We start from the raw sequence: 230,044 nt of genomic DNA, 5'->3' as shown, positions 1-230,044 counted from the left end.
GACCGAAGGGCAGGGGGTGACCGATGTCGGCGACGACGTGACCGTCATAAACCGCTTTTGCGCGGGCCTGCCCGATCATCCGGGGAGAGAGATCGACCGCGCTGATCCGCGAATACCCCCGAGCGTTCAACGCGGCACCGACGAGCCCGGTCCCGGCACCCGCATCCAGCACCCGGGCCGATGCCGGCAGCAGGCGAGCCAGTTCCGCCGCCGCGCGTTGCGCACCGGTATATCCCAGTGCCTCCTGCACATGCCGGTCATACACCTCCGCCCAAATGTCGTATCGATCCCCTAGGTCTTTCGCGCCGTCGGCGGCATAAACCCACTCGATACGCGCCAATGCCTCGTTCAAAGCCGCGGTTCCGGTGTGCCCGCTAGCCAATGTGGTAAGCCTCCGCGGCATTGCCGCCGAGTATCCGGTCCCGGTCGGTCTCGGACAGGTGCGACAGCGTCTTTTGCAAGGTTCTCACCGGATCGGCATGGCCTTCTTCGTGGGGATAGTCCGATGCCCACATGAACTTGTGTGCGCCGAGCAGGTTGACCATGGCGTCGAATGTGAATTCGTCGGTTTCGCCGGCAACCCAGCACTGGCGCGCGAAATAGCTGCTCGGTTTCATTTTCATGATGTGGTGCCCGGTCATTTCATAGGCCCGGTCCATCCGGTCGACAAAATGGGCAATCCAGCCGCAACCGGATTCAAGCACTCCGATCGACAGACCGGGAAAACGCTCAGGTACACCGCCCTGGAACATGGAAGCCAGCGCGATCTGGCAATCCACCGCATACATCATGTTCAGGAACCACGTGTTGCGGCCGAAGGTAGTCTCGTGGAGCTGGCGCCCCGCATGAAGCGGCGAATTGCTGATGTGAAAGGCGACCGGCATTCCGCGATCCTCGCATTCGCGCCAGATCGGATCGTAACAGGCACCACCATAGGAAATTCCGCTCATCGGCACGGGCGTCAGATAGAGACCACGGGCTCCCAGATCCGCGGCGCGCTTCAGTTCCGAAAGGCCCTGTTCGATATTGGCCAGCGGGACCATGGCGATCGGAACGATGCGGCTCGCATAGGGTTTGCAGATGTCGTTCAGCCAGTCGTTGTAGACCTGGCAATAGGCCAGGGCCAGGTCGGCATCCTCGCATTCGCTCTGCCAGCCCAGACCCAGGGACGGATACATCAGCGAAACATCGATCTTTTCACGGTCCATCCAGCCCAGACGTTCCTTCATGTCCCGCGCGGCAGGGGGCACATGCCCTTCATAGGAAGGTCCGGTCTCGACTTTTTCATCGTCCCACTTCTGGCGTATGTCGTCATCCAGCGTGCCGAAGGACCCCAGAGACCCGCCTTGCACGATCTGAGACTTGCGTCCGGCAATTTCCAGGTATTCGGCTCCGTCCTGATCGACCCGGATTCGCAAGGCACGCTCCTTGAAACGGGGCGCAAGATTTTTTTCCCACAAGTCCGCGGGTTCCAGAACGTGGCCGTCTACATCGATAACAAAGCCCATGGGTATCTCTCCGCCAGATAATGCCGGTATCCAGACCGCAGGGCCCCGGCGACCTCACGGTAATCTTGCAGTCAAGGCTTCATCTACTCTTGAATTGCTGCATCGGCTTCTGGTGTGACGGTGGTTGTCGGAGCCGCCGACCTTCAGGAAATCCCGTGGTGACCCGCAAGCTGGCGGTCAGACGCACTCCCGACGCGCTGTCTGCGTGGACGCGGCGATGAACCGGTCAAGATCGTCAGAGCGGTGATACAGGCGCGTCGAAACGCGAACCGCGCTGGCTGTCCGGCCGTGCAGCGGAAAATCGACCCGCTTGACGATGATGCCGTGGTCCGTTTCCAGCCGGGCGATAAAGCGGTCGATCCGTGTCGGGTCAAAGATTGCGCCGGCATCGCGGAACGGATTATAGGCGGTCAGCCCGCTCAACAGCCTCGGGTCGCCATGCGGTGAAAACAGGTTTCCGGATCCCAGCTCAGCCACGATCCGGTCGCGCAGGCTGGTCGACAGACCCAGAATGGCTGCCTCGATCCGTTTGCGTCCGAGCGCCTGCCAGATTTCGCAGGCCGTCTCGAGAGCCTGCAGCCGGGCGATGCTGGCGGCGCCGGCGTTCTGGACATACTCCGCGATATCGTAGGTGGGGTGTCGGCCGCTGGTGCGCGCCGGCAGGCCGCCTTCGAGTGGATACCAGATCGACGCTGCCGGCCAGAATACCGGCAGAGGATTGGGGTTGTATTCCGCCAGAACGCGATTGCGAATGTAGACGAGACCCGTGCCGGGTGGACCGCATTGCCACTTGTTTCCGGAGCCGGCCGCGAAATCGGCACCCCAGTCGTGAAAGTCGATGTCCAGCATGCCGGGCACATGAGCAGCGTCGACCAGCGTAATCGCGCCGTGCCGCTGTGCCAGACCCGCGATTTCCCGCACCGGCAGCCGCGTACCGAGATTGGCGGTCAGCGCCGAGAACAGAACCAGCCTGGTGCTGTCGGACACCTGTTGTTCAAACCGCGCCAGAATGTCTTCCGCGGTCTGATCGTGGCCGAACGGGAGCGTCACGACTTTCAGGCGTATGCCCAGCCGGTCGCGCAGGACCGCCAGCGGCGCAAGACTGCCGAAATGTTCGTTGTCCGTCACAACAACTTCGTCTCCGGGGGAAAGGTCCAGTCCCAGCAGGATCTTGGAGATTGAATCCGTGGTGCTGTTGGTGATCGCGATCTCGTCCGTCTCGCAGCCGAAGCTCAGCGCCAGGTTGGCGCGGATCCCGCCGAATGTGCTGCAGATCGGCTCGTCTGCCTCATGCAGACCGCGCAGGGGAGCGCCGACCGTGCTCGCATCCATGTTCACCAGGCCCGGATCGAGCGAGAAGAGATGGGCAACCCCGTCCAGTGATCCGCCGGTTCCGAGTGCGCTGCCGAGCGCGCAGCCGTTCAGATATTTCGTGACGTCTGGCGGCCTGGCTTGTGTTCTGATCGGAGTTTCGACGACGCCGAGTTGTTGCAGGCGATCGAAGAAGTCATGCATCGGAGTGCCTTTCCGCAATGTCTGGGCGGGTCTCTCTGGAGTTTACGCCGATGCCCGCGTCAGGCTTCTCCTGCCTTGCGGCGTTTACCGGTTGAGCCGGATCAGCAGGTTGTCCGCGAGAATGTCGACATTGGGTGGATCAAGCATCGTCATGTGATTGCCCGGCACGATCACGGTGCTCACCTTGCTGTCGCTGAAACGTTGCCAGCCCCAGCTCGGATCGCTCCGTGACTGCTCCCTGTCCGGCAGGAAATCATGTTCGGCGAGCCGCGTCCGGGCACGTATCAGCACCACCTCGTCTGCGCTGACAGGCGCCGCCTGGAAGTCCGCCAGGGCCGCAAGGTTGGCGGCATAACGCGCCGCGAGGTCGCTGGAGAGCCTGCCCGGCCTGCCGGACCCGGGACCGTGCGCCGGCAGAACTGCACCCGCCGTATCGAGGCTGCCGAAGGCCGGAAATCCCGATCCGAAAGCCGGCGTCGCCGGGATGTCAAGGATCGCCAGAAGTTTGACCGCCGTGCCGGATTTCTGCAGCGCTTGAGCCGTGGCATGGGCGAGTAGGCCGCCATAGGAATGACCGACGAGGTTAACCCGCCCCTGAGGGAACGCGGCGCGCAGCTCAGCGGCAATCGCGGCGGCGCGCACGGCAATGGCAGCCTCCAGCCCAGGATCCAGGTCAACCCCGAACACCGCGCCCGCACCGGCCAGCCGGGCCGCAAGGTCTTTTAGGCCGGTTGTGGTCTCCAGCACCGAAGGCATCGCGATGACGGGCTCCCCTCCGGAAACACCGCACAGCCGGACGAGACGGCAGGCCCCGGGCGTCGGAGACAGCGGCGACACGGTGAAGAAACGTCCGGCGAGGCGCGCCGGCGTGTCATCGCCGAAGATCTCCGGCACCGCGCCGGACATCTGCTTTTCGAGCGCGGCGCGGAGCTCGAGCAGGGTGAGTGAATCCAGCCCCTGATCCTCGAAGGTCCTGTCGGCGGCGAATTGCTGCGTGTTCACTCCGGTCAGTCGCGCGCAAAGGCGGGTGACAAGTGCCAGCGAACCGGTTCCGGCAACGGGCCGGACCTTTGCCTCGGGCAAGTCAGCCGTGATCCCGGTTTTCTCGAAACACATGAGGGCCTGTGGAACCGCGTCGGCACCAACCAGGTCTGAAGACGTTCTGGTCTCCTGCAGGGTCAAACCGGCCCTGGCGGCCAGTCTTGTCCAGTCTTCGGTTGCCAGCAGGGGATGGCCGAGGCGAAGATCGTGGTCCTGAAACCGCCACCAGCCGGGCAAGGCACCAAAGACCATGTCTATCCATGGCCTTGCGGCGATACCCTCGATCAGGATCAGTCTTCCGCCAGGACGGACGAGGGCGGCGGCGTGGTCAAGAGCCTGCCGAACATTTCCGGCCGCGTGCAGGACATTGGCGGCGATCACCACGTCGTAGGCGCCATCCGCAAAACCCTGTGCGGCGGCGGGTTGTTCGATGTCGAGACGCGAGACAGACACTTCGGCCCGGCCGCGCAGCCGCTGCCGGGCCCTGGCCACAAAGGACTGGCCGATGTCCGTGACCGTGTAGTCCAGGGACCCGTCCGGTGTTCCGCCGAGAACGGATAGCGTGGTCGCGAGTGTGCCTGCCCCGATCTCCAGCACGCGGAGCGGCCCCACGTTGGTACGGACAAGCTCTGCAACAATGTCGGCCGCCGCTCGGTTGCTTGCCCGCAAGCTGAGATCGCTCCGGTAGAACCGGGCGAGAAGCGTGTCGCGTCCGCCGGGAAAAAGGGCTTCCCGGCCGTCCTCGTCGCCGCGCAGGATCCCGGCAAGCCGCGCGCCGACCCGCTCCACGAGAATCAGGCCCGTCCGGCCGGACCCCGGCGAGGGACCAGGGCCGGTGTCCTGCTGCTCGTGGATGTCGGCGAGACGTTCGGCCCAGGACAGGTGCCTGGCGGCGACCACATCACGCAGACGCGATCGCTCGACGCGGTGGTGATCTCCAAGCACACCAAGATCGGCAAAGGCCGCCCGGATATGATCTCGGGCGGCTGCATTCAGGCAAACGATGCGCGCTCCCGGGCTGAGCGGTGCCGCCGGTGCTGCTCCGGCGTTTGCGTGGGGCGCCGGCCAATGGTCCTCAAGTTCGAACGGGGTCGGTGGCAGATGGCATTTGCGGCCGGCGTCCGCACCGAAGCAGGCTCTCCAGTCGATATCCACGCCCCGTTCGAACAACTGGCATAGCGCGCTTGAAGGATTGCCGAGGCAGGCGAGCACGTGAAGCACCTGACCGGAGCCGGTGGCACGCCATGGATCGTCGCGGCCAATGTCCGGCCGGAAATCGAGCACCACGCCGATACCTTCCTGGCGAAGATCCCCCATCACATCCCGTGGGGAAGTGGCACAGCCACCATACGCCGGAGTGTCCAGGACACTCGGACCGGAGCTTCCACAACCTGCGGCGCGGCGGACCTGAACCTGATCGGCATCCCGGTTGCGCAACAGGGCGATCAGAACGTCCTCGATCCGGCACCGTCCCTCAAGGACAGATCCAATGTCCTTCCCCGGTCCGGCAGGCACAATCCGGTCAGGGCGAACGCCCCAGCTTGTCCAGAGCTCCGTCAGGGCCAGGGAAATGGCAAAAGTGGCGATGCTGTCGGAGCCGGAGCTCCCTGTCGGCCGTTGTTGCAGCCGCTCATTCAAAAACGGCATTTCCGCGCCGGGCATTTCCACCAAAATTGCGTCAACGCGTTCCAGCGTATCGCGGAAACCCCTGTGAGAGCTGCGGAGGGAACGGAGCCCCCCGTCCTCTGGGTCGAAAGTCTCCGGAAACAGGAACGCGAGGCCAGATGGTGCCGTGGGCGGAGCCACATGGAACGGGGTGGTTTCCGCTTTTTTGAGCGCATGTGAGAGGTCACTTCGCCTGGTAACGGAAAAGACCCGTCGGAAGCGGTTCATCCGCCGGGTCGTCGCCATTGTGAAGGCAATGTCCGAGGGTTGGAGAGCGCGGTCCTGCGCCAGTGCCATCCGCAATCGCCGAGACATCCGGCGAAGTCCTTCGGCGCTGCGCGCACTTAGGAGGACAGGGAGGGAGGCAGCGTCAAGTCCAGGTCCTCGAACCGATTGCTTCTCCGGTGGCGGATCGGCGGGCGCTTCAAGGATCATGTGGCAATTGTTGCCGCCCATGCCGAAAGCGCTGACACCGGCCCTTGGAACCCCCGGTAGTGTCCAGGGGCGGGAGGCCGTGCTGATGCGAAACGGGCCGGCGTCAAGGTCCAATGCCGGATTGGGCTCGGTGAAATGACGCAAGCCAGGCACCGTTCGCCGTTTCAGTGCCAGTGTCGCAGCGATCAGTCCCGTCATGCCAGCGGCTTCCGCAGAATGGCCGAACGTGGCTTTCGCAGCACCCAGGTCGCACGGACCGGTGCGCGTTCCCGTTCCGTAATTTTCGGCAAGAGCCGCCACCTCGATCGGATCGCCCAGCCGCGTCCCGGTCCCGTGCGTCTCGATATAGCCGATTGTATCCGGAGCGCATCCGGAGGCCTTCAGTGCGCGCCGTATCGCTTCCGACTGACCCTCAATCGATGGCGCGGCAAAGCCGAGCGCGGACGTACCGTCATTGGTCACCGCCGAGCCCCGGATGATCGCGTGGACAGGATCGCCGTCCCGCAAGGCGTCGCTCAGGGGTTTCAACAGGACCGCACCGGCTCCGTCGCCGTAAACCGTTCCGTCGGAGGATCTGTCGAACGGGCGCGTGATGCCGTCGCGAGACAGGATCATGCCGGCTTGAGGCCGGGACGACCGGTTCACGCTCGGGCGGAGCGCGGCGGCTCCGGCCAACGCCATGCTGCATTCGCCTGCGAGCAGACTTTGGCAGGCAAGATGAACCGCCACAAGCCCGGTCGCGCAGGCCGCCTGGACGTTCACGGAGGGACCCGTCAGGTTGAGCGCATGTGACACGCGCGCGGACAGGAAGGCTCCCGCAGTGCCAAGCAGCATCTGCAGCTCCGTCGAAGTCTCCGGAAAGCCGTTGACACGGGCGGTTCCGAGATTTTCCGAAGTGTCGAGGGCGTAGCTGCTGTAGCCGCAACCCGCGAAAACACCAATGTCCGCGCCGCTGCCGAAGGTGTCCGAGCCCGCATTTTCGATTGCCTCGTGTGCGCACATCAGGAAATGCCGGTGTTGCGGGTCCATCAGAACCGCATCCCGCTCGGAAATGCCGAAGAACCGCGGATCGAATGCCGCAATTGTCTTCAAGGCATGGCTCGGGGCGGTATCGTCGTCGTCCGGTGCCTGACGGATCAATTGCCGCCAGAGGTCCTCGGGCGTGTCCACGCCCGGAAGATGGCAGGCCATGCCGATGATCGCTACCGAATTGTCACGCGTGGATTTCATCTGCTTTTGCCCTGGGAACGGAACCACCGCTTTCGCAAAGATGTTGCGTCAGGCCGCGAACGGTGGGACAGCGCATCAGATCGACAAGCTCGAACGGTCCGGACAATTGCTCCTTCAGCATCAGGAACAGTTCCACCAGTTGCAGCGACGAGCCGCCATGATCGAAAAAGGTGAGGTCGATATCGATTTCGGACGTCCCCAGTATTTCGCGCCAGCAACGCAGGATCACCGCGGCCGGTCCGGACGGCGGTTCGGCGAGTTCCGGGGCAGGGATGACGGTCCGGGAGACCGGTTGAACGGAAAGTCTGCTCCGGTCGATCTTGCCCGACCGGGTCAGGGGCAGAGCGGAAACGATCCGGATCTCGGAAGGGACCATAACGTCCGGCAGGCCGCCTCGCAAATCCTGACGTATTCTGCGCGAAAGGACCCGTTCGATGTCCCGGCCCAGCGGGTCGTTCAGGACCGTCGGATTTCTCAAGGGCCGGTCGGCGGGCTCAACAGGCGGACTGCCTTTGGACATCCAAAGCGCCAGGCTGCCCGACTTGCATCCGGCAGCAAAGGACACGCGGCATTCGTTGCCATCCCCCGAAAGGGCGAACAGGTCCTCGGGATCCTGTGCGCCCGGGTCCGGTGAGGCCCGTTCACGGATGGTTTGCATGGTGACCTGAGGCGCCGCCGCGTTCAATTGCGCCTGCAGCGCAACGTCTTCCGAAAGCCTCCGGTTCGGTATGCCGGTAACACAGACAACCGACCCCGCGTCGCAGAATGAGCGCAATGCGCTCAAAGGCGGACAATCCGGCCAGTCATATGTGCGCACTGGTCGGTCCAGACCCGCGACATGGTCGAGATGCAGCACGGCATCGTAGCGGTAGAGACACATTTCGGTGTGGTGGCGGTCGCGGCGCAGCGCGAATTCGACACCTGCCACACGTGGGAAAAGCCGCGCCAGTTGCCGGAAGTAGTCCGGATCAACGAACAGGCGCTGTTCGGACCCAGTCTGCTGCGTGACCCGCCGCGACACCTCCACTGCAAGATCGGCAGGGTCAGCTCGCGCACATTCCAGTCTGGTGTGAAACAGTTCCAGCAATGTCAGATTGCGCAGATCGCCCAGAAAAACCAGTCCGCCCTTGCCGGTCTGCGCAATCGCGGTCTCGAGTACGGACTGGAAATAGGCGCGGTCCGGAAACAGTTCCACCACCGAATTCAACAGGACACAGTCGAAGGACCGGTCGCATTCAGCGAACGGTGTCTGGGCGGGTTGGCACGCCAGGCTGAGTCGGCTGGTGTCGAGACCGAGTTTTCTGCAGGCGGTTTTCACCTCTTCAAGCGCCTGTGGCGATATATCGGTGCCGGCGTAGAACGTGCAGTGGTCCAGGAGCCGTGTCAGCAGCATGCCGCTGCCGCAGCCGACCTCAAGCAGGCGGCGGGCACCCAGCGCGCGAATGCGCGCCGCGGTCGCGTCGGCCCAGTCGCCCAGTTCGGACTGTGAATAGGAATGGTGCCGCGTGCTGTCACGCCAGCCGCGCGGATCCGTACGGGAATCCGTGCTCTCAGGCAGTTCGCTGTAGACGCTGTCCCAAAGGGTTCGCGCCCGGTTGAGCCAGGTTCGGCGCAGGTCTTCCGCCACCCGATCCCGGGCCTCCTGCGCCGGAACCACAAAGGCACGCAGACCGCCACATGCTTCTTGCTGCACGACGGCCGCGGCCTCGACCGCGTGGCTTAATCCGAGCGCGGTTTCAACTGCATCCAGATCGATACGAACCCCGCGCAATTTTGTCTGCCGGTCGCGGCGCCCCAGAAACGCGTAACCGTCCGGGCCCTGTCGGGCGATGTCACCGGTGCGGAAGAGCCTTTTCCCGGATCGGGGGCAGTTCGGGAAACACGCTGCCGTCAACTCCGGTTCGTGGTGATACCCGTCGGAAAGCGCTGCTCCCGCGATACAGATTTCGCCGTCTTCGCCCGGCCCGGCAGGAGCCAGTTTCTTGTCGCGCAAACTGATTTCGACGTTGCTGATCGGCTGGCCGATCGGCACCCGCCTGGGCCAGCAGGCGGGATCGCCCTTGAGCGTCAGAGCCGACACAACATGGGTTTCGGTGGGCCCGTAATGATTGTGCAACCGGCAGTGGCCGCCTGCAAAAAAGGCCTCTATGGCCGGCGTGACGACAAGTGCCTCGCCGGCGGTAATGACATCGCACAGCACCTGCGGGCAGGCAAGACCCGCCGCGGCAATCAGACCAAGCGCGTGAGCCGGGAGGAATATCCTGGAAACGCCGCGTCTTGAGACAAGCTCCAGAAGCTGTGTCGGGTCGCGGCGGACAGGTTCGTCCGTCAGGACAAGTTCGCCGCCACCGCACAGGGTCGTCAGAATTTCCTGGGTCGCGACATCGAACCCGAGCGGTGCATACTGGAGCACCCGGTCCCCCGGTGTCAGGGGCAGTGCAGTCCGGTGCCAGCCGGCAAGATTGCGCAGAGGCCCCTCGGACATCGCGACGCCCTTGGGCGCGCCGGTCGAGCCGGACGTGTAGAGCAGGTACAGCGGTGTGTCCGGCCGGCTGTCGAGGGAGACCCGGCCGGGCGCGGCAGGCAGGTCTTCAATCCCGAGCCGAAGTGGCTGGAGCATCCCAGGCAGCAGACTGCTGCTGCAAGCGGGCGCTACCACGGTTTCCAGGCCCGCGTGACGGGCGATCGCCTGCAGGCGCTTTGCGGGTAAGGACGGGTCGAGCGGCACATAGGCGCGGCCGGCCTTCATGCACCCGAGCATTGCCGCGATACGGTCCGGACCACGGTCGTCCAGAATGCCGACCGGCGCCGTGCCGCCGTGCCGGCACAGCCAGTCCGCCAACGCGCAGGCGCGGGCCTCCAGCATGCCGTAGCTGATCGTCTCTTCATGTGTGCTGACGGCAGGTGCATCGGCCCGGCGCGTTGCCTGAAGCGAAACGAGGCCTGTCAAGGAATGTGGCGCCGTCCGGTTCATGTTCTGCGGGCGCCGAAAACGACGCCATCCATTGCGTCCTCCATGGAGATGACCATGAAACCCGCATAGGTCAGGCTGGTGTGAATCTGGGCCGCGGTACGGAGAAAATCACCGGCTGCCGGCTCCTGCGGACAGGCTGCGCAGGCCTCGGCGACAATCAGCATGACACCGGGCTGCAATTGATTCCATATCACTTCAAGAAGTTGTTCGAACCGTCTGATTTGACGCGTATTCGTCACCAGTGCGGCGTCAAGAAAACCGATGTCTCCACCGCACCACCAGTCCGGATCTTCCCACAGCACCATCGTGTTGTCCGGCACTTCAGGGAAGGCATCCGGATCATGCCGCCGGACACAGACGTAACGTCCGTCACGTTGCGCCATCATTGCGGCGCGGTCGAAGTTGGCGCCTCCGATCTCGAGCAAACGGCTGACGTTTGCGCGCAGCAGCGCTCGGGTAATGTGGGCGTCCATGTCTTCCAGCGTTGACGGCATGGAGGGCCGGAAGTTCTCGACGGCGGCATCCATCGTCCTCATCCTCCCTGCTGGTGCGATGCCGGCGCGGCGCGTTCCGAAAAGATGGCGCGGGTCAGAACAGGTTTCGCCGTCTCCTGGAAATCGATGTCCGGATCAAGCTTGCGGACGATGCCTTCGATCACGAGCAGCGCCAGCAGGGGAAACACCAGTTCGGGCGCAGCCCGCAAACCGTGACGCCTGTGCAGATCGAACATCTCGCCGGCGAACGCTATCAGGCTGAACTGGCTGGCTGGAAGGTTGTGATTTCGCCGGGCCAGATCGGCCATTTCTTCCAGAAACGAGGTGTGATCCGAAGGCGGCCCCCGGTTGGTGGCGCTTTCCAGAACAATCTCGGCGCAACGCCGGGACCGGCCCCAGGCCATTTCGAGGAAGAACTCGGCGAACAGGCTGCGCATGCGCTGGCTCAGCTTGACACTGAACCCGGCATCCAGGATGACCACCTGGCCGCTGCGCCGGAAGTAGAGATTGCCGGGATGCATGTCGCAGTGGACGAAACCATCGATGAACAGCATCGTGTAGGTTGCCGTGAGCGTGGTTTCGGCCAGCCGTCTCCTGAGACCGGCGTTGAGTGTTTCCACCGCGTCGCGGGACAGGTCGGGAATGTAGTCCATGACCACCACGTTCTCGCGGCACAGCGCCCGCACAGGCCGGGGAACCCAGACCCTGGGCACGATGGAGACGATGTCCGCGATACGGTCCAGGCAATCTGCTTCACGCGCGAAATCGAGCTGCATTTCAATCGCGTCGCCGATGTTTTCCATCACCTCGACAACCGCGACATTGCGAAAGACGGGAAGACGGGCAAGGAGCCGGGCGCCCGCCCGAGCAAGGGCCAGGTCCGCGGCCATGATCCTGTCAATCCGTGGACGGCGCAGCTTGACCGCCACGTCCTTTCCGCTGCCGGTCCGCGCGCGGTAGACCGAAGCCACGCTGCCGCTGGCAATGGGGATCAGGTCGATTTCGGAAAATGTGCCGGACAGCGGACTGCCGTAACATCCTGACAGTTCGGCTTGCGCCACCGCCGGGGGCAGCGGATCGACATCGTCCTGCAAACGCGCAAGTACGTTGCACAGATCAGCGGGCAGTTCATCGCGCCGGGTGGACAGGATTTGACCGAATTTCACAAAGGTCGGGCCGAGCCGTTGTACCAGGGACAGGAGCCGTTCCCAGTAGTGTAGCCGCGCCGCGGCCCGGCCGGACAGGACGCGGCGGACGAGGTAGACAGGCACCGTTGCCGCGCAATGCATCGACACCAGGGCCAGAACGGTGGCCGCCCGGGCCAGATGGGCGCTCGGGCCGGGGCTTGCAGTCCGCCGGGGCTCCGCCCGTTCCCGGGTTCCGAACAGGGGGAAATGGGTCATGGCTGCAGGTCCCGCTGTGTGCTTCTGCGGATGCCGCAGTCGATCTGCCAGGACAGCGCATCGCGAACCCATGCCCCGGGCCGGATCGACACCCGCAGAACGTCGCCCGTTGCCACCAGTGACGAGGCCAGGGGCCAGATGAAAACCGCCCAATTGCAGCCGGGATAACCGGGGAAATTCGACAGGCGAATGCCGTCGCCGAAATCAGCCTCGAAGGCGAGTGCGAGCGCGTCCAGCCGACCAGGCCGGATGATGTCGATGTCACAGTGTTCGGGCAGGGCGCCCGGTAGCCGCCCCAGATCGATCGCCGCGAGCGCCGTGGTTTCGCTCAACAGCTCCGGGGGGCGGGCAAAAAAGTGCAATTGAGCCGAGGACCCCAGAAAGGGCCGGGCCGCTGCCAGCGAATATCCTGCCAGGTCGTCCGACCAGACCCCCCAACTCTCGCCGTCGAAACGAATGGCGTTGATCACCGTGGTCAGCCGCTGCGGGATGATTGCCCCCCCGGGTTTCAGATGACGCTCCGCGCAGATGGCGAGGATCTCACCCATTTCCTCTTCCGGGCCGATGTTGCCGAGCATCTCGCTGACGAGAACATCCGCGCGCCGGGGCAGCGAGACGGTCCGCGCGTCTCCTTCCACGATCGTCACCCGGTCGGCGATGCCGTTGTCCGCCAGAATGGCGCCCGCGATGCGCGCCGTGGCGGGATCACCTTCGATGGCATAGACGTGCCCCGCGCCATGGCGCAGGGCTAGCAGTGTCAGGGCCAGGCATCCGGCGCCCACATCGACCACGACATCGCCGGGACGGACATCACGCGCCAGTGCCTTGTCATACGCTTCAAGCCGTGTCCGGTCCCCCAGCATCACCTGATGCATTTGGCCAAGCCGGGGGTCCAGATAGATGGATTGTGCGTGCGTATTCATTCAACGCTCTTTCGTGACCGGTACGCGGTCATTCAGCCGCCGGCATCTGGGACGGCATGGGAAGATCGTCGTGCCCCAGGTCCGGTTCGAACCCGGTGCTGTTCATGACCGCTTCGCGCCCGACGATCGACTCGCCCAGAACGATGGTCACATTCCGCAGACGGCCACGCATGTTGCGCTTCTCATCGATGATTGCCGTGTCCGGGCCCTCCATGCGCAGTTCGGTCCCGGCAACGTCGCCGGTCGGCAGGTGGCCGCGGACCAGCACCGGGTTGGTTCCGTAAAGCGGACCATCGGGAGAAACGACCTCGAACTCGGTGTCAAAGGCAATTTCGCCGCTGCGGCTCGCCGCTTCCACGGTGACTTCGCCGCCCTCGCCATAAGCGCCGCCGGAAACCTTGAAGAAGCTGACACGCAACATGACGCGCCCGCCCAGCAGCTTGCTCTCGCCACTCATGGCGACACGGGCAAGCTGGGCCTGGATCCCGTCCTTGCCCTTGTGTTTTTCGGGCGCGAACAGCAGGATTTCCGTACCGGCGGCGAGCTTGTGGTCACCGAACAGCTGGAGGACTTCCGTCTGGCCATCGATTTCCAGTTCGACACGGGCTTCGGCGGAGCTTTGAATGATGAGCGACGGATCGACCAGCATCGAGATGCAGGGGCCGAAGCTCTCGGCGAAGAATACCTTCGGAACGATGCCGGTGGCCTGGTTCATGGCGTTGGCGGTGTACCAGGCTTCCGGCAGGTTGATGCCGCGCACGACGTTCGGGGCCGTGATGACCGTGCCCGGACCGTCGCCGAAAGGTGCGCCAAGAACCGGTGTGGTCAGCGGCTGCTTGTAGGGAGGAATACCGTCGACCACTCCGTCGATGGCGATCACGTCACGATGGGCAAGACGCATGGTGCTGGTTTCGAGCACACCGAACCGGCGGATGAAGAACTGCGCAGGGAAGTTCTGGCCCGGAACGATCTGCCGCACATGCCCTGTGTTCGGCAGGTAGGGATTGGACAGGACCTGGATCCGGTCGTTCAGGGTGTGGCTGTAGCCCTTGATGCCCACTTCGGGCGCGCTGATCAGCTCAAGGTCGAATTCCGCGTAACCATCTGAATCAACACGGTGGTTGAAACCTTCCATCGGCCACTTGTTCAGCTGGACAAAGCCGGACAGGCTGATCGTTTCGCGTTTTCCGGAATAATAGTCATCCCCGAAGACGACGGTCGCGGCAGCCAGGATATGGGGCCGGAGCGGCTTCGGCTCGATGTTGAGGGACTCATAGGTTTCATACCCCCGGGCGCCGACCATACCACCGCCGTTGCGCCGGTTGACTTCGTCATGGCCGTCACGCATCGACTTGGCGCGCGTGGCGTTCGGATTGCGTTTGTCGTCTGAGATGTATGCCATGGCCTCGTACCTCTTTCATTTCGCCATTTGGATCGGGGTGCCACAGGGGATCAGGACATGCGTCGATCAAGCCAGAGATTGGTGATGTCGAAGAACTCGATCTGCGGCACGTGCACCGCGTTGCGGACGCGGGGGCTGTGGTAACGTGACGTCATTGCGGCAAAGGCCAGAATCGGCACAATGGGCAAATCCTTCATCAGTGCGATGTCGATTTCGTGCCAGAGCGCTTCTGCTTTTTCGAGGTCGCTTTCGCGCAGTGCTTCGGCAATCATCCGGTCAACGTCCGGATTGGAATACCCGCCGTAATTGGTGGTGCCGGGTTTGTTGTTTGTCTGGAACATGGGCTGGACGATGGACCGGCCGTTGTTGCCGAACCAGTCCGGGGTCCATCCCGGTTCCGCGATATCCCAGCGGCTCGACCGGGCATTGTCCGGTGTCGACAGGAACGACCCGTAGTAATCGGCCTGGCTGTATTTTTCGAAGCGGAGACGGATTCCGCACGCTTCGAGATCGTGAGCCACGGACCCCATCACGTCCAGATGCAACTTGACGTCGCGAACCGCCGCGATCAATTCGATCCCTTCGCCGTAACCAGCCTCCGATAACAGCTCGCGCGCCTTTTCGCGGTCGCCGCGGTCGCCTTCCGACGGGTAGGGATTGAACGGGCGATGCCCTGTGCTGCCGGGGGGAATTGCAGAATGCAGCGGCTTGTTCGGGACGCCCTGCATGACCGACAGGATGTCGCTGATCGCGACCTTGTCGACCGCATAGGCAATGGCCTGACGGACATTCAGGTTTCCGATCGCGCCGCCGGCATTCTGACTGTGCATGTTGAACACGAGATAGGGATTGAGGGCGAAACCCGGATAGCTTCTTGGAAACTCGATCCGCTCCGGTTCGGGCTTGGCCCAGGACACGACGGTGAACGACCAGGCAAGGTCGGCTTCGCTGCGATCGATCATGCCGCGCAGTGTTTCGGGCGTTTCCCTTTTGATCCGGATCCGGATTCCGTCCAGGTTCTGCTGACGGATCGGGTCGCTGTCCTGAAGCCAGGCCGGATTGCGTTCCAGCCGGATCTCTTCGGGGTCGTCCGGTGAGCTGGCGAACCGGTAGGGACCGTTCGAAACGTGGTTGGCGCGCATATCGGGACTGTCCGGAAGATAGGCGTCATATTCGACCGGTGCAGGCGAGGCGAAACCCATCGCCAGGATATTGAGAATATCATTGGCCGGTGTCACCAGCGTCACGCGCAGTGTCTTGTCGTCAAGTGCTTCCAATCCTGCGATCTCGTGACTGTTCTGGAATTCGGCCAGACCAGCGGCCGTCGCCGGCCGGCCCTCGAAGGCAGCCTCGTAGGCGGCTGCGTAATCCGCATAGCCTTCTATGGTGCTGGTGAAATAGTGGAGCGCACCGGCGCTGCTGACCGGATTGGGCAGGCGCTTGAGCCCGCGGATAATATCTTCGGCGGTCACTTCGCGCGGCGGCGTCGTGTCCCACCGGACGCCCTCCCGCAGCTTTATGGTCACCACACGCCCGTCAGCGCTGATGCCGCCGTTTTCCGCCGTGGGGATGGTTTCGGCGATATCGGCGGCGGGCGTGAAGGCCTTGACCGCGTCGGAAAGGTCATGGGTGGCGGGATAGGCAAACAATTGCCTGGTCAGCGCTCTCAGGATCTGTCCGGAAGTCGCATAATAGGCGCTTGCCGTATCGATGTGGTCCGGGCCGCCGGGGCCCAGCAGTTCCAGGACGCCGCCTGTCTTGGGAGCCGTGTTGCCTTGCTCGCCGAATTCGATGTCGCGCAATGCCTTGTTCATGTCGGTCTCCACCCGGGAAAATATCCAGAGCCCGACTATGCGGACTGTTCCGGCCGCAGACCTCTCCTGTCTTGCTCAATGTCCGGATGGGAGCGCGGGGCGCACAATCACAGGTGGCGGACACTGGTTCCAGGATGAACCGGCCCTTTGCCGAAGACGGGCGGATTGCCCTGGCCGAAGAACGCATCAACACCGCGCCGGCTTTTTGGAAGGCTGAGATTTACAGCAAGATAGGAGAAGACCGCGCGCGTGTCGTAGCCCAGAGTCGAATGCGTAATTTTCGCAAACATCGAGGCCACCAAATGCCTAGCGACAACGACGAAGTCATCGAAATCCTGCGCTCATTCGATGAACGACTGACTTCCATCGAAGCGCGACTGAGTACGGGCGCTCCGGGCGGTTCCACTGTCGGAAGTTCGAAGCCGGGGACGCTCAAGCCAAGCCAGTATGGAGGCTATGCGATCGAGTTTGACCGCACGTTCAACAGCGATGTCGAAAGTGTCTGGAAAACGATCACGGATCCCGAGCGCATGGTCGACTGGTACGCGGACGCGAAGGGGGACGTCAATCTGGGGGGGCGGCTCGAGCTGCATTTTCCCAACAGCGGTGCCGTCGCCTATGCGATGGTGACCCAAATGGAACCGCCCAATGTGTTCGAGCACATGTGGGTGACCGGACAACTGGAAGACCCCGCGCAGCCGATGCCCAACGAAATCGCGGCTCGGGGCGGCACTTGCGGCGACCTGACGCTCGCGTCCAGCACCATTCGCTACGTGCTGACCGCGATGCCGGAACGCGGCACCAGGGTCCAGATGAACCATTACGTTCCGCTCAATCCCCGCCTGCTGGGCGAGGGGGTCGCACGGGCGGCCCGCGACAGCAAGAACCCGGTGTCGATGACACCCGCGCCGGACATGGTGCTCGCAACCTGGGACATCCTCATGGACCAGCTTGAAATGGCCGTGAGCAATCCCGGCATCCGGGCCATGTCACGAAGCGCCGACAGAAGCGCGAGCTGGGCCTGGGACCGGTTCGAGGACCTGCGCCGTTCCTACCAGCAGGTCGTGTCCTGACCGAGGCGGTGAGAGCTCATGTCCTGTCAGGGACTTACGGGAAATTGACCCATCGCGCCGGTACGATCGTTGCACCGGCGCGATATAGTTTGAAAACAAGGCGCCGGGCCGGACGCCGGACCAAAAACCTGGCCGGAGATCTGGCTGGAAGCCTGAAATGGTTTGCAGATATGAAACAGCAACGGCGGCGCCCCAGGGCCGCTTCACATTCCGGACACGTCAGATGAGACGCCCCGACCTGACAGAGCGACAAGACGCAATGGAAGTGGTTCAGGACGTCGCAATCGCGCCGGAGGCCGTTTACGACGCCTTCATCGGCCCGCGCCTGGAAGACTGGTTTGCCGCAAGGGGCACCTTGAACATGCGTCCCGAACCCGGGACGCCGTTTTATTTCGAGACCGAATTCGAAAACAGCCGACATCCCCACTACGGCCGCATTCTCGATCTCGTGCCGGGCCGGCACATAGAGATGACATGGGTGACCGAAGCCGGCACCAGGGGGGCGGAGACCGTCCTGACCATCTCGCTCGAACCGATCGAAGCCGGTACGCGCGTCACCTTGCGCCAGCAGGGATTTCTGGACACCGAAACGTCTCAACGGCACCAGGAGGCCTGGCCCAGGGTGCTGAAACAGATGGAAACCATGCTTGGCGGCTGACCCCTCTCAGAACCTTTTCAAAGGAGAACTGCTTCATGTCTCAACTCCTGGAGAAGCTGGCCTCCGGCCCGGTAATATGCGCCGAAGGATATCTGTATGCTCTGGAAACGCGCGGTTATCTGAGCGCCGGCCCTTTCGTGCCCGAGGCGGTTCTGGATCATCCCGATGTGGTCGAGCGGCTGCATCGCGACTTCGTCCATGCCGGATCGGACATCGTCGTCGCGCTGACATTCTACGCGGACCGGGACAAGCTGGCGGCACTGGGACGGGCAGACGATCTGGAACGGCTCAACCGGAAAGCACTCGAGCTGGCCACCCGTGTTGCCGATGAGACCGGCACCATTGCTGCGGGAAACATCTGCAACACCCGGCTGAATTACGATGCATCGGAAGAAACGGCGCGCGCGGTCAGGGCCCAGTTCGACGAACAGATCGGCTGGGCCGTGGATGCCGGCGTGGACCATATCATAGGCGAAACCTTCTATTATCTCCACGAGGCCCGCATCGCCCTTGCCGCGATCAAGGCGGCCGGACTGCCGGCGGTCATCAATCTGTCGATTCCGGCCACCGGTCTCACGGAGGACAATGTCTCTCCGGCCGAGGCCGCCCGCCAGCTGGAAGGCGAAGGCGCGGACGTTATCGGCCTGAATTGCTTTCGTGGCCCGGCAACCATGTGGCCGCTGGCCAGACAGGTCCGCGAGGCGGTGTCCTGCCATGTTGCGGCGTTGCCCGTCGCCTACCGGACGACGACCAGCCATCCCACGATCTTTTCGTTCAAGGATCCGGTCTGTTCGTGCCAGGTGCCGAATGGCGGGCCGTTCCCCGTTGCGCTGGATCCCTTTCGGTGCAACCGCTACGAATTGTCGGAATTTGCCCGCAACTGCGTCGATATCGACATCCGCATGGTCGGTGTATGCTGCGGGGCCGAACCGTTTCAGATCGCTGCGATCGCAGGAGCGCTCGACCGGACACCGCCGGCAGCCCGCTATTTTCCCGACATGAACCTCCAGCCGGCCCGTCCGGGCTGGTAGGAACGGCCCAGGTGATCAGAAGATGACGACACGGCATGACGTTCGTTTTCCCGGAGAAAGCATAGAATACAGGGAAGCGCGCAACGCGCTTCTCGACGCCGAACTGGCGCTGCGGCGCCAGATCGAAAAAGTCGCCGAGATGCGGCGGGCCTTGCCCCCTGGCGGAAACCTGAAACAGGATTACGTGTTCGACGCGGGCCCGGCTGGTGGAAGCGGCGGCAGCGTCCGCTTTTCCGACCTGTTCGCCCCCGGCAGGGACAGTCTGGTAATCTACAATTTCATGTATGCGCCTTCCGCCGGACATCCTTGTCCCATGTGCACCGCGTTCATCGACAGCCTTGACGGGGCGGTTCGGCATCTGGAAAGGCGGATCAACATCGCGCTGGTGGCCAAGGTTCCCTATGACCGGTTGTCCGATCTGGCAAAATCGCGCGGCTGGACACATATCCGGCTGCTGTCCTCCCTGTCGAACGACTTCAACAGCGACTACAACGCGGAGCAGTCACAGGACGTGCAGAGACCGGTCATGAGCGTGTTCACCCGCACCGAGGACGGGATCCGTCACACCTATTCGACCGAACTCCTGTTCCTGCTGCCGGACGAGGGGCAGAACCACCGTCACATCGATACCATGTGGCCGTTGTGGAACGTCCTGGATCTGGTTCCCGAGGGCAGGGGCACGGACTGGTACCCGTCGCTCGACTATTCCGCCGCCATGACCGAAGCCGACTGAGAGGACCGCGAGGCTGGTCTGCCCTGCAGGAGCAAAGGCAGCGCAAGCAGGACCGGCGGCTCGCTCTCACTTTGTTTCCGCAGCGTGATCGCGTTTGACCGCAGGGGCGCATCGGCGGTGTAGGCCTTGCGTGCAAGCAGCAGATTACGGGACAGCAGGATCGATTTCGGATCCCCGGTGCAAGGTATGCCGGCCGCCAGGAAGGTGAGCTTGTCCTCGCCGCGCCAGGGTCTCGGCCGGGGCAGGTGGAAAGTTCCGGGATATCTTGCGATCGTGCAGGAGACCGGCATTCCGCTGGGTTGGTTGCCCTTGAATATGCCGATAAAGGCAAAGCCCGGCGGTTGCATGCCATCGTCACTCCGGATCGTTCCTGAAAGCGCGTCCGGGACGGGAGCGGCGGCCGACATTTCCGCGTAGGTCGAAAGGATATCGCGGAACTCGCGGCTGTCGAACAGCCTTGCCCCCTTGCGCAGGGCGCGCGGAGAAAGGCCGACAAGTTCGGCAAACCGCCGCCCGAAACTGCCGAGACTGGAATAGCCGACATCATAGGCGATGTTGATGACCTTCTCATCGGTCTGCAGCAGGACGGATTTTGCCGCCTGAATGCGCAGACTGGAAAGATAGTTCATGGGCGTGACACCGGTCTGGTTGGCGAAGATGCGCACCAGGTGGCAACGGCTGCAGCACGCGATCTCGGCCAGTGTTTCCAGGTTCAGTTCCATTTTCAGGTTGCTGCGAAGATACCGGATCACCCGGATCACGGCGGCGTGCCGGCGGTCGGTGATGATCTGGCTGATGGAACCTGTATCCGCGACCAGCCGTTTCGAATGGATATCAGCAAGCATTTTGACCTCCCTGCGCAGGACCCGCCTGGTTGCTGAAACGGGACAGTGCGTCGATCATTTCCGGTGGTGGATCGGTTGGTTCGAGGGCACCGCTCGGTGTGATGCGCATGAACCCGAGTTGCTGATGGCCCTGCGCGATCTGCCTGCCTTCGAGCAGATATTCGAAACTCAGCGAAATGCGGTGCCCGTCACGCGCGTCGAGTGACATGACGACCTCAACGTCATCGAAGGCATGGAGTTCGGCGAAATAGTCGCAACTGCACCGCAGCGTCACAATTCGGAGATCCTTGCTCAAATCGTCCAGAATACCTGGCGCGTGGGAGCGCAGAAAGTGTTCTCGGCATCGGCCCTGCCATTCCAGATGATTGGTGTAATAGACGTTGCCGACCACGTTGGTGTCCTTGAAAGACACCGTGTGATGGTAGGTGAAACTGGGTTTTGAGGCCTGTTTCAGATGGCCTGCGGGATCAACTGAAGCCATGGACGGGTTGTTCCTTTGCCTTGCGCCCGGCGGGCCGGTGTGAGGTGAAAAGACGAGCCTTTTCGGCGACAATCGCCACCGCGCATTCCAGCCCGTTGCCAATGTTCCCGGAAGCCAGGCGGGCCGGGCCGGCAGTTGCGGTGAACCAGGAGCTGCTCGACCCTTTACCGGCAACAATCTGGATCCTGTCGGCAATGCCGGCCTTGAAGAGGGCTTCTCTCAAGCACCAGATCCGGGTTGCCGTGGTGTTGAAATCCAGGTCCTCTTCGGCCTCCGCAAGGTGTTCGGCGAACCGAAGATCGGGTCCGGCCAGCACGGCCGACCAGTCCCGTGCCTCGACCGATTGCACATCGATCCCGACACGGTCGCGGTCAACGAATGCGGCGATGCAGGACCTGGCGCTGTGACTGACGGAGACCGCGCCGAACCCCGGCGGCAGCACCGGCTTACCGTCGGCCCGCCGCATCAGCCGCGCTGCAAAAGGCCCGCCGACCACATGAGCAAGTGCCTCATCGCGCGCGTCAGCGCGTCCTTCGGCCTCGGCCAGGCCAATGCGCAGGTCGAAGCGGCGCAGCGCGTCACCGGCCTCCCGTTCGATTGCAATCGGCAAGAGCGCGGTGGGCACGCGGTCGAAATCGCAGTCCGACAGGGCCACGAAATCCGTTCCTTCCCAGATTTCCAACGGATCTCCGGCCTCATCGACCAACGCAACGTCGAACCGGTATCTGCCCTCGGGCGCCTTGCGTTCAACCGCCCGAACCTCGACCGGTGCGCCGCCCTTGCGCCAGAAAATCCGCTGCACAGCGACCGGCAGAACCCGGCGTTGCGGGATCGTTGCCAAAAGGACATGGAGCCCGGCATCCATCGCCGTCCGGTCCGGCAAGAGCGTTCCCTGTGGTTCGTATTCACCGAAGATCCGGTCCGTGGGCTGTGTCAGGGAGGCGCGGACCGCACGGGCCGAAAGACTTTCAATCCTGTCCAGACGGGCAAAGGGGCCCGATTGAAAGAAGACAGGTCCATAGAGAGGGCCGGCTTTCAGGGACACTCCGTCTGCGGCCGGCTCCGGCGCGCAAGGCGGTTCTTCGCAGGCCACGGCCGTTGCCGTCATGTTGGGCGTTGCGTTGCCGTCCTGGTCCGGGCACCCCAGCGACAGCCGGATCTCTTCCGGCGTTGTTGCCAGCGCTGCCATCCTCAACACCCGTGAACCGCGCTCCGGCACTGTCACGGCACTGTGGAACTCGACGTTCTCCAGTGTTCCTTGTTGTGGAGTCGTCGTCCCGACGGCTTCGGCCGCTGCGGCCATCGCCTCGATGCCCAGCACGGCCGGCAGAACGGGAATGCCGTCGAAGCGGTGGCCATCGAGCCCCGGATCACGCCCCGCCGTAAGCTCGGTTTCGCAAATGAATTCCGTGCCCGGGTAAAACACCTTCCGGTGGTCACGGAAACGGTGGGCGGCGAGGTCCGGCTCGGCAAGCGAGACGGTGCCGGGTTGGCCGAAACGGCCGGTCACGAAAACCAGCGGGTCTTCCGGTGGCGACGCGGACAGGATTTCGACAAAGGCATCAAGCGCATCATCGAGCGGAAGAGCACGAACCCCTTTCCTGGCCAGTGTATCGATCACGCCCAGATCCTGTCCCATGCCGGCCCCGGCCCAGACGGACCAGCCAAAACACACGCAATGACGGGCGGTGCGTTCTTCCTTTGCGGCGCGGATTTGTTCGCCAAGGCACGCATTGGCCCAGGCGTAGTGAGCTTCGCCAGCCAGGCCGATTTCGGAAATGATCGAGCCGAACCCGGCAAGCAGCGACAATGGACGCCGGTTGACTGCTTTCAGAACGTTCTCGAGGCCACCGGCCTTGGCCGCATGGGCTTGCTTGAACTCCGCCGGACCGAGGTCCTTGAAGCGGGCAGGGTGGTTTGCGCCGGCGGCATGAACAATGCCGGTGATCGGGCCCAGGACCGCTTCGCCCTCGGCGAGGGCGCTGGCCACAGCCGAGGCATCGGTGACGTCCGCCCGGGCGTAGTGAACACGCGCGCCCGTCCGGGCGATCCGGTCGAGCACGGCCTTGACGGACGCGCTGTCGACCGGGCTGCGTCCCATCAGGATCAGGGAAGCGCCAAATGTCCCGGCGAGCCTTTGAGCGCATTCCGCGCCGATGCCACCGGCACCTCCGGTGAAAAGTATCACGTCCTGCGAACCCAAAGCAGGGGCCACCGGCTCTGGAAAACTTCTGAGGAAGACCTGTCGTTCCAGGCCGTTCCGGCCGGCGCGGTACGTGCCGAATCCCGGCAGGGAAAGGGACAGGAAACGCTCCCGCGCACTCCCGGTGTCCGACGATTGCCAGATCCGAAGGCTGGTCAGGTCATTTTCGAGCCAGAAGGATTTCAGCAGCCCACCCAGAACTGCCGAATTCGTGCATATCGCCAGGTGGCGCATTTTCTTGTCCATCAGGACGCAGAGCCGGCGGGCAAGTGTGGCAGGGTCCGTATCGGCTTCCACCTCGAGCATCACCGCCTCACCGGGATCCGCCTCACTTGACCAGACAGGTGCGCCGGGGGCGAGTGCGTCTTCGTCGACTGGAAGCCAGCGGCTGGTGTAAAAAGCGGTCCAAGGGGCAACGCCATCCGGGTCCCCGCCGCTGGAGGTCCGATGTTCGGAAGGGCGGTCTTCGGGGGACAGGGCGGCGACACGGGTGATCTCCCGAGCGGTTTCGGCAAGCGTCAGTCCCGCGAATTCCATGCGGCCGTCGAACTCCGACAGGCCCAGGGCGCGCCCGGCCGAGCTGACCACCTTGGCGACGGCGATCGAACTGAGGTGCAGGTCGTCCAGAAACCGGTCTCCCGGCCGAAGCGAGTCGACCGGCAGCCCGGTGGCACTGGCAACGGCATCGAACAGAACGCCCAGGGCTCCATCCTTGCCCGCGACGACCGAAGGCTCCACGGGCCGGGCAGGCGGTTTGCCGGCCTCGGGCAAGGCTTGCGCGGGCCGCACCGGTGCGAGTTGAGGCGAGGAAGGGCGGACTGCGCCGCACGGGTTGGACAAGAAGGACGGCGGCCTGGAAACATCGAACGGCCGCGCCGTGGCCATCGGCAGAAGACGCGCGGCATCGACCTCCGCACCCGCAGCCCAGGCCGCCCCGATGGCGCCGAGCGCCGCATCCAGGTTGCCGGAACAGGCATCCATTGCGACCGCCGGGGTGTCGGTTTCCTGGCGGGCCAGCCGGGTCATGCCGGTGCCGGACCCCACCTCGATCAACAGATCGCACCGGCCGGCGAGCCGTTGCAGGGCCTCCGAAAACCGGACCGGCGCCTCAAGCTGCCCGGCGAGATGCCCTGCCAGATCGGTTCTGCCGTCAACCCAGTCGCCAGTCACACTGCTGACAATCCGGCCAGCTGGTGGCGGACGCAGGTCCATGTGCCTGACGGCCGCCTCGAGACCGGCCGCGGCCGGTGCCATGTCGCGCGTGTGAAAGGCGTGCGAGACGGAAAGACGCAAGGCATCGACACCCTGATCCCGCGCCCGCCGCGCAATCCGGTCAATCGTCGTCGCCGGTCCCGCAAGCACAGTCTCCGCCACAGCGTTGAGGCAGGCAATCTGCGCGTCCGTGTCCCGGATAAATTCTTCCGCCGCCTCCCGGCAGCACGCTACCCGCAGCATGGCACCGCCCGGACAGGCGAGATCGCGCATCATCGCGCCCCGTTCCCGGGCAAGGCCCATGGTCTGGTTTTCGGTCCAGTCCGACGCCCAGTGCAGCGCCGCAATCTCGCCAAGGCTGTGGCCCAGGGCTGCCGTCGCGTTTCTCATCCGGACATGACTCAGCAGGCTCAGACCCGCAAGGCACGCATTGATGATGAGCGGCTGGGCCCTGCCGGTGTCGGCGCCTGTTTGGTGCTGGTTCGGATCGTGAAGGCTGGCCGGGTCTGTGACCTCCAGCCCGAGATCCGCGAACGCGCCGAGCGTGTCGCGAAGAGGCGCGGCCTGTCCGGGGAACAGAAGTCCGATGCGCGGATGTTTCACCCTCGCCAGAACCACACCCTCATCCGGCGTGAACAAAAAACAGCCGCCCGTGTCCAGGTGAGCGATCGCACGGTCCAGGCGCTGCGCCAGGATTTCCGGGGTCCTGGCGATCACGCATGCGCGCACCACGCGGGGCGAGGGATCCCGTGCGAGTGAAGCGGCCAGATCCACCAGTTCCGCACGCGACATCCAGAGCGTCGACCCGCGTATCTCTGACAGCTTTTGGCGCAGATCCTGCGGCGAACCCGCCGAAACGAGAAACAGCTGTGAACTGTGGAGCAGTCCGGGTGTTGCAGGACGGGACCCGGCAACGGACCGTTCGCCCTCTTCCAGAACAAGATGTGTGTTGATCCCGCCAAAACCGAATGCGCTGACACCCGCGCAGCGCTTTTTGCGCTCCGGCCAGGGCGCGCCGCGCCGAAGCGGTACGACCTTGTTTCCCGTTTCGGCGAAGACGGGGTTCGGGGTGTCGCATCCGGCCTGGGGCGGCACGAACCCGGCCTCGATTGCCTTCACCGTCTTGATAAGCCCGGCCATACCCGCAGCCGCCTTGGTATGTCCGATATTCGCCTTGATGGAGCCAATGCCGATTGGAGCCTTGCCGCCTTGAACCAGCCCGGAAATGGCGCGGATCTCGACCGGATCGCCCACCTTCGTTCCGGTGCCGTGCGCTTCGAAATAGCCGGCTTCGGAAACGGCGAACCCGGCATCCTGCCAGGCCGCGGAAATGGCAGCGGCCTGACCCACGACAGTCGGCCGGGTCAGGCCGCCGCGGCCATCTGTGCTGATGCCGCTGCCGGCAAGACGGGCGTGCACCTTGTGGCCGCGCCGCGCCGCTTCGGCCGCCGTCGTGAGCACGCAGAACCCGGCGCCTTCGCCGGGCCAGAAACCTCCGGCGCGACTGTCGAAGACCCGCATCTCGTCCAGGGCAAGCGCGCCGATCCGGCTGAACCCCACCAGTTCGAAAGGATCGATGCTCAGATCGACCGCCCCGACAACAACCGTATCCAGGCGTCCCGCGCGCAGATGCAGCATCGCCTCGTGAACCGCCAGCAGCGACGAGGCGCATGCGCCGTCGACGGTGAAAGCCCCGCCGAGGAGGTCGAAGTGGTTCGCGATCCGCCCGGCGATCGTATTGGCCATCGACCCCGCCAGCGTTTCTTCATTGGGGGCAGGCAGCGGTTCGGTGAAGGCCTCCACGAATTCGCGCATGATCTCGCCGGCGACCTCGGCGGAAAGCTTCTGCGATGCGATGGCCTTTTCCAGCGCCGCGGCCGCATAGGGGACCCGCAATCGCAGCGCGTTTGCCCGCGACGTCTCGCCGGTCAGGGTGTTGGCCACGATCACGCCGGTTCTGGACTTCTCCAATCCGTCCCCGTCTGGAAACCCCGCGTCGCTCAAGGCCCGCGCCGCTACGTCAAGCGCCAGCCAGTGAGCAGGATCAGAAGCAACATAGGCCGCGTCGGGAACCCGGAAGGCTTCCCTGTCGAAGGCATAGTCAGCCAGCAGGGCACAACGGATGTCGGGAATTGAGTCCGCCTCGCCGACGCTGGCCGCGGAATAAGATTTGATGTCCAGTCGCCCGGGAGGAAACGGCCGGAACGCCTGCCGCCCCGTGGTGACGAGGTCCCACAGCGCGGCGGGTGACGGAGCGTCCGGATATTCGCAGGCCATCCCGACAATCGCCACCGATCGGTCGGCTCGGGCAAGAGGCAACGCCGGCGCTGTCGGGAAGGTTTGCTGGCTTGTCATCGACGCGTCTCCCACTCGTACCCACCGGCACTTCGCATCGAGTGTAGGACCAGTCCGTTCTGTCGATATTGCTGCCCTGTTGCCCTGCCATTGAACAAGTTCCCCGGCAAAGTTGCGGAGAAATTCGATCAGACTGGTTTTGATCTTGTGCCAGTCTTGTTGAAATCGTGCATTGATCCGGCCTTGAACTGACGCAATCGTTGCAGATCGGTCGTGCCGGACTTGCACTGGTCTTGTGCAGTCCTTGTCAGTGCATATCCGCGGTATGAAACAGGCCTTTCCTCTTTGAGCGTTTCGCTGGCGCAGACACAAAAAAAGCCCCATTTGAAAAGGGGCGTCGAGGAAACTGGAAGTGTCGGGAGAGTGGTGCGGTCAGGCGACCATGTGGCGTTGGGCGATTTCCGACGCCTGTTTCAGGTGCTGCGGCAGGTCTTCATAGAATTCATTGCTCTTGAGCTGATTGAGCAGACGCCGGGTCTTCTGCATCGGTCTGATCCCGCATTCCCGGGACAGGCTCTCGCTGAACAGTTCGTAGTTTTCGATTGCCCGTGACCGCCGTCCGCCTAGCCCCATCAGCAACATGTATTGGCACTGCACCGCCTCGTCGAGAGGGTCGACGCGTAGCAGGTTGTGAACGACCGAGATCGCGCTGTCGATCTGCCCACGGGCCACCAATGCCGAACTGAGTATCATGCCGCCGTGCAAGACGGCGTTGTTGGTGCGTTCACGTTCGAACCAGATCCATTCATTGTCGAAACCCTCCAGAAAGGGGCCCTGGTAAGCTTCGAACGCCGTCCGCAAACGCTGAAACAATTCGTCACTGAGTTCACCACCCTGCGCAATGCCGGACGCCACGATGTTGGACACGCAGGCGTTTACGTCCGCGGCGTCGAAACTGATCGTTGCGGAAGGATGAAAGCACACTTCGTCCGCATTGGACTGTATCGTCTTGAGCGATGCTCCGTCGCTTACTGCCAGCGCCTTGCGCAGGCGCCAGAGCGCGGTGTTGAGGATCTGGCGTGCCGCACTCGGAGAGGCGTCGGGCGCAATCATCTCCACCAATTGTTCACGGCGTAGCGCCGCCGGTGCGTTCAACGCCAGAATGACAGGGATCAGTCTTGCCTGAGCTCCAAGCCCGAAATGCCGTGCTTCACCGTCTACCAGAACGCCAAACCGACCCAGCGTAATTATCTGAATCATATGTAAAGCTCCGCTTCGAACATAGAACAATAACGGCGCGTGCTCGGATTGGTTTTATCGCAGGGTGTATACGATTAAAAAGTTTTGAGCAGACTGGTGCGCAGACAGTACGAAATACTTTAGCTGGTTCGCTCCCCGCCCAACTTTCCTTGTCGAAATAGTCCGGTTAGATTGAAAGAGTGTCAAGGAAAAATTGTAAATAGTACGAATTACAACCTGTTTTGAAAAAAAATGCCATCTGGTGTTGTCCTGCAGGGCCCTGGTGCCGGACGGGTTAGCGGGTTCGAACGGTTTGAATACGTCGGCGGGACGGACCTCCCGTCAGCTTGGCACAGGCCACACCGGTTGGATTGCCAGCCCTGATCAGACAGCTTTACCCGGTCAAACGGCCTGGGATGACCCGCCTGACGGTTCCAATTGCCGGACCTGTGAACGCTGTGTGTTGCGGGCGTGGAGCGAGAGCATGGCGAACCAAAGGCCGCGGGCGATCGTGACACAGGTCAGGGCATAGAACAGGCCGAACACCAGGTGCAGCTCCATGAAGACCGCGTAGAGAGCGGCGACGGCACAACCGAATGCGGCCTGGCTCCACAGGCCCCGAGGGGAGGTCGCCGGGTCGGTGATCATGTAGAAGGTGAACAGGATGAAAGCGAACCCGGTCATGGGCATCAGTGTCGTGATGAGAGGATCGCCGTGGATTGTCGCGCGCACGACCGCCTGAACGGCAAAGGCGCCGAGCCAGAAGCCGATCAGCGGCATGCGTCCGGTAAGTTTCAGGTTCAGCAGCGACCCGGTACAGATCACGAAGGCAGGCAGAAGCCAGTCGACGAACCCGGAGGTTGCTTCGGTAAACTGGTAGGGCGGCGCAATGCCGACCGTCGGGAAAAGCACAAGCGCCGCGGTGATCCCGATATTGGACGGATTCAGGAAATGGCGATCCGCCCGGCCGATGCGCACCACAAACAGGTGTTTTGAAGAAATTGCCAGAGACGTTGCGAAGGCAATCACGAGGAGCTGTTCATGCGCCATCAGCAGCATCGCGATGGCAAGCCCCGTGATATGCGCGGGCAACAGGAACACCACCAGGTTCGGCCAGCTCCCGGAATATCTGGGAGCGCGGCCAGCGCTGCGCGCGGACAGGGTCTCCAGAACGAGTTCGGTCGCGTAAGCGGTTGCAAGGGCGACAAACGGCGTGATCCAGGATTGCTCGAAGCCGAGATAGAGATGGCCGATCACGTTCAACGACGTAATCGCAACCGCGAAGCGCGTCAGTCCCTTGATCCTGGGCGAAGAAAAATCCGGTCTGGCTGATACTGGTTTCATTGGATTGTCTCCGATCTGGAGGGGGCGCCCGGCAAAGAGCCGTCGGTCAGCAGGATGCGATGTCTGCCGGGCTCCAGCGTCACGGTTTTCCGGTGATGCCCGGTGCCGTCGCGCCATGCGAGTTTAACCGTCGCCGGGCCGGTGGCGGCGCCCAGGCCGAAGTGTATTTCCGGCGCATCCTTGCCTGAATGGCCTTCACCACCCGGCAGCACTTCCGAATGAAGCTGCTCGTCCGGACCGACAAGAGTTGCGATTGCGCCGATAGCCGGGCGGGTCCGCGATATGTCCTTGCCGTCCGGCAGTCTGAGATCCAGCGTGAGGGAGGGCACAGGAGCCGCTGTGTTCACAAGCAGGACCGACGGCTGCCACTGGCGCGCGATCACCATGTCCACGTCACCGTCTCCATCGATGTCTCCGGTCGCAATCCCCCGGGAGATCGAGGTTTCGGCCAGGACGGGCAGGCGTACACGGGCATAGGCTGCGCCGCCCGTCTGATCGTAAAGCACGTCCTGAACATCTCCGGACAGGGCGTCACCCAGTCTGATTTCGGGCCAAACGTCAGGATTGGCGAGCAACTCGTCATTGCCCATTGCCAGTTCGTGCAGTTCCGGCCAGCGATCCACCTGACCGGCGACGAACCCGGTTGCCTGCACGAACTCCAGGTCCCCGTCATTGTCGAAATCGGCGAAACGCGCATCCCAGGACCAGGCACTTCGCGCCAGGGCGTAGCGGCTGCTTTCCTCCACGAACGGCGCACGCCCCGAAGTCCAGGCGCCCTCCTGTGCGGTCTGGCGAAACAGCAGGTGACTTTCCATGAGCGCATATTTTTCGGCGATGTTGCTGACATAAATGTCCAGCCGGCCATCGGCATCGATGTCCATGAAGTCGACGCCCATGCCCTTGAAACTGTCCTGGCCGAGAACTCTGGACCGGGAATCCGTGAGCCTCCGCCGTCCTTCCACCGCGGCGAACACCGGTTGACCCTGAGTGCTGCGGTTGTGCAAAAGCTGGTCGGGACCGAAATCATTGGCAATGTAGATCTCCGGCAGCCCGTCTCCATCGAGGTCCGCCGCACCGAGCGCCAGTGTCCAGCCGTCCGGTACGGCGGCATCGAGCGCATCGCTGGCATCGACGAACGCACCGGTACCGTCTCCGAGAAACAGCCGGTTCCGGCCGGCATTGCGGGCCCGGGACATCGAATGCTGCATGTGCGCGTCGCCGCCGCTGCCAAGGACGTTGAAATCGCCAGGGAAATAGTTGCCGAAAAGCAGGTCGAGATGTCCGTCCCCGTCCGCATCGGTCGTGATCGACGCATTGGTGTGCCAGATCTCGGTTGCGGGCTGCAGCGGTTTGGGGGCGTAGTCTGTGGCCGCGGTGTGAAGCGTGGGCGGGCGCCCCCAATAGGTGACAATCAGGTCAACCTGTCCGTCACCGTCCAGATACCCGGGCAGACACCCCATCGGCGCAATCGCACCGCCGCTTTCGATCGGAACGGCTTTCTGGGCGAACCGTCCACTCCGGTTGGGAGCGGGCAGGATTGTGACGGTATCGAAGCGGGGGTCGACATGGCAGATATCGTTCGACAAGCCGTCGCCGTCATAATCGAACAGGGCGACCGCGGCACCGACCGCCGAGATCCAGCCCGCGATCCGTTCGAAATCCGGATGGGTTTCACGGATCAGGCTGGCTTCGGCTTCGGTTTTTCCGGGCGGGTCCGGCAGAAGATAGGCCTCGAACGCCATCGAGGACTCCGAAGTGGTCTGGTGCCGGCTGTCCACGTCGACATGCGCCATGACAAGCAGGGCCGCCGGAATGGTGAAAGCTGCAAGCTTGGCCTTCATCATTCATCCTCCGTTTGCGCATGCGGAATTGAAAGCGTGCTGCGCAGCCTTGCGCGCCAGACCTGGTAGTCTTTCCAGCCTTCTGACAGTGACCGGTCCGTTCCGCGATCCGGACAGGTAACGGTGACCGTCCGGGCCAGAGCGGCGGTCCCGGCACCGCAAGTCTCGCCCGACGCAATCATCAGGTTTTCGGCCGACCCGGAGCCGTCATCGGTGCGCGCGCTTGCCGCAAACGCCACGCCCTGGGCCATGTGGTCCCGCAATTTCGGAAACCGTTCCGCCAGAAACCGCCAGTCGGCTGCCTGCGCCGGTCCGCAATAGGCCATCGCAAGGGACAGGCCCGCAACAAGGTCAGGGCGATGCCCGGCGGCCTGCGTTTCGATGGTTGCGGATGCGGCGGCCGTGGATCCGCCGGAGGCAAACCAGAGCCCGCGTCCGATGCCTTGATCATAAGCGGCATCCAGACCGTGCGGCAGCCGCGGCCGCTTGCCCGTCAGAACACCCGGCCGGGAGAAATAGATGTCGTGAAAGCCCCAACCGTCGACCGAAAGCGGGATCAACAGAGGATCCAGGTTTTTCCAGATCCGGGACCGGAACCACCCCAGCCGGGCAACGGCCCAACCGGTGCCGACATGGATGAGATAGTCAAAACGCGGTCCTGAAACCTCACGGAGCCGGGCCAGGCGCCAGGGTTGAAAGGAAAGCGTGTCGCGAAGCGCCGCACCCATCGCGGCCCCCTCGGCGAGAAAGCCCTGAAGGTCCGGTGGACGGCCCGCCAGGACACGGCTGTATGCGGTGAAGGGGTCTGGTCCGATCAGGGCATGGTATCCAGCCAGAAAGGCTGCGCCGACCGCTTCGAGCCGGTCCTTGGCTTCCGCCGAATTTGCGATGAAGCCTCGCCGTTCCAGGGACGTCTCGCCGGCCTCTATCCGGAGAAACCGGCTGAAATTCAATCCGGTGTCCGCCACATGCGTCAATTGCCGTGCTGTATCCATTCCCGCGTCTCCGACCCTTGAAACTTCAGGCAAGCGCAGGTGAGGATAAAACCGTCGCTGAGTGGAAAATGCCTTGAGATTGATGGATCTCGCGATCAGTTTCCGAGCAGGATGACCTGACCACCGGGCGAGCGAAGCTTTGCCGCACCCGACAGGGCGTCGGTTGAAACCGAAACGCCGAGACCTTGAAGACGGTCAATGATCGTGGTGACCGACTCGTCCACATAGGTGATCGCCAGCCGACCGGCAGACACCGTCGTTTCAGGGACGGCTGCGCAAATGCACAGCATCAGGAGGTCGGTGTTGAGACAACGGCACACCTTTGCGTGCTGCTGCCGGTAGCTGCGTTCCCGGAAACCGAGTGTGCCGTAGTGGGCTCTGGTTGCCTCCGCATGGCGGGTTACGAGGCGCAGGTTCGAAAAGGTTCCGCAGACAAGTCCCGGAGCCTGGCCCGAAACGGGATGTTCATGCCGCAGTTGCTCGACCAGAAACGTCCGCACGCCTTCCGGATCGTCCAGGAACGTCCTCGCGTTCAGGACCGGGCGGTCCTGTGCAACATAGTGTAGATCGTGTCGGAAACGCCGCTGAGCAGCCTCGATACCGTCGATATGGGTGCAATAGAGGATCAGGGAGGTTCGGGCGCGGGTACTGTGGCGGAGCAAGATCCGGAGGGATCTGTCGCTGAGAGCAGTCATGCCTTCCGGTTCTGCCGCGTCTTTCAAAAAACCGATCTGACGAAAAAAGGCGAGATCCGCGCGTATCGCAGGTGTTTCAATCAGCAATGCGAAATCGAAAAACGATACCTGCAAGTTTTTACTCCGATAAAACAGGTCGGAAGCGGCCTGACAGTTTCAATGCCAACGTTATGAACCGCCGGAAGGTCGTACTTCTCCCGTTTTGCTTGAAAAGGCCGACAATACGAGGCGTGACCCGGAGCAACGAGACGGGCAACACATAGGCGTTTTCCGACAGGACACCCCAATGCTTTGCAACAAAGGCAAACCCGAGAAAGGGATATGACCTGAGAGCCGTTGTGGACATCAATTAACGCCAAGGACTGATCAGCATTGTTCGCCACCCAACCGGCGTGCCGGCGACCGCGGGTCGGATCAGGAGCAGAAATGGCGACCGGGATTAAGGGGCGCCAGATCGTCGGCGGACGTGTGTTTCGCACTGGCGCGCAGTCGGCGCCGGATCGATCCGGCTTCACCGGCGACGGCCGCCCACCTGCGGGTGCGCTCTCGCGCCCCGGTCCGGTGACGCGTGTCGAACAACGCCTGTCCCAGGTCGACAACGGACTTGCGAAAGTCCGTCCAGTCTGTTTCGGGCAGGCCAGAGCCGGCTTTTTCTTTCCAGTCCAGACCCGCGCGCAACGCCGGCGAATAGTCTTGCGCGCGCAAGGCCCGCCGAAATCTGAAATAACTGTAGTGTTCCGTCGCCTTGAACCGGCTCGCCAAATTGCCCAGCCGGTCCCGTATTTTGTGCCCGAAGACCCGGTAACCGCAGATTGCGGAAACCGCCACCAGAACGAGAGCGGCGAGCCAGGTGGCGATGGAGGCCCAGGCGTTGGCGTTCTCCGTCCCGGGTTCGTCTGCAAGGGAAACGCCTGCCACCGTCAGGTCGATCGCGGCAACCGTCTCCGTTTCGACCGAACCGTTTTCCAGATCGTACCAGGAAAGCGACATGGCGGGGATCTGATATGAGCCTGCGTTTTCGGCCACGACGGTCATGACTTCGATTCGTGTTCCGGTGAGATTGCCGCGGTTTTCAGTTTCATCGAGGACCGGCGCCTTTTCGTAAAAGGCCAGGCCATCGAATTCCGGTGCTGACGAAAGCGGTGGCACGAACAGGGGCGACACCCCGGAGACGGTCACGGTCGTTGTCAGGATGAGGGCATCGCCTGCATTCAGCGCCTCGGGACTTCCTTCCGTTGTCCTGACCAAAGAAAGTGATTTTGCAGCAAGAAATGGAACGAGCGCTTCGCCGCCTGGTGGCAATTCTCCCCTGATTTCAAAGGCATCAGTGCCGATTTGCGTTTCGATGGGCTGCCGTGTAACCGGATCCGCGTAGGTAATCCTGATGGTGTCTGCCGGGATCCGGAACGGTCCGCGTATCATCGGGTAAAGCCGATAGGCGCGTGTGACGCCTGACCAGGTTTCTCCCTTGATGCTCTCGCTGATGGCGGTGGTGGCCCTGGAGGGAAGGCGGACGATCACGTTCGGTATTTCGAAATCGGGAAAGAGCGGCGGTGTCGGCATCCAGGTCGGCACCAGAATGGTGACCCGGAAGATGACAGGCTGTCCCGGTATCGCGGTGTCATTTTCCAGGGCCGTCCGGACAATCGGCTCAGGAACGGCTTGCGCATAAACCGGATGGGCCCCGATGAGGGCGAGAAAAAGGATCAGATTGCGGATCATCTTGTCTCCCTCGCGGCCTCTATTGCGAACCGGGATTTCAGGAACTCGCCGGTCCTTGTGTCGACGGTCCGCATCCATTGCTCGGCTGTCTCCGGCAGGGCCGAACGCGTGTCCTCCTGCGGCGTTTGCTGACTATCGGCCCCTCGGCCAGCCTCATTGTCATAGACAACGTCATCGGCTCCGATGCCCGCCTGTTCGCCGGTATCGGATTGTTCCCGGGTGGTTTCGATATAGTCCAGGATATAGCGTGACAGCTCAAGGTTATGCCGCGCCGCCAGATCGTTCGGATCCCGTTCAACCGCTTTTTCAAACGCCTGTACCGCCGGACGGTAGGACCGCGACCTGATCAGCGAAAGACCTTCCCCGACGGCGGCGTCAACGCCGTCCTGCCAGGCGTACAGCTCGGCGGCCTCTTCGTATTTCCCCAGCCGGTACAGCGCCAGCGCTTTCCAGGCGGCATCTTCGAAAAGATCCGCCGCCATTTGATAGTCCTTGTTCTCGAAGGCAATCCGGCCCTGCTGGTCGGGGGTCAGAAACCAGTCCTTCCAGCCGTCCGCATGGGCGTTTTGCATCGGTGCCAGAAGGCCGACAGAGACCAGAAGTACGGACCACCGCATGGTCCATCCCCGGCGAAACCAGAACAGCATCAGCAACGCGGCTGGCCAGAGAAAGATCCGGCCCTTATCCTGCCACTCCAGGCGGTCATCCCTTGACAAGGCGGCCTGATACGCCGCCTGCAGGTTTTGCGACACACGTTCAACGTCGGCACTGTCGGTGGTCACATCGATCAGCTTTGTACCCGGCACCGCCTCAAGAGCCGCAGCGGCGGCGCTGTCGCGCGCGAGAAACCAGAACAGCACCGGGACCCCGCGCGCATCTGCATGGCGCTTGAACGCCGGCAGATCCGCGTCGGTAATCCCGTCCAGAAGGAACAGGATCGCACCGGGTGTCGTCTGACCGGAAAGAATCTCGTCGGCCATCTCCAGGGCATCGCGCGCGGAATTGCCGTCCCGGGGCATGACACCAGGATCGAGGCCTTCCAGGAACGGTGTCAACACGTCAGGGTCCTCGGTGGGCGGCACCACCTGATGCGCCGACCCGGAATAGGCGATGAGCGCCGATTTCGATCCGGCACGCCTTTCGAGCAGATCACGTATCTTGTGTTTCGCCCGTTCCAACCTGTTCGGTGGAACATCCGGGTTCAGCATCGAACCGGAGACCTTCAGGGCGATGACGAGTGGCGCGGTATCCGAGACGAGCGGATCGGGAACGCGAGACCACGTCGGACCGGCGGTGGCGAGCACCAGAAGTCCAAGTATCAGGGCGACACCGTCAATGGGCAATATCCGGCCGCGTCCCTGCCGGCCGACCGTCAGCGCCTGCGCCAGGTGGGGCGCAATGGTCACCGGCATCTCCCGGCCACCGGTCAAGGACCTTCTGATGATCCACCACAGGATCCCTGTAGCCGGCAGGGCGATCAGCCACCAGGGACGGATGAAATGAAACGCGGAGAAATCGGCCGGGTACAGATCCATGCTCACACTGTCCTTCGCCGCAGGGTGGAAGCATACAGAATGGCAAGCGTGAGGAAGGCGATACCAGCAGCAAGACCGCTCGGGATATGGGCAAGGCTTTCCCTGGGCCGGTAGCGCGTCGTTTCGACCGCGCTTGGTTTCTGTGCGTCGATGCGCGTGTAGATATCTGACAGGGCGGTTTCGTCCCCGGCAAAATAATATGCGCCGCCGGCGGCGGAGGCGATGTCGTTCAGGGTGCGCTCATCCAGACGCTGCTCGCCGCTCCCGTCCGGATCGCCCACGCCGATGGCGATGATTTCAATGGATTCACCGGCAGCAATGGCGGCGGCGTTGATCGGCGTCATCCGGCTGCCCGTATCGGCACCGTCGCTCAGCACGATCAGAAGCCGGTCTTCGATCGTGCTGGACTGAAACGTCTTGATGGCGAGGCCGATGGCATCGCCGAGCGCCGTGTGCGGGCCGGCCATTCCGACCTCCGTCTGTTCAAGCAGGGCACGAACGGACCCGAGATCCTCCGTAAAAGGGGCTTGCACGAAGGCTTTTGTACCGAAAACGATCAGCGCGATCCGGTCGCCATCGCGCGCGGACACGAAGTCACCGACGACCCGTTTGACCGCATCCAGCCTTTGCGTCGACTCACCTTGAGCCGACCTGAAATCCCGCTGATCCATGGAGCCGGAAATATCGATGGCCAGCATCACGTCGCGGGCGGCCTTTTCCTGAACAATCGGCTCGCCAACCCGTTCGGGACCCGCGAGCGCGCTCACAAGAAGCCCCCAGATGAGAATCGCCGCACCATTCTGCAGCATCGTGCGCCGAAAGACGACGGCGCCCGCCCTGGGTGCAAGATCCGCCGCATGGGCCAGGCGCCTGAAAAAGGGAAATCGAAGCGCGGAGACCGTCTCCTGATGCGCGGGCAGGACGTACCGGATCACCAGGGGCAGAGGAGCCAGCAGGAAGGCAAGGGGGGTGGCAAATTCGATCATGGCGACGCCACCCGATGCATCTTGATCCAGGTGCGCACCAGGGGTTTCAACGGCTCTTGGGTTGTCTCCGGCCGATACGCCGCCGCGATCAGATGCCGCCCCGGTCCTTTTGAAAACGCGGATCCGCCATAAGCCCTGTCCAGAAACGCCAGCCATGCAGCACCATGCAGAGACGCGACTTCGGCCCGGGGATAGGCGGAGAGGGCGGTTCGCCGAAGAAGACCGGCCAAGCGGCTGGCTTCGTCCGGGCATCTGGCCAGTTCCGCGAGTGCCTGTCGCCGGTATGCGGTCTTGCGGCGCCTGATCCGGACCCACCGGACCACCAGCCCGGAAATTGCAAGAATTGCCAGACCCAGCCAGATCCATCCGGCGGTTTGCGGAATCATGGAGACCGGTTCGGGCTCAGGCAGCGGTTCCAGCAGATCGACCAGGTCGGCAAGGTTCAGTCCTGTCCAGTCGCTGCTCATGCCGGGCCGCCGTTTTGGTCCGGCCTGAAGCCTGTCAGCCGGCGCATTTGCGGAACGGTTTCTTCGCCCGCACTGAGTGGCAGAACCGGCAGCCTGTAGCGCTTTTGCCAGGCAAGAATTTCCTGAATCCGGCCGGAGGAGAAGTCCTGAAGTCTTTGTCGGGTGTCGCCGCTGGACGTGTCCAGTTCGACCTGCAGGACGCCGTTGGAAACCACCAGGTTCAGGTCCTCCGGGATTTGCCGGGAGATCGGATCGGTCACGGGGCACAGCACGACATCATTGTGCCGGGACATCTGCGCGATCAGCGTTTCGGTGGTTTCATCGATGCCGTCAAAATCGGACAGGATCAGGATCAGATGATTGCGACGCGCGATCCGGGCGACACTAGCCAGCACCTGATTGAAGGTCCCGGGCGTGTCGGTGATCGGAGCATCCGCACGCAGCAAATGGTTGGCGCGTACCAGCGAAGCCAGGAACTGGTCGCGGGCACGGACACTGGCACGGGGCCTGATTTCCGCGGCGAAATCGTCCCCGAACACGATACCGCCGACGCGGTCCCCCTGATCCAGTATCCGGAACGCCGCAAGAGAGGCAGCCTCGGCGGCAGTGACCGATTTCATCGCGTGTCTGGTGCCGAAAAACATGGACATGCGCTGATCGACGACCAGCAGCGCGGGCCGGTCCCGTTCCTCGCTGTAGACCCGGACATGCGGCTTGCCTGTCCGTGCGGTGACCTTCCAGTCGATTGTCCGCGGATCGTCACCAGGAAGATATTCGCGCAGGTCCTCAAAATTGAGTCCCCGCCCACGCAAGCGGGAGGCATGGCGTCCGTTGAGAACGCTGGCTGCCGGCTGTCGCGGCAGAAACCGCAGGCCACGGGCCTGGCTTTCCAGCGACCGCAAATGGGACAGCGTCACGTGAATGCGCGGATCGCCCAATCGTATCCGGTCAACGGACTTTGCCGACAAGCCGGCCCGTGTTCTGGCTGTGCGATCTCGCATTTGCGTCTCCGGGTTCCACAGACCCTAGGTCAGGGCGACATTCCTGACGATTTCGTCGACAACCTTGTCAGGGGAAACGCCATCACCGTCGGCCTCGAAAGTGAGCGTCAATCGGTGCCGGAACACATCCGCGGCGATGGCCTGGATGTCGGCCGGGTCGACGTAGTCGCGCCCGGCAAGCCAGGCGTGTGTCCGGCCGCATTTGTCCAGCGCGATCGAGGCCCGCGGACTGGCTCCGATTTCGATCCAGCGTGCCAGGTCCTCCGAATAGAGTTCCGGTGTCCTGGTCGCGTAGACGAGATCGGCCATATACCGCGCGATGGCGTCCGAAACGTGGATATTCGCGATTTCCGCACGGGCGTCGAAAAGGGCTGCTTGCGGTACGGGAGCCGCACTCTCCGTTGCCGTCTTCGCCGTCCTGTCCGCCTGCATCGCCTCAGTCAATGCGGACCGTTCTTCCCTGCGCACCAGATCGATCACCTTCACCTCATCCTCGACCGGCGGGTAGGTGATCAGGATATGCATCAGGAACCGGTCCATCTGCGCCTCGGGCAGGGGATAGGTCCCCTCCTGTTCCACCGGATTCTGGGTGGCCATGACCATGAAGAGCGGATCCATCTTGTGGGTGGTGCCCGAAACGGTCACCTGGCGCTCTTCCATGGCCTCGAGAAGGGCGGCCTGGACCTTGGCCGGGGCCCGGTTGATCTCGTCCGCCAGAACGATATTGGCAAAAATCGGTCCCTTTTCGAACCGGAACGTGCTGGTGCCACCGGACTGGTGATAGACCTCGGTACCGGTGACATCCGACGGCAGCAGGTCCGGCGTGAACTGGATCCGGCTGAAGTCGGCCTCCAGGTTTTTTGCCATCGCCTTGATGGCCCGGGTCTTCGCAAGCCCCGGCAAGCCTTCGACGAGAAGGTTGCCGTTTGCCAGCAATCCGATCAGCAGCCTGTCGATAACCCCTTCCTGGCCGATGATGGACTGCTGCATGCGCTTTTTGAGCGACTGGATCTGTTGAAGGGGATCTGGCATCAGGTCATCCGAATTACTTGGGCAGGAGTTATTGAGCCGAAAGGGCTTCTTTGAGGACAGCGCCGAGCGACCCGCTCGGGGCCTTGATCCGCAAATAAGCCGCGACTGTCGGCGCCACGTCGACGGTTTCAACCCGCCTCGAGATCCTATGGGCATTCATTCCAGGACGCGAGAATATGATCGGCACATGGGTGTCATAGGTCCAGGGAGAACCATGGTGAGAGGCGACGTGGAGACCGTCGAAATCCCCGACGAACCAATGCGGCTCGAACACCACATAAACGTCACCGGAGCGTGCGGTATGGAAATTCGCCAGGACGGCGGCACTCACGGAAGTTTTGGCGACAGCCGAACTTGCCAGGTCCTCGCTGGAAATGGCGTAGGCGATCGCGGGCATGTTCTGAAGTTCCCGCGCGAGCGCTCTGGCGACGTTGGCCTTGTTCAAACCCTCGTCCGCGATCAGCCGGTCATCGAGATAGACGTAGGGCTGGGAAAAGGAGGCGATCAGTTCCTGAGCGACACCGAACTCGGCGATCAGGGCTTTTGCGGCCGGTTCCTTGTCGATGTCATCGAAATTGAAGAACCCTGCCGGAACTCCAAGGTATTCCAGGTAACCTGGCACTTCAGCCGCACCGTGATCGGCGGACAGGACGACAAGTGTGTTTTCAAGACCCACTGTTTCATCGACATGCGCCAGCAGAGTGCTGAGGGACTTGTCCAACCGGCGCAGATTGTCTTCCGCCTCCAGACTTGAGGGGCCGAAGATGTGGCCGACATAATCGGTCGAGGAATAGCTGACAGACAGGTAATCGGTCACCGCGTCGCTGCCGATCCCTTCATTGTCGATCAGGGAAGTCGCGAAAGATGTCGTCAGTTCATCGCCTGCCGGGCTGAGTGTAAGCAGTGTTGTATAATACTTGCTGTCCCGGGCGCCGAACGGATGAGGAAAGGTGCGACCAAATCCAGGAAGTTCCGTTTCCCAATCCGCGTCGTCGAATTCGATGAAACGATAACTGTTTTCGGTGTCGGACAGGGTCCAGTCGGTATAGGCATAGGCCGAAACATGTCCCGCGTCGTTCCATTTGTCGACCCATTCCGGATAGGCATCCATGTAATAGCTGGATGTCACGAAACGGCTTTCGCTTTTGGAAAACCAGTAAGCGCTTCCTGCATGACCTGCCATGGAAATGGCACCGCGATCCTTGATGGAAACACCGAAAACCTTTGACACGCCCGCATTGGCAATGGCGATTTCATCGGAGAGGGTTGAGGACAGGATCGAGGTAGGGGAGCGTCCATCCGAGGTGGCGGCGCGTTGCGTCGGATCGATTTCCGTCGACTGGTCAACACCCGACGTCGCCAGCAGCGGATAGTCTGGATCCTGCACGTTGTAAAAGGGCGTGCCGGTCGACCGGTCAAACCAGAGATTGGCAACCATGCCGTGGACCGAGGGATCGGTTCCGGTTGCAAGTGTTGTATGTCCGACGATTGTTTCGGTATTGGCATGCCGGTGATGGGCGTTGGTATAATAAACCCCGTTGTCGAGGAGATATCGAAAACCCTTGTCACCAAAGTGCTCGAGGTTCCGGTCGATCAAATCGCCGCGGAGCTGGTCCACCGTGATCTGCAGCACCAGGCGTGGAGCCTGAGGTTCGGCGAAAACTGGTCCCGACCAGAAACCGGTCAGAAGGAGACCGGTCGTCATGCAGAGGTGCCTTGACCGTAATTTCATATGAGCCTCTCCTTTGCAGTCGGGGAAAATCCGGGCAGGTCCGGAAAAACGGGCGCACCGCGACCGGTCCTCGACTGTGGTCTTGTTAAAGCCGGACAGGGTTGCCCGTGAATCCCAGGCGGCCGTTCCGCCGCCTGGGATGGGGAAACCGCGCTCTATTTAGACCCGGTCGAGTCCGTCATCATCTCCATGACCTGGTCGATGGAGAAGCTTGCCGGTTTCTGGCGTGGCGGGAATTCCTGGAATGTTTTCAGGAATTCGGCGACATAGGCCTGCGCCGGCACCAGGAAGAACACCCGGTCGATCATCCAGTCGTAGTAGGTGTTCGAGGTCACATGCGCGCGCTCATAGGGATCCCGGCGCAGGTTGGTGATCATCGGAACACGCAAGACCGTCCAGGGCTCGATCCAGGCCCGCAATGTGGCGTACTCTTTCTGCTCGAGGAAAATCGCCTTCCAGTCATCATAGCGCAGGGCCGTGAGTTCTCCTGTGTCCGCGAAATAGAAGATCTCCTTGCGCGGTCCTGCTTCCTCTTCACCCAGAAGATGCGGCAGGAAATTGTAGCCATCGAGATGGACCCTGTAGTCGCGGCCGATCGCCTGAACGCTGCCTTCCTTCAATTTCGCCTTGATGTCCGGATCGCCGGCGGCCGCAAGATAGGTCGGCAGCCAGTCCATGTGGTGCATGATTTCGTTCGAGATCGAACCCGACTCGATCTTGCCCGGCCAGCGAACCATCGACGGGACACGCCAGCCGCCTTCCCAGTTGGTGTTCTTTTCACCGAAGAACGGAGAAGTGGCCGCATCGGGCCACGTGTTCATGTGCGGGCCGTTGTCGGTCGAATAATGAACGATGGTGTTGTCCGCAATGCCAAGCTCGTCCAGCACTGCAAGCAGTTGTCCGACATGACCGTCATGCTCAAGCATGGCGTCGCTGTATTCGTCCTGGCCGGAAATGCCGCGGATCTCGTCCTTGATGTGGGTCCTGAAGTGCATCCTTGTGCCGTTCCACCACACGTAAAACGGCTTGCCCTGATCGTTGGCCCGGCGAATGAAATCGATCGCCGCCGTGACTGTCTCGTCGTCGACCGTTTCCATACGCTTTTTCGTCAGCGGACCGGTATCTTCAATGGCACCGTCGGCAGAAGACTTGATCACGCCGCGCGGCCCGTAACGCTCGCGAAACGCTGGATCTTTCGGGTAATCCGGGTTTTCCGGCTCTTCCTCGGCGTTCAGGTGATAAAGATTGCCGAAGAACTCATCGAAGCCGTGATTGGTTGGCAGCATGGAGTCCTGGTCACCCAGATGGTTCTTGCCGAACTGACCGGTCATGTAACCATGTGGCTTCAGGAGGCCGGCAATGGTCGGGTCCTCGACCTGCATGCCAAGGTCCGCGCCCGGCAGGCCGACCTTGGACAGGCCCGTCCGGAAAACGCTCTGGCCCATGATGTAGGAAGACCGGCCGGCGGTGCAGGACTGTTCGCCGTAATAGTCGGTGAACATCATGCCTTCCTTGGCGATCCGGTCGATGTTTTCCGTGCGGTATCCCATCAGGCCGAAGGTGTAGGCGGAGATATTCGACTGGCCGACATCGTCACCCCAGATGACAAGTATGTTCGGTTTTTCATCCTGTTGCGCGAATGAAGGCGTCGCAATTGCCAGTAGCAATGCCCCCGCAGCAAAGGCAGACAATCTGCCGGCACGCAATCTCATTCCCGTAAACATGATATATTCCTCCACTAGGCCAAGATGAAATATACATCTATTGCGACACATTCTATTGACAATGGTCAAGCCTGTTGAAAATTACCATTCAATCACGCATGATTTTTTTGAAAAAATCGAACTATAAGTATGTTTCTTTACAAGAGGTAATCTTTGGTCGGTGGCTTTTGTAAAGTCTATCTTTGCGAAAGCTGATTTCTAAGCCTCAATAAAATCGCGTTATCAGGAATATTTTGCAGTGCTCTTTGAAGGGCAACTGTCGCGCCCGCCAAATCGCCAACTGCCATATGCAACCGGACCTGCATGATCCAGCCCTCGGCAAGTTGCCTGTCGAGGCTGGTCGCTTCCTGAAACGCGCGGATCGCAGCTTTTGAATTCCGCAACGCCAGGGCGGTTCCGCCGAGTGCCATGTGAGTTTCGGGAAAATCCAGTCTGGCGGCAAGACTTTCCTGCCATTCTCGCTGTGCCGACCGGGCGGCCGAGCGGTCCTGTTCGGACGGCATCCCGAGGGGAATCCGGAGCAATTGGCGCGCCGCCGCAATACGGACGGATCTGGCCGTGTCCTCCAGGGCGTCGATCAGAGTGGCACCGTCATCTTGCCCCATACCCAGGAACGGCACCGCGGCAGCGCGAACAAGAGGGTCGGGATCGCTCAGAAGGGCTACAGCCAGAACGCGTTGGTCCTCTGCCACGCGGTTTTCAAGCAGGCTGAGAGCGGAGGCCCGAACGATCCCCGGGAATTCCGTGTGTCGGGCTATGTCCAGCAGGTCAGCGCCCAGTTCGCTCGTGCCGGCTCTGGCGGCGGCGAAGACCTCCGCAAAATGCGCTCCCCTGTGACGGCTGTCGGGATACCGCTGTACCAGGGCTTCCGTGGCCCAGGCAGCCGTCTTGTCCGTATGGCAATCGGTGCAGGCATTCGGCGTGCCGATCTTCACGCTGAGATCGGGACGGGGCACACGGAACGAATGATCCCGGCGGCCGTCAATGCCCATGTAGGTCCGCTCGATCATGTGACAGGAGACACAAGCGGCGCCGTCACTGTCTGTTTCATGAAAATGATGCGCCGGGTCATCGTAGGGCTTCAAGGCCAGCGAGGGAAACGGCGGGTTGCCTGAAGGGGAGTGACACTGCGTGCAAACGGCATTGCCTTCGGCTTTCAGGCGCACGCTATGCGGATCATGACAATCCGAACAACGGACCCCTTTTGCGAACATCTTCGACTGCAGGAAAGACCCGTGGACATAGACCTCGTCCTGGATCTGGCCGTCCGGGTGATACAGCTCCGCGCGCAGCAAGGCGAGCCGGTAGCTGTCGTGAAACGGCGTGCCGGGGGTGGGGTTCCCATCCTCGAAAGCTTCCCGCCTCGAATGACAGCCGGCGCATTGCTCTATTTCGATCGTGGCCGGTGTCCCCCTGAAACTCAGCAGAAGCCCTTTGGCGTCTGTCCCGGGAAAGGGGCTCCGAAATCCGCTGCCGCCTTCGGCCGCCCATGCGACATGAGCTTCGCCCGGGCCATGGCAGGCCTCGCAGCCGACACCCGTTTCTTCCTGCGTGCTTTCATACCGACGGATACGGGCATCGTAATTCTTGCGAAAACCCGTTGCATGGCAATCCGCACAGCGCGCGTTCCAGGTCTTGTAAGGTCCCGTCCAGTGGAAGCCGTCATCGGGAGGAAGAACCTGATCCGGATAAAGGTGGTACCAGGTCTTTTTCTCCTGATCCCAGACCACGTCGAAGGATTGCAGCCTGCCGGGTTCGGTTTCCACGAGATACTGCTGCAGCGGTGCAATCCCGGCGATGCCCTTGACTTCCAGCACCTTCGGCCCGCCGGTGATATCCGCGGTTTCGATGAGGTAACGGTCGCCGTCCCGGAAAAAACGGGTGGTTCGGCCGCGGTGCTCAAAAACCGCGTCATTGAAGTCGCCATCGACAGTCTGGTCGGTCACCGGCAGCCAGGCGTCTGCATGATGACTGGACTGCCAGGACCTGAGAGCGTCCGAATGGCAGCTTCCACAGGAACCGGACCCGACATAAGACGGCACGGTCTCGGCAGCGGCGGCCGCGTTCACAGCGCAGCCGAACGCAAAAAACGCCCACAGACCAAGTCCCAGCCAGTTCATTGCACCTCCCGCGCGCCCGGTCATCCTGGCGTCTACGTCCAATCCGGACTTCAGAACACGATACCTGCGTCTTCCGGCGAAGAAACTATCTTTGATTTTTCAATGCTTCCAATTCGGCGCGCAAGATTGCAATTTCCCGGTACGGGCCTTCGGTTTCCGATGCGGCCGGATCGTTTGAAACAGTGTCCGTCGCGGTGTCGTCAGTCAGGCCGTTTGTCCGCAGCGTGTGTTCGAAGACAGCCCAGACCGTCATGAAAAGTCCTGCGATAACCGGGCCGACAACCAGTCCGACCGCGCCGAAGGACGCCAGGCCGCCGAATGTGCTGATGAGAACGAGAAGGTCCGGCATCCGCGTGTCGCGCCCGACAAGAATGGGCCGCAACAGATTGTCGACGGTGGTGACCACCATCCCGGTCCACACCGCAAGCCCGACGGCTGCGATCACGTGATCATTCGCCGCCAGAACGATCACGCCCGGAATGAGAACGAGCGTCGGCCCGATGCCGGGAATAACGGACAACACCGCCATGACGCAGCCCCAGAATGCCGCACCCGGAAGTCCGGCCACCCAGAAACCGATCCCGCCCAGAACACCCTGGGCAACACCGATCAGGAAGGTTCCCTTGATCGTCGCCCGGCTGATGGAAAGAACCCGGTCTCCAAGCTTTTCCTGCACGTCTCGTGGCAGTCCCGAATGAACCAGCATCTGCTGGAACATGTTGGTCGGCTGCGGCAGGAAAAAGACCATGGCGTAGAACATGATGAACAGGCTCAGAAAGAAGGAAGCCGTGCCCTTGGTCACATGGGACAACGCGGTAACGAAAAAATTGGCGATCTGACCGGCCGCTTCCCCGATCTTTTGCGTCACTGTTGCACCCAGACCTGCAAGATCCACGTCAAACGGGAGCCAGGCCGGCAATGCCTTGCCGAGGGCCTCCACATCGACGGTCTCGACCCATGCGGTGGTCGACTTGGCGACAGTGGTGGCTTGCTGGACACCCAGGACAACGATCGCCCCGAGCGGCAACAGCACACCAACCGACAGGCCGACAAGCGTCAGGCCGACCGCGAGGCCCTTGTGCCGACCGGTATGATCATAAATCCACCGATACATCGGAGCCGACATGGCGCTGAATATGGCTGCCAGAAACAGGGCGATCAGATAGTCGCCGATCAGTCCGAGAAAAACGGCGCCGGTCGCCAGCGCAATGAAGCCGATGACACCCATCTGGAATCGGGTTCTTTCGCCCTGTCTCTTGTCCTTAGTCACCTTGTCGCTCTCCATCGCCCACTTGCCCATTCTGCCATCAGTTCAGGAAAACCGATAGTTCGCCCTGTTGCTCCAACCTGCCGGTATTCCGGAACTTTTGCCTTTAAAGGTGGGGAACCTTACGGTACGCTCTCCCTTGAATGCGAAGGAAATCTCAATGCCGGGCGCCTCAGATCTCAAGACCGAGATTTCACAATTGAAAGCGGAAACCGACAGCAAGCGCCGATCCCGCAAGCCGCGGCCCAGGAAACCGCTCGACGAGACGGCGGCCGCGCCGGCGACGGAGGAGGCGGATCCGGTCGAACCTTCCGAACACCCCGAAATCAGCAAGCTCGCCGACAGATTGTCGGAACTGGTCGAAGAGGCCGGCGACGAAATCAAGGAGCGTCCGGTTACGGCGGTGCTTGGAGCTTTCGCTCTCGGCGTTGTTGTCGGCGCTCTTCTTCGAAGATAGGAGATCTTCATGGACAGTCTTGTGAGGACCATGCGGATTATCTGGCGCGCAGAGCTCCTGATCATCGAGGCAAAACTCAATGTGGCCACCAAACGCATCGGCTCGATGGCGTTTGCCGGCCTGATCTTCGTGTTTGGTCTCGGGATGCTCAATGTCGCTGGCTTTTTCGCGCTGGAAGAGGGCTGGGGTCCTGTCTACGCGGCTCTTGGAGTGGCGCTCGCAGATTTTCTGATCGCAACACTGCTTGTTGTCTGGGGCTCCCGTCTGAGCACCGGCCCCGAACTGGACCTTGCCCGCGAAGTCCGGGACGCCGGCCTGCTTGAACTCGAGGCCAAGGCCGAACACATCCAGGACGAGGTCGACGCAGTCCGGGAAGAACTGCTGACATTGAAAAAGAGCCTGCTGGCCTTTTCCCGAAATCCGCTGGACGGAACAATCAACGCTCTCCTGACACCGATCCTGACGTTGCTGATCAAATCCCTGACCAAGGGCAAAGGCTGATCGGGCATTTGCGGGGCGGCAACCGGCCGGAAGGTCTCTGTTGCCGCCTGGAAACCCTTCCGGGCGGCAATGGCTTGGACGAGGCTCGATGGCGCCCCCGCGGTTTCTGGCGTCAGGCGCCTTCGTCGACGGCTCTGGACAGCATGATCATCGACAGGCCCGTCGACAGGAAATTGATCCCCATGATCAATCCGAGCACGAAGAGAGACGTTCCGGGCAGCTTGCTGACGATAAGCAACCCCGCGCCAATGCTGATCAAGGCCGAAACCAGCATCCAGCCCCAGCCCTTGGCAGGCCTGAATTCGAAGGCCGCGAACAGCTGATAGGCACCTTCGAACACGAACACCAGTCCGACGGTTATGGTGAGGATGAGAATGCCTTCAAGCGGGTTTGAAACAAGAAAAACACCCGCGACCACAGTCACCAGACCCATCAGCAATGCGCCGAAGAAGGGGCCGGTCCCCTTGATCGAAAACGAATGCCAGATGCCGAGAACCCCGGCAAACAGAAACAGAAAGCCGACCATGTAGTTCGTGGTCACGGTTGCCGCGAACGGGAAAATGATGGCGACCGCCCCCACGACAGCCATGAGGATCCCGATCCACATGACGCTCGATCTGTTGTCCTTGAGGGCCTGTTTGAAACTGGCTGGGAGATTTGTCGATGTATCGGTCATGGTTTTCTCCTGATCTGGTTCGGACTGTGTCTGTGGCATCCTTTCGTACCTGAACTTCCAGATCCCGGCTATCCGTCCGGGAGGACATAGTTGAAATAGCTGTAGAACCGGATCGCGGCTCGCCGGAACATCAACGTCTGCTGAATGCCCTGGCTGGACCAGATCGCCACCGCGCCCGAGGCTCCCGGGGGCAATTCACGCGCCGTTGCCTCGGTGTCGAATTCGAACTGGACGAGGAACCTTGCACGCGGCACACCTGCATCGGTGAGCGTCGGAACCGCAGTATTCGCAGCGATGATGCCCCTGCCGCTGCCGCTGGCCTCCGTGTTCTGCGTCCCCAGAGACACAAACGGTGACCGCCCGATAAAGGCCTGTGCATGGACCCGGAGTGCGGACAGGCACTTTTGAGCGGTCATGTCGTGCGTCAGACTGAACAGATTTCGAAGAGTTTGTTCATCTGTGAAGAAAATGACGAGGTGTTCTTGCGAGTCTCAAGCGCGTAAGGTCATGCAGGGAATGCCGGTGGAGGGGTCGACATGATGAAAACGGGACTGAAGAAGCGAGCGCTGCTCATCGCCACCATGGCTGGTGCGGCGGCATGGCCCGCGGAAACGGTTTTGGCCGCGGAAGACCAGCGCAATCAGGTCAACGTGCGGGTCGACCGGGCCTGGCAGTTCATCGTTGCACCCTATTTTGTCGGCGCGAACATCACCGGCACCAGCCAGGTGGGACGTCTGCCCAGTACGGACGTCGATGTCAGCACGGGCGACATCCTCGAAAACCTTCATTTTGGCGGCATGATCCACGCCGAGGCGCTTTACGACCAGACCTTCGGCGCGTTCATCGACATCGCCTACATGAAACTCGGCAATGCCCAGGATATCTTGCGCACGGGTGGGCGGGCGCGCGTGGGCGTCAGCCAGTTGATTGTCGAAACCATGCTGACCTATCGGGCCTACAGCTCCGGCAACGGCTTCATCGATATCTATGCCGGCGGCCGGTACTGGGACATTTCAATGGATCTCAATGTTACCGGCTCGATTGCCGGGAATTTCACCACCACCCGGGGCGACAACTGGTGGGATCCGGTAATCGGGCTGCGCGGGTCGCACGACCTGACCGACAAATGGTCGTTGAACGCCCGCGCCGATATCGGCGGCTTCGGTCTGGCCTCTGATTTCACCTGGAATGTCCAGGGCGGGGCAGGGTACCGTTTCAGCAACGTCTGGGCGGCGCACCTGCAATACAAGGTCTTGAGCGTCGATTATGACAATGGCCGGAGCGGAACATCCAGCTTTGCCTACGATGCCATCACCCACGGCCCGGTTCTGGGTGTTTCAGCGACGTTTTGAACCCTGCCGAGGCCATTGCCCGAGGTCCTTGAACGGGCTGACCACCCGGGAGCGGACCGGTCACGGGAATTTGGCGTCTTTGGCCATGATACAAGGCATGGAGCATAGAAGACGCACGTGGGGTCTTTCTGGAGATGCCCTCATGCCGAACACTGCAGGGGCGCCTCTTCGGCAGGGCTGGAGATTTTCCGTTTCTCGTGTGTCAGGGCCAGTCGGCGAATTCACCCAACGCGGCGTCTTGCTGGCTGGTTCGCTCGGCATGCGCCATTGTGCGAAACTGATAGGGCGACACCTGCATCGCGCGCTTGAAGAAATGCGAAAACCGGGTCGGGTCGTTGAAACCCAGACGCTGCGAGATCGAATGAATGCTTTCGTCCGATTGCCTCAACCAGGTGGTCGCATCCAGAAGGATCCTTTGGTGAACCAGGGACAGCGGTGTCCGGTTCAAATTGCGTTGGCAGATGTCATGCAGCCGGTCGTAGCTTAAATTCAGATCCTGACAATAGTCGTTCACCTTCCTGCGGGACCGGTAGCCCAGTTCGACCAGTTGGCGAAACCGATGCAGGATATGAATGTCATTGGTGCCTTCGACCAGTTCGTCGCCGATGAGCATCCGGCTTGCCGCGATCAGCAACAGTCGAAACAACGCGGCCGCCGCCGCCTGGGAGCGTTTGGCCGGGTCGGCCAGTTCATCTGCCAGCAGGGGCAAAAGCGGCAGAATGCTCCGGTCGACCACGTCGCGGTTCCCCGGTGTAAGCGTCATTCGACCCAGCACCATGTTGAGCATCAGGCTCTCCGTGCCGCTGCCGACGATCAGTGGCTGCAGCGGCCGCGCAAAGCCGACCAGCCATGCGCGGGTTCCAGCCGGAACGCGGATCTGAGCGGGCTGGCCATGCGGCAGGATCAGGACCGCATGGCTTTCAATCTCGACCTCTGCATCTTCGCTGAGGACGTCCGCGCGTCCGCGCGCCACGATCGCGAACAAATTGAAATCCGCAAAACTGCCCGCACCTGCGGAAAACGTGCGGGGCCGAAGCCCCGACTGGATGCTTTCGAACCTGATCAGCGAAACCAGCGCGCTGTCTTGAGCCACCATGTCGTCAAAACTTCCCAGAAAACAACATTACATATCCATTTTACATCATGTCATGTTCGAAGAAAACGTGTGAGGCTTTCCTGCGCTTTGAGGAAAGCGTTGGGAGGACATCTTGGAAAACACCCCGAAACCGACTCGTTCAGAGCAGGTTCCGATCACAGATGATGGACAGGCATCCCCGGTCCTGGTGGGACTGTTCATCAATGGCGAACAGGTTCCCGCGGAAACGCGCGGCAGCTTCGAGCGCCTGGATCCGACAACCAGTCTGGTCGCGTCCCGCGCCGCCAGCGGACGTGCGGCGGATGCTGAACACATGGCGGCAGTCGCCGCCGAGAATTTTTCCGGCTGGGCTGCGCTGTCCGGACAGGAACGTGCCGCCGTCCTGCTGCGAGCAAGATCCCTGCTGCCGGCATATGCCGAAAGAATCTCTTCCCGCATGACTTCCGAGATGGGCGCGACAGCGGACTGGATCGCGTTCAATCTGACAGTCGCGACCGACGTCCTGACTGCAACCGCCGAACTTGCGGAGAAATTCAATTCCGACCTGCCGGCGCTCGGCGAAACAGCATCTATAATTGTGCGTCAACCAGTGGGTGTTTGCCTGGCGATTGCGCCCTGGAATGCGCCGATTGCGCTCGGCATGCGTTCGATTGCCTTTCCGCTTGCATTCGGCAATTCGGTGATCTTCAAGGCATCCGAACTGTGCCCGGCAACCCATATGTTGCTGGCCGAACTTCTTCATGAGGCGGGCGTGCCCGCCGGTGTGCTCAGTGTGATGACCAATGCACCCGAGCATTCCGAAGAGGTGGTTGAGACCCTGATCGCCCATTCGGCGGTGCGTCGGATCAATTTCACCGGGTCCACCCGGGTCGGCCGGATCGTGGCGGGTATCGCTTCGGGACATCTCAAGCGGTGCCTGCTGGAACTGGGCGGCAAATCGCCGTTTGTTGTCCTGGCCGACGCGGATCTGGAAGCCGCCGTCGAGGCGACGGTGTTCGGTGCCTATCTGAACAACGGCCAGATCTGCATGGCCACCGACCGGATCATCGTGGAAGACGTGGTGGCCGACGCCTTCGTCGCAGCCCTTGCGGAGCGGACCCGCCTGCTGGTTGCCGGAGACCCGCGCCAGCCGGGCATCCGGCTCGGCCCACTGGGCACGCCCGGAATTGCGACCCGCCTGTCCGCCCTCATTTCCGATGCACTGGAAAAGGGCGCGCGCCTTGTGACCGGCGGGCCTGCGCACGGGCCATTCATGGACGCCACCATTGTCGATCACGTTTCGCCGATGATGCGGCTTTATGCCGAGGAATGCTTTGGCCCCCTGGTCGGGATCTACCGCGTGGGATCCGCGGACGAGGCCGTCACCGTTGCCAATGACTGTGAATACGGCCTGTCCTCGGCAGTGTTCAGCGCCGACCTCGACAAGGCGGCCGCCATAGCTGCTCAGCTTGAGACCGGAATTTGCCATATCAACGGCCCGACGGTGGCCGATGAGCCGTCGATGCCGTTCGGCGGCATGAAGTCCAGCGGTTATGGCCGGTTTGGAGGCGTTTCCTGCCTCGACGAATTTACCGAAGTCCGCTGGATCACAACGTCGGGCCGCACTGCCCGCTGACACAACAAACAAGAACCACAACAACGACAGGGAGAGAGACCGTGAATACCATTTTATCCAGAGCTGTCCTGAACCGCCGGAGGTTCGTCACGACGTCTGTCGCCGCCGGAACAATCGTTCTGGCAGGCGCCAATGGCGCGCTGGCGCAGAAAGCCGACACGATCCGTATCGGCTTCGTCAGCCCGCGCACCGGACCGCTTGCCGGCTTCGGCAAGACCGACGGCTATGTGCTCGACCGGGCACGCGAGGCACTCGCCAATGGACTTGAGATTGGCGGCAAGACCTATGCGGTGGAAATCCTCGACCGGGACACCCAGTCGGACCCCGCGCGCGCGGCACAACTTGCCAAGGACCTGATCAACGAGAACATCGATCTGATGCTCGCCATTTCCACGCCCGAGGTCATCAATCCGGTGGCCGATGCCTGCGAAGCCGCCGGCGTGCCGTGCCTGTCCACGGTGATGCCCTGGGAGGCCTGGTATTTCGGTCGCGGAGCCAAACCCGGCGAACCGTCGCCTTTCAAGTGGACCTACCACTTCGGTTTCGGCGTCGGCGAATTTCTGAAGACCTATCTGTCGCAGTGGGGATTGATCGAGACCAACAAGAAAGTTGGTGTCATGTACCCCAACGACGCCGACGGCAACGCGGTCCGAGCCGTTCTGGCGCCGCAACTGGAAGCCGGCGGGTACACCATTGTCGACCCCGGCGCCTATGAGACCGGCACCACCGACTATTCCACCCAGATCGCGCTGTTCAAGGACGAGGGTGTCGAGATCATCAACACCTTTCCGATCCCGCCGGATTTCGCGGCGTTCTGGCGACAGGCGGCCCAACAGGGACTGACCTCGCAAATCAAGATCATCCAGACCGCCAAGACCGGCCTGTTTCCCGCAGATATCGAGGCACTCGGCTCCCTTGGTCTCAATATCTCTTCGGCGGCCTATTGGCACCGTGATTTTCCCTACACATCTCCGCTGACCGGTCTGAACGGACAGCAACTCAGCGATGGCTGGGAAGCGGAAAGCGGCGAGCAATGGACCCAGCAACTGGGCGCGACCCTGTCGTTGCTGGACGCGGGGGTCGAGGCGCTCAAGGCCTCGGCGGATCCCACGTCCCGCACAGCCATCCGCGACGCGATTGCCGTTTTGAACGTGGAAACCATCTCCGGCAAAGTGGACTTCACGTCGGGTCCGGTGCCCAATGTGTCGCCGGGGCCGATCATCGGCACTCAGTGGATTCAGTCGGAGAATGGAGATTATCCGCTCGATTATGTCGTGACTGAAAACGCAACCGATCCCAACGTCCCGGTAGCAGCCAAGCTGCTGCCCTACAAGCGCTAGGCAGGGGCGAACGGCATGGCCCACAACGTCCACCTCAGCGCGACCGGAATCCACAAGTCCTTTGGCGCTGTCTCGGTTCTGAACGGCATCGATTTCTCGGTGCGGTCGGACGAGGCGGTCGGTGTCGTGGGTCCGAACGGGGCCGGTAAATCCACGTTGCTTGCGGTGCTTTCCGGAGCACTTGCACCAACCAGCGGCAATATCCGCATGAACGACGCGGATATCGGCGAGCTGCCGGCACGGGAACGGGCAAAACGGGGTCTGGTGCGCACACACCAGATCCCCAAGCCGTTCCTGGGAATAACCGTGTTTGAAAACGTGCTCGTTGCCGCCACTCACGCAGGCGGCGCCAGCCACTCCGATGCCTACGACCTGGCGCTCGATGCCCTTGATATCTGCGGCATGATGCCGGTCGCCAACCGGTCCGCCGAAAACGTCGGACTTCTGGACCGCAAACGTCTGGAGCTGGCCAGGGCACTGGCGACGCGACCCAGACTGCTGCTGCTCGACGAGATCGGCGGCGGCTTGACCGATGCCGAAGCTTCCGAACTGGTCGAGACGATCCTCCAGCTGCGCGCGCGCGGGATCGGCATCGTCTGGATCGAGCACATTGTCCATATTCTTGTACAGGTTGCCGAGCGGCTCGTCTGCATGGATGCGGGCCGCATCATTGCCGAAGGCGCACCGGACGCGGTCATGAGCGACGCCGACGTGATGAAGGCCTACCTTGGGGGGGCGCCGGCATGAGCATTCTATCCGTGAAGGATCTCAACGTCCGCTATGGGCAGTTCCGGGCCGTGCGGGGTGTCAGCTTTGACATTGCAAGGGGCGAAGTCCTTGCCCTGGTCGGGGCCAATGGTGCCGGCAAGACCACCTTGCTGCGCGCGCTCGCCGGAGCCAACCCCGTGTACGCCGGATCTGTTCACCTCAACGGTACCGACATCACCCGGATGCCCTCCCATCGGCGTGTCGCGGCCGGACTGGCACTGGTTCCCGAGGGACGCCGCCTGTTTCTCGACATGACCATCGAGGAGAACCTGTCACTGGGCCGGACCGCCGGCCGTGACGGCGAGTGGGACATCGACCGGGTGCTCGAGACATTCCCCAATCTGGTGAAACGCCGTCTCGCCTTGACCGGCACCATGTCGGGAGGGGAACAGCAGGCCACCGCCATTGGCCGCGCATTGATGTCCAATCCGGACATTCTGATTCTCGATGAGGTCAGTCTGGGCCTGTCGCCGCTGGTGGTCGATCAGGTTTATGCGTCCCTGGATGGATTGTTGAAAACCGGCACCACCATCATTCTCGTCGAGCAGGACCTGACCCGGGCCATGACGGTCGCCGACCGCGTCATTTGTATGCTCGAAGGCAGGGTCCAGCTGGACAGCGCGATGACGAACACCAGTCGAGACGCCATCACCGATGCCTATTTCGGCAACTCCCGCCGAAAGGAAGGACTTTCCGCATGATCAATATCCTGCTCCAGTCCGTGCTGCTCGGTGGCTATTACGCCCTGATCGCCTGCGGTCTGGCATTCATGTTCCAGGTGATGAAAATCATCAATCTCGCCCACGGATCCCTCGCGGTCGTGAGCGCCTATATGGTCTGGTCTCTGGCTGAAACCACCGGTGTGTCTCCGTTCCTGACACTCCTGGCCGTGATCCCGGTCATGGGATTGGCCGGCTGGTTGTTGCAACGCGCGATGCTTGAACGCGCTGTCCGCGGCGGCGACCTGTTGCCGGTGCTGACCACCTTCGGCCTGGCAATCGTGCTGGACAACCTGATGTTCCAGCAGTTCGGCGCCAACACCAGGTCGCTGGCCCCCTATGTCGGCGACCTGAGCTGGGAGGCCTTTGAACTTCCCGGCAACATCTATGTCGGCAAGTTGCCCGTCTACATTCTCGTGAGTGCCATAGCCATTATTGGCGCCCTCGACCTGATGCTCAAGCGAACCGCGCTTGGCCGCCAGATCCGCGCCACTGCCGCCGATCCGGTGACCGCCGGGCTGGTCGGTATCAATGCGCGCCGCGCGGCAGGCATCGCCGCCGCCATCGCCACCATGACGGTCGCCGTTTCCGGAGCCGCCCTGGGATTGCGCGGCACCTTCGACGCCTATGCCGGCAGCCCCCAGTTGTTGTTCGCATTCGAGGCGACGATCATAGGGGGCACCCGCTCGCTGTGGGGCGTGCTCGCCGGCGCCATCGTTCTGGCGATTGCGCAATCGCTGGGTGCACAGATTCATCCGCAGGGATTTCTGCTCGGCGGCCATCTGGCGTTTCTGGTGGTGCTGTTTCTGCGCCTGGCAAGCCACGGCAGGCCTTTGTCGCTTGCCGCATTGATCTCGATCGTCACACCGAAGGGGGCGGCACGATGACCATCCAACGCTGGACACCTCTGGCGCGGGCCTCTTTCGTCATCGCGGCGCTTCTCCTCGCCCTGCTGGTCGTCATGCCTGCGTTTGCGTCCGTCGGTGCCATGCAGCGTCTGACCGTGCTTTTCATCTACATCATCATGGCGGCGATGTGGAACGCGCTCGCGGGCTACGGCGGTCTCGTTTCAATCGGCAACCAGCTGTTCTTCGGCCTCGGGGCCTACCTGACCATTCGCGTGGCCAATGCCGGGATCGACCCGTTCGCGGCCTTGTTGGTGGCCGCAGTGATGGTGGCGGCGATTTCCTGGGTGCTGTCGCAATTCATGCTGCACCTGAGAGGCGGTGAATTCGCCATCGGCATGTGGGTTCTCGCCTCCATAGCGCATCTGTGCGTCAATCTCGATCCCCTGATCCAGGGCGAAACCGGCACCTCGTTGATATCACTCAACTCCTACGACATGGACCTGCGCCGGTATTACATCTACTGGGTGGCGCTCAGTGCCATGGTTGTATTGCTCGGCCTGCTGTTTGCCGTGTTGCGCACACCGACAGGGCTGGCAATGCAGGCAATCCGGGACGACGAGGAAGCCGCCGAGTCCCTCGGCGTCAACCCGATGCGCAACAAGCGGCTGTTCTTCGTGCTGGCGGGCTTCGGAACCGCCATCGCGGGCGCGCTCTGGCTGGCTCAGGTTCAGTCGTTCCAGCCCAAGACCTATTTCTCGGTGCAATGGACTGCCTACATGATCTTCATGGTGCTCGTCGGAGGCCTGGGCCGGTTCGAAGGGGCCATCCTCGGGGCGCTGATCTTCTTCGCAGTGGAAACCTGGTTCGCCGATACGGGCGTCTGGTACCTGATCGGGCTTGGCGCGACGGCCATGCTGTTCTCGCTGTTTCTGCCCAAGGGCCTCTGGGGGGCCATTGCCTCACGGTCCGGTGTCAGCGTGATGCCGCTGGGATATCGCGTCAGGACATTGCCGGACCCCGGTTCACCAAGGGACGTAACCCGCTCAACGGAATGAAAGGACAAACGTCATGCTTTTCGGAAAGACCATCGTGGTCACAGGTGTTGCCAGCGGCATCGGTCGCAGAACCGCGGAACTTGCCGGGCAACTCGGCGCGGAGGTGATCGGCGTCGACCGGAGCAGACCGGACCGGACCACAGGCACATTCGTCGAGGGCGACCTGTCGACCGAGGCCGGCGTAAAGGCTCTCGCCAACGTTCTGCCCGGGCAACTCGACGGGCTGTGCAATGTGGCGGGCGTGTCGGGCAACACCGGCGCTGCCAACACCCTGGCCATCAACTTCTTCGGCCTTCGCCGCCTGACGGAAGCTCTGCTGCCGAAGATCCGCGAAGGCGGATCCGTGGTCAATGTGGCCTCGATCGCCGGCTTTGGCTGGCGGGAAAACCCGGGCAGGGCGGCGGCCATTGCACGGACCAGCGGGTTTCCCGATGCCGCGAGCATTGTGGCCGAGCATCAAATTCCCGATGAGGCCGGCTATCCCGTCTCGAAGGAAATCCTGCTGGTCTGGACCATGCTGGCGGCCCACCAGGATGCGTTCCGGGCCCGCGCAATTCGGGTCAATGCGGTTTCCCCCGGACCGGTCGAGACACCCATCCTGACCCAGTTCAGAGAGGTTCTGGGCGACGAAAGGGTCAATTCGGACGTGGACCGGGTCGGACGGGCAGGCACGCCGGGAGACATCGCACCTGCGATCCTGTTCCTGTGTTCGGACGCAGCGCGCTGGATCAACGGCCACAACCTGGCGACCGATGGCGGACTGGAAGCCGCGATTGTCGCCGAAACCCAGAATTTCTGACAGAGAGAACCGACATGACTGTACAATTCGTCATCAACAACACCGATACGGACGCCGCCGGCGGCAGGACATTCGACCGCCACGATCCGGTGACCAACAAGGTTGCAAGCACCGCCGCGGCAGCCTCCGCCGATGACGCGCGCATGGCGGCCCGGACGGCGGGTGCGGCGTTTCCGGCCTGGGCGGCAAAGGGCCCGGGCGAACGCCGTGCAGTGCTCAACAAGGCTGCCGATGTGATGGAGAACAAGCGCGACGCCTTCATTGCAGCCATGATCAGCGAGACCGGCGCGACCGGTCCCTGGGCCGGTTTCAATGTCATGCTCGCGGCGGGGATCATTCGCGAGGCGGCGGCACTGACCACCCAGGTCGGCGGCGAGGTCATTCCGGCCAACAAGCCCGGGACACTGGCCATGGGCGTTGCCCGCCCCAAGGGCGTCTGTCTTGGCATCGCCCCTTGGAACGCGCCGGTCATTCTGGGGACCCGCGCCGTAGCCACGCCGCTGGCATGCGGCAATACGGTGATTTTCAAGGGCGCTGAACTCTGTCCGCTGACCCATCGCCTGATCGTCGACTGTTTCGTCGAAGCCGGCCTGCCGGAAGGCGTTCTGACGTATATCTCGAACGCACCCGCCGATGCCGCCGAGGTGGTCAAGGCCCTGATCGAAGCGCCCGAGGTCAAGCATGTCAACTTCACCGGCTCGTCGGCGGTGGGCCGCATCATCGGTGGCCTTGCCGGCCAGAACCTCAAGCCGGCCCTGTTGGAACTGGGGGGCAAGGCGCCACTGGTGGTTCTTTCGGATGCCGATATAGACGGTGCGGTGAACGCGGCGATTTTCGGGGCTTTCATGAACCAGGGCCAGATCTGCATGTCCACCGAGCGGATCATCGTTGATGACAGCATTGCCGACGATTTTGTCGAAAAGCTCGCGGCGCGCGCCGCCGGTCTGCCATTCGGAAATCCGCGCGATCAGGTTGTGCTCGGTTCGCTGGTCACTGCTGAGGCGGCTGAGAAGATGGACGCCCTGATTGCGGATGCGACCGCGAAAGGCGCGAAGGTCGTTGCCGGCGGCACCCGCGATGGCGCGATGCATTCGGCAACCCTGCTCGATGGTGTCACGGATGCCATGCGGATCTATGCCGAAGAGAGTTTCGGTCCGGTCAAGTCGATCATCCGTGTCAGCGGTGACGCCGCGGCCATCGCGTGCGCCAACGACACCGAATACGGCCTGTCGGCGGCGGTCTTCAGCCAGGACATTACCCGCGCCCTGTCCGCCGCCAACCAGATCAAGAGCGGCATCTGCCACATCAACGGCCCGACCGTGGCCGATGAGCCGCAGATGCCTTTCGGCGGCGTGGGAGATTCCGGTTATGGCCGGTTCGGCGGAAAGGCGGCGATCGCCGAATTCACCGACCTGCGCTGGATCACCATCGAGGACCCGAACCAGCACTATCCGTTCTGATCGGAACCTGCAGCCTCAGGGCCTGCCCAAGGCGCTCGCGAACAGTCGGGCGCCTTGCAGGGTTTGCGGTGCGCTGTGGAGGAAATGGTTTTCCTTCAGCTCAATGACGATGGCAGTGCCTTCCTGGACGGTCAGGCCGGCGGCGAGCCGGTCAAAGTCGATCTCTCCCATGCCGGGAGGGGCATGCATGTCGCCAACGCCGAAGAAAAGCCGTTCGCCTTCGTTGTCCCACTGGATCGTTGCCGGAATGCCGGTTGAATCGGAAAAATGAACATGCCCGACATGGGGCGCCAGGACCTTGACCTGATCGTACATGTCGAATCCCTGCAAAACGGCACCCTGCCGGGCATGACTGACATCGAGACAGGCAACCAGCGCCTTGTGGCCGACGGCCGCCAGCTGGGCCGCCAGGGCCGCCAGATCCAGCGCATAGGACGTTTCCGTCCCGCCGACGATCCGCCGGTTCGGGCTCATGTTTTCATAGGCGATCCTGACGCCGAGTTCGGCGGCCCGGTCGGCCAGCCCGGAAAGTGTGTCCTGTTCCTTGTTGAGGAGCGCACGCGCCTTGTCGGCCCAGAGCGCGGGATGGACACGTCCGGGATGAATGACGACGGTATCGGCCGCGCATTCGCTCGCAAGTTCAAGGCTTGCCCTTGCGGCCCGGATGTGGAGAACGAGATGCAGCTCGTCCATCAGGTTGACGGCGATCGGGGCGTGCAATGTGTAGCGGATCGCGTGTCTGGCAAGCACGGTCCGGAGTGCGACAAGCCGGTCCTCCAGGAACCGGCAGGCCGAGACAACATCGAGGCGCACGGCTGCCAGTTCACAGACGTCGCCCCCCAGTTCCACGATCGTGCCGATCCGGCGGTCCAAAGCAGCCAGATCGCCCTGGGTGCCGAACTGACCGGCATTGAAACCGGTGTGGGAAACGGGACCAGTCATTGCTGTTTCTCCGGGCGTTGCGCCACTTCCAGGGCTTCAGCCAACGGCAGTTCCGAGTTCCAGTACCGCGCGAAGGCTTTCGCCGAGGCGGCCACCTGGTCCTCAACCGCGCGGTAGCGCCCGCGCAGCTCGATCATGGCATAGGTTCCCGCCCGGAACTTCATTGCCGGCAACACCTCGTCCCAGGGAATGGTTCCCCAGCCCATGGGCAGATGCAGATCGCCGATGCCCATGGAAACCCTGGACCCTTCGTCCGCATGGGTTTTCAGGTCCGGGCGTCCGAAGTTGTCATGCAGATGGAGATGCCAGACCTCTTCGGAAAAGGCCGTCATGGCCTCCACGAAGTCGAAGTTTACCACCGGCGCGGACAGATAGGCGTGGCCGAAGTCGAGGCACCCGCCAATAGCCGGGTGGTCCGTCCTGCGCAACTGGTCCGCCAGACGCCGGGGATCGGCACCGGACACCACACGTTTGCCCGAAGGATCGGCAATCAGGTTTTCAACGGCGATCCGGACACCGGCATTGGCGGCAAGATCCCCGAGGCGCTTGAAGGCCTCCCGCTCGAGATCCAGCAGCTTGTCCGCGGAATCGAGCCACACATCCACCGGCGCATTTCCGGAGTGGATTACCATGGAAGTCATGCCGTAGCGGCGACAGAGGTCCACGGAGGCTTCCGCGACAGCCCACTGCATGTCGGCGCCCGGAAGATCCATGAAATTGATCGCGTGATCGGCATGCAGCACGTAGGACAGGGGATGCTTTTCCAGAACTGCCTGCACCGCCGAGGCGCGCTCTTCGATGATCCGGCCACCGACGATCACGTCGAGGCGGCGGGATGTGATCTCGACATGGCTCTGGTCATAGGTTTCATACTGACCCAGCAGGGCATCCAGCCCCGCCGCGTCTCCGGCCGCCAGGAAGTTGGTATTCAGGCCGGAGCCTCTGCAAATCTGGTTCGTCATGAAATCAGTCCTGAAGGGAGGGATCAAATCGGGTGCGCAGCCAATCTCCGAAGATCGACATGGACAAGGTGGTGAGAAAGATGATCGTGCCCGGAACCACGGCGAGCCACCACGCGGTGATCATGTAGTCCCGTCCGTCACCCAGCATCTGGCCGAGCGAGGTCATGGGCGGGCGGATGCCCAGCCCGAGAAAGGACAACGACGTTTCGAACAGGATGGTTTCCGGAAAATTGATCGTCAGCTGAACGATCAGGGGCGACAGGATGTTCGGCAGGACGTGCCTGAGATAGATCGTGCGCGGTTTGCCGCCGAGCGCGTGAACCGCGCGGGCATAGCCTTCCTCGCGGGCAGCCAGCACGAGACCGCGTGTGACGCGTGCATAGCGCTCCCAGCCGTAAAGGCCCATCAGCAGCAGAAACACGGTCATGGAATTGCCCATGAACGCCAGCACGGCAAGAGCGATGATGAACCAGGGCATGGCCGCCTGGAAATCGACCAGCGTGGAAATCACCTCATCCACCCATTTTCCGAAATGAGCCGACACGAACCCGAGGACTGTCCCCAGCACCGCTCCGATCAGGGTGCCGAGCAATGCCAGCAGGATCGAGGTCTGTGTCGCGATCAGAAGCCTGGAAAGGACATCGCGGCCGAGTTTGTCCGTCCCGAGCGGGTGGATGAGCGACGACCCCTCCATTGGAAAGGGCGGTGCCAGGCGCGCGCGCAGGTCCATCTGATCGAATTCGAACGGCAGGATCACGCGTGCGAACACGGTCACAAGGGCGACCGTCACCAGAACCAGGACGGCAACAGTCACGCTCCACGGCATGTTGGCGAACGGTGCGGCCAGACTTTGCACGAACCTGCCGGCGACTGTCTTCGGCGTTGTGTGGGAAACAAGGCTCATCGGCTCGTCGCCTCCCGGGTACCGACCCGCACACGGGGATCCATCCGGCCGTAGAGGAGGTCGACCAGCAAGTTGGACAGGACCATGGTCAGCGCGATCATCATCAGGATGCATTGGACAACGGCCAGATCGCGCGTTGCCACCGAGAAGGTAAGCAAGCGGCCGATGCCGGGCCATGCAAAGACATTCTCGGTAATGACGGCGGAGCCGATGAGCTCTCCGATCTTGAGCCCGAGGATCGTCACCACCGGAATTGCCGCATTGGGAAGTGCGTGGAGATATAGTTTTCGGCTGGTACCCGCACCTTTCGCGTCGATCGTGCGCATGTAGGGACGGTTGAGGACATCGATCATGGAGGAGCGGGTGAACCGGGCGATTTGTGCGCCGAACAACGTCCCCAGCGTGATGACCGGCATGATCATGTGTTGCCAGGTGTCCGATCCGGAAGACGGCAGGATCCGCAGATGCAGGGAGAAGCCCAGGATCAGCAGAATTCCGAGAAAGAAGTTGGGCATCGAAAAGCCGAAAACCGCCAGGCCCATGACAAACCGGTCGAAGGCGGTGTTCTTTTTCAAGGCAGCAAAGACGCCCAGCGGAATACCGAACACCAGCGCGAAGGCCAGCGCCGTGAAACCGAGCAGCGCGGTCTTGGGAACGCGCGACAGCACGAGGTCCAGAGCATCCTGACCGTCTCGGAACGATATCCCGAAATCGCCCTGGAACAGAGCGGTGATGTACTTCCAGTATTGAACCAGAATGGGCTGATCGAGCCCCCAGAGCCTGCGGTAGTGGTCGATGGTGTTCTGGTCGACATCATCGGGCAAGAGCTGAGCGACCGGATCGCCCGTCAGCCGCAGAATGAAGAAAACGAAGGTAACCACCAGCCAAATGGTGACGACCGCTCGCAGCAATTTCCAGCAGACATAGGTCGGGCTCACGGGGCGTTCTCCGGAAAATGACAGTGGACCTCATGGCCATTGAGGTACTGGCGCTCCGGCGCTTGTTCCGAACAGATGCCAACGGCCACGGGACAGCGCGTGTGGAAACGGCACCCGGCTGGCGGGGTGTGCGGGGAGGGCGGGTCTCCGGCGAGGAGGAGCCGGGTGCGTTTCACTGCCGGATCCGGCACCGGAACCGCAGAAAGAAGGGCTTTTGTGTACGGGTGCCGCGGGTGAGACAGGACCTGACCGGCCGGCCCGAATTCGCAGATCCGGCCCAGATACATCACGGCGACCCGGTCGGCGATCTGACGGACGACGGCCAGGTCATGGGAAATGAAGACAAGCGTGAGGCCCATCCTGGATTTCAGGTCTGCCAGCAGGGACAGGATCTGAGCCTGGATGGAGACGTCGAGCGCGGACACCGGTTCGTCACAGATGACGAGCTCCGGTTTCGTGATCAGCGCCCGGGCGATCACCACGCGCTGTTGCTGGCCACCGGAAAGTTCCGAAGGCACGGCTTGCCACAGATGCCGGCCGAGCTGGACCGCGTCCAGCATCTCGCGGGTGCGCGCGGCCCGGTCTGCTCTTGAACCTATTCCATGCAGGTCCAGCGGTTCGCGCACCTGAATTTCAACCGGCAGACGCGGATCCAGCGATCCTGCCGCATCCTGAAATATGATTTGCACATTTCTTCGGCTTGCCCGCCAGTCTTCCGCCGAAAGCGTTGCGTAGGAATGTCCCCGGAAACTGGCCTCGCCGGAAGACGGTGGCATGAGACCGGCGATCAGACGGCCGAAGGTGGATTTGCCGCAGCCTGATTCACCGACGATGGCGAGCGTTTCGCTGCGTTCCAGGCAAAGAGAGACCTTGTCGACCGCATTGAAGATCTCAGCCGCGCGGGTCAGCGAGGCTTTCCGGTAGACGAAGGCCTTCGAAACGTCCCGTGTTTCGGCGATCGTTTCCCCGGCCGGGTCCAGGCGCGCCGACGGCGCCTTTAGGTCCGCTGTCATGCTCATGATGCTTGTTCCGCGATCGGTTGATGGCAGGCCAGATGGCGTTGGGAGGTGCTGGTCAGTTCCGGTATCTGACGCCGGCAGATTTCGGTCGACCGGGAACACCTGGGCGCGAAGGCACAGCCGCTTGGCATGGCATTGATTGGCGGGACCTGGCCCTCGATTACCTGAAGGTCCGACCGTTTCATGTCCATGCGCGGCAGGGAGTTCAGCAGACCTGCGCTGTAGGGATGACGTGGCGCGCCATAGAGGTCCGCCACCCGCGCAGTCTCGATGACCCGGCCCGCATACATGACCACGACGGTGTCCGCGATCTCCGCGACAAGGCTGAGGTCATGAGTGACAAAGATCACCGCGAGGCCATAATTCGTGCGCAGGTCGTCGATCAGGGCCAGGATCTGCGCCTGGATCGTCACGTCCAGCGCGGTGGTCGCTTCGTCGGCGATCAGGAGTTTCGGCCGACCGGCCATCGCAAGCGCGATCATCGCGCGCTGGTTCATTCCACCGGACAATTGATGCGGAAAGTCCCTTGCGCGGGAGGACGGATCGGGCATGCCGACCCGCTCCAGAAGCGCGACGGCCCGGAGCCGCGCGGCCCGCCAGGACACATTCTCGCGCAACACGACGGATTCGGCGATCTGCCAGCCGACCGATTTGACCGGGTTGAGGCCGTTGGTGGCATCCTGGAAAACAAAGGCAATGTCCCGGCGGCGCACCTGGCGCATGGCCTTCGGCGATAGTCCGGCCAGATCGGTTCCGTCCAGAACCGCCTGGCCCGCATCGATCCGTCCACGCTTGGGCAACAGGCCCGAAACGGCAAGACAGGTCATGGATTTGCCGCAGCCGGACTCTCCGACAAGCGCGAGCGTTTCACCCTTTTCCAGAGAGAAGCTCGCGTCTCGCACGGGATAAACGGTTTCACCGCTGCGCGCCCTGATGGCGACACTCAAACGATCGAGAAAAAGCAATGGAGAGGACATGATACCGGATCAAAAAAAGCCGTGGCCAGGGCGGCCACGGCTTGTTGGATTTACTTGGCTGAACCGAACTGAAGATTGTCGGGACGGAAATCCATGTAGTAGAGGGACACGGGCTTCCACTGAATGTCCTTCTTGAGGGCATAGGTTTCCAGCGGGTTGTACAGCATGGTCCCCGGTGCCTCGTCCACCCAGATGTCCAGCGCCTCACGGTAGGCCTGCTGACGCACCTCCATGTCGGTCGCTGAAACGATGACATCATGCAACTCGTTGAACCGGTCGGGAGCGTCCCAGGACCTTGAGGCGAGTTGCTTGTTGCTCTGGACCCAGGAATCCTTGCCCCATTGCGGGACGAAGGAGCCGATCGGGTCCGGCATCCGGTGGGTGTTGGACCACGGACGAATGTGAACCGTGGCATCCTTGTCGTTCACCTGCGCCCAGTTCTCGACAGGTTCCAGCTTTACGTTGAGGCCGGCTTCCTTCCACATCTGCTGCATCGCCTGGCCTGCTTCAAGAGACAGCAGGTAGTAGTTCATCGGCAGCTTGTAGACGATTTCCTCGCCGTCATAGCCGGCTTCCTTCAGCAGCTCTCTGGCTTCTTCCGGATCGTAGTCGAACTCCGGATAGTCCTTGATGTGCATGACATAGGACGGCAGCTGGTGGCCATTCGGCGTGTAGTTCTTGTCTTCCCAGAGCGCCTCGCGCAGCAACGCCCTGTCGATGGACTTGGAAAGCGCCTGACGAACAAGCTTGTTCTCGAGCGGGCCTTCGTTGAAGAAGACGAGCATGTGCGTGTTGTCGAGAACAACGGATTCGACCTTCACGTCGCCATAGCTTTCAAGAACCGGCACCTGATCCGGCGGAACGTTGACGATGATGTCGTATTCGCCGGAAACAAGCCCTGCGATACGGGCGGAGACTTCCGGAACAATCTTGAAGGTGATCGACTTCGCGGTCGGTTTGCCGCCGAAATAATCATCATGGGCGGCCAGGCGCACGTATTCGCCGTCGACCCACTCGTCCATCTTGTAGGGACCGGTTCCAACGGGATTGCGCGCGAACGCCTCCTTGCCCTTCAACATGTATTCCCGGGCATTGACGATCCACATCGCGTAGCCGGCAAGGCGCTGGTCCAGCAGGACATCGGGTTTTTTGGAGACGATGCGAACCGTGTATTTGTCGACCGGTTCGACGTGGGACAGAGTCAGCATGAACCGGCGGGCCGCTGCGACCAGCGGATTGTGGCCATGGCCACGGCCGGCGGACAGGGAGAACACCACATCGTCGGACGTCAGTTCGTCGCCGTTGTGGAATTTCACACCCTCGCGCAGCTTGAGTTCCATGGTCCTGTCGTCGATCTTCGTCCAGCTCTCGGCGAGGCCCGGAACGAGCTTCGAGGAGGCGCCGGTTTCATCCGCGAGGAAATCACGGCGGATCAGGCTGTCGAACATGGAATAGGTGAGGCGAACAGCAACATTGCCCATCTCTTCGATGGATTCCAGGCTGCCCGGCAGACCGTTTACAGCAACGACTATTTCAGGTCGGTCATCAGCGATTGCCGGCGCGGTAAAGCCAAGAGCCAAAACCGCGACCGCAAGCGCCTTTTTAAAGATGCGCATGGGGTATCCCCTATCAAGGATTAAAACAAAACCTCGATAGCACGGCGTATTCCTTTCAAGATAAAGGTAATATGAATTTTAAGTGAAATTTTTACCAATGGTTTTGATGCAAAAACTAAGTCATCAAAGTAACTATACCACCTATAACAACAGGAAACGGCAGTGAAATCGCATATCGAAGGATTGTAAAGGGCGCGCCCATGATCGGAGTTTCCCATATGATTGTCCTGTTGGAGGACATCAGAAGCCAGCCCGTCAGAAATGCGATCACTTGTCCCGAGCCCGCACCGGCTTCAAGCGCTGCTGCTCCGACGGAAAAAGCGACAACCGGTCCACCGGGTATGATCAGTCCGGCACCGGAGGCCATCAACAGCCCCGGAAAACCGGACTCCGATCCCAGAACCCGGCTGACCAGGTCGCCAGGCAGCAACGCGGCAATGAAGCCCGCGCCCAGAACCCCGATCAGCAATCGCGGCGCGATGAAAACGGCTTCCCGCACCGCGTCCCGGGCCCCGGACCGGAAGCTGCCGTCCCGCCGTCGATAGGCCAGCCAACCCAATATCCCTGTTGCGCTCCAGAGAAAAATTGAAAACAGGATCAATGCCATCGTACGACCTTGCGAAAAGTGTCCGGAAAGACGGTCTCGAACAATTGAGCGCATCCTCCGAACAGGAACGGCAAGGGCAGGCACAGGGCATACCGCAGACCAACCAGGGAATAATCGAGAAACGCCATTTCCCAGACGATTGTCCGGTTGGCCCCAAGAAGCAGCCAGCTTGTCAGGAACGCCACCAGAACGCCAAAACCCGCACCGGCCTGGAACAGCGCAATCGAGAGCGGAAAGGCCGTCATGGGTCCACCGGGCAGGATGATCCCGAGAATGACGGCGATCGACATGCCCCGGACACCTTGCCGGCCACCGAGATATTTGCCGATCTTGTCCCTGGGAAGCAGCAACCGCAGCCAGGCCGCCAGCAGCACGGCCGCCATCACCTTTGGCCCGATGCTGACGATCAGGGCGATGCCCTCGGCCGAGATTTCGATCATCCTGTCGGCACCGTCCCGGCGCCAGACGAGCAGTGCCCCGGCGACAGAGACCGAAAGGACCATGAAAAAACCGGGGTCGAACATACGGCGTTTCGGATTCCCGGGTCTCCTGGCGGTTCCGCCATCAGGCACCAGTTGACTTTCAGGAGAGGGGTCCTGTTGATCTTTTGTCATGTGTGCCGATTTCTCCAGAGAATCTGATCCCACGCATTCAGGATGATAAATACCCAAAAATTGAACCAGCTTGAAACTCAAGAACACTCATTCGAACCCGCCGGTCCGCACGTGACTTGGCAGACGGCACGGCCTGGAATAATCCACTTTTGTGTCGGTGATTTAATTCTATCGACAACGAGGCTGCAGAAACGCGTGAAGTCCGCGGCCAACGCGGATACCTGCACCACCCGATGGTGTCAGTCGTTGAACGCCCTGTCCCAGACAGGAGATCTGCCGATGCGCTCCAGCAGGAAGTCCATGAAGACACGAACCTTCGCCGACAGAACATTGGTCTGCGGATAAACCAGCCAGAGAACCGACTGGTCGGTGACCAGATATTCCGGAAGAACCTGGACAAGGCTGCCATTCGCCAATTCGCCGTGAACACTCCAGAGCGAATTCATGGAAATCCCCGCGCCGGCCATGGTCGCCAATTTCTGGCTCAACCCGTCGTCCAGGACCAGATGACACCCGGCGGCACGCGGGTCGAAGATGCCGGTGCGCCCGTCCGGCCTGGACAGGGGGCGGGCGGTCTGATTTCGAAAGGCTACAAGCTGGTGGTCCACGAGATCCTCGGGATGATCGGGCAGACCGGACTTCTCGATATAGGCCGGCGAGGCACACAGGATCCGTTTGTCGTCCGCAAGCTTCCGGCCCTTGAGACTGGTGTCCTCCAGGGCGATGTTGCGGATCGCGAGATCGAAACTGCCTTCTATCAGGTTGAACTGGGTGTCCGACAGGCGCAGGTCCAGCGTGACCTCCGGATACAGTTCGAGAAATTCCGGGAGGACCGGAGCAATGTAGAGCTGGGCGAACGTGCTTGGCGCCGTGAAACGCAAGGTTCCGGTCACCAACGGATTGCCTTTGCCAAGTGCGGCAATCGCCGCATCTTCCTGAGCAAGTATCTCGCGCGCAAACGGCAGGAAATCCAGGCCTTCCAGCGACAGCGAAACCTTCCTGGTCGACCGGCGCAGCAAGTCTGCCCCCAGGGTTCGTTCCAGTTTGGCAAGACGCGCGCTGGCCACCGCGGGTGCGAAACCGAGTTCGCGGCCCGCAGCACTGATGTTCAATTTGTCCGCCGCCAGAACGAAGAGACGAAGGCTGTCAGTGTCCATCCAATTATATCCAAAAGCCGAATTAAGATTTCAAATAACGGGCATATCCATGTCTTTTGCAATGCCTATCTTCGCCGTAATGCCACGGTCCGAACGATTCCATGAGACCGGTTTGCAGTCCCGACAGGCCGGGCACAGCAGAAGGAACGGAAACATGCCGCGTATGGGAACGGTGAATTACCACGTCCACAAACCCGAACGGCAGGCGTTCCGGATCGGCGCGGCCAAATCCTTGGACTGGCGGCAAACGACAATCACGAGTGGGTCTACAGTTCCCGCATGAGACCGGACGAACTCTTCTATTTCAACATCTTCGACAGCTGCGGACTGCCTTCGGTCGCGCACAGCGCGGTGGATCTTGTCGAAGACCCGGATATCGAATCCGTTCGCAGAAGCATCGAAAGCCGGACGCTGGTTCGCTACTAGGCCGTGGAGAAAGACATGCTGGACAAACCCTCGAAAACGACCTTTGCGCACATCAACCGGGCCTATAATTCGGTTTTTTGCCCGGACTGTCTGAGCATTGGCCTTGTCGTGCCGGTCGAGACATATGACAAGAGCCCGGTGCCGACCATGAAACGCCACATTGAACGGGCGCAACTCGCCGACGACCTCGGTTTTTCCGCCCTGTGGCTCCGCGATGTTCCGTTCAACGTGCCGAGCTTTGGCGACGCGGGACAGCTTTATGACCCATTTGTCTATCTCGGTACGCTCGCGGGCATGACAGCCGATATCGCGCTGGGGGTCGCCAGCGTCGTTCTTCCGCTGCGCCATCCCGCGCACGTCGCCAAGGCGGCGGCCTCCGTGGATGCCTTGTCCGGTGGACGCCTGTTGCTGGGCGTTGCCTCGGGAGACCGCCCGGAAGAATATCCCGCGCTGAACAAGGGGTTCGAGGACAGAGGCGACAGGTTTCGCGAGTCTGTGGACTATATCCGGGCGACCGCCGGAACCAGTCCCGATTTCGCGAACGGATACGGCACCCTGTCGGGCGGAATGGACTTGCTGCCCAAACCTGTCGGTGGCCGTCTGCCCCTGCTGATCACCGGCGGCAGCCGCCAGTCACCGGACTGGGTCGCCCAGAACGGCGACGGCTGGATGACCTATCCGCGTGACGCGTCTTCCCAGGGCAGGGTGGTTGCCGATTACCGGCACCGCGTCGCCGACGCCGGCGGCGAAGACAAGCCGGTGATGCAATCCCTGTATATCGATCTCCTCGACGCGCCGGACGCAGGCCCAAAGCCGATCCATCTGGGCTTCCAGTCCGGGACGACCTATCTGCGTCACTATCTGAACGAAATACAGGCCCTCGGGATCAACCATGTCGCGCTGAACCTGCGGTTCAACACGGCGGACACGGAAACCACGATGAAGCGTCTGGCCGCAGAAATCCTGCCGGACTTCTCTTGCTGAAAGGCATGACTGATGACCAAGACCATTCTGATTACCGGCGCGACCGACGGCATCGGCCTTCTGACAGCTCAGGTTCTGGCTGCGGAAGGCCACAGGATCCTGCTCCATGGCCGGAACGCCTCCAAACTGCAACAGGCCGAGAAGACGGTCGGGGGCACCACGGAGACCTATCTTGCGGACATGTCCCGGATCGCGGATGTCACCCGGTTGGCCGACGACATTCTCGCCCGGCATGACCACATCGACGTCCTCATCAACAATGCGGGTGTCTACAAGACCGCCGCGCCGCTGACCGGCCAGGGCCTCGATGTTCGCTTCGTCGTCAACACGATCGCGCCCTACGTCCTGACCCGCCGCCTGTTGCCGGCCATGACGGCGGACAGCCGCGTTGTGAACCTGTCGTCCGCCGCCCAGGCGCCGGTGGACGTGGCTGCAATGAAGGGCAAGAAACGCCTTGACGACATGGACGCCTACGCGCAGAGCAAGCTTGGCATCACCATCTGGACCCGCGAGCTGGCCCGGGAGCTTCCGGACGGCCCGGTTTTCATCGCCGTCAATCCCGGCTCCCTGCTTGCGACGAAGATGGTCAAGGAAGGCTTCGGCATGGCAGGCAACGATCTGGGCATCGGTGCGGACATCCTTTCCCGCGCGGCCCTTGCATCCGAATTCGCCGACGCTTCGGGTAAATACTTCGACAACGACAGCGGCCGCTTTGCCAACCCTGAAAGAAGCGCACTCGACCAGTCCCATGCGCTGGCCGTAATGACGGCGATCGATGAAGTCGCCGGGCAGGCGGACTAACCAGCAGCGGATGGCGGTGTCCCGGACACCGCCATCCAGTGGTTACTTCAAATCCGCGGTCGGTTCCGAAACGCGCTGATGTCCACCATCGGCATCGCCCAGTTGGCGAAGGGGGATGCCGGTAATGACGTTGTTCTCTATCATGCCGAGATTTCGCGACTTGGTTTCCGGCAGCCAGACCAGCGAGATGACCAGCGAGCAAACACAGACCGCGGCGAAAATGAGAAACACCCCGTCAAGTCCGATGCTGGAAACGCCGGTCAGGAAGACAAACGCGATCAGGGCGTTGAACAGCCAGCTCGTGGCGGACGCCACCGCGATGCCGGTTTCCCGGATTGTCGAGGGAACCAGTTCCGACATGATGACGTAGGGCAGGGGTCCGAGGCTGATGGCGAAGGCGCCGATATAGACGCACAGGGCAATGAGGCCGAGCATGGGCAGGGACCAGACCTGCGCGCCGACGACACCCAGCAGTCCGATGACCATGATGAGGGATCCGACGATGGCCAGCGGCCTTCGGCCGAGGCGGTCGACGGTCGCGATGGCCACCACTGTTGCGATCAGATTGATCAGCCCCAGTCCGAACGTGGCTCCCAGGGCTGCCGTTCCAGGAGAAAAACCCAGATCGACAAAAATCGCCGGCGCGTAATAAAGGATGCCGTCGATGCCGCTCAGGTTTTGCAGAATGAACAAGCCGCAGCACAGCGCCAGAACCGCCGGTGTCGAGCCCATGCGCAGTGTTTTCCAAAGGGATAACGCCGGCCGTGCCGGCCCTTCCGGGACCGGAATCCATTCCAGGCCAAGGGACGCGACGATAGATTGCGCCTTTTCGATACGTCCAACCCTTGCCAGCCACACCGGGCTTTCCGGCACCATCAGCAGCGCGGCAAATCCTGCCAGCGCGATGGCGCCGCCCAGGCCGATCCCGGTCGCCCAGGACGCCGGGTCGTCGATCACGAGCGGCACGGTATAGGCGGCCAGTATCCCCATGGTGACGGCGAGCTGGAACAGGGACACGACACTGCCGCGAAACCGCGCGGGCGTCGCTTCGCCCGCATACATCGGTCCTGCCATGGAAGACAGGCCGACGGACAGGCCGATCAGGATGCGCGCAACGACCAGTCCGGTCAGGTCCGGATGGGTGAGAACAAGACCATAGCCTGCCGCCGCAAGCCCGAATGCGGACAGCAGCGTGATCCGCCGCCCGTATGCTCGCGCCAGAGGTCCGGCAAGAACCGCTCCAAGAAAGCAGCAGAACACCAGCGAAACGGTGACATATTCCTTGCCCCCGGTTCCAAGGGAGAATTCGCGGCCGATTTCGTCCAGCCAGCCTGCAATGCTGGCCGTGCTGTAACCGAACAGCAGGCCCGTGCAGATCGTCAGGAACGACACGCGGCCTACCATCAGGTAGAGCCGCGTGCCTGTGGCTTGCGTGGGTGTCATGCCGTGGCGGTGCTGTGGCGCATTTCGATCTCTTCCAGACTGACACCTTTTGTTTCAGGCGCGTGGAACCAGGAGAAGATCGCCCCGATGGTGCAGAAAACTCCGAACAGGGCGAAGGTCGCCACCGCGCCGAAATGCGCCAGAAACACGGGGAAGGAAAACACGACGATGAAGTTGCAGCTCCAGTTGGCGACGGAGGCCATGGCCATGCCCCGGCTGCGCAGGGCAAGCGGGAACAATTCGGACATGTACAGCCACGGCAACGGCCCAAGGCTGACAGCAAAGAACGCGATATAGGCGAACAGGCCTGCCAGGGCCAACGGTGCCAGCTCGGGTTTGTCGGGCTGCATGGCATAGGCGATCACCACAAGGCTCAGCGCGGTGCCCACAAACCCGAGAATGAGCAGGGGGCGGCGGCCGAAACGGTCGACGACGAACATGGCCACGACAGTCATCAGCACGTTCACCACCCCGATGCCGACAGTGGCGGCCAGCTGCGTGCTGGATCCGTCGAAACCGGCATGTTTCATGATGATCGGCGCATAGTAGATGACCGCATTGATGCCGCTGACCTGCTGGAAGACAAAAGCCGCGATCGTGAAGATCACCAGCGGCCGGACGCTATCGGTCAGGAAGGCCCCCCATCCCGGCTCGGGCGCACCGGACGCTGTCGTATGTTCGATTTCAGTGACGATGTGCCCGGCCTGCTCCTTGGAAAGATTCGGCTGAACAAGGCCGATCACCTTGATCGCCTTCTCCCGTGCCCCGTTCATGGCCAGCCAGCGCGGGCTTTCCGGTGACATGGTAATTCCGATCAGCGTGACCAGTGCAGGCACCGCACCAAGCGCCAGCATCCATCGCCAGGCGCCAAGGGGCTCAAGGACCATGTCGATAAGATAGGAGACAAGAATGCCGACAGTGATCATCAACTGAAACGCCGACACCACCGCGCCCCTGTATTTTGCCGGAGCAAGCTCGGCCAGGAACATCGGAGCCGCCAGGGCGGAGGCCCCGATGGCGACACCGAGCAACAGACGCGCGGCAATGAGAATCTCCAGACCGGAAGCCAGACCGGCCGCGATCGCACCGATTGCGAACACGAAGGAGCACAATATCAGCACCTTGCGCCGACCGAGACTGTCGGCATACATCGCCGCCAGAATGGCGCCCGCGACCGCTCCCAGCGGCACTGCGGCGGTCATGAAACCTTCGCCGGTGGCCGAGATGTCGAAGGCCTTGGTAATCAGCGGCAAGGCACCGGCAATCACGCCTTCATCGAACCCGAAGAGCAGGCCGAACAGGGCGGCCAGGGAAACCAATCGTATCAGCATTCAAGTCATCCTTCTGGTTCAGGCCGACAAGCGCGCATAAACGCCTTCGGCATGGCGCAGAGACCATGCGGTGATCGTGAGATAGCTGTTGGCCGATCCCTGCGAGGGCCATGCCGCGGCATCGGCGACCGACAGGTTGGGCAGCCGCCAGAACCGGCCGAACGGATCGGTCACCCCGGCATCCGCATCCTCCGACATGCGCAGCCCGCCGATCTCGTGCAAGGCCGCTCCGAGCGGATTGACCTGGGTCCGCAGGAGTTCCGCGTCGATGGCTTCGGCCACCTGCGGCAGGAAGGCGTCCATCTCGCTCAGGATGCGTTTGTCGCTGTCGCTGCGGTCGGCGATGACCGCGTATTTGCCCAGATCGCCGGGGCCATCACTTTGACCCTTGGTCAGGACGACCTCATTCGTCTCGGAGGATTCCCCGACACCGAAGCAATAGGCCAGCAGGTACAGGCCATCGGGATCGCAATCGAGCCAGACGGTTGCGTGATACGGCGTGTACCAGGTTTCGGCAAACGGACCCTGGATCTGGATGTGATAGGGCCGGTCCTTGGTCGGCGGAATAAAGGCGTAAATCGGTTCGCTCAAAGGCTTGCGAAGCTTGAACAGGCCCTGGATGAACTGGTGATCGGCAATATGCGTGCCGACCTGGGGATTGAGGTCCTTCAGGCCCGACGCCAGCGCCAGACGGGTCGACTGGATCGCACCGCCGGCGAAGGTGTAATGCCGGGCAACCAGCCGGAACCGTTGTTCCTCGTCGGTCCCCTTGACGATCAGGCCAGTGACATTGTTGCCGTCATGATCGACCCGCTCAGCGATTGCATCGGGAACCAGCACGATCCGCCCGCGCTCCACGTCACGCGACAGCAGCCCGCTGCGGATCAGCCGGTCGGTAGCGCTGTCGAAGCCGCGCGGCATGTAGCCGTTGCGGGGCTCCTGGGTATCGACACCTGTCGAGGCGTGTTCGGCCTCGATCCCGGCACCATGCAAGCGGTCGAGAAAGCCTGCTTGCGCATCGCCCCGGAAGAAGGCCGGGTGGTCCGTATTCGGACCCGACACATGCATCAGCTTCTCGGCCTGCTGGTAATAGGTCTCGAACTCGTCATAGGTGACGGGCCAATCGGCGAAATCCCACTCCGTGAAGCGTGGGGTGCAGCCACCCCAGAAAAGGGTGCGGCCACCGACAGTCGACCAGGCGTCGCTGTTCAGGGGCGGCGACACCTTCTCGTCGAAATGCTCGCGATCCGTCCACGCGGTCCTGTAACGCACAAGATTGTGGATCTGGGGCGTCAGGTCGCTGCGGCTGCGGAACGGGGTCGACCCGACATGGCTGGGAAGCACGAACGGCCCGGCCTCGAGGATCACGACGGACAAGCCCTTGTTGGCCAACTGGATGGCACTGGTGACACCCGCCGTGCCCGATCCCACGATCAGGACGTCGATGTTGGTCGTGGCTTTTGCGATGGAAAACAGGTCGGAGGTAACGACCGAAGACAGGGTTTTCATGTACTTGAGCCTCAGCGCTTGAAATATACGGCAGCAACTTTGCGGAATGCCCGAACGATGTCGTCGACATCCGTGTCGGTCAGGATGGAAGCAATCGACAACAGGCCTGAACGGTCATGCAGGTCGTCGCACACGGGCAGTAGCCCGCGGTGGTAATCGATCTGGGACGCAAAGGCGTTGTCAGGATGGGTCCAGGGGTACCCGTCTCTTGTGTTCGATCGTTTTTCGGTCAGGCTGGGAATGTTGAAATACCAGTGCAATCCCCAATCGCGCATGGGCAGGCAACTCAGCGATCCTTCCGGGCCGTGAATACCCTCGGCCCGCACAGCCGCCATAAAGCGCGAACAGATATCCCCGTCCTCGAATGTCATGATCAGGAAGGGACCACTGTCGCCCTTCGGATCGATCACATTGCGGAACTGAATCTCTGGAATGTCCGACAGGGCTTCGCGGATGCGCCATTTTGCATCCCGCATGGCCCCGGTGATCCGGCCCAGCTTGCGCGATTGCGCCAGGGCCATCGCCCCGGTCAGGTCCGACATGCGCGCGCCGATACCCCAGAACTGGCAGGTTTCGTCCGTGGGATCGAACCGGCCGGCATCATTGCGGGCATAGCCCAGATCGTGCATGGCAACGATCCGGCGGTACAGCGCGTCATCCTTGCAGACGATCATTCCGCCATCGCCGGAACGTCATGTTCTTGTTCATCTGAAAACTGAAGGTGGCAATGTCGCCGAACCCGCCCGCGGGCGTTCCGTTCTGGCTGGAGCCGGCGGCCTGGGCGCAATCCTCGATCAGGCCCAGCCCGTGCTTTTTCGCGATCTCGGCAATCTCGGTGACATGTCCGGGCGCGCCGCTCATGTGAACCAGCAGGATGGCCCGGCTGCGGGAACTGATCTTGCTCTCAAGATCCTTGACGTCCATGCAGAAGGTGTCGTCGATGTCGACTAGCCGGGGAATGGCACCCGCCCGAACGATGGCGGAAATGCAGCTCACCCACATGTATCCGGCGACCAGAACCTCGTCGCCCGGACCAACCTCGAGCGCGGACAGGGCGATGGACAAGGCAGCCGAGCCGGAGGAAACACCAAGCGCATGCTTGTGCCCATAGGTTTCACACCATTCCCGCTCCAGGGTTTCCACCATGTACTGGGGATCGATGCCGTAGAACCGGAACGGACTTTGCGCGCGCAGCACCCGGTCGACCAGTTCGCGTTCCTCCTCGCCGATCCAGTGCGCGCCGGGAAGTTCCCAGGGCAAGGGTGTCGTACGGACCGGAACGCCGCCATCAATAGCCAGTTTTTGAGTCTGATCGGTCGCTTGCACCTGGCGAGCTCCTTCATAAGAGTTTGACGGGCATATCGAACGCCCGCGATCGTTCAGGACGAGACACCTGACAAGGCCTGAGAGTGCCAGGTCCAAAGGGTCGTCCTTGCCTCATGCACGCGCCAATCAATGACGCGATCCCGAGTTGCCAGAAGAGCCGAACTTCAATTTTGTTGAGCGCCCCCCGGCGCGCGCCAGTAAATGTCTTGTATCTGAAACCGGTACTTGCTTTGGGACCAGCCGAATAACTCAGCAAAAATAACATCTTAAAAATTAACATATCCCTACTTGGGGTTGACGCCAGGTCCCCTGGAAACGCTTCGGCCCGATCCTGTCGGACGTTCTTGCTTAAGTGAGGAAGACGACAGGGAATTGACGTTTCTGCAAAAGCGCCGTGCCAAACCAACGGTCCATCCGACGCGCCGACGGAAAGCATCGGCAGCCGATCCACCCGGAGAAGACGCCCAGGCAGGACCGGTGGAGATCTTCCGAGGGATCGGTCTGATCGATTGACACCACCAGTTATACCGAAAATCGGAAAACTGAATTCAAAAACCAGCTTCTTATTGCGTTTTTCTAATTAATCTACATTGCAACTCACCGAAACACCTACGGAGTAGTCCGATGAAATCGATGATCCTCAATGCTTATGGTGAGGGTGCCGCATTTGAAGCTGCAGATATTCCCGCTCCCGCTACGAAGGCGGGCCACGTCGTGGTGCGCATTGCGGCCACCAGCGTGAATACGGTCGACACCATGATCCGCCAGATGGGCAAGGACCTGCCGCTGTCTCCGGATCTGCCCGCCGTCCTGGGTATGGATTTCGCCGGCACCGTTACAGAAGTGGGCGAGGGCGTCTCCGGATTTGCGGTGGGCGATGAAGTTTTCGGTTGTGCAGGTGGACTGGCGGATCTTCAGGGTGCCCTGGCCGAATTCATGGTTGCCGACGCAAGACTGATCGCCCGCAAGCCGAAGACGCTATCCATGCGTGAAGCGGCAGCCCTGCCGCTGGTCGGCATCACAGCCTTTGAAGGCCTGCAGCGCGCGGGGACGGGCGCCGGCAAGAAGGTCCTCGTTCAAGGTGGCGCCGGCGGTGTCGGTCACCTCGCGATTCAATTGGCCAGACACTTCGGTGCCGATGTCTATGCAACGGGCACCGGGGACAAGCAGATGGGCGTGATCGAAGGTTTCGGGGCAACCGGGATTGATTTCATGGCTGAAAAGATCGCGGATTATGTGGCGCGCCACACGGACGGCGCCGGATTCGATATCGTGTTCGATACCGTTGGCGGAAGCAATCTGACCAACTCGTTCGAGGCCGCGGCACTGAACGCCCATATATCGACAACCGTGTCCCTGCTGGAACTCGACCTGACGCCGGTCCACTTCAAGGGACTGTCGCTTCACGTCGTCTTCATGCTGATCCCGATGCTTTATGACCACAAGCGTCAGGACCATGGCGACATCCTGGCAAAACTCGCTGACATCGCGGATACCGGCGCCCTCAGGCCGGTGCTCGATGAAATGCGGTTCGGATTGTCCGACGCCGGAGCCGCCTATGACCGCCTGACAGGCGGCAAGGCCATCGGCAAGGTCGTCATCGAACTGTAAAGCGCACATCAAGGCGGCGGGCCGGGCACGCAATGCGGGAAACAGGGTCGAAAAGCCCTGGACACCATCGCACCAGACCACCTTCCACTCGGGCCGGTGGTCTGGAGAGCGACGTGTCCGAGTTTTCGAACCCGCGATTTAAAACCCTTCCAGAACAATCTTGCCCTTGGCTTTGCCGCTTTCGATCAGCGCGTGAGCCCGTTTGAGGTTTTCCGCGTTGATCCTGCCGTAAGTCTCGGTTGCCGTTGAACGAATCTTTCCAGAATCAATCAGGCCAGCCACTTCATCCAGAATCTCGCCCTGCCGCGCAATATCCGGCGTGGTGAACAGGGACCGGGTGAACATCAGTTCCCAGTGAATGGAGACCGCTTTTGCCTTGAACGGCATGATGCTGAGGTCTGCCGGATCGTCGATCAGGCCGAAACGTCCCTGAGGGGCGATGAACTCGGCGATCTGCGGCACATAGGTGTCCGAGTAGTTGGTCGAGAACACGAATGCCGGCGCGCCTATCCCCAGGGCGGCGATCTGCTCGGGCAGCGGCCTGGAATGGTCCACCACATGATGCGCGCCGAGATCCTTTACCCAGTCCTGCGTTTCAGGGCGGGAAGCTGTCGCAATGATGGTCAGGTCCGTCTGCGCACGCAGCAGCTGGATCGCGATGGACCCCACGCCGCCGGCACCGCCGATGATGACGATGGCATTGGCCGCTCCGGGCACCGGATCGGTGACCCGCAGGCGGTCGAAGATCATTTCCTGAGCGGTCAATGTAGTCAGCGGCAGGGCGGCGGCGGAAGCCGTCGGGATGGATTTCGGCGCATGACCGACGATACGCTCGTCCACGAGGTGGAACTCGGCGTTGGTGCCCGACCGGTTGATCGCACCCGCATACCAGACCTTGTCGCCGACCTTGAACCGGCTGGTCTTGTCGCCGGCCTCGACCACTTCCCCGACTGCGTCCCAGCCGAGAATGGCTGGTGCATCGCCTTCCGCCGGACGGTTTGTTCGTATCTTGGTGTCGACCGGGTTCACGGAAACAGCCTCGACCTTGACCAGAATGTCATGGCCGTCGGCGGTGGGTTTGTCGATGTCCAGATCGATCAGGGCGTCGGCACGATCGATCGCGCCGTTCTTTGTGTAACCTACTGCTTTCATCGGAGGTGTCCTTGTCTGTGTGAATTGCCGTGCCGCTTCAATGATCCGGACGCCTGGCGCCAGGGGCGGGAAACGGAAAATGGTTTCGTGCGAATTGATGCGGGCGTGGGTCTCGAAGAGGAGTATTTCGGGCCAGAGAAGCGCCAGGGTCATTGCCTCGGCCGGGGCCGGGCCTGCCAGCCGTCAGTCGATCTGAGACATTTCGTTGAGAATGAACTCCGCGACAGCTCCTTCCGTTGCAGCCAGGTAGGCTGCAAGATGGGGCGCGTTCATATGTTCCTGCCAGATTTCACGGCTCTCCCAGTTTTCGTAAAACATGAAGTGTGCCGGATTTTCGATGTCCTGATGCAGGTCGTAGTTGATGCAGCCCTTCTCGGCGCGGGTGACCGCGATCAGTTTCAACAGCTCGGATTTCACCAGTTCGATCTGGTCAGGCCTGGCGTGAATGTTTGCGACAACAGTGAGTTTAGGCATTGATCTGATCCTTTGATGAACCGTTTCGGTATGGAGGATATACAGTCCGGACCATTCAGGATAAACATGCGCGGATCGAAAAGATAATCCGGAAAATCCGTGCAATGCTGATTGACAACATTCGCCTGTTCCTGACGATCGCCGAAAAAGGCAGTCTTGTCGCCGCGGGACGGGAGGCCGGCCTGTCCGCAACGACGGTGTCCGAACGGCTTGCAGCGCTTGAGGCCCATTACGGTGCTGTTCTCTTCAACCGGACGACACGCTCGCTCAGCCTGACGGACGAAGGCCGAATTCTGCTCGGCGGAGCCAAAGTCGTGCTGAGCGAAATTGAAGACCTCGACACGCGCATCCGTCACGGAGCCGAGACACTTTCAGGACCGATACGGATCAGTGCGCCCGTGGATCTCGGCCGCAGTGTCGTGTCGGACGTAATTTCAGGATTCACGAAAGACCATCCGGCAATCTCGATAGAACTGTCGCTATCCGATGGTTACATCGACATCGTCGGGCAGGGATACGATCTGGCCCTGCGCTTCGGAACTGTCACTGACAGCACCTTGCGGATCCGGAATCTCGGGCACTACCGCCGGGTCGTCTGCGCGTCACCACGCTACATCGAGGCGATGGGTGCGCCGCAGAAACCCGCCGATCTGACGCAACACAATTGCCTCGTCATGCGGTTCGGAACGACCCTGGACAATGTCTGGCGCTTCGGGCACGGGAAGAGGACGCAGACCGTTACCGTGCACGGCAACAAGACGGTGAATGATGGCTCCCTGGTGCGGCAATGGGCGCTGGCCGGGGAGGGGGTGATCCTGAAATCGGAACTTGACGTGGCACCCGACCTGGCATCCGGAAAGCTTGTCGCCCTGCTTGAAGAGCACGCGGCCCCGCCAAATCCTTTGCAGATGATGTTTCCACCCGGACGGTCCCGGCCAAGGCGGGTGCGGGCGCTGGCGGAGGCGTTGAGCGCCGCAATGGCGGAAAAAGAGAAGAGCGGAACAGATGCTTAGAGCAGGAAGTCCAGACAGCCCCTCTTGTCCCCGCTGCCTTCGGATCAGGACACCCGCCTGATCGGTTGTGTTCAGGAGGCCGTGCCCTGGAGACCCGAATGCCAGTCGTGCAGGGCAGCACCGATCTCATCTGACGAATCTTCCTGGATAAAATGCAGTCCCGGCACGGTGACTTCGGTCAGGTTGGGAAAGCCGCGCACGAAGTCACGCACCGGACCGGCGATGAGCACACCCGGATCGGCTTTGACGAACAGTTTGGGGACCGGTGTCCTGGTCAGCCAGTCAGAGTAGCCGCCGACGATCTCCGCAACATCGGCGGGCTCGCCGCCGATCGGGATTTGACGCGGCCATGTCAGCGTGGGCCGGCGGTCCTCGCCAGCGTGCAAAAAGGGACGGCGGTATTCGGCCATCTCGTCTTCGCTCAGGTCACGCAGGATTGAATGAGGCAGGATCCCTTCAACAAACATGTTCTGCTGCAGGACCATTTCATCCCCCGCCAGGGAGCGAAGCGCCGCAAAAATGGAGCGGCTCTTTTCTGGAAAGCTTTCAAGGCTCGGCACCGGGGCGACGATCGCCTCCATGAGAGCGATGCTCTTCACCGCGTCCGGGTGCATGTGCGCCCAGTGAAAACCCAGCCCAGACCCCCAGTCATGGATCACCAGCGTGACGTTTCGGGAGACCCCAAGCCGCTCCAGCAGTGCAAACAGATAACGGCGGCGCTCGGAAAAAGTATACCGCCCGGGACCGCTGTCATCGAGCTAGTCCGAATCTCCCATGCCGATCAGGTCCGGCGCAATCAAACGGCCCTTGCCCTCAAGGTAGGGCAGGATGTTGCGCCACAGGTAGGTGGATGTCGGATTGCCGTGCAGAAAGACGATCGGGTCGCCTTCGCCTTGCTCGATATAGGCCATCTGCTTGCCAAGAACGGTGGCCAATTTTTTCTTGTCTCGAAAATCGGCTGCCATCATCTTGCTCCTGAAGCTTGTGCATCACCGCAAGAAACTCTAATGGAACGATCAGTCCAAAATAAGAAAAGCATGCCCAGAACCAGATCAAAATCGCGAACAACCCTTGTGGACAGCGCCATGACCACCTTTTGGAAACACGGATATCACGTTGTTTCCCTGGGCGATCTGGTGCGCGAGACCGAAGTGAATCGCGCGGCAATCTATAGCGATTTTCCGGGCAAGGAAGCGTTGTTTCATGCCTGCCTTGAACGCTATCAGGAGACGGTCGTTTCGCAGGCATTCGCTCCGGTAGAGGCTGAGGGCGCGAATCTCTCCGCGATCCGTGTCTACCTTGAGGCCCTTCTGGATCGCTTTGATGAAAAGGACGGATGTGGAATTGGTTGCCTTGTTGCCAATACTCTGGCCCAGATCGACCCTTCCGAGACGGAGACACGCAAACACCTTGAGGCTCACTCAGAGCGCCTGGTCAACGGCTTTCGCAAGGCGCTCAGTACCGAGAACACATCCGGCAGGCTGTCTCCTTCGCAGATCGAGACCCTGGCGAACTTCACCATGATTTCGGTGCAGGGCCTGTGGGTGTTCTCGCGCACCACCGACGATGGGGCGATCCTTCGCCAATACAGCGAGACGTTGCTTGAGGTTTTGCGGGCAAGGCTTCACGGGTCGGCCACGTGAGCGCCTCCCTGCCGACTGGACCGTTTCGCTTTATCGCACTGGATGTGGAGACCGCCCGCAGCGATATCGCCAGCATCTGCCAGATCGGAATTGCCTGCGTCGACACCGACAACATGATCGAGTCCTGGGTCACATATATCGACCCCGAATGCGCGTTTGATGCCTTCAATATCAGGCTGCACGGCATCGGCCCCGGGACGGTGGCAAAGGCTCCGACCTTCCGGCGCATCTGGCCTCCGCTGCACGAACTCCTCAACCGGCATCACCTGGTCCAGCACAGCAACTTCGACAAGGCGTCGATTGACGCCGCCTGCCGTGCCTGTGGTCTGCCGCCGGCCGAGTTCAGCTGGAGCGACAGTGTCAGGATTGCCCGTCAGGCGTGGCCTGAATTCAAGGGCAACGGCGGCCATGGCCTTGGCCATCTCAAGACGGCTCTCGGCCTCCGGTTTACGCACCACGATGCCGGCGAGGACGCCAGGGCAGCGGCGCAGGTCGTCCAGCAGGCAGAAGACCGTCTCGGCATTTCGTTCGAGCAGCTCGCAAAAACCGCGGATAAATCGCAGCTCTCGTTACTTGCAGGGCTTTTCCCGCCGGACTGAGGCGGTTTGCGTATCATTCGAACCGTTCGGCCGAGGTTTTTCACCGCACTTTCATGCCATCTTGGGCAGGGTCCAGCCGTCCCGAAAGCATTTCAACCGACGTTCAACACGCAAGATCATCGAGCGGAGGAGCGGTGTGATAGCCGCAGGGCCGGCTCGGCGCGCATGCGCCACAAACGTCGCCACATGTCGTATGACCGGTATTGTCTGCCGAATTGATGACGGCTGTCATAAAGGCTTAAGTAGATAGCAGGTTGCCCGCGACAGAACTGAACGACCTTTTCTGTTTGTGGGGCTTATAATCCTTGCAATCGCCAATTGGGGGTAGGCATATTTCTCCAGTATGTGAGAAAAATATGTTCAGGCGGTCATCTTCAATGGCCGTAAAATTCTATCCTTAAACAGAGAAAATCAAACCTGATCATGCGTGCATTGAATTTGGATCAGATACGCGCCTTTCTGGTGGTGTGCCGGCTTGGCGGCGTGCAGAAAGCCGCCCAGAACCTGAACTTGACGCAGCCTGCGGTCACGACACGCATCAAGAAACTGGAGGAAGGCCTCGGGGTGGCGCTGTTCGAGCGTCAGGCTTCGGGCATGAAACTGACGAAACGTGGCGAATTGCTGATGCAATATGCCGAGCAATTCGAGCGGTTGAGCGATCGTGTTGAGAAAGTCGTTGTCGCCCCGGAAGGAATAGACCGGCGTTTGCGGGTGGGGGCGTCGGAGACAATCGCGCAATGCTGGTTGCCGGATTTTGTATCCGCTCTTCATGCCAAGTATCCACGTCTGGAAGTGGACATCAACGTGGATATCTCGGTCAATTTGCGCGCCGGGCTTCTTGCCCGGGAAATTGATCTCGCCATGCTGCTCGGCCCGGTGTCCGAGTACTCCGTCGACAATGTCGTCCTGCCCGGATTTGAACTGACCTGGTATTCGGCCTACGGCATTGCCCAGACGCAAGAGGGCGGCAATCGGCTCCTGCGGGAGAAGCCGGTCATCACCTATGCACGCAACACCCGTCCCTGGCGGGAGTTGAAAACGCTTCTGTTCGACCAGGTCGGGCCGGATGTCTCGGTGTTCCCGTCATCCTCGTTGTCGGCCTGTTTTCGCCTTGTCGAGGCAGGCATCGGAGTGGCAGCGCTGCCCCGGGTGCTCGGGCGCAGCCTGGTCGAGGAAAATCGTTTGCAGGAATTTGATCCGGGATGGAAACCAAGCGACCTGAGCTTCACTGTTTCCTATCTCGGCGATCCGCACAGTCATCTGGTTGAAGCCGCGGCAACTCTTGCAAGAACAGTCGCCGAAGACTGGCACCTCGTGAATTGAAATCGCGCGGGCATTGCAATCAACGGCTGTATATAAAAAAATATTATAAAAATTAGCAAAAAATATCAATTTGTGTTTATTTGTCGGATGACTGAGTTTGCCAAAAAAGAGGATTTGGCAAACGTGGCGATGAGCTATCAGACAGTGCGGGACCTGGGGGCAGACGCCCGGAAAACAGCAATCCGGCGTGGTGACTACAAATCCCACACAGCGGGGCTGGCCAAGGGGTTTCTGCAGGCGAATGTCGTCATAACACCCTCCGACTACGCCCTGGATTTCATGCGGTTCTGCCATCGCAACCCGAAACCGTGTCCGTTGATCGGCGTATCGGACACGGGCAGTCCCATAATGCATACGCTTGGTGCGGACATCGACATCCGGACCGACATTCCGGCCTACAACATCTACCGTCACGGCGAGCTGGCGGAATCCGTGCATGATATCTCCGGCATCTGGGACAGCAACCTCGTGGCCTTCGCGCTCGGCTGTTCGTTCACCTTCGAGCACGCGCTTATGGAAGCTGGCATTGATGTCTGGCATATCAGCAACGACCGTACCGTACCCATGTTCCGCACCGCAATCCCGACCGTACCGGCGGGCCCGTTTCAGGGCAACACGGTGGTTTCCATGCGCATGATCCCGACCGATCGGGTGGAAGAGGCGGTCGCCATTTCCAGCCGTTTTCCGCTCGCGCATGGCGCCCCGCTCCATATCGGGGATCCGGAAAAAATCCGGATTGCCGATATAGGCGCCCCCGACTGGGGCGATCCCGTGCCGACACCGGGCACGCATACGCCAGTGTTCTGGGCCTGCGGAGTGACGCCGCAAGCCGTCATCCGGAATGCGCGTCTGCCGGTCTGCATCACGCACAAGCCTGGGCACATGTTGATCACTGATGTGCCGGATGGTGCAGAAGTGCCCATCCTTGTTGATCTACCTTCTGAATCAAACAACCAAAAAGGGGAACTATGATGAAAAGAACAATCCTGGCACTTGCCGCAACCGCGTTGTCGACATCATTCGGCATGGCGGAAGACCTTTCGGTGGTCGGAAGCTGGTCCAGCCTGCCGCTCCACAAGCAGTATGAAGCGCCTTTCTGGGAAAAGACGCTTCCCGATGCATCGGGCGGGAAGGTCTCGGTTCAACTGACCACGCACGATCAGATGGGCGTGGGTGTGGCCGACGTGTTCCGCATGCTCGGCGACGGCGTTTTCGATGTGGGCATGACCGTTGGCGATTATGCCGTCGCCGATGCCCCCGAACTCGAAGGCCTCGACGTGCCGCTGGTGGCCTTGACCGCCGACAAGGAGCAGGCCGTTGTCGAGGCAGCCCGGCCCATGATCGAGGAAATCTTCAACAACAATTTCAACTCCCATGTGCTGGCCATCGCGCCGTATCCGCCCCAGGTGGTGTTCTGCAACAAGGAAATCTCCGGTCTTGACGACTTGAAGGGCCTGAAGATCCGCGCGTCCGGCCGCATGACCGCCAAGTTCCTGGAAGCGCTCGGCGCCGAAGGCGTCAATGTCGCGTTTTCCGAGGTGCCGGGCGCCCTGCAGAAAGGCGTTGTCGATTGCGCCGTGACCGGCGCCGGCTCCGGCTACAGCGCGGGCTGGTGGGAAGTCGCCACCCATTTGCTCACGCTGCCGCTCGGCGGCTGGGATCCGGTCGTTACGGCCATCAACATGGACAAGTGGAACAGCCTTGACGCCGCGACCCAGGATCTGATCTCGACCCAGATCAGCGAAAACTTCGAGGCCCCGGCCTGGGCATCGGCCGAGGGTGCGCTTACCAACAACGTCGCCTGCCTGACCGGCAACGGCGAATGCGCGTCCGGAGACGCACGGTCGATGGTCCTAGTCGAGGTGACCGACGCGGACATGAGCAAGGCGCGTGAAATCCTGGAAACACAGGTTCTGCCGGAATGGGCGGAGCGTGCCGGCAAGGAATGGGCGCAACGCTGGAACGACAGCGTCGGTGAAGTCGTCGGTGTTTCGATTGCGTTGAACTAACTTCAGTCGAACCCGTCCCAGGAGGACCTCAATGGCCCAACAGACCCTTTCGATGTTACGCCGGGTGAACAAGATCGTCGCAGTCTTGATCGGCATCCTGCTGCTGATCTGCGCCGGCTCGGTGTTGCTCGATATCGTCTTGCGGAAAATGGGGTCCTCCTTCGGTGGGACCGACGAAATCACCGGCTATGTGATGGCGATCTCCACTGCCTGGGGCATGGGCTATGCCATGCTGGAACTGGCCCATGTCCGCATCGATTTCCTGCGTGGCCAGGTGAACCGGGTGGGGCGCAGCCTGATGGACCTTTTCGCCATGCTTGTCCTGTCCGCAACGGTCAGCGTCATCGCCATCCGCTGCTGGTCTGTGCTGGAAACCACTCTTGCCAACGGGTCCCGCGCGAACACACCGCTCGAAACCCCGTTGGCACTCGTACAAATTCCCTGGTTCGCCGGCTGGATCTGGTTCGCCGGAATGGCCTGGGTGACTTTCCTTGCCGCGCTGGCCCTCGTCTACCAGGGCCGGTTTGAACAGTCGGAGGCCGCCATCGGAGCCTTTGCCGAACAGGATGCCGCGCTATGATTACCTTTGTCACGGTTGGTCTGCTCGGACTGCTGAGCTTGTCAATCCCTGTCGGCATCGTCCTGTTTCTGCTGGGTTTCGGTATCGATACCTTTTTCAGTTCCTTTCCGCTCTCCAAGGGGCTGGGTCGTCTGGTCTGGTCCTCGTCCAACAGCTCGACGCTGATCGCCATTCCGTTCTTCGTTCTCCTGGGCGAGGTTCTCGTACGAAGCGGGTTGGCGGCGCGAACCTATGCGGCTCTTGATCGCTGGGTATCCTGGCTCCCCGGCGGTCTGGTGCACGCCAACATCGCCACGGCAACCATGTTCTCGGCCACATCCGGATCGTCGGTTGCAACGGCCGCGACCGTCGCAACGGTGGCAATGCCGCAAGCGGAAAAACTCGGTTACGATCAAAAGCTGTTTTCCGGTGCAATTGCGGCCGGCGGCACACTGGGCATCATGATCCCGCCCTCGATCAACCTGATCGTCTATGGCTTTTTGACCCAGACATCCATTCCGCAGCTGTTTGTTGCCGGACTGCTGCCCGGCATTGCCCTGGCCGTCAGCTTCGTCCTGGCGACCGCAATGATTTGCGCTGTGCGTCCTGATCTCGGCGGGGACCGCCGGATCTTCCCGTTTTCGGAGATGATGCGTGCGCTGGTGGATCTGGTGCCCATCATTCTCCTGTTCACGGTGATCATCGGGGCCATCTACAAGGGCTGGGCCACGCCGACCGAAGCCGCTTCGGTCGGAGTAGGGGGCGCGATCCTCATCGCGGCCCTGTTCGGAGGCATCAACGTCAGGATGATAACGGAAGCCCTGGCGGGAACCGTCAAGATCACCGCAATGATCATGCTTGTCGTCATCGGGGCGTCTTTCCTGAACTTCACGCTGTCCGCCGCCGGCATGGGTCAGGAATTGCGGTTCTTCCTGGAAGGGTTGGGCTTGAGCCCGCTGTGGACGCTCCTGGTGATCGTCGTCATGTATGTGGTGCTGGGCTTTTTCATCGAGACGCTGTCGCTCATGGTCGTGACAATTCCGATTGTCGTCCCCCTGGTGGTCAACCTCGGCTACGATCCGATCTGGTTCGGCATCCTGATGATCGTACTCATCGAGATGGCGCTGATCACACCGCCGGTCGGGCTCAACCTCTATGTGGTACAGGGCGCGCGCAAGGGCGGCAAAATGAGCGAAGTCATGCTGGGTTCGATACCATTCGTCCTTGTCATGACGCTGATGGTCATTGCCCTGATCATATTTCCGGATATCGCACTCTATCTTCCACGTGCGCTGCAATAAGCGACTGGCTTTTGTTTTGTGACCCCCGCGGAGTGTCCGGCGACCCGATGCCGGCCATTCCGCGGGGTTTCTGTGTCCGGTCTCTTGCAAAAGTCGGGTGCCGGCGGGTCAAACGACGCCGGTGGAGGGCGCGAGCCGTGACGGTCATTCTGCGGCCGTCATTCTTGTCGTGCCCGCGTGCCGCCATCGAACACGCGCAACGCCACCCGCACCGGCTGAACTCGGAGTACCGCCGGCTCTTGGCCGTGGCGACATCCTTTCCGGAGCATCCTGTCCAACAACAATCGTCTCGCAACTGTCACATTCGACATAGTCCACCCGACGCGCCATCAAATACTGTCGATGGCAGGACAACGCAAAATACAGCGTGCACGGGATGGGCCATAGCTTGGGAAGAATGGACGGATTAAATGCCGGCAATATCGGGGCACGCGTGTGCAGCACGACGTTCGAACAATTCCGGACTTTCCTCTGGGTCGCGCGGCTTGGGGGTGTTCGCCGGGCTTCGGAACAGATGCACTTGTCCCAACCCGCAGTTTCCGGACGTTTGAGGGCGCTTGAGGACGGACTGAATGTTCAGCTCTTCGACCGGAGCCCGCGCGGTGTGATGCTGACCCGGCAAGGCGAAACCCTGAAGGGCTACGTCGAACAGTTGTTTCAGGTGCAGGAGCAGATCCACAATCGCTTTGCCAATCCGGACACGACTGCGGGCGTCATCAAGATCGGCGTATCGGAAACGATCGCCCAGTCCTGGATGCCCCGCTTCCTGCAACGGATCAGCCAGGACTATCCGCAGCTCAGTCTGGAACTGACCGTCGATATCTCGCTGAACCTCCGCGACGACCTCCTGTCTCGAAAACTGGATCTTGCCTTTCTGATGGGGCCGATTTCCGAATACAGGATCGAGAACATCGCGTTGCCCGAGTTCGAAATGAAGTGGTATCGCGCTGCCGGCATGGGGCCGGTGGATTTGACCCGAACACCTGTGATCAGTTTTGCACGCAACACCCGCCCTCATCGGGAACTGATGGCGGAACTGTCCGGCCGCCACGGACCGGGCGTGCGTGTGTATTCATCCTCATCGCTCTCCACCAGCTTGCAGATGATCGCGGCCGGAATCGGGGTCGGACCTTACCCTTGCACGCTCACGGAGGCGTCGCTTGAGGCGGGGAGAATCGAGGAATTCGACCCCGGTTGGCAGCCAAAGCCTCTCGCCTTTACCGCCTCCTATCTCGGCGATGGTGAGAACATTTTGGCGGAACGCTGCGCGGCAATCGCCCTGGGCATCGCGCGAACTGAAGCGACCTTGGTCAAGGAACGGGTTTCAGGGGCGGGCGCCAGACCGTCTTTGCCGGTTCTTGTTGAAGCTTGAAAATTCTGCCGTGCAAAAGGACAGCAAGGCGAAGCTGGCTGAGTACAGCTTTAAGGTGCTCTGCACGAAAGAGCTATCTGAGGCTGTGAACGCTTCAAAAGATAGAACAATGATAACAAAAGACTACGACAAATTTCCAGTGATCGGAATGTCTTATGACGGGTCATCGGAAATCACGATTTGTTTAATGAGAACAGCTTTGTTTCAGTCAGTGAACGGCCCTTGACCATAAGTGGCCACGACACTGCTTCGAAAAATCCAAACTGCTTTTCCAGGGGATGGGATTGATATGTCATTCGAAAATATTGGCTCGTCCGTAAATCAGAATGCCTTCAGGGGCATATCCGGTCCAGGTGCCGACAACAGCTCACCGGTGGATTCCGGTTCGGTGCAGAAGAGCCAGGACAAGCTGAAATTTGCGCTCCTTGACAGCGGCATGGGGGGCGGCATGACGGCGGCCTTCCTGAAGGGCGAGGTGCGGCAACTGGGATCGTATTTCTGCCTGCCGATTGGAGACAAACAGCCGGCTGTCGCGGAAGCGTACACCGCGGTGATGGCACTCTGGCCGCTGATCATGCCCCTGGCCAATTCATCAGGTGAAAACGACGGCAAGGTTGCCGACAACGTCATCATCGCCTGCAATTCGGCCTCGGTGCGCAAGGAAGGCGCCGTCGACCTGATGGCCGAATTCTGCGCGGACCTGTGCGAGAAAAACTACGAAGGAATTTCATCTGGTGATGACTTCAAAAATCTTCCGCCGATGGTCGGGCTTGGGCTTGAAAACCTTGCCAATGCAGTAGCAGTGGAAACAGGCGGCGTCTCTGTTGACAATTTCAAGACATATTTCACTGGTCATGTTCATGAGATCGTGTCCAGGACCGCTGAAAAGGGGGCAATGGACGCGATTGGCCTCCTGACGGATCCTGAACGAGGCACGGTTGAGAATCCGTTGTTTGTGCGCGTTGATTCCACAAACGGCACCGCCGGATCGCAATCATACCCGACCAAGATGCTTGAAGCATTCAAAAATCAACTCGATGAAACGGATGTTCAGCTTCTGGGCACCAACGTCAACCGGATGGTTGGCGCTACAGAAGATACGATCACTCACCATGTTGTCTCGCTCACCGTCAATGGCGTGGAGAAAACGATCGTGATCGAAGGTCGCGGCAATCAGCCGTGGGTCAAGGCGGTCGAAGGCGGCACCGTCGATAACGAGGGCCCCGATCTGGTGCGCGTGTCGAATGAAAACAGCGCGACGGCCTTTGGAGAGTCAATTTCTCAATTGGAATCGGAGGGGCCGGGAGGCGCACGCGCGGCGGAGATCCTGAACAACTTGCTGACTGCCGAGGGACGGCGCATCGGCGACCAGGAAGGGGAAGGGGCGGCGCCTGACCTGTCGATGCTTTGCTGCACCCATTATCCGGCGATGACATCCGCCCTCGACGCCAGCTACGGTGAGGGCAAGAGCAGCTTCATCAACCAGGCCACAATCGTCAGGGATCTGGTCTCGGATGATCTGAATGTGCCATTCAACGACAATGCCGAGCCGCTCGACCTTGCCGTGACCGTCGGCAGCATGAATTACGGTGGCGCCGATGAAAGTATCCGGCCATCGATTGCAAACGGCTTCACCTCGGCAAATGTACTTGCGAATGTCCTGCGGCAGACAATGGATGACGGCAGTTCAAACGTTTCGAACCAGTTCGGTTCGGTCAATATTTTCCATCAGAATGTCAACGATGAAACACCGAAAGACGTTCGAATAAAAAATCAGTCCACACAAGGCGGCAGCCTTCAGGAAACCTTCGAACTGATTCACCAGATGATGGTGACCGGCGAAAAAGAAATCAACAGGTTCTACGCGGACCAGAATCTGGCCCTGAACCCGAAGTTCGGGAAAGACCCTGAGGCACCACGGTTCAACTTCGTCCCGAATGACCGGCGGCAAACGCAGATCGCACCTGACAAGACAAAACTGTCACAACAGGCGCTGGATTACGAAACGGCGATGACCCTCGACCGTATGGGGCACAGTCTCGAAACGCTCGGCACGGTCATGACACTCGGTGAAACCCGTGGCATCGACAAGATCGCGCCGCTCAACGACCAAGGGGCACAGCTCAAGGCCGCGACTGCCCAATTGATGGATGTCGTCATCCGGAACCGGACCGTCGAAAATCCGGCGGAAAGGGAACCCGTCGGCATCATGACCGGCTTCTCCGTCGTCAACAACGATGACCGGACCCGTGTCGGCGGCGAGAATGACGGTCCTCCGGGAGCGGTCCTCATGGGCAAGACCCTGGTGGATCAGGGGACGCCCGTTGTCCTGGTCACCGACCGCTCGTCGGAAGCGTCCCTGATTTCCACTCTTTTGGGGGCGGGGCTTGCGGAGCCCCCGGAAGGAACCAATCCCACAGATGTCCAACATTCTGCACTGACACTTGATAGTGTTCAGTTGAACCCGTTGGTAACCGTTGTAATTCCGGAATTCGATCATCCGATGGAGCCGCCGGTAGAACTGCCGACCAGCCCGGAAAAGAGATCTGTTGAGATCAAACGAAGGCGGGACGAAACGCGAGAATCCGTACTTCTGGCTGGTCGCGAACTCAAGGAAATGAATGTCAATACGATGATCAGTATCGAACGGCCGAGCGTGACCCAGCTCGATGGAGGGGCGTACAGCATGGTAGCCGTCGACGTGGCCCCGTTCAATCTCGACCTGAGCCCGCTGCTCGGCAGCGAAGACATTGGTTTCAATCCGTTCACGATCGGCATCGGAGACGGCGGCAATGAGTTGGGCACTGGCGGCATTCAGTTCATGACATCCGAGGGCCGCGATCATGAAATGCAGCCCTTCGTCAAGGGCGGCTCGGTGATCGGCGCCGACAAGGATCTGGCCACCGATGTCATGCTGCTGAGCACGGTGTCCAACAACGGTGGTATGGCTGTTTCCATGTCTCTGCTGGCCGGACTGGCACAGCGAGACGGTGGTGATCCGGGTCAGAAGTTGGACGAAACGATCGACAGCTACAATTCGACGATCACTTATCTTCATGACAACGGCATGTCTATCGACGGCGTCAACAAACAGAACCTGAACACGGTTGACGGGCGCCGTATGGGATCCCCCGATGAAGCCCTGTACCGTTGGCGGGATCAAGCCGGTCAGGTTCCGCTTGGCGTCGGGCCCGATTACGAAACGGAGCTGGGACTTGAAGGCGCCGCCGGGGACACTTCGCACAACGACACTTTCCTCAGGTTCCGGAACCTTTTTGCTCCCGTGAACTGAAACAGCAACTGACCAGGGAGACAAACCATGTCCCTACCGCAAGCACTTGTAGATTTTTCGGCCACATGCCAGGAGCGCTTCGGCGCCGGGACAGCCGGACACAATGATGATGGCGCCTACGTTTCCGTTGGAGAACGCGTGGTCCACATCAATCTGGACCGAAATGCCAACCGGGCCGTCGTCTGGACCGAACTGGACCGGCCCGATCATGCCGGCTTCGACGTCCTGGAAAAAGCCGCTATGGCCTATTCCAGCCGTGAACTGGCCGCCAGGGGGTTTGTCGTCGGCGTCAACCGCGCCGCCGACCTGATCCTGCTCGGCCGCAGCATCGAACAGACCGCGCTTGGCAACGAGGCGGGTCTTGAGCTCGTTTCGGATGTGGCCAGGGAGGCTGAAGTTGCCGCTGCCATGATTGCCAAGACCGCTGCGTCTCAATCGAACCGCCCGGGCGGGGCTGACGGCAGCGCCGTAATCATCCATAATTGACCGGTCCGGACCAGAAGGAAGAAACACATGTCGACCGATAATTCCAGGTTCGCCGAATTTATTGCCGAATGCTGCAAGGTTCTGGAGCTTGAGGCTCCGGCGGCGACCGGCGACAGCCACATGTTCCAGGTCGGTGACCGTTGGATCGAACTGAAAGCCGACGACAGCGGCGAGGGCGTCACCTTCGCGGCGATGGTCTACATGAAGCCGACGGATACGGAGGTCCGCGCCGATCTGGTCGCCTCGTTCAACGTTCATTATCTCTTCAATGGCGGCTTTTCACTGTTCTTCGACACGGCAACGGACCGGCTCTATCTGTGCCGTCCGCACCGTCTGGACATGCTTGAGGCCCGCAATATTCGCGAGGAGCTGATTGCCTTCACCGACATGGCAGCCCATGCGGGCACCTGGTACATCCGCTCCAGCGAGGAACAGGCTGCGGGCACGCGCGCGGCCCTGCCGTCCGGAGAAACCGGTAACTTCATCGAGGTTTGAGACAGGCCCGTATTCGCTGGGCCCGCGCTCGCCGGTTCTGAGACCGCCGCCTTGAACCGCCTGCCGGTCTTCAGCCGGCCCCACAGGTCAGCGGGCCGCAGCTCTGACCCCCGCAAACCAATCTGATCATCAGGTCCGCGGCTTCCGGCAGGAAGGCACGGCCAGGAGGAGGCTTTGCCCATGGGCAACTATCTGACGGACACGCTTTTACCGGCTCTTGCGGACGATACCAGGATTGATGCGATTGCCGCGGATGCGGATGATCTTGTCCTGCAGATCGGCGGCGATCTCCTGCGCATGACGCAGGACGCCGACCACAGCCGGACAGTTTGCTGGACTGATGTCCGAATCCTGAAGCCCGGAGAGATCGGCGGGGGCGCCGCCACCGCGCGCCGTTACAACGACACCCGTCAGGCCGGGACCGGCCTGACAATGGGGTTCCACCTGAAAGGCAACGCGCTCATCCTGGGCAGAAGCGTTGACGAGAGGGATCCCGATCCCGAGCGGACCGTTGCGCTGGCCCTTGCTGTGCGTGACGGCCTCGCCGATGCGCGGACGCTTCTCGACAAGGTTCTGGAGGAGATACGCCGGGAAGAAGACGAGACGCAGCGCGCATCCTGGGACGGCCCCCTGATGAGCGCATGACCCCCATGCCTGTCTGCCGGGAGAATGACAGATGACCAAATTCCAGGATGAATTCCGCGCCCTGGTTGCCGACTACCTGGTGGACCAGGGAAAGCAACCGCAGGAGATAGAGGCCGGGGACGACTACCTCTTGAATGCGCAAGACAGGATCCTTCAGCTGCGGCTGGGGACGGGCGGCGCCATGCTGCTGTCGACCATGATCTTCTACAATGACGGCGACGCGGCGCAGGTGCTGAACGGCCCGATTGCCGAGTTCAATGCCTATCACCTGTTTGCGGGCGGGTACTGCCTGCATGTCGACGCGGCCAGCGGGTCGGTTTACGTCGAGCAGGAACTGACGACCGGCCAGTTCGACGCCGGGAGGTTGCGGCAGCACCTGCTGGACTTCGCCGACCGGGCGACCAGTTGCGCGCGCTGGTATCTCGACCAATCAAGGGAACTGAACGCTGCCGGCACATCCGGTGACGTGATCGTCGCCTGAAGTGCGGCCGCCGCGAACTAACATCATCATTTGGGAGAACAGCCGTGTGTAAAGTCGGCAGCACAGGACAGAACCAGGTCGGCCGGATTGGCAACTCCGGCAGCCAGATCTCTTCGAGCACGCAGATCACCCCCGATATCAACAGGGCACCGGGATCGTCAAACGGCATACGATCGGACTCGGGCTCGTTCTCCAACGCCATGACCCCGACCGGCAATGGCGGTGACACGCAAAGCTCAATCAGTCTGTCCGAAGACTTTAAAAACCTTATGGCAAGGGTAGTGGAAAACCGCCAGAATCCCGGCAATTACGGTGGCACGCAAAGCTCTTCCAGTACCAATAGCTTCCGCAGCAGCAGCAGCAGCAGCAGCAGCTCCGAAATTTCCGTTTCAATGGAGCCGTCGACAGATCACGGAAATGCCAACAGCACCATTAGTGGTTCGGATAGCGGATATGGGTCTCAGTCCAATGCGTCGTCGGGCAGCGCGGGCTCCGCAAATGTCGGAAACCCCGGTTTGCAAGAGCCCCAGGGGCCAAACGGCACGATCCCCGGCGGCGACGCCTTGGCGCTTGACCATCAGGGCCCGGGCGGGTGCTGTTCCTGCTGGGACAAGGCGGCGCACAGTCTGAAGGCCGGCCTGGTTCAGGCGGCATCGACCGCTCTGACCTTCGGCGTCAAGCCTCTGGTTGAGGAGGCTGTCAGGGCCGCTTTGCTGGAAACGCCGCTGGATCCGGGGACGGCAGATGTCATCAGCCGGATCGTTGGTGGCGTGTTTGTCGGAGCGATCCATACAGGCGTCGGCACTGTCGTCTCCGGCGTCCTGAATTCGGCGCTTTCGATGACCACCTACAAGCCTGTCGAAAACCAGTTCGGCAATGAACTCCTCACCATAGACGCCCCCGTGATGGCCGCCTTCGTGGCCGGCTATGCGCTTCAGGGGGGGCTTGTCGCGCATCTGAATCTGGACGATGGCATAGTGAAAGCATTGTCAAAAACAATAACATCGACCGTGGCCGGGTTTGTACAAGGGGCAATCACGGACGGCCTGCGCCAGACCGTGGCCAAAGATGGCTACAAGCCAGTACAAGCGTCTGAATTCTCGAAAGAGATATTTGCCGAGAACCTCGACAAGGCGATCCAGAACAATTTCGGCAGCGAACAGAAACTCGGTCACGATTTCATCGGCAAGATTATCGGATCGACCGTCGGCAATTTGACGGCGCCGTTATGGGGCAACGTCGAAGGCCTGGGCGGCATGGCCACAGGAGCATTCGGAATGACCACCTATCTGACGGGCTGGTTCGGCGGCATCCACACATTCTCCGCGGCACTCGGGGCATGCGAAGCGCAGGATGACATGGAGTTGTCCCTCGAAACCGTTTCCTTCGATTATTCGGCCGTAACGTCCGAAACGGAATACAGCGTCTGACGAATGTTCTCGGCAGTTTCGCGCGATCAAGCGCGCGAAACTGCCGTGCCAATTGCCACATCCAGAATTTCGAAAGGTTGGCCGGAAACCTCGCACAAGCGGATTGACCGGTTTTGGAGACCGCTTGACCACGGTACCCGGCGCTTCCCGACGCGCGCCACGTCCAGGCTCGAATATCGCCCTCAACGGAACACGCTGGCGGGCCATTGGCGGTGAGCATTGCAGCACTTCTCCCAAGTTGAAAATACTCCAACTTGCTGCCACCGGACACGATTGCCGATGTGTGAGAGAAGTTTTTGCGTGATGAGTACTGACTGAACAACTTATGGAAAAAAGTTGGCTGGGGAACCTGGATTCGAACCAGGACTAACGGAGTCAGAGTCCGTGGGTCTACCGTTAACCTATTCCCCAACAATGCCCTTTGAAAGAGCGACCAATCGTTTTCACGAAGACGGGTACGGTGCCCGCCGCGATTGGTGTGCCGGATATACAGCCATCATCTTCCTGATTGCAAGACCCGTTGCCGGATTTTTTTTTGAAATCGAGTGCCCGGGCGGAACCGGACAGAGCCAGGCGGGGCCGAACCCGTCAGCAGACGGGAGAGTGACCGCCGTTGCTGCATTCAGAGCATGGAAAGCTTTTCCCGCGCCGGGCAACCTGTTACAGTTTTGACAACGAAAGAGATGGTTCCCGGTCGCGCCCGGACAAAACGGCGGCTGCACCGGGATTCCGAAAGGCATAAACGTGACTCAGTCAGGTCAGGAACCGCCCGATACCGGGCGCCGTACCGCTGACGCGTCCGTTTCCAGCAGGACTCCGGGGGAGTCCGCGGGACCCGGCAGACGGCGCCGCAAGCGTCGCTCCGCAAAGGGTTCAAAAGGCAATGATTCGGGTTCCACCGCAGGTGGCGCGTCCGGGTCTGCGCCGGCGAGGGGACCGGATCCGGTCCCGGCTGAAAACGGAAACGTCGACAAGGCAAACCCGGTGCAGGCATCGTCCGCACCGGCAGAAGCTTCACGCGAAGACAGCGGCAGAAGACCCCGGAAACGCAAGCACGGCAAGGGCCGCGTCGCGGCAACCGGCGCGCACGCCGGCAACCAAGAGTCTGGTGATCCTGTTTCCCGTGGCCATGAGACCCGTGATCATGCTTCCGGCAGTGCTGAGTCCGAAGGTCGTCGCGCCGGTCGCATGAACGGCCGTGGGGCAGGCACTGGGCATGGTCAGGGGCAGGGGAAAGATCAGGGGCAGGGCCAGGAAGATCCGGACGCCGCAGCTTCGCCGGACGGACTGACCAGCGCCAAGGGCAGAAAAGCGGCCCGCAGACGTGGTCGCCGCCGGCGTAAATCGACAAACACTCCCGTCAACAGCATGGTTGGAAGCACCGTCACGGCCGGCGGCGCGATGACCGGCGCCCCCGGTCAGCAGGAAGTTCAGGGAGCCGCTCAACAGGCTGGCAGCCGTGCGGGCGCCAGCTCACAGGGCTGCACACAGGGCCGGCAAAGGCCGTCCCGCCAGGCGTCCTCAGGCCACTCTAAATCCGGCCACCCCAACTCCCGACAGGCTTCCTCGGAACCCGGCTCTGCGGCCGATGCCGACAGCCGTCACCGGAGCGGACACGCGGACCACAGGCGCGATGAACGCGCCGCCACGCACAGGCCCCGCGCCCAGGCGGGCCGGGCAGGCGGGCCGCTTTATGCCGCGCTCGATCTTGGAACCAACAATTGCCGCCTCCTGATCGCGCGCCCGGAAGAGCGGGGCTTTCGTGTCGTCGACGCGTTTTCCCGGATCGTCCGTCTTGGCGAAGGCGTCGGCGCCCATCTGAGGCTCAGCGAAGCGGCCATGGACCGGGCTGTCGACGCGCTGGCCCAATGCCACCGCAAGCTTGCCGACCGGGGTGTCGTTCGGGCAAGGCTGATTGCGACCGAGGCCTGCCGGGCCGCGGAAAACGGCGATCAGTTCATCGACAGGGTCAAGGACGAGACCGGCCTTGCGCTGGAGATTGTCAACCGTGAAACGGAAGCCCGGCTTGCCGTCGCCGGCTGCGCATCACTGGTCGATCATGACGCCGACGGGGTCATTCTGTTCGATATCGGCGGCGGCTCGTCGGAAATCGTCTGGCTGGACCTGCGCAACCGCTGCGGTGCCAGAGGCTATGCGCTGACCCGCTTCATCCGCTCGTGGATCTCGCTGCCCGTGGGGGTGGTCAATCTGGCCGAGCGCCACGGCGGTGTTCACGTGACCCCGGAGATCTTCGAGGCCATGGTCGAGGATGCGGCCAACCATCTGTCCGAATTCAGCCTCGCGAACAATCTGACGGAGGCCATCGCCACCGGACGGGTGCACATGCTGGGCACCTCGGGCACGGTCACCACCCTTGCCGGCGTGCATCTGGGCCTGAAGCGCTATGACCGGCGCCGGGTCGACGGCACCTGGCTGGAAGACGGAGATGTGTCGCTGATGATTGATCAACTGCGCGACATGCCGTATGAGGCGCGCGTGGAAAACCCTTGCATCGGCGCGGATCGGGCGGATCTCGTCCTGGCTGGCTGCGCGATACTCGAGGCCATCCGGCGGCGCTGGAGCTGTTCCAGGCTGCGGGTTGCCGATCGCGGGTTGCGCGAGGGAATATTGACGGAACTGATGGCCGCCGACGGCGTCTGGTCGCATCGCAGATCCGGACAGCGGCACCATCGCAGCCGCCAGAGGAGCGGATCATGAGCGGACAGAAAAAGGGCACGGGCGACCGCGGGTTCAACGTCAAGGTGAAGACGTCGGCCGGGCGCCGGGAATCCTCCACGCGCTGGCTGCACCGGCAACTGAACGACCCCTACGTGCGCCGGGCCAAGATGGACGGCTACAGATCGCGCGCGGCCTACAAGCTCATCGAGATCGACGACAAGCACAAGCTGCTGAAGCCGGGTTACCGGGTCGTCGACCTTGGCTGTGCACCGGGCGGCTGGTGCCAGGTTGCCGCTCAAAGAGTGCAATCCTCCGTCGACGCGCCAAAAGTCGTCGGGATCGACTATCTCGATATGGACCACGTCCGGGGGACAACCTTCCTGATGAAGGATTTCCTGGACGACGACGCCCCCGACGCCCTGCTGGCGGCCCTCGGCGGACAGAAACCCGATGTGGTCCTGTCCGACATGGCCGCGCCGACGACCGGGCACAAGCAGACAGACCATCTGCGCACGACGCATCTCTTTGAAATTGCGATCGATTTTGCGCGTCACAACCTGGTTCCGGGTGGCTCGTTCCTGTCCAAGGTGTTTCGTGGCGGAACGGAAAATGAACTGTTGCGGGATCTGAAACGGGAATTCAAGACGGTGGCCCATCTCAAGCCGCCCGCAAGCCGCAAGGAAAGCCCGGAACTCTACGTGATCGCGAAAGGATTCCGCGGTGGCGATCCGAAGGCCGATAGCTGAACACCGCGCCAGGCGCATAAGTCCTTCCTGTCACCGGGCATTGTAACCGGCACGGGACGGATCTGCAGCCAGCCATGCGGCACGCTCCGGAGGCATGATTTTCCCGCCGCCGGAGCATGTAACGTCACCGCCCGTATCGGTTACGACCATCCGGGCGCGCAAAGGCAGGCGGGAAAGACGGGCAGGCAAATTGCAAAAGGGTCGCTGTTACCCTTTCCTTTCTGTCACCTGCATGTTATTGACCCGCGCCAACTTCTCCGGCACAGCCGAAGCGACTCGACAGATGCAGGCTCTATAGACAGGCCGGCGTCGCGACATTTATTTTTAAGGGGAATTGGCAATGGCATCCTTCTTTGTCCCGACGACCGGACAGCAAGCCCTCACCTTCGACGATGTTCTGCTGATCCCCGGTCACTCGGAAGTCATGCCGGGTGAAGTCGACCTGAAAACCAGGGTCACCCGGGAACTGGAACTCAATATTCCGATCCTGTCGTCCGCCATGGACACGGTGACCGAAGGCCGCCTGGCCATCGCCATGGCCCAGGCCGGCGGCATCGGCGTCATTCACCGCAACCTGACGCTGGACCGCCAGGCGGAAGAAGTCCGCATGGTCAAGAAATTCGAGTCCGGCATGGTGGTCAACCCGCTGGTGATCGGTCCCGACGCGACGCTGCAGAATGCCCTGGACCTGATGAAACGGTTCGGCATTTCCGGCGTGCCGGTCGTCGACAATGGCGGTGCCGGTGGTCAGATCACCGGCAAGCTCGTCGGCATCCTCACCAACAGGGATGTGCGTTTCGCATCCAATCCGGACCAGAAGATCCATGAGCTGATGACCAGGGACGATCTGGTCACGGTAAACGAGAATGTCAGCCAGGACGACGCCAAGCGCCTCTTGCACCAGAACCGCATCGAAAAACTGCTGGTCATTGACGAGAACCGGAACTGCATCGGTCTCATCACGGTGAAGGACATGGAAAAGGCGCAGCTGAACCCGAATGCCTCCAAGGACGATCAGGGGCGTTTGCGGGTGGCCGCCGCGACCAGCGTCGGCGAAGAAGGCTTTGCCCGCGCTGAACGGCTGGTCGATGCCGGTGTCGACATGGTTGTGGTCGACACGGCCCATGGTCATTCCCAGAAGGTTCTGGACATGGTCACCAGGGTGAAGAGCCTGTCCAACTCGGTTCAGGTGCTGGCCGGCAATGTGGCCACTTCCGAAGGAACCAAGGCGCTGATCGACGCCGGAGCGGACGCCGTCAAGGTCGGCATAGGGCCGGGGTCGATCTGCACCACGCGCATCGTCGCCGGTGTCGGCGTTCCCCAGCTGACCGCGATCCTGGAATCGGTCAGCGAGGCCGAAAAGCACGGCGTACCGGTGGTGGCGGATGGCGGTATCAAGTTTTCCGGCGACCTTGCCAAGGCGATTGCCGCCGGCGCGGCCTCCGTGATGGTCGGATCCCTGCTTGCGGGAACGGAGGAAAGCCCGGGCGAAGTCTATCTGCATCAGGGACGCTCCTACAAATCCTACCGCGGCATGGGCTCCGTGGGAGCCATGGCGCGCGGGTCTGCGGACCGTTATTTCCAGGCGGAAGTGCGTGACAGCCTGAAGCTGGTGCCGGAAGGAATCGAAGGTCAGGTGCCCTACAAGGGCGCGCTCGGCAGCGTCCTGCACCAGCTGTCCGGCGGCCTGAGAGCGGCCATGGGCTATGTCGGCGGCAAGACCATTCAGGATTTCCAGGAAAAAGCGCGTTTCGTGCGTATTTCCGGTGCAGGCCTGCGGGAAAGCCATGCCCACGACGTCACGATCACGCGCGAAAGCCCGAACTACCCATCCAACGTCTAACAGTTTATCGGGACGCTGACACAACAGCGGCTCTGCAAAGGCACATCATGAAAGATGGCGGACGCCTCGCGGCGGCAATCGAAGTACTCACCGAGGTGGAAACCCGCCATCGTCCCGTTCAGGTGGCGTTGAAGGAGTGGGGCGCGGCCCACAGGTTTGCCGGATCGGGCGACCGCACGGTCATCGGAAACATGGTCTTCGATGCGCTGCGCAACAAGGCCTCGCTTACGGCCAGGATGCGCGACAGCGCGCCACGGGGCCTGATCCTCGCGACCTACTGCGTGTCGTGGGGCAAGGGCATCGACACGCTGTCGGAGGTCCTTGCCCAGGATCACCACGCCCCCGAGCCGCTTTCCGAAGCCGAGACGGGCTGCCTGACCGGGGACGTTCACGACCTGACCCCGGCGCAGCAGGCCGATCTCCCGGACTGGCTCTGGCCGCACTTTCATGAGGTTTTCGGCGACAGCGCCGTCGAGGAGGCCAGGGCGCTCGCCACCCGTGCACCGGTTGACCTGAGAACCAACACCTTGAAATCCGATCGCGACAAGGTCCTGAAGCGCCTCGCGCATACCGGCGCGGTGGCAACGGCCACATCCCCGATGGGCATCCGGATCGAAGCCAAGCCGGGCCAGGCGCGCATGCCCCATGTCCAAGCCGAGGAAGGCTACCGGAAAGGCTGGTTCGACCTTCAGGACGAGGCCAGCCAGCTCGTGTCGGTGCTTGCGGGCGCAAAACCCGGCGAACAGGTTCTCGACTATTGCGCCGGCGGCGGCGGCAAGACACTTGCGTTCGCAGCGGCCATGCAGAACAAGGGCCAGCTCTACGCCTATGACGCGGACCGGTTGCGTCTGGCCCCCATTCACGAGCGGCTTCAGCGGGCCGGAGTACGCAATGTTCAGGTGCGCGATCCGGCCAGCGCCGGACTGGACGATCTCGTCGGCCTGATGGATCTCGTCTTCATCGATGCGCCGTGCACCGGCACCGGCGTCTGGCGCAGGCGCCCGGATTCCAAATGGAAGCTTTCGGAAAAAGCACTGGAGGACCGCATTCAGGACCAACGCAACGTTCTTGAAAGCGCGAGCCGCTATGTCAAGAAGGGCGGCCGTCTGGCGTATGCGACCTGTTCGGTTCTGGCTGCGGAAAATCAGGCACAGGCCGATTGGTTTCTGGAAAACAATCCCTCGTTCCAGTCCGTTTCAGCGCTTGAATCCTGGCAGCGTTTGCTGCCAGGCGCGCAAGTCCCCCGGCATGCCTCGGACCGCGGCGACCTGCTGCTGACACCCGCATCGACCGGAACCGACGGGTTCTTCATCGCCCTGTTTCAACGGACGGACTAGGGTCCGCTCAGGACCGGTCCTGCCGCTGCAGTCCCAGCACATTCGGCACCGGGACGTCGTCGGCGGCAGGCGCCCCCGACGCGCGTTCCGGGCGCGGTTGATACGGCGGCATCCGGCCCTGAAGCGGGACTTTGGTCTGCGAGGGGGCCTGCGCGGCGGGCTGTGAGACGGAATGTGAAGAGGGCTGAGCGGAGACCGGTGCGGCCTCCGGTGCGGGTTCGCCCGGCGCCGGATCTTCCGGCTCCGAACCGGCAACGGCGGACGGAGTGTCCTGAGATGCGGCGTTTTCCCGGACGTTGGACTGGGCCTTTACGTTGGACTGGGCCTTCACAAGGTCTTCCACCAACTTGCGGATCGGTGGCTCCAGACCCTTTCCCGTCGCAAGCCCGGTCAGCACGGAGCGCGCCTGCACCGGATATTTCAGCGCCGCGAGGACAGTACCGAGGGCGTTGAGGGCTTCCCGTGCGGTCGTGTCCAGATCGTGCGCGCGCACCGCGTATGTCAGCGCGCTGCCGTAGTCGGCCAGCTTGCGGCTGAGTACGCTGATCCTGACATGATTGGCCACCGACGCCGGTTCGAGCTTCAGCGCAGCTTCGGCGGCCTCGCGCGCGTCCTCGAGGGCGTTCTTTCCAAGAAGGGCATCCGACAGCAGTTCCAGGGGCAAGGGGTCGGCCGGCGCCAATTCACTCGCCCGGATGGAAAGACCGATGACCTCGTCGAAGCGTTTTCTCAACAGCAGCGTCGCCGACAAGCCGAGCAGGGCCGGACCGAAGTCCGGGTTCGACTTCAGCACGCGCCGGTAGGCGGCGATCGCCGCGGCTTTCTGGTCGGTTTTCGCCAGCGTGTCGGCGAACAGCGTCAGGACAGCCGGCGTATCCGGCAGCAGCTCGGCCAGGTGCCGCGCCGGCTCGACCGCCTCGAAGGGTCTGTTTTCCTTCAGCAAAGCGCTGGCGAGACCGTACAACGCATTCCGGTTGTCGGGCCCTTTGGCCAGAACCTCGGAAAAATTCTGCAGAGCGTTCGCCGTGTCGCCCAGAAGCAATTGACAATTGCCGAGGCTGGCGCGCGCGCTCAAGTGATCGGGTTCGGCGAACACGATCCGGCGCAATTGAGATTGCGCCTCATCGAGATAGCCGGTCTGAAGAAGAGCAGACGCCGCCCTGTAGGCGATCTCCGTGTCGTCCGGAGACAGTTCCAGCGCCTTGAGATAGGAAACCAGCGCCTGATCCACACGACCGTCCGCCTCCAGGGCAACGGCTTCTTCAAACGCAAGGCGGGCTTCTGCGGTCATCGTGAACGGATATCCTCAAACGCCGGTCTGTCGCTTCGTCCTGGGGGCAGGCGAAGCGCGCGGCATCCCGGCAGCGTAAGGAGCGCGCATGAAGGGGTCAAAAGGGAAAATCGGCCGTACACAGCTTGTCCGCCGATTAGTTTGCCGGATACGGGCCGGCGGCGGCCGATGGACGGGCCTTGCGTGCCGGGAAATTCCTGTGCGGGAGCGCAACAGCTGCGAAATTCGGGTTCAAATTGCGCAAAAGACCGGTTAGAAGCTGGGCCATGACCCAGCATCAACGCCTTCTCATCATCGACTTCGGTTCCCAGGTGACGCAGCTGATCGCGCGGCGTCTGCGCGAGCTCAATGTCTATTGCGAAATCCATCCCTATCAGAACGTTACGGATGCGTTCCTGGCGTCCTTCGCGCCAGGGGCCGTGATCTTCTCCGGCGGACCGGATTCGGTGATCCGGGAAGGCTCGCCGCGTCCGCCCGAAAGCGTTTATCGGCTCGGTGTCCCGATTCTCGGGATCTGCTACGGCCAGCAGGCCATGATGCAGCAACTCGGCGGCCGGGTTGAAGGCGGCAAGATCTCGGGCGGCGGCGGCACCGCCGAATTCGGCCGGGCCATCGTCACCCCCGTGGACGCGAAAGTCGACCTTCTCGAAGGCTGGTTCGCCGACGGCAGGGAGCAGGTCTGGATGAGCCATGGCGATCATGTCAGCCGCCTGGCCCCCGGCTTTGAAGTCTACGGAACTTCTCCGAACGCCCCCTTCGCGATCACCGCGGATATCGAGCGCCATTTCTATGCGGTCCAGTTTCACCCGGAGGTGCATCACACGCCGAACGGCAAGAAACTCTACGAGAATTTCGTGCGCCTTGCCGGGTTCACGGGCGACTGGACCATGGGTGCCTACCGCGATGACGCGATTGCGAAAATCCGCGAGCAGGTCGGCGACAGGAAGGTCATTTGCGGCTTGTCCGGCGGAGTCGACAGTTCGGTCGCCGCCGTCCTGATCCATGAGGCCATCGGTGATCAGCTCACCTGCGTATTCGTCGATCACGGCCTGTTGCGTCTGAACGAGGCAGACGAAGTGGTCTCCATGTTCCGGGATCACTACAACATTCCACTGATCCACGCGGATGAATCCGATCTGTTCCTCGGGGAACTGGACGGTGTTTCGGATCCCGAAACCAAGCGCAAGATCATCGGCCGCCTGTTCATCGACGTTTTCCAGAAACACGCCAACGACATCGAAGGCGCCGACTTTCTCGCCCAGGGAACGCTGTATCCCAACGTCATCGAAAGCGTCAGCTTTTCCGGCGGCCCGTCGGTGACCATCAAGTCGCACCACAACGTTGGTGGCCTGCCGGAAAAAATGGGCCTGAAACTGGTCGAGCCGCTGCGTGAACTGTTCAAGGACGAGGTGAGGGCACTTGGCCGGGAACTCGGCCTGCCCGATCATTTCATCGGCCGTCACCCGTTCCCCGGACCGGGTCTTGCCATCCGCTGCCCGGGTGAAATCACACGCGATAAGCTTGAGATCCTGCGCAAGGCGGATGCGGTCTATATCGACCAGATCCGCAAGCATGGTCTTTATGACCGGATCTGGCAGGCCTTCGTGGCGATCCTTCCGGTCAGGACGGTCGGCGTTATGGGCGACGGGCGCACCTATGATTTTGCCTGTGCCTTGCGCGCGGTGAACTCCGTCGACGGCATGACGGCGGACTACTACCCCTTCAGCCACGAGTTCCTCGGCGAAACCGCGACCCGTCTGATCAACGAGGTTCAGGGGATCAACCGGGTCACATACGACATCACCTCAAAACCCCCTGGCACGATCGAGTGGGAATGAGGAATGACCGGCGACACGCCACCCGAACCGGCCGTTCCTGATCTCGCAGTCATAGCCACCGGAAATCCGCAAGCGCACGGGGCGGGCGGATGACACGATCGACCGATCTGAAACCCGACTGCACCAATTGTGCCGCGCTGTGCTGCGTGGTCTTTGCCTTCGACAAATCGGAATCATTCGCACTGGACAAGGCAGCCGGTGAACCATGCCCGAACCTGAATGGCTGTGGCCGGTGCCAGGTGTTTTCACAGCGTGACGCGCTCGGGTTCAAGGGCTGTATCGCCTATGATTGCCATGGGGCGGGGCAGGTCATCACGCAGGAAGTGTTCCAAGGGCGCACCTGGCGGGACGACGCCGCCCTCGGCGCGCGAATGGGCGCGGCCCTGTCGGTGCTCCGGCGCATCCATGAACAGCTCTCGCTTCTGGAGACGGCCGCACGGCTGCCGCTGGACACCGACGAACGCGCCGGATTGTCGGCCCTGAAAGCACGCCTCACACCGGAAGAAACCTGGACCGAAGCCAATCTGAAGTCCTTCAGGATCGATGAGACAGACCGGCGGGTCAGGGGGTTCCTGATGGGTCTGCGCCGGCATGTTGATGGCGGGATCAACGCGCGCAATTGATGCAGAATGCAGCGGCCGGGTCGGCTTTCAGGCGTTTGTCGGCGATCGGTTCCCCACATTCGGCACATGCGCCGTAGTCGCCTTTGTCGAGACGCAGCAAGGCAGCGTCGATCCGCTGTATATGCGCCAGCCGCTGGCGTTCGGAAGCCTGGGCCATGGCCTGGCCCTGAAGGGCGTCCATGCGGGACAAACGGCCGACCGATTGCTGGTCGAGTTCCACCGGAGCCCGGGATTCTTCCGAAATTTCGCGCAAGGATTCCAACTCGTCCCTGAGCGACAGCAACGTTTGACGGACCGTGTCCGGTGTGTCTGGCATGGCACTCCTCCGGCAATCAGAATGACCATGCCGCTGCCGGGGCGCAAGTTTTTCGGGGACCAGGCATTACGCGTCGTCCCGGCCGGTCGCCGCCTTTTCCTCCGCAAGCATCTCCTCATGATGCTCCTCCGCCTGGACTTCGATGAACAGCCGGGTCACGGACGGTATCTGCATCTTGATGGTCCGCTCAAGCGAATAAATGGTCTCCTCGACGGTCCCGGCCTTGACCTCGTCGATGAAATCGACCGACAGCGCCAGCAGGATGTCGTGGGGGCCACGATGAAGCGTGCGGATTTCGTTGAGGTTCCGAATGGCCGGTGTTGCACCGATGATCGACTCGATCTTGGCAAGCACCTCCGGCGAAGCGCCTTCTCCAATCAGAAGCCCCTTGGTTTCATAGGCCAGCAGTGCCGCCGTTCCGGCCAGGATAACCCCGATCATGATCGAAGCGGCCCCGTCCAGCCAGGGCAGGCCGAGATACTGAACGCCGAGCAGGCCCAGGAACGCGACGACCAGGCCGAGCATGGCCGCACTGTCCTCGAACAGGACGGTAAAGACCGTCGGATCCTTGCTGTCCCGCACGGCAGCCATGATCGACTTCTTGCCGCGCACCTGGTTGAATTCCTTGTAGGCGATCCACCAGGCCACGGCCTCGAAGATCATCGCCAGGGCGAGCACGACATAAGCGACATAAGGGCTGGAGACCGGGTGCGGGTGCAGCACCTTTTGAATGCCTTCATAGATCGACACACCCGAACCGACCGCAAAGATCAGGATCGCGACGACAAACGACCAGAAGTAAAGCTCTGCTCCGTATCCGAAGGGATGCCGCTTGTCCGCAGGCTGCCGGGATTTCTTCAGCCCGTAAAGCAGCAGTCCCTGGTTGCCGGTATCCACGAGGGAGTGAATGCCTTCCGAAAGCATTGCGGACGACCCTGTGTAGGCGGCGGCGGCAAATTTTGTGACGGCGATCAGCCCATTGCCGGCAAGTGCCGCATAGATCACCTTCTTAGACCCGTGTCCGGCCATTGTCGTCTCCCGAGACCTGTGGTTTCCAGCCCAACCAATGTGTTGAAACCTATGACGCAATCGTGACTTTGATCAAGCTGGCATCCTTTGCAAACTGCCGAGATCGACTTCAGTTCACCGGAAAGGCACCTTTTTCAAATGTTTCGCATAGCTGTACTGGCGTTCATGGTCCTTGCTCCTGTTTCCGGAGCGCAACCGTCAATGGCCGGAGACGTTGACATTGTCGGGGCGACCGCAAAGATGTCCGGCAACAGCTGGACCTTTTCCGTCACGCTCAAGCATGCGGACAGTGGCTGGGATCACTACGCGGACCTGTGGCAGGTTCTGACACCGGACGGCAACCTGCTGGGAGAGCGCGTGCTTCTCCATCCCCATGTCAACGAGCAACCCTTCACACGGTCGCTGTCCGGCGTGACGGTTCCCGAGGGTCTGGACACGGTGATCATCCGCGCGCGGGATACCGTCCACGGCGTTTCCCCTGACAGCTTTGAACTCCGGCTTCCGCGTTAGGGGACGGAACCCGGAGCAATTCGCGTGTCAGGTGTCGGAGGCCGTCCCGGCTCCTTGCCCGAGCTGTCCGCGCAGTTTCCGCTTTACGAGGTGAACCTTGAGACTGCGCATCGGATTGCGTCCGCCGAACCACGCCCGCCGGCTGATCATCTGCCCGGCAAGGACGTCGACCTGGTGAAACCATGGTGCTGAACGCACGTTGCGCCGGCCAAGCAGAAGTTTCATGGCTTCTGTCGAGGCAACCCCGGCGCTGACGACAATGCTCATTGGCGTTGAAGGCACATTCCGGCGGACAAAGTCGACATAGGACCTGTCAACCAGATAGGGCAGGTGCAAACCTCTCGGCGCCAGCCCGACGGCAAAGCGCAGGAAATTGTGTTCGGTCTCGCCCTCTTCGAAAGCGAAATAGTCCTCGAAGGACATGCCATCGGGCTGGAAGATGATCCATGCGGACCCTGTGGCGATCGGAGCTGCCGTCAAAGCCGGGATACCGCTGACGCGGGCTTGAGCGAACAGGGCCCTGCGCACATCGAGAGCAAAGAAATCGATTGAATCGACGTAGATATCCGCTCCTTCCAGGAACACGCCGGCGTCCTGCGGCCGAAGCGGGGTGTGTGTGACGTCGATCTCGGCCTCGGGATTGATGTCCCTGATCCGGTCCACAATCACGTCCGCCTTGGAGCACCCGAGCGTGGAAACTCCGGCGCCGAACTGGCGGTTGAAGTTGGGAAGATCGAAATCATCGAACTCGCAAAGCTTGAACTTGCAGATCCCCAGCCGGGTGAGGGTAATCGCATGGGCACCACCGACACCGCCCAGTCCGGCGATTGCGACCGTCTTGGATTTCAACCGGTTTTGTTCTTCCGGCGTGATCCAGCCCAGGGTGCGCGAAAACGCTTCTTCGTAGGAAAATTGCTTGTCATCGATGGATTCCATCCTGTGGTTCCCCAGCTGGTGATTTGAAATACGGAGCTGAACAAGAGCATCAGGCGAGGAGACGAACACCATTCGACGTCGCATCCGGAGAGGGCCAGGTGGCTCCCTCATCGGTGATGTAATGCCAGACAGTCCGGTTGTGATGATAAAGGTCGTCCATCAGCGGGGTCATTTCGCGAAACAGCGGCGACCGTTTGCCTCGGTGTTCAATGCGAATACCGACGTCGTGATAATAAAAACCTGCCTTTTCGAGCAGCCTTTGCAGCGAGCGGGCCACGGTCATGACGACGACACCGACATTGTCCCGGAGAATGGCCCGCAGCACTCCCTTGATGAGCGCCAGCGCCGGGAAGATGCCTCTGGCGAGATCCCCCCGGCTGACAGGCCGCGAAACTTCCCGTGCCATAGTCAGGCGCGACAATTCAATGACCCTGTCCGACTGCAGGTGAGGCCGCAGATGCTCCCTGAAACCGTGCGCAAGCCCAAAACTGGGCAGGCTCAGATCCGTGTCCCGGGCGGTGTCATGATAGATGATGCGAACCGTACCGACAGACGCGCCGGTCACGGTGTCCTTGAGCAGAATATGGACGGCGTCATCGTCGTAGCGGTCCCTTTCCAGGCCTTCCGGAAACTTGGTGGAATCCTCCCAGCCACGCGAGAGGCAGTATTCCGTGTACCGGAGACGAAGACATTCGTTGATCTCGGAAAAAGAACGACAAATGACCGGTACGTAGTCCGGCAAAATGAGCTGCTGATCCAGAATCGGAGCCGGTGAAAATTCGGAAATCCCATGCATCTTGTTTCGCCCCTGGCCCTGTGTCACCTCAGGTCGAATAGGCAGGCCCGATAACAAACGCGTATAATTTTTGTGAAATTTAAATAAATACCCAACTAATCATTGTTAACAAGATCATGTTTGCTATCGGCTTTTTCGGCTATCAGCCGCGCAGAAGCTGTAAAACAACTTAGACGGACAATAAACGGCCCATCATGTCTTTACTGAATGAAAGCCAGAACCCCGTCGGCAACGAATTGCACCGAGAGCGCGGCCAGAAGAACACCCAGCAGGCGCGTGATCACAAGTTGAGCGGTGTCGCCGAGCAGGCGTTCGATCTTGTCGGCGAGCAGAAACGCCCCCAGGCAACTGATCAGAATGACGGCGATGACGCCGCCCAGTCCCGCATAGGCGAGCGTGTCGGGAGCTTCTCCGGACAGGAGGATGATCGCCGAAATCGCGGCCGGTCCCGCTATCAGCGGGATTGCGAGCGGGAAAATCGCAAGTTCGTTCAGGGTACTGTGATGCGTGTCGGCTGATTCGACCGCCTTTTCGGCGGTTTCGGCCTTGCGTTCCTGCCGTTTGCCGAAAATCATCTCGATCGCGATCAGAAACAGAAGTATGCCGCCCGAAACACGGAATGCGGTTACCGAGATGCCCAGAACGTTGAGAACGGTCTGACCGCTGGCGTAGAAAACCAGGAGGATGGCCGCGGCCGTCGCCGTCGCCCGGATCGCAACCTTGCGCCGGTCCGTCCGGCTCATTCCGGCTGTTACGGCCAGGAACATCGGCGCCAGCCCGACCGGATCTATGGTCACGAAAAGCGTCGCGAAAGCGTTGATGTAAAAATCGAGCATTTCCGTTTCCCGCGGCCAGGTTTCAGGAGCGATTCCCACATTTTTATAAGGGATTTGAGGGCGCAGCGACCCGGGTGTCGAAAATCATTTCACCCCCCTGTGCATACTTGTTGTAGCCCGTTGTTTCTAAACGCTTATTAGTTAGGCGGTAAACTGCCGCAAATTTGGACGGGGCGGTTGAATCGGATATAAACGGGCCAGCAATAACAATCAAATGAGTGTCTTCCTTGGCCGACCAGGACAACAGCACCCCTTCCGACGGTCTTCCGTCGGATATCAAACCGGTCTCCATTGTCGATGAAATGAAGCGGAGCTATCTCGATTACGCCATGAGCGTGATCGTGTCGCGCGCGCTTCCGGATGTGCGCGACGGTCTGAAACCGGTTCATCGGCGCATCCTGTATTCGATGCATGAAAACGGCTACGAGTGGAACAAGCCCTATCGCAAGTCGGCCCGCGTGGTCGGTGACGTCATGGGTAAGTACCACCCGCATGGCGACAGCGCGATCTACGATGCCCTGGTCCGCATGGCGCAGAACTTCTCGCTGCGCCTGCCTCTGATCGACGGACAGGGCAATTTCGGCTCTGTCGACGGCGACCCGGCCGCGGCCATGCGCTACACCGAGTGCCGGCTGGAAAAGGTCGCCCACAAGCTCCTGGACGACATCGACAAGGACACGGTCGACTTCCAGGAAAACTACGACAATTCCGAAAGCGAACCGGTTGTCCTTCCGGCGAAGTTTCCAAACCTTCTGGTCAACGGTGCCGGCGGTATCGCGGTCGGCATGGCCACCAACATTCCGCCGCACAATCTGGGTGAAGTCATCGATGCCGCCATCGCGGTCATGGAAAACCCGGCCATGTCGCTGGAAGAACTGATGCAGATCGTGCCCGGTCCGGATTTTCCGACCGGCGCCATGATCCTCGGCCGCGCCGGGATCCGCAACGCCTATGAAACGGGGCGCGGTTCGGTCGTCATGAGGGCCAAGGTCGACGTGGAAGAGGTCCGCAAGGACCGCAACGCGCTGATCGTCACCGAGATCCCGTATCAGGTCAACAAGTCCACGATGATCGAAAAGATCGCGGAACTTGTGCGTGACAAGCGTGTCGAAGGCATTTCCGACATCCGCGATGAGAGCGACCGCTCGGGCATGCGCGTCGTCATCGAGCTGAAACGCGACGCGGTGCCGGATGTTGTCCTGAACCAGCTTTACCGCTTCAGCCAGTTGCAGACCTCCTTCGGTGCCAACATCGTCGCGCTGAACGGTGGTAAGCCGGAGCAGATGAACCTGTCCGACATGCTGCGGGCATTCGTTTCCTTCCGCGAGGAAGTGGTCCAGCGCAGGACACGGTTCCTTTTGAAAAAAGCCCGCGACCGGGCCCATATCCTGGTCGGGCTCGGCATTGCGGTTGCCAATATCGACGAGATCATCAAGCTGATCCGCAGCGCGCCTGATCCGGCGACCGCCCGCGGACAACTCATGGAGCGCAACTGGCCGGCACAGGACGTGGACGCGTTGATCCGGCTGATCGACGATCCGCGCCACATGGTTCTCGAGGACGGCACCTACAAGCTGTCCGAGGAACAGGCCCGGGCGATCCTGGAGCTCCGGCTGCAACGCCTGACGGCCATGGGCCGGGACGAGATCGAGGAAGAACTCAACAAGATCGGTGCCGAAATTTCCGATTTCCTCGACATCCTGCGCTCCAGGGCGCGGATCCAGGAAATCATCCGCAACGAGATGCTGGAGATCAGGGAAGAATTCGCGACGCCTCGCAGGACGGAAATCGTCGAAGGCGGGCCGGACTTCGATGAGGAAGACCTGATCCAGCGCGAGGACATGGTGGTGACCGTATCCCACAGCGGTTACATCAAGCGGGTTCCGCTGACCACCTACCGGGCACAGCGGCGCGGCGGCAAGGGCCGCTCCGGGATGGCGACCAAGGAAGAGGATTTCGTCACGCGGCTGTTCGTGGCCAACACCCACACGCCCGTCCTGTTCTTCTCGTCCCGCGGCATCTGTTACAAGATGAAGGTCTGGCGCCTGCCGCTCGGCGGTCCGACCTCCCGTGGCAAGGCCCTGGTCAACATGTTGCCACTGGAACAGGACGAACAGATCACCTCCATTCTGCCGCTGCCCGAGGACGAGGACAGCTGGGCGAACCTCGATGTGATGTTCGCGACCGTGCGGGGCACCGTGCGCCGGAACAAGCTGTCCGACTTCGTCAGCATCAACCGCAACGGCAAGATCGCGATGAAGCTGGAGGAGGGCGACGGCATTGTCGGTGTCGATACATGTTCGGAACATGACGATGTCATGCTGACCACCAATTTCGGCCAGTGCATTCGCTTCCCGGCCACCGACGTGCGTGTCTTCGCCGGCCGGAACTCCGTCGGTGTGCGTGGTATCAGGCTGGCGGATGACGACAAGATCATTTCCATGCAGATCCTTCATCACATTGACGTGGATGCGGAACAGCGCGCGGCCTATCTGAAACTTTCACGCGCGATGCGCGGCGAAGCCGACGATACCGGCGGGGCGGCCGACGAGGACGGTGTGGTCGCCGGGGAACTTTCCCAGGAACTCTACGCCCGGATGAGCGCCGCCGAACAGATCATCCTGACGATCTCGGAAAACGGTTACGGCAAGCGGACCTCGTCCTTCGAGTATCGCGTGACGGGCCGCGGCGGCAAAGGCATCACCGCGATGGCTGTCAACGATCGCAACGGCGGACTGGTGGCGTCTTTCCCGGTGGAGGACAACCATCAGATCATGCTGGTGACAGATGGCGGTCAGTTGATCAGGTGTCCGGTTCACGGCATCCGGATCGCGGGCCGGGCCACGCAGGGCGTCATCGTCTTCAAGACGGCGAAGGGCGAGAAGGTCGTGGCGGTCGAAGGCATTTCCGAAGAGGATGACGACGACACGTTCGAAGAAGGTGAGGAGCCGTCCGCGGAAGAGAGCCAGACCGGCGAAAACGATCCGGGCAGTGCGGACGGCACACCTCCGGCCGAAGGCGATGAAAAGCCGGAAAGCTGACGATCCGGAGCATGTCTTGAGAAAACGACAACAGCGGCCAGGGTGGAACCTGAGCCGCTGTTTGCCGTTTCGGGGAGGGAGGTCGGGAAATCGTCAGTCGGTCACGGGATACCGCGCGAGAATGGTTTCATTGACGGTCGGGGCGGATTTCTCGACGGTGACGAAGGAAACATTGCGCACACGATCCGCACCGGTCAGGGCAGCCGCACAGCCTTCGCTCCAGGCACCCCATGTTTCGCCCCGGCATGTCGTGGTTTCCGAAGAGGCGGCGATCCGGTCGCCCTTGTTCACCATCACCCCCTGGGTTGCCAGGTTCTTCAGGTCTTCCGCCTGGGACGCATTGCTCGGGTGCAGGGTCATGACACCCGCTGCGATCATCGTTATCAGGGCCAGCAAGAAGACGGCGGCCATCTTGACATGGACGGCCTTGTCGGCGGCCTCCGCGCGGATGGCAAAGGAATTCGGCGCCGTCTGACTTGCGGTCCGGTTGAAAGTTCTGCTGCTCCTCATCGTCCTGGCTCCTGCTCACGCCAACTGTTTTCGATGGATCCACATTGACGGATGGGAAGAAAGAGCGATGTGACGGCCGTCACAGTTTGTCAGTTGTTGGCAAAACTCCCCGAACACCCCGCCTTATACAAACCTCAACAAATAAGAACCCATCTGATGGCACTGTTCCTATTTGCCGGCCAGGCGCGCTGCGCAGGACGGCCTGGTTGGCCGTTCAAGCGGTGCAACGCCGTCCGGCGGGCCGGAACAGGCCACCGAAAGCCGTGTCTGGAGACTGTTCCGCGGCGTCGAAGGACCCATATCGCCCTGCGACCTGCTTCTTGCTGAACAGTCTCCAGACACGGTCATATGCGTTCTTATTTGTCGAGGTTGGTATTACTCTTGTGAGGCCGTTGCAGGCGGAGTAAGGAAGGACACATGACTCGCATCGCTCTTTATCCGGGATCCTTCGATCCCGTTACCAACGGTCACATGGACATATTGTGCCAGGCGCTTGCCCTGGCCGACAAGGTGGTGGTTGCGATCGGCATTCATCCTGGCAAGTCGCCGCTGTTTTCCTTTGACGAACGTGTCGACCTGATTCACGCCTCCGCCCGCGCCGAATTCAGCGCGCAGGACGCGAGCCGCATCGACGTCATTGCCTTCGACGACCTCGTCATCGACACGGCGCGCTCCCAGAAGGCGGCCTTTCTCGTCCGCGGACTGCGCGACGGCACCGATCTCGACTACGAAATGCAGATGGCTGGCATGAACGGCACCCTTGAACCCACGATCCGGACCATATTTCTCCCCGCATCTCCGGGCGTGCGCCACATCACGGCCACGTTGGTGCGCCAAATCGCCAAGATGGGCGGCGAAATATCCGCATTCGTTCCGGAACCGGTCGCCGACCCGCTCAAACGCCGCGCGACACCCGCCGGAAAATGACCTGAACCCGCGACACACGTGCGGTCTGAACTCTAGGAGCCTCCAGTGCCAAGACTTTTTTCAATGCTCGCCCTTCTGGCGTCCCTTGTGATTGCGCCGCTGACTGCCGGCGCACAGGGAACCGATCCTGAAAACACCCTGTATCTGGACCTGAAGGACGGCCGCGTCGTCATCCAGTTGCGTCCCGACCTTGCACCGAACCACGTCGCGCGCATCAAGAAGCTCGCCCGCGAAGGCTTTTACGACGGGATCGTTTTCCATCGCGTCATTGACGGGTTCATGGCCCAGACCGGGGACCCGACCGGAACGGGCCGGGGTGGCTCCAGTGAACCCGATATCAAGGCGGAGTTCTCGAGCACACCCTTCAAGCGCGGCACCCTTGGCATGGCCCGCGCAGCCAGTCCCGACAGCGCCAACTCGCAGTTCTTCATCATGTTCGCCGATGGCGATTTCCTGAACGGCAACTACACCGTGTTCGGAGAAGTCGTCGACGGCATGAACCACGTCGACAGCATCACCCGCGGCGAACCGCCTGCAAATCCGGACAAGATCGTCAGAATGCAGGTTGCCGCGGACGCTCAGTGATACCCCCTGATACGAATAACCCCAGTTAAACGACACCAGGAGATTACCAGATGGCCGATATCAAAGACGCCGAGAACACCTTGCTGATGGAAACCAGCAAAGGGTCCGTCGTGATCGAGATGAAACCCGACCTGGCCCCCGGTCACGTCGCGCGGATCAAGGAACTCGTGCGCGAAGGTTTCTACGACGGGATCGTCTTCCACCGCGTCATTGACGGATTCATGGCCCAGACAGGGTGCCCGCAGGGCACCGGCACCGGCGGTTCCGGCAAGAAGCTGCCCGCCGAATTCAGCAAGCACAAGCATGTGCGCGGCACCTGTTCCATGGCCCGTGCCCAGGATCCGAATTCCGGCGACAGCCAGTTCTTCATCTGCTTCACCGACGCTCCCTGGCTCGACGGCCAGTATACGGCCTGGGGCGAAGTGATCGAAGGCATGGACAATATCGACAATATCAAGCGCGGCGAGCCGGTCACCGATCCGGACACGATCGTCTCCCTGAAGGTGGCAGCCGACGCCGCCTGATCCGGAACACGATGATTTTTGAACAGCGCGGACAGGATTTCCGCGCTGTTCTGCTGTCCGCGAACCGCAGCGGCCGGTTGACCTGACACCGATCCGCCATTAAGAGCCGCTGTCTGATCGATCCGGTAGTCCTGCCTGAACCGGCAGACCGGCGCGGATCGGCGATTTTTTCCTTGAAACAGTCCCGGAAGAGCGCCCATGCGCGTCGATCAATTCGATTTTGACCTTCCCAACGAGCGGATCGCGCTGCGTCCGGCGCGCCCGCGCGATGCCGCGCGGATGCTTGTGGTACGGCCCGAAGCGCAAGACGTGCTGTGTGACGGGAGCGTGCGCGACCTTCCCGGACTGCTGCGGCGGGGCGATGCCCTGGTCTTCAACGACACCAGGGTCATCCCGGCGCAACTGGAAGGCGTCCGCCTTCGCGGTGACATTTCCGCCGGCATCAGCGCGACCCTTCACCTGAGATCGGGCCCCGACAGATGGCAGGCTTTCGTACGGCCGGCCAAGAAACTGCAAATCGGAGATACGCTCCGGTTTGAAGCCGACGGATGCCTGTTGACGGCCGAGGTCGCCGGAAAGTCCGATGGCGGCGAAGTGCTGCTGGTTTTCGACAGGTCCGGACCGGACCTCGATGCCGCGATAGCCGCAGTCGGCCATATTCCGCTGCCACCCTATATTGCCCACAAGCGCGGTGAAGACGCTCAGGACCGCAAGGACTACCAGACGATCTTCGCGGAAAAGGACGGCGCCGTCGCGGCGCCAACCGCCGGATTGCATTTTACACCCGAGCTACTGCAGGCACTGGACGATGCCGGCATCGAACAGCACCGGGTCACGCTGCATGTCGGGGCCGGCACCTTTCTGCCCGTCAAGGCCGACGACACGAACGATCACAGGATGCATGCCGAATGGGGCGAGGTCTCCGACCAGACGGCTCAGGCGCTCAGCGCCGTGAAGGCGCGGGGCAACAGGGTTGTCAGCGTCGGCACCACATCACTGCGGATACTGGAGAGTGCCGCGAGACAAAGCGGCGCGATTGCCCCGTTCAAGGGCGAAACCTCGATCTTCATCACACCGGGCTACCGCTTTCTGGTGATAGACGCGCTGATGACCAATTTTCACCTGCCCCGATCGACACTCTTCATGCTGGTCTCGGCATTTTCCGGCCTGGAAACCATGCGGGAAGCCTATGACCACGCCATCCGGGAACAGTACCGCTTCTACAGTTATGGCGACGCTTCGCTTCTGTTCCCCCTGAATTCGGCGCCCGAGGACCAAAAATGACCGATACTGCCCGGAAATTCGGCTTCAAGCTGATTGCGACCGACGGCATGGCACGCCGTGGCGAGATCACCACGCCGCATGGTGTGATGCGCACACCGGCATTCATGCCGGTCGGGACCCAGGCGACCGTGAAGGCCATGTATCCGGACCAGGTGCGCGAGACCGGCGCCGACGTCGTTCTCGGCAACACGTATCATCTGATGCTGCGGCCGACGGCGGAACGGGTCGCCCGGCTGGGTGGCCTGCACACCTTCATGAACTGGCCGCATACGATTTTGACGGACAGCGGCGGCTTCCAGGTGATGTCGCTTGCGCAATTGCGCAAGCTCGACGAGGACGGCGTCCGCTTTCAGAGCCATATCGATGGAAGCAAGCACCACCTGACACCGGAGAGATCCGTCGAAATCCAGGGCCTGCTCGGGTCCGATATCCAGATGCAACTGGATGAATGCATCAGACTGCCGAGCCCGAAGGAAGAAATCGAGCGGGCGATGGAACTGTCCCTGAGATGGGCGGAGCGGTCACGCAGCCAGTTCGAACGGATGGGCGGACCGGGCAAGGGGCAGGGGCTCTACGGCATTGTCCAGGGCGGTGATCAGCCGGACCTGCGTATCCGTTCGGCGCAAGAACTCGGAAAAATGCCGTTCGAGGGCTATTCTGTGGGAGGGTTGGCTGTCGGCGAGCCCCAGGACGTGATGCTGCGGATGCTGGACATCACCACACCGGTGATGCCAGTGGACAAACCGCGTTATCTGATGGGCGTCGGCACACCCGACGATCTCCTGGAAAGCGTGAAACGGGGCATCGACCAGTTCGATTGCGTGATGCCGACGCGCGCCGGACGCCATGGACTGGCTTATACCCGCTTCGGCAAGGTCAATCTCAAGAACGCCCGCCATCAGGACGACCCGAGACCACTCGACGCGGACAGCGGCTGCCCGGCCTCCAGCGTTTACAGCCGTGCCTATCTCCATCATCTTGTGCGGGCGGGCGAGGGCCTTGCTGGCATGCTGCTGACCTGGAACAACATCGCCTATTATCAGGTTCTGATGCAGGGCTTGCGCGATGCCATCGAAACAGGCACGTTCGACGATTTCTACGCCCGCACCAAGGAAGACTGGGCAAAGGGCGATATCGCGGCGCTCTGAACCGCTTCGAGGGAGGAACCCCGGCCTGTTCGTTCAGGCAGCGAACCCTGTCGATTTGGTCAGGTAACAGCCGGAAATCCGCCAGCTGCCGTCACTCTGCTGTTCAAAACTGTACAGGGCCAGCCATTGGTCTCCCTGCGGACCGGTCACAAAGACTTCCTGGGTCGGCCCCTGACCGGTCATTTTGGAGCGGCCAAAGGTAACGTCCTGCGGCTGGTAGACCGGTCTGTAGCCCTGGCGGACCATTTCCATGAAGAATTCAGGTGTCTGGAATTGTTGCTGAAGCGATCTGGTCGCGAAGCCGAAGGCCGCTTTTGCATTGCCCGATGCAAAGGCATTCATCTGGTTTTTGATGACTCTTTGAAGCGCGCTGCCGTCGAAGCCGTCATCCGCACTGACGGCGCCGACCGTCAAGAGCGCGAGCGCGGCACCCGCGACGGCTGATTTCCAGAAACAAGCGTGAACCATGGCCGATGTCTCCCTTTTCGAAACGTGGCCAGTATACGGCGCAATTCTCACTTCGGTTTACTGAAATCAGGATATCCCCTGCGTCAGACGCCGATCATTCAGTGTGAAAAGCCTTTGCGGGAGCATCGGAAACACCATTTGCCGGCGCATGAAATTTGTTTGCACCGGAAACAATCCAGTGATTTCAAAGGCGCCAGAGACTGACACCGTCGGGCAGGGCGTTCCTGTCAAGCACGGCGGGAATGTCGGCAACCAGGCCCTGTCCGTCCTTCAGGACGCGGGTTACCGTGTGCCAGCCGGTGCCATCCTGACAAAAATGCGCATGCGGCACCGCCAGAACCACCGCATCCGATCCTTCCAGAGCCTCTTGCGCGCACAAGGTGATTCCATATTCAGAGGTGACCGCCTCCGCGTCGGCGAGAGGGTCATGCACCTGAACCCGGGCTCCGAACCGTTCCAGTTCCCTTACCAGGTCAACAACCTTGGAATTGCGGGTGTCGGGAACATCGGCCTTGTAGGTCAATCCGAGAACGGCCACCCTCGGCGGCATGGGCAGACCCAGTTTGACGCATTCCTGAACAATCTTGCCGGCGACAAATGCCGGCATGGCTTCATTGGTGCCGCGGCCGGCCAGAATGACCTGCGGTGTCATGCCGATTTCATGGGCCTTGTGGGTCAGATAATAGGGATCGACACCAATGCAGTGGCCACCGACAAGACCAGGCTGGAAAGGCAGGAAATTCCACTTGGTGCCGGCTCCCGTCAACACGTCCCTGGTATCGATGCCCATTTGATGAAACAGCATGGCGAGTTCGTTCATCAGGGCGATGTTGAGATCGCGCTGCGTGTTTTCGATCACCTTGGCGGCTTCCGCCACCTTGATGGACGGGGCGAGGTGAATGCCGGCATCGACCACGGCGCCATACACCGCAACCAGCAGATCCGCCGCCCTGACCGTGGACGCCGAAACGATTTTGGTAATGTCGGAAAAGCCGCGTGCGGTATCGCCGGGATTGATCCTTTCGGGCGAATATCCGACCTCGAACCCGTGACCCAGCTTGAGCCCCGAGGCGCCTTCCAGGACCGGCACCGCGACTTCTTCCGTCGCTCCCGGAAAGACGGTCGACTCGAAAACCACGATCGCTCCGGGTTTCAGGTTTCTCCCGGCGGTTCCGGCTGCCGCAATGAATGGGGACAGGTCCGGCCGCTTGACATCGTCGACCGGCGTCGGCACGGCGACGATCAGTATGTCCCTGTCGCGGAGACTGGTTTCATCGGCGGAAAGAGACAGCGTCTGTTGCCTCAATTCGTCAGGTGCAATCGACGACGTGCTGTCGCGTCCCTGACGCAGTTCTTCCAGACGCCTGCGGTTGATGTCGAACCCGAGCGTATCGAAGCCGCGCGCAGCGAATGCGGCGGCGACCGGCAGCCCGACATAACCAAGGCCAATAACGGCGATTTTCAGGGATTTGAGATCGGGGTCGGGCATGTGACTTCCGCAATGGGGCCAGAACGACGGGGCCGGAAAAACGGGACAAGGGCAGGGAGCAGGAACGGAACCGCAGGGTCGCAATCCGGCGGTTCCCGGATTTCCATGAAGGGTGCGCGGATCGGATCAAAGCCCGTCCGCGCACCCATGAAATCTATTCGGCTGCCAGCGGTTGACGGATCACTTCCTCCAGGAAGGGAACCAGTTCTCTGGCAAGCTTCGGGTCGTCCATGCCGAAGGCGATGTTGGCACTCAGGAAACCGACCTTGTTGCCGCAATCGTAGCTGCGGCCCTCGAATTTGAGCGAGGCGAAGGATTGCTGCTTCATCAGGGAAAGCATGCTGTCCGTCAGTTGGATCTCACCGCCGGCCCCCTGGCCCTGACTGGACAACAGGTCGAAGATTTCAGGCTGGAGAATGTAGCGCCCCGTGATCATGAGGTTTGAGGGTGCCGTTCCCGGGGCCGGTTTCTCCACCATGTTGGAGATCCTGTGCGCATTGGGAGCGATCTCGCCGGACAGTTCGACGATGCCGTACTGATGGGTCTGATCATCGGGAACTTCTTCAACGGCGACAATGTTTCCGCCGGACTTGTCGTAAACATCCACCATCTGTTTCAGACAACTGACCTGCGATTTGATGATGACGTTCCGGAAGCAGGATGGCAAAAGGTTCATCGCCGATGATATCGCGGGCGCACCAGATGGCGTGACCGAGGCCAAGCGGCGCCTGCTGACGCGTGAAACTGGTGGAGCCGGGCTGCGGCCGGTGTTTTTCAAGCAGCTCCAGGGCGGCGGTCTTGTTGCGCGCCTTCAGCGTGTCTTCAAGCTCGTAGGCCACGTCGAAATGGTCTTCGATCACATGCTTGTTACGGCCCGTCACGAACACGATGTGTTCGATGCCGGCCGCACGCGCCTCATCGACGACGTACTGGATGATCGGCCGGTCGACGATGGTCAGCATTTCCTTGGGCACCGCCTTGGTCGCGGGCAAAAACCGTGTGCCCAGGCCGGCAACGGGCAGGACTGCTTTGCGTATGGGCTTGTTCATCTGTTGGTCTTCCATTGCTGCTTGTCAGCGTGATCGGTGATCTTCGCCCACTCATAAACAACGCGGGCAGGAAACTCACGCGCAAATAACCGGATTCGCGGACCACCGGTAGCACCGCCCCGGCACTGGCTCCAAATTTGATCGAAGCCCCCTGCGCTTGCGGCAAGTGGTTCGAACGCGTCGATTTTTCAATAGGAAAGAAGCGTGATGACATTGCGGCAAAGGGTCGGCGGCGCGAAATTCATACGCTTGGGCACCCCCGAATGCAGAAAATCAGAGCGATATTGCGGGCAGGCCAAAAGAACGCTATGGAACACCCAATTTGAAGCCGGGACAGGGCGACCCGATACGGGAACGCCCAGGCCCCGGCACTCCTTTTGAGCAAGTGGTGGATGATGACTGAGGCAAATCGCAACGTATCGGCAGGCAACGTCACGTTCAGCAACAATGCGGCCTTCAGCCTCATTGCCGGTCCCTGCCAGTTGGAAAGCAGGGCCCATGCGCTGGAATGCGCTGCCGCGATCAAGGAAATCACGACAAAACTCGGCATCGCCACTGTCTTCAAGACGTCCTACGACAAGGCCAACCGAACCTCCCTGAGCGGCGTGCGCGGCGTCGGAATGAAGGAAGCCCTGCCTATCTTTGCTGAAATCAAGGAAACCTTCGGCATGCCTGTCCTGACGGATGTCCATGCCCCGGACCAGTGCGCTCCGGTGGCGGAAGTCGTCGATATCCTGCAAATTCCTGCTTTCTTGTGCCGTCAGACGGATCTTCTGATAGCGGCCGCGAACACCGGCCGTGTCGTCAACGTGAAGAAGGGGCAGTTTCTCGCGCCCTGGGACATGAAGAACGTTCTCGGCAAGGTAACGGGATCCGGCAATCCGAACGTTCTCCTGACAGAACGCGGCGCGAGCTTCGGCTACAACACGCTTGTCACCGACATGCGCTCCCTGCCGATCATGGCCCAGACCGGCGCGCCGGTCGTTTTCGACGCAACCCATTCCGCCCAGCAGCCGGGCGGGCAGGGTGGCTCATCCGGCGGTGACCGGACCATGGTGCCGGTTCTGGCCCGCGCGGCCGTAGCCGTCGGTGTCGCCGGCCTGTTCATTGAAACACATCCGGATCCGGACAACGCTCCGTCCGACGGACCCAACATGGTGCCGCTGAAGGACCTGGAAGCGTTGCTGGCGCAATTGCAGGCGCTCGACAATGTGGTCAAGGCCCCCGCAGCGGCCGAATAGGCAGACAACGGCCGCGCCCGCGCGGCTTCCCTTCATACGGGCGACCACGGCTCAAATCGGGCCGGTTCGCCCGCCACTCCACATGCCGGATATGTTCCGGCACGTGCCAGTCACGCTACATGCCACAACGGAGTTCTTCCCATGACCGCCATCATTGATGTCATCGGCCGCCAGATATTCGACAGCCGTGGTAACCCGACTGTCGAAGTCGACGTTTTTCTGGAAGACGGGTCCTTTGGCCGTGCAGCGGTTCCCTCCGGGGCGTCCACGGGCGCCCATGAAGCCGTGGAACTGCGCGACGGCGGCGACAGATACATGGGCAAGGGCGTACAGAAGGCGGTCGACGCCGTGAACGGCGAGATTTTCGAGACCGTAGGCGGTCTGGAAGCCGAGGACCAGTTGCAGATCGACCAGGCCATGATCGATCTCGACGGCACCAGCAACAAGGCCCGCCTCGGCGCGAACGCCATTCTGGGCGTCTCTCTGGCTGTCGCGCGTGCAGCCGCCCAGGCGACCGGGCTGCCGCTCTATCGCTACGTCGGCGGCACCTCGGCCCGCACACTGCCGGTCCCGATGATGAACATCATCAACGGCGGCGCCCATGCGGACAATCCGATCGACTTCCAGGAATTCATGATCATGCCGGTCGGAGCCGAAACGTTCAGCGAAGCGGTTCGTATGGGCACGGAAGTCTTCCACACCTTGAAAAAGGCATTGAGCGCCGCCGGTCACAACACCAATGTCGGCGACGAAGGCGGTTTCGCACCCAACCTTGAATCCACCGATGCCGCCATCGGCTTCGTCATGAAGGCCATCGAGACCGCCGGCTACAAGCCTGGCGAAGACATGTATCTCGCGCTGGATGCGGCCTCGACGGAATTCTTCAAGAACGGCAAATACGAGCTTGAAGGTGAGGGCAAGTCTCTCGGGCCCCAGGAAATGGCGACCTATCTGGAGGATCTTGCTGCCCGTTACCCGATCATCTCCATCGAGGACGGACTTGCCGAAGACGACTGGGAGGGCTGGAAAGCCTCAACCGATCTGTTCGGTGACAAGTGCCAACTGGTCGGCGACGATCTCTTCGTTACCAACTCCGAGCGCCTCCGCAAGGGCATCGACATGGGTGTTGCAAACTCGATCCTGATCAAGGTCAACCAGATCGGAACCCTGTCGGAAACACTCGATGCCGTCGAGACCGCTCACAAGGCAGCCTATACGGCGGTGATGTCGCACCGCTCCGGGGAAACCGAGGATTCCACAATCGCGGATCTCGCGGTCGCCACCAACTGCGGGCAGATCAAGACCGGCTCCCTGGCCCGGTCCGACCGGCTTGCCAAATACAACCAGTTGCTCCGCATCGAGGAAGAACTCGGGGCCCAGGCCTTCTATGCCGGCCGTTCGATCCTGCGCGGCTGAACGGCGAACCGATAAAACGAAAAAGCCCCGCACAACCTGCGGGGCTTTTTTTTCGGGATAACCCCGGAACTCAGTTCGAGGCAGCTGCCTGCGGATTGGTTTTGGTTTCCTCCGCATGCACAAGCGCGGCGGCGATCGTCTCGGCCTTTTCCGCTCCCGCCAGGACGAACCGCCCATCGATGATGAAACAGGGAACGCCGGTGATACCGGACTCCTGCGCGCTGGCAATCTGCGCTTCCACCTTGTCCAGATCGGTCTCGGTCTCGAGAAGCTGCTCGACCAGATCGGATTGCATGCCGGCTTCCCGGGAAATGCGGACCAGTGTTGCGGACTGGGTCAGGTCCTCGCCATCGAGAAAATAGGCCTTGAACAGGCGCTCGACCACCTCGTCTTGAAGATCGTCATCCCGGGCCCACAGGATCAATCTGTGGCAATCAAGCGTGTTCGGCGACAGCGCGATGTCTTCAAAGGCAAAGTCGATACCTTCTTCATGACCCGCCGCACCGATCTGGCTGTAGAACGCGTTGGCGCTCTGTAGGCCGCCGAACTTGTCGCTCAGATACTGCTGCCGGTCCTTGCCGGTTTTGGGCAGGGTGGAATCCAGTTGAAACGGATGCCAGCGGACCAGCACGTCCAGTTGCGGCACGGCCCGCAAGGCAGCTTCCAATCGCCGTTTGCCAATATAGCACCACGGACACATCACATCTGACACGATATCGACTGTAAGGGGAGCTGATGTGGTCATTCGACTTCCTGGATTGCTGGTGTGTGTCTCAAGGCTAACCGCTCTGAAGTAAATGCCAAGCCTGATTTCATGGCAGCGTTAAGGCGAATGTTGCAAAAAAGGGAAAATAGGGCACTTGCAGCAGGAGACACGCCCTAAAGCACTGTGTGCGTCAAGATCGAGTTGATCCGTTTCTGCAGGCGTCTGGTGCCTTGCTCGTTTTTCAACACCGCCACCGGTCCGAGTTCCCGGACCAGGCACACGAGATCCTCGTCCCGGCTGGTCGCGTCGGCGACCGACAGCAGCGTGGCGTGAATTTCTTCAAGGTTGTCGGCGGACGTTGCCTCGATGCCGAAGTTTTCCGGCTGAAGCCGCATTTCCCAGAGATCCAGGCCGCGCACCGCCAGCGCGTTGCTGCAGGCTTCCAGATAGGTGGTGTAGTCCGACACGCCGAGCCCCCCAACGGTTACCTGCTGCCGCAGCCACATCTGACTTTCCGCCAGAACCCTGTCGGCGAGACGGCGACGTTTTCCAAACCGGATTGCCGAGTTCAATCTCTGAACGAGCGTTTCTTTCCGGTTTTCGCCAGCCAGGACATCGGACGCCCCATTGCGGAACAACTGGACAAGATCCTCCTCGCGGTTGCACACGGCAAGAACAGGCAGGCCGGCGAAGCGGGAATCCCGGCGGATCTGCTGCATGTAATCGACCGCGTCATCGAAGGGAGCATCGATCACCACGGCGTCAAACGCGCGTTTGGTCATGTATTCGACGGCCATATTGCCGTCGAAGGCACCGACGACTTCGACTTTCTGGTCGCTGGCGTCCTGCCATTCTAGAAAGCGGCCGCTGAGACCCACGACCATCAGGCTGCTGGTGCCGGATTGATGCGGAGCGGTTCCAAAACCGGGAATGCGTCCGAAGATGCGCCGGCGGAGTTGGGCTTCCTCCGAGCGCAGCAGGGCGCGTTGATGAATGCAGATCAGCATCAGCAACACTTCATCCGGCACAATCCTGTCAACGATTGCCGTAGGCTGCACCCCGGACGGCAGCAGGTCCTCGCTGCCCGTCAGCAGATAGAACGGCACATCACACGGCAGAGTGCGGATCTGGGGAAGCAGCCAGGAGAAAAAATCGTTTCGAATGCCGGTTTCCAGGCAGGCGACATCGACAACGACGGCAGCGGGCAGGGCCATCGGGATCCTGCTGTTCCGCTCGAACATGTTAAGCAACGACACATCAAGATCTTCCGGCGCGTCTCCGTTACTGCTGCGTTTCGGCCTGCGGCCCGCATACCAGTAAGGTCCACGCCAGGAGAGCGAGGTTTCTACATCCATTCCCTGTCCCCACCTACGCCACGGCAGCAGGCAATCGCTGGGTTCGCATGGTCAGCCGTTCTCTGCAGACTGTTCCATCCGAATTCCGTGGCAATGACTGTAAAATCAGCACACGATGGGGGATCTTGGCAAGGTCTACTCCGTCCGCATCCAGATAGGCAAAGAAAGCGCCTGCATCCGGCACGTGACCAGATTCGGGAACGAGAGCGGCGTACATCCGGGCGCCGAGCACCGGATCCTCGACCACAAAGGCTGCCGCCTCCCTTATCCCGGGATAGTCGGCATAGATGGTGTCAATGGTTTCAAGGTTGCCCGTACCCAGGGCATATAGACCGGGTATGCCGAATCCGGAGATACCGCCTTCAGACAGTTCGACCTTGATGTTGGTATTGAGAAATCCGGTCTCTTCCCAGCGCACCTGGCGATCTTCGCCGCTGATGGTACGCCAGCCGATGTCAGGAACCGCCGGCCCCTTCACCAGAAGGACGGGCTGTTGCGTGTCACCGTCCTCGGTGATTGCAATTTCCAGAAGGGCTGGCCCGCTCTCACACCCGTTAGGCCCGCAATGCTTTCCCAGCGCAGTCGCCTTCATTTTTGCCGAAGGACCTCGCGCCTTGGCGACGAGCGCGAATTCATCGGCAATTTGAAGGTCGACCAGCCGCCTGCGCGCGACGAATGCGACCGGACGCGGGGCCGCGATGTTCCAGGCGGCCAGCAAGGTCGTCTTCGAATTGGTCAGCTTGCGGTCAAGCGTCTGCGCGAGCGGTCCGGGTGTCATCACCACATCCGCATCGACTTCGTTCGCATGCGCTGCAAGGTTTTCCAGCGAGGTCGGGTGATGCAGATGCAGAGTGCTGCCCGTCAACAGCCAGGGAACCAGCCCGCCCCCCAGGCCCGTCAGTCCGCTCAGGGAATAGGGCAGGACAATCGAACTGCCTTCCTTGAGATGGGCCTCGTGGACGATCATGCCCGCTGCCGTGATCCAGTGATTGTGGCAGCGTGTGACCGGAACGTTTTCCTCGCCGCTGCGGCTCCAGCAGATCGTCGCCGTGTGGTCGGCCGGCTCCGGCCGCTCACCGGGCGTGAACACCAGTTCGTCACCCATTTCCGCCAGCATTGGTCCCAGTTCGATGAGACCATCCGGAATATCCTTGCCGAGCCCGAACACGAAGCGCAGAGAAAACAGATCGGCGGCAACGTCCCGCGCTGCTGACCCCACGTCCCTGGTTTCAACACGGTCCGCCGCGATGAACCCCTTGGCGCCTATGGAGTTCAACGCCTCCAGCACGTTTTTCTGCCGCCAGTGCAGCGGCAGCGGCGACACGACCAGGTCGGCCCGCAAGGCCGCCAGCAAGGCAATCACCGTGTCCACGGTGTTGGGCGCCTGAACGCCGATCACGTGATCGGAACTCAGGCCCACAGTGGCGTAGAAGGCCGCGAGCCGGTCGATTTCCCGATCCGCCTCGGCATAGGTCAATTTCCTCGGAGTGCCGCCGGTCCAGGTCGCCCGGTCCGGCGCATCGACCAGGGCCGTGCGGTCGGGATGCTTCGCGGCGGTGCTCCGGAAGAGTTCGTCCAGCGGCACATCGGACCAGGCTCCGCTTTCATGGTATTCCCGAGACAGTTTTTCTTCGGTCGCTTTCATAATGTCTTTCGTCCATTGGTCCGATTATTGGGCCTCGGCAGACCACCAAGTGTCGTATTCGTGCCCGTAGAGAGAATCCCGCCGAGGCGGCACGACCGTGTTCCAGTAGGCCACCCAGTCGTCCTTCACATGATAGAGCGGCACCGCGTAGGCGCCGGATATCAGCACGCGGTCGAAGGCTCTGACCGCATCGACAAAGTCTTCGCGGCTGCCGGCGGCAACGATTTCATCGATAAGCGCGTCGATGGCCGGTTCCCTGGCTCCAACGAAATTGAAGGATCCGGCCGCGTCTGCGGCCTTGGTGGACCAGCGGCCATACTGCTCCGCGCCAGGGGACAGCGACGCATACCAGGTGTTGAACACCATATCGAAATCGCGCTTCGTGCGCCGGTCCTCGAATTGCGAAGGATCAACGCTGCGAACGCCTGCCTCGATTCCAAGGAGCTCCAGCGTCCGGACATAGGCCAGAGCCAGTTTTTCCTCGTCCTCGTTCTTGGCGAGAATTTCAAAAGACAACGGTTTGCCGCTGTCCCCGTTCACCAGCTTGCGGTCTTTCAAAACGTAGCCGGCGCTGGCGAAAACATCGAGAGCCGCCTTGAGCACCTTGCGATCCCGGCCGGACCCGTCCGCATCAGCCGGACGCCAGGTACCGTTCATGACCATCGGGTCAACCGCATCCGGGAAGGGCGCGAGCAGTTCCTTCTCGCGCGCGCTTGCCGGACGGCCGATGGAAGACAGCTCGGAATTGTCCCAGTATCCGGCGGTCCTTGTATAAAGGCCGTGGAACAGGTTGCGGTTCACCCATTCGAAATCGAACAGCATACGCAGCGCCTTGCGCACATTCGGGTCGGAGAACTGGTCCCGGCGGGTGTTGAAGGCAATGCCCTGCATGGCCGCCGGAATTCCCAGCGGAATTGCCCTTTTGACAACATCGCCGTTTTCGGCCGCGGGAAAATCGAACCCGGTTGCCCATCTGGTCGGATCGCCGAACTTGAGCGCGTTCACGAGACCTTTCTTGAAGGCCTCCTGAAGGGTTGTTTCGTCCCGGAAATACTCGACGCGGATCTCGTCGAAATTGTCGAAACCCGCCTTGACCGGCAGATCGCGGGCCCAGTAGTCCGGGTTCTTTTCATAGACCACCAGACGGCCTGGCTCGATGGTCTTGAACGTATAGGGCCCTGATCCGACCGGCGGGGTCAGCGTGGACTTGTCGAAGGTTTCCGCATCGGTGTGGGCTTTGGCAAAGACCGGTGCCAGGGCAATCAGAAGCGGCAGTTCCCGGTTGTCGCCATTTTCAAAAACAAGTTTCAGACGGTTTGGCGCCGTGACCTGCTTTTCCGCTATCGCGGCATACCAGTTGCGGTAGGGCGGGCGGCCCTTGGCCTCGATCACCTCGAGCGAGAAAATCACATCATCCACTGTCACCGGGGAGCCGTCGGAGAACCTTGCATCCGGATTGAGTTCGAATTCGATCCACTCCCGGCTGTCGGGCATGCGCACGCGTTGAGCAAGCAATCCGTACAATGAAAACGGTTCCGCATAGGAGCGAACCATCAGGCTTTCCAGGATGTTGTTGCCGAATTCCCGTTCACGCATGCCTCGCGCGGACGTCCAGCCGCCCTGTACGATAAAGGAATTGAGGCTGTCGAAGGTGCCTTGAACACCAAGCGTGATAGCTCCTCCCTTGGGCGCGTCCGGATTGACATAGGGAAAAGGCTGGCCGGGCTCGAGAGCCGGCGTGCCATGCATCGAGATGGCATGGCTCCACGGCACGTCCTCGTCGTTGGCCCACGCGGGCATCGCCCAGCCAGCTCCGATCAGGCCGGAGACGATCGCAAGGTTTCCAAATGCCTTGCTCACCTGGGAGAGGAGGCCGGTAAAAATAGAAAAACGCATGACTGCCGCCCGGGATTCCGTTGATTCTCACACGGCAGAGTACCACAAGGTTAACGTGAACGCGCCCGAGGCCAGTCACTATCAGCAAGATATTCAGGTTTGAATCGTTGCTTCCACCTGCGTTGCATATCGGCCACCATCTTGCCCAAATTAGGTGTCTTACCATGCTTTTCACGGTTCGAATGTTCGAACGGGCCTTGCGGTTGGTTCCGGAATGCCTCAGAACAACGCGAAAGTTTCGTACACGCACGATTGAGGACGTTTCGATGAAGAGTGTTTTGAAAAGAAGATTGTACGGATGTGCCACGGGTGCGTTCGTGGCCCTGTCTTCTTTTGCTGGTGCTCCCGCAATCGCCCAGGAAGAAAAGAGCCCTTGGACGAAAGCGTGTAACACCAACGCGGATACCCAGAAGGAAGTCTGCTTCATTTCGATAGAACTGCGCACCAATACCGGACAGTTCCTGAGCAACATCGCCATTCAGGAAACCGAAGGCGAAGCACGCAAGAAGCTGCTCGCTGCCGTGCCCACCGGTGTTCTGCTACAGCCGGGTCTGCGCATTCAGATCGACGACGGCAAGGCCATCCAGGCCAAATACAGCATCTGTGCTCCCAATGCCTGTTACGCGGAATTGGCAATTGATGACTCGTTCATCAACACCATGAAGCAGGGCGGTGAAATGATCGTTGCGCCTTACAATCAGCAGGCCAAGGAAATCGTCTTCAAGATGACGCTGATCGGCTTCACGAAGGTCTATGATGGCGAGCCGATGAACCTCGCTGACCTGCAGAAGCGTCAGGAAGAACTTCAGAGCGAATTGCAGAAGCGTGCCGACGAAGCCCGCCAGAAGCTCATCGACGCTCAAAACCAGAGCCAGTAAGACCCCGCGCGGTCCTGAAAAGCAAAAAGGCCGGATCCCAGGGATCCGGCCTTTTTCGTTAAGATGAGAACCAGGCGTCAGTGAACCTCGACACTGCGCGGCAGGTAGGAACCATCCATCTGTTCCTCGAAGATTTCCTCGACCTGCGGATGACGGACCGGTTCGCCGGTCATGTCCGCCTCGAGGTTCTGTTCGCTCACATAGGCAACATATTCGGTCTCGTCGTTTTCGGCGAGAAGATGATAGAAAGGCTGGTCGCGCGTCGGCCGCACGTCCTCGGGGATGGCATCCCACCATTCTTCCGTGTTGCTGAAGGTCGGATCGACATCGAAAATAACACCCCGGAAAGGGTAGATCCGGTGCCGGACGACCTGACCAATTCTGAATTTCGCCGTACGCATGGTTCTTCGTCCGCTATAGCATGCATTGCCGGGATACCGTCTTGATGCCCTGCCTGCAAGCTTTGTAAGCTTAAGTGTCGAGCCTTGCAATTTTCTAAAGACCGTAGACTGCGGCAAGTTCCGTGTCCTTGGAGGCAACCAGTTTCGCCAGATCGACGATCACCTTGGCCTGCTTCCAGGTTGCATCGTCCTGCATCTTGCCGTCAATCATGACGGCCCCGGTGCCGTCGGGCATCGCCTCCAGAATCCGGCGCGCGAACGAGACTTCGGCCGGATCGGGCGAAAACACCTTCTTGGCAATGTCGATCTGGGTCGGGTGCAGTGACCACGCACCAAGGCACCCCATCAGAAACGCGTTGCGGAACTGGCTTTCGCAGGCCGCGGTATCCGAGAAATCGCCAAAGGGACCGTAAAAAGGTTTCAAGCTGTAGGCGAGGCAGGCGTCGACCATCTTGCCAACGGTATAGTGCCAGAGATCCTGCTGGAAAGCCGTACGCGCACCGTTTGCGTCCGGATCGGAAAGCACGGCGTAGTCCGGATGGCCCCCGCCCACACGCGTGGTCTTCATGCCGCGCGAGGCGGCAAGATCCGCCGGCCCCAGGCTCATGCCATGCATGCGCGGGCTCGCGGCAGCGATCTGCTCGACATTCTTCACGCCCTCGGCAGTCTCCAGGATCGCATGGATCATGATCGGTCTGGAAAGCCCGGATCTGGCTTCAAGCTGGGCAAGCAGCTGGTCAAGGTAATGGATATCCCAGGGCCCCTCGACCTTCGGCAGCATGACGACATCAAGCTTGTCGCCGACAGCCGGGACGATCTCCATCAGGTCGTCCAGGAACCAGGGGCTGTTGAGGCAGTTGACGCGGGTCCACAAACCGGTCGCGCCAAAATCATTGTCCTGCGCCATCTTGATAAACCCGCGGCGCGCATCGGTTTTTGCGTCGGCGGGAATTGCGTCCTCGAGATTGCCGAGCACGACATCCACGGTCCGGATCAGGTCAGGCACCTTGGCGCGCATCTTTTCCACGTGCGGGGGCACGAAATGGATCATGCGTTCCAGGGTAACCGGACGGTCCCGGAAAGGGGCCGGGGCACCGATCGCGAGCGGCTTGAAAAATGCACCGGGCGTTTTCATGAACTGCGGTCCTCCACCAACATCGTACAAAGGATCAGGCCCCATTCAACTGCTTGAATTGGCATGGCCAACGAACCTGCTTGCGAGGCGCCCGGATCGGCTATCCCTTTCAGGATCGCTCAAACGGCGCCGATTTGCGGCCATTTCAAACAGATGTATATGTCCTGAACCAAGCTATAGCGCCGATGCTGCGCTGCAGCCATTCGCCGAAAGGTGAACAGGGTCAGGGGCTGACCGTTTTCTCCGCGGCGGCGCGCCTGGCCTGCTTTTCGGCCGATGTCTTGCCCGGCGCGGCCCACTTCTTGTGGATCCACATCCATTGCTCCGGGTGCTCCCTGATCCAGCTCTCGAAAATCGCGTGGATCCGGGCGGTTGCCGCCTCGATATCGGACTGACGGTCACCGGTCACCGGCACCTGGATCGCGCGGCCCTCGATCCGGAAATTCACACCCTTCTTGCGAACCACCCGCCCAAGCACGATGGGCACATTGCAGGACCGGGCGAGGGCGGCCGGAACGGGATTGGCGTAGGCCATCTGGTTGAAGAAAGGCACCTGGATGCCGCGGGTTTCCCGCAGGTCTCCCATCATGGCAACGACGCCGCCGCTCTTGAGCCTGCTCAGGATCCTGCGCGCCGTTTCATGGCTCTTGGACAGCAGCCCGCCCTTGTAGAGATTTTCGCGCAGCGCCCGCAGCGCCTTGTCCGCCTCCGGATTGCGCAGGGCCTGGTAGACACCGGTAATCTCGAGGCCATTGGCCACCGCCGGCTGAACGCACAGCTCCCAGTTGGCGCTGTGAAAGGAAACAAAAAGGCAGGCTCTTTTGCCATTCAGCACATCTTGCGTGATGTCGTCCGCTTGCGCCTCGAACCGAAAATCCTGTTTCAGCAACCGGTCGACATGAAAGGTCTCCGCCGCGACACGGCCGAGGTTCTCCCACATTCCCCGCACGATCCGCTCGCGTTCCTGCTCGGGCATCTCCGGAAAGGCTTTTTCCAGATGCCCCAGGGCGCGCGCGTGCCGGGCGTTCAGGGGCGCCAGCAGGCGCCAGGCCGCACCCATGAGATAGGAAGCCAGATCCACCGGAATCAGCCGAAAGATCCAGATGGCGGATTTCAGCGCAATGCCTTCGGCAAAGTTTTGCGCGGCGGTCAGCCTGGGGTGATTTCGCTGTCGTTTTTTCCGGGACATCTGGAACGAGTGTTTCCTGTTCTATGGCGCTTCCCAGAAAGAAGCTACTCCGACCGGGTGCGTGCGTTTGAGCCCTTGCGATACGGCCGCAGACCTGATTGGAATGCGGTTCACCGCTCCGACCGACAGGTCCCGCGTCCTTATCCAAGCCCGGCGCAAGATGCAAGCGCCATGACCCGCCACAACAGCAAAACGCTCACATTCTGGAAGTCGAATGCAGGACGTCATTACACTGGCCTTGCCCTTCTTCGGGTTGATCCTTATCGGATTTGCCGCCGGCAAACTCAAGAACCTTCCCGAGGCCGGGTTGAGCTGGATGAATTTCTTCGTGGTTTACCTTGCGCTGCCTGCGCTGTTTTTCAGGCTCCTGTCCGAAACGCCCTTCGAGCAGCTTGCAAACGTTTCCTTTGTCGCCGCGACGACCTTCACGACCTACATCGTGTTCGCGATATCCTTTTGCATCGGCGTTGTGGCGACCCGCGGCAGTATCGGCGAATCGACGATCCTCGGGATCGCGGGCGCCTATTCCAATGTCGGCTACATGGGTCCCGGCCTGACCCTAGCCGTTCTCGGCGAACAGGCGACCGTCCCGACGGCGCTGATCCTTGCCTTCGACAATGCCCTGATGTTCATCCTGGCCCCCTTGTTGATGGCACTCGCGGGGACCGAGAACGAAAGTATTCTCGGTACACTCAAGAAAATCGCCTTCCGGATCTTCACGCACCCCTTCATTCTCGCGACGATCGCGGGCGTGCTGGCGGCGGCCCTCGAGGTTCGCCCGCCCGAAGCGGTCAACACCATGCTGCATTACCTGAGCAACGCGGCCGCGCCCTGTGCCCTGTTCGCCATGGGCGTGAACATCGCGCTGCGTCCCATGGGGCGCATTCCCATGGAGCTGCCGCTGGTCCTGTCCGTCAAGCTGGTCCTGCATCCGGTCCTCGTCTTCCTGCTGCTGACCTGGCTCGGCGGATTCGATCCGAACTGGATCGCCACGGCCGTGCTGATGTCGTGCCTGCCGCCGGCAACGAATGTCTTTGTCATCGCCCAGCAATACGGCACCTATGTTCAGCGCGCGTCGAGTTTCGTGCTGATCGGGACCGCGGTTTCCATTGTCACGGTCACGGGATTCATCTGGGCCCTGACGAGCGGCTTTCTGCCGCTGGGATGACATCCGGTTCTGAACCCGGCCCGCACGCTCACGAGAAGACCAGAGGAAAGGCCATGAAGGACACCCCGGAAGTACTGGAACTCCTGGACAGCTATCCCCCGGATGTCCGAACCGCGTTGTCACGGTTGCGCACCCTGATCGTCGAAACCGCCCAGGGAAACGAGCGGATCGGCGAACTGCAGGAAACTCTCAAGTGGGGACAGGCCAGTTATCTGACCGTGCGGCCGAAAACCGGCACCACGATCCGCATCGACCGCGACAGGAGCGACGCCGGCGACGTGGCGCTTTACGTCAATTGCCGCTCTTCCCTGGTATCCGAATGGCGCGGGCTGTTTCCACAGCTGACCTACGGCGGCGACCGGTCCGTCCATTTCAAGGTGAACACGCCCCTGCCGGAAGAGTCGCTGCGCCAGATGATATCCATGGCGCTGACCTATCACCGGAAGCGCACCTGACCTGGCAGCGCACCGGGCTTTGTCAATGCACCGGGCTTGTCAACGTACTGGACGGAAGGCACTCCCGGGCGTCATGCCTTCGCGCATGAGCATCCTGCGGAACGGTCCGATCTTTCCTGCCAGGTAAAGGCCCGTGCTGCGGGCCGCCTGCACTGGCAGGAAGGCCGTCAAAAGCGACCTGTTCAGGAGATCTACCGCATTCGTTCGGGTCCGCACATCCCCGAGCCGCCTGTTCTCGTAGGCGGACAGAACCGTTGCCGCGCCCGGGTCGGCGTCCTTTGCCCTCGCAGACGTCAATACGGTCCTGAGATCCAGGATATCGCGCAGGGAAAGATTGAGCCCCTGGGCACCGATCGGAGGAAACACATGTGCGGTCTCGCCGACAAGGACCAGCCGCTGGCCGACCAGTTTCCCGGCAGTCATTCCAGAAAGCGGAAAACTCTGCGGCTCCGAGGCCAGCTTGAACGCACCGAGCAGGGAATGCGCACGGTGTTCCAGCTCCAGTTCCAGTGCTTCGGGCGCGAGCGCGAGTAGGCGTGCCGCGCCCTCGGCGGTCTCAACGCAAACAAGCGCGGACTTGCGGCCGGGCAGCGGTACAAGTGTAAATGGCCCGGTTGCCGTGTGGAATTCGGTGGAGACATCCTGGTGGGGCAGCCTGTGTTCAAGGTTGAGCACGACAGCTACCTGCGGATAGGACCAGCGCTTCACATCGATTGCGGCGCTTTCGCGAAGCAGCGATTGGCGGCCATCGGCCGCGACCGCAAGACGTGCCGAAACCACCTTGTCCGTTGCCGTGGACAGACGGACCCGGTCCTCTCCGTACTCGACGGACTGGACACTCTCCGCAACGACGGTCAGATTCGGCTCCGATCCGCATCTTTTTTCAAGTTCCAGATTAAGATCGGAGTTCAAGATATTGAAACCAAACTCTTCCATGTCCAGTTCGGAACAATCGAACGTGACTTCCGGCGCCCGGACCAGACGTCCCGTCGCATCGATCATGCGCATCTTCTTCAAGGGTGCCGCACGGGTCTCGATATCCGCCCAGACCCCAAGCTGCCGCAACAATTCGATCGACTGGCGCCAAAGCGCCGTCGTGCGTCCGTCGGCGCGCGGTGCTTCCGGCGCGAACAGGACGCAGGAAAATCCTTCCCGGGCAAGCGCCAGCGCCGCGATCCGGCCCGAGGGGCCGCCACCGACAATGGCAATGTCGAAAAGATCAGGCAGTTTCTTCTTGGCCATGGGACACGTCCATCTGGTTCGGCAGTTTCCCCAAATGTGCCTCTTTTGATCCAATATTCAACAGGACCAATAAGCGCAGGCCTGATGTCGCGCGTTCAGGGGCAGGCACGTCAGGTGTTCGGCCGTGAGAAAAATCAATGGCGGCCCTGAAGTTCCGGGCTAAACTTTTGTGGAACGCCCACCTCCAGGAGCCAGCAGGCTTTTACACATGGCATCTCTCATCGACACCCCGGGCCGTCGCGATACCCGAAAAAAGACCCCCAATGGCCGTCTTGCCTGGCCTCTGGTTCTTTTATGCGTCGGCATTTTCAGTCTGGCCGGATGGGCTTACCTTGTCGCCATGATCGCCGACATGGTTCCGGTGATGGACATGAGCGAAACCGGACCGGGCATGGGTATCTTCAATACCTTCAACCTGTTTGCCGGTCTGCCGGCGGATGCGCGGGCGGCCCTTGCCGTGCTCTGTCTGCCTGCGGGAGCGACCTTCGGGATGCCCGGCGCGGATCTGACCCTCGCCGATCTTGCGAGAATCTTCCTGATGTGGGCCATGATGGCCCTTGCCATGATGCTGCCGACAGCGATTCCCATGCTGAGAGCCTATTATGGCCATGTCGCCGAAAAAGGCGGTTCAACGGCGACGGCCGGTGTTGCCGTTTTTCTGGCGACGGCCGGATACCTGACGGTCTGGCTGGGCTACGCGGTTGTCGCGACCGGCGCGCAATGGGGCCTGTCGAGGGCAGGGGCGCTCACCGACATGATGGCCCCGGCCAGCCTTTCCCTGACCACATCGGTTCTGATCGCGGCAGGGCTTTATCAGTTCACACCGGCAAAACGGGCCTGTCTGGCGCGATGCTGGTATCCCAGATGGGCATTCCCCACCGGTCCGGATCATCCGCGAACCGGCGCCGCCTACCGGGAAGGCCTCGCCCAGGGACGGGCCTGTCTCGGCTGCTGCTGGGCCGTCATGACCGTCATGTTCGCGGTCGGACTGATGAACATCCTCTGGATCGCATTGCTGGGGGGCATCATGGCGCTGGAAAAAACCTTTCCGAGCCGCGCCTTTCCAGCCGTCATCGGTGCCGGTCTGCTGCTTTGGGGGGGAACACTCGCCACATTGATGTTCACGGGACACCTGTTCGCCTAATTTTGTCCAGCACGCCCCCGGGACTGTATTTTTGGTTCACTCTGTCATACGATTGCAATAAACGTCAGTACGCAGCGTCTGTGTGGTCCTTGGGCAAAAACAGTGCCTCACGCAAAAAGCGCGACCACCGTGGGAGTGCACGGCTGGAACTTTTAGGTGAGGATACCCCGTGACAGATATTACACCCGGCAAGGAGAGACCCGAAGCCGCTCTGTTCCTGATCCACATTCTGACAGCATCCGGGGCCCCGATCGCGCTGGTCGCGCTGCTGGCGGGCGCCCAGGGCAACTGGGCGGAAATGTTCGCCTGGCTCGGACTGGCGTTTTTTGTCGACGGCATCGATGGACCGCTCGCCCGGCGCTACAATATCGCGGAGCGGCTGCCGCGCTGGTCCGGGGCTTCGCTCGATTTTGTCATCGATTACGCCACCTATGTTTTTCTGCCGGCTTTCGCGCTCTCCTGGAGTCTGATGCTGAGCCAGCCCTGGAACTGGATTTGCGGCGGCCTCGTGGTCTTTACCGGCGCGCTCTATTTTGCCGACAACGGCATGAAAACCCCGGACGGGTCGTTCAAGGGATTTCCGGCAGGCTGGAACATGGCCGTCTTCGGCCTGATGGTGTTGTCGCCATCTGAAGGCTTCACCATCTTCGCCGTGCTGTTGTGCTGCGCCCTGACGTTTGCGCCGGTCCGCTTCGTGCACCCCGTGCGCGTGAAACGCTGGCGTCCCGTCACGTTGTCCGTCACGCTCCTCTGGATGGGGCTCGCCGGCTACGCGATCCTGAACGGCATGTCCCTGACCGGTCCTTCGGCTCTGGTGTTCGCGGCGGCCAGTCTCTACCTGTTCTGTGTCTCGGCTGTCCAGCAACTGCTTGACCGGGTCGACTAACCCTCTGAAACACGTTTTCATTTAGAGAAAATCAGACCGGCGCCGGACGTCCGTCAGCCGAAAACGGCACCTGATTGCAGGTGCTCGGGGGTGCGCGTGTTTCTACGCGCCCTATCTCTTTCGAAATGGCCTTTTCCACCGGCGCCGAGTTCACTACTGTTCACACAAATCACCAACACACACGAACCCGATCAGGGTCGGAAGCTGAACACGGTGGAGAAGTCAAAATGGTTCAAGCTATCTGCGTTCATGAAATTGGCGGTCCGGATGTGATGCGCTGGGAAAAGATCGACGTGGGTGAACCCGGCCCCGGAGAAGTCCGCATTCACCAAACGGCCATCGGACTGAACTTCATCGACACCTATTTCCGGTCCGGTCTTTATCCGGCTCCCAATGGCACGCCTTTCAGCCCGGGCAACGAGGGTGCCGGTATCGTACAGACCGTGGGCGAGGGCGTCAGCCATCTGAAGCCCGGCGACCGGGTTGCCTATGTCGGTCCGCTTGGCGCATATGCGCAGGAACGCCTTGTTCCGGCGGACAGGCTTGTGGTGATACCGGACGGCATCGATGACAAGACTGCGGCCGGAATGATGCTGAAGGGCATGACCGCGCAATACCTGCTTCGGCAGACATTCAGGGTCGGGCCCGAAACAACGCTGCTGTTTCACGCAGCGGCCGGCGGCGTCGGCCTGATTGCCGGACAGTGGGCCGCCCATCTCGGTGCGACCGTGATCGGCACTGCCGGATCGGACGACAAGATCGCGCTTGCGCAAGCGCACGGCTATCAGCACATGATCAACTACCGCACGGAAAACTTCGTCGAACGGGTGAAGGAAATCACCGGCGGCAAAGGCTGCGACGTGGTCTATGATTCTGTGGGCCAGGACACCTGTCCCGGATCGCTGGACTGTTTGAAACCACGCGGCCTGTGGGTCAGCTTTGGCCAGTCCTCAGGACCCATCACGGATTTCAATCTTGCGCTTCTGGCGCAGAAGGGTTCGCTGTTCGCAACCCGTCCGACCCTGTTCAATCATATCGCCAGCCGGGAAGACCTGGAGGCAACCGCGGGTGAATTGTTCGACGTGGTGCTGAAGGGGATCGTCAAGATCGAGGTCAACCAGGAATACCGCCTGGCGGATGCCGCCCAGGCGCACAGGGACCTGGAAGGGCGAAAGACCACCGGCACCACGGTGCTGGTCCCCTAAGAGCGCCCAATATGCGTTCCGGCCGCGCCCAGGATCTGTCCCGCAATCTCTACAGCCCGGCGATGCGCTACTTTCTGGCGGTCGCCGAAGCCGGATCGATCCGGGCGGCCTCCCGGGAACTGAATGTGGCTTCTTCCGCGATCAACCGGCAGGTGCTCTGGCTGGAGGAGGCGCTTGGACTGCAACTGTTCGACAGGGTCGGCCGCCGCCTGCGGCTGTCTCAGGCGGGGGAAGTTCTTCTTGCCCATGTCCGCCGCACCTATTCGGATTTCGACGGCACGGTTGCCGAACTCGACGCCCTGAAGGGGCTGCGGCGCGGCACCGTCTCGATCGCCAGTGTCGAAAGCGTCGCGGAAAGACTGCTGCCGGCGGTCATCAGCAGTTTCCGCAAGCGCTATCCGGGCATTCACGTCAACGTCTCGATATCGTCCTCGCAGGAGGCTGCGCGAAAGGTGGAAACCGCGGAAGCCGATGTTGGTTTCACCTTCGATCCGCCCCAGACCTCCACGCTGACGATCGCCTTCCACCACGATCTGGCGATCGGTGCATTGATGCGTCCGGACCATCCGCTCTGCGACGCCAGGGCCCTGTGTTTGCAGGACTGTCTGAAATTTCCAGTCGCGCTTCCTGCCGAAGGTCTCTCGCTGCGCACCCGTATAGACCTGGTGCGGGCGCATATTCCGAGGGTTTCGCGCACCTATGTGGAGGCCAACTCACTCAGGCTGATGCGGGCCCTGGCCAGGGAAGAACAGGTGATCGGATTCCAGACCCGAATCGGCTGCGAGGACGACATCGAAAGCGGCGCATTGATCTTCAAGCCCTTGAGCGACAAGCCGCTTCAGGCTGATCGCCTGTGTGTGGTAACCTCTTCACTGCGCGCGCTCGCGCTGGCACCCGGGATGTTCTTCGATCATGCCGTGCTCGCCTTGAAAGATCAGTTGCCGGCTCTTGATGCCAAATAGGCAACACCACGGTCTCAAATGAGCGCTTTGGTTCACGGTGTTTTTAAGGCACATTTTTCAAGACTGATTAGCGGCGGGGAGCCGCACGAGGGAGAAAACCGATGGGGCGTTCGACAACGCGCATTCGCAACACCGCCCCGGGGACCGGATTTTCTCCGGCCGGCCGCTGCGGCCTTGATGAACGCACGCTGAAGCCGGAAACGCTTTCGCCGTTCGACTGTTCGATCCTTTGACCAGCAGGGAGAGCTGAAGATGCGGGATACCATTCGCTTCCTGAAGGGCGGGCAAACGGTGGAACTTGAGTCTGTCGGCCCCACGGAAACCGTACTCGATTACCTGCGCCTGCGCCGCCGGGAGACCGGCACCAAGGAAGGCTGCGGCGAGGGGGATTGCGGCGCCTGCACGGTGGCACTCGGACGATTGGTCGACGGAAAACTGGTCTATCAACCGGTCAACAGCTGCATCCAGTTGCTCGGCATGATCGATGGCGCCGAACTGGTTACCGTCGAAGACCTGTCGCAGGACAACCGGCTGCACCCTGTCCAGGCGGCCATGGTCGAATTGCACGGCTCCCAGTGCGGGTTCTGCACCCCAGGCTTCGTCATGACGCTGTTCACGCTCTACCATGCGGAAGGCGCGGAGAAATCGCGCAGGACCGTGACGGAGTGGCTTGCCGGCAACCTGTGCCGCTGCACCGGATACCGTCCGATCGTCGATGCCGCCATGGAGGCCTGTTTCGATGCCGCCGACGACGCCTTTTCCTGGCGCGCGAGCGACACGCGGGAAAAACTGAAAGCACTTGCGGACGGCAGCAACGTCTTCATCGGCGACAGTTCAGGGTTCTTTTCCGCCCCCGCGAGCCTGGATGGCCTGGCGGCGCTGTATGGCCAGCATCCGGACGCGACCCTGGTCGCCGGCGCCACCAACGTCGGGCTCTGGATCACCAAACATCTTCGCGACCTGCCGAAAATGATCTGGCTTGGCCGGATCGACGGCCTGGACCGGGTGGAGGACAGTCCCTCGGGCGTGCTGATCGGCGCGACTGCGACTTATCAGGCAAGCGAGGACGCAATGACAGCCCTGGCTCCGGACCTTGGCGATCTGTGGCGGCGTATCGGATCCAAGCAGGTGCGCGCCTCGGGGACGGTCGGCGGCAACATCGCCAACGGCTCACCGATCGGCGACACGCCGCCGGCGCTGATTGCCCTGGGCGCCACGCTGGAACTGAGCTCCGCGGAAGGCTCCCGTGCCTTGCCGCTGGAGGCCTATTTCATCGACTACGGCAAACAGGATCGCCGGGACGGCGAATTTGTCACCGGTCTTTTCGTTCCCCGCCCATCCGCCAATCAGGCGTTTCGGTGTTTCAAGATTTCCAAGCGCTTCGATCAGGACATCTCCTCCGTTATGGCCGCGTTCCGGCTGACGCTCGACGAGGCGGGAACCATACTCGAGGCCCGGATTGTCTATGGCGGGATGGCCGGAACGCCCAAACGGGCGTCCGCCACCGAAGCCGCTCTCACCGGCGCCTCTCTGGAGGATCCCTCCACATGGGGGCCGGCAATGCAGGCGATTCTGGCGGATTTCTCGCCGCTGACAGACATGCGGGCAAGCGCCGAATACCGCATGGAGACGGCGCGGGCCCTGCTGGCCAAGGCGCTTATGGAAATCAGCGGAACGGCACCTGGAGAACTGAGGGTTCTGGCAAGACGGGAGGCAGGCAATGACCGCGCCGCTTGACCGCAGGCACCCGGAGGTGCCGCTCAAACATGTCCGCAAGGCGCTGTCCCATGACAGCGCGACACTGCATGTCGCCGGCACCGCCACCTATATCGACGACATGGTGGAGCCGACCGGCACGCTGCATGTGGTGCCCGGCTGGGACCGAAATTCCGTGCGCGGCCAGATCCGCTCCGTCGATCTGGAAGCCGTACGCTCGGCGCCAGGTGTTGTCGCCGTGCTCACCTGCGCGGACGTGCCGGGCAAGAACGACTGTTCCTCCGCTTTCGGCGACGACCCCGTGTTTGCCGACGGCGAAATCCTGTTTTATGGCCAGGTTGTCTTCGCGGTTGTCGCCGAGACCCGTGACCTGGGCCGCAAGGCCGCGCTTTTGGCAAGTTTCAACGTCGCCCCGATGACACCGATCCTGACCGCCGCCGATGCGGACGCCGCAGACACCACGGTGCTTCCCGATTATCAGTTCCGGCGCGGTTCGCCGGAAACGGGCATGACCGCGGCCGAAACGGTTCTGGAAGGCGCCATGCTGATCGGTGGTCAGGAGCATTTCTACCTGGAGGGGCAGGTCGCCATGGCCCAGCCTCAGGAAGACGGGGGCATGCTCGTCCATTCCTCTACGCAGCACCCGACGGAAATCCAGCACACCGTGGCCAAGGTTCTCGGCGTTCCGGACGCTTTGGTGACCGCCGAGGTTCGACGCATGGGCGGCGGGTTCGGCGGCAAGGAATCCCAGGCGAACCAGTGGGCCGCGCTGGCCGCCCTTGCAGCCCGCAGGACCGGCCGGACCTGCAAGGTGCGCCTGGACCGCGACGACGACATGATCATGACCGGCAAACGCCATGATTTTAAGGTCAACTGGAAGGTCGGCCACGACGGCACTGGCAGGATCCGGGCCGTCGACATGGAGTTCCTGTCGCGCTGCGGCTATTCGGTGGACCTCTCGCTGGGGGTCAACGACCGCACCCTGTTTCATGCGGATTCCAGCTATTTCTATCCCGACGCGCTGCTCCGGTCCCGGCGCCTGCGCACGGACACCTGTTCGAACACCGCCTTCAGGGGTTTCGGCGGCCCTCAGGGCATGCTGGCCGCGGAACGCGTGATCGACGCGATCGCAATTCAGCTCGGCAGGGACCCGCTCGAGATCCGCAAGTTGAATTTCTACGACGGCGACCACAACATGACGCCCTACGGCATGCCGGTGGAAGAACATGAGGTCATGCATGACCTGATCGGGCAGCTCGAGGAAAGTTCGGAATACTGGTCGCGCCGCGATGACGTCGAAAGATTCAATGCCGAAAATGCCGTCCTCAAGAAAGGCCTTGCGCTGACGCCGGTGAAATTCGGTATCTCGTTCACTTTGAAACACCTCAACCAGGCCGGCGCGCTGGTGCATCTTTATACCGACGGCTCGGTTCATCTGAACCATGGCGGCACCGAAATGGGTCAGGGGCTCTACCAGAAGGTCGCCCAGGTCGTCGCCGAGGAATTCGGGGTCACGCTCGACAAGGTTTGCATCACCGCCACAAACACGTCCAAGGTGCCCAATACCGGACCGACCGCAGCGTCCTCCGGCACGGACCTGAATGCCATGGCCGCCTTGACCGCGGCGCGCGAAATAAAGAGCCGGCTCATTGCCTTCCTGTGCGAGCGGCATCAATGCGGTCCCGACGCCATTCATTTCACCGACAACAAGGTGCTGGTCGGGGATCAAAGCTTCGCCTTGTACGAAGTCGCGAAGCTGGCCCATATGGCGCGCATCCAGATGTCCCACGCCGGCTTCTACGCGACACCCGGCATCACCTGGGACCGGGACACGGTCACCGGCCGTCCATTCTTCTATTTTGCCTTTGGCGGAGCCTGCGCGGAGGTCACCATAGACACCATGACCGGGGAAATGACGGTGGATCGCGTGGATATTCTGCATGATGTCGGCCATTCCCTGAACCCGGCGATCGACCTGGGACAGATCGAGGGCGGCTTTGTGCAGGGCATGGGCTGGCTCACCACGGAAGAGCTCGTGTGGGACGACAATGGCCGGTTGCGCACACATGCGCCGTCCACCTACAAGATCCCGACCGCCTCGGACATTCCCGATGAATTCAACGTTCGGCTTTATGAGGGCAACGGCAATCCGCAGGACACCGTCTACCGCTCGAAAGCAGTGGGCGAGCCGCCGGTCATGCTGGCCAATGCGGTCTTCTGCGCGATCAACGACGCCGTCGCCAGCCTGGTGCCGGGGCAGATCCCGGAACTGGATGCGCCGGCAACGCCGGAAGCAATCATGAAAGCCGTCCAGGACATGCGCAGGCGGAAGGCTTCCTGATGAATGTGTGGGCGCACATTGCCGATTGCCTGGAGCGCGGCGGCGCCTGCGCCCTTGTGACCGTCGCCCTGGCGGAGGGCTCGTCACCGCGCGACAGCGGCGCCCGCATGATCGTGACCGCGAACGCGGAATTTCATGGCACGATCGGCGGCGGAACCCTGGAATTCGAAGCCATTCGCAGGGCTGCTGCTGCCGTTCAGGCCGGCGTTCCGGCGTTTTTCCTCCAAACGGTCTCGCTCGGTCCCGATCTTGGTCAATGCTGCGGCGGCCGTGTGCAGCTTGCCATTGAGGTACTGACCGCCGAAGCGCTGGACCAGGCCCGGCACCTCGCGTCCCTGGAAGCGCAACAAGGCGCCTTCCAGACCGAAGCCCGGGTGACGGAGCAAGGCCTCGGTCAACGGCGGCTGAGCCGGCGAAAATGCCCCGGACTGTTCGCGCTCGAAACGGACGAAACAAGCGGAAGCCGGAGCATCATCGAACAGTTCGGTACCCAGCGGCGCGCCTTGTTTCTGTTCGGAGCCGGGCATGTCGGCAAGGCTCTGGTGCTGGCTCTGGCCCCGTTGCCTTTCGAGATATTCTGGATCGACAGCCGCAGGGAGCAGTTTCCGGGGCCGGTTCCCGCCAATGTGCACAAGATCGCCTCGGCCAACCCGGCACCGGAACTCGACCAGGCTCCTGACGGATCCTTTGTTCTGGCCATGACCCACTCGCACGCTCTGGACGAAGAGATCATGGCGCGGGCCCTGTTACAGCAGCGGTTTGCCTATTGCGGGGTGATCGGCTCGGCGACAAAACGGGCGCGCTTCCAGAAACGCCTGAATGCGCGGGGCCTGAATGACGCGCTTGTTGCCAGGATGGTCTGTCCGGTCGGCGTGACGGCGGTCAATTCAAAACAGCCGGCCGCGATTGCCGCCGGCATCGCCGTCGACCTTCTGGTCCGCGACGAAGCCTGTCATCAACAAGCGGCTTCAGGCGAGGGGCTTGCACAAAAACGCACACATGGTCGATAAGGCGGCATTCGCTCGGGGGACAGCGTGGCAGAAACGAGAAATTCAAGGTTGGACGACGGCACGGTCCGGCAAGACAGGTCCGGAACGGACACGTTGCTGGATGCCAGGGGTCTGACAAAACGATTTGGCGACATTCTCGCCAATGACTGGATCGACCTTGTCATCAACAAGGGTGAGATCCACGCCCTTCTGGGTGAGAACGGCGCCGGCAAATCCACACTCGTCAAGATGTTCTACGGGTCTCTGGAGCCGGATGCCGGCGAGATCCTGTGGCAGGGCCGTGCTGTCGGGATCGACAATCCGGCGGCGGCCCGTGACCTCGGCATCGGCATGGTCTTTCAGCATTTTTCACTGTTCGAGGCACTGACCGTCGTTGAAAACATCGCACTTGCCCTGCCCAGACCCGGCCGGATGGCGGATCTCGCGAACCGCATCGAGACGGTTTCCCGCGACTATGGCCTGCCGCTCAATCCCGCCGACATCGTCGCCGACCTGCCGGTGGGCATTCGCCAGCGGATCGAGATTGTCCGTTGCCTGCTGCAGGAACCACAACTCATCATCATGGATGAACCCACTTCCGTGCTGACGCCGCAGGAAGCGGACCAGTTGTTCCTGACACTCGGGCGGCTGGCATCGGAAGGCTGTGCCGTTCTTTACATCAGCCATCGTCTTGAGGAAGTGAAACGGATCTGTCACCACGCCACCATCCTTCGCCACGGTCAGGTTGTGCGCGAATGTGATCCGACACTGGAAACGCCGGCGTCACTCGCCAGCATGATGGTCGGCGCCGATGTGGCCCCCGTGAACGCGGGAGCGCAGAAACCAGAATTTGGCGCGGCACGTCTCGGTTTGCAGAACCTCTCCGCCAGGGCGGCAACGCCTTTCGCCACTGCGCTGAACGACATCTCGCTGGACCTGCGCGCCGGAGAGGTGGTTGCCATTGCCGGTGTCGCCGGAAACGGCCAGGGAGAACTCTTCGATGCGATCTCCGGCGAGGTCCCGCTGGCCCCGGACATGGTCCGGATCGACGGCAAGCTGTGCGGCAACAAATCCATCACATGGCGGCGCCAACAGGATGCCGCCTTCGTTCCGGAAGAACGGCTCGGCCACGGTGCCGTGCCGGGCATGAAGCTCTCTCGCAACATCGTCCTGACGCGCCACAGCACCGCTGACGGCCTGATCAGCGGCGGCTTGGTGTCGACGGCCCGGGCAAGCGCCCTGGAAAAACGCATCAAGAAGAATTTCGATGTGCGCATGTCCCACGACGATCCCGAGGCGCGTTCCCTTTCGGGGGGTAATCTGCAAAAATTCGTTGTCGGACGCGAACTTGACCGCAAGCCCGGCGTTCTGGTTGTCAACCAGCCCACCTGGGGCGTGGATGCGGGCGCCGCGGCCTTGATCCGGCAGGCCCTGATCGATCTGGCCCGGTCCGGCTCCGCCGTTCTGGTGATCAGCCAGGACCTCGACGAGATCTTCGAGATCGCCGACCGGATCGCGGTCATTTCCAGGGGCTATCTGTCCGTGGCCGAACCCGCTGCCGGAATGACCCGCGAACGTGTCGGTCTTCTGATGGCGGGCGGCGCCGAGACGCAAGGGGAGGTCGCCTGATGCGCATCGAACTGGTCAAACGCAAGGAACGCAGCCAGCTCATGTTGCTGCTGTCGCCCTTGATCGCCATCGCACTGACGGCACTCGCAGCCGGACTCATTTTCTCAATATCCGGTCACAACCCTCTGATTGCGTTGTACAAGTTTTTCATCGAGCCGCTCACACAGCAGTGGTCCCTCGAAGCGACCATCGACAAGGCCACCCCGCTGGTCCTGATCGGCTGCGGACTGGCGGTCTGCTATCTGTCCAACAACTGGAACATTGGCGCAGAAGGCCAATTTGTTGTCGGCGCCGTATTCGGATCGGCCCTGCCTGTCCTGTTTCCGGAGTTTGAAACCGCCGCGACCCTGCCGTTGATGCTCCTCTTCGGAGCCATCGGCGGTGCCTTGTGGGCGCTGATACCCGCCGTCCTGAAAGCCCGGTTCAACACCAACGAAATCCTGACAAGCCTCATGCTGGTCTATGTCGCGAGCCTGATCCTGGACTATCTCGTGCGCGGCCCCTGGCGGGACCCGGGCGGCTACAACTTTCCTGAATCCCGCATTTTCTCGGATTCGGCAACGTTGCCCGAGGTTTTCGGCGGCCTGATGAGCCTGTCGACGCCCATCACCCTTGTCATCGCCGTGATCCTCGCCCTTGTTCTGGCAAAAACGCTCAAGGGATTTGAAATCCGGGTCATGGGCGAAAGCCCGCGGGCGGGCAGTTTCTCGGGTTTTTCAGCCCGAGGCCTCACGCTGTTCTCATTCGCTCTGGCAGGTGCGCTGGCCGGTCTGGCCGGAACCATGGAAGTCTCGGGCGGGCTGAACCAGTTGCTGCCGGTCATTTCTCCGGGCTATGGCTTTACCGCAATCATCGTGGCCTTTCTCGGGCGCCTCAATCCATTCGGCATCATTGTCGCGGGGTTCGTGCTGGCACTGTCCTATATCGGCGGCGAAGCCGTGCAATCGGCCATGGGCGTGTCCAACAAGATCGCCAGCGTGATCCAGGGGCTGTTGCTGTTTTTCGTTCTCGCGTGTGACACGCTGATCCTCTATCGCTTCCGCCTGACAAGGCGGTGGTCCGCTGCCCGGGAGACCGCCCATGTTTGAAGCTGTTCTTCTCACTGTCATCACCGCCGCCACACCGCTGCTTATTGCAGCGACCGGCGAACTGGTCTCCGAACGCTCCGGCGTCCTCAATCTGGGCGTGGAAGGCATGATGATCATGGGCGCCGTGGTCGGTTTCGCGGTCGCCAACCAGACAGGATCGGGTGCGCTCGGCGTGATTGCCGCCATCGCCGCCGGCATGGCCATGTCTGCCCTGTTCGGCTTTCTCGTGCTGGTTCTGGTCACCAACCAGGTGGCGACGGGTCTTGCCCTGACCATTCTCGGGATCGGATTTTCCGGACTGATCGGCGAGGCCTACATCGGCGTGCCCGGCCTGAAACTGCCGGAACTCTTCATACCGGTCCTTTCGGACCTGCCTTTTGTCGGCCCGGTGCTGTTCCGGCAGGATGCAATCGTCTACCTGAGTTTCGCCCTGGTGGCCGTCGTTGCCTATGGTCTGTTCCGCACCCGCCTCGGCCTCGTGCTGCGCGCCGTGGGTGACAATCACGGCTCGGCGCATGCCCTTGGATATTCGGTCATCCGGGTCCGCTTCGCGGCCGTCCTGTTCGGCGGTGCGTGTTCCGGGCTTGCGGGCGCATATCTGTCGCTTGCCTACACGCCGCAATGGGTGGAAAACATGACCGCGGGGAGGGGCTGGATTGCGCTCGCCCTGGTGGTGTTTTCGTCCTGGCTGCCGCTGCGCGTGGTGGTCGGCGCCTACCTGTTCGGCGCCGTCAGCGTCCTCAACCTGCATGCCCAGGCCGTGGAAATCGACATTCCGTCCCAGTTGCTGTCCAGCCTGCCGTATCTCGCAACCATACTGGTGCTGGTGCTGATCTCGGCAAACCGCAGACTGACGCTGGTCAACACACCGGCCTGCCTCGGCAAGCCGTTTGTCCCGGACCGATAGGTCACGAATTCACACTTGAGGATGAATTGGCATCGAATTTGCTAAATATCGTCAGGAAAAACGAACAAAGCTGGCAGTTTGTCGGCTAAAACGCGCTGGCACCGTAAGGTGACACCATTCAACGTCCTTCGGACAGCCCGCTCCCGCGCGATCTCGGGTACGGGACAGTAAGCAAGATCGCAAAAAGAGATCAAACCACAGGGGGAACGATCCAGATGAAATCTCTACTGAAAACCACTGTTGCCGCCATCGCGTTTGCCGCGGCCGGCTCCGCCGCCAACGCTGCCGATGTCAAGGCCTGCTTCATCTATGTCGGACCGGTCGGCGATTTCGGCTGGTCCTACCAGCACGACCAGGGCCGCCTGGCTGTCGAAGCGGAATTCGGCGACAAGGTTGAAACCGCCTATCTTGAAAGCGTGCCGGAAGGGCCCGACGCAGAACGCGCCATCGAACGCTTCGCACGCGAGGGCTGCAACATCATCTTCACCACCTCGTTCGGCTACATGAACCCGACCATCAAGGTGGCGAAGAAATTCCCGGACGTGAAATTCGAACACGCCACCGGCTACAAGTCCGCCGACAACGTGGCAACCTACAACTCCAAATTCCACGAAGGCCGCTACATCATCGGTCAGATCGCGGCGAAACAGTCCAAATCCGGCGTTGCGGGCTACATTGCCTCCTTCCCGATTCCCGAAGTGGTTTCCGGCATCAACGCGTTCCTGCTCGGCGCCCAGTCCGTCAATCCGGACTTCAAGCTGAAAGTCGTCTGGGTCAACACCTGGTTCGACCCGGGCAAGGAAGCCGATGCGGCCAAGGCCCTGATCGACCAGGGTGCCGACATCATCACTCAGCACACAGACTCCACGGCGCCGCTGCAGGTGGCCCAGGAGCGCGGTGTCCATGGCTTCGGTCAGGCCTCCGACATGATCAACTTCGCCAAGGACGCGCAGTACACGGCCATCATCGACGACTGGGCACCCTATTACGTGCATCGGGTTCAGGCGGTTCTGGACGGTGCCTGGGAAACGGGAAGCACCTGGGACGGCCTTGCTGAAGGTCACGTGGTCATGGCGCCTTACACCAACCTTCCGGACGATGTTGTTGCGATGGCCCAGGCCACCGAAGCGAAGATCAAGGGCGGCTGGGAACCCTTCACCGGCCCGATCACCAAACAGGACGGCTCCGTTGCGGCCGAAGACGGCGTCACGCTCGATGACGGCGCGATCCTCGGCATGAACTGGTACGTGCAGGGCGTCGACGACAAGCTGCCGCAATAAGACGCAAGCGGCTCGGGACCGGAACAGATCTTCCGGCCCCGAGCCGCATTGACAGGGTCGTTTCAGATTGGCGCGTCCTTGTATTTGTTTAAGGACCACCGGTCCGTGATACGACCGGAACGCAAGACAATCCGGTTTCTTCAAGATGATCCAACGTCGTGACCTAATGCTTGGAGCGATTGCCGCGGGCGGCGCGGGACCGGTCCTCAACGCCGCTGCGGAGGACACGGCCGTGTCCGGGCCATCTCCGCTTTTGTCAAGACCGGACACGTTCAGCCTTGCTCTCGGCGGCGGCGCGGCCAAGGCCTTCGCACACATCCCGGTTCTGGAAGCCATGGACGACCTCGGTGTCAGGCCTGCGGAAATCGCGGCGACCTCGATGGGAGCCATTCTCGGCGGTTTCTACGCCAGCGGCCTGAGCGGCCGCGAAGTCCGGGAATTCACGGTCGACCTGTTCACCCGCAAACCGCAGTTGCTGCAGAAACTGTTCTTGAAAAACGGCCGCACTTGGGCGTCCCTGTTCAACATGATGCGCCCGGCCATCATCGATCCTGTCGTGTTGTTCGAAACGGTGTTCCCCGACGGCGTGGCAGACAGCTTCACGGACCTCAGGGTGCCGATGAAGATCATCGCGACGGACTTCCATACCCAGTCCCAGGTCGTTCTGGATCGCGGTCCGTTGCTGCCGGCGATTGCCGCCTCGTCATCCTTGCCCATGCTGCTGACACCGGTCAGCATCGACGGGCGGGTTCTGATCGATGGCGGGTTCGTCAACCCGACCCCCTTCGATGTCCTGCAGGGCAACGGTCATCTGGGCATAGCGGTGGATGTCACCAGCAGCACATTTGCCCAACGCAAGGGGTTGCCCAGCGGCCTGGACACATGGATCGGTTCGATTTCGATTACCATGCACTCGCTGGTGGCGGCGAAACTGGCCTGTTCCCGGCCCGACCTCCTGATCGAGCCCCCCGTCGGGCAGTTCAAGACCATGGACTTCTTCAAGATCGAAGCCATCCTGACCGCAGCCGAACCAGCCGGAGAAGCTTTCAAGCGCGGCTTGGCTGCACTGCTGGATCGTCCTTGAAAAATCTCAGAAGGCCGGCGCCCGCTTTTCGAAAATCGCCTTGAGCTGCCGCGCCCGCTGCGGCGTCCAGCCGTCTGGAGCGATCAGCGCCGCCCACGCGTCGATATAGTCCGGCGCGACATAATAGTGCCCGAAGCGGGGCACATCGAGCGCGAACATGGAATCCAGCGCCAGTTGCAACATGGTCACCACGGGAAACCAGGAAAGCTCGTCCGTGACATCCGGCGCTCTCGGCATGGACAGCCAGGCTGGCGGCCTGATGGCGCTGTCGAAGGTGAAGTTGACGATCGGGTCGCTGCCGTAGTTGAGAAACACCGCGCGCACAGGTCCCCAGGGCGCAAAGTCACCCTCCAGTCCGCCATATTGGTCCATCACCCGGATCAGGGAACCATTCCCGAGCGCCGGCCGCCAGGAAGGACTGTCCGCGTTCCTCTGATCGCGCACGGCAGCCCAGTATTGTGAAAAAAACGGTGATCCTGCCCAGAGGGCCCCGTGAATCGGATCACTCAGCAAATCGAGCACGGGCAGGGTCGCCTGGGAGTTGAATGCGCCCTGGCTGAGGCCATGCACATAGAGCCTCGGACGGGATTGCTCCGGTAATCCGGTCCAGTGATCATAGATCGCGTCAAACAGCACACGGGACTGCTCGACCCCATAGTCCGGATGGGCCAGCAGGGAGAGAATGCTCGTCAGATAGGAATACTGCACCGTGACAGTTGCCACATCGCCGCCGGTCATGAAATCGAGAGTGTCGTGTGCGCCGGGATCCATCCAGCCGGTCCCCACTGGAACCATGACGATCAGCACGGCGCGGTCGAACCCGCCCGTTCGCACGAGTTCCGAAAGGGCGAGATCCGCTCGTTCCTGGGCCGTCTCCGCGGACCGCCTGCCGACATAGACCCGCACCGGCTCCTGCACCGGCCCGTCATGGAATTCGGACAATTCTGCGGGCGTGGGAGCCGATGCGATGAAGTGCCGGCCCCAGCGCCCCATTTCATCCCAACGGACCAGAGACTCCGCACTCCCCGTTTTCATCGGATCCAGCGGTTTCGGCGTATCCGGTTCGATCAGGATGTCGGCGGCAAGAAAGGACGCATCGGCAGTCTTGAAGGCGGTGCGGACCAGGGCTCCGTCGATGAGTGCCCAGAAAAGCCAGCCGACCAGACCGATCGAAAGCACGATGCCGACGCGGCGCGGCACCAGTTTTTCCAGCAGGACGGCAACCGAATTCCTGAGCATGCCTGCGCCCCGAAAACACAGCCACAAGCTGAGCGCGATCAGCGACCCGGTTGCGAATATGAAAACCGGAGCAGCCGTCTCGAGTGGAGGAAGGCCGACGGCCTCTCGGGTGGCGTTCTGCCAGCTTGCGGCCTTCGAAAGGGAATAGACCAGAATTCCGGCACTTGAAGCAAACGCAAGCCAGTTCCAGGCCCGTCTGTGCCGCGCCTTGGGATCGGGAAGCTCCAGATACCGCCAGAGAGCCCTGAGCAGGAGAATGGCTTCGTATCCAAGCGAAGCGGAAACGCCCGCCAGCGCGGCCTGAACAAGTGGATCCCGTGGCATCAGGGAGGGTGTCAGCGCGGCACCGAAACTGCTCACCGCAACCACCAGAGCAACCGCGGAAAAACTATCTTTCATGCGCGTCAGGAGCGTCATTGCAGGTCTTCCGGCGTTGTTTATCTCGTAGCAGAATTTATTGCCTCGGGCCCATCGTCAAGGCAGGGCTTCGCCGCAGGAGTGGCGAAGCCCTGAAAAACGGCAACTGTCTGAAAAAAACACGCGCAGAAATTACCATGCTTCTTTTTCCATTCAGACGGTTTTAACGGTTCCCGATCATATCTGGGGGAACAGGAAACGTGGCCACGCGAGCTCGAAAGCGACGCTCGAGGTGGACGCCAGTTTCATGAAAGCCTGTCGGCGGAAGATCTGACAAGGAAACTCATACAGGGGTGCTGCATCAAGGCCGAGCCTTTGCCAACGCCTTGCAATTGCCAAACCGGGGGGCACCGGTTGACACGGAACCGGGCACAAGGAATTGACGGCCCCAATGAGGGGTCTGTCATCACAACGGATGGCCCGATGCGGTTTGAAAGACTGTTGAAACTCTTATTTCCAGCTCTGTGGGGCAGTCTCGCACTGGCTGCCGGCCTGGCGGCCCTTGCGCTTCTACCTGCAGGCGAAAACACCCAGCTGACCCGGATCCTGCAACACGGGCTGGCTTTGTCGCTGCTCATTGCCGCTGTCATCTGGATCCGCCATGTGAACGCCCGAAGCAGGACTTGGAAAAACCGTGCAAGAGAGAACGCCGCTCAGGCGGAAGACCTGACCCTGCGGTTGAATCACGACAACGCAACGGGCCTCATCAATCACAAGATTTTTGCCGAACGGGTGCACACCGCCGCGACCGGACTGTCCAGGAACCAGACCCTGTGTGTTGTCAGCATAGATCTGGAGAGCCGCTGGCCGTCGGGCACAACCTTCACCACGGCAAAAGATGAAGCCCTGCTTGCGGCATCCACCGATCTGATGCGCCACGTGGCTGACCGCCTTGAAGTCTGTTACTGCCTTGCCCGGTCTGCCGGAAAGGGATTTTTCCTGATGGTGGCCTTCGACGAGGACCAGGGGGTTTCGGCACCGGACATTGCAAAGGCAATAACCGATGTCTTCCTTCGTCCTGTCCAGACTGCACGTGGTGCCTTCCTGATTTCACCGGTCATCGGCTATGCGGTTTCCAGCACCCCGGACCAGGACACAGCCGAACTCATCAACAACGCCAATCTCGCCGTTGCCAATGCGAGCGAAACCAGCCGTTGGCGGACAGTGGCCTACAAGCCGATCATGCGGGAGGAATTGGATCGCCGCACGATCGTTGAGAACGCCCTGTCCTCCGCCATCGAGGCAAACGACTGCCTGCCGCATTTTCAGCCGCAATTCAATCTCACGACCGGTCGCATCTACGGCGTGGAAGCCCTTGCCCGCTGGTATCATTCCGATCTGGGCTGGATTTCGCCGCTTGAATTCATTCCGATCGCTGAAGGCAATGGAGACATCATTTCACTCGGCTGGCGAATTCTGGAGACCTCCTGTTCGGAAGTGCAATTGCTGCCCGGGGACCTGTCGCTTTCGGTCAATCTCTCCGTGGCCCAATTGCTGAGTGATGATGTCATGTCCATGCTGGAGGAGTGCCTGGACCGGTCCGGTCTGCCCGCGTCTCGGCTGAAACTCGAAGTTACCGAAGCGACCTTGATGAGCGACCTGAAGCGGGTTCAGACCATCCTGAACGACCTGCGCGCTTTTGGTGTGGGCATTTCCCTGGACGATTTCGGTGCGGGCTACTCGGCTCTGTCCTATCTGACCGATTTCCACTGGGACGAGATCAAGATCGACAGATCCCTTGCCACCAGAGCCGTGAAGGACGCAAAACAGCGCGAGATATTGAAACTGGTTCTCGGTATAGCCGAGACCATGGGCTCGGAAGTCATGATCGAGGGCATCGAGACCGTCGAACAACGCGACACTCTGGTCGATCTGGGCTGCACGCGCGGGCAGGGCTATCTGTTTGGCGGTCCGATGGCCATCGACGACATCAGCACGCTGTTTTTCCCCGAACGCCAACGCTTGGCGCAGGCAAGGATTTCCGGTATCTCCCGGCTGCCTTGACCTTTTCAGGGGACGTCGCGAAGTGTTTCAGCCTCCTTGGCCAGAGCTTTCTACAATCAGGTTTTATTCATTTGCACTCAGCCGGAAGACGAATAACGGTCCGCCCGAGCGGCGATGCGTGGCAAAAAAGATCCCCGGGCGCCATGCAGCATTCCCTCTTTGTGACGGTGGCAGATGAGTCTTCGTTCAGATTGAACGTGCCGCCTGTTTCAGGGCATCCCTGAAAGGAAATAAGCTATATGAACACCCGCAAAGTCTGTCCGATTGTTCTCAGGGAACGAAGAGAAGGGATACAATTTCTGGGATTTGAACATCCCCTGGCAGGATGCCAGCTGGTCAAGGGAACCATTGAACCAGGAGAAAATGATGAAGATGCGGCGCATAGAGAACTGAATGAGGAAAGTGGCCTGTGCCTTGAGCAAACTTTCAAAAGAATTGGAGTCTCGCATAAAATTGCCCCCGGACAGGAATGGGTTTTTTATGAGGTAATGCTCCCGAAATCAGCCGAGCAATGGTCCCACCATACGGAAGACGATGGAGGGCATGAGTTCCGGTTTTTCTGGTCAGACCTCGATAGGCCGCTGGATAATACCTGGCATGAGATCTTTCACAGGGCACTGGATTTTTACAAAGACAGGATCTCATGATCCAAGGCCTTCCTGGTGTCCGGACAGGCAGAACCCGCCTGTCCGCGTGCGCGTGAGCGAAGGCCCGGCAGCCACGCGGAGGGCCGCAACAAAGTCCGCCGCGTGCTTTGCGATTCAACAGAGTGTCAGCCCCGCCTCCGGATCACCTTCCGGCCGGTCGATCGTTTGTACAGGACCAGCGCCGCGCTGGCCGCAGCCACACCCCCCAGAAGCAGGGCTACATGGAACGGCGTTCCGAGCAGGTGCCCGGCAGCCGCTTCCCATCCGGAAAATCCATCGTGCGATCCGGGATGGGCAAACGCAGGTGCGCCGATAGTTGTCGCAAGTGCAGCTGTCAGGATCTGTTTCATTCTGCGATATCTCCTTGGCTAAGGCGTTGTGTGAGGATCTCGATCAGATCTGTATCTGTCCGCTCGGTCAGCGAGACATAGGTGAAGGACATGGTTTCCCGCGCCTGAACCATCGGTCCGGGGAACGGCAGGTAGACGAGTTCCCTGGAGGCAAAGGCGGGGGAGGCGGTCCCGACCTGCCAGTTGCTCACGATCCTGGCGTCGACCAGGTGCTGAACGAGGTGATCGGTGCCGGGCTTGTGAAACGGAACACCGGCAAGCCTCAGATAGCTGGTCTTGTCTTCCGCGCTCCGGAAACCGTCGATGAAACTCGTGCACAGGGCCTGGATTTCGTCGGCCCTGTCCGTGCTTGAGCCTGCATGCACATGGGAATGCAGATGATCGTGGCCCGCGTGGTTGTGACCGTGCCCGTGAGCTCCGTGGCCGTGAAGCTCGTGACCATGAGCGCCGTCCGCATGGCCAGGCCCGTGTGTGTGATCATGGTGGTGGTGATGATGATGGTCGTGGGTCATGCCGTCACCCCAGGTCCGGACCGGCGGGAATGCTGACAGGCTTGTCGATGATCCCCTTGTGCGAGCCCATCTTGCCGTGGGAGACCAGCGTTCCGAGCACATCGACAATGACCCGCGTCGCCAGAAGCGCGGTGATGTCGGAACAGTCGTAGGGCGGCGAGACTTCCACGACCTCGAGACCGCAGATGCCTTCCTTCGCGACCAGCGAGACCAGCTCAAGGGCTTCGCGCGGCAGGAACCCGCCCGGTTCCGGCCAGCCGGTGCCGGGCACGAAGCCGCAATCGACACTGTCGATGTCGAAGGAGATGTAGACGGCGTCCGCATCCTTCCACGCCAGTTCAAGCGCCCGGGCGGCGGTTTCCGCAAGACCCAGTTCTTCCACATCGCGCATGGTGAAGATGTTGGTGTTGCGCTGGCGCGCGATCTCGACCCCCTCGCGCGGGACCTGCCAGCCGCCGATGCCGATCTGAACCAGGTTCACCGCCGGAACGTTGACCAGATCCGTCGCATGGAACCAGGGCGTCGTGTGCATGCGCTCGTCGAGATCCTTTTCCTGGATATCGATATGCCGGTCGAAATGCACGATGCCGATGCGCTTCGAGGTGCATTGGGCAATGCCGCGCACGCACGGAAAGCCGATGGAGTGATCGCCGCCGATCATGATCGGCAGGGCACCGGAAGACGCCACGTGGGAGACGGCCCGGGTGACCTGGTCGAAGGTTTTCTCGATGTTCGCCGGGATGGTGAAGATGTCACCGACATCGCAGAGCGTCATCTGTTCGCGCAGATCGACACCCATCTCGTAATTGTAGGGCGTATAGAGCGCGGAAATCTTGCGCACTCCCTGGGGGCCGAAACGGGTGCCCGGCCGATAGGTGGTGCCGCCATCGAACGGAACCCCGATGACGGCGGCATCATAGGCACCGACCTGGGTCACGTCCTCGATATACGGCGCCTTCAGAAAGGTGTTGATGCCTGCGTAATGGGGCAGTTCACCGCGCGCGAATGTCGGGATCGACTTGTCGGTGAGGCTGTCGGATCCGGTCAACCCCATGCGCAATGCCCAGGCCTTTTCCTTTTCCCAGGCGTCGGACGGCAGCAGGCCTTCCTTTTCCGCCGACTTCCAGCCGCGCAGCTGCAGCTTGTCGAAATCCGGATGATGCTGGCGTTGCGCGGGGGCGCGCCGGACAGAACCGGCTGCCATGTGATGGGTCATCGGCCCGTTCCGATCAAACAGTGTCATGGACGTTCCTCGTGAGGGTTTGGTGTTTGTATTCCCGAAGAATGCACGGTCTTCGGGACGCGGATGGTTCCCGCGATTTCATCAAGCAACCGGGCCGATCCTGGCTCCGGTGCCGATAGCGGCAGATCGTAGGTGATGGTCGCCCCGTAGGCCTCGGGCGCCTGGGGGTCGTGGCGGACCTTGTCAAAGACGAGCAGGCGGGTGCCGAGCTTGAAGGCTTCGTTGATATCGTGCGTGACCATGAAGACCGTCATGTCGAACTCTTCCCAGAGCCCGAGCAGCAGGTCGTGCATGTCGGCCCTGATCCCCGGATCCAGCGCGCCGAACGGCTCGTCCAGAAGCAGGATGCGCGGTTTCTTCACCAGTGCCTGGGCGATGGCCAGGCGTTGCTGCATCCCGCCGGACAGTTGCGCGGGATACCGGGTCGCGGCATGCGTCAGTCCAATCCGATCGAGAAGACCTTCGGTTTCGGCAAGTGCTTTTTTCCGTCTGGAGCCGAACAGCCGTCCGGTAACCGGTGCGGCCGCGAATTCCGCAGCCAGGACCAGGTTCTCGGCTACCGTCAGATGCGGAAAAACGGAATAGCGTTGGAAGACGATGCCACGATCCGGTGTCGGTTCCAGCGGAAGAGGCTGACCGGCCAGAAGGATCTTGCCCCGGCTCGGATGCTCCTGGGACAGCAGCATTCTCAGGAAAGTGGACTTGCCGCAGCCGGAGGCACCGACAATCGTACAGAACGTTCCAGGCGCCACATCGAGACTGACCCGTTCCAGAACACGGGTATCGCCGTAGTCCTTGAAGACGCCGTCTACCGATAAAATAATGTCCTTGCTCACAGGCCGCCCCCCTCAAGATGTTTCCATCGGAAGGCAACACGTGAGAGGACCCGCAGCAGATAGTCCATCATGAAGGCAAGCAGCGTGATCCAGGCGACATAGGGCAGGATGATGTCCATCGCCATGTAACGCCGGACCAGGAAAATGCGGTAACCCAGCCCTTCCGTCGATGCGATGGCTTCTGCGGAAACAAGGAAGATCCAGGCCGGAATAAGGCCTAACCGCAATGCCATGACCGCCATGGGCAGAACGCCCGGCACAATAACCCTGGTCGCGATCTGCCAGCTGGATGCTCCTAACGTTTCAGCCTTGATGATCATCTCCCGGGGGATGTCGAGCGCTTCCTTGGCGAGGCATCGGATCATGACCGGCGCGGTCCCGACCACGATCAAGCCTATTTTCGCAGCTTCACCGAGACCAAGAATGATGAACAGGATCGGCAGGATCGTAATGGGGGGTATGAGGGAAAAGGCCGCGACGAACGGCGCCAGCGCCGCTTTGCCATAGGGCAACGTCCCCATTGTCAGGCCAATGACGAGCGCAAGAATCGTGGAGATGCCGAGCCCGGCACCGATCCTGCCCAGACTGGCAAACGTGTCCTTCCAGAGCAGAAGTTCACCGTTTCTCCGGTCCGGTTCGAACGCCATCTTTTCCATTGCAGAGGCCATGGACTGGAGCGACGGCAGCAGCCTGTCGGATGGGTTCTCGGCAAGCCGGGCCTGGCTGGCGATGGTGTAGACGATTATGAGGGCCACAAACGGTAGCAGTCCCAGCATCAGCGCGGTCGCGCGGGTCGGCTTTTGGTTGATCAGGCGCATCCCGTTTCGCCCCCTGTCCCGGCAAGGGCTTGGCCTTCCAGCCATGGATGTGTCGAGAGTCTTGCGATCCAGCCTTGTGGCGTCCGCTCGCAGAGCGTGAGCGCCAGGCTGGCCTGCCACAAGAGATGTTCGCGGCTGCGGGATCCCGGCTCGGTATAAAGGTCAATGTCTTCCGGCGCGTCGCCGCGCGGTTTCACCTGAACAGCCCAGTTCCCGGAAGCCAGGAAGATGCCGTCAACCTCGGCGCAAACCGCCTGGGGAAGATCTTGCGCGGGCCGGGACCCGGCAAGGCATTCCCAGTGTTCCGTGTAGTCTTCCGCGATGCCCGTCTCGACAATGAAGTCCTCGCGTTCGAACCGCATCCGCGCGACATCGAGTGCGGTACCGGGATTGAGATCGAACAGCCGGGACCAGGTGCAGATATGGCCTTCGACACGGGTGACACCGCAAAATCCTTCCTGACCGGCAATGAAGCGCAACTGTTCGAGGCTGCATCCGGCGAGCGAAGACACGCCGGCAAAATCCAGCCGGTCTTCGGGAATGCGCAAATCCGCATGCCACAAACCAGTCTGAAGCCAATAGACCTGCGCCGGCCGGTCGTTCGTCAGGCTTCCGGCGCCACGCTTTTCCAGCAGGGTGCGATACCAGAGGCCCTGCCAGGTCTTCGGCAGCTCCTTCATCCGCTTAAGCATCCGCGTCCGCCTTCTGCCGGGCTTCCTGCCCGAACGAAGACAATTCCTTGGCTCCTTCCGGCAGGCCTATTTCGCCGCGTTTCTGCTTTTCGATGAGATAGGTAAAGCTCTGCATGGTTTGCGCCAGAAGGTGGTCGCCGGCCCTGATCGGTCCGAAACCGGGCTTTTCATTTTTCGCGACGAAAGCGGGCAGGGGTTCAACCACCGTGTCGTAGTCGCAGGCGAAAAACAGCGGAAAGGAATAGCGTTCCTCCTTGACCTTGCGCACCCGATGGGACGTGGCCACGAAGCGCCCGTTGGTCCACACTTCCATCATGTCGCCGATATTGACCACGTAAGCGTCGGGCAACAGCGGCACGTTGATCCACTCTCCGGCGCCGTTCATGACCTCCAGACCGGGTGCGGTCGGCAGAAGCAGCGTGAAACATTCGTAGTCCGTATGCGCCCCGATGCCCGGGCTGTCGCTCGCCTCTCCATTGTGGGGATAATGAAGAAGCCGGAGCTGGCTCGGCGGACAGGTGACGTATTTGTCGAAAAAATGTTCATCCTCGCCAAGAGCGAGCGCGAACCCGCGCAGCAAATGGCGGCCAAGATCGAAGACGGCATCATAATAAGTGCTGATCGCGGACTGGAAACCGTCAAGGTCCGGCCATTGATTTGGCCCCAGAAACGGCGTTCCGGCCTTGACCAGAGGGTGATCGGCCGGGACTTCCGGCCCCAGATCGAGGGCCTCCTTGGTATCGCCCTTGCCATCCGCCATGACCTCTTCTCCAGGAGGCACATAACCGCGATGGTTGGTCGATTTTCCGATGTAGATCGCCATCTTTTGTTCGTCGGAAAGCGCGAAGAACTGCTTTGTCAGGTCGATCAGGCTGCTGCGCACTTCCGGCGCAACCCCGTGCCCGCTCACATAGAAAAAACCGACCTCCCTGGCGGCCTTGCCGAGTTCGCCGGCAGCGTCCAGCCGGTCCTGCCTGTTTGAGGAGAAAAGGCCGGAAACATCCACGACTGGAAGTTCGGTGAAGGCCAGTGGCGATCTGGAAGCCATGAGAATGCCCGTTTGATTGAGGGTCCACGGAGGGAGAGGCAGCGGCACGGCAGGAGTGATCACGCCTGCCGTGCCGCCTGCGTTTCACGATCAGAGTTCGCCCTTGGCAGCCAACTCGACATAGGTGTTGTCGAAACGAAGTTTCACGTTGCTGCTGTTGCCGAAAACCGATCCGTCGGCAAATTCGACACCGACGAATTCGGCGGATTGGGCGCCTTCACCCAGAATTCCGTGATCGAACAGGAAGGTGGCGACAAACTTCATCGTCTCCTTCAGCTTGGCATCGCTGGTGAAGGCAAGCAGATCGTCCGGCTTGTAGAAAAGCGCGGTTGCGGCAAGTTGAGCCTTGTAACCTTCAAGATCGGTACCGGAGGCGGCTGCCATCGATTCAAGCGCCTCCTTGCCTTCCGGCGTGTCCGACGCCATCAGGGAGAGAACCTCGAACCAGGCACCGGCAAGCGCTTTGCCGAGCGCGGGATTGTCCGCCAGCGTCTCCGTGTTGACCATCATCGCATCGATGATTTCGCCCGGAATTTTCGAGCTGTCGTAGACCAGTTCGCCTTCCTTGGTCGCCAGAATTTCCGACAGCATCGGGTTCCACGTCGCGACCGCGGTGATGTCCGCATCGTCGTAGACTGCAAGCATGTCCGCATCGGACGTGTTGACGACGGTGATGTCCTTCTCGCTCAAGCCGACACTCTCCAGTCCGCGGGCCAGGAAGTAGTGCGAAACGGAAAGTTCGACGAGGTTGACGTTCTGTCCCTTGATCGACGCCAGATCGCCGCCGTTCTTCAGGATCAGGCCATCATTGCCGTTGGAATAATCACCTGCGATTAGAACGGTCGTGTCGATACCGCTTCCCGACGGGATAGACAGGGCGTCCATGTTGGTCATCGCGCAGGCGTCGTATTCACCAGCCGTGTACTGATTGATGGATTCGATATAATCGTTGAACTGGGTGATCTCGACGGCGATGTCGTATTTGTCGGCCCACTTCTTCATGATCCCGGAATCCGAGATGTATCCCCAGGGCATCCAGCCAGCATAGATGGTCCAGCAGACCTTGAAGTCTTTCTTTTCCTCTGCCTGACTTGCGGACAAAGACAGCGGCGACATAAGCGCTGCGGCGATCAGGGAAACTTTGGCAATTGAATTCAGCATCTAGGCGCGTCTCCTGTGTGGGGCCAGGCCAATGAAAGGCCCGGCTTGGCTCATCAGGTTCTTGCGCACGGCCGGGAGCAGGTTCGCGCGCGCGAAACCTCGTGCAGTTGTCTCCCGGGTTTTTGTCCCGCCGTGTCACCGGTCTATGTCGGCAGATGCCTTATCGACCGGCTTGCGCCTCTCGGTCCTGCGTCGTTTCCGACCGGATCCCTAGGCGCGCTGCACAGCACCAGACGATGCAAGGGGAGGGCCAATACCGAAATAAAAATTGATATTGCAATAAATTCAGAATGTTAAACACAGATACACGCATGTAGACGCGGCACCGGGACTGGGGCTCTTCTGCCGCCTGATTAATAAACAGGCGGGCGTGACCAGTTTGCAGTCATGACAGGACAACAGGGATTGCCACGTGGGCCGCCGACGACGACGGCGTCTCTTCCACAATGCACGACATTCCATCGCCCGGAACGATCAGGCCTCCAACCGTTTCCGATTGGAGATCTGGTGTTTGGAGGCCTGGTGTTCTTGCAGGGCGCAGACCTGCCGCCGGCAATCCGGTCCCAGACGAACCGGGTTCCGTCAGCAGGATCCGGACCTAACCGGCGAAAGAGCAGATCTGCAGGAGCGGCGCCAGATGCCGATCCGCCAGCCCCAGGCAGCAGGAATGCGCCACCATCAAAAACGCCGTCAGGGCGGACCCGGTCGTCAATGCCAACAGCAGGGACGGGTCCCTGAACATCTCCGTCATTCCGCTCTCCCGGCTCAATTCAACATGCGTCATGCTACGTTCTCCCGACCGGAAAGCCAATGGCGCTAGGGCCATCGGCACCGGCATCTTGCCATTCGTCTGTTTCTTCACTCGGCGGGTTCTTCGGATTTTTCTGCGCCGCTGTCCTGTCTTTTGCCGCCACCGAAAAGTCCGCCCAGCCAGCCCGCCTTTTTCTGCTCGCCAGCCGCAGGCGGTGTTTCGTCACCGGCCGCTGCCGCCGATGGCTCGGCTTCCGCTTCTTCATTGCCCCCGCTCGGCGCGACCTGCTCCGCGAAAGCGGCAAAGAATTCGCCGGCAAGACGCTTCGACGTAGAATCGATCAGGCGCGCGCCCAGTTGCGCAAGCTTGCCGCCGATTTTCGCATCCACCTCGTAGTGGAGGATGGTGGCCTCCGGACCGTCCTCCTCAAGACGGACCTTGGCAGCACCACGTGCGAACCCGGCCACGCCGCCTGAGCCTTCACCGTCGATCGTATAGCCATTCGGCGGATCAAGATCGTTGAGCGTGACCTTGCCGCCGAAGGTTGCCTTGACCGGGCCGACCTTCAGCTTGACCTTGGCTTCCATCTCCGTGTCGGAGTGCTTGATCAGTTCCTCGCATCCCGGGATCGAGGCTTTCAGGACCTCCGGATCGTTCAGAGCTTCCCAGACCTTCTGTCTGGGGGCCTCGATCCGCTGGCTGTCGGTCATTTGCATAAGGGTGTCTCCGATTGTCCGTTCAAATGTGTTGAATGTGGCTTTGGCGCTGGCCTTTCCGGCGCAGCATCAGCAGTTCCGCCAGGATCGAGAGCGCGATCTCTTCGGGCGTGATCGCTCCGAGATCGAGACCCGCCGGGCCCTTGACGCGCTCGAGATCGGCAGCCGGGATCCCCTTGTCCGCTAGCTTGTCCTTGAGCGTCTGCAGCTTCCGCCTGCTGCCGACAAAACCGATGTGGCACGCCGGCTGCCTGAAGGCCTCCTCGAGCGCCGCGAGGTCACCGCGCCCCTGTGTCGATACGACGATATATCTTTCGCCCTGAACCGGGCTCCGGTCCCGGTTCTCGTTGCCGCCCCCCTCGATCCTGGTGGCCGCGGACGGAAATGCGGTGAGGTCATCTGCGGGCGCGCGAACGGTAACGTCGAAGCCGATGGCCGGCGCCTGGACGGCGAGCGCGAGCGCAACGGGACTCGCGCCGTAAAGGAACAATTTGGGACGGGGAAGCACCGGCTCGATGAAAATATCCATCGTGCCCTGGCTCGGGCACATGTTCTTCGCGAACTGCACGCCCTCGCGCTCATCGCCCGGTTCAACGCCAAGTTCGGCGAGCAAATCCCCCGGCTGGATCGAAATCAGCCTGGTTTCACCGTCCTCGAACGCGGCTTTTGCCGCCTTGACGACCGCAGACCTGGCGCAGCCTCCGCCGATCCATCCCGCCACGATCTCGCCGTTGCGGTCGACAACGGCCTTGGCGCCGGCCTTTGCGGCGGTCACCGATATGGTGCGCACGACCATGGCCAGCACGAAGGGTTCGTTGTTGCCCTGCAACCGGCTCATCAGCAGGGACAGGTCATTGCCGGGCGCCCTGACACCTTCGGCTGTTGTCGCCGGAACGGAGTGTTTCATCAGTTCATCCCCCATGGATTCAGAGCCTTGCCAGATAGGGTTCGAGAGCGGCCAGACTGTCCAGATTGTGCGCGGGCGCAAACAGATCGATATACGGCATCGCAGCGCTCATGCCTCCCGCGGTCGGCGCGTATCCCTGCCAGCCGATCAGCGGGTTCAACCAGACGATCCGCTTGCAGCGGCGCCGGAGCCGGGCCATTTCTTCGCCCAGGAACGCCGGTTCTCCGGTATCGTAGCCGTCGGACAGGATCATCACGCAGGTCCGCGAATGAATCACGCGGGCCGCGTGCCACCGGTTGAAATCCGCCAGCGCCTCACCGATTTTCGTGCCCCCGCCGACGCCCTGCGCCATCAAACCCATCCGGTCGAGCGCGCGGCCTGCGTCCCGTTCCGACAGGGCGGAAGAGACGTGAACGAGACGCGTATGGAAAAGAAAGGCTTCCGCTTCCCGGAAATTGTCCAGCATGCCGTGCACGAAGCGTGTGAAGACGCCGGTGTAATTGTTCATCGATCCGGACGCATCCAGCAGGATGACCAGCCTGAGCTGGCGCTCTCGTGGCCCTTTCCGGATCAGCTCGATCGGCGTACCGCCATGCGCGATCGAATGGCGGATGGTTCTCCGTAGATCGAGCCGCCGGCCTTTGCGTTTCTGACGGTCCCTTCGGGTCAGCCGGACGCGCATCGAACGTGCCAGGCGTTCGGCAAGCGCATGCGCCTTTTCAAGGGCTTCGGGATCCTGGATCTTTCGAAAGTCGACCTGGCCCAGGCTCTCGGCAAGGCTTGCGCCTTCCCGGCGGCCTGAGGGCGTTTCGCCGGTGTCCTCGTCTTCCTCACCCGGCACACGTTCGACATCCCCGGCAATCGACTCCTGCCGGTTGCCCTGGGCGTCCATCATCTCGCGAACGGTCTTGGCCCCCTTGCGCGTGCTGCTGCCGGTGACCTTGACGCCCGATTTGACACCCCGGCCGGTCCAGAACGCATCGAAGATCTCGTCGAACCGTTGCCAGTCCGACAGCCGGCCGCAGAAAAGCGCGCGATAAGCGCCCTTCAGACCCGACGGCCGGTTCATCAGCGGCGTCCGGAGCAGGGCAAGCGCATCGTGTGTCTCCGCCAGCCCCACCTTGAAGCCGCTGTCGCGCAGGGAACGGACAAAACCGGCCAGCCGGAACCGCAGGACGACACCGATATCATCGCGGCTTTCAAGGGGCAGGGCGGCTTGGGTGTCCGGGGCGGGAAAGGCGGGCATGGCGTCAGGCAACCTTGCCCATGAGCCGGTCGGCGACTTCGGGCGTCACCCGGGCGCGGTCCTCACGGGTCTTGAGAACACAGGCAAGCGTGTCGTAAACGAGCGTGCGGCTGTCATGCAGGTTGCCCGCGCCCAATCCCAGCAGAGCCGCCGCCCAGTCGATGGTTTCCGCAACGCCCGGCACCTTGGCGAGATCTTCCTTGCGCAACTTGCCCATGAGTTCGGCAATCTGAAGGGCGAGGGCGGCATCGAGCCCCTCCACCCGCGACAACAGGATGCGCGCCTCCCGGTCCGGCGACGGATACTCCACATAGTGATAGAGACAGCGCCGGCGCAGGGCGTCCGACAACTCACGGGTACCGTTCGATGTCAGCACGACGCGGGGAATGGACGTCGCGGCCACGGTCCCCAGTTCCGGTATCGAGACCTGATAGTCGGACAGGATTTCCAGAAGGAATGCCTCGAATTCCTCGTCCGCGCGGTCGATCTCGTCGATCAGCAGCACCGGCGCGCGGTCCTGGCGGATCGCCGCCAGAAGCGGACGCTCCAGAAGATACTTCTCGGAAAACACCGCTTCCTCGACGGCGTCGGCGCTCTCGCCGGATCCTTCATGGGCCTTGATGGCGAGCAACTGACGCTGATAGTTCCATTCGTAGATGGAATCGGACCGGTCGAGCCCCTCGTAGCATTGCAGGCGGATCAACTCGGTGTCTTCCAGGCGTGCAAGAGCCTTGGCGACCTCGGTTTTGCCGACGCCCGCTTCGCCTTCCAGCAGCAGCGGGCGGTTCAGCATCTCCGTCAGAAGCAGGGCGGTTGCCAGCCCTTCGTCGGCGACATACCCGGTCTCCGCCAGAGCGCTTGCCACTTGTTCCTTGGTCTTGGTCATAAGGTCCGTTCTCTTCAAACCTTCGTATCGTCATTGCCGGACATGATCCGGCACTCCATGCCGTGCCCCTGCCGGATCCGAACCGCCTGAATCAGGGACAGAGGCAAGGCATGGAGGCCACGGTCGTGCCATGGAATGACGGGGCAGGAGAGGTTCGGGTTGCAAACCTCTCCCGTCGTGAAGAGGTGGCGTGCGCCACCTCCCTCAGGTCACCCGTGCGCGCCGAGGTCCTTGGCCGCCTGCCAGATCCGCCAGGCGTCATGCGGCATCTGGACATGCGTGGACCCCAGGAACTGGAACGCATCGTTGACGGCGTTCGAAAACGCCGGAACGCCACCGACATTCGGGCTTTCGCCGACACCCTTGGCACCGATCGGGTGATGCGGGCTGGGGGTCACGGTGTGGTCGGTTTCCCAATGCGGGGTCTCGACAGCCGTCGGAATGAAGAAGTCCATGAAGGACGCACCGAGCACGTTGCCCATCTCGTCGTAGCGAATCTCCTGACCCATCGCGATGGCGAAGGCCTCGGTCAGGCCGCCATGCACCTGTCCCTCGATGATCATCGGGTTGATCCGTGTGCCGCAATCGTCCAGCGCATAGAAGCGCCGTGTCTTGGCCACACCGGTATCGACGTCGATGTCCATCACGCAGAAATAGGCACCGAAGGGATAGGTCATGTTGGGCGGATCGTAGTAGCTGACCGCTTCCAGACCCGGCTCCATGCTCGGGGGCGGGGCGTGATAGGCGGCCCAGGCGATTTCCTTCATCGACTTGCGCGCCTGCGGATTGCCCTTCACCTGAAAGCCGTCAACGTCCCATTCCAGGTCGTATTCCGACACCTCCAGCATGTGAGCGGCGATCATCTGCGCCTTGTTGCGGATCTTGCGCGCGGCAAGGGCAATCGCGGCGCCGGCCACCGGCGTGGAGCGGGACCCGTAGGTGCCAAGACCGTAGGGCGCCGTGTCCGTGTTGCCTTCCTCGACCATGATGTCGGCGGCAGGGATGCCGATCTCGGTCGCGATGATCTGCGCCCAGGTGGTCTCGTGGCCCTGGCCCTGGGACTTGGTGCCCATACGCGAGATCACCGACCCGGTCGGGTGCACGCGGATCTCCGCGCTGTCGAACATCGCCACGCCCAGGATATCGCAGTTCTTGGACGGGCCGGCACCGACGATCTCGGTGAAGAACGACACGCCGATCCCCATGATCTCGCGGGTTTCACCGCGCTGGAAGGCCTCCTGCTTGGCCTTCTGCTCGGCGCGCAACTCGCGGTAGCCGATCGTGTCCATCGCCTTGTGCATGGCGGTGTGGTAATCGCCGCTGTCGTATTCCCAGCCGAGTGCCGACTGATAGGGGAACTGTTCCGGCTTGACGAAATTCTTCAGGCGCAGATCCGCCGGATCCATGCCGAGCTTCTGGGCCAGAATGTCCATCCCGCGCTCGATGCAGTAGGCGGCTTCCGTCACCCGGAACGAACACCGGTAGGCCACGCCGCCGGGCGCCTTGTTGGTGTAGACACCGTCGACTTCCAGATGCGCGACCGGAAAATCATAGGACCCGGTGACGATGTTGAAGAAACCGGCCGGCCATTTGGACGGATCGGCGCAGGCGTCGAAACCGCCATGATCCGCCAGAACGTGGACCTTCAGACCGGTGACCGTGCCGTCGTTCTTCGCCGCGATTTCCGTGGTCATGTGATAGTCGCGGGCAAAGGATGTGGTGGACAGGTTCTCCATCCTGTCCTCGACCCATTTGACCGGTATACCGGTCACGATCGACGCGACAATGGCGCAGATGTAGCCCGGATAGGCACCGACCTTGTTGCCGAAGCCGCCACCAATATCCGGCGCGATCACATGGATCTTGTGCTCCGGGATCGTCGACAGCAGCGAAGCGACCGTGCGGATGACATGGGGCGCCTGGAACGTGCCCCAGATGCTCAGCTCACCGGTGATCTTGTCCATCGAGGCGACGCACTGGCAGGTCTCGAGCGGAGACGGATGCGTGCGGTGGTAGGAGATCATCTCCTTGATGGTGACATCGGCCTCGGAGAAGGCCTTGGAGGTCTCGTCCTTGTCGCCCACTTCCCAGGTGAAGATGTGGTTGTGATGCTTGCGCGGACCATGCGCGCCTTCGGTCTTGCCTTCCAGATCGGGCCGAAGGACCGGCGCGTCGGCATCCATCGACTTGAACGGATCGACCAGGACGGGCAGTTCCTCGTAATCAACCTCGACAAGCTGAATGGCGTCGTCGGCGATGTAGCGGTCTTCCGCGACCACGAACGCCACTTCCTGGTTCTGGTAAAGCACCTTGCCGTCGGCCAGAACCATCTGGACATCACCCGCCAGGGTCGGCATCCAGGCAAGGTTCACGCCCTTCAGGTCCTCGGCCGTCAGCACGGCGATCACGCCCGGAAGCTTCAAAGCCTCCGTGGCATCGATCCTGGTGACCTTTGCGTGCGCATAGGGCGAGCGGACAAAATCACCGAAGACCATGCCGGGAAGCTTCAGGTCGTCGACATACTGGCCCTTGCCCTGTGTGAAACGGACGTCTTCAACGCGCTTGCGCTTGCAGCCCATGCCTTCAAGGGCGGCTTCGCGCTGTTCCCGTGTCGGGGTCATGTCATTCATTCTGCAGCCTCCTGAAAATCAGTGCCGTTCAGCTTGGCCGCGGCGTACTGGATGGCCTTGACGATGTTCTGGTAGCCGGTGCAGCGGCACAGGTTTCCCGAGATACCCATGCGAATTTCGTCTTCCGTCGGATCCGGGTTTTCCTTCAGCAGCGTGTGCGCCCGCATGATCATGCCCGGCGTGCAGAAACCGCACTGCAGCCCGTGCATCTGCCGGAATCCTTCCTGCAGCGCCGACAGGGTGCCGTCCGGATTGGCCATGCCTTCGATGGTGTTCAGCTCTGCGCCGTTTGCCTGCGCCGCGAACAGCGTGCAGGACTTCACCGACATGCCGTTCATCTCGACCGTGCAGGCACCGCAATGCGAGGTCTCGCAACCGATATGCGGCCCGGTCAGGTTCAGGTCTTCCCTGAGAAAGTGGATCAGAAGCGTGCGTGCTTCCACGAAGCGCTGCACCTTCTTGCCGTTGACGGTCACTGTGACCGGGATCTGTTCATTGTCGCTCATGTGTATCTCCCTCAGTCCCGATCTCAGCCCCTGGCCCGTTCCGCGGCGCGCGCAAGCGCCCGCTGCACCATCAGGCCGGCCATTTTCGTGCGGTATTCTGCAGGTCCGCGGCCATCGGAAGCCGGGTCGGTGATGGATTCGGCGGCAGCGACCGCGCGCTTGACAGTGTCGGCATCCAGTGTCGAACCGGTCAGGATCCCGCCGGCCTCGGCCGCAAGAAGCGGCGTATCGGACACGTTGGTGAGCGCCACGGAACACATGCCGACCGTTCCGCCCGACATCGTCAGGACGACGGCGGCTGCGGCCGTGGCGTAGTCGCCGACCTTGCGCTTCAGCTTTTCGTAGGCGTAGCCATGACCGTCGGCCAGACCCGGTATCTTGACGGACGTCAGAATTTCTTCCGGTGCCAGGGCCGTGAAATAGGCGGCTTCGTAAAAGTCGCGCGCGGCGACTTCGCGGTCGCCGTCAGGTCCCGTCAGCACATAGGACGCGTTCAGGCACTGCATCAGGGCCGGCATGTCGTTGCCCGGGTCGCCATTGGCGACATTGCCGCCGAGCGTACCGACGTAGCGGATTTGCGGATCGGCGATCATCAGGGCCGTTTCCCGGATGATCGGCAGCTTCGCACCCAGAAGATCCGAGCCGATCAGTTCGGCTTGCGTCGTCATGGCACCGATGGTGATGGTTCCGCCGTCTTCCGAAACGCCTTTCAGTTCGGCGATGCCGGCCAGGTCGACCAGATGTTCGGGTGCGGCCATGCGCAGCTTCATCATCGGGATCAGGCTGTGCCCGCCCGAGAGCGGACGCGCCTCGTCGCCGTGACTGACCAGGATGGCAACGGCTTCGGCTACCGACGCCGGCCGGTGGTAAGTGAATTCGCCAGGGATCACGTCTCTCTCCTCCCTCATTCGGCCCTCATCGAGGGACCGGTTACCGGAGGCCCAGCGTATCGTGCCGGTCGCGCCATCCTCCGGCGGACTGTGTCCTGCCTCCGGAACGGGGACAGTTTGTCACATGCACGCAAGAGTGCGGATGTGTGCACTGCACACTCAAGACAGCATGCACAAACGGCATGCGCATTTACACGGATTACGGGATTTAACGCACGAAATACGGCACCGTCACTGACGTATCTCAGGCCTCACAGCGTTTGATTGAAATTTTTTATCTTTATCTTCGGTGTGTTATAGGGATTTCTTGAAATTCCATGAACACTACCTATTGGTGTACTCCTCAAGAGCCCTTGCACGAACGGCGTGTTGCCGCATTGTCCCGGAAACAGAAAACCCGTCACGCGGCACGGTTCATTTGAGGATCATTGTGCGGCCGCGGGATGTTCCACCGAGGACGATTTGTCGGCAAGAGCCATCAGGCGCGCCCGCACCCGTGCCCATCTCGACCGGCTGACCGGGACGGACAGGGCTTCGTCGCCGGCCAGCACGAGAATGCCGCCATCGCCGGATCGCCGGAAACTGACCACGTGGTGCAGATTGACGATATGGCTGCGGTGCACCCGGTTGAAGGTCTTGGCGTCGAGATGCTGTTCGGCTTCACTGATCGACAACGGGCAGAAGAACTCCCGGCTGCCGTCATAGAGCCGCGTGTAATGGGCGTCGGCGTGAATCGCATGGATGTCGGGAATGCCGATCTGGGTTTTCTGGCCATCCCGTTCGATGGGCAGGGCCCGTTTGACCGATGGCGCAGGCGCGGGCGCTGCCGCGGCCTGCAGGCCAGCCGCCGCCTTGGGCGGCAACACCGGCTCTGTTTCAGGCGCTTGCCCGGCTGCGTCGCCGACGGCATCGGCTGTATTGTTCAAGCCGTCCGCGTCGCTCGCGCCCTGGGCCGGCACCAGCGCCAGCAGAAACAGGCCGGACACGAGAAAGGCGACACAGGAGACAAGAATCGCCAGCATCGAGGGGCTGAGCGCAGGGGCCCGGAAACCGGCCGGAAGCTGCATCAGCTCAAAGGTCAGCCCGGCCATTGCCGTGTAATGCATCGCCGAGATGGCGAGAGCGAGCACGATGGCCGAAACCACGATCGGCGGCCGCCGGCCCAGACCGAACAAAAGCCACATGGCCAGCCCGGCCGCGTTGAACGCGACCAGGAAACTGGCCAGCACATAGGCCGGGTCGTGCTGCATGAGGAGCGAGCCGTGCAGGGCATACATGCCCAGGTAATGCATGGTGCAGATCCCGCTTCCCATGACAAAAGCGGCCAGTCCGAGCCGGATCGGCGTCAGGCGGGCGTTGCTGGCGGCAAAAACGGCGATCCCGACCACGAGCACACAGACCAGAAAGGACAGCAGCGTCGGCAGCACGAGGAAATCGACGGCGACCGGCAGCCGGGCCGCCAGCATGCCGACGAAATGCATCGACCAGATGCCAAGCGACAGGGTCAGCGCGGCGCCCGCAAGCAGCATCCGTCTTCGGGCCGCAGCCGCCTGACCGACCTGCACCGCAAGGTTCAGCCCGACAAAGCTTCCCTGAAACGCCATCAGGAGAGAGAGTGCCACGAGCCATGGCTCGTGCATCACCGACATGCCGACATTCTCCTCCCAACTGACAAAGCGCTCCGAAGCACCGCGATCCTCAGTGACAAATGATAAGCGAAACTGACAGAGGCGGCAAATAAGCTTTGATGGCGTCATGAAAATGCGTTGGTTGATCACACCCTCAGGTAGATCCCCATGACACCGTCCGTTCGCCGACACCTTCGAAGTCACCGGATCGAACCGCCCCGGCAGTGTCGTCCAGAGGCTCGGGCACCGATCTTCGCATTGTCCATTCAGCCAGCGAGGACGACGCAGCAAGAATTGGCTTCATCGGAGGCCGGGAACACGGAATGGAGAGTTTGACGCGGTTTCTCGCGGGGGAAATGTAACGCAGTCGTCTGGTCCACGTTATGACTGACCGAAGCACACCGGGTTCTGTAACTCGACTCACTTTTTTGGTCATCACGGACGGGCCGACGCATCCCGGTGTCTCCGGTGTGGTGTCATGACAGGCAAGCCGGTGCGGCTGCTGGAAGCGCTTGTTCAGGTCCGCCCGGCTGGGACCATCCTTGACCCGTTGGCCGGATCCGGCACGACGGGTCTGGCCGCAATCAGAGCCGGGCGAAGGTTTGTCGGTTGCGAGCGGGAAGGGGACTACTACGAGATCGCGAGTGCGCGGCTTTCAAAAGCGGCTTGAACAGCGATTTCAACCAGGGTCAGGACACCCATGCGGCTCCAACGGATCAAACGGTTGTAGAACGTCTTGACCGGACCATACCCTGCAGGGGCGTCACGCCAACGCAGACCGTTCCTGATCACGAAGATTAGACCGCTGATGATCCAACGGACATCCACCGATTATCCACTCTGGGCACCCCGTGCGATAACGGGAAATTCGGCTCAATCAGGCGCATCTGCGCCTTCGACAGCCAGATTGGATCACTCATGGCGACGTCTCCTTGCACCGCCAATGAATCAGCCGACCGTGACGTCCGTAACCGAATTAACAGATCCTGAGCCTGAGAAAGTTTTGTCCTTTCGCGGGAAAGCGGCCGCCCCAAGTGCGCGCGATGCGCCTCCTGTGCCCTATACCAACCGCAACAAATAAGGACCTATTTGATGACTTGTTCAGGGTCGTCGGCAAGACGCGGGGCGCAGTTCGGCCTGGTTGGCCGGTCAAGGGACGCAACGCAGTCCGGCGGTCCTGAACAAGCCACCGCAGGCCACGACATCAGACCGCTCCTCGCGGAACAATCGCATGTCATGGTCAAACAGGTCATTATTTATTGCGGTTGGTATTAGCGAAAACTCCTGATCGCCTGCATTGCAAAGCCACCAATGACGGTGACCAGCATCGACAGCAGCCAGCGCAGGAACGCCGCAGTGAGTTTTGCGCCTTTTGCGAGCAGCTGCTTGCCAAGGAAGCGCATGACAACATTCACGAACTCCACGACCCGCTCTGCCGCAGCAAGAGAAGCTGCTGCCATGCTGGACAGCGCTGCGGCCATCTTGTCGAGAACGGTCGCACCTCCGAACAGAGCGAGGCCTGTAACAGCCCCCGCAGCTTCAAGCAAAATTCCGAGGATCTTTTCGATGAGCCTCAAGACGACAATCGAGTGCATCGCGGGCCCGACCGCGGCCGATTGCGCCTGGGCAAGCAGATCGTCAACCGTATCCAGTGAAAAGCGGCGATGGGCGATCACCGGCAGGCCCGTCCAGCCACTCTGGCCAACAGACTTTGCGTAGGAGTCCAGCAAATGGGCACTGACGCTGACCAGGGCACCGGGGCCCCGCAGCAAATAAGCCACCTCTCCAACCGGGATATGACAGAACGGAAAAATCGGCACCATCGGCACCGGGTCCGTGTCGTGATAGACTCGATAGACGTTGCGCGTCCCGAGAGCCTTCGTGACCACCTGGGCGTGGCTGTCCACGCCAGATCTTGGCGCGCCATAGGTGTAAAGCTTGATGCCGGCCGTGCCGATCAGCGCTTCCGCCAGGATTGTTGCCGCCGCGCCTCCCAGACTGTGTCCAACGATATGGAGCGTGCCTGGGATCCGGCCGCGCAGAGCGGTCTGCACCTGTCCGAAAATGCTCGCCGCGACATTCTTGAAGCCTTCGTGAACCGGTAGACCGAGCGGACTGCGCGCGGCGCTAATATGAGCATCCGTCATCAGGTCATGAACGGAGGTTGGTTCTGTCCCCCTTACGCAAATGAGCGTTTCTCCGTGTCTGGGTGTACCGGCCTTGCCATGCGCGACATAGCCGAACCCGGTCCGGCTCGAACCGCCCGGTATGCTGAGCCCGGAAACGCCGGTGAAGCGTGACCCGGACGCAATGTCAAAGTGTTCTCCTCCAGGTCCGGCGGCCTGGACCGCCGTCAACAGATCCGAATCGAGCCGCATCGCATAGGCGCTTTGCGCCAGCTGAACCGTTTGGGCTGGGGACAGGGGAAGGGGCAACGGCGCTCTCCGCTTTTAAACGCTAGGCGAGCCGGCAAACTCCAAAATCATCACCGGTATTGCTGGGCGTATGGTTCAAATCACAAATGAAACGGAGGGGACGGTTGCGCTCACCTTCCCGTTCGTAATTGGTCTTGGTATTGAGCCAGCCGCGGTATTCCTTGCCATCGAATTCGATATTGATTTTCTGGACGATGGTGATTTCCCCGGGAACGAGATTGGAAAACCCGGCGGAGCGACTGATCTCGGGAAAAGAAAACTGGCCGTTCTTGTCGGTGGTCACGGAGTTCTCGGGAACGGCCCCGGGCTTCGACCAAAGGGTGATCTGCACCACCCTGGCACCTTCGACCGGTTTCCCATCCAGAACAACTGTTCCTGACACTTCTGAAAAGAGAACATTCGTTCCGAACAGGGCCATAGCATTCGTTCCCAGGAAGATTAAGACGACTGCGGCTAACAAAAGCACCGGTCTGTAACGATAAACCGACGATCTGGACATCGGGTCAAGCACCCAAAATTGAAAACTCCGAAGGCAAGACGCTTCGGACAAAAATGTATCGCCAGACTAAATCACATCCTCGCTTGTAATGACAAGCGCGACGGCGTCCCAAATGTGACGCCCAGGACCGGATGGCACTGAACGGGGCAAAGCGGGATCAGGCGGGATCTGATGATACCTGGCGGAAAACTGCGGGATTTCAGTGGGGACGGGTGGCTCCAGGCGGGGACTGGCGCGAAGCTTCGAAGTTGTCGAAGTCGCCACACCCGAATGGGTCGACTGGTTCACAACCGGCGACCTCTTGAGCCCAAAGGAAACATCCCTCCGGCTGAAGCAGAGGAACATTACTATACGACGCTGGATCAAACGGCCGTAGCCACATAATTTAAACCAAACAGCCTCCGCAAACCCGGGGTGGTTCAACCGGGCAAATTACGCTGCAACCGCGTTAGGAATTCACATGTCTCTGCTTAGATTTGTTCCGCGATGGCTAATGCCTTGGACTTCAACGGCGACTGCAGAAGTTCTAACGCTTTCCGGTCTACCGGGTGGGTCGCTTGTAAGCATGCTTTTCGGCGAACTAAATCAAGAACGATGGAAGGAAGCGCACGAAATTTTGATTAAAGAAATCTCTGAAGGGAAGCATGGAAAAGTTACCTTCGTTGATGCTGATGTGGATCCAATCGTCGATATCTTGCATCGGTTCAAGAAGGCGGTTGAAGACGGAACAGCCAAGACTAACCTTAAGTTTTTGGCTCAAGTAATTGCTGGTCAAAAGTCTATTAATGGTCACCTCGACCCAGACCAATTTCGCCGTTGGAGTGCAATTCTCGAGGATTTGACTGAGGAGGAACTGCTGCTTTTGGGGACATTTCATGTGCTGACGAAGGATTATCCGGATGATCGGGACATTTGGCTCAAGGTTGAGCAACGGCTGCACGAAGATTTCAATATGACAAAGGGGACTGCTGAGGCATGTGCTGCTGCTGTATGCCGTACCGGTTTGTTGACGTCCGCTAGCGCGTGGTCGGGAATGTCCTATAGTCCAACTGTTTGGCTTGCTGAGTTGGCCGAACTAACAGACCTCGTGGATCTCGGGGCCGATGTTCTGGCTAAAAGGTCCTAACTGAGTGCCAAGTTAAATTGCACGATTTGCCAAACGAAGTCGCGCGCAGACCTTGTTCCCGGGGCGGTTCACCAGCCCGTAAATTTGGAAACCTAATACTTGCTTGAAAAATTGGCGGTGAGGGTGGGATTCGAACCCACGGTACGCTCTCACGCACGGCGGTTTTCAAGACCGCTGCCTTAAACCACTCGGCCACCTCACCGCAGCAGCTACGGGACCTTCGAAGGCGTGCAGCTGCAAACTCCGTTTCCTCTGTCGGGGGCGGAAAGTCAAGTGCCGGCTCCAGCCCGGCGGGAGAACGGCGGAAAAATCGTGTGGAAGGGCCGGGACCGGGTCCGTTGCGGCGGGCTGGATCGCCGCTGACCCACCCGGCGATGTTCCGGGCCGCACGCGCGGTGAGGGGCAGGACACGCAGGCAGAACACCGGAACATCGCCACAGGGTAGGGGCCGCCGGTCCGGTGTCGTGGGCAGGGTTTGGACCGGCGGCCTGTGCTGGAGGTGGTATCCAGCATTGCTGTGACAGGGCGGTCATCAGCAACAACCTCACCCTAGGCGGAACCGACCGGGCCGGATGTGACCTGCGTCACATCTGGACCCAATGACGATTTCCCCGAACCTGTGCCCATGATGCAACATCCGGATCTGGAAGATTTTCGGCAGATTTTAGGCATTCTTTTCAGACTGTTATGGCCGCCCGGCGGTTCAATGAGTGGGGCTACACGGTCGAAACCGGTGGAGAGACGTCTTGCCGCGGCGCCGGGGCCTCGACGCAAGGTTTACTTTGAAGTAATAAAATTGCGCTTTAACAAGGGCATATGCGGGACAAGCGGCGGGGGCGGCGCGTCTTGCGGGGACTGATCTATCGATCGGAACGTTGCCTTTTAAAAACCGGTGCGGAACGAACCGCGGGCCGGGATGATCGCGTGAGTTGCGGGGCCGCCGACGCGTAAGTGAGTAGGACGGCAGTATGCAAGGAACAGGCGGGCAGTTGACGGAAACGTCTTTCGGGCCGGAAATTGGTCCCCTGGCAATCGGCCCAGCTCCGGCAAGGTTCGTTCCGGCAAGGTCGGTATGGGCCCAGTTGCGCACCGGACTGATTTCCATGGCGGCCGTTGCCGCGGTCGCCGCGTGCAGCTCCACACCTCCTGAAAAAGCCAAGTTCAGCCCCAAGAAATACGGCGTCAAGGCCAGCCCGCGCATGGTTGTCAGCGGCAAGCCTGTGCCGAAGGGCGGCGGACGTGCCGTGGTCGGCAAGAAATACAAGATCGCCGGCAAATGGTATTATCCCAAGGATGACCCGAATTACCGCAAGACCGGTCTGGCGTCCTGGTACGGACCGACATTCCACGGCCGCAAGACCGCCAACGGCGAGATCTTCGACCGCAACGGTCTGACCGCCGCGCATACGACGATGCCGCTGCCTTCCTACGCCAAGGTCACCAACGTCGCCAACGGCCGCTCCATGATCGTGCGCGTGAACGACCGTGGCCCGTTCCACGGCAACCGCGTGATCGACCTGTCCGAGCGCGTCGCCTCCATGCTCGGCACCAAGTCTGCCGGTGTCGGCAAGGTGAAGGTTGAATATGTCGGCCGCGCCCCGCTTCACGGCAAGGACGAATCCTATCTGATGGCGTCCTACAGCGGCCCGGGCGCCGTGGAACCCGGCGCGACCATGCCCGGCACCCTGCTGGCCCAGGTCGAGCCGCAAGCCCCGGCCGCCACGCCGCCGTTCGCTGCTCCCCAGGTCGTCTTCGGCAAGGTCCCGGCACCCGGAACGCGTCCCTATATGGCTGTAGCCTCCGCTGCACCGGCAACAGCCGGATTTGGCACCACAACGGTGGCCTTCGATCCGGCGATCGCCTTCGAGGCGGGCAACCCGACCATCAAGGTGGCGTCCAACAACCGGTTCGAGCCGGTCCAGTCCGCCTACACCGATCCGCCGGCACCTGCGACCGGGCAGACGCTCGGCGTTCTGCGCGTACCGGCCCCCAGCACACTGTCCTCGGGCAGTGCCATCTCTTCCTTTACCGCCAATGGCAGGATCTCCGACGCCCACGCGGTTCTTTCCGGCGTGACGGAAAAAGGCTTGTCCATGCGTCAACTGGCGGCCAAACTGGACAACGGCCGGTAAGCATCCTTCAGGGTCCGGTCCGCCGGACCCGCCACACTTCCGCGCCTTGACGAAACTGTTGCGAGGCGAGCGGTCTGATGCGAACGGCATGGTCTGAAACCTGTTTCCGGCTTCTCCGGAACCCTGTGCTTTCCGTCATTCTTGCGATTCTTCTGGCCATTCCGCTTGCCAACGCCGACAAGGCGGGCGCGGCGGAAACCATCGTCACCAAAGCCCCCTCCGCCTTCCTCTACGAACCGGCATCTGGAACCATTCTGTTTGCCAAGGACCCCGATCGGGTGTTTGCGCCGGCCGCTCTGGCAAAGGTCATGACCGCCGCGACCGTGTTCGCAGCCCTGAAGAACGGCGAACTCAGAGCGGCGCAGACCTGCAAGGTCAGCGAACATGCTTGGCGGACCGGCGGCGCACCGTCAGGACGCGGCGCCACCATGTTCGCGGCGATCAAGTCGGAGATCGCGGTCGAGGACCTTCTGAAAGGGCTGCTGGTTCACAACGGCAATGACGCCGCCATCGTGCTGGCGGAATGCCTGGACGGCTCGGAAGCGGCGTTTGCCGACCGGATGACCGCTCTGGGCGCGAAGATCGGCATGAAGAACAGCCGTTTCGGCAATCCGACCGGATATCCGGAAATCCCGGGCCGGACCACCGTGCGCGACCAGGCGCTTCTGGCGGAATACATTCTGGAAACCCATGGCGACCTCTATCCGATGTTCGCCATCCCTGAATTCACCTGGAACAAGATCTTTCAGCGCAACAAGAACCCGCTTCTGGGCGAAATCCGCAATCTCGACGGGCTCGGCGGCGGCAACGACACACAGGCCGCCACACAGGCTGATACTGGGGCCGATACACAGACTGGCATTCTGACCGGCTATTCCGGTCTCGGCTCCGTTGACCGGGACGGCCGCCGGGTGATCGCCGCGGTCGCCGGCCTGACCTCGGACAAGCATCGCCTGCAGACCCTCAAGGAAGTGATTGAAGGCGCCTGGGACTATTTCACGCTCAAGACCCTATTCACCGCTGGCGAGACCGTTGCCACCGGGCGTGTGTTCGGCGGAGACCAGGGCAGCGTGCCCCTGATTTCCAAAGCCGACGTGGACGTCCTGTTGCCGCGGGGCACGACCCTGGACTACCGGATTCGCGTGGTCTACCAGGGGCCGCTGAACGCGCCTTTGCAAAAAGGGGCGAGGACAGGTGAAGTCCGCGTCATCGGCAAGGACGGCATTGTCTATCGCGCGCCCCTGATGGTCGGTGCCGACATCGCCGAAGGCACTTTGTTCGGCCGCGCCGTGGACGGGCTGCAGGAACTTCTGTTCGGCTGGATCGGCTGACCCCCGACCTCAGCAGTGTTGAACATGCCCAATCTGATGCACCCTTCAAGGGTCATTGACTGATCGATATATGAAACGTATATGTTTCGTATATTGTCTTTACGGGTCGGGTATCCATGGGAATCGTGAAAATCGAAGAGGGTCTGCACGAGCAGGTCCGCAAGGCGAGCACGGTGATGTGCCGATCGATCAATGCACAGGCAGAGTTCTGGATGAAAATCGGCATGCTGGCCGAAACCAATCCCACGCTCTCCTTCAACGACATTGTCAAGATGCAGCTCCAGGCGGCGGAAACAGGCGCCGCGACCGAGGCGGCGGCCTGATACCAATCTCAACGCAGTCCGGTGGGCCTGAACAAGCCACCGGAGGCCATGACATGAGAGTGGTCCGCCGCGTCGCGCGTCTTGGCCGAACAGGTTCCTAATTATTGAGGTTGGTATTACATGGTCAAGACCCCTGACGAACTGGCGCTCCTGCGGGTTTCCGGCAGGTTGCTGGCATCCGTCTTTGAAATGCTGGACCGCCAGGGGCTTGCAGGCATGTCGACCTTGCAGGTCAACGATCTGGTCGACCGTTTCATTACCGATGACCTTGCCGCCCGTCCGGCAAGCCGGGGCCAATACGGCTACGAACACGTCCTGAACTGTTCGATCAATCATGTGGTCTGCCACGGCGTCCCCTGTGCCGATGACATCATCGGTGACGGGGACATCGTCAATTTCGATATCACACTGGAAAAAAACGGTTTCATCGCGGATTCAAGCAAGACCTATCTGGTCGGCGACGTCCAGCCGGCAGCAAGAAGACTTGTCCGCATCGCTCAGGAAGCGATGTGGAAAGGCATAAGGCAGGTCGGCCCCGGCGCACGGCTGGGTGACATCGGCCATGCGATCGAGAAACACGCTAAGAAGAACGGCTTTTCGATCGTGCGCGAGTATTGCGGCCATGGCATCGGTCGTCAGATGCACGAGGACCCGCAGGTCCTGAGTTTCGGACGCCCCGGAAACGGCATGAAGCTCCTCGAAGGTATGGTCTTCACCATAGAACCCATGGTCAATCAGGGCAGCCGCAAGGTCGCGACCGAGGAAGATGGCTGGACCGTCGTGACCGATGACGGCAAGCTTTCGGCCCAGTTCGAACACACCGTAGCGGTCACGCGTCGCGGCGTCGAAGTGCTCACCCTGCGTGGCGACGAAAAAGCAACGCGCGCGCGATGACAACGCCTGGCCCGTCCGGTGGAGCCATCCCCCGGAACGTGAAAAGAGCGGAAAACACGAGGCCTTCGCCGGCAGGCTAACGGCGTCCGCGCCCCTTCCATTGACCACCGGGAACCTGCTAAAAGCCATCCAAGCATTCAACAGAGACCAACAAGGCCTGATTCCGGTTGTCTGGACATTTCATCACCTTTGAAGGCGGAGAGGGCGCGGGCAAATCCACCCAGATCTCCCGCCTGAAGACCTGGCTGGAAGCACAGGGGAAGACGGTCGTCGTGACCCGTGAGCCCGGCGGCTCGCCCGGCGCGGAAAAAATCCGGGCGCTGCTCCTGTCCGGCGAGGCCAGGGACCTTGGCCCCCGCGGCGAAGCGATGCTGTTCGCCGCCGCCCGCGCCGATCACGTCGACACGACCATCAAGCCTGCACTCGATCGCGGCGACTGGGTGCTGTGCGACCGCTATGCCGATTCGACCCGGGTCTACCAGGGCGAAGCCGGGGTCGACACCGGCTATCTGAAGCTGCTGGAAACGGCGGCCGTTGCCGGCATTTACCCGGATCTCACCGTTCTGATCGACGTGCCGGCGGAAATCGGCCTCGGACGGGTCGCAGTGCGTTCGAAATCCGATCAGAGCGGCGGCCCCGACCGTTTCGAAGGCGAGGCGCTGAAGGTTCATCAGCGCAGGCGCAAGCTGTTTCTGGACCTGGCACGCGAAGAATCCCATCGCTTCGCCGTTATCGATGGCGCCAGGGAACTGGATGAGGTCCAGGAGGCCGTGCGCAAGGCAGTTCTGAAGTCCTTCCCGGAAGATCTGAAGCGCGCAGACCAGAAACAGTCCCAGCCGGAGGCAGCCAACTGATGGCGCGCGCCAGCGACCCGGTCGATATCCCTCAGGTCGACGCAATCCCCGGCTATCCACTGCCGCACCAGCGCGACCGGCTGATCGGGCACCATGAAACCGAACAGGAACTGCTTCAGGCCTACAGGTCGGACCGGCTGCACCACGCCTGGATCCTGGGCGGCCCCAAGGGCATCGGCAAGGCAACGCTCGCCTTCCGCCTGGCGCGCTTCGTCGTTGCCAATCCGGACCGTTTCGGAGCGGAGGTCGCCGCGGCGCAGGACCTGTCCGTTGCGCCGGACCATGCGGTCGCCCGCCAGCTGACCGCGGGCGGACATCCGAACATCCTGCATCTCCGCCGGCCATGGGACGAAAAAGGCAAACGTTTCAAGGCGGATCTGCCGGTGGACGAGGTGCGCCGCACCGTCTCCTTCTTCGGCACGACAGCGTCGGCCAAGGCCTGGCGCCTGTGTATCGTCGATGCCGCCGACGACATGAACAACAGCTCCGCGAACGCCCTGTTGAAGATCCTCGAGGAGCCGCCCGCCCGTTGCCTTTTCCTGGTGCTGAGCCACGCTCCGGGGCGGCTGCTGCCAACGATACGCTCCCGCTGCCGACGTCTCGACCTGACACCGCTCAGCGATGCGGAAATCGGCGAAGGCCTGCGCGACCTGGTTCCGGACGCGGTTCCCGGCGAAGCCGATCTGCGCGAGATCGCGGTCGCCGCGGACGGCAGTCTGCGCTCGGCGATCATGCTGCTGTCCGGCGACGGTCTCGCGATCGCACGGGGCGTGAGACGGCTCGCGGACGCCGCCGACCAGCTGGACCTGGCCGCGGTACACGCTCTGGGCGATCTGGTCGCGGCTCGAGGCCAGTCCGACAACTGGGAAAGCTTCCAGCACATGGCCCGGATCTGGCTGCACGAACGCATGCGGCGGGATCTCGGCGCCGGTGTCGGCAAGGCCTACGCGATGATCGAGATCTGGGAACGGACCAACCAGGCCATTCGCGACGCGGATGCCCTCAATCTCGACCGGAAACAGGTGGTGCTGGACTTCTTTTTCGCCCTGCGCGCCGCCTGAGGATCGTCGAAGGTCTTCTGACCACCGCTGTTCCGTGGTATGGCCAGCCGAACTGCCATGCTCCGGCTCGCCGACAGTCGTCACCACCGGGGCACGTGGCGACCGCGACACGCCAACCGAAACACGCCGCCGAAACACACCGACCGAAACACTGACCACACCTTCTGGACCGCACATGCTCGTAGACAGCCATTGCCATCTTGATTTCCCCGATTTCGACGGCGAACGCGCCGAACTGATCGCCCGCGCCAAGGCGGCCGGCGTCGACCTGATGGTGACGATCTGCACCCATATCCGCAAATTCGATCAGGTCCTTGCCGTCGCCGAAGAATTCCCTCAAGTCTACTGCTCGGTGGGCACGCACCCCCACAACGCCGGCACGGAGCGCGGCATTCCGGTGGAAGAAATCGTGCGCCTGGCCGACCACCCCAAGGTGGTGGCGATCGGCGAGGCCGGACTGGACTATTTTTATGACAAGGCGCCGCGCGATGCCCAGGCGGAGGGCCTGCGCATCCATATCGACGCCGCACGCCAGACCGGCCTGCCGCTCGTGATCCATGCTCGCGATGCGGATGACGACATGGCCGCGATCCTGCGCGAGGAAATGGGGAAGGGGGCCTTCCCGGCGCTCCTGCACTGCTTTTCCTCCGGCCGCGACCTGGCGCTGACCGGGATCGACCTCGGTCTTTACGTCTCCTTTTCCGGGATCCTGACCTTCAAGCGCTCCGAGGAGCTGCGCGAGATCGCCCGGGACTTGCCCGCCGACCGGCTGCTGGTGGAAACGGACGCCCCTTATCTGGCGCCGCAGCCCAGACGCGGCAAACGCAACGAGCCGGCCTATACCGCCATGACCGCCGCTGTTCTGGCCGAGACCCGCGGTGTTTCGGAAGAAGAAATCGCCCGCCAGACCACGGAAAACTTCTTCCGTCTGTTCACCAAAGTGCCTGAACAGCAACACCTTGAAGGCGCCGCTTCGTGAGCGTGGATGTCACCATACTTGGCTGCGGGTCGTCCGCCGGTGTGCCGCGTATCGGCAATGACTGGGGTGAATGCGATCCCCGGGAGCCGAAGAACCGTCGCTCGCGCTGTGCGGTTCTTGTGGAAAAACGTGTGGACAACAAGTGCACAACCGTGTTGATAGACACCGGCCCCGACATCCGGACCCAGCTTCTGGAGGCGGGCATCCGCCACCTCGACGCGGTCCTTTATACCCACGCCCACGCCGATCACCTGCACGGGATCGACGATCTGCGCGCTTTCTGGGTGAACAGCCATAAACGGGTGCCGGTGTTCATGGACACAGAGACGTTCGACCGCGCCAGAACCGCGTTCGGATATTGTTTCGAGACCCCGAATGGCTCGAATTATCCGCCGATCCTTGACCGGCACGAGATGGCCCCGGGACGCCCGGTGACGATCACCGGTGCTGCCGGCGACCTGACCTTCGAGCCGATCGAGGTCGTTCATGGCGACATGAATGCGCTCGGGTTCCGGATTGGCGGCACGGCCTATATTCCCGATGTGTCGGACATACCCGACGACAGTCTCAAGCAGCTGAAAAACCTGAATTATCTCATTCTGGACTGCCTGCGGCGCAGACCGCATCCCAGTCATTTCTGCCTCGATGACGCCATTGCCTGGACCCGGCGGATCGCGCCGCGCAAGGCTGTTTTCACCAATCTTCACAATGACCTGGACTACCACACGCTGGCCGCTGAACTTCCCGACGGTATCGTGCCTGCCCATGACGGCATGCAACTGACGCTGCCTGAAACAGCACAGACCATGCGGCTTTCCGCCGATGCCGGGTAAGCCACGTTTCAAACCGCCCACGGCAGACCGGCTCAACCGGTCCGCGCTGCATTATCTGGAACGCTATTCATCGTCCGCGGCCAATTTGCGCAAGGTGCTGGAGCGCAAGGTGCTGAAGGCCTGCAATCACCTGGATCTCGACCCGGCGGACTATGCCGACATGATCGATGCGGCCATTGAAAATTTCGTCCGCAACGGCCTTGTCGACGACAAGGCCTACGCTGAAACCAAGGTCAGCGGGCTGAGACGCCGCGGCGGCTCGAAACGCAAGATCGAGGCGCACTTGTCGGCCAAGGGCGTCGATCGCGACATCATCGCGTCCGTGCTTGGTGACGACGATCACAGCGAGGAAGAGACCGGCCACATCTTCGCCAGGCGCCGGCGGCTCGGACCGTACCGGACCGGCGCGGATCGTACCGCACGGCGCGACAAGGATCTGGCCGCCATGTGCCGCGCAGGCTTTGCCTTCGAAACCGCACGCAAGGTGATCGACGCGGAGCAGCCTGCTGACCGTCCAGAAACCGGAGATCCGGACCGGGATCCTGAGGTCTGACAGCTCATGCGGATTGAACCCAACGACAAGTCCCTGACGTTGCTCCGGATTCCACATCAAAAAATGTTCCATAATATTGATTATGCGAATTGAATATGTAGCAGGCCTTTGGCGCTGCAATACACTCCTCGCGCTTTTGAAACTGGTCAGTGTTGGAAGAATGCCTGGCCTCGACACGTCTGAGCGCTGACGAAACCGCAACGACCGTGATCATCACGTCGCAACAGGAACTGAACCGGCTGGAAGCCATTCAAGAGTTTCGAGGTCATCCAACAAATGTCGTCGAAGTTGGCGGGTTGCTGAACCTCAGCCCGAGCCATGTCCATCGTCTCCTGCCAGTTTGAAGAGACCAACGCCTTGTCGCCGGAATGCATCTCGGAGCTCAACACCATTTTTTCACGGTCGCCGGAGTTCGTTCTCAGAACCTGAGTGATGCCTTGATGAAGCCGCCATGCTGGCGGGTGCCTTGTGACAGACGGCCCTGATAGCCGAATTCGAGAGATGTGTTGCCGGCCGACAGCAACGTCACGCCGGCTTCCAGATCGGCAAGAACATTGTCCACGTCCGACGCGATCTCAAAGCCTGGCGCGCCGTCCGGAGCCCCTGCAAAGCGGGCGGTCAGAGAATTCTGGTCCTGCGAAGAAAGCGTGACACCGGCCTTGAGGCGCATGCGGGCTGTCCAGCCGTTGGACAGTGCATGCTCGCTTCCGATTTCAATCGCGGGCGTGACCGAAAAATACGTCTCTTCCGAGCTGTCCACCCTGAGAGCCGTGGCCGAGTTGCCGGTCTCGGTGAAGCTGTCGCGGTCAAGATAGGCAAGATACAGATCCACCTGCGGCTTGGCGTAGAACCCGCCCTCTTCCAGCAGATAGGCCGCACGCAATTGCCCGCCTGCATAGGAGACGTTGTAGTCGCCTTTGTTGACCGCGCCAAGACCGCCGAAGGTGATGGTTCTGGTGGTTTCATAAGCGCCGATGCCACCGGAAACAGCCCCTGCGATCAACAGGGCACCATGCTGGTACTTCAGCGTGCCCCCGAGATGAAAGCGGTCGCTCCGGGCACTGGCACTGGCGTTGCTGTCCAGGGTGCCCTGCTCGTATCCAAGCCCGAACCCGGCGTACCAGTCTGTCCAGACCTGGTACTGCCCGCCAACGGAAACGCCGCCGACGCGTTCCTCAAAGCCGATCCGTTCCGCTGTTTCGTCAACACTCAGAAGACGCCCCTGCGGGCGTAGCCAAAGGCAATCGCCCTCGCGTATGAACGCATGGGCCCCACCTTCAACGGGACACGAGAACAGACTGTTCGTAAAATTAGCCGCGGAGAACAAAGAGGCCGTCTCGGTGTTGAGCGCGATCTCCGGAGAAAGCTGATTGAGGGCTGTCCTCATTTCCCCGACAGATCCCAGATTGAACAATCCCTGGATCACCGGACCCGTCTCGCCGGTATCGCCGGTATCGCCGGTGTTGATCGCGTTGAGCGTGGTCAGGGTGTTTGTCTGGTTCGAGTTGAAAGTGCCTGCCTCGGCATTGAAGCTGAAGTTGAGCGCCACATCGTTCGCGTTCGGGTAGACCAGTTGAACCTCGGTCAGCGGATTGGTGAAGGTCTGCATGGTGCCGAGCGCAAGCCCGCTGTCGGTGACCCCTCCCCCTGCACTGACGATCGTAAAGAGCCCGACAGGATCAGCGCCTGTCAGATTGAGATCGACGGTACCGGCCAGATCTGCCGTGCCGGTGACCGTTACACGATCATTGGTGCTGCTTGCCCGGTCCACATCGACAACAAGAGATCCATCAGCCGTCTGCACGAGATTGCCGTTGATGGTGACCGCTGCAATAGCCCCGCTGCCGCCTGCTGAAAAGACACCCCCGTTGGTAACAGCGCCGTTGATCGTGCTCGTCGCATTGAGGGTGCCCCTGTTGGTCACCGCCCCATTCAACGTTCCGGTGGTCGTGAGCGTCGCGCCGGTCGCGTTGGTCAAGCCGCTGGTCGCGATCAGCGTCCCCGCATTGGAGAGCATCGCGCCTGTGCTGTTGACGATCGTATCGGCCGACAGCCGCCACCCTGCGCCAACCGAGACACCGGTCGTGGCTGTGGAGGTGTTGGTCAGCACGCCGATGCCGGTCATGTCACCGCCTGCGACACCGAGCTGTCCGCTGCCCTGATTGGTGAGGTTGCCGGTCACTGAAACATCACCGTCCACGACATTGATGGTGCCGTCATTGAAGATCGAACCGGTTGTCGTTGAGGCAAATGTTGCTGTGCCGCCGCCGGGGCCATTGAAGTTGATGACGCCATTGGCCAGATTGTTGATCGCTCCGGCATCGCTCACCGTGCCATTCGTGGCAACATCGATGAGAGAACTGTTGTTCAGGGTGTTGCCGGTGCCCTGAAGCGTCGCATTTGCACCGATCCGGATCGTGCCGCTGGAATTGGTGATGACGGCCGCGGCAAGCGTGTTGCCCGCGCCAATTGTCACCGTCCCCGCATTGGTCAGCGTGTTGATCGTCTCATCGCCCTCCAGCGCAAACGTTCCGCCAGTCACCTGAACACCGGCCGTGGCCACAAGCGATCCGCCATCGGTGGACAGCGTTCCGCCTTCAACCGTGACACTGGCCGACGAAAGCGCGCCCGTCCCGTTCACATTCAGCTGACCACCGCTGACAGTCGTGTTGCCGACAAGCGTTCCGCCTGCGTTCTGGTTGAACACACCGCCCGAGACGACAAGCGCGCCGCCAATCGCCCCGGTGTTGGTTGTCGTGCCGGCGCTGTTGGAGGCATTAGCGGCAATCGTTCCCGTGTTGGCGAAAGTGCCGCCGGTGTTGACCAGAGACGCAATCGTGCCGGCATTCGATCCGGTGCCGGCGCTGGTAACCGCCCCCGTCGTGCCCCAGGCCTGATTGGTGAAGCTTGCGTTGTTGACGACAGCCCCGGCTATTGTGCCCTGGTTGAAGAGCGTGCCCGACGTCACCGTCGTACCGCCGGTGTAGGTGTTGGCGCCGGTCAGCGTCAGTGTGCCCGCACCCGCCTTGGTCACGGTGCCGAAACCGGAGATGACGTCTGACAGGGTCACGGCGTCAGAGCGGTTGAAGACAAGCGCCGCTTTGTTGGTGATGTCCCCGGCCACACTGCCGGTCGTACCGCCGTTGCCGAGCTGCAAGGTGCCCGACGTCACCGTCGTGCCGCCGGTTTAGGTGTTGGTGCCGGTCAGCGTCAGCGTGCCCGCACCCGTCTTGGTCACGGTGCCGGAACCGGAAACGACGCCAGACAGGGTCACCGCGTCCGAGCGGTTGAAGACAAGCGCCGCGTTGTTGGTGATGTCCCCGGCCACACTGCCGGTCGTGCCGCCGTCACTGAGCTGCAAGGTCCCCAACGTCACCGTCGTGCCGCCGGTGTAGGTGTTGGCGCCGGTCAGCGTCAGCGTGCCATCGCCGATTTTCTCCATCGGTCGCGCCCCGCCCGTTTCGGATATCACACCTGATTGTGTTGCTGAGCCTGTCAGCACCTGGAGCTGGGTCGTGTTCGAATTGATGTCTATCGGCGCTGCACTGGTCACGCCGTCGGCGTAGTCGATCACCGAGCCTGTTGTGGTGATGGAAAAACTGCCATCGCCGCCCGCAGCCGTCGTTGCCAGGCTCAGGGTCCCTTCGGAGACGGTGATCGTGCCGTCAAACCCCGTATTGTCACCGGAAAGCGTGAAGGTGCCGGTGCCGCGCTTGTTGACAAAGCCGTCGCCGCTGAACGATCCGCCAAAGGTGGTGCTCGCATTGTTGCCACCTGTGGTCAGCCTGGTCAGGGTACCAAAATTGTCCTCAAAGGTAACCGTTCCACCCGTCCCGGCGAGGGACCCGATTGTTTCGGACTCCGCAATGTTCAATTCGCCGCCATTCACAATGACGGCGTTGGTAACAGGCATAATTGATCCGGAAGAGCTACTTCGATCAAGCTTCAATGTACCGCTTTTGATTGTTGTCGATCCAGTGTAGGTGTTTTGGCCAGTGAGGGTAAATTCCTCGCCGTCAAAATCGATAACTAAGTTACCAGTGCCAGTCATGACCCCAGAAAACCTTCTGGAATCGGATGACTTGTGGTCTTTCAAGGTTAGCGTGTTTGCATTCAAGTCGACTACGCCTCGTCCAGAAATGTGGCCGATCACTTCATCGGTCTGAAACTCGATGGTTGCACTAGGGTTAAAACTAATGGTCGCGTTATCATCGACGGCGTCACCGTCGGCGTTGTTCAGAACCAAGGTTCCATCACCGACACTAAAATCAATGCCAACGCTCTTTCCGGTCAATGTCAACGTTCCGGTTCCACCGTATCTATTGACATCGATGTAAACTCCCCTGTCGAGTTTGATGTCCACATCGATGGAGGCAGAGCCACTTCCTGTGACGTCTATTGTTTTATCTACTCCTGACTTTCCTTCCAATTCTCCGGTGCCATCTATTCTTCCATCACCGGCGAAATTGATGTCATCAAACGGCGTCAACGCGTTGATCGTTGTGGTCTGACCGTCGGCAACATCGATCTGCTGAGCCTGCACATCGGTTGCGGCAAAGGTGACAATGCCCGCGGCGACAAGTGACGTGGACGCCAGAAGGTGTGAATTCAGAAGCCACCTGGTTGGCACTCCACACGACCTTGAAACCGGGGGCCGGTTTCTACAAAAACCAAACTTGCAAAGCGTCACATCGATCCGTTTCGTTGTTACAAAATCAGCTAGACCTGCCGGCACGACATGCGCGTCGAAACGCGGGATCCCCGAGGTTCGGACCTTGTTACAGGCGGTCGGAAAGATTGAAACGTATCATCCGTATTTTGACCGATATGCGCTTGCATTTGTCCGATATGCGCATACATGTCCAATTTGCCGGTGCTCCAAGATCAGCTTGAGCGTGCGAACTTCCAAACAGACAAAAGAGCCGCGATTCATGAAAAGACGTTCACGGCGGATTGCGCCTGTCTTCGTTGCATTACTTCTGCTTTTGACAATGAGCGTCGAGCCAACGGCAGCTGAACCGGCTTTGAATTGCGAGCCTGGACAGGCGAATGGCACCGAGAACACTCTTTCAGAAAACCCTGAAGACCAGCTACGCGCCCTGAATTTTGAATACTATCTTGATCCCACAAACTCTCTTGAAGCGAATGAGATAGTCCGTCAGGATTTTTCCAGGACAGACTGCACCGCAAAGGCTCAGTCGCCCTTCCCGGACCAGGCCCTTTGGCTTCGCTTCACCGTTCAGAACCCGCATGACAGCCCCAAACAGTGGGTCATTGCATTTGCCGAGACGATTCATGACGATTTGACTTTGTATGAACAACGCCAGAACGACATTGTCCTCGTTGCCAGAGATGGCCGATCCGTAGCGTCGAGCGAAAGAGCATCGAGAACGATAAAGCCCGCGTTGCCGCTGGCCGTGGAACCGGGCGAAAACAGGGCCTTCTATTTTCGTATCGCCGGCACCGTTGAGCCAACGGTAACACCGGTGATCGCCACGCCGAACCTGTTTTCCGACTGGTCCACCAGCGTGATGATTTCAACTGCGCTGTTCTTGAGCTTTGTGCTTTCGATCATCGTTATCAGCCTGATTATTTTCCGTCAGGTAGAGACCCGTTTCTATAAGTATTATGCACTGTATCTGAGCTGCCAACTCATATTCACGTTTCTCTACGACGGCTGGCTAAAACACATATTTGGCATTCATGTTCCGGTGAATTTTCTTTCACCGTTTATGTTCTTCCTAACCGGCGTTGGTGTTGTTGCAATCACGCAATATTGCAGAATACTCTTGGAAATCGACGCAAGGAATTCGCGTTTTCGCATCCTGTTTACTTTACTGATTGTCGCCGCAATCGTCACGACCAGCCTTGCCGTACTCGACCCCTGGACATTGGCGCTCCCCTTGCACCTGTCTTATGTGCTCAACCCGATTGTCCTGCTGTTCGTCTCCCTGTTCATGATCAAAGAGGGCGTGCCGCAGGCAAAGCCGATCGCATTCGCTCTTCTCATCTTTACCTTTGGGTTGGTTTTGGCTGTTTATTACTTCATTTTCCCTCTGGAAATCACGCGTGCAACCTATGCATACGAGCTTCTTCTGCAAAAACCTGTCGCCTGGGGTTACTACGTTGCCGTTGTCGGAGAAACGACTTTCATGATGATCGCCATTTCGGTCATGGTCAAAACGATGCAGAAGCAAAAACTGGCTGCCATGATGGAAACGCATACCTTGCGGGGCGATGTCACGGTGCAGGCTGAGGCGCTGAAAAACACCGGTGCGAGGCTGGATGCGCTGGAAACGATCTTGACCGAAGACCCGAACAACAACCTGTTGCCCCCTGCAGAAAAGCAATTTCTGGAACGGGTCACCGCGTGCTTGCTGGCCAACGTGAGCGACGAAAACTTCGGCGTCAAGGAACTGGCAACCGCACTTGCAACAAGCGAGAGAACATTGGCCCGGCGACTGAAAAAGACGCAAGGCCAGACCTCGGCGGCTTTCATCCGATCCGTTCGGCTGAATTTCGCCCGGGACCAGATCCTGATGCGCCAGCACACCACAATCGCTGAATCTGCCCGTTCTGCAGGGTTCTCCAGCGTCAGCCACTTTTCGAAGATGTATCGTCAGGAATTCAATGAAACGCCGAGCGGAGCGTTGAAAAACGCGACGAACAGCACAAAAAATTGAGTTCAGCTCAATCCGGGCACCGGATCAGGGGAGCTTCCCTTGAAGCCCCCTTCCCTTTGCGGCTTCCTGTCCGGTTTGAATTCGCTTTCGGTGTCTCGGACCGGGATATCCAGGCGCCGGCATCCGCGATTAGAAAGATCTGTCGCCTGCAGCGGGACCAACTCGGAATGGAAGACCATCGGCAGCAATGGCTCGGCTGCTCAGCAGGATGTGTTCCATTTGCATGTCAACATCGTGCCGTGGAGGCACAATGTTGGACAGGACATCAAGTGGACACCCGATCCGGCAATTCCGGAACGCTTCAACGCATTGCTGGTAAGAGCGAACATGTCGCGGGACATCGGCTGAATGCACCCTATTTGCCCGTTGCAACAGCCAGAGGCAAGGAAACACGTCTTCCTGTCTGGATCAGCACCACACCTCCAAGGATCAGCGCCAGTGCCAGGATTTCAAGCGACGTGATCGTCTCTCCGATGGCAGCGCCGATGATCACTGCGACGACGGGCGCGATATAGGTCGCGCCAGCCGCGCGAACCGGACCAAGCTTGTCGATGATGAAATAGTAGATCAGAAAAGCACCACCGGTTCCCAGGGCCCCCAGGCCGATGACTGCGCCCCACATCGCGTGGGCGTCGGTTGCTATTGCGCCGATGCCGTCGAAATCCGTCAGCACAGCCAGGGTCAGAACCGCCAGCCCGGTCTGCCAGGTCGCCAGAGCGAGCGGTGGCAGCTTCAGCGGCGACAGGAAACGGCGCGCATAAACGAAGGACGCACCGACGCTGATCGTTCCGGCCAGCATCCAGAGCACGCCGGCACTTGAGACACCCGCCGCCCCTTCCCAGGGCCGCGCGCTCAACACGATCCCCGCGAAGCCGAGCAGGACGCCGGCAGCCATCTGACCTGTCGGCCGGTCTTCGCGCAGAAACAGGACGGCACACAGGAAGGTGAAGATGGGTATGGCGCCGCTCAACAGGCCTGCGACACTGCTCGGCAGCAGTGCGGTTCCGGCGACGAAACCGTAATAGTAAAAGCTCGTCGCCAGCAGCGACATGACAACGAAATGCGGCAGGTGACGCAAATGATCCCGGCGGATGACCCCGGCGCGCCACGCAATGACGGCCAGCGGCAGAAACCCGAACAGCACGCGCAGGAAAACCGTTTGCGCCGGTGAAATCAGCTCTGTGGCCCATTTCATGTAGATGAAGTTCGAGCCCCAGATGAGACCGAGCGCGACAAGTGCGGCGTAGGCGCGGATCATGATATCAGCCTTTCAGACAAAACGGTTGAGGCGCCATGGTGGACCCGGCAGAACCCGGCAGCGTTCCTGTCCCGGCTCCGCCGTCGCGGCAGCCCGCCTGCCCGGTCAACCAGCGCTTCCGGGAAAAATTTTTCTACAGATGACATGGACATCTCCATGCGATCGATTGACCAGAAAAATAGCCGATACAGCGAGATCTTTCGCGCCAGAACGAAACGTGCCAAACTGTAGAAAAACTACAGGCTAGTCATGTCGATTTCCCGTCGTTCACTACCGCCCCTCAACGCATTGCGTGCCTTTGAAGTCTCCGGCCGCACCCTGAGCTTCCGTGCGGCCGGAGAAGAACTGGGTGTCACCCAGGGCGCCGTCGCCCAGCAAGTCCGGCTGCTCGAGGATCACATCGGCCTTGCCCTGTTCGAACGTCTGCCGCGCGGCGTCGCCCTCACCTCCCAGGGCGCGGCCTATCTCTCTGATGTAACACGGGCGTTCGACACGCTGGGCGACGCGACCGAGCAGCTTCTCGTGCGCTCGGAGGCCGTGACAATCAGTGTCACGCCGACCTTCGCGACCAGGCTGCTGATCCCGCAGCTCGCCGCGCTCAACGCGGCGTTGCCGGGCATGGAACTGCGCACCGTCGCGACGGAAGCCGTTTCGGACTTCGACCGCGATCAGGTGGATATTGCCGTGCGCCTGACACGTCCGCCGTTTCCGGCCTCATTCGAGGCGTGTCTGCTGTTCCGGCAAGAGCTTGTGCCCGTGGCCAGCCCGCACCTTGTCGGCGCCCTGCCTCTGCCTCTGACACCCGGTCAGATTCAGAAGCTGCCGCTCCTGCACGACGCGCACAACCATTTTCCGAAGTTTTTCAGCTCCAGGGGATCACTGCCGGGCGCGGTGTTCAACCAGACGGGACATGCTCTCGATGCGGCACTGGCCGGTCAGGGCGTCGCCATCGTCTGCCGGACGTTCGTGCAGGCCGACCTCGACGCGGGCCGGCTCATCGCGGTCGCCGACACGAGGCCGTCGACCGGGCCCGACTATTACATCGTCCGTAAGCGTGTTTCCTCGCCAAGAAAGGCCGTGGACGCGGTCTGGGACTGGTGTATCGCGACCTGGACAATACACCCGTCGGCAGAGCACCGGCGGCCCGGGCCGTGAAAAGCACGACGGCGGCTCCCCTTCCCGGTCTGCCGGATGTCGCGCCCCGTTCCGCTTGTCATCCTCGAACAACATGTCCACCTGTTGCTCTCAGTCCTCGCCGCGTCCGGTCCGGCCGCGCATCTTCTTGATCTGACCGCGTTGTTTCTTGCTTTCCAGCCGCCGCTTCTTGGAACCCAGCGTGGGCCTGGTCGCCTTGCGCGGCTTCGGGCGTTCCGCCGCCTTGCGCAGAAGCTCCAGCAATCGCTCCAGTGCGTCCTCGCGATTGCGTTCCCGCGTCCTGAACCGGTCCGCCTGCAGGATGATTTCCCCGCCCTGGGTCAGCCGGCTGCCCGCCAGCCGCGCTGCGCGCGACTTGACGTCCTGCGGAAGCGTTTCATTACCGTCCAACTGGAAACGCAACTGGACCGCGGTGGAGACCTTGTTGACGTTCTGTCCCCCTGGCCCCGAGGCACGGATGAAGTCCTCGCTCAGATCATCCTTCAGGATGTGCAGGCGTTCGTTGACCGGAATACGGGAGGCAGCATGGGGATCCGCTTCACCCTCGTTCATTCCGTCCGGTCCTCTTCTGGCGGCCAGTCCAGTCCGGCGCCGTTGAGGATCAGCGACGTGACAGCAAGCTCGGTTTCAGCCTGAAATGCGGGGTCACTCAGGTCCCGGCCCGTCAAGGCCATGATCTGCACGGAAAAGTCGGCGTAATGCTGTGTCGTGGCCCAGATGGTGAAGATCAGATGCACCGGATCGACACGGCGCATCTTGCCGGCTGCGATCCAGCTCTCGATCACCTTGCATTTTTCGACGACAAGCCGCTTCAGGTCCGTCTGGAGGATCGGCAGGATCTGCGGCGCGCCCTGGATCACCTCATTGGCGAACAGACGCGAGGCTTCCGGAAACCTGGCCGAAATCTCGATCTTCTGGCGGATATAGGCCGCCAGTTCCTGCGCCGGCTCGCCATCCGGCTTGAGCGTCTTGAGAGGCGCGAGCCAGACTTCGAGAATATGGGCCAGCGTGGCGTTGTAGATCGCCTCCTTGGACGAAAAATAATAAAGAAGATTGGATTTGGACATGCCGGCATCCGCGGCGATCTTCTCCACGGTCGCGCCGGAAAACCCCTTTTTCGAGAATTCCCCGAGAGCTGCTTCCAGAATCAGCGACCGGTTCTTTTCCTGAATCCGGCTCAGTCCGGCCGGCTTCAATATGTCCTGCGGCTGCCCGCTCAATTCTACCATCAATCGTCCCGTTTCCACCTTGGGAGCCCGTCTAGGGTCCCGGTCAGAACCGCCGGTTTCCATTGAAAACACAGCGTTTCCGGTCGCTTCTGCTGGCCGCATGCCGCCAATGACCAGAAATTAGTCATGTCGACAGGATTTGCATCTTGACCATTTGGTCAAATCACACCTAGGGTATTTTGACCAGATGGTTGGAAGGCTAGTCGATCCCAATTCGCCCTGCAACGGGGTGTCTTGAAGGATTGGCCCGAACTGATCATCATACCCACAGCCGGGGTCAGCCGGCACCGGCAGATCGCCGGACAGAGACATCGGATCTCTTCGGGAAGAGGCAAGGCCCGCCGGAAGGATCCAGGGAACAGTTGGGGAGAGGACCTGCGCGGACAGCACTGCCATGACGGCAGTGTTGGTGCTATGCCTACTCTCGCCTTGTATGATCATCAGTCGGTCCATTGCTTTGCCGGGACCGCAAGGAGGACGCATGTCAGCACCGAGCCAGGCTGCCACCAACAATCTCGAAGCCTTCTGGATGCCGTTCACGGCCAATCGCCAGTTCAAGCAGACCCCGCGCATGTTCGTGGCGGCCAAGGACATGCATTACACCACGTCCGACGGCCGCCAGGTGCTTGACGGAACGGCGGGCCTGTGGTGCTGCAACGCGGGCCATTCCCGGCCGAAGGTCGTTGAGGCCGTTCAGAAGCAGATTGCCGAGCTCGACTATGCACCCGCCTTCCAGATGGGCCATCCGAAGGCCTTTGAACTCGCCGCCCGGCTTGCGGCGATGGCCCCCTCTCCGCTCGACCACGTCTTTTTCACCAATTCCGGTTCTGAAAGCGTCGACACGGCCCTGAAGATCGCCCTCGCCTATCAACGCACCATCGGCCAGGGCACACGCACGCGCCTGATCGGCCGCGAGCGCGGCTATCACGGTGTCGGCTTCGGCGGTATTTCCGTCGGCGGCATCGTTTCCAACCGCAAGACCTTCGGCACCATGCTGACCGGTGTGGACCACATGCGCCACACCCACGATCCGGACCGCAATGCCTTTACCAGGGGAATTCCGGAAAACGGCGCCGAATATGTCGAGGACCTGATCCGGATCATACAGCTGCACGACCCGTCCACCATTGCCGCGGTCATCGTCGAGCCGGTGGCGGGCTCGACCGGTGTCCTGATCCCGCCCAGGGGCTATCTGGAGCGCCTGCGCGAGATCTGCACCCAGCACGGCATCCTGCTGATCTTCGATGAGGTCATCACCGGGTTCGGCCGGCTCGGAGCGCCCTTCGCCGCCGATTTCTTCGGCGTGACGCCGGATCTCATCACCACCGCCAAGGGCCTGACATCCGGTGTCGTCCCGATGGGGGCGGTTTTCTGCGCGGCCGACATCTACGACGCCTTCATGACCGGCCCGGACCACATGATCGAGCTGTTCCACGGCTACACCTATTCGGCCCATCCGCTCGCCTGTGCCGCTGCGCTGGCCACACTCGACACCTATGAGGACGAGGGTCTTCTGACCCGCGCCGCCGACCTGGCCCAATACTGGGAAGACGGTCTGCATTCCCTGAAGGATTGCCCCAATGTCATCGACATCCGCAACCTGGGTCTGATCGGCGCGGTGGAACTGACGCCGATCGCCGGCGAACCGACCAAACGGGCCTTCTCTGCCTTCCTGAAGGCCTATGACGACGGCCTCCTGATCCGGACCACGGGAGACATCATTGCGCTGTCGCCGCCCCTGATCATCTCGAAGGAGCAAATCGACGAACTGTTCGGCAAGCTGCGCGACGTGTTGCACGCCATCGACTGACGGCGGACCGGCCGCGGTGCGTCGCACCCGGCCCGTCTTGTCCTTCCAGGGAGCTAACCAAGATGAGCAGACAACCAGCCACAGCGAGCCAGCTTGTCGATGACGAACGGGTCAGGGTCACCCGGTTCGACTTTGCTCCCGGCGCGGAGACCGGATGGCACCGGCACTCGATGGACTATGTCATCACCGCGCTGACCGAATGCCGGATGACGCTTGAAGAACCCAATGGCGAAACGCGCGAGGTCACTGTTCCGGCCGGTACGGTCTACCGCCGGGACGAAGGCGTCGAACACAATGTGATCAACGGCGGGGACGCCCCGATGTCCTTTGTCGAAATCGAACTGAAGTAACAGGAGGGTTTGCACATGGCAGCTCCGGGCGAAAACCTGAGGATCAACGCGGACCGTCTGTGGGACAGTCTGATGGACATGGCCAAGATCGGCCCCGGCGTGGCGGGAGGCAACAACCGCCAGACCCTGACGGACGCCGACAGCGAAGGCCGCAAACTGTTCCAGACATGGTGTGAGGAGGCCGGCCTGTCCATGGCGGTCGACACCATGGGCAACATGTTCATGACCCGCCCCGGCACCGATCCGGACGCCCTGCCCGTCTATGTCGGCTCTCACCTCGACACCCAGCCGACCGGCGGCAAATACGACGGCGTTCTGGGCGTTCTCGGCGGATTGGAACTGGTCCGCACCATGAACGATCTCCGCATCCGGACAAAACATCCGGTCGTGGTCACCAACTGGACCAACGAGGAAGGCACACGCTTCGCGCCCGCCATGCTGGCGTCCGGCGTTTTCGCCGGCGTTCATACCCAGGACTGGGCCTATGCGAAGGAAGACGCGGACGGCAAGACATTCGGCGACGAGCTGAAGCGCATCGACTGGGTCGGCGATGAGGAGGTCGGCGCCCGCAAGAACAAGATGCACGCCATGTTCGAACTCCATATCGAGCAGGGTCCCATCCTGGAAGCCGAAGGCAAGGACATCGGGGTGGTCACCCACGGCCAGGGCCTTTCGTGGACACAGGTCACCGTCACCGGCAAGGACAGCCACACCGGCTCCACACCGATGCCGATGCGCAAGAATGCCGGTCTGGCCATGGCGCGCATCCTGGAACTGGTCGACGAGATCGCCTGGTCCCACGCGCCGCACGCGGTCGGGGCCGCCGGTCATATCGACGTCTATCCCAATTCGCGCAATGTCATTCCCGGCAAGACCGTCTTCACCATCGATTTCCGGTCACCCGACATTGCCGTCATCAAGGACATGGAAGACCGGCTGAAGGTGGACGCAAAGAAGATCTGCGACGACATGGGCCTTGAGGTCGAATTCGAGAAGGTCGGCGGCTTCGACCCGGTCGAGTTCGACAAGACCTGCGTGGAAGCTGTCCGCAATGCCGCGGAACGCCTCGGCTACTCGCACCGGGACATCATTTCCGGCGCCGGTCACGACGCCTGCTGGATCAACAAGGTGGCACCGACCGCCATGATCATGTGCCCCTGCGTCGACGGCCTGTCGCATAACGAGGCCGAGGAAATCACCCGGGACTGGGCCAAGGCCGGCGCGGACGTGCTGTTCCACGCGGTTGTCGAGACAGCCGTGATCGTGGAGTAAGGAAACCCGTATGAACTGGTCCCGGCTCAAGGCCGGGACAGCGAAACAGCAAACGGTGCTGTCCCGGACCTGATCCGGGACCTGAGCTGTGACGGTATCGATGGATACAAGTGACGAGGCCTGACGAGGTCAACGAACAACGAGGGATACAGCAATGGCGAGCAAGGTAATCAAGGGCGGCACGGTCGTGACCGCGGACCTGACCTACGAAGCCGACGTGAAGATCGAGGACGGCCGGATTGTCGAGATCGGCCCGGATCTCTCCGCCGACGAGACGCTGGACGCGACCGGCTGCTACATCATGCCGGGCGGCATCGATCCGCACACCCATCTGGAAATGCCCTTCATGGGCACGTTCTCGTCCGACAACTTCGATTCAGGCACACGGGCGGCGCTCGCCGGCGGCACCACCATGGTGGTCGACTTCGCCCTGCCCTCGCCCGGCCAATCTCTGCTGGAAGCCCTGCAGATGTGGGACAACAAGTCCTCCATGGCCCATTGCGACTATTCCTTCCACATGGCGATCACCTGGTGGGGCGAGCAGGTCTTCAACGACATGCAGACCGTGGTTCAGGAACGCGGCATCAACACCTTCAAGCACTTCATGGCCTACAAGGGCGCCCTGATGGTGAATGACGACGAGATGTTCGCCTCCTTCTCGCGCTGCGCGGAACTGGGGGCTCTGCCGCTGGTCCACGCCGAAAACGGCGACGTTGTCGCCACGCTTCAGCAGAAACTGCTGGCGGAAGGCAACAACGGTCCGGAAGCCCATGCCTATTCCCGTCCGCCGGAAGTGGAAGGCGAAGCCACCAACCGTGCGATCATGATCGCCGACATGGCCGGCGTGCCGGTCTACATCGTGCACACATCGTCCGAACAGGCCCATGAGGCCGTCCGCCGGGCCCGTCAGAATGGCATCCGCGCCTATGGCGAACCGCTGATCCAGCACCTGACGCTGGACGACAGCGAATATAGACATGCCGACTGGGACCATGCCGCCCGCCGCGTGATGTCGCCGCCGTTCCGCGACAAGAAGCACCAGGACAGTCTCTGGGCGGGTCTTGCCTCCGGCTCGCTGCAGGTGGTCGCGACCGACCATTGCGCCTTCTCGACCGACCAGAAGCGCACCGGTCTCGGCGACTTCACCAAGATCCCCAATGGCACCGGCGGCCTGGAAGACCGCATGCCGATGCTGTGGACCTATGGTGTCGGCACCGGCCGGCTGACGCCGAACGAATTCGTCGCCGTCACATCGACCAACATTGCCAAGATCCTGAATGTCTATCCGAAAAAGGGGGCCGTTTTGGTCGGAGCCGATGCGGATCTGGTCGTCTGGGACCCGGAAAAGGAAAAGACCATCACCGCCTCGAACCAGCAGTCGGCCATCGACTACAACGTCTTCGAGGGCAAGCAGGTCAAGGGCCTGCCGCGCTACACGCTCACCCGTGGCCGCGTCGCCGTGGAAGACGGCACGGTCAACCCAAGCCAGGGCCATGGCGAATTCGTCTCCCGCAAGCCGTTCCAGGCCGTCAACAAGGCACTCAGCACCTGGAAGGACCTCACCGCCCCGCGCAAGGTGGAGCGGACCGGCATCCCGGCCAGCGGCGTCTAGGAAAGAATGGCCTGTTCCCCGGTCACTTCTGCAGAAGTAGCCGGAACAGGCCTCCTCTCCCGTCGGGAGAGGCGAATTGAAGACAGGACCGGTCTGCCCGATAGTGGACAGATGCCGAGCCATCATCGTCGGCGGAGCACAACCGGCTGGCCTGTCGGTCCGGACCCGACTCGTGTAGCGAGGAACTGAATGAACGCTCCAGCCAGCGCAAAGGACACCTCGATGGTGGAAAACAAGACCAGCGCCAGCCCGAACCGGGTGATCGATATCGACAACCTCTCGCTGACCTTCGAGACCAACGACGGTCCGGTGCATGCGCTGTCCGATATCGACCTGAAGATCGAGGAAGGCGATTTCGTTTCCTTCATCGGCCCGTCCGGTTGCGGCAAGACCACCTTGCTGCGGGTAATCGCCGATCTTGAACAGCCGACGGCAGGGTCGATCACGGTCAACGGCGTCACGTCCGAGGAAGCCCGTCTGAACCGCGCCTATGGCTACGTCTTCCAGGCCGCCGCGCTCTATCCCTGGCGCACGATCGCCAAGAACGTCGCCCTGCCGCTGGAGATCATGGGGCTTTCCAGGGCCGAGCAGCAGCAGCGTATCCAGAGGAACATGGAGCTGGTCAATCTCACCGGCTTTGAAAAGAAATATCCCTGGCAGCTCTCCGGCGGCATGCAGCAGCGTGCCTCGATCGCCCGTGCGCTTGCCGTGGAACCCGATCTCCTGCTGATGGACGAACCGTTCGGGGCGCTCGACGAGATCGTCCGCGACCATCTCAACGAGCAGCTCCTGCAACTCTGGGCTAAGACCAGCAAGACCGTGGTCTTCGTCACCCACTCGATTCCCGAAGCCGTGTTCCTGTCGACCAAGATCGTCGTCCTGTGCCCGCGCCCAGGCCGCATCTACGATGTCATCGAGAGCGACCTGCCGCGCGAGCGCACACTCGACATCCGAGAAAGCCCGGAATTCCTCAAGATCGCCCATCGCGTGCGTGAAGGCCTCAAGGCGGGGCATTCCTATGAGGATTGAGTGGATGGAAAAGAGACCCTCGTCGCCTCAGGTTCGAAGCTTGCAGCCGGCGCTCACTCTCCCCCCTTGCGGGGGAGATGTCTCCGGCAGGAGACAGAGGGAGGTGTCACCCTCCCGGAACAATCCTGCCTTCCTTGAATGCGCAGCACCGCTTCGCCCCCCTCTGTCCGTTTCCTGGACATCTCCCCCGCAAGGGGGGGGACGGGAGCAAGCGGAATTGCCATCACCCGTCCAGCTTCTCGTGAGCAGTGACGCATGACAGACATGCCCCTCTCCCCGTCCCGCAGCCTCAATCCGTTCTCCGGCCTCATGTCCGGCACGGCTGGTCCCGTCGCGATTGTCGTCCTGGCCATCATCGCCATCTGGTACATCGCCGCGGTCGCGCTCAACACACCGTTCCAGCGCGATATCTACGAACGGGCCGACCAGACAAATGTTCCCGTCAGTCAGCTTGTTACAGATACATTGTTCCAGGAACGGCCCGTCATGCCGGCGCCCCATCAGGTGATCGTCGAGATCTGGAACACCACGGTCGAGAAAAAGATCACCTCGAAGCGCTCGCTGATCTATCACACAGGCATCACCCTCTCCTCCACGCTGCTGGGTTTCCTGCTCGGAACCGCGCTGGGCATCCTGCTCGCCGTCGGCATCGTGCATTCGCGTGTGCTCGACAAGTCACTGATGCCGTGGATCATTTCATCCCAGACCATCCCGATCCTGGCAATCGCGCCGATGATCATCGTGGTCCTGAATGCCGTCGGCATCTCCGGCCTCCTGCCCAAGGCGATGATCTCCACCTACCTGTCCTTCTTCCCGGTGGCCGTCGGTATGGTGAAGGGCCTGCGCTCGCCGGAGGTCATCCATATGGATCTGATGCACACCTATTCGGCCACCCGGCTCCAGGCGTTCTGGAAACTGCGCCTGCCCTACGCAGTGCCCTTCCTGTTCACATCCATGAAGATCGGCATGGCCGCCTCGCTGGTCGGCGCGATCGTCGGCGAACTGCCGACGGGGGCCGTCGCCGGTCTCGGCGCGCGCCTGCTGGCCGGATCGTATTATGGCCAGACCGTTCAGATCTGGTCCGCACTGCTGATGGCCGCGTTCCTGGCCGGATCGCTGGTCGCCCTGATCGGAGTGATTGAAAAACACACGTTGAAGCGCATGGGGATGGCCGGATGAGCACGATGACAGCTTCCAAACAACGGTTTGACATGCCGGCAGCCCTGGCGTGGTTCATCGTCGCCATGGTGATCGTCGGCCTGTTCAGCCCGGTTTTCGGCGCCGAGATGGGGATCATGGATGTGCCGCGTCTCGCGATCTGCCTTGTGATCCTCGCGATCGCCGGCGTGCGTTACGAACTCGGTTTCATGCGCAACCGCGTGGGTGACCTGATCCTCGGCCTTGTGACCGTCCTTGCCGCATGGCTGCTGGTGACCACTGTCTCCAACCATCCCGGAGAGGCAAGACTCGGGTTCTGGGCTGTGACCGTGGCAACCTGGGCATCTGCCTGGCTGTTTGTCGAGCGCCTCGCGACCTGGAAAATCGCCTCCGCCGCCGGAGCCCGTCTGGTCAATCTGGCGATCCCGGCGATTTTCGGCTTCACCCTGCTGCTGCTCTGGCAAGTCGGTGTCACGGGTGCCGGCGTGCCCAAGGTCCTGCTGCCCGCCCCGTCCGAAATCTGGCTGCGTCTGACCACGTCCGTTCCGACGCTCTGGGCCGATTTTCAGCAGACATTCCTGAAGGCGGTGCTCGCCGGTTATGCTATCGGCTGCGGCTCCGCCTTCCTGACGGCCATTCTTGTCGACCGGGTGCCGTTCCTGCGCCGCGGGCTCCTGCCCGTCGGCAATCTGGTCTCCGCCCTGCCGATCATCGGTGTCGCCCCGATCATGGTGATGTGGTTCGGCTTCGACTGGCCGTCCAAGGCAGCCGTCGTCATCATCATGACGTTCTTCCCCATGCTGGTGAACACCGTCTCCGGGCTTGCTGCCTCCGGCGCCATGCAGCGCGGCCTGATGCGCACCTATGCGTCCAGCTACTGGCAGACGCTGTTCAAGCTGCGCCTGCCGATGGCCATGCCGTTCATCTTCAATGCGCTGAAGATCAATTCCACATTGGCAATGATCGGGGCCATCGTCGCGGAATTCTTCGGCACGCCCATCGTCGGCATGGGCTTCCGCATTTCCACGGAAGTCGGCCGCATGAACGTCGACATGGTCTGGGCCGAGATTGCGGTGGCAGCACTGGCCGGTTCCGTATTCTACGGCCTCGTCGCACTGCTGGAACGCGCGGTTACCTTCTGGCATCCGTCGATGCGGGGGTGACAAATTTGTTTTTCCGGCCGTCATTTGCATTGGGTGTTGTGCGCTTTCAGCGCAGAATACATCTGGGTTCCGGATCGGCGTTCGGCTGCGCCTCACTGGTCCGGAATGACGGTGGAGAGGTTGGTCATTCCTCAAGACGGAACCCGCTACCAGGTTCCCTTACTCTCCAGGATTTGCCATATACCGGCATGACCGATTTTCGGTGTTTTGCCCATATGGACACCAGCACAAACCAAGGCCTTTAAATGACCCCCAGTCGCGACATTTCCCGTCTCATCGAGATCATGGCTGCGCTGAGAACACCGGTGACCGGCTGTCCCTGGGATCTGGAGCAGACATTCGCGACCATTGCGCCCTATACGCTGGAAGAGGCCTACGAAGTGGCCGAGGCCATTGCCAGGAACGATCTTCTGGAATTGCGTGAGGAACTCGGCGATCTGCTCCTGCAGGTGGTCTATCACGCCCGCATGGCAGAGGAAGAACAGCAGTTCGACTTCGCCGACGTGGTCGAGGGCATCACGAAAAAACTGATCCGGCGGCACCCCCATGTCTTTGGTGACGAAAACGGCGACAAGCCGGAACTGGTCAAGGGCATCTGGGAACGGATCAAGTCAGAGGAACGCGCGGAAAAACGCGCCGAGCGCGAAAGGCTTGGCCTTGCCGAGCCCCACAAGGGCTTTCTGGACGACGTTCCGACGGCCTTCCCGGCCCTCCAGGAAGCCGACAAGCTGCAACGCCGCGCATCCAGGGTCGGTTTCGACTGGAACGACGCCCGTCTGGTGCTGGACAAGATCCGCGAAGAAACCCATGAGCTGGACGAGGAGCTCGCCAAGGGTGCTCCCGACAAGGACCGCATCACGGACGAACTCGGCGACACGCTGTTCGCGCTCGCCAATCTGGCCCGCCATCTCGACATCGACCCGGAAGAGGCCCTGCGCCGCACCAACCGCAAGTTCAGAAAGCGCTTTGCCGCCATAGAAGACCATGCCGAGAAATCGGGCACGACACTTGAGGCGATGACGCTGGACGAGATGGAAGCGGCATGGCAGGCGGCCAAGAAAGGCTGATCAAATCTCGATATTGGCTGCGAACATGTCCCGAAACGGCCCGCGCTGTTTGTCGGAGACACGGACCTCGACCGTGACGAAATCTTCGGCGTCCGAACGCTCGAGCACTTCCGCCATCTGGTAGAGTTTCGCCAGAAGCGCACCTTCGGCAACCGGCACGCGCACAGTCAGCAGATCGTCGTGCTGAGCCATGAAGGCGTCGATGCGGCTTGAGAGCTGGTCCACCCCTGCGCCGGTCAGCGCCGAAAGAGCAATCGGCCCCTCCGGTCCAGCGTCTTGCAGAAGCTTGTCACGATAGGCCTCGTCGAGACAATCGATCTTGTTCCAGACTTCGACCACCGGTGCCCCGGTAATCGCGTCGACGCCCAGAATATCCAGTGTCTTCTTGACGTCTTCGGCCTGCGCATCCGTATCAGGGTGCGAGATATCGCGCACATGCAGGATCAGGTCGGCTTCCAGAACCTCTTCCAGGGTTGCCCGGAAGGCGGCGACAAGGTGGGTCGGCAGGTCCGAGATGAACCCGACCGTGTCGGACAGGATCACCTCCCGTCCGTGCGGCAGCGTGACCTTGCGCAAGGTCGGGTCGAGCGTCGCGAACAGCAGGTCCTTGGCAAATACGTCGGATTCGGTCAGCCGGTTGAACAGGGTCGACTTGCCGGCGTTGGTATAACCGACCAGAGCCACCACCGGCTGCGGGATCTTCTTGCGTTTCTTGCGATGCAGTTCGCGGGTCCGGCGCACCTGTTCGAGCTGCTTCTGGAGAGCCATGATCCGGTCCTGGATCTGCCGCCGGTCGGCCTCGATCTGGGTTTCACCGGGTCCGCCCATGAAACCGGCACCGCCACGCTGGCGCTCCAGGTGGGTCCAGGAGCGCACCAGACGGCTCTTCTGCCAGCTCAGATGGGCAAGATCGACCTGAAGACGGCCTTCCTTGGTTCGGGCCCTGTCGCCGAAGATTTCCAGAATGAGGCCGGTCCGGTCGATCACCTTGGTCTTGAGGCGCCGTTCCAGGTTGCGCTGCTGAACCGGCGACAGCGGATGATCGATGACAACGAGATCCAGGTCCTCGCTGGCGACGATGCCAGCCAACTCCGCGACCTTTCCTTCTCCGAACAGGGTTGCCGGTTTGGGATTGTTGATCTTCACGACACCGGACTGAACGATATCGAGGTTGATCGCCGCGCTGAGGCCGATGGCTTCGTCAAGCCGGGCTTCCGGGCTCCTGTTGGATCGCAGATCCGACTGGCCGCCGTCCCCGCGCAGCTGGAGTACAGGCTCCAGTATCATCGCACGAAAAGGCTGGGGCAGACGATCCACCCCAGTGTCCTTCACTCTCAGCGATTGGTGCCCCGGTTCTTCAGAGCCATTGGATTTCGAGAATTCGTCCGCGCGAGACTTCGGTTTCAATCAGCTTGCCTTTTCAGCGTTTTCCTCTGCCTGATCGAACAGTTGAACAGGTCCGTTGGGCATAATTGTGGAAATCGCGTGTTTATAAACCAGCTGCGAATGCCCGTCGCGGCGCAGCAGGACACAAAAATTGTCAAACCAGGTTACCACACCCTGCAATTTCACACCATTGATGAGGAAAATTGTCAGAGGCGTCTTTTGTTTGCGAACGTGATTGAGAAAAGTGTCTTGGAGATTCTGTGCGCGCTCAGCCATAAGTGTTTTTATCCTATTTGCCCCGGATGCGGCCGAGCATCCGGCGTTTCAGAAGCTTATCGTCAATAGCCCTTGAAATTCAAACGCCAAGATATGACGAATCGCCCGCTTCTTGTCTTGCCCACCAGACAGGGCTGTCTGCCTCAGCCCGTCATTGCCTTGTTTTTGGCCCAAATCGGCCAATCGAATCATACCACCCGCAGATCAGTAGCAGTATGGAACAGTTCACGCAATCGGGATGCGACCGAACCCGGATGACCGTTTCCGATCATTTTTCCATCCAATCGTGTGACTGGCATGACGACAGTCGTCGCTGCGGTCACAAAGGCTTCCTTCGCGTTAAAAGCCTCTTCCAGACTAAACGGCCTTTCCTCAAAGGTCAGCCCTTCCTTTTTGATAATTTCAAGCACGACGGCCCGGGTGATGCCGCGCAGGATCCTGTCCTCCGCCGGACGGGTCACGAGCACGCCCTCCTTGGTGACGATCCAGGCGTTGGTCGATCCGCCTTCCGTCACGAACCCGTCCGCATCCACGTACCAGGCTTCCTTGCCGCCGTTTTCCCGGGCGTTCTGTTTGGCCAGAACATTCGGCAGCAAGGCCACGGTCTTGATGTCGACCCGCGGCCAGCGGTTTTCCGGATAACTGACGACCGCGATCCCCTCCTCGGCCTGGGCGGCGGCGGCCGCCGCGCTGGACGCGCGCGCGGTGACAACGATGGACGGGGCCACCCCTTCGGGCGGGAAAAAATGGTCACGTCTTGAAACACCGCGCGTGACCTGGATGTAGACAAGCCCGTCGCGCACCCGGTTCCGGCGCACCACCTGATGCAGGACAAAATTCACTGCGCTGCGTGCCATCGGCCAATCGATCCGAAGTTCGCCCAGGGAACGTCCCAGCCGGTCCAGGTGACGCGGCACATCGACGAGGTTGCCGTTCCAGACCTCGCAGACCTCGTAGACACCGTCGGCAAACTGATAGCCACGGTCTTCCACATGCACGGCGGCATCGGCGTGGCGCACATACTGGCCGTTGACATAGGCGATCCGGCTCATGCGTTCCTCCAGAAACGGGCGGTTCCACTCGAACCGATTGGGATTCTTGTGAGTTTTGACTACTCGGTCAAACAAATGCAAGGGCGGATAAGCAGCGCTCTGCCTCAAAAGAAGTCAAGGCTGACGCGGAACATCTGTTCGACCTGACGCACGCGGTTGGCAACCGCGAAGATGACGATCCGGTCCTGGGCCTGGATCTGCAGGTCTCCGTTCGGCGTCAACACCTCGCCTCCGCGAAAAACAGCGCCGACACGAATGCCGGACGGCAGGTCGATCACCCTGAGCGGCTTGCCGACCAGTGGCGACGTATCCAGAGCCTCCGCCTCCACGATCTCGGCAGCACCGTTCTGCAGGGAATGAACGCCCCTGATCCGGCCGCGGCGCACATGTTGCAGGATGCGCGAGATCGTGACGGCGCGCGGGTTGATGAAGGCATCGATGCCGAGCGCGTTGGCGAAAGCCGGATAGCTCGGATTGTTCAGAAGCGACAGGGAGCGTTTGCAGCCCAGCTTCTTGGCCATCACGGAGGACAGGATATTGACCTCGTCCTCGTTGGTCAGCGCCACCATCGTGTCCGCGTCGCCCGCGTCGGCTTCATTCAGGATGGTCTGGTCCAGCGCGCTGCCGTGCAGGATCACGGAACGTTTCAACTCGTCCGCGACGGCCATCGCCCGCTCCCGGGACGCTTCGATCAGCTTGATCCTGGTTCCCGAATGGCGCTGCTCCAGCGCTCTGGCGACATACAGTCCGATGTTGCCGCCGCCGGCGATCACGACCTTGGCGGCTTCCGGTTCTTCATGCCCGAAGATGCTCAGTGTTCTGCGCACCTGGTCGCGCCGGGCAACCACATAGGCAAGATCGCCGGTCAGAATGGAATCGCTGCTCTTGGGCACGAACAGCCTGTTGTTCCTGTAAAGACCGACCACAACGGCTCCCAGATCGGGAAACAGCTCGGTCAGTTGTCGAAGGGGCGTATCCACGACGGGACAATCCTCCTCGCACATGATGCCGACCACGACCACCTGATCGTCCGCGAACCGGACCGTTTCCACCGCTCCCGGCAGGGCAAGCCGGCGCAGAACCATCTCGCCAACCTCGATTTCCGGCGAGATGATCACGTCGATGGGCATGTGATCGCGTGAGAACAGGTTGCGCCAGCGCCCCTGCAGATAGGACTGGGCCCGGATCCGAGCCACTTTGGTCGGCACATTGAAGAGCGAATGGGCAACCTGGCAGGCAACCATGTTGACTTCGTCGTAGAGCGTCACCGCCACGATCATGTCGGCTTCTTCAGCCCCGGCCTGCGCCAGCACGTCCGGATGGGCGCCATGGCCGACGAACCCGCGCACATCCAGATGATCGCCGATCGCATTGATGAGCTGCGGCGAGGAATCAATCACGGAGACGTCGTTCTGTTCGGCGGCCAGCCGTTCGGCGATGCCGTATCCGACCTGACCCGCCCCGCAAATAACGATTTTCATGGAAAGAGTCCTTTCCCGCTTTGCCGTTTAACCCCGGGTGATACCCGGGTCTCAGGTCATGCCGAGGGTTTTCAGCTTCCGGTGAAGTGCAGAGCGTTCCATACCGACAAATTCGGCGGTCCGCGAGATGTTACCGTCGAAACGCTTGATCTGCGCTTGCAAATATTCGCGTTCGAAGATCTCGCGGGCTTCGCGCAACGGTACGGACATCAGGTGCTCGCCGGTACCCGACGTCGGCAAATTCGGAAGTGTTTCGCCAATCTCGGCCGGAAGCAGGTCTGCGGTGATCGTGCTGTCCGGCTCTCCCCGGCTCAGGATCAGCAGGCGTTCCACATTGTTGCGCAACTGGCGCACGTTCCCGGGCCAGTCATGGGTCTGCAGAACGGCCATGGCATCATCGCCGATCGGGCGAAGCGGTATTCCGGACGCAGAGGAAATCTGGTCCATGAAATGGTGGACCAGAACGGGGATGTCCTCCCGGCGTTCGGCGAGCCCGGGCACACGCAACGGCACCACGCTCAATCGGTGGTACAGGTCCTGCCGGAACAGCCCGGTGGCGATATGTTCTTCCAGGTTCTTGGAGGTCGACGACAGGATCCGGATGTCGACCTGGACCTTCTGCGTGCCGCCGACACGCGAAAAACTCTGCTCGACCAGAACCCGCAGGATCTTGCCCTGCGTTTCCGCAGGCATGTCGGCGACCTCGTCCAGATAGAGGGTGCCGCCGTGCGCCTCTTCCAGGGCGCCAATCTTTCGAAGATTGCCGTTCTCATCCTCGATGCCGAACAGCTCTTCTTCCATGCGCGCCGGCGTGATGGTCGCCGCGTTCAACACCACGAACGGGCTTTTCACCCGCGGAGACTGCTCGTGTATCATGCGCGCGGCCTGTTCCTTGCCGGCGCCCGAGGGGCCGACGATCAGGATCCGGCTGTTGGTGCCGGAAATCTTCTGGATCGTCTGGCGCAGATTGTGCGCGGCCGAGGAATTGCCGATGATTTCGTTGCTGTCGCCGCTGCGCTGCTTGAGGTCACGGATCTCGCGCCGCAGGCTCGAGGCCTCGAGTGCCCGTTCGACAATGTGAACCAGCCGGTCGGCCTTGAACGGCTTTTCGATGTAATCATAGGCGCCGCGCTTGATTGCGGAGACCGCCGTTTCGATGTTGCCGTGCCCGGAGATGATTACCACGGGCAGGTCCGGGTCCGTTTCCTTGAAAAGATCCAGCAGAGCAAGCCCGTCGAGCCGGCTGCCCATCAGCCAGATGTCCAGAACAACAAGCGACGGTTTGCGCTCCTTCACCGAAGCAAGGGCACTGTCGCTGTCATGGGCCGTACGGGTCCCGTAACCGTCATCGTCCAGGATGCCTGCAATCGTTTCGCGGATGTCGGTTTCGTCGTCTATGACTAGAATATCATGCGCCATGGGCAGCCACTGTCTGGTTTTGCTGTTCGGTATCCGGTTCGATGTCGGCCGTCGCGGCCAGAGACAGGCGAACCAGCGTTCCCGTATCGCCGGGGTTTGATTTCGGGGCGTCGAGCAGTTCGATACCGCCCCCGTGGTCTTCAAGTATCTTGCGGACGATGGCCAGTCCGAGGCCCGTCCCTTTTTCCCGGGTGGTCATGTAGGGCTCCAGCAAGCGGGCCCTGTTTTCCTCAGGCAGACCGATGCCATTGTCAATAACATCGATGATGATACGACCGCTGCCGGCAGGGTCCTCGCCGCGCAAGTGAACCGTGACCTTGCCGTCAGGAAGCCCCTCGCCCGTCCGGGCGCTGACGGCTTCCGTGGCGTTCTTGACCACATTCGTAAGAACCTGACCAAGCAGGCGCGCATCGAATACGGCCGGAACCGGCTCCGAGGGAACATCGGCGGTGACGCTCATATCCGGATTGGCGACTGATTGCATGAAGGCGGCGTCACGAACCGCCTCGCGCAGATCGCCGGACCTCTTTTTCGGCTTTGGCATCCGCGCAAATGAGGAGAAGTCGTCGACCATCTGGCCAATGTCGCCGACCTGCCGGACAATGGTGTCGATGCACTGGTCGAAGACCTCCCGATCCTCCTCGATCCGCTTGCCGTACCGCCGCCGGATCCGTTCCGCCGACAACTGGATCGGCGTGAGCGGGTTCTTGATTTCATGGGCGATACGACGGGCGACATCGGCCCAGGCGGAATTGCGCTGGGCGGAGACCAGATCGGTGATGTCGTCGAGCGTGACCACAAAGCCCTGTTCCCGCCGCGTCGACTGCTCCCGGGTGATGCGAACATTGACCGTTCTCAGGCGCCCTCCCCTGGTAATCTCGATCTGGGTTTCCGGCAGCCGCTCATTGTCGTTGGACAGAACCTCGGTGATGCACTCCTTCAATTCGGGAACTACCTCGACCAGGCGCTTGTTGAGAATCTGAACTTCGTCGAGCTGGAGGAGTTCAAGCGCAGAGCGGTTGATCAACATGATGGAGGCTTCGTCATCGACGCTGATCACGCCTGTAGAGACCCCGGACAACACCGCCTCGTTGAAACGCCTGCGCCGGTCGATCTGTTCGTTCGCCGCCAGCAACGCGTCCCGCTGCCCGAGCAACTGGCCCGTCATCTTGTTGAAGGTCGCCCCCAGGTTGGCCAGATCGCCACCGGATTTTTCAGTCCGGACCTTGACGGCGAGATTGCCCTTCGAGACGTCATCGGCGGCGGAAATCAGCGCCCTGATCGGCGACACCAGTCTGTTGGCGAAGCCGAACCCGATCCAGATGGCGGAAAGCAGCAGCACCAGCGCCACGCCGAGATAGACAAGCGCGAACGCCACCTGCACGCCGAACCGGCTGCTTTCCATCTGCTGATACTGCGATGCCCCGGTTTCGGTCAGGCGCAGATACTCGACCACACGCGGGTCGATGGCCCGGACCGCATAGAGATAGAAGTCTTCGTAGGCCGACAGCTTCCTGACGCCCCCGACCAGATTGGAACTCCCCGGAGCGATCAGGATGGGATCGCCGGATTTCGCCTTGAAGAAACTGTCCGCGGGCGGCAGCGGCACTTCGATGTTGGGGTCGAGGACGACCCGGGTCACCACCTCACCGTTTTCATTGAGAATATATGCGGCAAGGATCCCGCGCAGCGACACCTGGGTGGAGAAGAACTGGTCGAATCGGGTGGGTTCGAAATCATAGACCGCCTTGGCCCGGTCGATGTCGTTGGTCATGGCGATCAGGTCGCCGCGCAGGACCCTGGCATGTTCCTGCAGATAGGCCTGCGCCACGGTCAAGGCGTTGTCGATGATCTGCCGGGTCCTGTCCTCGAACCAGCGATCGAGGCCCCGGTCCAGCGTGACCGCGGCGAGTATCGCCATCAGGACAGCGGGAACAGCCGAGACAAGGCTGAACAGCGCCACGACCCGCACATGAAGGCGCGCCGCCGCGCGGCCCCGCCGCCGGGCCTGCCAGAGCTTGAGGATCTCGAAGGCAATGACACCAAGCAGGATGGCGGCAAGCGCGCCGTTGATGGTCATGGCCGTCATGATGACGTCACGGGTCGGATCGATGGAGGTCAGTCCCATCAGGATGACGAATGTCACCGCGATCGAGATGAGGGACACCATCATGATGGCAAGACCGGCACGGCGCAGGAACTTGCCTGCGGCGCTGGACTGCGCGACGGATCGCTGTTGTGCTTCGAGTATCATTCGGCCTCAGATGCCCGCCGGCGGCGCGAAAATACGCCAGCCTGCAAATCTTGCGGCAAAGTTATCACACAATGTTGCGAAATTGCGACACCCCGGAAAGCCTCTCCGGAAAAATGCGGTGGAAGACCGGATCCTCTCGGCCAGAACGTTGATATCTTTTGTTTAATTTATTTTTGCATTGCACAGCAAAGTCGGTGGATCGTACGGGCAGCGGGACCGCACGATCTTCTCGCAAGCCACTCGGATAGCGGTCGGCAGGAAACCTGCTGCGATGGCCGGACCACCCGGGATCCTTACCACCGCGAACCGGTTGGACCGGTTATCGCGTCGATCGCATCACCTGGATGTCGAGATCCCGGATTTTCTTGCGCAAGGTGTTGCGGTTGACGCCCAGAAGTTCGGCCGCCTTGATCTGATTTCCACGGGTGGCCGCCAGCGCGGCGCTGATCAGGGGATACTCGACCTCCCTGAGAATCCGGTGATAGAGCCCCGGCGGCGGCAGGGCATCGCCGAAGGTGTCGAAATAGCCGGACAGGTACCGTTCGACCGAACCGCCCAGGTTGACGGTCTCCGGAGCGTCCTCTTCCAGGGGCGACACGGCCGGCTGGCTGAGTTCCTGTTCCAGCAGACTTTCGCTGATCACATCCTGCGGATAGAGCGCGGCAAGCCGGCGAACGAGGTTCTCCAGTTCGCGCACGTTTCCTGGCCAGCGGTATCTGCGCAACAGATTGAGCGCGCCCTGATCAATCTGTTTTGCCGACAACCCTTCCTTTTCGACGATCGAGAAGAAGTGCCGCACAAGATCGGGAATGTCCTCGACCCGTTCGCGCAGCGGCGGCAACCGGATCGGTACGACATTCAGCCGGAAATAGAGATCTTCGCGAAACAGGCCCTGGTTGATCAGATGACGCAGATCCTTGTTGGTCGCGGCGATGATCCGCACATCCGTCTTGATCGGCGTGCGGCCGCCCACGGTAGTGTATTCACCCTGCTGCAGGACGCGCAGGAGACGCGTCTGGGCTTCCATCGGCATATCGCCGATTTCATCCAGAAACAGCGTTCCGCCGTCAGCCTGTTCGAAGCGGCCCGAACTGCGGTTTTGCGCCCCTGTAAAGGCGCCCTTCTCATGGCCGAACAACTCCGCCTCGATCAGGTCGCGCGGAATCGCGGCCATGTTGATGGCCACGAAAGGCCCGTTTCGGCGCTTGCCGTAATCGTGCAGCGCCCGCGCCACCAGTTCCTTGCCGGTCCCCGATTCCCCGTTGATCATCACGGTCAGATCGGTCTGCATCAGCCGGGCAAGGACCCGGTAGATTTCCTGCATGGCCGGTGAGCGCCCGACCAGCGGCATCCCCTCGCCCGCATCATCCAGTTCGACGACGGGTCTTTTCTTGGGTTCCTCCAGCGCGCGCTGGACGATGCTGGTGAGTTCCTTCAGATCGAAGGGTTTGGGCAGATACTCGTAGGCGCCCTTTTCCGAGGCCTTGATGGCAGTCATGAACGTGTTCTGCGCGCTCATCACCAGGACCGGCAGTTCCGGACGCATCTTCTTCATGCGCGGCAGAACGTCGAAGATATTCTCGTCGGGCATGACCACGTCGGTAATGACCAGATCGCCGTCACCGGAGGAAACCCACCGCCACAACGTCGAGGCATTCGATGTCAGCCGGACCGTGTAGCCGGCCCGGGACAGGGCCTGGTTGAGAACTGTGCGGATGGCTGCATCATCGTCTGCAACCAGAATTGTGCCACTCGGCATGGTCAATCAGTTCCTTTGCTTATCCGGCTGGGCATCGCCGCAACATCGCCCGAGAACGCGGGCATCAGAATCCGGAAAACGGTTTTGTGGCGCAGGCTGTCGCATTCGATCACGCCGCCATGATCGCCGATGATCTTGGAAACAAGCGCAAGTCCAAGGCCGGAGCCGTTGGTCTTGGTGGTTATGAAAGGTTCGAAGAGATGCGGCAGCAGATCGTCGGGCACTCCCGGACCATTGTCCTGCACGCAGAATTCCAGAGGCAGACTGACCTTCTCGTCGGTCCCGGGCACGGACAGGCGCACGCCGGGCCTGAAGGCCGTCGAAATCCTGATTTCGCCGTCCGGATCGTCACCGATCGCCTCGCTGGCATTCTTGATCAGGTTCAGGAACACCTGGATCAGCTGGTCCTTGTTGGCAAAGACCGGCGGCAAGGACGGGTCATAGACCTCGGTAATTCTCTTGTCGCGCGCAAATCCGGAATCCGCGAGCCGTTTCACATGATCCAGAACGACGTGAATGTTCACCGGCTCGCGTTCGATCGGACGCTCGTCGGAAAACACCTCCATACGGTCGACCAGTTTCACGATACGGTCCGTCTCGTCCATGATCAGTCTGGTCAGCGCGCGATCCTCGGCGGGAACAGATTGTTCGATCAACTGCGCCGCACCGCGAATGCCCGACAGGGGATTCTTGATTTCATGGGCCAGCATCGCGGCAAGACCGGTGACCGTTCTGGCGGCGCCGCGCGAGGTCAGTTGCCGGTCGATCTTCTCGGCCATGGTCCGCTCCTGGAACATCAGCACCACCGCCCCGGGACGGTCGGCAACCGGCGCGGCGTTGATATCGACCACCTTCGGTGCGCCGATCCTGGGAGAGCCGATATCGACCTTGTACTCGTTGACGGGAGCGGCACGCTCGCGCACCTGCTCGATCAGCGTCAGCAGCGGACTGCCGAAAGGTACGAAATCGCTGATCGGATGCCGCCTCAGGACCGATACGCTCGATCTCATGAAGATCTCGGCGGCCATGTTCGCCGACTCGATGACACCGTCGGGAGCGACCAGAAGCACCGGGTGCGGAAGCGCATCCAGGATGATCGGTCCGTCAGTGGCAAGTGTGGCTGTCCGGCCGGTGGGAGACACTGTGTCCTTCACGCTGCTGTCCGTTCATTCGTGGTTGAGAACAATTCACTTGTCAGCCGGATGACTTCAGACGGCCTGCTGGATGTCATCAGGGTCTTGCGGACACCATCGGGCAATTCGCCGCCGAGGAGGCCGGCGGCATCGAAGTACCACCCGAGATGCTTTCTCGCGATCCGCACGCCGGCGTGTTCGCCGTAGTGCCCGAGAAGCGCTTCATAATGTTCGATGACAAGTTCGCACAATTCCTGCCCGCCAGGTGGCGGCAGCCGTTCGCCGGTCTCCAGGAAATGGCCGACATGACCGGGCAGCCACGGCCGCCCGTAGGCACCCCGACCGATCATGACCCCGTCCGCGCCTGACAGCGCCAGCATCTTGCGCGCGTCGTCGTATCCCCTGCAGTCGCCATTCGCGATCAGGGGGATGGCAACGGCCTGCCTGACGGCGGCAATGGCGGACCAGTCCGCAGAGCCCTTGTAGAACTGACAGCGCGTGCGTCCATGCACCGTGATCAACTGGATCCCGGACGCTTCCGCCCGCCGCGCCAGCTCTGGTGCGTTGATCGAATGTTCGTCCCAACCCAGCCGCATTTTCAAGGTGACGGGAATATCGACGGCGGAGACCGTGGCCTCGATCAGGGTGAGCGCATGATCCAGATCGCGCATGAGAGCTGAGCCGGAATACCCCGAGGTGACTTTCTTGGCCGGGCAACCCATGTTGATGTCGATAACGTCGGCACCGAGATCGGCAATGACCCTGGCCGCCTGCCCCATCCAGCGCGCTTCGCGGCCGGCGAGCTGAACCACGTGCAGGCCCCTGCCTTGCGATTCGGCCCGCATCTGCGTTTCGGCGTCTCCGCGCATGAAGGATTCGCTTGCCACCATCTCGCTGACCACCATGCCGGCACCGAAACGGGCGGCAAGCCTGCGGAACGGCAGGTCGGAGACCCCGGACATCGGGGCAAGAACGGACCGGTTGGACAATTCATGCCGGCCAATCGTCAGCGCTTTTGTCATCAGTGACACAGACTTTCTTTTCTGCTTACAGACTGTGCATATTGCAATCTGCCTATATTGTAGACAAATCCTGCAATGCAACAAGTCAAAAATTGCGGTGCTCACGGGTCATAGTTAAAGACGGATTGAGAACCACCCGCGCCTGGTCCGCGGGACCCTCGCAAGGAGACCGCAAATGGCAAAAACAGCGGCCGCTCTGGTCGTCGCCGCAGGGCGCGGCACGCGCCTGGCGGGCAGCGAGAATGCCCTTCCGAAACAGTATCGGCCTCTCGCCGGCCGTCCCGTGCTGACCCATACACTGAACGCCCTGGGGAATCACCCGCGCATTTCCTGTCTTTTGCCCGTGATTCACAAGGACGACACTGTCCACTACGAGACAGCGGCTGCGGCACTGCCGGGATCCTGCGCTAAGAAGCTCGCGCGGCCCGTTCATGGCGGATCCACGCGACAGCAATCGGTTCTCGCTGGGCTGACCGCTCTGGCGGACACGGATTGCGACTATGTCCTGATACACGACGCGGCGCGCCCATTTGTCTCGCCGGAACGTCCTGGACCGGCTGTTTTCAACACTTGATGACGGAGCGGACGGCGTGCTTGCCGCGCTCGCCGTTGCCGACACGCTCAAGCGGGCGGATGCCGGAGGGCGATCGATTGAAACGGTTGACCGAACCGGGCTTTGGGCGGCGCAAACGCCGCAGGCCTTTCCGCTGGAGCGGATCCTTGCTGCCCACCGCAACGCGGTCGGAGCAAACCGTCATGACTTCACCGATGATACCGGGCTTGCGGAGTGGGCCGGAATGTCCATTGTATTGAGCGAAGGCGATCCGTCGAACTTCAAGATCACTACCGCGGCCGACCTGAAACGCGCGGAACATCAGGCGACATATCAATTCATGCCCGCAACCAGATCTCATTTGCGGCCACTGGCCGAACTCGCAGATATCCGCACCGGGATCGGCTATGACGTTCATGCGTTCGAAGACGGCGACGCCGTGGTGCTGGGAGGGGTCACGGTCCCGCACTCGAAAAAGCTGAAAGGCCATTCCGACGCGGATGTCGTGCTTCATGCGATCACCGATGCCACGCTCGGCGCGATCGGCGACGGCGACATCGGTCAGCATTTTCCGCCGAGCGATCCGCAATGGAAGGGCGCGTCCTCCGACCGGTTCCAGACAGATGCCATGCGCCGGGTGTCGGATCTTGGCGGCCGGCTTGCCCATATCGACGTGACGATTGTCTGCGAGGAGCCGAAAATCGGTCCGCACCGGCAGGCCATCCGGGCCTCGATCGCAGCACTCTGCGAACTGCCGGTTTCACGGGTTTCGGTGAAGGCCACCACATCCGAGAGGCTGGGCTTTACCGGACGCAAGGAGGGCATGTCGGCGCTGGCCAGCGTCACGGTCCGCCTTCCGCTCGGCAACGAGGAGTAGAGCGCATGAACGACCCGTCACCGGACAGCCTGGACGACCTTGCCCCGCTCGCGGCATCGGTTCTGGATGCCCTGAAAGCCGCCGACCGGATGGTCGCCACGGCGGAATCATGCACCGGCGGCCTGATCTGCGCCGCTCTCACCGAAATCGCGGGCTCGTCCGCGGTCGTGGATCGCGGTTTCGTCACCTACTCGAACGACGCAAAGACCGACATGCTCGGCGTGCCGCGGGACCTGATCGAGACAGTCGGCGCAGTCAGCAGGGAGGTCGCCATTGCCATGGCGGAAGGGGCCTTGCGCCGGTCCGGGGCGGACCTCGCGGTCTCGGTCACCGGCATTGCCGGACCGGGAGGCGGCAGCACCGAAAAACCGGTGGGCACTGTTCACTTCGCTCTTGCCCGCAAGGACGCACCGACGGAACACCTTCACCGCCTGTTCCCCGATACCGGCCGCCAGAAGATCCGCCTTGCAACCGTTCAAACTTCTCTAATATCGATTTTAAATGCAATTTCCGAAGTAAAATCACATTAACGCTTCAACAAGGTCTTGCTGGGTTTCCGGTCTCGCGCCCCCTATGGTCCGCTTGTCTCGCCTGAACGGAAACCACGCAAAGCTTAGCCATGATGAAGTATTCGATCCTTCTGCTTGTCACCTTGTGCCTGTGCGGTGTGGCCAAGGCCGACGCGACCACGACACCTGGCGACTTCCACCTGATTTCCAGAGACCGGCACGGAATTTTCGTTGGCAGCCACAAACTGTTTCAGGACGAAATGCTGGGCACGAACAAGGTGTCCTATTGCCGGCGCACCTATTTTGTTCGCAGTCATTCGGTGGCCTGGGTGCAACTGGAAATCGAGCGCGGACACACCGTTCAGATCGAGTACAATTTCAGGCGCGGCTGGCGCCCGGTCTGCAATCACCCCGAACTTCAGGTGACCCTGAGCGACCTCGGCATCAGCATCAGCGCCAACGAAGTTCTTGCCAGCGTGGATGAAAGTGCATCCGGCCAAGGACGGCTGTCCGCCATCGGCGCCATGTTCCAGGCCGGCAGGACCGATGCCGGCGACAGTTCGTACCACACCCGCTAGCGATCCTCGCCCCCCCCTGGCCTGTCGGTCTGCGAGCGCCTGACCAACCGGACGGATCTCACCGGAAAAACCGGCGCTTCAGCAGCAGACAAAACCAAAAGAATTTTAATCAAATTGCCCGGGCGTCCAAGAGAAGTCCTACAGAGACTTTTGCTAATATGATCATTGACAGGGGTCAATTTCGTTAGACGAATTGTGGGTACGGGGAACGTATATGTCAGTCCAGCGCATTCTTCTTGCGGCCGGTATAATCGGTCTGGCCAGCACCGGAGCCGTTGCCGGGGGGAAACTGCCCAAGTCCGGAGATACATACATCATCTCCCGGGACGACAACGAGATGTTCCGGGGCTCTCACCGGATTTACAGACGCATGGCCGACGGACTGATCAAGGTCCAGTATTGCGGCCGATCCTACTGGGTTCGCTACGCGACCGTCGCCTGGACGGAACTTGAGGTCAAGCAGGACTATGTTGTCCGGGTCGAATACAACAGGGGCAAGGGCTGGCGCCCGATCTGCGCACATCCGGAAACCCAGGTCACGCTCGACGGACTGGGCATCAGCGAGGATCCGCGCATCGTGGTCCAGAATGACGGCATCACCGAAAGCAGGGTGAACCGGTTCGCGGCCATCAGGGAATCCTTTCAGACCGAACCGGCGGGCAAAGCGACAAAATCCTATCACAGCAAATAGACCGGTGCTGAACCCGGCAATGGTAAGGCTCGGGTAAGCGATCGAAGCTAGAATTCATAAAGGGAACGGGCGGCGCAACAAAGTATATAGGGAAATCCTGAGATGAAACGCTCCCGGCTGATCCTTGCGGTATCGATGCTCACCAGCTTCAGTCTGGCAGGCGAAGCCATTGCCCAGGGCGATTTCTACATTCGCTCCCAGTATTCCAACGGCACATTTACAGGCTTTCATGAAATTCTGACCCGGCCTAAGGACGGCTATCACGAAGCCCGCTATTGCGATCGGACCTTCTGGGTCTCCTCCGGCACCGTGATCTGGACGGAAGAAGAGGCGGCCGCGGGCCGAAGACTGATTCTGGAAGAAAATGTCGGCTCCGGCCGCAGGATCGTGTGCGCCGACTACGCGGATTTCGCGACGCTGGATGATCTGGGTCTGAAAAAGGCCGAAGTCGAACGCATCCGCGGCAAGAACGAACCCCGTGACATGCAGTCCGGTCGCATCCGCATCATCCGGGACGCCTTCAAGCAATTCAAATAGGATGTCTCCGGAAAACCGTCAGGTTCCGTAAACCTGATCGGCCCGCGCCTCGAACGCGGTTGAGAACTTCCGGAAAGCCTTGTCGAACATGACCCCCATGAGCGACCCCAGCGTCCTGCTTCGGAATTCGTAGGATATGAAGAAACCGACAGTGCTGCGCCCGTCCCCTGCCTCCTCGAAGGTCCAGGTGTTCTCCAGATGCTTGAAGGGGCCGTCCAGATACTCCACCAGGATTGTCCGTTCGTCCGGCTTCAGTTCAACCCGGCTGGTGAAGGTTTCCTTGAACAGCTTGTAGGCAACGGTCATGTCGGCGACAAGGACCGTACGTCCGTCCTCGAGTTCCTTGCGCCCGCGCACATTCAGATCCTGGCACAGCGGCACGAATTGCGGATACTGTTCCACATCCGCAACCAGCCGGAACATGTCATCCGCGCAGTGATTGACCTTGTGGGTGGAGGAAAAGCTGGGCATTCAGGTTCACGGGTCCTGTTGCATCAAATCATCAGTGACCGAGCTTGGCCTTGCGCGCCGCCCGCAGATCGGCGAAATCCTCGCCCGCGTGGTGCGAGGAACGCGTCAGCGGACTTGCCGACACCTTGAGGAAGCCCTTGGCGTAGGCGATCCGCTCAAAGCCCTTGAAGTCCTCCGGCGTGATGAAGTCCATCACGGGATGATGCTTCTTGGACGGTTGCAGGTATTGCCCGATCGTCAGGAAATCGACATCGGCCGCCCTGAGATCGTCCATCAGCTGAAGCACCTCGTTGCGGACCTCGCCGAGCCCGACCATGATGCCGGACTTGGTGAACATTTCCGGATCGAGTTCCTTGGCCTTCTGGAGAATACGAATCGAGTGGAAATAGCGGGCGCCCGGCCGGACCGTCAGATATTTCGACGGCACGGTTTCCAGGTTGTGGTTGAACACATCCGGCTTCGCCTCGACGACAATTTCAAGGGCGCTGTCCTTGCGCAGGAAGTCGGGTGTCAGCACTTCGACGGTCGTCGAAGGCGACGTGTTGCGGATCGCCTGGATCACATCGGCGAAATGCCGTGCGCCGCCGTCCTCCAGATCGTCCCGGTCTACGGAGGTGATGACGACATGTTCCAGCCCCATGGCGGCGACCGCGTCGGCGACGCCCTGTGCCTCCTTCGGGTCGACCGGACCCGGCATGCCCGTGCGCACGTTGCAGAAGGCACAGGCGCGGGTGCAGGTATCGCCCAGGATCATGAAACTGGCATGCTTCTTCGACCAGCATTCGCCGATGTTGGGGCAGCCTGCTTCCTCGCACACGGTTACCAGGTTGTTTTCACGGACCACTTCCTGGGTCTCGCGATAGACCGGTGATGTCGGCGCCTTGACGCGAATCCATTTCGGCTTTCGCTGCACCGGATTGTCCGGGCGATGCGCCTTTTCCGGATGACGCGGCCGCGCATCGGAGGTCTGCTGAGGGCGATTGAGCGTGTCGACGATCGTAACCATGGGTTCTAAGTGTCGCTATTGCCTTGATAGGTCAAGCCGTAATGCCGGCGAGACTGCTATGTGATTATTGCAGGACTGCACAGTTTTTCCAGCTTCGCGCGCGCATTGTCCGTCAGTGGATGGGACTTTCTTGTGTCCTCGTTCATCTGAACGATCACCGTGACAGCCTTCGCAACCGGTGCCGCGTCCTGAAACACCGTCTGAAACAGTTTGAACGAGCTTCTGCCGATATCCAGAACCGCTGTGCCGATCTCCACCTCGCCCGGCCAGTTGACCTCGGCGAGGAAGTCCAGTTCCAGCCGTGCGATCACAAAGGCAGCGCCCGTATCGGCAAGCCCGTCGCCGACGATGACTTCGACACGTCCTGTTTCCAGGAAGGTCGCGAAGACAGCGTTGTTGACATGTCCCTGACGGTCCGTATCCGCGTAGCGCAGCTTGTCTCTGGCCTTCAGCGGGAAATCGGCGATCGAAGTCAAGAGATCGTCCCGCCCGTCACTTGAACAGTTTCTTCCACAGGAACAGGAACAGGATCGCACCGACGACGGAAATGATCAGCCTGTCGAGAATGCCGCCGGTCACATTGAGATCGAAAAGAGACGCCAGTTCGCCGCCGACAAGGGCACCGATCAGGCCGACGACCAGGCTGCCCAGGAACCCGCCCCGGCTGTTCAGAACCCGGTGGGCGACGGCGCCGGCGATGAGGCCGATGATGACTGTGATGATCAGACCCATCGCGGGCTCCTTTTCCAGACCAGACTTAAGCGATCAGCCGCGCAAGCAGCACCACAACGATCGCCCCGATGGCCGCGACAACGACCTCGTTCACGTATTGATTGCCGAGATTGATGTTGATGCCCGCAAGCTTGAACAGGAACCCGCCGACAAATGCGCCCACGAGACCGATGATCAGATAACGGATCAGGCCGCCGCCACCGACGACAATGCTTGCCAGCCAACCGGCGATGATGCCGATCGCCACCCAGATAAGAATTGCTTTTACATCCATGACTGAAAGCTCCCTTTGCCTCTTTGCCCCGACGGACACACGTTACCCTGTTGAGAGGACGCGTCCAGCACGGAAGCACCGAAAGTTTTCCGACTGTCCCGTCCGGGTCTGCAGACGTTTGTCCCGGCAACCTGTGTTGCCGGGTGCCTTGTCAATCAGGCGTTCAGAACGCGGCCATAGGCGTCGAGCACGGCTTCCTTCATCATTTCCGACAGGGTCGGATGCGGGAAGATCGTGTGCATCAGCTCTTCTTCGGTCGTTTCCAGGTTCATGGCAACCACGAACCCCTGGATCAGTTCGGTCACTTCCGCGCCGCACATATGCGCCCCCAGAAGTTCACCGGACGCCTTGTCGAAGATCACCTTGATAAGGCCATTGTCCTCACCAAGCGCGATGGCCTTGCCGTTGGCATTGAAACTGTAGCGTCCGACCCGGATGTCCCGGCCCTGCTCCTTGGCCCTGGCTTCGGTCAGACCGACGGAGGCGACCTGCGGGTTGCAATAGGTACAGCCCGGGATCTTGCGGTGATCCATCGCGTGAACACCCGGAACGCCGGCAATCTTCTCGATGCAGATCACCCCTTCGTGCTCGGCCTTGTGGGCCAGCATCGGCGGGCCGGCAACATCGCCGATGGCATAGAGGCCGGCAACGTTGGTGCGACCGTATTCGTCGATGACGACACAGCCGCGGTCGGTTTTCACCCCGAGCGCCTCAAGACCGATGTTCTCGATATTGCCCTGGACACCGACAGCGGAGATCAGATGATCGGCCTTGATCTGGCTGACCTTGCCGTCCTTGGTCTCGACATGCGCGGTGATCGAATTCGCCGCCTTGTCGACCTTGGTCACCTTGGCTTCGGTGATGATCTTCAGACCGCGTTTTTCGAGCGCCTTGCGGGCGAATTTCGAGATTTCCTCGTCCTCGACCGGCATCACGTTGGCCATCAGCTCGACGACCGTCACGTCGACACCCATGGAAAGATAGAAGGAGGCGAACTCGATGCCGATGGCACCGGAACCCATCACGACCAGAGATTGCGGCATCTTCGCCGGTTTCATGGCCTCGAAATAGGTCCAGATCAGCTTTCCGTCCGGCTCGATTCCCGGCAGCGCACGCGGACGGGCGCCGGTTGCGACGATGATGTGCTTGGCAGTGTAGGTGCCCTCGCCTTTCACGCCCTTGGGAACCGGATTCTGCGGCTCGACAACGGGTTTGGACGACTTGCCGACAACGACCTGGCCCGGTTTCGTGAGCTTGGCCTCGCCCCAGATCACATCGATCTTGTTCTTTTTCATCAGAAAGCCGACGCCGCCGTTCAGCCGTGCGGAGACGCCGCGCGAACGTGCGACGACATCCTTGACGTCGGCTTTGATGGTGCCTTCGAGCGTCAGGCCGAAGCTCTTTGCATGATTGGCGTGGTCGAGGATTTCAGCGGAGCGCAGCAGGGCCTTGGTCGGAATGCAGCCCCAGTTGAGGCAGATCCCGCCCAGGTGTTCGCGCTCAATGATTGCGGTCTTGAAACCCAGCTGCGCGGCCCGGATTGCGGTCACGTATCCGCCCGGCCCCGAGCCGATGATGATCACGTCGTAATTGGTGTCAGCCATGGTGTTTTCCCCGGCACAAGAAGTCATCGTTCAAAAACGGCGCGGCGTTGCCGCCGCGCCGGAGACCATGCCTCAGACCAGCATGCTCATCGGATTTTCGATGTAGCCCTTGAAGGCCCCGAGCACTTGCGCCCCAAGCGCTCCGTCCACGCAACGATGGTCGGTGGACAAGGTCACGCTCATGACCGTGGCCACGGACAATTCGCCGTCCTTGACGACCGGGCGCTTCTCGCCGGCGCCGACGGCCAGGATGGTCGCGTGCGGCGGGTTGACGACCGCCGAGAAGTTCTTCACGCCCATCATGCCCATGTTGGAAACAGCCGTGGTGCCGCCCTGGTACTCTTCCGGCTTGAGCTTGCGCTCTTTCGCGCGCTTGCCCAGGTCTTTCATGTCGTTGGAGATGACGGACAGAGGCTTTTCCTCCGCCCGGCGGATGATCGGTGTGATCAGCCCCCCCGGGATCGACACGGCAACACCGACATCGGCGTGCTTGTGGATGACCATGTTGTCGTCGGTCCAGGAGACATTCGCATCCGGAACATCCCGCAGGGCAAGGGCCAGCGCCTTGATGGTCATGTCGTTGACCGACAGCTTGTAGGCGGGAGTGCCTTCCTTGTCCTTCGGCGCAGCGCTGTTGAGCTGAGCCCGGAGCGCCAGCAATGCGTCCAGTTCGCAATCCACGGAAACATAGAAATGCGGAATGGTCTGCTTGGACTCGGTCAGGCGCTTGGCGATGGTCTTGCGCATGCCGTCATGCGGCACCAGCTCGTAGGACCCTTCGTCGTAAAGCTTCAGCACCTGATCGGCGGACGGGCCAGTGGCCAGAGCAGGTGCCGCGGCCGCCTTCGGAGCCTCGGCGGCGGCCGGAGCGGCCTTGCCGGTTCCCGCTTCCAGAGCGGCCTCGATGTCGCGCTTGATGACACGCCCGTGCGGGCCTGTCCCCTTGAGCGCCTTCAGGTCGAGACCGTTGAGCTGAGCAAGCCGGCGGGCCAGCGGCGAAGCAAAGATGCGCCCGCCATCGGCAGCCTTAGGAGCCGGAACCGGCTCGCTTGCGGCCGCGGCGCCGGTTTCGATCACCGGAGCGCTGTCCGGCACGGCCGGCGCCTTGTCGCCGCCGGAAGGCGCCCCGGAAGCGTCAGAAGCGCCACCCGATGTATCGATGGCACCGGCATCTTCGCCGTCTTCCAGCAGAACGGCGATCAGTGCATTGACCTTGACGCCTTCCGTACCGTCGGGCACGACGATCTTGCCGACCGTGCCCTCGTCGACGGCTTCGACTTCCATCGTCGCCTTGTCGGTCTCGATCTCGGCGATGACATCACCGGCAGAGACCTTGTCGCCTTCCTTGACCAGCCATTTGGCCAGGTTGCCCTCCTCCATTGTCGGAGAAAGGGCCGGCATGGTGATATTGATTGGCATGTCCGTCTCCCGCGCCTCAGGCTGTGTAGGTTACGGCTTTGACCGCATCGATAACGTCCCCGACATTCGGCAGCGCCAGCTTTTCCAGGTTCGCGGCATAGGGCATCGGAACGTCCTTGCCGGTCACGCGCAGGATCGGTGCGTCGAGATAATCGAAGCCCTTTTCCTGAACCTGGAACGCGATTTCCGAGGAAACGGAGCACATCGGATAGGCTTCTTCCACCGTCACCAGACGTCCGGTCTTGCGGACCGAAGCCAGAACCGTATCGATATCCAGGGGACGGATCGTGCGCAGGTTGATGACCTCCGCGGAAATGCCCATTCCGGCAAGTTCCTCGGCAGCCTTCAAGGCATAAGTCATGCCGATGCTCCACGACACCACCGTGACATCCGTGCCGCCGCGCTCGATCTTCGCCTTGCCGATGGGCAGGACAAAATCTTCCATGTCCGGAACATCGAACGATTGCCCGTAGAGGATCTCGTTTTCCAGGAAGATGATCGGATTCGGATCACGGATCGCGGCCTTCAGAAGGCCCTTCGCGTCGGCAGCCGAATAGGGCTGGATGACCTTGAGGCCGGGCACATGCGCATACCAGGCGGCATAGTCCTGGGAATGCTGTGCGCCGACGCGGGCTGCCGCGCCATTGGGACCTCGGAACACGATCGGCGCCCCCATCTGGCCGCCGGACATGTAGAGCGTCTTGGCGGCCGAGTTGATGATCTGGTCAATCGCCTGCATGGCGAAGTTGAAGGTCATGAACTCGACGATCGGTTTCAATCCGGACATGGCCGCGCCGACACCCAGACCGGCAAAGCCGTGTTCGGTGATCGGCGTGTCGATCACGCGCTTTTCGCTGAATTCATCCAGCAACCCTTGCGTGATCTTGTAGGCGCCCTGGTATTCGGCGACTTCCTCGCCCATGACGAAGACGTCAGCGTCACGGCGCATTTCCTCGGCCATCGCGTCGCGCAACGCTTCGCGGACGGTCGAGGATTTCATGGCTGTCCCGGCCGGCACTTCCGGATCCTCGGCGGTCTCCGGTGCCGGAGCCTGCGGTGTCGGTGCGGAAGCAACGGCGGGCGCGCTCGGTGTTTCTGCAGGAGCTTGCGCAGGCGCAGGCGCGGCGGCCGCGGCGTCGATCGCGCCGGCGTCCTCACCCTCGGCAAGGAGAACGGCAATCTTCTCGTTGACCTTGACGTTGTCGGTACCCTCGGCGACGAGGATCTTGCCCAGCGTGCCTTCGTCGACCGCTTCCACTTCCATGGTGGCCTTGTCGGTCTCGATTTCGGCGATCACGTCGCCCGCAGCAACGCTGTCACCTTCGGCTTTCAGCCACTTGGCCAGCTTGCCTTCTTCCATTGTCGGCGAAAGCGCCGGCATCAAAATGTCGATCGGCATGTTAATCCCCGGCGTTAGAGCAGAATGTCGGTGTAGAGTTCGGACGCGTCCGGCTCCGGATCGGTCTGGGCGAATTCGGCGGCCTCGGCCACCCTGGCCCGGATTTCCTTGTCGATCCCCTTGAGATCGTCTTCGGAAGCCCAGCCCTGTTCCAGCAACCGTGCACGGACCTGCTCGATCGGATCATGCTCCGAGCGCATTTTCTGGACTTCGTCCTTCGAGCGGTATTTCGCCGGATCGGACATGGAGTGGCCACGATACCGGTAAGTGATCATTTCCAGAATGTAGGGACCCTTGCCCTCGCGGCACCAGGTCAGGGCTTTCTCGGCCGCGGCCATGACCGCACGCACATCCATGCCGTCGACCTGGGCGCCCGAAATGCCGAATGAGGCCCCGCGCTGGGAAAGGTCGGTGGTGGCGGAAGCGCGGGCAACACTGGTGCCCATGCCGTATTTATTGTTCTCGATCACATAGACGACCGGAAGTTTCCAGAGTTCGGCCATGTTGAAGCTCTCGTAGACCTGGCCCTGATTGGAGGCGCCATCGCCGAAGAAGGCCATCGCCACGTTGCCGTTCTCGCGATACTTGTTGGCAAAGCCGAGGCCGGTGCCGAGCGAGACCTGCGCGCCCACGATGCCGTGCCCGCCGTAGAAGTGCTTTTCCTTGGAGAACATGTGCATGGAGCCGCCCTTGCCTTTCGACAGGCCGCCGCGGCGCCCGGTCAGCTCGGCCATGACACCTTTCGGGTCGAGGTCCATCGCCAGCATGTGGCCATGATCCCGGTAGCCGGTGATCATCTGATCGCCGTCCTTCTTGGCCATCTGCATGCCGACGACGACCGCTTCCTGGCCGATATACAAGTGACAGAATCCGCCGATGAGGCCCATGCCGTACAATTGTCCGGCTTTTTCCTCAAATCGTCGAATCAGAAGCATTTCTCGGTAGGCGTGAAGTTCCCGGTCCTTGTCGAACTCTGCGATCGCTGGTTGCGCCTTCTTGGCGGAACTGCGGCTCCGGCTGGTGCTCTTCGAGCTAGCGGAAGTGGTTTTTGATGCTGCGGCCATAACCCTCTTCTCGGCGTAACGTTTCCCCTAAGACAGTTAGCAGCAACTTATCTTGTCGCTGCTGTCAATCCAATCCATCAAAATCACATA

General features: G+C 61.2%; 201 protein-coding genes, 2 tRNA genes, 5 pseudogenes and 1 riboswitch (1 of these 209 cut by a window edge). Of the genes and pseudogenes, 94 read left to right on the top strand and 114 right to left on the bottom strand.

Annotated features, from left to right (window positions below; genetic code table 11):
* From AC0VX3_RS15435 to AC0VX3_RS15385, 11 genes are all read right to left on the bottom strand, one after another.
* Positions 1 to 382, bottom strand: the 5' portion of a protein-coding gene (locus tag AC0VX3_RS15435; RefSeq protein ID WP_475521253.1) for a class I SAM-dependent DNA methyltransferase. 299 nt of this gene lie to the left of the window's left edge; only the first 382 of its 681 coding nucleotides appear in the window; the start codon lies at positions 380 to 382; its stop codon lies off the left edge, out of view.
* Entirely contained in the window at positions 375 to 1,508 is a 1,134-nt protein-coding gene (locus AC0VX3_RS15430; RefSeq protein WP_475521252.1) for an amidohydrolase family protein, read from the bottom strand. The genes AC0VX3_RS15435 and AC0VX3_RS15430 overlap by 8 nt, the downstream gene beginning before the upstream one ends.
* A gap of 177 nt (positions 1,509 to 1,685) precedes the next feature.
* Positions 1,686 to 3,023, bottom strand: coding sequence for an aminotransferase class V-fold PLP-dependent enzyme (locus AC0VX3_RS15425; protein ID WP_475521251.1), 1,338 nt, complete (start codon positions 3,021 to 3,023; stop codon positions 1,686 to 1,688).
* Between the two features lie 84 nt (positions 3,024 to 3,107).
* A complete protein-coding gene (locus AC0VX3_RS15420; protein ID WP_475521250.1) occupies positions 3,108 to 7,394 on the bottom strand; it encodes a beta-ketoacyl synthase N-terminal-like domain-containing protein in 4,287 nt (1,428 codons plus the stop codon).
* Positions 7,378 to 10,344 carry an AMP-binding protein gene (locus AC0VX3_RS15415; protein WP_475521249.1) on the bottom strand — a complete coding sequence of 989 codons (2,967 nt, stop codon included), beginning with the start codon at positions 10,342 to 10,344 and terminating at the stop codon, positions 7,378 to 7,380. Before AC0VX3_RS15415 ends, AC0VX3_RS15420 begins: the two co-directional genes overlap by 17 nt.
* A 20-nt stretch (positions 10,345 to 10,364) precedes the next feature.
* A complete protein-coding gene (locus tag AC0VX3_RS15410; protein WP_475521248.1) occupies positions 10,365 to 10,895 on the bottom strand; it encodes a hypothetical protein in 531 nt (176 codons plus the stop codon).
* A gap of 5 nt (positions 10,896 to 10,900) precedes the next feature.
* Positions 10,901 to 12,265, bottom strand: coding sequence for an ABC1 kinase family protein (locus tag AC0VX3_RS15405; protein WP_475521247.1), 1,365 nt, complete (start codon positions 12,263 to 12,265; stop codon positions 10,901 to 10,903).
* The gene (locus AC0VX3_RS15400; protein ID WP_475521246.1) at positions 12,262 to 13,188 is read right to left on the bottom strand and encodes a class I SAM-dependent methyltransferase; all 927 of its coding nucleotides are present in this window, start codon (positions 13,186 to 13,188) and stop codon (positions 12,262 to 12,264) included. The genes AC0VX3_RS15405 and AC0VX3_RS15400 overlap by 4 nt, the downstream gene beginning before the upstream one ends.
* 28 nt (positions 13,189 to 13,216) lie before the next feature.
* Positions 13,217 to 14,590, bottom strand: coding sequence for a DUF6004 family protein (locus tag AC0VX3_RS15395; protein ID WP_475521245.1), 1,374 nt, complete (start codon positions 14,588 to 14,590; stop codon positions 13,217 to 13,219).
* A 50-nt stretch (positions 14,591 to 14,640) separates the two neighbouring features.
* Complete coding sequence (locus AC0VX3_RS15390) at positions 14,641 to 16,404, bottom strand: ABC transporter substrate-binding protein (protein WP_475521244.1); 1,764 nt, start codon at positions 16,402 to 16,404, stop codon at positions 14,641 to 14,643.
* A gap of 107 nt (positions 16,405 to 16,511) precedes the next feature.
* Complete coding sequence (locus tag AC0VX3_RS15385; protein WP_475521243.1) at positions 16,512 to 16,694, bottom strand: hypothetical protein; 183 nt, start codon at positions 16,692 to 16,694, stop codon at positions 16,512 to 16,514.
* Between the two features lie 12 nt (positions 16,695 to 16,706).
* Between AC0VX3_RS15385 and AC0VX3_RS15380 the strand changes: the two genes are divergently transcribed.
* The 4 genes from AC0VX3_RS15380 to AC0VX3_RS15365 all read left to right on the top strand — a co-directional run bounded on the left by AC0VX3_RS15380 (position 16,707) and on the right by AC0VX3_RS15365 (position 19,899).
* Entirely contained in the window at positions 16,707 to 17,477 is a 771-nt protein-coding gene (locus tag AC0VX3_RS15380) for an SRPBCC domain-containing protein (protein WP_342894772.1), read from the top strand.
* A gap of 223 nt (positions 17,478 to 17,700) precedes the next feature.
* Positions 17,701 to 18,135 carry an SRPBCC family protein gene (locus AC0VX3_RS15375; RefSeq protein WP_342894771.1) on the top strand — a complete coding sequence of 145 codons (435 nt, stop codon included), beginning with the start codon at positions 17,701 to 17,703 and terminating at the stop codon, positions 18,133 to 18,135.
* Positions 18,136 to 18,170: 35 nt separating this feature from the next.
* Positions 18,171 to 19,166, top strand: coding sequence for a homocysteine S-methyltransferase family protein (locus AC0VX3_RS15370; protein WP_342894770.1), 996 nt, complete (start codon positions 18,171 to 18,173; stop codon positions 19,164 to 19,166).
* Between the two features lie 22 nt (positions 19,167 to 19,188).
* Positions 19,189 to 19,899: a DUF899 family protein gene (locus tag AC0VX3_RS15365; RefSeq protein ID WP_475521242.1), complete on the top strand. Its 711-nt coding sequence runs from the start codon at positions 19,189 to 19,191 to the stop codon at positions 19,897 to 19,899.
* Here the strand turns inward: AC0VX3_RS15365 and AC0VX3_RS15360 are convergent.
* The 18 genes from AC0VX3_RS15360 to AC0VX3_RS15275 form a co-directional block, all read right to left on the bottom strand.
* On the bottom strand, positions 19,869 to 20,744 hold the full coding sequence (locus AC0VX3_RS15360; RefSeq protein ID WP_475521241.1) for a helix-turn-helix domain-containing protein: 876 nt from the start codon (positions 20,742 to 20,744) through the stop codon (positions 19,869 to 19,871). The two genes, AC0VX3_RS15365 and AC0VX3_RS15360, sit on opposite strands and share 31 nt — an antisense overlap.
* Entirely contained in the window at positions 20,734 to 21,225 is a 492-nt protein-coding gene (locus tag AC0VX3_RS15355) for an acyl-CoA thioesterase (protein ID WP_475521240.1), read from the bottom strand. The genes AC0VX3_RS15360 and AC0VX3_RS15355 overlap by 11 nt, the downstream gene beginning before the upstream one ends.
* A complete protein-coding gene (locus tag AC0VX3_RS15350; RefSeq protein ID WP_475521239.1) occupies positions 21,212 to 26,995 on the bottom strand; it encodes an SDR family NAD(P)-dependent oxidoreductase in 5,784 nt (1,927 codons plus the stop codon). Before AC0VX3_RS15350 ends, AC0VX3_RS15355 begins: the two co-directional genes overlap by 14 nt.
* Positions 26,996 to 27,367: 372 nt before the next feature.
* Positions 27,368 to 28,195 carry an AfsR/SARP family transcriptional regulator gene (locus tag AC0VX3_RS15345; RefSeq protein ID WP_348147614.1) on the bottom strand — a complete coding sequence of 276 codons (828 nt, stop codon included), beginning with the start codon at positions 28,193 to 28,195 and terminating at the stop codon, positions 27,368 to 27,370.
* Positions 28,196 to 28,576: 381 nt separating this feature from the next.
* Complete coding sequence (locus tag AC0VX3_RS15340) at positions 28,577 to 29,518, bottom strand: enediyne biosynthesis protein UnbU (protein WP_342894764.1); 942 nt, start codon at positions 29,516 to 29,518, stop codon at positions 28,577 to 28,579.
* Entirely contained in the window at positions 29,515 to 31,362 is a 1,848-nt protein-coding gene (locus tag AC0VX3_RS15335) for a CRTAC1 family protein (protein WP_475521238.1), read from the bottom strand. The genes AC0VX3_RS15340 and AC0VX3_RS15335 overlap by 4 nt, the downstream gene beginning before the upstream one ends.
* Complete coding sequence (locus AC0VX3_RS15330; protein ID WP_475521237.1) at positions 31,359 to 32,354, bottom strand: DUF1702 family protein; 996 nt, start codon at positions 32,352 to 32,354, stop codon at positions 31,359 to 31,361. Before AC0VX3_RS15330 ends, AC0VX3_RS15335 begins: the two co-directional genes overlap by 4 nt.
* 95 nt (positions 32,355 to 32,449) lie before the next feature.
* Positions 32,450 to 33,163: a hypothetical protein gene (locus AC0VX3_RS15325; RefSeq protein ID WP_475521236.1), complete on the bottom strand. Its 714-nt coding sequence runs from the start codon at positions 33,161 to 33,163 to the stop codon at positions 32,450 to 32,452.
* A gap of 300 nt (positions 33,164 to 33,463) precedes the next feature.
* Complete coding sequence (locus tag AC0VX3_RS15320) at positions 33,464 to 34,771, bottom strand: hypothetical protein (protein WP_475521235.1); 1,308 nt, start codon at positions 34,769 to 34,771, stop codon at positions 33,464 to 33,466.
* Entirely contained in the window at positions 34,768 to 36,306 is a 1,539-nt protein-coding gene (locus tag AC0VX3_RS15315) for a VWA domain-containing protein (RefSeq protein WP_475521234.1), read from the bottom strand. Before AC0VX3_RS15315 ends, AC0VX3_RS15320 begins: the two co-directional genes overlap by 4 nt.
* A gap of 2 nt (positions 36,307 to 36,308) precedes the next feature.
* The gene (locus AC0VX3_RS15310) at positions 36,309 to 37,292 is read right to left on the bottom strand and encodes a VWA domain-containing protein (protein ID WP_475521233.1); all 984 of its coding nucleotides are present in this window, start codon (positions 37,290 to 37,292) and stop codon (positions 36,309 to 36,311) included.
* Positions 37,289 to 37,759, bottom strand: coding sequence for a DUF4381 domain-containing protein (locus AC0VX3_RS15305; RefSeq protein ID WP_475521232.1), 471 nt, complete (start codon positions 37,757 to 37,759; stop codon positions 37,289 to 37,291). The genes AC0VX3_RS15310 and AC0VX3_RS15305 overlap by 4 nt, the downstream gene beginning before the upstream one ends.
* On the bottom strand, positions 37,756 to 38,760 hold the full coding sequence (locus AC0VX3_RS15300) for a DUF58 domain-containing protein (RefSeq protein ID WP_475521231.1): 1,005 nt from the start codon (positions 38,758 to 38,760) through the stop codon (positions 37,756 to 37,758). The genes AC0VX3_RS15305 and AC0VX3_RS15300 overlap by 4 nt, the downstream gene beginning before the upstream one ends.
* Positions 38,761 to 38,784: 24 nt before the next feature.
* On the bottom strand, positions 38,785 to 39,792 hold the full coding sequence (locus AC0VX3_RS15295; RefSeq protein ID WP_475521230.1) for an AAA family ATPase: 1,008 nt from the start codon (positions 39,790 to 39,792) through the stop codon (positions 38,785 to 38,787).
* A 28-nt stretch (positions 39,793 to 39,820) separates the two neighbouring features.
* Positions 39,821 to 41,497, bottom strand: a complete 1,677-nt coding sequence (locus AC0VX3_RS15290) for an alkaline phosphatase family protein (RefSeq protein WP_475521229.1) — start codon at positions 41,495 to 41,497, stop codon at positions 39,821 to 39,823.
* A gap of 182 nt (positions 41,498 to 41,679) precedes the next feature.
* Positions 41,680 to 43,248 carry an arylsulfatase gene (locus tag AC0VX3_RS15285; RefSeq protein WP_475521228.1) on the bottom strand — a complete coding sequence of 523 codons (1,569 nt, stop codon included), beginning with the start codon at positions 43,246 to 43,248 and terminating at the stop codon, positions 41,680 to 41,682.
* Positions 43,249 to 43,424: 176 nt separating this feature from the next.
* Entirely contained in the window at positions 43,425 to 45,368 is a 1,944-nt protein-coding gene (locus AC0VX3_RS15280) for a multiheme c-type cytochrome (RefSeq protein WP_475521227.1), read from the bottom strand.
* A gap of 85 nt (positions 45,369 to 45,453) precedes the next feature.
* Complete coding sequence (locus AC0VX3_RS15275; protein ID WP_475521226.1) at positions 45,454 to 46,638, bottom strand: AI-2E family transporter; 1,185 nt, start codon at positions 46,636 to 46,638, stop codon at positions 45,454 to 45,456.
* 157 nt (positions 46,639 to 46,795) lie between these two features.
* Between AC0VX3_RS15275 and AC0VX3_RS15270 the strand changes: the two genes are divergently transcribed.
* Entirely contained in the window at positions 46,796 to 47,092 is a 297-nt protein-coding gene (locus AC0VX3_RS15270; protein ID WP_475521225.1) for a hypothetical protein, read from the top strand.
* 9 nt (positions 47,093 to 47,101) lie between these two features.
* The gene (locus AC0VX3_RS15265) at positions 47,102 to 47,593 is read left to right on the top strand and encodes a phage holin family protein (protein ID WP_475521224.1); all 492 of its coding nucleotides are present in this window, start codon (positions 47,102 to 47,104) and stop codon (positions 47,591 to 47,593) included.
* Between the two features lie 112 nt (positions 47,594 to 47,705).
* Here AC0VX3_RS15265 and AC0VX3_RS15260 read toward each other — a convergent pair whose 3' ends face one another.
* Positions 47,706 to 48,269 carry an HdeD family acid-resistance protein gene (locus AC0VX3_RS15260; RefSeq protein ID WP_348147564.1) on the bottom strand — a complete coding sequence of 188 codons (564 nt, stop codon included), beginning with the start codon at positions 48,267 to 48,269 and terminating at the stop codon, positions 47,706 to 47,708.
* A 68-nt stretch (positions 48,270 to 48,337) separates the two neighbouring features.
* On the bottom strand, positions 48,338 to 48,685 hold the full coding sequence (locus AC0VX3_RS15255) for a hypothetical protein (RefSeq protein WP_475521223.1): 348 nt from the start codon (positions 48,683 to 48,685) through the stop codon (positions 48,338 to 48,340).
* 120 nt (positions 48,686 to 48,805) lie between these two features.
* On the opposite strand from AC0VX3_RS15255, the gene AC0VX3_RS15250 reads away from it, so the two are divergent.
* The gene (locus AC0VX3_RS15250; RefSeq protein ID WP_475521222.1) at positions 48,806 to 49,621 is read left to right on the top strand and encodes a hypothetical protein; all 816 of its coding nucleotides are present in this window, start codon (positions 48,806 to 48,808) and stop codon (positions 49,619 to 49,621) included.
* A gap of 202 nt (positions 49,622 to 49,823) precedes the next feature.
* Here AC0VX3_RS15250 and AC0VX3_RS15245 read toward each other — a convergent pair whose 3' ends face one another.
* A complete protein-coding gene (locus AC0VX3_RS15245) occupies positions 49,824 to 50,717 on the bottom strand; it encodes a helix-turn-helix transcriptional regulator (protein WP_475521221.1) in 894 nt (297 codons plus the stop codon).
* 187 nt (positions 50,718 to 50,904) lie between these two features.
* Between AC0VX3_RS15245 and AC0VX3_RS15240 the strand changes: the two genes are divergently transcribed.
* From AC0VX3_RS15240 to AC0VX3_RS15205, 8 genes are read left to right on the top strand one after another with little or no spacing between them, the layout of a single operon-like run.
* Positions 50,905 to 52,332, top strand: a complete 1,428-nt coding sequence (locus tag AC0VX3_RS15240; RefSeq protein ID WP_475525187.1) for an aldehyde dehydrogenase — start codon at positions 50,905 to 50,907, stop codon at positions 52,330 to 52,332.
* Between the two features lie 41 nt (positions 52,333 to 52,373).
* Positions 52,374 to 53,672: an ABC transporter substrate-binding protein gene (locus AC0VX3_RS15235; RefSeq protein ID WP_475521220.1), complete on the top strand. Its 1,299-nt coding sequence runs from the start codon at positions 52,374 to 52,376 to the stop codon at positions 53,670 to 53,672.
* A gap of 15 nt (positions 53,673 to 53,687) precedes the next feature.
* The gene (locus tag AC0VX3_RS15230; protein ID WP_475521219.1) at positions 53,688 to 54,419 is read left to right on the top strand and encodes an ABC transporter ATP-binding protein; all 732 of its coding nucleotides are present in this window, start codon (positions 53,688 to 53,690) and stop codon (positions 54,417 to 54,419) included.
* Positions 54,416 to 55,141, top strand: coding sequence for an ABC transporter ATP-binding protein (locus AC0VX3_RS15225; protein ID WP_475521218.1), 726 nt, complete (start codon positions 54,416 to 54,418; stop codon positions 55,139 to 55,141). The genes AC0VX3_RS15230 and AC0VX3_RS15225 overlap by 4 nt, the downstream gene beginning before the upstream one ends.
* Positions 55,138 to 56,046, top strand: a complete 909-nt coding sequence (locus AC0VX3_RS15220; RefSeq protein WP_475521217.1) for a branched-chain amino acid ABC transporter permease — start codon at positions 55,138 to 55,140, stop codon at positions 56,044 to 56,046. Before AC0VX3_RS15225 ends, AC0VX3_RS15220 begins: the two co-directional genes overlap by 4 nt.
* The gene (locus tag AC0VX3_RS15215) at positions 56,043 to 57,062 is read left to right on the top strand and encodes a branched-chain amino acid ABC transporter permease (protein ID WP_475521216.1); all 1,020 of its coding nucleotides are present in this window, start codon (positions 56,043 to 56,045) and stop codon (positions 57,060 to 57,062) included. The genes AC0VX3_RS15220 and AC0VX3_RS15215 overlap by 4 nt, the downstream gene beginning before the upstream one ends.
* Before the next feature lie 13 nt (positions 57,063 to 57,075).
* Positions 57,076 to 57,861, top strand: coding sequence for a coniferyl-alcohol dehydrogenase (locus AC0VX3_RS15210; RefSeq protein WP_475521215.1), 786 nt, complete (start codon positions 57,076 to 57,078; stop codon positions 57,859 to 57,861).
* Positions 57,862 to 57,875: 14 nt separating this feature from the next.
* Positions 57,876 to 59,321 (top strand): aldehyde dehydrogenase, encoded by a 1,446-nt coding sequence (locus tag AC0VX3_RS15205; RefSeq protein ID WP_475521214.1) that lies wholly within the window; start codon positions 57,876 to 57,878, stop codon positions 59,319 to 59,321.
* 15 nt (positions 59,322 to 59,336) lie between these two features.
* Here AC0VX3_RS15205 and AC0VX3_RS15200 read toward each other — a convergent pair whose 3' ends face one another.
* The 10 genes from AC0VX3_RS15200 to AC0VX3_RS15155 form a co-directional block, all read right to left on the bottom strand.
* On the bottom strand, positions 59,337 to 60,263 hold the full coding sequence (locus AC0VX3_RS15200; protein WP_475521213.1) for a sugar phosphate isomerase/epimerase family protein: 927 nt from the start codon (positions 60,261 to 60,263) through the stop codon (positions 59,337 to 59,339).
* Positions 60,260 to 61,225 carry a sugar phosphate isomerase/epimerase family protein gene (locus AC0VX3_RS15195; RefSeq protein ID WP_475521212.1) on the bottom strand — a complete coding sequence of 322 codons (966 nt, stop codon included), beginning with the start codon at positions 61,223 to 61,225 and terminating at the stop codon, positions 60,260 to 60,262. Before AC0VX3_RS15195 ends, AC0VX3_RS15200 begins: the two co-directional genes overlap by 4 nt.
* A gap of 4 nt (positions 61,226 to 61,229) precedes the next feature.
* The gene (locus AC0VX3_RS15190; RefSeq protein WP_342894734.1) at positions 61,230 to 62,129 is read right to left on the bottom strand and encodes an ABC transporter permease; all 900 of its coding nucleotides are present in this window, start codon (positions 62,127 to 62,129) and stop codon (positions 61,230 to 61,232) included.
* Entirely contained in the window at positions 62,126 to 63,067 is a 942-nt protein-coding gene (locus AC0VX3_RS15185; RefSeq protein ID WP_475521211.1) for an ABC transporter permease, read from the bottom strand. Before AC0VX3_RS15185 ends, AC0VX3_RS15190 begins: the two co-directional genes overlap by 4 nt.
* A complete protein-coding gene (locus tag AC0VX3_RS15180; protein ID WP_475521210.1) occupies positions 63,064 to 64,086 on the bottom strand; it encodes an ABC transporter ATP-binding protein in 1,023 nt (340 codons plus the stop codon). Before AC0VX3_RS15180 ends, AC0VX3_RS15185 begins: the two co-directional genes overlap by 4 nt.
* The gene (locus AC0VX3_RS15175) at positions 64,083 to 65,063 is read right to left on the bottom strand and encodes an ABC transporter ATP-binding protein (protein WP_475521209.1); all 981 of its coding nucleotides are present in this window, start codon (positions 65,061 to 65,063) and stop codon (positions 64,083 to 64,085) included. Before AC0VX3_RS15175 ends, AC0VX3_RS15180 begins: the two co-directional genes overlap by 4 nt.
* Positions 65,064 to 65,113: 50 nt before the next feature.
* On the bottom strand, positions 65,114 to 66,679 hold the full coding sequence (locus tag AC0VX3_RS15170; RefSeq protein ID WP_475521208.1) for an ABC transporter substrate-binding protein: 1,566 nt from the start codon (positions 66,677 to 66,679) through the stop codon (positions 65,114 to 65,116).
* A 115-nt stretch (positions 66,680 to 66,794) separates the two neighbouring features.
* Positions 66,795 to 67,286 carry a permease gene (locus AC0VX3_RS15165; protein ID WP_475521207.1) on the bottom strand — a complete coding sequence of 164 codons (492 nt, stop codon included), beginning with the start codon at positions 67,284 to 67,286 and terminating at the stop codon, positions 66,795 to 66,797.
* Positions 67,277 to 67,810, bottom strand: coding sequence for a permease (locus AC0VX3_RS15160; protein WP_475521206.1), 534 nt, complete (start codon positions 67,808 to 67,810; stop codon positions 67,277 to 67,279). The genes AC0VX3_RS15165 and AC0VX3_RS15160 overlap by 10 nt, the downstream gene beginning before the upstream one ends.
* Before the next feature lie 329 nt (positions 67,811 to 68,139).
* Positions 68,140 to 69,057 carry a LysR family transcriptional regulator gene (locus AC0VX3_RS15155; protein WP_475521205.1) on the bottom strand — a complete coding sequence of 306 codons (918 nt, stop codon included), beginning with the start codon at positions 69,055 to 69,057 and terminating at the stop codon, positions 68,140 to 68,142.
* Between the two features lie 279 nt (positions 69,058 to 69,336).
* Here AC0VX3_RS15155 and AC0VX3_RS15150 point away from each other — a divergent pair, with 279 nt between their 5' ends.
* The 3 genes from AC0VX3_RS15150 to AC0VX3_RS15140 are packed head-to-tail and all read left to right on the top strand — an operon-like array spanning position 69,337 to position 71,268.
* Positions 69,337 to 69,483, top strand: a complete 147-nt coding sequence (locus AC0VX3_RS15150; RefSeq protein ID WP_475521204.1) for a hypothetical protein — start codon at positions 69,337 to 69,339, stop codon at positions 69,481 to 69,483.
* 15 nt (positions 69,484 to 69,498) lie between these two features.
* Positions 69,499 to 70,467 carry an LLM class oxidoreductase gene (locus tag AC0VX3_RS15145; RefSeq protein WP_475521203.1) on the top strand — a complete coding sequence of 323 codons (969 nt, stop codon included), beginning with the start codon at positions 69,499 to 69,501 and terminating at the stop codon, positions 70,465 to 70,467.
* Positions 70,468 to 70,479: 12 nt separating this feature from the next.
* Positions 70,480 to 71,268 (top strand): SDR family NAD(P)-dependent oxidoreductase, encoded by a 789-nt coding sequence (locus tag AC0VX3_RS15140; protein ID WP_475521202.1) that lies wholly within the window; start codon positions 70,480 to 70,482, stop codon positions 71,266 to 71,268.
* Positions 71,269 to 71,310: 42 nt separating this feature from the next.
* On the opposite strand, the gene AC0VX3_RS15135 is transcribed toward AC0VX3_RS15140, so the two are convergent.
* The 5 genes from AC0VX3_RS15135 to AC0VX3_RS15115 are packed head-to-tail and all read right to left on the bottom strand — an operon-like array spanning position 71,311 to position 76,877.
* A complete protein-coding gene (locus tag AC0VX3_RS15135; protein WP_475521201.1) occupies positions 71,311 to 72,711 on the bottom strand; it encodes a sugar porter family MFS transporter in 1,401 nt (466 codons plus the stop codon).
* Positions 72,708 to 74,042 (bottom strand): sugar porter family MFS transporter, encoded by a 1,335-nt coding sequence (locus tag AC0VX3_RS15130; RefSeq protein WP_475521200.1) that lies wholly within the window; start codon positions 74,040 to 74,042, stop codon positions 72,708 to 72,710. Before AC0VX3_RS15130 ends, AC0VX3_RS15135 begins: the two co-directional genes overlap by 4 nt.
* Before the next feature lie 18 nt (positions 74,043 to 74,060).
* The gene (locus tag AC0VX3_RS15125; protein WP_475521199.1) at positions 74,061 to 75,551 is read right to left on the bottom strand and encodes a GMC oxidoreductase; all 1,491 of its coding nucleotides are present in this window, start codon (positions 75,549 to 75,551) and stop codon (positions 74,061 to 74,063) included.
* A gap of 11 nt (positions 75,552 to 75,562) precedes the next feature.
* Positions 75,563 to 76,225 carry a DegT/DnrJ/EryC1/StrS family aminotransferase gene (locus AC0VX3_RS15120; protein WP_475521198.1) on the bottom strand — a complete coding sequence of 221 codons (663 nt, stop codon included), beginning with the start codon at positions 76,223 to 76,225 and terminating at the stop codon, positions 75,563 to 75,565.
* Positions 76,206 to 76,877 carry a DegT/DnrJ/EryC1/StrS family aminotransferase gene (locus tag AC0VX3_RS15115; protein WP_475521197.1) on the bottom strand — a complete coding sequence of 224 codons (672 nt, stop codon included), beginning with the start codon at positions 76,875 to 76,877 and terminating at the stop codon, positions 76,206 to 76,208. The genes AC0VX3_RS15120 and AC0VX3_RS15115 overlap by 20 nt, the downstream gene beginning before the upstream one ends.
* Before the next feature lie 624 nt (positions 76,878 to 77,501).
* On the opposite strand from AC0VX3_RS15115, the gene AC0VX3_RS15110 reads away from it, so the two are divergent.
* Entirely contained in the window at positions 77,502 to 78,488 is a 987-nt protein-coding gene (locus AC0VX3_RS15110) for a zinc-dependent alcohol dehydrogenase family protein (protein ID WP_475521196.1), read from the top strand.
* Positions 78,489 to 78,626: 138 nt separating this feature from the next.
* Here AC0VX3_RS15110 and AC0VX3_RS15105 read toward each other — a convergent pair whose 3' ends face one another.
* Positions 78,627 to 79,640 carry a zinc-binding alcohol dehydrogenase family protein gene (locus tag AC0VX3_RS15105; protein WP_475521195.1) on the bottom strand — a complete coding sequence of 338 codons (1,014 nt, stop codon included), beginning with the start codon at positions 79,638 to 79,640 and terminating at the stop codon, positions 78,627 to 78,629.
* A 183-nt stretch (positions 79,641 to 79,823) separates the two neighbouring features.
* Positions 79,824 to 80,114, bottom strand: coding sequence for a putative quinol monooxygenase (locus AC0VX3_RS15100; protein WP_475521194.1), 291 nt, complete (start codon positions 80,112 to 80,114; stop codon positions 79,824 to 79,826).
* Between the two features lie 104 nt (positions 80,115 to 80,218).
* Here AC0VX3_RS15100 and AC0VX3_RS15095 point away from each other — a divergent pair, with 104 nt between their 5' ends.
* Complete coding sequence (locus AC0VX3_RS15095; protein ID WP_475521193.1) at positions 80,219 to 81,127, top strand: LysR family transcriptional regulator; 909 nt, start codon at positions 80,219 to 80,221, stop codon at positions 81,125 to 81,127.
* Positions 81,128 to 81,198: 71 nt separating this feature from the next.
* Here the strand turns inward: AC0VX3_RS15095 and AC0VX3_RS15090 are convergent.
* Positions 81,199 to 82,038: pseudogene (locus tag AC0VX3_RS15090) on the bottom strand (haloalkane dehalogenase).
* Between the two features lie 174 nt (positions 82,039 to 82,212).
* On the opposite strand from AC0VX3_RS15090, the gene AC0VX3_RS15085 reads away from it, so the two are divergent.
* From AC0VX3_RS15085 to AC0VX3_RS15020, 14 genes are all read left to right on the top strand, one after another.
* Complete coding sequence (locus tag AC0VX3_RS15085; protein ID WP_475521192.1) at positions 82,213 to 82,770, top strand: TetR/AcrR family transcriptional regulator; 558 nt, start codon at positions 82,213 to 82,215, stop codon at positions 82,768 to 82,770.
* A complete protein-coding gene (locus AC0VX3_RS15080; RefSeq protein WP_475521191.1) occupies positions 82,767 to 83,369 on the top strand; it encodes an exonuclease domain-containing protein in 603 nt (200 codons plus the stop codon). The genes AC0VX3_RS15085 and AC0VX3_RS15080 overlap by 4 nt, the downstream gene beginning before the upstream one ends.
* Positions 83,370 to 83,792: 423 nt before the next feature.
* Positions 83,793 to 84,692, top strand: a complete 900-nt coding sequence (locus tag AC0VX3_RS15075) for a LysR family transcriptional regulator (RefSeq protein ID WP_475521190.1) — start codon at positions 83,793 to 83,795, stop codon at positions 84,690 to 84,692.
* A gap of 129 nt (positions 84,693 to 84,821) precedes the next feature.
* A complete protein-coding gene (locus AC0VX3_RS15070; RefSeq protein ID WP_475525186.1) occupies positions 84,822 to 85,664 on the top strand; it encodes a putative hydro-lyase in 843 nt (280 codons plus the stop codon).
* Entirely contained in the window at positions 85,664 to 86,701 is a 1,038-nt protein-coding gene (locus AC0VX3_RS15065) for a TRAP transporter substrate-binding protein (RefSeq protein ID WP_475521189.1), read from the top strand. Before AC0VX3_RS15070 ends, AC0VX3_RS15065 begins: the two co-directional genes overlap by 1 nt.
* A 31-nt stretch (positions 86,702 to 86,732) precedes the next feature.
* Positions 86,733 to 87,281: a TRAP transporter small permease subunit gene (locus tag AC0VX3_RS15060; protein ID WP_475521188.1), complete on the top strand. Its 549-nt coding sequence runs from the start codon at positions 86,733 to 86,735 to the stop codon at positions 87,279 to 87,281.
* The gene (locus AC0VX3_RS15055; protein ID WP_342894711.1) at positions 87,278 to 88,561 is read left to right on the top strand and encodes a TRAP transporter large permease; all 1,284 of its coding nucleotides are present in this window, start codon (positions 87,278 to 87,280) and stop codon (positions 88,559 to 88,561) included. The genes AC0VX3_RS15060 and AC0VX3_RS15055 overlap by 4 nt, the downstream gene beginning before the upstream one ends.
* Before the next feature lie 376 nt (positions 88,562 to 88,937).
* The gene (locus AC0VX3_RS15050; protein WP_475521187.1) at positions 88,938 to 89,933 is read left to right on the top strand and encodes a LysR family transcriptional regulator; all 996 of its coding nucleotides are present in this window, start codon (positions 88,938 to 88,940) and stop codon (positions 89,931 to 89,933) included.
* 232 nt (positions 89,934 to 90,165) lie between these two features.
* Positions 90,166 to 93,225 carry a glutamate cyclase domain-containing protein gene (locus tag AC0VX3_RS15045; protein WP_475521186.1) on the top strand — a complete coding sequence of 1,020 codons (3,060 nt, stop codon included), beginning with the start codon at positions 90,166 to 90,168 and terminating at the stop codon, positions 93,223 to 93,225.
* Between the two features lie 27 nt (positions 93,226 to 93,252).
* On the top strand, positions 93,253 to 93,711 hold the full coding sequence (locus AC0VX3_RS15040) for a hypothetical protein (protein WP_475521185.1): 459 nt from the start codon (positions 93,253 to 93,255) through the stop codon (positions 93,709 to 93,711).
* 27 nt (positions 93,712 to 93,738) lie between these two features.
* Positions 93,739 to 94,206: a type III secretion system chaperone gene (locus tag AC0VX3_RS15035; RefSeq protein WP_475521184.1), complete on the top strand. Its 468-nt coding sequence runs from the start codon at positions 93,739 to 93,741 to the stop codon at positions 94,204 to 94,206.
* Positions 94,207 to 94,386: 180 nt separating this feature from the next.
* Positions 94,387 to 94,851 carry a hypothetical protein gene (locus AC0VX3_RS15030; protein ID WP_475521183.1) on the top strand — a complete coding sequence of 155 codons (465 nt, stop codon included), beginning with the start codon at positions 94,387 to 94,389 and terminating at the stop codon, positions 94,849 to 94,851.
* Between the two features lie 31 nt (positions 94,852 to 94,882).
* Positions 94,883 to 95,332 (top strand): hypothetical protein, encoded by a 450-nt coding sequence (locus tag AC0VX3_RS15025; RefSeq protein ID WP_475521182.1) that lies wholly within the window; start codon positions 94,883 to 94,885, stop codon positions 95,330 to 95,332.
* 200 nt (positions 95,333 to 95,532) lie between these two features.
* Entirely contained in the window at positions 95,533 to 96,762 is a 1,230-nt protein-coding gene (locus tag AC0VX3_RS15020) for a hypothetical protein (protein WP_475521181.1), read from the top strand.
* Between the two features lie 337 nt (positions 96,763 to 97,099).
* Here the strand turns inward: AC0VX3_RS15020 and AC0VX3_RS15015 are convergent.
* A tRNA-Gln gene (locus AC0VX3_RS15015) sits at positions 97,100 to 97,173 on the bottom strand.
* 957 nt (positions 97,174 to 98,130) lie between these two features.
* On the opposite strand from AC0VX3_RS15015, the gene AC0VX3_RS15010 reads away from it, so the two are divergent.
* The 4 genes from AC0VX3_RS15010 to AC0VX3_RS14995 all read left to right on the top strand — a co-directional run bounded on the left by AC0VX3_RS15010 (position 98,131) and on the right by AC0VX3_RS14995 (position 103,367).
* Positions 98,131 to 99,480 carry a Ppx/GppA phosphatase family protein gene (locus AC0VX3_RS15010; protein ID WP_475521180.1) on the top strand — a complete coding sequence of 450 codons (1,350 nt, stop codon included), beginning with the start codon at positions 98,131 to 98,133 and terminating at the stop codon, positions 99,478 to 99,480.
* Complete coding sequence (locus AC0VX3_RS15005; protein WP_475521179.1) at positions 99,477 to 100,187, top strand: RlmE family RNA methyltransferase; 711 nt, start codon at positions 99,477 to 99,479, stop codon at positions 100,185 to 100,187. The genes AC0VX3_RS15010 and AC0VX3_RS15005 overlap by 4 nt, the downstream gene beginning before the upstream one ends.
* Positions 100,188 to 100,527: 340 nt before the next feature.
* Positions 100,528 to 102,030, top strand: coding sequence for an IMP dehydrogenase (guaB, locus tag AC0VX3_RS15000; RefSeq protein ID WP_475521178.1), 1,503 nt, complete (start codon positions 100,528 to 100,530; stop codon positions 102,028 to 102,030).
* Between the two features lie 47 nt (positions 102,031 to 102,077).
* Positions 102,078 to 103,367: an RsmB/NOP family class I SAM-dependent RNA methyltransferase gene (locus AC0VX3_RS14995; RefSeq protein WP_475521177.1), complete on the top strand. Its 1,290-nt coding sequence runs from the start codon at positions 102,078 to 102,080 to the stop codon at positions 103,365 to 103,367.
* Positions 103,368 to 103,374: 7 nt separating this feature from the next.
* On the opposite strand, the gene AC0VX3_RS14990 is transcribed toward AC0VX3_RS14995, so the two are convergent.
* Entirely contained in the window at positions 103,375 to 104,658 is a 1,284-nt protein-coding gene (locus AC0VX3_RS14990) for a tetratricopeptide repeat protein (RefSeq protein ID WP_475521176.1), read from the bottom strand.
* Between the two features lie 266 nt (positions 104,659 to 104,924).
* Here AC0VX3_RS14990 and guaA point away from each other — a divergent pair, with 266 nt between their 5' ends.
* On the top strand, positions 104,925 to 106,496 hold the full coding sequence (guaA, locus tag AC0VX3_RS14985) for a glutamine-hydrolyzing GMP synthase (protein WP_475521175.1): 1,572 nt from the start codon (positions 104,925 to 104,927) through the stop codon (positions 106,494 to 106,496).
* 89 nt (positions 106,497 to 106,585) lie between these two features.
* The gene (locus AC0VX3_RS14980; protein ID WP_475521174.1) at positions 106,586 to 107,119 is read left to right on the top strand and encodes a hypothetical protein; all 534 of its coding nucleotides are present in this window, start codon (positions 106,586 to 106,588) and stop codon (positions 107,117 to 107,119) included.
* Here the strand turns inward: AC0VX3_RS14980 and AC0VX3_RS14975 are convergent.
* Together AC0VX3_RS14975 and AC0VX3_RS14970 are read right to left on the bottom strand one after the other, a co-directional pair.
* Entirely contained in the window at positions 107,103 to 107,435 is a 333-nt protein-coding gene (locus AC0VX3_RS14975; protein ID WP_342895228.1) for a TraR/DksA family transcriptional regulator, read from the bottom strand. The genes AC0VX3_RS14980 and AC0VX3_RS14975 overlap by 17 nt on opposite strands.
* Before the next feature lie 66 nt (positions 107,436 to 107,501).
* Positions 107,502 to 108,464, bottom strand: a complete 963-nt coding sequence (locus AC0VX3_RS14970; RefSeq protein WP_475521173.1) for a cation diffusion facilitator family transporter — start codon at positions 108,462 to 108,464, stop codon at positions 107,502 to 107,504.
* 201 nt (positions 108,465 to 108,665) lie between these two features.
* Between AC0VX3_RS14970 and AC0VX3_RS14965 the strand changes: the two genes are divergently transcribed.
* On the top strand, positions 108,666 to 108,974 hold the full coding sequence (locus AC0VX3_RS14965) for a hypothetical protein (RefSeq protein WP_342895226.1): 309 nt from the start codon (positions 108,666 to 108,668) through the stop codon (positions 108,972 to 108,974).
* Positions 108,975 to 109,001: 27 nt separating this feature from the next.
* On the opposite strand, the gene AC0VX3_RS14960 is transcribed toward AC0VX3_RS14965, so the two are convergent.
* From AC0VX3_RS14960 to AC0VX3_RS14950, 3 genes are all read right to left on the bottom strand, one after another.
* Positions 109,002 to 109,910, bottom strand: coding sequence for a ThiF family adenylyltransferase (locus tag AC0VX3_RS14960; RefSeq protein ID WP_475521172.1), 909 nt, complete (start codon positions 109,908 to 109,910; stop codon positions 109,002 to 109,004).
* 49 nt (positions 109,911 to 109,959) lie between these two features.
* Positions 109,960 to 110,706: a PEP-CTERM/exosortase system-associated acyltransferase gene (locus AC0VX3_RS14955; RefSeq protein WP_475521171.1), complete on the bottom strand. Its 747-nt coding sequence runs from the start codon at positions 110,704 to 110,706 to the stop codon at positions 109,960 to 109,962.
* A gap of 200 nt (positions 110,707 to 110,906) precedes the next feature.
* Entirely contained in the window at positions 110,907 to 111,542 is a 636-nt protein-coding gene (locus AC0VX3_RS14950) for a MarC family protein (RefSeq protein ID WP_342895223.1), read from the bottom strand.
* 227 nt (positions 111,543 to 111,769) lie between these two features.
* Between AC0VX3_RS14950 and gyrA the strand changes: the two genes are divergently transcribed.
* On the top strand, positions 111,770 to 114,583 hold the full coding sequence (gene gyrA / locus AC0VX3_RS14945; RefSeq protein ID WP_475521170.1) for a DNA gyrase subunit A: 2,814 nt from the start codon (positions 111,770 to 111,772) through the stop codon (positions 114,581 to 114,583).
* A gap of 93 nt (positions 114,584 to 114,676) precedes the next feature.
* Here gyrA and AC0VX3_RS14940 read toward each other — a convergent pair whose 3' ends face one another.
* Positions 114,677 to 115,093, bottom strand: a complete 417-nt coding sequence (locus AC0VX3_RS14940; protein WP_475521169.1) for a phosphopantetheine adenylyltransferase — start codon at positions 115,091 to 115,093, stop codon at positions 114,677 to 114,679.
* 417 nt (positions 115,094 to 115,510) lie between these two features.
* Between AC0VX3_RS14940 and coaD the strand changes: the two genes are divergently transcribed.
* From coaD to tgt, 5 genes are all read left to right on the top strand, one after another.
* Positions 115,511 to 116,020, top strand: coding sequence for a pantetheine-phosphate adenylyltransferase (gene coaD, locus AC0VX3_RS14935; protein WP_475521168.1), 510 nt, complete (start codon positions 115,511 to 115,513; stop codon positions 116,018 to 116,020).
* 63 nt (positions 116,021 to 116,083) lie between these two features.
* Positions 116,084 to 116,605, top strand: a complete 522-nt coding sequence (locus AC0VX3_RS14930; RefSeq protein WP_475525185.1) for a peptidylprolyl isomerase — start codon at positions 116,084 to 116,086, stop codon at positions 116,603 to 116,605.
* A gap of 50 nt (positions 116,606 to 116,655) precedes the next feature.
* Positions 116,656 to 117,129 carry a peptidylprolyl isomerase gene (locus AC0VX3_RS14925; RefSeq protein WP_342895219.1) on the top strand — a complete coding sequence of 158 codons (474 nt, stop codon included), beginning with the start codon at positions 116,656 to 116,658 and terminating at the stop codon, positions 117,127 to 117,129.
* A 198-nt stretch (positions 117,130 to 117,327) separates the two neighbouring features.
* Positions 117,328 to 118,413 carry a tRNA preQ1(34) S-adenosylmethionine ribosyltransferase-isomerase QueA gene (queA, locus tag AC0VX3_RS14920; RefSeq protein ID WP_475521167.1) on the top strand — a complete coding sequence of 362 codons (1,086 nt, stop codon included), beginning with the start codon at positions 117,328 to 117,330 and terminating at the stop codon, positions 118,411 to 118,413.
* Positions 118,410 to 119,561, top strand: coding sequence for a tRNA guanosine(34) transglycosylase Tgt (gene tgt, locus AC0VX3_RS14915; protein ID WP_475521166.1), 1,152 nt, complete (start codon positions 118,410 to 118,412; stop codon positions 119,559 to 119,561). Before queA ends, tgt begins: the two co-directional genes overlap by 4 nt.
* 33 nt (positions 119,562 to 119,594) lie before the next feature.
* Here tgt and AC0VX3_RS14910 read toward each other — a convergent pair whose 3' ends face one another.
* From AC0VX3_RS14910 to galU, 3 genes and pseudogenes are all read right to left on the bottom strand, one after another.
* Positions 119,595 to 120,029, bottom strand: coding sequence for a DUF4864 domain-containing protein (locus AC0VX3_RS14910; RefSeq protein WP_475521165.1), 435 nt, complete (start codon positions 120,027 to 120,029; stop codon positions 119,595 to 119,597).
* A 184-nt stretch (positions 120,030 to 120,213) separates the two neighbouring features.
* A complete protein-coding gene (locus AC0VX3_RS14905) occupies positions 120,214 to 121,518 on the bottom strand; it encodes a nucleotide sugar dehydrogenase (RefSeq protein WP_475521164.1) in 1,305 nt (434 codons plus the stop codon).
* Positions 121,519 to 121,672: 154 nt separating this feature from the next.
* Positions 121,673 to 122,567, bottom strand: a pseudogene (galU, locus tag AC0VX3_RS14900) (UTP--glucose-1-phosphate uridylyltransferase GalU).
* Positions 122,568 to 122,962: 395 nt separating this feature from the next.
* Here galU and kdsA point away from each other — a divergent pair.
* Positions 122,963 to 123,808 (top strand): 3-deoxy-8-phosphooctulonate synthase, encoded by an 846-nt coding sequence (kdsA, locus tag AC0VX3_RS14895; RefSeq protein ID WP_348147358.1) that lies wholly within the window; start codon positions 122,963 to 122,965, stop codon positions 123,806 to 123,808.
* Positions 123,809 to 123,949: 141 nt separating this feature from the next.
* Positions 123,950 to 125,224 carry a phosphopyruvate hydratase gene (gene eno / locus AC0VX3_RS14890; protein WP_348147355.1) on the top strand — a complete coding sequence of 425 codons (1,275 nt, stop codon included), beginning with the start codon at positions 123,950 to 123,952 and terminating at the stop codon, positions 125,222 to 125,224.
* Between the two features lie 70 nt (positions 125,225 to 125,294).
* Here the strand turns inward: eno and AC0VX3_RS14885 are convergent, their stop codons facing one another.
* The 4 genes from AC0VX3_RS14885 to AC0VX3_RS14870 form a co-directional block, all read right to left on the bottom strand.
* Complete coding sequence (locus AC0VX3_RS14885; RefSeq protein WP_475521163.1) at positions 125,295 to 125,969, bottom strand: DsbA family oxidoreductase; 675 nt, start codon at positions 125,967 to 125,969, stop codon at positions 125,295 to 125,297.
* 134 nt (positions 125,970 to 126,103) lie between these two features.
* A complete protein-coding gene (locus AC0VX3_RS14880) occupies positions 126,104 to 127,285 on the bottom strand; it encodes a PleD family two-component system response regulator (protein ID WP_348147351.1) in 1,182 nt (393 codons plus the stop codon).
* Between the two features lie 13 nt (positions 127,286 to 127,298).
* Positions 127,299 to 128,930: an AMP-binding protein gene (locus AC0VX3_RS14875; protein ID WP_475521162.1), complete on the bottom strand. Its 1,632-nt coding sequence runs from the start codon at positions 128,928 to 128,930 to the stop codon at positions 127,299 to 127,301.
* 24 nt (positions 128,931 to 128,954) lie between these two features.
* On the bottom strand, positions 128,955 to 130,826 hold the full coding sequence (locus AC0VX3_RS14870) for an extracellular solute-binding protein (RefSeq protein ID WP_475521161.1): 1,872 nt from the start codon (positions 130,824 to 130,826) through the stop codon (positions 128,955 to 128,957).
* A 182-nt stretch (positions 130,827 to 131,008) separates the two neighbouring features.
* On the opposite strand from AC0VX3_RS14870, the gene AC0VX3_RS14865 reads away from it, so the two are divergent.
* Positions 131,009 to 131,704: an invasion associated locus B family protein gene (locus tag AC0VX3_RS14865; protein WP_475521160.1), complete on the top strand. Its 696-nt coding sequence runs from the start codon at positions 131,009 to 131,011 to the stop codon at positions 131,702 to 131,704.
* A gap of 77 nt (positions 131,705 to 131,781) precedes the next feature.
* Here AC0VX3_RS14865 and hspQ read toward each other — a convergent pair whose 3' ends face one another.
* The 3 genes from hspQ to AC0VX3_RS14850 form a co-directional block, all read right to left on the bottom strand.
* Complete coding sequence (gene hspQ / locus AC0VX3_RS14860) at positions 131,782 to 132,105, bottom strand: heat shock protein HspQ (RefSeq protein WP_342895206.1); 324 nt, start codon at positions 132,103 to 132,105, stop codon at positions 131,782 to 131,784.
* Positions 132,106 to 132,199: 94 nt separating this feature from the next.
* Positions 132,200 to 133,240 (bottom strand): HpcH/HpaI aldolase/citrate lyase family protein, encoded by a 1,041-nt coding sequence (locus tag AC0VX3_RS14855; protein WP_475521159.1) that lies wholly within the window; start codon positions 133,238 to 133,240, stop codon positions 132,200 to 132,202.
* Positions 133,241 to 133,463: 223 nt separating this feature from the next.
* Positions 133,464 to 134,429, bottom strand: a complete 966-nt coding sequence (locus AC0VX3_RS14850) for a lysophospholipid acyltransferase family protein (protein ID WP_475521158.1) — start codon at positions 134,427 to 134,429, stop codon at positions 133,464 to 133,466.
* A 214-nt stretch (positions 134,430 to 134,643) separates the two neighbouring features.
* Between AC0VX3_RS14850 and AC0VX3_RS14845 the strand changes: the two genes are divergently transcribed.
* Both AC0VX3_RS14845 and AC0VX3_RS14840 read left to right on the top strand, forming a co-directional pair.
* Positions 134,644 to 135,597, top strand: coding sequence for an AEC family transporter (locus tag AC0VX3_RS14845; RefSeq protein ID WP_348147336.1), 954 nt, complete (start codon positions 134,644 to 134,646; stop codon positions 135,595 to 135,597).
* Between the two features lie 53 nt (positions 135,598 to 135,650).
* A complete protein-coding gene (locus tag AC0VX3_RS14840; RefSeq protein WP_475521157.1) occupies positions 135,651 to 136,052 on the top strand; it encodes a DUF1801 domain-containing protein in 402 nt (133 codons plus the stop codon).
* A gap of 39 nt (positions 136,053 to 136,091) precedes the next feature.
* On the opposite strand, the gene AC0VX3_RS14835 is transcribed toward AC0VX3_RS14840, so the two are convergent.
* A complete protein-coding gene (locus tag AC0VX3_RS14835) occupies positions 136,092 to 137,294 on the bottom strand; it encodes a UbiH/UbiF family hydroxylase (protein ID WP_475521156.1) in 1,203 nt (400 codons plus the stop codon).
* Between the two features lie 208 nt (positions 137,295 to 137,502).
* Here AC0VX3_RS14835 and AC0VX3_RS14830 point away from each other — a divergent pair, with 208 nt between their 5' ends.
* The 13 genes from AC0VX3_RS14830 to AC0VX3_RS14770 all read left to right on the top strand — a co-directional run bounded on the left by AC0VX3_RS14830 (position 137,503) and on the right by AC0VX3_RS14770 (position 152,525).
* Complete coding sequence (locus AC0VX3_RS14830; RefSeq protein WP_475521155.1) at positions 137,503 to 138,438, top strand: DUF2182 domain-containing protein; 936 nt, start codon at positions 137,503 to 137,505, stop codon at positions 138,436 to 138,438.
* Positions 138,439 to 138,607: 169 nt separating this feature from the next.
* Positions 138,608 to 139,324, top strand: coding sequence for a CDP-alcohol phosphatidyltransferase family protein (locus AC0VX3_RS14825; protein ID WP_342895199.1), 717 nt, complete (start codon positions 138,608 to 138,610; stop codon positions 139,322 to 139,324).
* 227 nt (positions 139,325 to 139,551) lie between these two features.
* On the top strand, positions 139,552 to 140,529 hold the full coding sequence (locus tag AC0VX3_RS14820; RefSeq protein ID WP_475521154.1) for a quinone oxidoreductase family protein: 978 nt from the start codon (positions 139,552 to 139,554) through the stop codon (positions 140,527 to 140,529).
* A gap of 11 nt (positions 140,530 to 140,540) precedes the next feature.
* Positions 140,541 to 141,491: a LysR family transcriptional regulator gene (locus tag AC0VX3_RS14815; RefSeq protein ID WP_475521153.1), complete on the top strand. Its 951-nt coding sequence runs from the start codon at positions 140,541 to 140,543 to the stop codon at positions 141,489 to 141,491.
* A gap of 101 nt (positions 141,492 to 141,592) precedes the next feature.
* Positions 141,593 to 141,724, top strand: coding sequence for a hypothetical protein (locus tag AC0VX3_RS14810; protein WP_475521152.1), 132 nt, complete (start codon positions 141,593 to 141,595; stop codon positions 141,722 to 141,724).
* Positions 141,725 to 141,743: 19 nt separating this feature from the next.
* Positions 141,744 to 143,228: a xanthine dehydrogenase small subunit gene (gene xdhA / locus AC0VX3_RS14805; protein ID WP_475521151.1), complete on the top strand. Its 1,485-nt coding sequence runs from the start codon at positions 141,744 to 141,746 to the stop codon at positions 143,226 to 143,228.
* The gene (gene xdhB / locus AC0VX3_RS14800; RefSeq protein ID WP_475521150.1) at positions 143,212 to 145,548 is read left to right on the top strand and encodes a xanthine dehydrogenase molybdopterin binding subunit; all 2,337 of its coding nucleotides are present in this window, start codon (positions 143,212 to 143,214) and stop codon (positions 145,546 to 145,548) included. The genes xdhA and xdhB overlap by 17 nt, the downstream gene beginning before the upstream one ends.
* Entirely contained in the window at positions 145,548 to 146,558 is a 1,011-nt protein-coding gene (gene xdhC, locus AC0VX3_RS14795; RefSeq protein WP_475521149.1) for a xanthine dehydrogenase accessory protein XdhC, read from the top strand. Before xdhB ends, xdhC begins: the two co-directional genes overlap by 1 nt.
* A gap of 48 nt (positions 146,559 to 146,606) precedes the next feature.
* Positions 146,607 to 148,166 (top strand): ABC transporter ATP-binding protein, encoded by a 1,560-nt coding sequence (locus tag AC0VX3_RS14790; protein ID WP_475525184.1) that lies wholly within the window; start codon positions 146,607 to 146,609, stop codon positions 148,164 to 148,166.
* The gene (locus AC0VX3_RS14785) at positions 148,163 to 149,254 is read left to right on the top strand and encodes an ABC transporter permease (protein ID WP_475525183.1); all 1,092 of its coding nucleotides are present in this window, start codon (positions 148,163 to 148,165) and stop codon (positions 149,252 to 149,254) included. Before AC0VX3_RS14790 ends, AC0VX3_RS14785 begins: the two co-directional genes overlap by 4 nt.
* Positions 149,247 to 150,161, top strand: a complete 915-nt coding sequence (locus AC0VX3_RS14780) for an ABC transporter permease (RefSeq protein ID WP_342895192.1) — start codon at positions 149,247 to 149,249, stop codon at positions 150,159 to 150,161. The genes AC0VX3_RS14785 and AC0VX3_RS14780 overlap by 8 nt, the downstream gene beginning before the upstream one ends.
* Before the next feature lie 215 nt (positions 150,162 to 150,376).
* A complete protein-coding gene (locus AC0VX3_RS14775) occupies positions 150,377 to 151,441 on the top strand; it encodes a BMP family ABC transporter substrate-binding protein (RefSeq protein ID WP_475521148.1) in 1,065 nt (354 codons plus the stop codon).
* A gap of 145 nt (positions 151,442 to 151,586) precedes the next feature.
* On the top strand, positions 151,587 to 152,525 hold the full coding sequence (locus AC0VX3_RS14770) for a patatin-like phospholipase family protein (RefSeq protein ID WP_475521147.1): 939 nt from the start codon (positions 151,587 to 151,589) through the stop codon (positions 152,523 to 152,525).
* Between the two features lie 6 nt (positions 152,526 to 152,531).
* On the opposite strand, the gene AC0VX3_RS14765 is transcribed toward AC0VX3_RS14770, so the two are convergent.
* The gene (locus tag AC0VX3_RS14765) at positions 152,532 to 154,181 is read right to left on the bottom strand and encodes an alpha/beta hydrolase (protein ID WP_475521146.1); all 1,650 of its coding nucleotides are present in this window, start codon (positions 154,179 to 154,181) and stop codon (positions 152,532 to 152,534) included.
* Positions 154,182 to 154,622: 441 nt separating this feature from the next.
* Here AC0VX3_RS14765 and AC0VX3_RS14760 point away from each other — a divergent pair, with 441 nt between their 5' ends.
* Positions 154,623 to 156,185, top strand: coding sequence for a putative bifunctional diguanylate cyclase/phosphodiesterase (locus AC0VX3_RS14760; protein WP_475521145.1), 1,563 nt, complete (start codon positions 154,623 to 154,625; stop codon positions 156,183 to 156,185).
* Between the two features lie 239 nt (positions 156,186 to 156,424).
* Entirely contained in the window at positions 156,425 to 156,832 is a 408-nt protein-coding gene (locus tag AC0VX3_RS14755) for an NUDIX domain-containing protein (protein WP_475521144.1), read from the top strand.
* Positions 156,833 to 156,957: 125 nt separating this feature from the next.
* On the opposite strand, the gene AC0VX3_RS14750 is transcribed toward AC0VX3_RS14755, so the two are convergent.
* From AC0VX3_RS14750 to AC0VX3_RS14670, 17 genes are all read right to left on the bottom strand, one after another.
* Positions 156,958 to 157,182, bottom strand: coding sequence for a hypothetical protein (locus AC0VX3_RS14750; RefSeq protein ID WP_475521143.1), 225 nt, complete (start codon positions 157,180 to 157,182; stop codon positions 156,958 to 156,960).
* Entirely contained in the window at positions 157,179 to 157,694 is a 516-nt protein-coding gene (locus AC0VX3_RS14745) for a hypothetical protein (protein ID WP_475521142.1), read from the bottom strand. Before AC0VX3_RS14745 ends, AC0VX3_RS14750 begins: the two co-directional genes overlap by 4 nt.
* A gap of 4 nt (positions 157,695 to 157,698) precedes the next feature.
* Positions 157,699 to 158,910: an agmatinase family protein gene (locus tag AC0VX3_RS14740; protein ID WP_342895269.1), complete on the bottom strand. Its 1,212-nt coding sequence runs from the start codon at positions 158,908 to 158,910 to the stop codon at positions 157,699 to 157,701.
* A gap of 23 nt (positions 158,911 to 158,933) precedes the next feature.
* Positions 158,934 to 159,773 carry an ABC transporter ATP-binding protein gene (locus AC0VX3_RS14735; protein ID WP_342895184.1) on the bottom strand — a complete coding sequence of 280 codons (840 nt, stop codon included), beginning with the start codon at positions 159,771 to 159,773 and terminating at the stop codon, positions 158,934 to 158,936.
* Positions 159,770 to 160,591: an ABC transporter permease gene (locus AC0VX3_RS14730; RefSeq protein ID WP_475521141.1), complete on the bottom strand. Its 822-nt coding sequence runs from the start codon at positions 160,589 to 160,591 to the stop codon at positions 159,770 to 159,772. Before AC0VX3_RS14730 ends, AC0VX3_RS14735 begins: the two co-directional genes overlap by 4 nt.
* A complete protein-coding gene (locus tag AC0VX3_RS14725; protein ID WP_475521140.1) occupies positions 160,582 to 161,283 on the bottom strand; it encodes a hypothetical protein in 702 nt (233 codons plus the stop codon). Before AC0VX3_RS14725 ends, AC0VX3_RS14730 begins: the two co-directional genes overlap by 10 nt.
* Complete coding sequence (locus AC0VX3_RS14720) at positions 161,276 to 162,331, bottom strand: isopenicillin N synthase family dioxygenase (protein ID WP_475521139.1); 1,056 nt, start codon at positions 162,329 to 162,331, stop codon at positions 161,276 to 161,278. Before AC0VX3_RS14720 ends, AC0VX3_RS14725 begins: the two co-directional genes overlap by 8 nt.
* A gap of 90 nt (positions 162,332 to 162,421) precedes the next feature.
* On the bottom strand, positions 162,422 to 163,492 hold the full coding sequence (locus AC0VX3_RS14715; RefSeq protein WP_475521138.1) for a putative urea ABC transporter substrate-binding protein: 1,071 nt from the start codon (positions 163,490 to 163,492) through the stop codon (positions 162,422 to 162,424).
* 109 nt (positions 163,493 to 163,601) lie between these two features.
* Positions 163,602 to 163,717: riboswitch (guanidine-I (ykkC/yxkD leader) on the bottom strand.
* A 373-nt stretch (positions 163,718 to 164,090) separates the two neighbouring features.
* Entirely contained in the window at positions 164,091 to 164,276 is a 186-nt protein-coding gene (locus AC0VX3_RS14710; protein ID WP_342895179.1) for a hypothetical protein, read from the bottom strand.
* Positions 164,277 to 164,350: 74 nt separating this feature from the next.
* Complete coding sequence (locus AC0VX3_RS14705; RefSeq protein ID WP_475521137.1) at positions 164,351 to 164,959, bottom strand: CoxG family protein; 609 nt, start codon at positions 164,957 to 164,959, stop codon at positions 164,351 to 164,353.
* 22 nt (positions 164,960 to 164,981) lie between these two features.
* A complete protein-coding gene (locus tag AC0VX3_RS14700) occupies positions 164,982 to 165,797 on the bottom strand; it encodes an XdhC family protein (RefSeq protein ID WP_475525182.1) in 816 nt (271 codons plus the stop codon).
* A gap of 88 nt (positions 165,798 to 165,885) precedes the next feature.
* The gene (locus tag AC0VX3_RS14695) at positions 165,886 to 167,112 is read right to left on the bottom strand and encodes a vWA domain-containing protein (RefSeq protein ID WP_475521136.1); all 1,227 of its coding nucleotides are present in this window, start codon (positions 167,110 to 167,112) and stop codon (positions 165,886 to 165,888) included.
* A 4-nt stretch (positions 167,113 to 167,116) separates the two neighbouring features.
* Positions 167,117 to 167,998: an AAA family ATPase gene (locus tag AC0VX3_RS14690; protein ID WP_475521135.1), complete on the bottom strand. Its 882-nt coding sequence runs from the start codon at positions 167,996 to 167,998 to the stop codon at positions 167,117 to 167,119.
* Between the two features lie 209 nt (positions 167,999 to 168,207).
* Complete coding sequence (locus AC0VX3_RS14685; protein WP_475521134.1) at positions 168,208 to 170,628, bottom strand: aerobic carbon-monoxide dehydrogenase large subunit; 2,421 nt, start codon at positions 170,626 to 170,628, stop codon at positions 168,208 to 168,210.
* Positions 170,625 to 171,134 (bottom strand): (2Fe-2S)-binding protein, encoded by a 510-nt coding sequence (locus tag AC0VX3_RS14680; protein ID WP_342895174.1) that lies wholly within the window; start codon positions 171,132 to 171,134, stop codon positions 170,625 to 170,627. Before AC0VX3_RS14680 ends, AC0VX3_RS14685 begins: the two co-directional genes overlap by 4 nt.
* Before the next feature lie 23 nt (positions 171,135 to 171,157).
* A complete protein-coding gene (locus tag AC0VX3_RS14675) occupies positions 171,158 to 172,024 on the bottom strand; it encodes an FAD binding domain-containing protein (RefSeq protein ID WP_475521133.1) in 867 nt (288 codons plus the stop codon).
* A 425-nt stretch (positions 172,025 to 172,449) separates the two neighbouring features.
* Positions 172,450 to 173,673 (bottom strand): MHYT domain-containing protein, encoded by a 1,224-nt coding sequence (locus tag AC0VX3_RS14670; RefSeq protein WP_475521132.1) that lies wholly within the window; start codon positions 173,671 to 173,673, stop codon positions 172,450 to 172,452.
* 457 nt (positions 173,674 to 174,130) lie between these two features.
* On the opposite strand from AC0VX3_RS14670, the gene AC0VX3_RS14665 reads away from it, so the two are divergent.
* Positions 174,131 to 174,322 (top strand): DNA methyltransferase, encoded by a 192-nt coding sequence (locus AC0VX3_RS14665; protein ID WP_475521131.1) that lies wholly within the window; start codon positions 174,131 to 174,133, stop codon positions 174,320 to 174,322.
* A 23-nt stretch (positions 174,323 to 174,345) separates the two neighbouring features.
* Here the strand turns inward: AC0VX3_RS14665 and AC0VX3_RS14660 are convergent.
* From AC0VX3_RS14660 to AC0VX3_RS14650, 3 genes and pseudogenes are all read right to left on the bottom strand, one after another.
* Positions 174,346 to 174,572, bottom strand: a pseudogene (locus tag AC0VX3_RS14660) (transposase); the annotation flags it as partial.
* A 351-nt stretch (positions 174,573 to 174,923) separates the two neighbouring features.
* Positions 174,924 to 176,087 carry a lipase family protein gene (locus tag AC0VX3_RS14655; RefSeq protein ID WP_475521130.1) on the bottom strand — a complete coding sequence of 388 codons (1,164 nt, stop codon included), beginning with the start codon at positions 176,085 to 176,087 and terminating at the stop codon, positions 174,924 to 174,926.
* A 22-nt stretch (positions 176,088 to 176,109) separates the two neighbouring features.
* Positions 176,110 to 176,505 (bottom strand): DUF6795 domain-containing protein, encoded by a 396-nt coding sequence (locus AC0VX3_RS14650; RefSeq protein ID WP_475521129.1) that lies wholly within the window; start codon positions 176,503 to 176,505, stop codon positions 176,110 to 176,112.
* 301 nt (positions 176,506 to 176,806) lie between these two features.
* Between AC0VX3_RS14650 and AC0VX3_RS14645 the strand changes: the two are divergent.
* Together AC0VX3_RS14645 and AC0VX3_RS14640 are read left to right on the top strand one after the other, a co-directional pair.
* Positions 176,807 to 176,970, top strand: a pseudogene (locus AC0VX3_RS14645) (IS3 family transposase); the annotation flags it as partial.
* A 181-nt stretch (positions 176,971 to 177,151) separates the two neighbouring features.
* Positions 177,152 to 177,712, top strand: coding sequence for a hypothetical protein (locus AC0VX3_RS14640; RefSeq protein ID WP_475521128.1), 561 nt, complete (start codon positions 177,152 to 177,154; stop codon positions 177,710 to 177,712).
* A gap of 112 nt (positions 177,713 to 177,824) precedes the next feature.
* Here the strand turns inward: AC0VX3_RS14640 and AC0VX3_RS14635 are convergent.
* Positions 177,825 to 177,914: transfer RNA gene (locus AC0VX3_RS14635), tRNA-Ser, on the bottom strand.
* A 766-nt stretch (positions 177,915 to 178,680) separates the two neighbouring features.
* On the opposite strand from AC0VX3_RS14635, the gene AC0VX3_RS14630 reads away from it, so the two are divergent.
* The 9 genes from AC0VX3_RS14630 (at position 178,681) to AC0VX3_RS14590 (ending at position 186,672) form a co-directional block, all read left to right on the top strand.
* The gene (locus AC0VX3_RS14630) at positions 178,681 to 179,844 is read left to right on the top strand and encodes a septal ring lytic transglycosylase RlpA family protein (RefSeq protein ID WP_475521127.1); all 1,164 of its coding nucleotides are present in this window, start codon (positions 178,681 to 178,683) and stop codon (positions 179,842 to 179,844) included.
* Positions 179,845 to 179,969: 125 nt separating this feature from the next.
* Positions 179,970 to 181,175: a D-alanyl-D-alanine carboxypeptidase family protein gene (locus AC0VX3_RS14625; RefSeq protein WP_475521126.1), complete on the top strand. Its 1,206-nt coding sequence runs from the start codon at positions 179,970 to 179,972 to the stop codon at positions 181,173 to 181,175.
* Between the two features lie 116 nt (positions 181,176 to 181,291).
* Positions 181,292 to 181,498 (top strand): ParD-like family protein, encoded by a 207-nt coding sequence (locus tag AC0VX3_RS14620; protein WP_342895165.1) that lies wholly within the window; start codon positions 181,292 to 181,294, stop codon positions 181,496 to 181,498.
* 120 nt (positions 181,499 to 181,618) lie between these two features.
* Entirely contained in the window at positions 181,619 to 182,392 is a 774-nt protein-coding gene (map, locus tag AC0VX3_RS14615) for a type I methionyl aminopeptidase (protein WP_475521125.1), read from the top strand.
* A gap of 167 nt (positions 182,393 to 182,559) precedes the next feature.
* Positions 182,560 to 183,246, top strand: a complete 687-nt coding sequence (tmk, locus tag AC0VX3_RS14610; protein ID WP_475521124.1) for a dTMP kinase — start codon at positions 182,560 to 182,562, stop codon at positions 183,244 to 183,246.
* On the top strand, positions 183,246 to 184,307 hold the full coding sequence (locus AC0VX3_RS14605; protein ID WP_475521123.1) for a DNA polymerase III subunit delta': 1,062 nt from the start codon (positions 183,246 to 183,248) through the stop codon (positions 184,305 to 184,307). Before tmk ends, AC0VX3_RS14605 begins: the two co-directional genes overlap by 1 nt.
* A gap of 175 nt (positions 184,308 to 184,482) precedes the next feature.
* Positions 184,483 to 185,286, top strand: a complete 804-nt coding sequence (locus AC0VX3_RS14600; protein WP_475521122.1) for a TatD family hydrolase — start codon at positions 184,483 to 184,485, stop codon at positions 185,284 to 185,286.
* The gene (locus AC0VX3_RS14595; protein WP_475521121.1) at positions 185,283 to 186,119 is read left to right on the top strand and encodes an MBL fold metallo-hydrolase; all 837 of its coding nucleotides are present in this window, start codon (positions 185,283 to 185,285) and stop codon (positions 186,117 to 186,119) included. The genes AC0VX3_RS14600 and AC0VX3_RS14595 overlap by 4 nt, the downstream gene beginning before the upstream one ends.
* On the top strand, positions 186,109 to 186,672 hold the full coding sequence (locus AC0VX3_RS14590; protein WP_475521120.1) for a regulatory protein RecX: 564 nt from the start codon (positions 186,109 to 186,111) through the stop codon (positions 186,670 to 186,672). Before AC0VX3_RS14595 ends, AC0VX3_RS14590 begins: the two co-directional genes overlap by 11 nt.
* A 418-nt stretch (positions 186,673 to 187,090) precedes the next feature.
* On the opposite strand, the gene AC0VX3_RS14585 is transcribed toward AC0VX3_RS14590, so the two are convergent.
* Both AC0VX3_RS14585 and AC0VX3_RS14580 read right to left on the bottom strand, forming a co-directional pair.
* Positions 187,091 to 189,844, bottom strand: a complete 2,754-nt coding sequence (locus AC0VX3_RS14585) for an autotransporter outer membrane beta-barrel domain-containing protein (protein ID WP_475521119.1) — start codon at positions 189,842 to 189,844, stop codon at positions 187,091 to 187,093.
* A gap of 15 nt (positions 189,845 to 189,859) precedes the next feature.
* Positions 189,860 to 191,302 carry an autotransporter-associated beta strand repeat-containing protein gene (locus AC0VX3_RS14580; RefSeq protein ID WP_475521118.1) on the bottom strand — a complete coding sequence of 481 codons (1,443 nt, stop codon included), beginning with the start codon at positions 191,300 to 191,302 and terminating at the stop codon, positions 189,860 to 189,862.
* Positions 191,303 to 191,603: 301 nt separating this feature from the next.
* On the opposite strand from AC0VX3_RS14580, the gene AC0VX3_RS14575 reads away from it, so the two are divergent.
* A complete protein-coding gene (locus AC0VX3_RS14575; RefSeq protein WP_475521117.1) occupies positions 191,604 to 193,355 on the top strand; it encodes a 7TM-DISM domain-containing protein in 1,752 nt (583 codons plus the stop codon).
* Between the two features lie 355 nt (positions 193,356 to 193,710).
* On the opposite strand, the gene AC0VX3_RS14570 is transcribed toward AC0VX3_RS14575, so the two are convergent.
* Positions 193,711 to 194,613 (bottom strand): DMT family transporter, encoded by a 903-nt coding sequence (locus AC0VX3_RS14570; protein ID WP_475521116.1) that lies wholly within the window; start codon positions 194,611 to 194,613, stop codon positions 193,711 to 193,713.
* A gap of 249 nt (positions 194,614 to 194,862) precedes the next feature.
* Between AC0VX3_RS14570 and AC0VX3_RS14565 the strand changes: the two genes are divergently transcribed.
* On the top strand, positions 194,863 to 195,768 hold the full coding sequence (locus tag AC0VX3_RS14565) for a LysR substrate-binding domain-containing protein (RefSeq protein ID WP_348147221.1): 906 nt from the start codon (positions 194,863 to 194,865) through the stop codon (positions 195,766 to 195,768).
* A 90-nt stretch (positions 195,769 to 195,858) separates the two neighbouring features.
* Here AC0VX3_RS14565 and arfB read toward each other — a convergent pair whose 3' ends face one another.
* Both arfB and AC0VX3_RS14555 read right to left on the bottom strand, forming a co-directional pair.
* Positions 195,859 to 196,320: an alternative ribosome rescue aminoacyl-tRNA hydrolase ArfB gene (arfB, locus tag AC0VX3_RS14560; protein WP_342895154.1), complete on the bottom strand. Its 462-nt coding sequence runs from the start codon at positions 196,318 to 196,320 to the stop codon at positions 195,859 to 195,861.
* Positions 196,317 to 196,997 carry a TetR family transcriptional regulator C-terminal domain-containing protein gene (locus tag AC0VX3_RS14555; RefSeq protein WP_348147217.1) on the bottom strand — a complete coding sequence of 227 codons (681 nt, stop codon included), beginning with the start codon at positions 196,995 to 196,997 and terminating at the stop codon, positions 196,317 to 196,319. Before AC0VX3_RS14555 ends, arfB begins: the two co-directional genes overlap by 4 nt.
* A gap of 481 nt (positions 196,998 to 197,478) precedes the next feature.
* Here AC0VX3_RS14555 and aptA point away from each other — a divergent pair, with 481 nt between their 5' ends.
* The 8 genes from aptA to mazG all read left to right on the top strand — a co-directional run bounded on the left by aptA (position 197,479) and on the right by mazG (position 206,458).
* Entirely contained in the window at positions 197,479 to 198,807 is a 1,329-nt protein-coding gene (gene aptA, locus AC0VX3_RS14550; RefSeq protein ID WP_475521115.1) for an omega-aminotransferase AptA, read from the top strand.
* A 62-nt stretch (positions 198,808 to 198,869) separates the two neighbouring features.
* Entirely contained in the window at positions 198,870 to 199,157 is a 288-nt protein-coding gene (locus tag AC0VX3_RS14545) for a cupin domain-containing protein (RefSeq protein ID WP_475521114.1), read from the top strand.
* A 15-nt stretch (positions 199,158 to 199,172) separates the two neighbouring features.
* A complete protein-coding gene (locus AC0VX3_RS14540) occupies positions 199,173 to 200,429 on the top strand; it encodes a Zn-dependent hydrolase (RefSeq protein WP_475521113.1) in 1,257 nt (418 codons plus the stop codon).
* A 154-nt stretch (positions 200,430 to 200,583) separates the two neighbouring features.
* Positions 200,584 to 202,041, top strand: a complete 1,458-nt coding sequence (hydA, locus tag AC0VX3_RS14535; protein WP_475521112.1) for a dihydropyrimidinase — start codon at positions 200,584 to 200,586, stop codon at positions 202,039 to 202,041.
* 222 nt (positions 202,042 to 202,263) lie between these two features.
* Entirely contained in the window at positions 202,264 to 203,070 is an 807-nt protein-coding gene (locus AC0VX3_RS14530; protein ID WP_475525181.1) for an ABC transporter ATP-binding protein, read from the top strand.
* 309 nt (positions 203,071 to 203,379) lie between these two features.
* Positions 203,380 to 204,249, top strand: coding sequence for an ABC transporter permease (locus tag AC0VX3_RS14525; protein ID WP_475525180.1), 870 nt, complete (start codon positions 203,380 to 203,382; stop codon positions 204,247 to 204,249).
* A 65-nt stretch (positions 204,250 to 204,314) separates the two neighbouring features.
* Positions 204,315 to 205,391, top strand: coding sequence for an ABC transporter permease (locus AC0VX3_RS14520; RefSeq protein ID WP_475525179.1), 1,077 nt, complete (start codon positions 204,315 to 204,317; stop codon positions 205,389 to 205,391).
* 245 nt (positions 205,392 to 205,636) lie between these two features.
* A complete protein-coding gene (gene mazG, locus AC0VX3_RS14515) occupies positions 205,637 to 206,458 on the top strand; it encodes a nucleoside triphosphate pyrophosphohydrolase (RefSeq protein ID WP_475521111.1) in 822 nt (273 codons plus the stop codon).
* Here the strand turns inward: mazG and hflX are convergent, their stop codons facing one another.
* From hflX to dusB, 9 genes are all read right to left on the bottom strand, one after another.
* Positions 206,459 to 207,745: a GTPase HflX gene (hflX, locus tag AC0VX3_RS14510; RefSeq protein WP_475525178.1), complete on the bottom strand. Its 1,287-nt coding sequence runs from the start codon at positions 207,743 to 207,745 to the stop codon at positions 206,459 to 206,461. It abuts the gene before it with no gap.
* Between the two features lie 120 nt (positions 207,746 to 207,865).
* The gene (gene hfq, locus AC0VX3_RS14505) at positions 207,866 to 208,120 is read right to left on the bottom strand and encodes an RNA chaperone Hfq (protein ID WP_006934516.1); all 255 of its coding nucleotides are present in this window, start codon (positions 208,118 to 208,120) and stop codon (positions 207,866 to 207,868) included.
* A gap of 188 nt (positions 208,121 to 208,308) precedes the next feature.
* Positions 208,309 to 209,172 carry a D-amino-acid transaminase gene (locus tag AC0VX3_RS14500; protein ID WP_475521110.1) on the bottom strand — a complete coding sequence of 288 codons (864 nt, stop codon included), beginning with the start codon at positions 209,170 to 209,172 and terminating at the stop codon, positions 208,309 to 208,311.
* A gap of 104 nt (positions 209,173 to 209,276) precedes the next feature.
* Complete coding sequence (gene trkA / locus AC0VX3_RS14495; RefSeq protein WP_475521109.1) at positions 209,277 to 210,653, bottom strand: Trk system potassium transporter TrkA; 1,377 nt, start codon at positions 210,651 to 210,653, stop codon at positions 209,277 to 209,279.
* A 51-nt stretch (positions 210,654 to 210,704) separates the two neighbouring features.
* On the bottom strand, positions 210,705 to 212,072 hold the full coding sequence (gene ntrX, locus AC0VX3_RS14490; protein WP_475521108.1) for a nitrogen assimilation response regulator NtrX: 1,368 nt from the start codon (positions 212,070 to 212,072) through the stop codon (positions 210,705 to 210,707).
* A complete protein-coding gene (locus tag AC0VX3_RS14485; protein WP_348147193.1) occupies positions 212,062 to 214,326 on the bottom strand; it encodes a sensor histidine kinase NtrY-like in 2,265 nt (754 codons plus the stop codon). Before AC0VX3_RS14485 ends, ntrX begins: the two co-directional genes overlap by 11 nt.
* A 319-nt stretch (positions 214,327 to 214,645) precedes the next feature.
* Entirely contained in the window at positions 214,646 to 216,085 is a 1,440-nt protein-coding gene (ntrC, locus tag AC0VX3_RS14480) for a nitrogen regulation protein NR(I) (RefSeq protein WP_342895141.1), read from the bottom strand.
* Between the two features lie 2 nt (positions 216,086 to 216,087).
* Positions 216,088 to 217,239 (bottom strand): two-component system sensor histidine kinase NtrB, encoded by a 1,152-nt coding sequence (locus tag AC0VX3_RS14475; protein WP_342895140.1) that lies wholly within the window; start codon positions 217,237 to 217,239, stop codon positions 216,088 to 216,090.
* On the bottom strand, positions 217,236 to 218,240 hold the full coding sequence (dusB, locus tag AC0VX3_RS14470; RefSeq protein ID WP_475521107.1) for a tRNA dihydrouridine synthase DusB: 1,005 nt from the start codon (positions 218,238 to 218,240) through the stop codon (positions 217,236 to 217,238). The genes AC0VX3_RS14475 and dusB overlap by 4 nt, the downstream gene beginning before the upstream one ends.
* Positions 218,241 to 218,415: 175 nt before the next feature.
* Between dusB and AC0VX3_RS14465 the strand changes: the two are divergent.
* The 5 genes and pseudogenes from AC0VX3_RS14465 to AC0VX3_RS14445 all read left to right on the top strand — a co-directional run bounded on the left by AC0VX3_RS14465 (position 218,416) and on the right by AC0VX3_RS14445 (position 221,985).
* A pseudogene (locus AC0VX3_RS14465) lies at positions 218,416 to 219,670 on the top strand (bifunctional 2-C-methyl-D-erythritol 4-phosphate cytidylyltransferase/2-C-methyl-D-erythritol 2,4-cyclodiphosphate synthase).
* Between the two features lie 5 nt (positions 219,671 to 219,675).
* On the top strand, positions 219,676 to 220,200 hold the full coding sequence (locus AC0VX3_RS14460; protein ID WP_475521106.1) for a CinA family protein: 525 nt from the start codon (positions 219,676 to 219,678) through the stop codon (positions 220,198 to 220,200).
* Positions 220,201 to 220,289: 89 nt separating this feature from the next.
* Positions 220,290 to 220,757, top strand: a complete 468-nt coding sequence (locus AC0VX3_RS14455) for a hypothetical protein (protein WP_475521105.1) — start codon at positions 220,290 to 220,292, stop codon at positions 220,755 to 220,757.
* A 214-nt stretch (positions 220,758 to 220,971) separates the two neighbouring features.
* On the top strand, positions 220,972 to 221,448 hold the full coding sequence (locus AC0VX3_RS14450; protein WP_342895135.1) for a hypothetical protein: 477 nt from the start codon (positions 220,972 to 220,974) through the stop codon (positions 221,446 to 221,448).
* Positions 221,449 to 221,550: 102 nt separating this feature from the next.
* Positions 221,551 to 221,985 carry a hypothetical protein gene (locus tag AC0VX3_RS14445; RefSeq protein WP_475521104.1) on the top strand — a complete coding sequence of 145 codons (435 nt, stop codon included), beginning with the start codon at positions 221,551 to 221,553 and terminating at the stop codon, positions 221,983 to 221,985.
* Between the two features lie 18 nt (positions 221,986 to 222,003).
* On the opposite strand, the gene AC0VX3_RS14440 is transcribed toward AC0VX3_RS14445, so the two are convergent.
* From AC0VX3_RS14440 to pdhA, 9 genes are all read right to left on the bottom strand, one after another.
* Positions 222,004 to 222,456 carry a type II toxin-antitoxin system RatA family toxin gene (locus AC0VX3_RS14440; protein ID WP_475521103.1) on the bottom strand — a complete coding sequence of 151 codons (453 nt, stop codon included), beginning with the start codon at positions 222,454 to 222,456 and terminating at the stop codon, positions 222,004 to 222,006.
* Positions 222,457 to 222,487: 31 nt separating this feature from the next.
* The gene (gene lipA / locus AC0VX3_RS14435; protein ID WP_475521102.1) at positions 222,488 to 223,462 is read right to left on the bottom strand and encodes a lipoyl synthase; all 975 of its coding nucleotides are present in this window, start codon (positions 223,460 to 223,462) and stop codon (positions 222,488 to 222,490) included.
* Positions 223,463 to 223,518: 56 nt separating this feature from the next.
* Positions 223,519 to 223,938, bottom strand: coding sequence for an acyl-CoA thioesterase (locus tag AC0VX3_RS14430; RefSeq protein WP_475521101.1), 420 nt, complete (start codon positions 223,936 to 223,938; stop codon positions 223,519 to 223,521).
* Between the two features lie 16 nt (positions 223,939 to 223,954).
* The gene (locus AC0VX3_RS14425; RefSeq protein WP_342895130.1) at positions 223,955 to 224,194 is read right to left on the bottom strand and encodes a GlsB/YeaQ/YmgE family stress response membrane protein; all 240 of its coding nucleotides are present in this window, start codon (positions 224,192 to 224,194) and stop codon (positions 223,955 to 223,957) included.
* 25 nt (positions 224,195 to 224,219) lie between these two features.
* Positions 224,220 to 224,468, bottom strand: a complete 249-nt coding sequence (locus AC0VX3_RS14420) for a GlsB/YeaQ/YmgE family stress response membrane protein (RefSeq protein ID WP_342895129.1) — start codon at positions 224,466 to 224,468, stop codon at positions 224,220 to 224,222.
* 155 nt (positions 224,469 to 224,623) lie between these two features.
* A complete protein-coding gene (gene lpdA, locus AC0VX3_RS14415) occupies positions 224,624 to 226,072 on the bottom strand; it encodes a dihydrolipoyl dehydrogenase (RefSeq protein WP_475521100.1) in 1,449 nt (482 codons plus the stop codon).
* A 72-nt stretch (positions 226,073 to 226,144) separates the two neighbouring features.
* Positions 226,145 to 227,491 (bottom strand): pyruvate dehydrogenase complex dihydrolipoamide acetyltransferase, encoded by a 1,347-nt coding sequence (locus AC0VX3_RS14410; RefSeq protein WP_475521099.1) that lies wholly within the window; start codon positions 227,489 to 227,491, stop codon positions 226,145 to 226,147.
* Positions 227,492 to 227,507: 16 nt separating this feature from the next.
* Positions 227,508 to 228,890, bottom strand: a complete 1,383-nt coding sequence (locus AC0VX3_RS14405; protein ID WP_475521098.1) for a pyruvate dehydrogenase complex E1 component subunit beta — start codon at positions 228,888 to 228,890, stop codon at positions 227,508 to 227,510.
* A gap of 14 nt (positions 228,891 to 228,904) precedes the next feature.
* Entirely contained in the window at positions 228,905 to 229,954 is a 1,050-nt protein-coding gene (gene pdhA, locus AC0VX3_RS14400) for a pyruvate dehydrogenase (acetyl-transferring) E1 component subunit alpha (protein WP_475521097.1), read from the bottom strand.
* Between the last annotated feature and the right edge of the window lie 90 nt (positions 229,955 to 230,044).

Source organism: Roseibium sp. QJM3NY_11, assembly GCF_056173175.1.
Note: the sequence above shows the minus strand (reverse complement) of the source record. Positions and strands in the feature narration are given on the sequence as shown.

Excerpts from the sequence above, each read along its gene's own strand:
- AC0VX3_RS15430 (WP_475521252.1), bottom strand. The coding sequence starts at position 1,508 with ATGGGCTTTGTTATCGATGTAGACGGCCACGTTCTGGAACCCGCGGAC.
- AC0VX3_RS15425 (WP_475521251.1), bottom strand. The coding sequence starts at position 3,023 with ATGCATGACTTCTTCGATCGCCTGCAACAACTCGGCGTCGTCGAAACT.
- AC0VX3_RS15420 (WP_475521250.1), bottom strand. The coding sequence starts at position 7,394 with ATGAAATCCACGCGTGACAATTCGGTAGCGATCATCGGCATGGCCTGC.
- AC0VX3_RS15410 (WP_475521248.1), bottom strand. The coding sequence starts at position 10,895 with ATGGATGCCGCCGTCGAGAACTTCCGGCCCTCCATGCCGTCAACGCTG.
- AC0VX3_RS15405 (WP_475521247.1), bottom strand. The coding sequence starts at position 12,265 with ATGACCCATTTCCCCCTGTTCGGAACCCGGGAACGGGCGGAGCCCCGG.
- AC0VX3_RS15400 (WP_475521246.1), bottom strand. The coding sequence starts at position 13,188 with ATGAATACGCACGCACAATCCATCTATCTGGACCCCCGGCTTGGCCAA.
- AC0VX3_RS15395 (WP_475521245.1), bottom strand. The coding sequence starts at position 14,590 with ATGGCATACATCTCAGACGACAAACGCAATCCGAACGCCACGCGCGCC.
- AC0VX3_RS15390 (WP_475521244.1), bottom strand. The coding sequence starts at position 16,404 with ATGAACAAGGCATTGCGCGACATCGAATTCGGCGAGCAAGGCAACACG.
- AC0VX3_RS15385 (WP_475521243.1), bottom strand. The coding sequence starts at position 16,694 with ATGTTTGCGAAAATTACGCATTCGACTCTGGGCTACGACACGCGCGCG.
- AC0VX3_RS15380 (WP_342894772.1), top strand. The coding sequence starts at position 16,707 with ATGCCTAGCGACAACGACGAAGTCATCGAAATCCTGCGCTCATTCGAT.
- AC0VX3_RS15375 (WP_342894771.1), top strand. The coding sequence starts at position 17,701 with ATGAGACGCCCCGACCTGACAGAGCGACAAGACGCAATGGAAGTGGTT.
- AC0VX3_RS15370 (WP_342894770.1), top strand. The coding sequence starts at position 18,171 with ATGTCTCAACTCCTGGAGAAGCTGGCCTCCGGCCCGGTAATATGCGCC.
- AC0VX3_RS15365 (WP_475521242.1), top strand. The coding sequence starts at position 19,189 with ATGACGACACGGCATGACGTTCGTTTTCCCGGAGAAAGCATAGAATAC.
- AC0VX3_RS15360 (WP_475521241.1), bottom strand. The coding sequence starts at position 20,744 with ATGCTTGCTGATATCCATTCGAAACGGCTGGTCGCGGATACAGGTTCC.
- AC0VX3_RS15355 (WP_475521240.1), bottom strand. The coding sequence starts at position 21,225 with ATGGCTTCAGTTGATCCCGCAGGCCATCTGAAACAGGCCTCAAAACCC.
- AC0VX3_RS15350 (WP_475521239.1), bottom strand. The coding sequence starts at position 26,995 with ATGACAAGCCAGCAAACCTTCCCGACAGCGCCGGCGTTGCCTCTTGCC.
- AC0VX3_RS15345 (WP_348147614.1), bottom strand. The coding sequence starts at position 28,195 with ATGATTCAGATAATTACGCTGGGTCGGTTTGGCGTTCTGGTAGACGGT.
- AC0VX3_RS15340 (WP_342894764.1), bottom strand. The coding sequence starts at position 29,518 with ATGAAACCAGTATCAGCCAGACCGGATTTTTCTTCGCCCAGGATCAAG.
- AC0VX3_RS15335 (WP_475521238.1), bottom strand. The coding sequence starts at position 31,362 with ATGATGAAGGCCAAGCTTGCAGCTTTCACCATTCCGGCGGCCCTGCTT.
- AC0VX3_RS15330 (WP_475521237.1), bottom strand. The coding sequence starts at position 32,354 with ATGGATACAGCACGGCAATTGACGCATGTGGCGGACACCGGATTGAAT.
- AC0VX3_RS15320 (WP_475521235.1), bottom strand. The coding sequence starts at position 34,771 with ATGATCCGCAATCTGATCCTTTTTCTCGCCCTCATCGGGGCCCATCCG.
- AC0VX3_RS15315 (WP_475521234.1), bottom strand. The coding sequence starts at position 36,306 with ATGGATCTGTACCCGGCCGATTTCTCCGCGTTTCATTTCATCCGTCCC.
- AC0VX3_RS15310 (WP_475521233.1), bottom strand. The coding sequence starts at position 37,292 with ATGATCGAATTTGCCACCCCCCTTGCCTTCCTGCTGGCTCCTCTGCCC.
- AC0VX3_RS15305 (WP_475521232.1), bottom strand. The coding sequence starts at position 37,759 with ATGAGCAGCGACTGGACAGGACTGAACCTTGCCGACCTGGTCGATCTG.
- AC0VX3_RS15300 (WP_475521231.1), bottom strand. The coding sequence starts at position 38,760 with ATGCGAGATCGCACAGCCAGAACACGGGCCGGCTTGTCGGCAAAGTCC.
- AC0VX3_RS15295 (WP_475521230.1), bottom strand. The coding sequence starts at position 39,792 with ATGCCAGATCCCCTTCAACAGATCCAGTCGCTCAAAAAGCGCATGCAG.
- AC0VX3_RS15290 (WP_475521229.1), bottom strand. The coding sequence starts at position 41,497 with ATGACGACCGGTCTCCTTCTGACCGGTTTCTGGTCGGGACCAGTTTTC.
- AC0VX3_RS15285 (WP_475521228.1), bottom strand. The coding sequence starts at position 43,248 with ATGTTTACGGGAATGAGATTGCGTGCCGGCAGATTGTCTGCCTTTGCT.
- AC0VX3_RS15280 (WP_475521227.1), bottom strand. The coding sequence starts at position 45,368 with ATGAACTGGCTGGGACTTGGTCTGTGGGCGTTTTTTGCGTTCGGCTGC.
- AC0VX3_RS15270 (WP_475521225.1), top strand. The coding sequence starts at position 46,796 with ATGCCGGGCGCCTCAGATCTCAAGACCGAGATTTCACAATTGAAAGCG.
- AC0VX3_RS15265 (WP_475521224.1), top strand. The coding sequence starts at position 47,102 with ATGGACAGTCTTGTGAGGACCATGCGGATTATCTGGCGCGCAGAGCTC.
- AC0VX3_RS15260 (WP_348147564.1), bottom strand. The coding sequence starts at position 48,269 with ATGACCGATACATCGACAAATCTCCCAGCCAGTTTCAAACAGGCCCTC.
- AC0VX3_RS15255 (WP_475521223.1), bottom strand. The coding sequence starts at position 48,685 with ATGACCGCTCAAAAGTGCCTGTCCGCACTCCGGGTCCATGCACAGGCC.
- AC0VX3_RS15250 (WP_475521222.1), top strand. The coding sequence starts at position 48,806 with ATGATGAAAACGGGACTGAAGAAGCGAGCGCTGCTCATCGCCACCATG.
- AC0VX3_RS15245 (WP_475521221.1), bottom strand. The coding sequence starts at position 50,717 with ATGGTGGCTCAAGACAGCGCGCTGGTTTCGCTGATCAGGTTCGAAAGC.
- AC0VX3_RS15230 (WP_475521219.1), top strand. The coding sequence starts at position 53,688 with ATGGCCCACAACGTCCACCTCAGCGCGACCGGAATCCACAAGTCCTTT.
- AC0VX3_RS15225 (WP_475521218.1), top strand. The coding sequence starts at position 54,416 with ATGAGCATTCTATCCGTGAAGGATCTCAACGTCCGCTATGGGCAGTTC.
- AC0VX3_RS15220 (WP_475521217.1), top strand. The coding sequence starts at position 55,138 with ATGATCAATATCCTGCTCCAGTCCGTGCTGCTCGGTGGCTATTACGCC.
- AC0VX3_RS15215 (WP_475521216.1), top strand. The coding sequence starts at position 56,043 with ATGACCATCCAACGCTGGACACCTCTGGCGCGGGCCTCTTTCGTCATC.
- AC0VX3_RS15210 (WP_475521215.1), top strand. The coding sequence starts at position 57,076 with ATGCTTTTCGGAAAGACCATCGTGGTCACAGGTGTTGCCAGCGGCATC.
- AC0VX3_RS15205 (WP_475521214.1), top strand. The coding sequence starts at position 57,876 with ATGACTGTACAATTCGTCATCAACAACACCGATACGGACGCCGCCGGC.
- AC0VX3_RS15200 (WP_475521213.1), bottom strand. The coding sequence starts at position 60,263 with ATGACTGGTCCCGTTTCCCACACCGGTTTCAATGCCGGTCAGTTCGGC.
- AC0VX3_RS15195 (WP_475521212.1), bottom strand. The coding sequence starts at position 61,225 with ATGACGAACCAGATTTGCAGAGGCTCCGGCCTGAATACCAACTTCCTG.
- AC0VX3_RS15190 (WP_342894734.1), bottom strand. The coding sequence starts at position 62,129 with ATGAGCCTTGTTTCCCACACAACGCCGAAGACAGTCGCCGGCAGGTTC.
- AC0VX3_RS15180 (WP_475521210.1), bottom strand. The coding sequence starts at position 64,086 with ATGAGCATGACAGCGGACCTAAAGGCGCCGTCGGCGCGCCTGGACCCG.
- AC0VX3_RS15175 (WP_475521209.1), bottom strand. The coding sequence starts at position 65,063 with ATGTCCTCTCCATTGCTTTTTCTCGATCGTTTGAGTGTCGCCATCAGG.
- AC0VX3_RS15170 (WP_475521208.1), bottom strand. The coding sequence starts at position 66,679 with ATGCGCATCTTTAAAAAGGCGCTTGCGGTCGCGGTTTTGGCTCTTGGC.
- AC0VX3_RS15165 (WP_475521207.1), bottom strand. The coding sequence starts at position 67,286 with ATGGCATTGATCCTGTTTTCAATTTTTCTCTGGAGCGCAACAGGGATA.
- AC0VX3_RS15160 (WP_475521206.1), bottom strand. The coding sequence starts at position 67,810 with ATGTTCGACCCCGGTTTTTTCATGGTCCTTTCGGTCTCTGTCGCCGGG.
- AC0VX3_RS15155 (WP_475521205.1), bottom strand. The coding sequence starts at position 69,057 with ATGGACACTGACAGCCTTCGTCTCTTCGTTCTGGCGGCGGACAAATTG.
- AC0VX3_RS15150 (WP_475521204.1), top strand. The coding sequence starts at position 69,337 with ATGAGACCGGACGAACTCTTCTATTTCAACATCTTCGACAGCTGCGGA.
- AC0VX3_RS15145 (WP_475521203.1), top strand. The coding sequence starts at position 69,499 with ATGCTGGACAAACCCTCGAAAACGACCTTTGCGCACATCAACCGGGCC.
- AC0VX3_RS15140 (WP_475521202.1), top strand. The coding sequence starts at position 70,480 with ATGACCAAGACCATTCTGATTACCGGCGCGACCGACGGCATCGGCCTT.
- AC0VX3_RS15135 (WP_475521201.1), bottom strand. The coding sequence starts at position 72,711 with ATGACACCCACGCAAGCCACAGGCACGCGGCTCTACCTGATGGTAGGC.
- AC0VX3_RS15130 (WP_475521200.1), bottom strand. The coding sequence starts at position 74,042 with ATGCTGATACGATTGGTTTCCCTGGCCGCCCTGTTCGGCCTGCTCTTC.
- AC0VX3_RS15125 (WP_475521199.1), bottom strand. The coding sequence starts at position 75,551 with ATGAAAACCCTGTCTTCGGTCGTTACCTCCGACCTGTTTTCCATCGCA.
- AC0VX3_RS15120 (WP_475521198.1), bottom strand. The coding sequence starts at position 76,225 with ATGATCGTCTGCAAGGATGACGCGCTGTACCGCCGGATCGTTGCCATG.
- AC0VX3_RS15110 (WP_475521196.1), top strand. The coding sequence starts at position 77,502 with ATGAAATCGATGATCCTCAATGCTTATGGTGAGGGTGCCGCATTTGAA.
- AC0VX3_RS15105 (WP_475521195.1), bottom strand. The coding sequence starts at position 79,640 with ATGAAAGCAGTAGGTTACACAAAGAACGGCGCGATCGATCGTGCCGAC.
- AC0VX3_RS15100 (WP_475521194.1), bottom strand. The coding sequence starts at position 80,114 with ATGCCTAAACTCACTGTTGTCGCAAACATTCACGCCAGGCCTGACCAG.
- AC0VX3_RS15095 (WP_475521193.1), top strand. The coding sequence starts at position 80,219 with ATGCTGATTGACAACATTCGCCTGTTCCTGACGATCGCCGAAAAAGGC.
- AC0VX3_RS15085 (WP_475521192.1), top strand. The coding sequence starts at position 82,213 with ATGACCACCTTTTGGAAACACGGATATCACGTTGTTTCCCTGGGCGAT.
- AC0VX3_RS15075 (WP_475521190.1), top strand. The coding sequence starts at position 83,793 with ATGCGTGCATTGAATTTGGATCAGATACGCGCCTTTCTGGTGGTGTGC.
- AC0VX3_RS15070 (WP_475525186.1), top strand. The coding sequence starts at position 84,822 with ATGAGCTATCAGACAGTGCGGGACCTGGGGGCAGACGCCCGGAAAACA.
- AC0VX3_RS15065 (WP_475521189.1), top strand. The coding sequence starts at position 85,664 with ATGAAAAGAACAATCCTGGCACTTGCCGCAACCGCGTTGTCGACATCA.
- AC0VX3_RS15060 (WP_475521188.1), top strand. The coding sequence starts at position 86,733 with ATGGCCCAACAGACCCTTTCGATGTTACGCCGGGTGAACAAGATCGTC.
- AC0VX3_RS15055 (WP_342894711.1), top strand. The coding sequence starts at position 87,278 with ATGATTACCTTTGTCACGGTTGGTCTGCTCGGACTGCTGAGCTTGTCA.
- AC0VX3_RS15050 (WP_475521187.1), top strand. The coding sequence starts at position 88,938 with ATGGGCCATAGCTTGGGAAGAATGGACGGATTAAATGCCGGCAATATC.
- AC0VX3_RS15040 (WP_475521185.1), top strand. The coding sequence starts at position 93,253 with ATGTCCCTACCGCAAGCACTTGTAGATTTTTCGGCCACATGCCAGGAG.
- AC0VX3_RS15035 (WP_475521184.1), top strand. The coding sequence starts at position 93,739 with ATGTCGACCGATAATTCCAGGTTCGCCGAATTTATTGCCGAATGCTGC.
- AC0VX3_RS15030 (WP_475521183.1), top strand. The coding sequence starts at position 94,387 with ATGGGCAACTATCTGACGGACACGCTTTTACCGGCTCTTGCGGACGAT.
- AC0VX3_RS15025 (WP_475521182.1), top strand. The coding sequence starts at position 94,883 with ATGACCAAATTCCAGGATGAATTCCGCGCCCTGGTTGCCGACTACCTG.
- AC0VX3_RS15020 (WP_475521181.1), top strand. The coding sequence starts at position 95,533 with ATGACCCCGACCGGCAATGGCGGTGACACGCAAAGCTCAATCAGTCTG.
- AC0VX3_RS15010 (WP_475521180.1), top strand. The coding sequence starts at position 98,131 with ATGGTTGGAAGCACCGTCACGGCCGGCGGCGCGATGACCGGCGCCCCC.
- AC0VX3_RS15005 (WP_475521179.1), top strand. The coding sequence starts at position 99,477 with ATGAGCGGACAGAAAAAGGGCACGGGCGACCGCGGGTTCAACGTCAAG.
- guaB (WP_475521178.1), top strand. The coding sequence starts at position 100,528 with ATGGCATCCTTCTTTGTCCCGACGACCGGACAGCAAGCCCTCACCTTC.
- AC0VX3_RS14995 (WP_475521177.1), top strand. The coding sequence starts at position 102,078 with ATGAAAGATGGCGGACGCCTCGCGGCGGCAATCGAAGTACTCACCGAG.
- AC0VX3_RS14990 (WP_475521176.1), bottom strand. The coding sequence starts at position 104,658 with ATGACCGCAGAAGCCCGCCTTGCGTTTGAAGAAGCCGTTGCCCTGGAG.
- guaA (WP_475521175.1), top strand. The coding sequence starts at position 104,925 with ATGACCCAGCATCAACGCCTTCTCATCATCGACTTCGGTTCCCAGGTG.
- AC0VX3_RS14980 (WP_475521174.1), top strand. The coding sequence starts at position 106,586 with ATGACACGATCGACCGATCTGAAACCCGACTGCACCAATTGTGCCGCG.
- AC0VX3_RS14975 (WP_342895228.1), bottom strand. The coding sequence starts at position 107,435 with ATGCCAGACACACCGGACACGGTCCGTCAAACGTTGCTGTCGCTCAGG.
- AC0VX3_RS14970 (WP_475521173.1), bottom strand. The coding sequence starts at position 108,464 with ATGGCCGGACACGGGTCTAAGAAGGTGATCTATGCGGCACTTGCCGGC.
- AC0VX3_RS14965 (WP_342895226.1), top strand. The coding sequence starts at position 108,666 with ATGGCCGGAGACGTTGACATTGTCGGGGCGACCGCAAAGATGTCCGGC.
- AC0VX3_RS14960 (WP_475521172.1), bottom strand. The coding sequence starts at position 109,910 with ATGGAATCCATCGATGACAAGCAATTTTCCTACGAAGAAGCGTTTTCG.
- AC0VX3_RS14955 (WP_475521171.1), bottom strand. The coding sequence starts at position 110,706 with ATGCATGGGATTTCCGAATTTTCACCGGCTCCGATTCTGGATCAGCAG.
- AC0VX3_RS14950 (WP_342895223.1), bottom strand. The coding sequence starts at position 111,542 with ATGCTCGATTTTTACATCAACGCTTTCGCGACGCTTTTCGTGACCATA.
- AC0VX3_RS14940 (WP_475521169.1), bottom strand. The coding sequence starts at position 115,093 with ATGAGGAGCAGCAGAACTTTCAACCGGACCGCAAGTCAGACGGCGCCG.
- coaD (WP_475521168.1), top strand. The coding sequence starts at position 115,511 with ATGACTCGCATCGCTCTTTATCCGGGATCCTTCGATCCCGTTACCAAC.
- AC0VX3_RS14930 (WP_475525185.1), top strand. The coding sequence starts at position 116,084 with ATGCTCGCCCTTCTGGCGTCCCTTGTGATTGCGCCGCTGACTGCCGGC.
- AC0VX3_RS14925 (WP_342895219.1), top strand. The coding sequence starts at position 116,656 with ATGGCCGATATCAAAGACGCCGAGAACACCTTGCTGATGGAAACCAGC.
- queA (WP_475521167.1), top strand. The coding sequence starts at position 117,328 with ATGCGCGTCGATCAATTCGATTTTGACCTTCCCAACGAGCGGATCGCG.
- tgt (WP_475521166.1), top strand. The coding sequence starts at position 118,410 with ATGACCGATACTGCCCGGAAATTCGGCTTCAAGCTGATTGCGACCGAC.
- AC0VX3_RS14910 (WP_475521165.1), bottom strand. The coding sequence starts at position 120,029 with ATGGTTCACGCTTGTTTCTGGAAATCAGCCGTCGCGGGTGCCGCGCTC.
- AC0VX3_RS14905 (WP_475521164.1), bottom strand. The coding sequence starts at position 121,518 with ATGCCCGACCCCGATCTCAAATCCCTGAAAATCGCCGTTATTGGCCTT.
- kdsA (WP_348147358.1), top strand. The coding sequence starts at position 122,963 with ATGACTGAGGCAAATCGCAACGTATCGGCAGGCAACGTCACGTTCAGC.
- eno (WP_348147355.1), top strand. The coding sequence starts at position 123,950 with ATGACCGCCATCATTGATGTCATCGGCCGCCAGATATTCGACAGCCGT.
- AC0VX3_RS14885 (WP_475521163.1), bottom strand. The coding sequence starts at position 125,969 with ATGACCACATCAGCTCCCCTTACAGTCGATATCGTGTCAGATGTGATG.
- AC0VX3_RS14880 (WP_348147351.1), bottom strand. The coding sequence starts at position 127,285 with ATGGATGTAGAAACCTCGCTCTCCTGGCGTGGACCTTACTGGTATGCG.
- AC0VX3_RS14875 (WP_475521162.1), bottom strand. The coding sequence starts at position 128,930 with ATGAAAGCGACCGAAGAAAAACTGTCTCGGGAATACCATGAAAGCGGA.
- AC0VX3_RS14870 (WP_475521161.1), bottom strand. The coding sequence starts at position 130,826 with ATGCGTTTTTCTATTTTTACCGGCCTCCTCTCCCAGGTGAGCAAGGCA.
- AC0VX3_RS14865 (WP_475521160.1), top strand. The coding sequence starts at position 131,009 with ATGTTCGAACGGGCCTTGCGGTTGGTTCCGGAATGCCTCAGAACAACG.
- hspQ (WP_342895206.1), bottom strand. The coding sequence starts at position 132,105 with ATGCGTACGGCGAAATTCAGAATTGGTCAGGTCGTCCGGCACCGGATC.
- AC0VX3_RS14855 (WP_475521159.1), bottom strand. The coding sequence starts at position 133,240 with ATGAAAACGCCCGGTGCATTTTTCAAGCCGCTCGCGATCGGTGCCCCG.
- AC0VX3_RS14850 (WP_475521158.1), bottom strand. The coding sequence starts at position 134,429 with ATGTCCCGGAAAAAACGACAGCGAAATCACCCCAGGCTGACCGCCGCG.
- AC0VX3_RS14845 (WP_348147336.1), top strand. The coding sequence starts at position 134,644 with ATGCAGGACGTCATTACACTGGCCTTGCCCTTCTTCGGGTTGATCCTT.
- AC0VX3_RS14840 (WP_475521157.1), top strand. The coding sequence starts at position 135,651 with ATGAAGGACACCCCGGAAGTACTGGAACTCCTGGACAGCTATCCCCCG.
- AC0VX3_RS14835 (WP_475521156.1), bottom strand. The coding sequence starts at position 137,294 with ATGGCCAAGAAGAAACTGCCTGATCTTTTCGACATTGCCATTGTCGGT.
- AC0VX3_RS14830 (WP_475521155.1), top strand. The coding sequence starts at position 137,503 with ATGGCATCTCTCATCGACACCCCGGGCCGTCGCGATACCCGAAAAAAG.
- AC0VX3_RS14820 (WP_475521154.1), top strand. The coding sequence starts at position 139,552 with ATGGTTCAAGCTATCTGCGTTCATGAAATTGGCGGTCCGGATGTGATG.
- AC0VX3_RS14815 (WP_475521153.1), top strand. The coding sequence starts at position 140,541 with ATGCGTTCCGGCCGCGCCCAGGATCTGTCCCGCAATCTCTACAGCCCG.
- AC0VX3_RS14810 (WP_475521152.1), top strand. The coding sequence starts at position 141,593 with ATGGGGCGTTCGACAACGCGCATTCGCAACACCGCCCCGGGGACCGGA.
- xdhA (WP_475521151.1), top strand. The coding sequence starts at position 141,744 with ATGCGGGATACCATTCGCTTCCTGAAGGGCGGGCAAACGGTGGAACTT.
- xdhB (WP_475521150.1), top strand. The coding sequence starts at position 143,212 with ATGACCGCGCCGCTTGACCGCAGGCACCCGGAGGTGCCGCTCAAACAT.
- xdhC (WP_475521149.1), top strand. The coding sequence starts at position 145,548 with ATGAATGTGTGGGCGCACATTGCCGATTGCCTGGAGCGCGGCGGCGCC.
- AC0VX3_RS14780 (WP_342895192.1), top strand. The coding sequence starts at position 149,247 with ATGTTTGAAGCTGTTCTTCTCACTGTCATCACCGCCGCCACACCGCTG.
- AC0VX3_RS14775 (WP_475521148.1), top strand. The coding sequence starts at position 150,377 with ATGAAATCTCTACTGAAAACCACTGTTGCCGCCATCGCGTTTGCCGCG.
- AC0VX3_RS14770 (WP_475521147.1), top strand. The coding sequence starts at position 151,587 with ATGATCCAACGTCGTGACCTAATGCTTGGAGCGATTGCCGCGGGCGGC.
- AC0VX3_RS14765 (WP_475521146.1), bottom strand. The coding sequence starts at position 154,181 with ATGACGCTCCTGACGCGCATGAAAGATAGTTTTTCCGCGGTTGCTCTG.
- AC0VX3_RS14755 (WP_475521144.1), top strand. The coding sequence starts at position 156,425 with ATGAACACCCGCAAAGTCTGTCCGATTGTTCTCAGGGAACGAAGAGAA.
- AC0VX3_RS14750 (WP_475521143.1), bottom strand. The coding sequence starts at position 157,182 with ATGAAACAGATCCTGACAGCTGCACTTGCGACAACTATCGGCGCACCT.
- AC0VX3_RS14745 (WP_475521142.1), bottom strand. The coding sequence starts at position 157,694 with ATGACCCACGACCATCATCATCACCACCACCATGATCACACACACGGG.
- AC0VX3_RS14740 (WP_342895269.1), bottom strand. The coding sequence starts at position 158,910 with ATGACCCATCACATGGCAGCCGGTTCTGTCCGGCGCGCCCCCGCGCAA.
- AC0VX3_RS14730 (WP_475521141.1), bottom strand. The coding sequence starts at position 160,591 with ATGCGCCTGATCAACCAAAAGCCGACCCGCGCGACCGCGCTGATGCTG.
- AC0VX3_RS14725 (WP_475521140.1), bottom strand. The coding sequence starts at position 161,283 with ATGCTTAAGCGGATGAAGGAGCTGCCGAAGACCTGGCAGGGCCTCTGG.
- AC0VX3_RS14720 (WP_475521139.1), bottom strand. The coding sequence starts at position 162,331 with ATGGCTTCCAGATCGCCACTGGCCTTCACCGAACTTCCAGTCGTGGAT.
- AC0VX3_RS14715 (WP_475521138.1), bottom strand. The coding sequence starts at position 163,492 with ATGCTGAATTCAATTGCCAAAGTTTCCCTGATCGCCGCAGCGCTTATG.
- AC0VX3_RS14710 (WP_342895179.1), bottom strand. The coding sequence starts at position 164,276 with ATGACGCATGTTGAATTGAGCCGGGAGAGCGGAATGACGGAGATGTTC.
- AC0VX3_RS14705 (WP_475521137.1), bottom strand. The coding sequence starts at position 164,959 with ATGCAAATGACCGACAGCCAGCGGATCGAGGCCCCCAGACAGAAGGTC.
- AC0VX3_RS14700 (WP_475525182.1), bottom strand. The coding sequence starts at position 165,797 with ATGAGCCGGTTGCAGGGCAACAACGAACCCTTCGTGCTGGCCATGGTC.
- AC0VX3_RS14695 (WP_475521136.1), bottom strand. The coding sequence starts at position 167,112 with ATGCCCGCCTTTCCCGCCCCGGACACCCAAGCCGCCCTGCCCCTTGAA.
- AC0VX3_RS14690 (WP_475521135.1), bottom strand. The coding sequence starts at position 167,998 with ATGACCAAGACCAAGGAACAAGTGGCAAGCGCTCTGGCGGAGACCGGG.
- AC0VX3_RS14685 (WP_475521134.1), bottom strand. The coding sequence starts at position 170,628 with ATGAATGACATGACCCCGACACGGGAACAGCGCGAAGCCGCCCTTGAA.
- AC0VX3_RS14680 (WP_342895174.1), bottom strand. The coding sequence starts at position 171,134 with ATGAGCGACAATGAACAGATCCCGGTCACAGTGACCGTCAACGGCAAG.
- AC0VX3_RS14670 (WP_475521132.1), bottom strand. The coding sequence starts at position 173,673 with ATGTCGGTGATGCACGAGCCATGGCTCGTGGCACTCTCTCTCCTGATG.
- AC0VX3_RS14665 (WP_475521131.1), top strand. The coding sequence starts at position 174,131 with ATGACAGGCAAGCCGGTGCGGCTGCTGGAAGCGCTTGTTCAGGTCCGC.
- AC0VX3_RS14650 (WP_475521129.1), bottom strand. The coding sequence starts at position 176,505 with ATGGCCCTGTTCGGAACGAATGTTCTCTTTTCAGAAGTGTCAGGAACA.
- AC0VX3_RS14640 (WP_475521128.1), top strand. The coding sequence starts at position 177,152 with ATGCTTTTCGGCGAACTAAATCAAGAACGATGGAAGGAAGCGCACGAA.
- AC0VX3_RS14630 (WP_475521127.1), top strand. The coding sequence starts at position 178,681 with ATGCAAGGAACAGGCGGGCAGTTGACGGAAACGTCTTTCGGGCCGGAA.
- AC0VX3_RS14620 (WP_342895165.1), top strand. The coding sequence starts at position 181,292 with ATGGGAATCGTGAAAATCGAAGAGGGTCTGCACGAGCAGGTCCGCAAG.
- map (WP_475521125.1), top strand. The coding sequence starts at position 181,619 with ATGGTCAAGACCCCTGACGAACTGGCGCTCCTGCGGGTTTCCGGCAGG.
- AC0VX3_RS14605 (WP_475521123.1), top strand. The coding sequence starts at position 183,246 with ATGGCGCGCGCCAGCGACCCGGTCGATATCCCTCAGGTCGACGCAATC.
- AC0VX3_RS14600 (WP_475521122.1), top strand. The coding sequence starts at position 184,483 with ATGCTCGTAGACAGCCATTGCCATCTTGATTTCCCCGATTTCGACGGC.
- AC0VX3_RS14590 (WP_475521120.1), top strand. The coding sequence starts at position 186,109 with ATGCCGGGTAAGCCACGTTTCAAACCGCCCACGGCAGACCGGCTCAAC.
- AC0VX3_RS14575 (WP_475521117.1), top strand. The coding sequence starts at position 191,604 with ATGAAAAGACGTTCACGGCGGATTGCGCCTGTCTTCGTTGCATTACTT.
- AC0VX3_RS14570 (WP_475521116.1), bottom strand. The coding sequence starts at position 194,613 with ATGATCCGCGCCTACGCCGCACTTGTCGCGCTCGGTCTCATCTGGGGC.
- AC0VX3_RS14565 (WP_348147221.1), top strand. The coding sequence starts at position 194,863 with ATGTCGATTTCCCGTCGTTCACTACCGCCCCTCAACGCATTGCGTGCC.
- arfB (WP_342895154.1), bottom strand. The coding sequence starts at position 196,320 with ATGAACGAGGGTGAAGCGGATCCCCATGCTGCCTCCCGTATTCCGGTC.
- AC0VX3_RS14555 (WP_348147217.1), bottom strand. The coding sequence starts at position 196,997 with ATGGTAGAATTGAGCGGGCAGCCGCAGGACATATTGAAGCCGGCCGGA.
- aptA (WP_475521115.1), top strand. The coding sequence starts at position 197,479 with ATGTCAGCACCGAGCCAGGCTGCCACCAACAATCTCGAAGCCTTCTGG.
- AC0VX3_RS14545 (WP_475521114.1), top strand. The coding sequence starts at position 198,870 with ATGAGCAGACAACCAGCCACAGCGAGCCAGCTTGTCGATGACGAACGG.
- AC0VX3_RS14540 (WP_475521113.1), top strand. The coding sequence starts at position 199,173 with ATGGCAGCTCCGGGCGAAAACCTGAGGATCAACGCGGACCGTCTGTGG.
- hydA (WP_475521112.1), top strand. The coding sequence starts at position 200,584 with ATGGCGAGCAAGGTAATCAAGGGCGGCACGGTCGTGACCGCGGACCTG.
- AC0VX3_RS14530 (WP_475525181.1), top strand. The coding sequence starts at position 202,264 with ATGGTGGAAAACAAGACCAGCGCCAGCCCGAACCGGGTGATCGATATC.
- AC0VX3_RS14525 (WP_475525180.1), top strand. The coding sequence starts at position 203,380 with ATGTCCGGCACGGCTGGTCCCGTCGCGATTGTCGTCCTGGCCATCATC.
- AC0VX3_RS14520 (WP_475525179.1), top strand. The coding sequence starts at position 204,315 with ATGGTGATCGTCGGCCTGTTCAGCCCGGTTTTCGGCGCCGAGATGGGG.
- mazG (WP_475521111.1), top strand. The coding sequence starts at position 205,637 with ATGACCCCCAGTCGCGACATTTCCCGTCTCATCGAGATCATGGCTGCG.
- hflX (WP_475525178.1), bottom strand. The coding sequence starts at position 207,745 with ATGATACTGGAGCCTGTACTCCAGCTGCGCGGGGACGGCGGCCAGTCG.
- hfq (WP_006934516.1), bottom strand. The coding sequence starts at position 208,120 with ATGGCTGAGCGCGCACAGAATCTCCAAGACACTTTTCTCAATCACGTT.
- AC0VX3_RS14500 (WP_475521110.1), bottom strand. The coding sequence starts at position 209,172 with ATGAGCCGGATCGCCTATGTCAACGGCCAGTATGTGCGCCACGCCGAT.
- trkA (WP_475521109.1), bottom strand. The coding sequence starts at position 210,653 with ATGAAAATCGTTATTTGCGGGGCGGGTCAGGTCGGATACGGCATCGCC.
- ntrX (WP_475521108.1), bottom strand. The coding sequence starts at position 212,072 with ATGGCGCATGATATTCTAGTCATAGACGACGAAACCGACATCCGCGAA.
- AC0VX3_RS14485 (WP_348147193.1), bottom strand. The coding sequence starts at position 214,326 with ATGATACTCGAAGCACAACAGCGATCCGTCGCGCAGTCCAGCGCCGCA.
- ntrC (WP_342895141.1), bottom strand. The coding sequence starts at position 216,085 with ATGCCGAGTGGCACAATTCTGGTTGCAGACGATGATGCAGCCATCCGC.
- dusB (WP_475521107.1), bottom strand. The coding sequence starts at position 218,240 with ATGACAAAAGCGCTGACGATTGGCCGGCATGAATTGTCCAACCGGTCC.
- AC0VX3_RS14460 (WP_475521106.1), top strand. The coding sequence starts at position 219,676 with ATGAACGACCCGTCACCGGACAGCCTGGACGACCTTGCCCCGCTCGCG.
- AC0VX3_RS14455 (WP_475521105.1), top strand. The coding sequence starts at position 220,290 with ATGATGAAGTATTCGATCCTTCTGCTTGTCACCTTGTGCCTGTGCGGT.
- AC0VX3_RS14450 (WP_342895135.1), top strand. The coding sequence starts at position 220,972 with ATGTCAGTCCAGCGCATTCTTCTTGCGGCCGGTATAATCGGTCTGGCC.
- AC0VX3_RS14445 (WP_475521104.1), top strand. The coding sequence starts at position 221,551 with ATGAAACGCTCCCGGCTGATCCTTGCGGTATCGATGCTCACCAGCTTC.
- AC0VX3_RS14440 (WP_475521103.1), bottom strand. The coding sequence starts at position 222,456 with ATGCCCAGCTTTTCCTCCACCCACAAGGTCAATCACTGCGCGGATGAC.
- lipA (WP_475521102.1), bottom strand. The coding sequence starts at position 223,462 with ATGGTTACGATCGTCGACACGCTCAATCGCCCTCAGCAGACCTCCGAT.
- AC0VX3_RS14425 (WP_342895130.1), bottom strand. The coding sequence starts at position 224,194 with ATGGGTCTGATCATCACAGTCATCATCGGCCTCATCGCCGGCGCCGTC.
- AC0VX3_RS14420 (WP_342895129.1), bottom strand. The coding sequence starts at position 224,468 with ATGGATGTAAAAGCAATTCTTATCTGGGTGGCGATCGGCATCATCGCC.
- lpdA (WP_475521100.1), bottom strand. The coding sequence starts at position 226,072 with ATGGCTGACACCAATTACGACGTGATCATCATCGGCTCGGGGCCGGGC.
- AC0VX3_RS14410 (WP_475521099.1), bottom strand. The coding sequence starts at position 227,491 with ATGCCAATCAATATCACCATGCCGGCCCTTTCTCCGACAATGGAGGAG.
- AC0VX3_RS14405 (WP_475521098.1), bottom strand. The coding sequence starts at position 228,890 with ATGCCGATCGACATTTTGATGCCGGCGCTTTCGCCGACAATGGAAGAA.
- pdhA (WP_475521097.1), bottom strand. The coding sequence starts at position 229,954 with ATGGCCGCAGCATCAAAAACCACTTCCGCTAGCTCGAAGAGCACCAGC.